General features: G+C 69.1%; 188 protein-coding genes and 17 pseudogenes. 121 read left to right on the top strand and 84 right to left on the bottom strand.

Annotated features, from left to right (window positions below):
- The first annotated feature begins 606 nt into the window (after positions 1-606).
- From OG251_RS44250 to OG251_RS44155, 20 genes are all read left to right on the top strand, one after another.
- Positions 607-1,467, top strand: a complete 861-nt coding sequence (locus tag OG251_RS44250; RefSeq protein WP_326682962.1) for a TauD/TfdA dioxygenase family protein — start codon at positions 607-609, stop codon at positions 1,465-1,467.
- Positions 1,464-2,261, top strand: a complete 798-nt coding sequence (locus OG251_RS44245) for an HpcH/HpaI aldolase family protein (protein ID WP_326682961.1) — start codon at positions 1,464-1,466, stop codon at positions 2,259-2,261. Before OG251_RS44250 ends, OG251_RS44245 begins: the two co-directional genes overlap by 4 nt.
- A gap of 34 nt (positions 2,262-2,295) precedes the next feature.
- Entirely contained in the window at positions 2,296-3,237 is a 942-nt protein-coding gene (locus tag OG251_RS44240) for a PLP-dependent cysteine synthase family protein (protein WP_326682960.1), read from the top strand.
- A gap of 33 nt (positions 3,238-3,270) precedes the next feature.
- Positions 3,271-5,091 carry an asparagine synthase (glutamine-hydrolyzing) gene (gene asnB / locus OG251_RS44235; RefSeq protein ID WP_326682959.1) on the top strand — a complete coding sequence of 607 codons (1,821 nt, stop codon included), beginning with the start codon at positions 3,271-3,273 and terminating at the stop codon, positions 5,089-5,091.
- On the top strand, positions 5,088-6,152 hold the full coding sequence (locus OG251_RS44230) for a PrpF domain-containing protein (RefSeq protein ID WP_073721009.1): 1,065 nt from the start codon (positions 5,088-5,090) through the stop codon (positions 6,150-6,152). The genes asnB and OG251_RS44230 overlap by 4 nt, the downstream gene beginning before the upstream one ends.
- Entirely contained in the window at positions 6,149-7,252 is a 1,104-nt protein-coding gene (locus OG251_RS44225) for an acyl-CoA dehydrogenase family protein (RefSeq protein WP_326682958.1), read from the top strand. The genes OG251_RS44230 and OG251_RS44225 overlap by 4 nt, the downstream gene beginning before the upstream one ends.
- On the top strand, positions 7,240-8,664 hold the full coding sequence (locus OG251_RS44220; protein WP_326682957.1) for a dihydroorotase: 1,425 nt from the start codon (positions 7,240-7,242) through the stop codon (positions 8,662-8,664). Before OG251_RS44225 ends, OG251_RS44220 begins: the two co-directional genes overlap by 13 nt.
- A 3-nt stretch (positions 8,665-8,667) precedes the next feature.
- The gene (locus OG251_RS44215; protein ID WP_326682956.1) at positions 8,668-10,623 is read left to right on the top strand and encodes an NAD(P)H-dependent oxidoreductase; all 1,956 of its coding nucleotides are present in this window, start codon (positions 8,668-8,670) and stop codon (positions 10,621-10,623) included.
- A 49-nt stretch (positions 10,624-10,672) separates the two neighbouring features.
- Complete coding sequence (locus OG251_RS44210; protein WP_326682955.1) at positions 10,673-10,999, top strand: hypothetical protein; 327 nt, start codon at positions 10,673-10,675, stop codon at positions 10,997-10,999.
- 108 nt (positions 11,000-11,107) lie between these two features.
- Positions 11,108-12,427: an acyltransferase family protein gene (locus OG251_RS44205; protein ID WP_326682954.1), complete on the top strand. Its 1,320-nt coding sequence runs from the start codon at positions 11,108-11,110 to the stop codon at positions 12,425-12,427.
- A 154-nt stretch (positions 12,428-12,581) separates the two neighbouring features.
- A complete protein-coding gene (locus tag OG251_RS44200; RefSeq protein ID WP_326682953.1) occupies positions 12,582-13,364 on the top strand; it encodes an alpha/beta fold hydrolase in 783 nt (260 codons plus the stop codon).
- A gap of 101 nt (positions 13,365-13,465) precedes the next feature.
- Positions 13,466-15,571, top strand: coding sequence for an MMPL family transporter (locus OG251_RS44195; RefSeq protein WP_326682952.1), 2,106 nt, complete (start codon positions 13,466-13,468; stop codon positions 15,569-15,571).
- A gap of 178 nt (positions 15,572-15,749) precedes the next feature.
- Positions 15,750-16,754 carry a methyltransferase gene (locus tag OG251_RS44190; protein WP_329935420.1) on the top strand — a complete coding sequence of 335 codons (1,005 nt, stop codon included), beginning with the start codon at positions 15,750-15,752 and terminating at the stop codon, positions 16,752-16,754.
- Positions 16,755-16,802: 48 nt separating this feature from the next.
- Positions 16,803-18,038 carry a cytochrome P450 gene (locus OG251_RS44185; RefSeq protein WP_326682951.1) on the top strand — a complete coding sequence of 412 codons (1,236 nt, stop codon included), beginning with the start codon at positions 16,803-16,805 and terminating at the stop codon, positions 18,036-18,038.
- A gap of 286 nt (positions 18,039-18,324) precedes the next feature.
- On the top strand, positions 18,325-19,074 hold the full coding sequence (locus tag OG251_RS44180; RefSeq protein WP_326682950.1) for a flavodoxin family protein: 750 nt from the start codon (positions 18,325-18,327) through the stop codon (positions 19,072-19,074).
- Positions 19,071-20,495 (top strand): phenylacetate--CoA ligase family protein, encoded by a 1,425-nt coding sequence (locus tag OG251_RS44175; protein ID WP_326682949.1) that lies wholly within the window; start codon positions 19,071-19,073, stop codon positions 20,493-20,495. Before OG251_RS44180 ends, OG251_RS44175 begins: the two co-directional genes overlap by 4 nt.
- A 16-nt stretch (positions 20,496-20,511) precedes the next feature.
- The gene (locus OG251_RS44170; protein WP_326682948.1) at positions 20,512-21,993 is read left to right on the top strand and encodes an anthranilate synthase component I family protein; all 1,482 of its coding nucleotides are present in this window, start codon (positions 20,512-20,514) and stop codon (positions 21,991-21,993) included.
- Positions 21,990-22,646: an anthranilate synthase component II gene (locus OG251_RS44165; protein ID WP_326682947.1), complete on the top strand. Its 657-nt coding sequence runs from the start codon at positions 21,990-21,992 to the stop codon at positions 22,644-22,646. The genes OG251_RS44170 and OG251_RS44165 overlap by 4 nt, the downstream gene beginning before the upstream one ends.
- A gap of 96 nt (positions 22,647-22,742) precedes the next feature.
- A complete protein-coding gene (locus OG251_RS44160; protein ID WP_326682946.1) occupies positions 22,743-24,053 on the top strand; it encodes a phenylacetate--CoA ligase family protein in 1,311 nt (436 codons plus the stop codon).
- On the top strand, positions 24,022-24,291 hold the full coding sequence (locus OG251_RS44155) for a DUF6052 family protein (protein WP_326682945.1): 270 nt from the start codon (positions 24,022-24,024) through the stop codon (positions 24,289-24,291). Before OG251_RS44160 ends, OG251_RS44155 begins: the two co-directional genes overlap by 32 nt.
- Before the next feature lie 71 nt (positions 24,292-24,362).
- Here OG251_RS44155 and OG251_RS44150 read toward each other — a convergent pair whose 3' ends face one another.
- Together OG251_RS44150 and OG251_RS44145 are read right to left on the bottom strand one after the other, a co-directional pair.
- The gene (locus tag OG251_RS44150) at positions 24,363-25,772 is read right to left on the bottom strand and encodes an extracellular solute-binding protein (RefSeq protein WP_326682944.1); all 1,410 of its coding nucleotides are present in this window, start codon (positions 25,770-25,772) and stop codon (positions 24,363-24,365) included.
- Between the two features lie 35 nt (positions 25,773-25,807).
- The gene (locus OG251_RS44145; protein WP_326682943.1) at positions 25,808-26,980 is read right to left on the bottom strand and encodes an epoxide hydrolase family protein; all 1,173 of its coding nucleotides are present in this window, start codon (positions 26,978-26,980) and stop codon (positions 25,808-25,810) included.
- Positions 26,981-27,282: 302 nt separating this feature from the next.
- On the opposite strand from OG251_RS44145, the gene OG251_RS44140 reads away from it, so the two are divergent.
- Together OG251_RS44140 and OG251_RS44135 are read left to right on the top strand one after the other, a co-directional pair.
- A complete protein-coding gene (locus OG251_RS44140; protein WP_326682942.1) occupies positions 27,283-28,830 on the top strand; it encodes a class I SAM-dependent methyltransferase in 1,548 nt (515 codons plus the stop codon).
- A complete protein-coding gene (locus OG251_RS44135) occupies positions 28,827-30,212 on the top strand; it encodes an FAD-dependent oxidoreductase (RefSeq protein WP_326682941.1) in 1,386 nt (461 codons plus the stop codon). The genes OG251_RS44140 and OG251_RS44135 overlap by 4 nt, the downstream gene beginning before the upstream one ends.
- Before the next feature lie 192 nt (positions 30,213-30,404).
- Here OG251_RS44135 and OG251_RS44130 read toward each other — a convergent pair whose 3' ends face one another.
- Positions 30,405-32,060, bottom strand: coding sequence for an MFS transporter (locus tag OG251_RS44130; protein ID WP_326682940.1), 1,656 nt, complete (start codon positions 32,058-32,060; stop codon positions 30,405-30,407).
- Between the two features lie 361 nt (positions 32,061-32,421).
- Here OG251_RS44130 and OG251_RS44125 point away from each other — a divergent pair, with 361 nt between their 5' ends.
- The 5 genes and pseudogenes from OG251_RS44125 to OG251_RS44105 all read left to right on the top strand — a co-directional run bounded on the left by OG251_RS44125 (position 32,422) and on the right by OG251_RS44105 (position 36,032).
- Positions 32,422-32,862, top strand: a complete 441-nt coding sequence (locus tag OG251_RS44125) for an enediyne antibiotic chromoprotein (protein WP_326682939.1) — start codon at positions 32,422-32,424, stop codon at positions 32,860-32,862.
- 209 nt (positions 32,863-33,071) lie between these two features.
- Positions 33,072-33,218: pseudogene (locus OG251_RS44120) on the top strand (S-adenosylmethionine synthetase N-terminal domain-containing protein); the annotation flags it as partial.
- A gap of 409 nt (positions 33,219-33,627) precedes the next feature.
- Positions 33,628-34,167 (top strand): carboxymuconolactone decarboxylase family protein, encoded by a 540-nt coding sequence (locus OG251_RS44115; RefSeq protein ID WP_326682938.1) that lies wholly within the window; start codon positions 33,628-33,630, stop codon positions 34,165-34,167.
- A gap of 13 nt (positions 34,168-34,180) precedes the next feature.
- The gene (locus OG251_RS44110; protein ID WP_326682937.1) at positions 34,181-35,482 is read left to right on the top strand and encodes an MFS transporter; all 1,302 of its coding nucleotides are present in this window, start codon (positions 34,181-34,183) and stop codon (positions 35,480-35,482) included.
- Between the two features lie 256 nt (positions 35,483-35,738).
- Complete coding sequence (locus OG251_RS44105) at positions 35,739-36,032, top strand: DUF4287 domain-containing protein (RefSeq protein ID WP_326682936.1); 294 nt, start codon at positions 35,739-35,741, stop codon at positions 36,030-36,032.
- Positions 36,033-36,204: 172 nt separating this feature from the next.
- On the opposite strand, the gene OG251_RS44100 is transcribed toward OG251_RS44105, so the two are convergent.
- The gene (locus OG251_RS44100) at positions 36,205-36,777 is read right to left on the bottom strand and encodes a dihydrofolate reductase family protein (RefSeq protein WP_326682935.1); all 573 of its coding nucleotides are present in this window, start codon (positions 36,775-36,777) and stop codon (positions 36,205-36,207) included.
- A gap of 315 nt (positions 36,778-37,092) precedes the next feature.
- Here OG251_RS44100 and OG251_RS44095 point away from each other — a divergent pair, with 315 nt between their 5' ends.
- The 3 genes from OG251_RS44095 to OG251_RS44085 all read left to right on the top strand — a co-directional run bounded on the left by OG251_RS44095 (position 37,093) and on the right by OG251_RS44085 (position 40,753).
- On the top strand, positions 37,093-38,157 hold the full coding sequence (locus OG251_RS44095) for a cobalamin-independent methionine synthase II family protein (protein WP_326682934.1): 1,065 nt from the start codon (positions 37,093-37,095) through the stop codon (positions 38,155-38,157).
- A gap of 228 nt (positions 38,158-38,385) precedes the next feature.
- Positions 38,386-39,282: a M20/M25/M40 family metallo-hydrolase gene (locus OG251_RS44090; RefSeq protein WP_326682933.1), complete on the top strand. Its 897-nt coding sequence runs from the start codon at positions 38,386-38,388 to the stop codon at positions 39,280-39,282.
- 37 nt (positions 39,283-39,319) lie between these two features.
- The gene (locus OG251_RS44085) at positions 39,320-40,753 is read left to right on the top strand and encodes a M1 family metallopeptidase (protein ID WP_326682932.1); all 1,434 of its coding nucleotides are present in this window, start codon (positions 39,320-39,322) and stop codon (positions 40,751-40,753) included.
- An 18-nt stretch (positions 40,754-40,771) separates the two neighbouring features.
- On the opposite strand, the gene OG251_RS44080 is transcribed toward OG251_RS44085, so the two are convergent.
- The 3 genes and pseudogenes from OG251_RS44080 to OG251_RS44070 all read right to left on the bottom strand — a co-directional run.
- Positions 40,772-41,671 carry an endonuclease/exonuclease/phosphatase family protein gene (locus tag OG251_RS44080; RefSeq protein WP_326683029.1) on the bottom strand — a complete coding sequence of 300 codons (900 nt, stop codon included), beginning with the start codon at positions 41,669-41,671 and terminating at the stop codon, positions 40,772-40,774.
- A gap of 176 nt (positions 41,672-41,847) precedes the next feature.
- Complete coding sequence (locus OG251_RS44075; RefSeq protein WP_326683028.1) at positions 41,848-42,432, bottom strand: isochorismatase family protein; 585 nt, start codon at positions 42,430-42,432, stop codon at positions 41,848-41,850.
- 60 nt (positions 42,433-42,492) lie between these two features.
- Positions 42,493-45,759, bottom strand: a pseudogene (locus tag OG251_RS44070) (BTAD domain-containing putative transcriptional regulator); the annotation flags it as partial.
- Between the two features lie 392 nt (positions 45,760-46,151).
- On the opposite strand from OG251_RS44070, the gene OG251_RS44065 reads away from it, so the two are divergent.
- The gene (locus tag OG251_RS44065; protein WP_326682931.1) at positions 46,152-47,843 is read left to right on the top strand and encodes an alpha/beta fold hydrolase; all 1,692 of its coding nucleotides are present in this window, start codon (positions 46,152-46,154) and stop codon (positions 47,841-47,843) included.
- A gap of 378 nt (positions 47,844-48,221) precedes the next feature.
- Positions 48,222-49,370 carry an FAD-dependent oxidoreductase gene (locus tag OG251_RS44060; protein ID WP_326682930.1) on the top strand — a complete coding sequence of 383 codons (1,149 nt, stop codon included), beginning with the start codon at positions 48,222-48,224 and terminating at the stop codon, positions 49,368-49,370.
- A gap of 67 nt (positions 49,371-49,437) precedes the next feature.
- On the opposite strand, the gene OG251_RS44055 is transcribed toward OG251_RS44060, so the two are convergent.
- Together OG251_RS44055 and OG251_RS44050 are read right to left on the bottom strand one after the other, a co-directional pair.
- Entirely contained in the window at positions 49,438-50,124 is a 687-nt protein-coding gene (locus OG251_RS44055; protein WP_326682929.1) for a TetR/AcrR family transcriptional regulator, read from the bottom strand.
- 129 nt (positions 50,125-50,253) lie between these two features.
- A complete protein-coding gene (locus OG251_RS44050; RefSeq protein ID WP_326682928.1) occupies positions 50,254-50,688 on the bottom strand; it encodes a hypothetical protein in 435 nt (144 codons plus the stop codon).
- Positions 50,689-51,209: 521 nt separating this feature from the next.
- On the opposite strand from OG251_RS44050, the gene OG251_RS44045 reads away from it, so the two are divergent.
- Complete coding sequence (locus tag OG251_RS44045; RefSeq protein ID WP_326682927.1) at positions 51,210-51,944, top strand: restriction endonuclease; 735 nt, start codon at positions 51,210-51,212, stop codon at positions 51,942-51,944.
- A gap of 143 nt (positions 51,945-52,087) precedes the next feature.
- Complete coding sequence (locus OG251_RS44040; RefSeq protein WP_326682926.1) at positions 52,088-52,249, top strand: hypothetical protein; 162 nt, start codon at positions 52,088-52,090, stop codon at positions 52,247-52,249.
- Between the two features lie 132 nt (positions 52,250-52,381).
- Here the strand turns inward: OG251_RS44040 and OG251_RS44035 are convergent, their stop codons facing one another.
- Together OG251_RS44035 and OG251_RS44030 are read right to left on the bottom strand one after the other, a co-directional pair.
- Positions 52,382-52,900, bottom strand: a complete 519-nt coding sequence (locus tag OG251_RS44035) for a hypothetical protein (RefSeq protein ID WP_326682925.1) — start codon at positions 52,898-52,900, stop codon at positions 52,382-52,384.
- 235 nt (positions 52,901-53,135) lie between these two features.
- Positions 53,136-54,524 carry a Fic family protein gene (locus OG251_RS44030; protein WP_326682924.1) on the bottom strand — a complete coding sequence of 463 codons (1,389 nt, stop codon included), beginning with the start codon at positions 54,522-54,524 and terminating at the stop codon, positions 53,136-53,138.
- A gap of 341 nt (positions 54,525-54,865) precedes the next feature.
- Between OG251_RS44030 and OG251_RS44025 the strand changes: the two genes are divergently transcribed.
- Positions 54,866-56,236 carry a hypothetical protein gene (locus OG251_RS44025; RefSeq protein WP_326682923.1) on the top strand — a complete coding sequence of 457 codons (1,371 nt, stop codon included), beginning with the start codon at positions 54,866-54,868 and terminating at the stop codon, positions 56,234-56,236.
- A gap of 142 nt (positions 56,237-56,378) precedes the next feature.
- On the opposite strand, the gene OG251_RS44020 is transcribed toward OG251_RS44025, so the two are convergent.
- The 3 genes from OG251_RS44020 to OG251_RS44010 all read right to left on the bottom strand — a co-directional run bounded on the left by OG251_RS44020 (position 56,379) and on the right by OG251_RS44010 (position 59,371).
- Positions 56,379-57,317, bottom strand: coding sequence for an RICIN domain-containing protein (locus OG251_RS44020; RefSeq protein ID WP_326682922.1), 939 nt, complete (start codon positions 57,315-57,317; stop codon positions 56,379-56,381).
- Between the two features lie 136 nt (positions 57,318-57,453).
- Positions 57,454-58,563, bottom strand: coding sequence for a helix-turn-helix transcriptional regulator (locus OG251_RS44015; protein ID WP_326682921.1), 1,110 nt, complete (start codon positions 58,561-58,563; stop codon positions 57,454-57,456).
- A gap of 379 nt (positions 58,564-58,942) precedes the next feature.
- Entirely contained in the window at positions 58,943-59,371 is a 429-nt protein-coding gene (locus OG251_RS44010; protein ID WP_326682920.1) for a winged helix-turn-helix transcriptional regulator, read from the bottom strand.
- Between the two features lie 92 nt (positions 59,372-59,463).
- Between OG251_RS44010 and OG251_RS44005 the strand changes: the two genes are divergently transcribed.
- From OG251_RS44005 to OG251_RS43990, 4 genes are all read left to right on the top strand, one after another.
- Entirely contained in the window at positions 59,464-60,303 is an 840-nt protein-coding gene (locus OG251_RS44005; protein WP_326682919.1) for an SDR family oxidoreductase, read from the top strand.
- Positions 60,304-60,592: 289 nt separating this feature from the next.
- Entirely contained in the window at positions 60,593-60,982 is a 390-nt protein-coding gene (locus OG251_RS44000; RefSeq protein WP_326682918.1) for a hypothetical protein, read from the top strand.
- Positions 60,983-61,340: 358 nt separating this feature from the next.
- A complete protein-coding gene (locus OG251_RS43995; RefSeq protein ID WP_326682917.1) occupies positions 61,341-61,787 on the top strand; it encodes an SRPBCC family protein in 447 nt (148 codons plus the stop codon).
- A 240-nt stretch (positions 61,788-62,027) separates the two neighbouring features.
- Complete coding sequence (locus tag OG251_RS43990; RefSeq protein ID WP_326682916.1) at positions 62,028-63,200, top strand: ATP-binding protein; 1,173 nt, start codon at positions 62,028-62,030, stop codon at positions 63,198-63,200.
- A gap of 418 nt (positions 63,201-63,618) precedes the next feature.
- Here OG251_RS43990 and OG251_RS43985 read toward each other — a convergent pair whose 3' ends face one another.
- Positions 63,619-64,386 carry a class I SAM-dependent methyltransferase gene (locus OG251_RS43985; protein ID WP_326682915.1) on the bottom strand — a complete coding sequence of 256 codons (768 nt, stop codon included), beginning with the start codon at positions 64,384-64,386 and terminating at the stop codon, positions 63,619-63,621.
- 314 nt (positions 64,387-64,700) lie between these two features.
- Positions 64,701-65,375 (bottom strand): formylglycine-generating enzyme family protein, encoded by a 675-nt coding sequence (locus tag OG251_RS43980; RefSeq protein WP_326682914.1) that lies wholly within the window; start codon positions 65,373-65,375, stop codon positions 64,701-64,703.
- Between the two features lie 285 nt (positions 65,376-65,660).
- On the opposite strand from OG251_RS43980, the gene OG251_RS43975 reads away from it, so the two are divergent.
- Complete coding sequence (locus OG251_RS43975) at positions 65,661-66,233, top strand: GNAT family N-acetyltransferase (protein ID WP_326682913.1); 573 nt, start codon at positions 65,661-65,663, stop codon at positions 66,231-66,233.
- Between the two features lie 182 nt (positions 66,234-66,415).
- The gene (locus tag OG251_RS43970; protein ID WP_326682912.1) at positions 66,416-66,796 is read left to right on the top strand and encodes a hypothetical protein; all 381 of its coding nucleotides are present in this window, start codon (positions 66,416-66,418) and stop codon (positions 66,794-66,796) included.
- Positions 66,797-67,528: 732 nt separating this feature from the next.
- Here OG251_RS43970 and OG251_RS43965 read toward each other — a convergent pair.
- Complete coding sequence (locus tag OG251_RS43965) at positions 67,529-68,074, bottom strand: flavoprotein (protein ID WP_326682911.1); 546 nt, start codon at positions 68,072-68,074, stop codon at positions 67,529-67,531.
- The gene (locus OG251_RS43960) at positions 68,071-69,285 is read right to left on the bottom strand and encodes a helix-turn-helix domain-containing protein (protein WP_326682910.1); all 1,215 of its coding nucleotides are present in this window, start codon (positions 69,283-69,285) and stop codon (positions 68,071-68,073) included. The genes OG251_RS43965 and OG251_RS43960 overlap by 4 nt, the downstream gene beginning before the upstream one ends.
- Before the next feature lie 284 nt (positions 69,286-69,569).
- On the opposite strand from OG251_RS43960, the gene OG251_RS43955 reads away from it, so the two are divergent.
- The 3 genes from OG251_RS43955 to OG251_RS43945 all read left to right on the top strand — a co-directional run bounded on the left by OG251_RS43955 (position 69,570) and on the right by OG251_RS43945 (position 70,820).
- Complete coding sequence (locus OG251_RS43955) at positions 69,570-69,752, top strand: hypothetical protein (protein WP_326682909.1); 183 nt, start codon at positions 69,570-69,572, stop codon at positions 69,750-69,752.
- Positions 69,749-69,928 carry a hypothetical protein gene (locus OG251_RS43950; RefSeq protein WP_326682908.1) on the top strand — a complete coding sequence of 60 codons (180 nt, stop codon included), beginning with the start codon at positions 69,749-69,751 and terminating at the stop codon, positions 69,926-69,928. Before OG251_RS43955 ends, OG251_RS43950 begins: the two co-directional genes overlap by 4 nt.
- Before the next feature lie 571 nt (positions 69,929-70,499).
- Positions 70,500-70,820, top strand: a complete 321-nt coding sequence (locus tag OG251_RS43945; protein WP_326682907.1) for a hypothetical protein — start codon at positions 70,500-70,502, stop codon at positions 70,818-70,820.
- Between the two features lie 191 nt (positions 70,821-71,011).
- On the opposite strand, the gene OG251_RS43940 is transcribed toward OG251_RS43945, so the two are convergent.
- The 6 genes from OG251_RS43940 to OG251_RS43915 form a co-directional block, all read right to left on the bottom strand.
- Positions 71,012-72,406 (bottom strand): cytochrome P450, encoded by a 1,395-nt coding sequence (locus tag OG251_RS43940; protein WP_326682906.1) that lies wholly within the window; start codon positions 72,404-72,406, stop codon positions 71,012-71,014.
- Between the two features lie 37 nt (positions 72,407-72,443).
- Entirely contained in the window at positions 72,444-74,426 is a 1,983-nt protein-coding gene (locus OG251_RS43935; RefSeq protein ID WP_326682905.1) for a hypothetical protein, read from the bottom strand.
- A gap of 169 nt (positions 74,427-74,595) precedes the next feature.
- Positions 74,596-75,042, bottom strand: a complete 447-nt coding sequence (locus tag OG251_RS43930; RefSeq protein WP_326682904.1) for a hypothetical protein — start codon at positions 75,040-75,042, stop codon at positions 74,596-74,598.
- 115 nt (positions 75,043-75,157) lie between these two features.
- Positions 75,158-75,409 carry a hypothetical protein gene (locus OG251_RS43925; protein ID WP_073720964.1) on the bottom strand — a complete coding sequence of 84 codons (252 nt, stop codon included), beginning with the start codon at positions 75,407-75,409 and terminating at the stop codon, positions 75,158-75,160.
- A complete protein-coding gene (locus OG251_RS43920; protein ID WP_326682903.1) occupies positions 75,406-75,750 on the bottom strand; it encodes a hypothetical protein in 345 nt (114 codons plus the stop codon). Before OG251_RS43920 ends, OG251_RS43925 begins: the two co-directional genes overlap by 4 nt.
- A gap of 145 nt (positions 75,751-75,895) precedes the next feature.
- On the bottom strand, positions 75,896-76,507 hold the full coding sequence (locus OG251_RS43915; protein ID WP_326682902.1) for a TMEM175 family protein: 612 nt from the start codon (positions 76,505-76,507) through the stop codon (positions 75,896-75,898).
- A 480-nt stretch (positions 76,508-76,987) separates the two neighbouring features.
- Between OG251_RS43915 and OG251_RS43910 the strand changes: the two genes are divergently transcribed.
- From OG251_RS43910 to OG251_RS43900, 3 genes are all read left to right on the top strand, one after another.
- Complete coding sequence (locus tag OG251_RS43910) at positions 76,988-77,503, top strand: lytic polysaccharide monooxygenase auxiliary activity family 9 protein (RefSeq protein WP_326682901.1); 516 nt, start codon at positions 76,988-76,990, stop codon at positions 77,501-77,503.
- Positions 77,504-77,871: 368 nt separating this feature from the next.
- A complete protein-coding gene (locus OG251_RS43905) occupies positions 77,872-78,645 on the top strand; it encodes a calcium-binding protein (protein ID WP_326682900.1) in 774 nt (257 codons plus the stop codon).
- A gap of 286 nt (positions 78,646-78,931) precedes the next feature.
- Positions 78,932-79,315, top strand: a complete 384-nt coding sequence (locus tag OG251_RS43900) for a barstar family protein (protein ID WP_326682899.1) — start codon at positions 78,932-78,934, stop codon at positions 79,313-79,315.
- Between the two features lie 147 nt (positions 79,316-79,462).
- Here OG251_RS43900 and OG251_RS43895 read toward each other — a convergent pair whose 3' ends face one another.
- Positions 79,463-80,383, bottom strand: coding sequence for an SDR family NAD(P)-dependent oxidoreductase (locus tag OG251_RS43895; protein WP_326682898.1), 921 nt, complete (start codon positions 80,381-80,383; stop codon positions 79,463-79,465).
- A 108-nt stretch (positions 80,384-80,491) separates the two neighbouring features.
- Between OG251_RS43895 and OG251_RS43890 the strand changes: the two genes are divergently transcribed.
- From OG251_RS43890 to OG251_RS43875, 4 genes are all read left to right on the top strand, one after another.
- A complete protein-coding gene (locus tag OG251_RS43890) occupies positions 80,492-81,157 on the top strand; it encodes a TetR/AcrR family transcriptional regulator (RefSeq protein WP_326682897.1) in 666 nt (221 codons plus the stop codon).
- A gap of 782 nt (positions 81,158-81,939) precedes the next feature.
- On the top strand, positions 81,940-83,070 hold the full coding sequence (locus OG251_RS43885; RefSeq protein WP_326682896.1) for an FAD-dependent oxidoreductase: 1,131 nt from the start codon (positions 81,940-81,942) through the stop codon (positions 83,068-83,070).
- Between the two features lie 328 nt (positions 83,071-83,398).
- A complete protein-coding gene (locus OG251_RS43880; RefSeq protein WP_326682895.1) occupies positions 83,399-84,367 on the top strand; it encodes an alpha/beta hydrolase in 969 nt (322 codons plus the stop codon).
- A gap of 279 nt (positions 84,368-84,646) precedes the next feature.
- On the top strand, positions 84,647-85,156 hold the full coding sequence (locus OG251_RS43875) for an NUDIX hydrolase (protein WP_326682894.1): 510 nt from the start codon (positions 84,647-84,649) through the stop codon (positions 85,154-85,156).
- A gap of 273 nt (positions 85,157-85,429) precedes the next feature.
- Here the strand turns inward: OG251_RS43875 and OG251_RS43870 are convergent.
- The 3 genes and pseudogenes from OG251_RS43870 to OG251_RS43860 form a co-directional block, all read right to left on the bottom strand.
- Positions 85,430-85,688, bottom strand: a pseudogene (locus tag OG251_RS43870) (IS701 family transposase); the annotation flags it as partial.
- A gap of 84 nt (positions 85,689-85,772) precedes the next feature.
- Positions 85,773-87,218: an FG-GAP and VCBS repeat-containing protein gene (locus OG251_RS43865; RefSeq protein ID WP_326682893.1), complete on the bottom strand. Its 1,446-nt coding sequence runs from the start codon at positions 87,216-87,218 to the stop codon at positions 85,773-85,775.
- 673 nt (positions 87,219-87,891) lie between these two features.
- Positions 87,892-88,491 carry a YdcF family protein gene (locus OG251_RS43860; RefSeq protein WP_326682892.1) on the bottom strand — a complete coding sequence of 200 codons (600 nt, stop codon included), beginning with the start codon at positions 88,489-88,491 and terminating at the stop codon, positions 87,892-87,894.
- 486 nt (positions 88,492-88,977) lie between these two features.
- Here OG251_RS43860 and OG251_RS43855 point away from each other — a divergent pair, with 486 nt between their 5' ends.
- The gene (locus OG251_RS43855) at positions 88,978-89,298 is read left to right on the top strand and encodes a hypothetical protein (protein ID WP_326682891.1); all 321 of its coding nucleotides are present in this window, start codon (positions 88,978-88,980) and stop codon (positions 89,296-89,298) included.
- A gap of 891 nt (positions 89,299-90,189) precedes the next feature.
- Here the strand turns inward: OG251_RS43855 and OG251_RS43850 are convergent.
- Positions 90,190-91,641 carry an amidase gene (locus tag OG251_RS43850; protein ID WP_326682890.1) on the bottom strand — a complete coding sequence of 484 codons (1,452 nt, stop codon included), beginning with the start codon at positions 91,639-91,641 and terminating at the stop codon, positions 90,190-90,192.
- A 258-nt stretch (positions 91,642-91,899) separates the two neighbouring features.
- Between OG251_RS43850 and OG251_RS43845 the strand changes: the two genes are divergently transcribed.
- Positions 91,900-92,127 carry a hypothetical protein gene (locus tag OG251_RS43845; protein WP_326682889.1) on the top strand — a complete coding sequence of 76 codons (228 nt, stop codon included), beginning with the start codon at positions 91,900-91,902 and terminating at the stop codon, positions 92,125-92,127.
- A gap of 188 nt (positions 92,128-92,315) precedes the next feature.
- Here OG251_RS43845 and OG251_RS43840 read toward each other — a convergent pair whose 3' ends face one another.
- Complete coding sequence (locus OG251_RS43840) at positions 92,316-92,861, bottom strand: YciI family protein (protein WP_326682888.1); 546 nt, start codon at positions 92,859-92,861, stop codon at positions 92,316-92,318.
- A 419-nt stretch (positions 92,862-93,280) separates the two neighbouring features.
- Between OG251_RS43840 and OG251_RS43835 the strand changes: the two genes are divergently transcribed.
- Together OG251_RS43835 and OG251_RS43830 are read left to right on the top strand one after the other, a co-directional pair.
- Positions 93,281-93,802 (top strand): hypothetical protein, encoded by a 522-nt coding sequence (locus OG251_RS43835; RefSeq protein WP_326682887.1) that lies wholly within the window; start codon positions 93,281-93,283, stop codon positions 93,800-93,802.
- Positions 93,803-94,315: 513 nt separating this feature from the next.
- Positions 94,316-95,155: a phosphotransferase family protein gene (locus tag OG251_RS43830; RefSeq protein WP_326682886.1), complete on the top strand. Its 840-nt coding sequence runs from the start codon at positions 94,316-94,318 to the stop codon at positions 95,153-95,155.
- 46 nt (positions 95,156-95,201) lie between these two features.
- On the opposite strand, the gene OG251_RS43825 is transcribed toward OG251_RS43830, so the two are convergent.
- Positions 95,202-95,702, bottom strand: coding sequence for a hypothetical protein (locus OG251_RS43825; RefSeq protein WP_326682885.1), 501 nt, complete (start codon positions 95,700-95,702; stop codon positions 95,202-95,204).
- Between the two features lie 357 nt (positions 95,703-96,059).
- Here OG251_RS43825 and OG251_RS43820 point away from each other — a divergent pair, with 357 nt between their 5' ends.
- From OG251_RS43820 to OG251_RS43805, 4 genes are all read left to right on the top strand, one after another.
- Positions 96,060-96,542: a DUF5959 family protein gene (locus OG251_RS43820; RefSeq protein WP_326682884.1), complete on the top strand. Its 483-nt coding sequence runs from the start codon at positions 96,060-96,062 to the stop codon at positions 96,540-96,542.
- Between the two features lie 276 nt (positions 96,543-96,818).
- Positions 96,819-97,034: a DUF6243 family protein gene (locus OG251_RS43815; RefSeq protein WP_326682883.1), complete on the top strand. Its 216-nt coding sequence runs from the start codon at positions 96,819-96,821 to the stop codon at positions 97,032-97,034.
- A 798-nt stretch (positions 97,035-97,832) separates the two neighbouring features.
- Positions 97,833-98,951 carry a saccharopine dehydrogenase gene (locus OG251_RS43810; protein ID WP_326682882.1) on the top strand — a complete coding sequence of 373 codons (1,119 nt, stop codon included), beginning with the start codon at positions 97,833-97,835 and terminating at the stop codon, positions 98,949-98,951.
- Positions 98,948-99,574 carry a TetR/AcrR family transcriptional regulator gene (locus OG251_RS43805; protein WP_326682881.1) on the top strand — a complete coding sequence of 209 codons (627 nt, stop codon included), beginning with the start codon at positions 98,948-98,950 and terminating at the stop codon, positions 99,572-99,574. Before OG251_RS43810 ends, OG251_RS43805 begins: the two co-directional genes overlap by 4 nt.
- Positions 99,575-99,748: 174 nt before the next feature.
- On the opposite strand, the gene OG251_RS43800 is transcribed toward OG251_RS43805, so the two are convergent.
- A complete protein-coding gene (locus tag OG251_RS43800) occupies positions 99,749-100,141 on the bottom strand; it encodes a hypothetical protein (RefSeq protein ID WP_326682880.1) in 393 nt (130 codons plus the stop codon).
- Positions 100,142-100,549: 408 nt separating this feature from the next.
- Between OG251_RS43800 and OG251_RS43795 the strand changes: the two genes are divergently transcribed.
- Positions 100,550-101,200: a helix-turn-helix domain-containing protein gene (locus OG251_RS43795; protein ID WP_326682879.1), complete on the top strand. Its 651-nt coding sequence runs from the start codon at positions 100,550-100,552 to the stop codon at positions 101,198-101,200.
- The gene (locus OG251_RS43790; RefSeq protein WP_326682878.1) at positions 101,197-101,682 is read left to right on the top strand and encodes a hypothetical protein; all 486 of its coding nucleotides are present in this window, start codon (positions 101,197-101,199) and stop codon (positions 101,680-101,682) included. The genes OG251_RS43795 and OG251_RS43790 overlap by 4 nt, the downstream gene beginning before the upstream one ends.
- 3 nt (positions 101,683-101,685) lie before the next feature.
- Here OG251_RS43790 and OG251_RS43785 read toward each other — a convergent pair whose 3' ends face one another.
- Positions 101,686-102,633 carry a phosphotransferase family protein gene (locus tag OG251_RS43785; protein ID WP_326682877.1) on the bottom strand — a complete coding sequence of 316 codons (948 nt, stop codon included), beginning with the start codon at positions 102,631-102,633 and terminating at the stop codon, positions 101,686-101,688.
- A gap of 343 nt (positions 102,634-102,976) precedes the next feature.
- On the opposite strand from OG251_RS43785, the gene OG251_RS43780 reads away from it, so the two are divergent.
- Entirely contained in the window at positions 102,977-103,429 is a 453-nt protein-coding gene (locus tag OG251_RS43780; RefSeq protein ID WP_326682876.1) for a hypothetical protein, read from the top strand.
- A 320-nt stretch (positions 103,430-103,749) separates the two neighbouring features.
- Positions 103,750-103,968, top strand: a complete 219-nt coding sequence (locus tag OG251_RS43775; protein WP_326682875.1) for a hypothetical protein — start codon at positions 103,750-103,752, stop codon at positions 103,966-103,968.
- Positions 103,969-104,049: 81 nt separating this feature from the next.
- Here the strand turns inward: OG251_RS43775 and OG251_RS43770 are convergent, their stop codons facing one another.
- Together OG251_RS43770 and OG251_RS43765 are read right to left on the bottom strand one after the other, a co-directional pair.
- A complete protein-coding gene (locus OG251_RS43770) occupies positions 104,050-105,120 on the bottom strand; it encodes a hypothetical protein (RefSeq protein ID WP_326682874.1) in 1,071 nt (356 codons plus the stop codon).
- Positions 105,121-105,346: 226 nt separating this feature from the next.
- A pseudogene (locus OG251_RS43765) lies at positions 105,347-105,856 on the bottom strand (hypothetical protein); the annotation flags it as partial.
- 209 nt (positions 105,857-106,065) lie between these two features.
- On the opposite strand from OG251_RS43765, the pseudogene OG251_RS43760 reads away from it, so the two are divergent.
- The 4 genes and pseudogenes from OG251_RS43760 to OG251_RS43745 all read left to right on the top strand — a co-directional run.
- Positions 106,066-106,312: pseudogene (locus OG251_RS43760) on the top strand (IS5/IS1182 family transposase); the annotation flags it as partial.
- A 132-nt stretch (positions 106,313-106,444) separates the two neighbouring features.
- Positions 106,445-107,113, top strand: coding sequence for an RNA polymerase sigma factor (locus OG251_RS43755; protein ID WP_326682873.1), 669 nt, complete (start codon positions 106,445-106,447; stop codon positions 107,111-107,113).
- Complete coding sequence (locus OG251_RS43750; protein ID WP_326682872.1) at positions 107,110-108,186, top strand: CU044_5270 family protein; 1,077 nt, start codon at positions 107,110-107,112, stop codon at positions 108,184-108,186. The genes OG251_RS43755 and OG251_RS43750 overlap by 4 nt, the downstream gene beginning before the upstream one ends.
- 397 nt (positions 108,187-108,583) lie before the next feature.
- Positions 108,584-109,378, top strand: a complete 795-nt coding sequence (locus OG251_RS43745) for a class I SAM-dependent methyltransferase (protein WP_326682871.1) — start codon at positions 108,584-108,586, stop codon at positions 109,376-109,378.
- A gap of 70 nt (positions 109,379-109,448) precedes the next feature.
- Here the strand turns inward: OG251_RS43745 and OG251_RS45175 are convergent.
- Positions 109,449-109,601 (bottom strand): annotated as a pseudogene (locus OG251_RS45175) (nuclear transport factor 2 family protein); the annotation flags it as partial.
- Between the two features lie 248 nt (positions 109,602-109,849).
- Here OG251_RS45175 and OG251_RS43740 point away from each other — a divergent pair.
- The gene (locus OG251_RS43740; RefSeq protein WP_326682870.1) at positions 109,850-110,173 is read left to right on the top strand and encodes a hypothetical protein; all 324 of its coding nucleotides are present in this window, start codon (positions 109,850-109,852) and stop codon (positions 110,171-110,173) included.
- 365 nt (positions 110,174-110,538) lie between these two features.
- On the opposite strand, the gene OG251_RS43735 is transcribed toward OG251_RS43740, so the two are convergent.
- On the bottom strand, positions 110,539-110,781 hold the full coding sequence (locus tag OG251_RS43735) for a hypothetical protein (RefSeq protein ID WP_198953342.1): 243 nt from the start codon (positions 110,779-110,781) through the stop codon (positions 110,539-110,541).
- A 345-nt stretch (positions 110,782-111,126) separates the two neighbouring features.
- Positions 111,127-112,473: an MFS transporter gene (locus tag OG251_RS43730; RefSeq protein ID WP_326682869.1), complete on the bottom strand. Its 1,347-nt coding sequence runs from the start codon at positions 112,471-112,473 to the stop codon at positions 111,127-111,129.
- Between the two features lie 56 nt (positions 112,474-112,529).
- Here OG251_RS43730 and OG251_RS43725 point away from each other — a divergent pair, with 56 nt between their 5' ends.
- Positions 112,530-113,546 carry an ArsR/SmtB family transcription factor gene (locus OG251_RS43725; RefSeq protein WP_326682868.1) on the top strand — a complete coding sequence of 339 codons (1,017 nt, stop codon included), beginning with the start codon at positions 112,530-112,532 and terminating at the stop codon, positions 113,544-113,546.
- Positions 113,547-113,831: 285 nt separating this feature from the next.
- Here the strand turns inward: OG251_RS43725 and OG251_RS43720 are convergent, their stop codons facing one another.
- Positions 113,832-115,238 (bottom strand): S41 family peptidase, encoded by a 1,407-nt coding sequence (locus OG251_RS43720; RefSeq protein ID WP_326682867.1) that lies wholly within the window; start codon positions 115,236-115,238, stop codon positions 113,832-113,834.
- Positions 115,239-115,768: 530 nt separating this feature from the next.
- On the opposite strand from OG251_RS43720, the gene OG251_RS43715 reads away from it, so the two are divergent.
- From OG251_RS43715 to OG251_RS43705, 3 genes are all read left to right on the top strand, one after another.
- Entirely contained in the window at positions 115,769-116,023 is a 255-nt protein-coding gene (locus OG251_RS43715; RefSeq protein ID WP_326682866.1) for a hypothetical protein, read from the top strand.
- Between the two features lie 361 nt (positions 116,024-116,384).
- The gene (locus OG251_RS43710; protein ID WP_326682865.1) at positions 116,385-117,059 is read left to right on the top strand and encodes a DUF4232 domain-containing protein; all 675 of its coding nucleotides are present in this window, start codon (positions 116,385-116,387) and stop codon (positions 117,057-117,059) included.
- A 346-nt stretch (positions 117,060-117,405) separates the two neighbouring features.
- The gene (locus OG251_RS43705) at positions 117,406-117,792 is read left to right on the top strand and encodes a VOC family protein (protein ID WP_326682864.1); all 387 of its coding nucleotides are present in this window, start codon (positions 117,406-117,408) and stop codon (positions 117,790-117,792) included.
- Between the two features lie 483 nt (positions 117,793-118,275).
- Here OG251_RS43705 and OG251_RS43700 read toward each other — a convergent pair whose 3' ends face one another.
- Both OG251_RS43700 and OG251_RS43695 read right to left on the bottom strand, forming a co-directional pair.
- On the bottom strand, positions 118,276-119,382 hold the full coding sequence (locus OG251_RS43700) for a hypothetical protein (protein ID WP_326682863.1): 1,107 nt from the start codon (positions 119,380-119,382) through the stop codon (positions 118,276-118,278).
- An 85-nt stretch (positions 119,383-119,467) separates the two neighbouring features.
- Complete coding sequence (locus tag OG251_RS43695) at positions 119,468-120,070, bottom strand: ArsR/SmtB family transcription factor (protein ID WP_326682862.1); 603 nt, start codon at positions 120,068-120,070, stop codon at positions 119,468-119,470.
- Between the two features lie 57 nt (positions 120,071-120,127).
- Here OG251_RS43695 and OG251_RS43690 point away from each other — a divergent pair, with 57 nt between their 5' ends.
- From OG251_RS43690 to OG251_RS43680, 3 genes and pseudogenes are all read left to right on the top strand, one after another.
- Positions 120,128-121,033 carry a S41 family peptidase gene (locus OG251_RS43690; protein WP_326682861.1) on the top strand — a complete coding sequence of 302 codons (906 nt, stop codon included), beginning with the start codon at positions 120,128-120,130 and terminating at the stop codon, positions 121,031-121,033.
- 561 nt (positions 121,034-121,594) lie between these two features.
- The gene (locus OG251_RS43685; RefSeq protein WP_326682860.1) at positions 121,595-121,786 is read left to right on the top strand and encodes a hypothetical protein; all 192 of its coding nucleotides are present in this window, start codon (positions 121,595-121,597) and stop codon (positions 121,784-121,786) included.
- Positions 121,787-121,790: 4 nt separating this feature from the next.
- Positions 121,791-122,444 (top strand): annotated as a pseudogene (locus OG251_RS43680) (transposase).
- A 639-nt stretch (positions 122,445-123,083) separates the two neighbouring features.
- On the opposite strand, the gene OG251_RS43670 reads toward OG251_RS43680, so the two are convergent.
- The 3 genes from OG251_RS43670 to OG251_RS43660 form a co-directional block, all read right to left on the bottom strand.
- Positions 123,084-123,647, bottom strand: a complete 564-nt coding sequence (locus tag OG251_RS43670; RefSeq protein ID WP_326682859.1) for a hypothetical protein — start codon at positions 123,645-123,647, stop codon at positions 123,084-123,086.
- A gap of 142 nt (positions 123,648-123,789) precedes the next feature.
- Positions 123,790-124,437, bottom strand: coding sequence for a hypothetical protein (locus OG251_RS43665; protein ID WP_326682858.1), 648 nt, complete (start codon positions 124,435-124,437; stop codon positions 123,790-123,792).
- A gap of 14 nt (positions 124,438-124,451) precedes the next feature.
- Entirely contained in the window at positions 124,452-124,979 is a 528-nt protein-coding gene (locus OG251_RS43660) for a DUF2199 domain-containing protein (protein WP_326682857.1), read from the bottom strand.
- Positions 124,980-125,501: 522 nt separating this feature from the next.
- On the opposite strand from OG251_RS43660, the gene OG251_RS43655 reads away from it, so the two are divergent.
- A complete protein-coding gene (locus tag OG251_RS43655) occupies positions 125,502-125,894 on the top strand; it encodes a hypothetical protein (RefSeq protein ID WP_326682856.1) in 393 nt (130 codons plus the stop codon).
- A 645-nt stretch (positions 125,895-126,539) separates the two neighbouring features.
- Here OG251_RS43655 and OG251_RS45170 read toward each other — a convergent pair.
- A pseudogene (locus OG251_RS45170) lies at positions 126,540-126,826 on the bottom strand (Uma2 family endonuclease); the annotation flags it as partial.
- 126 nt (positions 126,827-126,952) lie between these two features.
- Here OG251_RS45170 and OG251_RS43645 point away from each other — a divergent pair.
- Positions 126,953-127,414, top strand: a complete 462-nt coding sequence (locus OG251_RS43645; RefSeq protein WP_326682854.1) for a GNAT family N-acetyltransferase — start codon at positions 126,953-126,955, stop codon at positions 127,412-127,414.
- 673 nt (positions 127,415-128,087) lie between these two features.
- On the opposite strand, the gene OG251_RS43640 is transcribed toward OG251_RS43645, so the two are convergent.
- The 4 genes from OG251_RS43640 to OG251_RS43625 form a co-directional block, all read right to left on the bottom strand.
- Positions 128,088-128,306, bottom strand: a complete 219-nt coding sequence (locus OG251_RS43640) for a hypothetical protein (protein WP_326682853.1) — start codon at positions 128,304-128,306, stop codon at positions 128,088-128,090.
- Between the two features lie 270 nt (positions 128,307-128,576).
- Positions 128,577-129,026 (bottom strand): hypothetical protein, encoded by a 450-nt coding sequence (locus tag OG251_RS43635; RefSeq protein ID WP_326682852.1) that lies wholly within the window; start codon positions 129,024-129,026, stop codon positions 128,577-128,579.
- A 273-nt stretch (positions 129,027-129,299) separates the two neighbouring features.
- Complete coding sequence (locus OG251_RS43630) at positions 129,300-130,331, bottom strand: glycoside hydrolase family 113 (protein ID WP_326682851.1); 1,032 nt, start codon at positions 130,329-130,331, stop codon at positions 129,300-129,302.
- A 106-nt stretch (positions 130,332-130,437) separates the two neighbouring features.
- Positions 130,438-132,285 carry a polysaccharide deacetylase family protein gene (locus OG251_RS43625; protein ID WP_326682850.1) on the bottom strand — a complete coding sequence of 616 codons (1,848 nt, stop codon included), beginning with the start codon at positions 132,283-132,285 and terminating at the stop codon, positions 130,438-130,440.
- A gap of 569 nt (positions 132,286-132,854) precedes the next feature.
- Here OG251_RS43625 and OG251_RS43620 point away from each other — a divergent pair.
- The 4 genes from OG251_RS43620 (at position 132,855) to OG251_RS43605 (ending at position 137,207) form a co-directional block, all read left to right on the top strand.
- Complete coding sequence (locus OG251_RS43620; RefSeq protein WP_326682849.1) at positions 132,855-134,096, top strand: glycosyltransferase family 2 protein; 1,242 nt, start codon at positions 132,855-132,857, stop codon at positions 134,094-134,096.
- A 205-nt stretch (positions 134,097-134,301) separates the two neighbouring features.
- Positions 134,302-135,579 (top strand): non-hydrolyzing UDP-N-acetylglucosamine 2-epimerase, encoded by a 1,278-nt coding sequence (gene wecB, locus OG251_RS43615; RefSeq protein ID WP_326682848.1) that lies wholly within the window; start codon positions 134,302-134,304, stop codon positions 135,577-135,579.
- A 59-nt stretch (positions 135,580-135,638) separates the two neighbouring features.
- Positions 135,639-136,313, top strand: a complete 675-nt coding sequence (locus tag OG251_RS43610; RefSeq protein ID WP_326682847.1) for a family 16 glycoside hydrolase — start codon at positions 135,639-135,641, stop codon at positions 136,311-136,313.
- A gap of 300 nt (positions 136,314-136,613) precedes the next feature.
- Positions 136,614-137,207: a hypothetical protein gene (locus OG251_RS43605; RefSeq protein WP_326682846.1), complete on the top strand. Its 594-nt coding sequence runs from the start codon at positions 136,614-136,616 to the stop codon at positions 137,205-137,207.
- 768 nt (positions 137,208-137,975) lie between these two features.
- On the opposite strand, the gene OG251_RS43600 is transcribed toward OG251_RS43605, so the two are convergent.
- On the bottom strand, positions 137,976-138,434 hold the full coding sequence (locus OG251_RS43600) for a sel1 repeat family protein (protein WP_326682845.1): 459 nt from the start codon (positions 138,432-138,434) through the stop codon (positions 137,976-137,978).
- Positions 138,435-139,479: 1,045 nt separating this feature from the next.
- On the opposite strand from OG251_RS43600, the gene OG251_RS43595 reads away from it, so the two are divergent.
- The 6 genes and pseudogenes from OG251_RS43595 (at position 139,480) to OG251_RS43570 (ending at position 144,968) form a co-directional block, all read left to right on the top strand.
- The gene (locus tag OG251_RS43595) at positions 139,480-139,827 is read left to right on the top strand and encodes a PRC-barrel domain containing protein (protein ID WP_326682844.1); all 348 of its coding nucleotides are present in this window, start codon (positions 139,480-139,482) and stop codon (positions 139,825-139,827) included.
- 100 nt (positions 139,828-139,927) lie between these two features.
- Positions 139,928-141,157, top strand: a pseudogene (locus OG251_RS45165) (ISAzo13 family transposase); the annotation flags it as partial.
- Positions 141,158-141,469: 312 nt separating this feature from the next.
- Positions 141,470-142,189 carry a class I SAM-dependent methyltransferase gene (locus OG251_RS43585; RefSeq protein ID WP_326682843.1) on the top strand — a complete coding sequence of 240 codons (720 nt, stop codon included), beginning with the start codon at positions 141,470-141,472 and terminating at the stop codon, positions 142,187-142,189.
- A gap of 1,245 nt (positions 142,190-143,434) precedes the next feature.
- Positions 143,435-143,683, top strand: a complete 249-nt coding sequence (locus OG251_RS43580) for a ribbon-helix-helix protein, CopG family (RefSeq protein WP_326682842.1) — start codon at positions 143,435-143,437, stop codon at positions 143,681-143,683.
- Positions 143,684-143,685: 2 nt separating this feature from the next.
- Complete coding sequence (locus tag OG251_RS43575) at positions 143,686-144,057, top strand: toxin Doc (RefSeq protein ID WP_385898775.1); 372 nt, start codon at positions 143,686-143,688, stop codon at positions 144,055-144,057.
- 278 nt (positions 144,058-144,335) lie between these two features.
- Positions 144,336-144,968 (top strand): DUF2461 family protein, encoded by a 633-nt coding sequence (locus tag OG251_RS43570; protein ID WP_326682841.1) that lies wholly within the window; start codon positions 144,336-144,338, stop codon positions 144,966-144,968.
- A 1,095-nt stretch (positions 144,969-146,063) separates the two neighbouring features.
- Here the strand turns inward: OG251_RS43570 and OG251_RS43565 are convergent.
- Positions 146,064-146,504, bottom strand: a complete 441-nt coding sequence (locus OG251_RS43565; RefSeq protein ID WP_326682840.1) for a carboxymuconolactone decarboxylase family protein — start codon at positions 146,502-146,504, stop codon at positions 146,064-146,066.
- On the bottom strand, positions 146,501-147,166 hold the full coding sequence (locus OG251_RS43560; RefSeq protein WP_326682839.1) for a class II aldolase/adducin family protein: 666 nt from the start codon (positions 147,164-147,166) through the stop codon (positions 146,501-146,503). Before OG251_RS43560 ends, OG251_RS43565 begins: the two co-directional genes overlap by 4 nt.
- A gap of 92 nt (positions 147,167-147,258) precedes the next feature.
- Here OG251_RS43560 and OG251_RS43555 point away from each other — a divergent pair, with 92 nt between their 5' ends.
- Positions 147,259-147,690, top strand: coding sequence for a MerR family transcriptional regulator (locus OG251_RS43555; RefSeq protein ID WP_326682838.1), 432 nt, complete (start codon positions 147,259-147,261; stop codon positions 147,688-147,690).
- A gap of 204 nt (positions 147,691-147,894) precedes the next feature.
- On the opposite strand, the gene OG251_RS43550 is transcribed toward OG251_RS43555, so the two are convergent.
- Complete coding sequence (locus tag OG251_RS43550) at positions 147,895-148,788, bottom strand: Vgb family protein (RefSeq protein ID WP_326682837.1); 894 nt, start codon at positions 148,786-148,788, stop codon at positions 147,895-147,897.
- 53 nt (positions 148,789-148,841) lie between these two features.
- Positions 148,842-149,381 (bottom strand): hypothetical protein, encoded by a 540-nt coding sequence (locus tag OG251_RS45160; protein WP_442818484.1) that lies wholly within the window; start codon positions 149,379-149,381, stop codon positions 148,842-148,844.
- A gap of 47 nt (positions 149,382-149,428) precedes the next feature.
- Here OG251_RS45160 and OG251_RS43540 point away from each other — a divergent pair.
- Positions 149,429-149,900 (top strand): annotated as a pseudogene (locus OG251_RS43540) (IS110 family transposase); the annotation flags it as partial.
- Between the two features lie 208 nt (positions 149,901-150,108).
- Here OG251_RS43540 and OG251_RS43535 read toward each other — a convergent pair.
- Positions 150,109-151,398, bottom strand: a complete 1,290-nt coding sequence (locus OG251_RS43535; RefSeq protein ID WP_326682836.1) for a hypothetical protein — start codon at positions 151,396-151,398, stop codon at positions 150,109-150,111.
- Positions 151,399-151,595: 197 nt separating this feature from the next.
- Positions 151,596-151,733, bottom strand: coding sequence for a DUF6192 family protein (locus tag OG251_RS43530; RefSeq protein ID WP_326683027.1), 138 nt, complete (start codon positions 151,731-151,733; stop codon positions 151,596-151,598).
- 439 nt (positions 151,734-152,172) lie between these two features.
- Between OG251_RS43530 and OG251_RS43525 the strand changes: the two genes are divergently transcribed.
- Positions 152,173-152,442: a CopG family transcriptional regulator gene (locus tag OG251_RS43525; RefSeq protein ID WP_326682835.1), complete on the top strand. Its 270-nt coding sequence runs from the start codon at positions 152,173-152,175 to the stop codon at positions 152,440-152,442.
- Between the two features lie 644 nt (positions 152,443-153,086).
- A complete protein-coding gene (locus OG251_RS43520; RefSeq protein WP_385898751.1) occupies positions 153,087-154,529 on the top strand; it encodes a Cys-Gln thioester bond-forming surface protein in 1,443 nt (480 codons plus the stop codon).
- A 1,375-nt stretch (positions 154,530-155,904) separates the two neighbouring features.
- Here OG251_RS43520 and OG251_RS43515 read toward each other — a convergent pair.
- Positions 155,905-156,048, bottom strand: a pseudogene (locus OG251_RS43515) (IS21-like element helper ATPase IstB); the annotation flags it as partial.
- Between the two features lie 777 nt (positions 156,049-156,825).
- Between OG251_RS43515 and OG251_RS43510 the strand changes: the two are divergent.
- The 4 genes and pseudogenes from OG251_RS43510 to OG251_RS43495 form a co-directional block, all read left to right on the top strand.
- Positions 156,826-162,846 carry a DNRLRE domain-containing protein gene (locus tag OG251_RS43510; RefSeq protein WP_326682834.1) on the top strand — a complete coding sequence of 2,007 codons (6,021 nt, stop codon included), beginning with the start codon at positions 156,826-156,828 and terminating at the stop codon, positions 162,844-162,846.
- A 194-nt stretch (positions 162,847-163,040) separates the two neighbouring features.
- The gene (locus tag OG251_RS43505) at positions 163,041-163,652 is read left to right on the top strand and encodes a hypothetical protein (protein WP_326682833.1); all 612 of its coding nucleotides are present in this window, start codon (positions 163,041-163,043) and stop codon (positions 163,650-163,652) included.
- 703 nt (positions 163,653-164,355) lie between these two features.
- The gene (locus OG251_RS43500; RefSeq protein ID WP_326682832.1) at positions 164,356-164,820 is read left to right on the top strand and encodes a hypothetical protein; all 465 of its coding nucleotides are present in this window, start codon (positions 164,356-164,358) and stop codon (positions 164,818-164,820) included.
- A gap of 8 nt (positions 164,821-164,828) precedes the next feature.
- Positions 164,829-165,276 (top strand): annotated as a pseudogene (locus OG251_RS43495) (transposase); the annotation flags it as partial.
- Positions 165,277-165,756: 480 nt separating this feature from the next.
- On the opposite strand, the gene OG251_RS43490 reads toward OG251_RS43495, so the two are convergent.
- Positions 165,757-166,185, bottom strand: a complete 429-nt coding sequence (locus OG251_RS43490) for a VOC family protein (protein ID WP_326683025.1) — start codon at positions 166,183-166,185, stop codon at positions 165,757-165,759.
- 229 nt (positions 166,186-166,414) lie between these two features.
- Between OG251_RS43490 and OG251_RS43485 the strand changes: the two genes are divergently transcribed.
- Positions 166,415-167,203, top strand: a complete 789-nt coding sequence (locus OG251_RS43485) for a class I SAM-dependent methyltransferase (protein WP_326682831.1) — start codon at positions 166,415-166,417, stop codon at positions 167,201-167,203.
- Between the two features lie 109 nt (positions 167,204-167,312).
- The gene (locus tag OG251_RS43480; RefSeq protein ID WP_326682830.1) at positions 167,313-167,621 is read left to right on the top strand and encodes a hypothetical protein; all 309 of its coding nucleotides are present in this window, start codon (positions 167,313-167,315) and stop codon (positions 167,619-167,621) included.
- A 53-nt stretch (positions 167,622-167,674) separates the two neighbouring features.
- Here OG251_RS43480 and OG251_RS43475 read toward each other — a convergent pair.
- Together OG251_RS43475 and OG251_RS43470 are read right to left on the bottom strand one after the other, a co-directional pair.
- Positions 167,675-168,547 (bottom strand): annotated as a pseudogene (locus OG251_RS43475) (IS5 family transposase).
- Positions 168,548-168,708: 161 nt separating this feature from the next.
- Entirely contained in the window at positions 168,709-169,563 is an 855-nt protein-coding gene (locus tag OG251_RS43470) for a class I SAM-dependent methyltransferase (protein WP_326682829.1), read from the bottom strand.
- 368 nt (positions 169,564-169,931) lie between these two features.
- Between OG251_RS43470 and OG251_RS43465 the strand changes: the two genes are divergently transcribed.
- Positions 169,932-170,339: an ATP-dependent DNA ligase gene (locus tag OG251_RS43465; RefSeq protein ID WP_326682828.1), complete on the top strand. Its 408-nt coding sequence runs from the start codon at positions 169,932-169,934 to the stop codon at positions 170,337-170,339.
- 301 nt (positions 170,340-170,640) lie between these two features.
- On the opposite strand, the gene OG251_RS43460 is transcribed toward OG251_RS43465, so the two are convergent.
- Positions 170,641-172,104: a VCBS repeat-containing protein gene (locus OG251_RS43460; protein WP_326682827.1), complete on the bottom strand. Its 1,464-nt coding sequence runs from the start codon at positions 172,102-172,104 to the stop codon at positions 170,641-170,643.
- A gap of 474 nt (positions 172,105-172,578) precedes the next feature.
- Positions 172,579-173,788 (bottom strand): annotated as a pseudogene (locus OG251_RS43455) (IS3 family transposase).
- A gap of 69 nt (positions 173,789-173,857) precedes the next feature.
- Between OG251_RS43455 and OG251_RS43450 the strand changes: the two are divergent.
- From OG251_RS43450 to OG251_RS43430, 5 genes and pseudogenes are all read left to right on the top strand, one after another.
- Positions 173,858-174,460: pseudogene (locus OG251_RS43450) on the top strand (DUF5753 domain-containing protein); the annotation flags it as partial.
- Positions 174,461-174,837: 377 nt separating this feature from the next.
- Positions 174,838-175,197, top strand: a complete 360-nt coding sequence (locus OG251_RS43445) for a DUF7878 domain-containing protein (protein ID WP_326682826.1) — start codon at positions 174,838-174,840, stop codon at positions 175,195-175,197.
- A 133-nt stretch (positions 175,198-175,330) separates the two neighbouring features.
- Positions 175,331-176,425: a hypothetical protein gene (locus OG251_RS43440; RefSeq protein ID WP_326682825.1), complete on the top strand. Its 1,095-nt coding sequence runs from the start codon at positions 175,331-175,333 to the stop codon at positions 176,423-176,425.
- Entirely contained in the window at positions 176,418-177,233 is an 816-nt protein-coding gene (locus OG251_RS43435; RefSeq protein WP_326682824.1) for a hypothetical protein, read from the top strand. The genes OG251_RS43440 and OG251_RS43435 overlap by 8 nt, the downstream gene beginning before the upstream one ends.
- 171 nt (positions 177,234-177,404) lie before the next feature.
- Positions 177,405-177,617 carry a DUF5958 family protein gene (locus tag OG251_RS43430; protein WP_326682823.1) on the top strand — a complete coding sequence of 71 codons (213 nt, stop codon included), beginning with the start codon at positions 177,405-177,407 and terminating at the stop codon, positions 177,615-177,617.
- Positions 177,618-177,752: 135 nt separating this feature from the next.
- On the opposite strand, the gene OG251_RS43425 is transcribed toward OG251_RS43430, so the two are convergent.
- Both OG251_RS43425 and OG251_RS43420 read right to left on the bottom strand, forming a co-directional pair.
- Positions 177,753-178,561 (bottom strand): IS5 family transposase gene (locus OG251_RS43425; RefSeq protein ID WP_442818483.1). Its coding sequence is split into 2 segments (ribosomal slippage): positions 177,753-178,222 and positions 178,222-178,561, totalling 810 coding nucleotides; the frame shifts between segments, so codons are not numbered across the junction.
- 51 nt (positions 178,562-178,612) lie between these two features.
- The gene (locus OG251_RS43420; RefSeq protein ID WP_326681575.1) at positions 178,613-178,771 is read right to left on the bottom strand and encodes a hypothetical protein; all 159 of its coding nucleotides are present in this window, start codon (positions 178,769-178,771) and stop codon (positions 178,613-178,615) included.
- Positions 178,772-179,067: 296 nt separating this feature from the next.
- On the opposite strand from OG251_RS43420, the gene mobF reads away from it, so the two are divergent.
- A complete protein-coding gene (gene mobF / locus OG251_RS43415; RefSeq protein WP_326681574.1) occupies positions 179,068-180,291 on the top strand; it encodes a MobF family relaxase in 1,224 nt (407 codons plus the stop codon).
- 104 nt (positions 180,292-180,395) lie between these two features.
- On the opposite strand, the gene OG251_RS43410 is transcribed toward mobF, so the two are convergent.
- Positions 180,396-180,692 (bottom strand): hypothetical protein, encoded by a 297-nt coding sequence (locus OG251_RS43410; RefSeq protein WP_326681573.1) that lies wholly within the window; start codon positions 180,690-180,692, stop codon positions 180,396-180,398.
- Positions 180,693-181,558: 866 nt separating this feature from the next.
- Here OG251_RS43410 and OG251_RS43405 point away from each other — a divergent pair.
- The gene (locus tag OG251_RS43405) at positions 181,559-181,936 is read left to right on the top strand and encodes a hypothetical protein (RefSeq protein ID WP_326681572.1); all 378 of its coding nucleotides are present in this window, start codon (positions 181,559-181,561) and stop codon (positions 181,934-181,936) included.
- A gap of 499 nt (positions 181,937-182,435) precedes the next feature.
- Here OG251_RS43405 and OG251_RS43400 read toward each other — a convergent pair whose 3' ends face one another.
- The 3 genes from OG251_RS43400 to OG251_RS43390 all read right to left on the bottom strand — a co-directional run bounded on the left by OG251_RS43400 (position 182,436) and on the right by OG251_RS43390 (position 185,856).
- On the bottom strand, positions 182,436-183,410 hold the full coding sequence (locus tag OG251_RS43400) for a helix-turn-helix domain-containing protein (RefSeq protein WP_326681571.1): 975 nt from the start codon (positions 183,408-183,410) through the stop codon (positions 182,436-182,438).
- A gap of 1,162 nt (positions 183,411-184,572) precedes the next feature.
- Complete coding sequence (locus OG251_RS43395; RefSeq protein WP_326681570.1) at positions 184,573-184,803, bottom strand: hypothetical protein; 231 nt, start codon at positions 184,801-184,803, stop codon at positions 184,573-184,575.
- Between the two features lie 432 nt (positions 184,804-185,235).
- The gene (locus OG251_RS43390) at positions 185,236-185,856 is read right to left on the bottom strand and encodes a hypothetical protein (RefSeq protein WP_326681569.1); all 621 of its coding nucleotides are present in this window, start codon (positions 185,854-185,856) and stop codon (positions 185,236-185,238) included.
- 120 nt (positions 185,857-185,976) lie between these two features.
- Here OG251_RS43390 and OG251_RS45155 point away from each other — a divergent pair, with 120 nt between their 5' ends.
- The 7 genes and pseudogenes from OG251_RS45155 to OG251_RS43345 form a co-directional block, all read left to right on the top strand.
- A complete protein-coding gene (locus OG251_RS45155; RefSeq protein ID WP_442818443.1) occupies positions 185,977-186,213 on the top strand; it encodes a hypothetical protein in 237 nt (78 codons plus the stop codon).
- A gap of 1,524 nt (positions 186,214-187,737) precedes the next feature.
- Positions 187,738-191,271 carry a LamG domain-containing protein gene (locus OG251_RS43380; protein WP_326681568.1) on the top strand — a complete coding sequence of 1,178 codons (3,534 nt, stop codon included), beginning with the start codon at positions 187,738-187,740 and terminating at the stop codon, positions 191,269-191,271.
- Positions 191,272-191,445: 174 nt separating this feature from the next.
- A complete protein-coding gene (locus OG251_RS43375; RefSeq protein ID WP_326681567.1) occupies positions 191,446-198,549 on the top strand; it encodes a polymorphic toxin-type HINT domain-containing protein in 7,104 nt (2,367 codons plus the stop codon).
- 5 nt (positions 198,550-198,554) lie between these two features.
- Positions 198,555-199,004, top strand: a complete 450-nt coding sequence (locus OG251_RS43370) for an SUKH-3 domain-containing protein (RefSeq protein WP_326681566.1) — start codon at positions 198,555-198,557, stop codon at positions 199,002-199,004.
- Between the two features lie 585 nt (positions 199,005-199,589).
- Entirely contained in the window at positions 199,590-200,036 is a 447-nt protein-coding gene (locus OG251_RS43360) for a hypothetical protein (RefSeq protein WP_326682814.1), read from the top strand.
- A 196-nt stretch (positions 200,037-200,232) separates the two neighbouring features.
- A complete protein-coding gene (locus OG251_RS43355) occupies positions 200,233-200,988 on the top strand; it encodes a transposase (protein WP_326681565.1) in 756 nt (251 codons plus the stop codon).
- Between the two features lie 775 nt (positions 200,989-201,763).
- Positions 201,764-203,189 (top strand): annotated as a pseudogene (locus tag OG251_RS43345) (NF041680 family putative transposase); the annotation flags it as partial.
- A gap of 14 nt (positions 203,190-203,203) precedes the next feature.
- Here the strand turns inward: OG251_RS43345 and OG251_RS43340 are convergent.
- From OG251_RS43340 to OG251_RS43325, 4 genes are all read right to left on the bottom strand, one after another.
- A complete protein-coding gene (locus OG251_RS43340; RefSeq protein ID WP_326681563.1) occupies positions 203,204-203,479 on the bottom strand; it encodes a hypothetical protein in 276 nt (91 codons plus the stop codon).
- Positions 203,480-203,596: 117 nt separating this feature from the next.
- Complete coding sequence (locus tag OG251_RS43335; RefSeq protein WP_326681562.1) at positions 203,597-203,854, bottom strand: hypothetical protein; 258 nt, start codon at positions 203,852-203,854, stop codon at positions 203,597-203,599.
- A gap of 279 nt (positions 203,855-204,133) precedes the next feature.
- Entirely contained in the window at positions 204,134-205,381 is a 1,248-nt protein-coding gene (locus OG251_RS43330) for a sensor histidine kinase (protein ID WP_326681561.1), read from the bottom strand.
- Entirely contained in the window at positions 205,378-206,034 is a 657-nt protein-coding gene (locus OG251_RS43325) for a response regulator transcription factor (protein WP_326681560.1), read from the bottom strand. The genes OG251_RS43330 and OG251_RS43325 overlap by 4 nt, the downstream gene beginning before the upstream one ends.
- 190 nt (positions 206,035-206,224) lie before the next feature.
- On the opposite strand from OG251_RS43325, the gene OG251_RS43320 reads away from it, so the two are divergent.
- From OG251_RS43320 to OG251_RS43305, 4 genes are read left to right on the top strand one after another with little or no spacing between them, the layout of a single operon-like run.
- Positions 206,225-206,752: a hypothetical protein gene (locus OG251_RS43320; RefSeq protein WP_326681559.1), complete on the top strand. Its 528-nt coding sequence runs from the start codon at positions 206,225-206,227 to the stop codon at positions 206,750-206,752.
- Between the two features lie 2 nt (positions 206,753-206,754).
- Positions 206,755-207,882 carry a peptidoglycan-binding domain-containing protein gene (locus tag OG251_RS43315; protein WP_326681558.1) on the top strand — a complete coding sequence of 376 codons (1,128 nt, stop codon included), beginning with the start codon at positions 206,755-206,757 and terminating at the stop codon, positions 207,880-207,882.
- Complete coding sequence (locus OG251_RS43310) at positions 207,879-208,607, top strand: ABC transporter ATP-binding protein (RefSeq protein WP_326681557.1); 729 nt, start codon at positions 207,879-207,881, stop codon at positions 208,605-208,607. Before OG251_RS43315 ends, OG251_RS43310 begins: the two co-directional genes overlap by 4 nt.
- A complete protein-coding gene (locus OG251_RS43305) occupies positions 208,604-209,797 on the top strand; it encodes an ABC transporter permease (RefSeq protein WP_326681556.1) in 1,194 nt (397 codons plus the stop codon). Before OG251_RS43310 ends, OG251_RS43305 begins: the two co-directional genes overlap by 4 nt.
- 773 nt (positions 209,798-210,570) lie before the next feature.
- Here the strand turns inward: OG251_RS43305 and OG251_RS43300 are convergent.
- Positions 210,571-211,554, bottom strand: coding sequence for a pentapeptide repeat-containing protein (locus OG251_RS43300; protein WP_326681555.1), 984 nt, complete (start codon positions 211,552-211,554; stop codon positions 210,571-210,573).
- 496 nt (positions 211,555-212,050) lie between these two features.
- On the opposite strand from OG251_RS43300, the gene OG251_RS43295 reads away from it, so the two are divergent.
- Together OG251_RS43295 and OG251_RS43290 are read left to right on the top strand one after the other, a co-directional pair.
- Entirely contained in the window at positions 212,051-212,206 is a 156-nt protein-coding gene (locus OG251_RS43295; RefSeq protein WP_326681554.1) for a hypothetical protein, read from the top strand.
- A gap of 221 nt (positions 212,207-212,427) precedes the next feature.
- Positions 212,428-213,114, top strand: coding sequence for a hypothetical protein (locus tag OG251_RS43290; protein WP_326681553.1), 687 nt, complete (start codon positions 212,428-212,430; stop codon positions 213,112-213,114).
- Between the two features lie 344 nt (positions 213,115-213,458).
- On the opposite strand, the gene OG251_RS43285 is transcribed toward OG251_RS43290, so the two are convergent.
- On the bottom strand, positions 213,459-213,869 hold the full coding sequence (locus tag OG251_RS43285) for a hypothetical protein (protein ID WP_326681552.1): 411 nt from the start codon (positions 213,867-213,869) through the stop codon (positions 213,459-213,461).
- A gap of 445 nt (positions 213,870-214,314) precedes the next feature.
- Positions 214,315-214,716, bottom strand: coding sequence for an SH3 domain-containing protein (locus OG251_RS43280; protein ID WP_326681551.1), 402 nt, complete (start codon positions 214,714-214,716; stop codon positions 214,315-214,317).
- 389 nt (positions 214,717-215,105) lie between these two features.
- Here OG251_RS43280 and OG251_RS43275 point away from each other — a divergent pair, with 389 nt between their 5' ends.
- Positions 215,106-218,453: an nSTAND1 domain-containing NTPase gene (locus OG251_RS43275; RefSeq protein WP_326681550.1), complete on the top strand. Its 3,348-nt coding sequence runs from the start codon at positions 215,106-215,108 to the stop codon at positions 218,451-218,453.
- A 251-nt stretch (positions 218,454-218,704) separates the two neighbouring features.
- Positions 218,705-219,322, top strand: coding sequence for a hypothetical protein (locus OG251_RS43270; RefSeq protein WP_326681549.1), 618 nt, complete (start codon positions 218,705-218,707; stop codon positions 219,320-219,322).
- A 426-nt stretch (positions 219,323-219,748) separates the two neighbouring features.
- On the opposite strand, the gene OG251_RS43265 is transcribed toward OG251_RS43270, so the two are convergent.
- From OG251_RS43265 to OG251_RS45150, 6 genes and pseudogenes are all read right to left on the bottom strand, one after another.
- Entirely contained in the window at positions 219,749-220,582 is an 834-nt protein-coding gene (locus OG251_RS43265) for an SDR family oxidoreductase (RefSeq protein WP_326682741.1), read from the bottom strand.
- Between the two features lie 253 nt (positions 220,583-220,835).
- Positions 220,836-221,111 carry a hypothetical protein gene (locus OG251_RS43260; protein ID WP_326681548.1) on the bottom strand — a complete coding sequence of 92 codons (276 nt, stop codon included), beginning with the start codon at positions 221,109-221,111 and terminating at the stop codon, positions 220,836-220,838.
- 311 nt (positions 221,112-221,422) lie between these two features.
- The gene (locus tag OG251_RS43255; RefSeq protein ID WP_326681547.1) at positions 221,423-221,815 is read right to left on the bottom strand and encodes a hypothetical protein; all 393 of its coding nucleotides are present in this window, start codon (positions 221,813-221,815) and stop codon (positions 221,423-221,425) included.
- Between the two features lie 119 nt (positions 221,816-221,934).
- Entirely contained in the window at positions 221,935-222,042 is a 108-nt protein-coding gene (locus OG251_RS43250) for a helicase (protein ID WP_326681546.1), read from the bottom strand.
- Between the two features lie 12 nt (positions 222,043-222,054).
- Positions 222,055-222,618 (bottom strand): helicase associated domain-containing protein, encoded by a 564-nt coding sequence (locus OG251_RS43245; RefSeq protein WP_326682813.1) that lies wholly within the window; start codon positions 222,616-222,618, stop codon positions 222,055-222,057.
- A 38-nt stretch (positions 222,619-222,656) separates the two neighbouring features.
- Positions 222,657-222,791: pseudogene (locus OG251_RS45150) on the bottom strand (helicase associated domain-containing protein); the annotation flags it as partial.
- A gap of 333 nt (positions 222,792-223,124) precedes the next feature.
- Here OG251_RS45150 and OG251_RS43240 point away from each other — a divergent pair.
- Positions 223,125-223,571 (top strand): hypothetical protein, encoded by a 447-nt coding sequence (locus OG251_RS43240; RefSeq protein ID WP_326681545.1) that lies wholly within the window; start codon positions 223,125-223,127, stop codon positions 223,569-223,571.
- 236 nt (positions 223,572-223,807) lie between these two features.
- Here the strand turns inward: OG251_RS43240 and OG251_RS43235 are convergent, their stop codons facing one another.
- The 3 genes from OG251_RS43235 to OG251_RS43225 form a co-directional block, all read right to left on the bottom strand.
- Positions 223,808-225,655, bottom strand: a complete 1,848-nt coding sequence (locus OG251_RS43235; RefSeq protein ID WP_326681544.1) for a hypothetical protein — start codon at positions 225,653-225,655, stop codon at positions 223,808-223,810.
- A 626-nt stretch (positions 225,656-226,281) separates the two neighbouring features.
- Positions 226,282-227,427 (bottom strand): hypothetical protein, encoded by a 1,146-nt coding sequence (locus OG251_RS43230; protein WP_326681543.1) that lies wholly within the window; start codon positions 227,425-227,427, stop codon positions 226,282-226,284.
- Positions 227,428-227,467: 40 nt separating this feature from the next.
- Complete coding sequence (locus OG251_RS43225; protein WP_326681542.1) at positions 227,468-229,990, bottom strand: DEAD/DEAH box helicase; 2,523 nt, start codon at positions 229,988-229,990, stop codon at positions 227,468-227,470.
- Positions 229,991-230,686 lie beyond the last annotated feature (696 nt).

Here is a 230,686-nt window from a genome sequence, read left to right as displayed (position 1 = left end):
GGCCGCGGTGGGTACGGCCGCGGGGTCGGACGACTGCGGGGTCAGACGGCCGCGGGGTCAGACGCCCGCGGGTTCCTTCGCCGGCGGGTAAGGTGCGCGGTCGGCGTCGAGCCGCGGTCGGTCCGCCGTCCCGTCGGCTCCCGCGGCACGTTCGGGTCGCCCTGCCCGTCGGCGCCGCCGACGAGCAGCACCTGGAAGAAGCCGATCGCATGCACCGCAGCCTCCAGAGAGTCTTCGGACCGCGGGCCGCTCCGGGCCGCTTCGGGCCGGAAGGGCAGGGGCACGGCGCCGCGGAGCGCGGTGCGGCGGACCTGGCACGGCCCTTTACCCGGGAGTTTTCACCTGCGGGGTGCAGAGGACAAGGAATCAGCCGACGGTGGCGCTACTTTCGGAAGTCGGTGTCATCGCGACGGCACCCGAGTTGGTGAAGTAGTTGCGCCGTTCAACCTGAAGGTTGCCGCGTCCGCTTTCCCCGTGGTTCGCTCAGCGGGCCATCGCAGAGTCGGTTCTTCTGCGTGCTTCACACGGTGCCCTTCCTGTGCTGTCCGTGAGTATTCCGGCGGAAGCGGCCCGGTATCCCTCAGTTTCACGCGGAAGGAAAATCCTGTGTCCGCATTCGATGTACGCAAAATCGGTGGAAGAATCGGAGCTCAGGTCACAGGGGTCGATCTGAGTTCGGAGATATCCGATTCGGTATTCCGCCAGATACATGACGCCTTTCTTGATCACAAGGTCCTGTTCTTCCGTGACCAGGACATCACCGACGCCGATCAGCTGGCCTTCGCCGCCCGTTTCGGCCCCCTGACGCAGAAGCATCCGATGATGCGCACCGTCGACGGCGACCCGCAGGTCATCCCGGTCGACGGCGAGGACCAGCGGGCCGACCACTGGCACACCGACATCAGCTTCACGGCCGCCCCCTCGCTCGGCACGACGCTGCGCAGCGTCGTGCTCCCGCCGTACGGCGGCGACACCCTCGTGGCCAACGGCGCGGCCGGCTACCGCGATCTGCCCGCCGAGCTGCGCGAGGTCGCCGACCGGCTGTGGGCCGTCCACACCAATCACGCCGAACAGCCCCGGCTGGGCACCGAACGCGGCGAGAAGGTCCGCGCCGCCTTCCTCTCCCGCCGCTTCGAGGCCGCCCACCCGGTGGTGCGCGTCCACCCCGAATCGGGTGAACCCAGCCTCTTCCTGGGCGGTTTCGCCCAGCGCCTGGTCGGCATGGACGTACGCCAGTCCCGTCCGCTCCTGGACGTCCTCCAGGCCGCCGTGCGGCGCCCCGAGAACACGGCGCGCTGGTCCTGGCGCCCCGGCGACGTCCTGATCTTCGACAACCGCTGCACCCAGCACTACGCGGTCAACGACTACGACCGTCACCAGCGGATCCTGCACCGGGTGTCCATCACCGGCGAGGCGACCCGCGGGCTCGACGGCAAGACCGGGTACGTCATCGAGGAGGGCGAATGACCGGGACGGGCACCCACCGGCCCCCTGCCGAGTTCGCCGCCCGGCTCCGCTCCCGCGAACGCCTGGTGGGTTACTGGATCGCCTGCGACAACCCGGTCGGCACGGAGCGGATCGCGGGCCTGGGCTACGACTACGTCGGGGTGGACGGCCAGCACGGCGTGCTGCACCAGCCCGGCTGGCAGTCGGCCATGCTCGCCGTCGACTCCCGAGGCCGCTCCGCGGGGGTCATCCGGGTGCCCGCACCCGACCCCATCGCCATCGGCACCGCGCTGGACACCGGCGCCCGGGGCGTCATCGTGCCCATGGTCAGCACCGCGCGGGAGGCCCTGGACGCCGCCCGCGCCTGCCGGCACTGGCCGGCCGGAACCCGCAGCATCGCCGGGCCGGTCCGCGCCGAACTCCGGCTGGGCGGCGTCCCGGCCGAGATCGACGACCAGATCGCGTGCATCGTCATGGTCGAGACGGCCGGCGCGCTGGAGAACCTCGACGCCATCTGCGCCACTCCCGGCCTGGACGCCGTCTACGTGGGGCCCGCCGACCTCTCCCTGGCACTCGGCGCGACCCACTTCGGCGACCCCGGTGTCACCGAGGACCTGGAGGCCGCGCTGAAGAAGGTCACCGCCGCCGCGGAACGGGCCGGGATCGCCTGTGGCATCCACTGCCTCGACGGGGCGAGCGCGGCCCGGCGGCTCACCGAGGGCTTCACCTTCGCCACCGTCTCCAGCGACATCACGCATCTGCAGGAGATCGCGGCCGGCCACCTCGCGGCGGCCTCCGTACGCACCGCGGCGTGAGCCGGGAAGTCATGACAACGTTGGGGGAGCAGTGATGACAGGGACGACACGGACGATCCAGCGGCCCGCCCGTTCGATCGACGAACTGATCGGTGGCACGCCTCTGCTGGAGGTCGCGCTGCCGGGCCTCGCCGCTTCGGTGCGGCTGCTGGCCAAACTGGAGATGCTCAACCCGCTCTCCAGCGTCAAGGACCGCGCCGCGCTCGCCATGGTGCTGGCCGCCGAGGAGTCGGGCCAACTGCCGCCCGCCGGGGGCACGCTCATCGAGTGTTCCTCCGGCAGCACCGGGATCTCGTTCGCGGCGCTGTGCGCCCGGCGGGGTCACCGCTGCATCATCGTCATGCCGGACAACGCCAGCGTGGAACGCCGTCTGATCCTGCGGGAACTGGGCGCCGAGGTCGTCCTGGTCCCCGCCGAGGACGGGCTGCCCGCCGCCTGGCTGCACGCCGAGGAGATGCAGCGCACCCTGCCCGGCTCATGGGTGCCGCACCAGGACCAGAACCCCGCCAATGTGCGGGCCCACTACGAGAGCACCGGCCCGGAGATCTGGGAGGCCACCGGCGGCGACGTCGACGTCCTGGTCTGCGGGGTGGGCACCGGCGGAACCCTCTCGGGCACCGCCCGGTACCTCAAGGAGCGGGGCAGCGTCCACGTGGTGGCCGTCGAACCCGCCCGCTCCGCCGTGATGTCCGGCGGCGAGCCGGGCCCCCACGGCATCCCCGGCATCGGCGCGGGCTACGTCTCCGACATCACCGACCTCTCGCTCGTCGACGAGGTCGTCGCCGTACCGGACGAGGCGGCCGCCGCCACGGTCGTCGAGATCGTCCGCACCACCGGTCTGCCGGTCGGCTTCTCCTCTGGGGCCGCCGCCTGGGCGAGCCGGAGCGTCACCGCCCACCCGCGCTGGGCCGGGGCGACCGTGGTCACGGTCTTCCCCGACAGCGGGGAGCGCTATCTGTCGGCCGCGAGCGGCTGAACCCGCCGCCGCCTCACAGGAGAACAGGCATACATGTGCCGTATCCATGGCTACTTCAACGCGGCTGCGACGCCGCACGAGATGCGCACCGTCGCCGCGCTCCAACGCCACGGCGGTCCGGACGCGACCGGTGCCGCTCTCGCCCCCGACTGGGGACTGGGCAGCAACCGGCTCGCCGTCGTCGATCTCGACGGCGGACAGCAGCCCTACCGGGCGGGCCCCCATGTCCAGGTGGTCTTCAACGGTGAGATCTACAACCACGACGAGCTGCGGGCCCGGCTCAGGGACCGCGGTCACGTCTTCGCGGACCGGTGCGACGGGGCCGTCATCCCCGCCCTCTACCTGGAGTACGGGGACGCGTTCACCGATCACCTCGACGGCATGTACTCCATCGCCCTCACCGATCTGCGCGGCCCGGTGCCCCGGCTGCTGCTGGCCACCGACCACATCGGCATGAAACCGCTGTACTACCGCTGGGATCCGGCCGCCCGCTCCCTGCACTTCTCCTCGGAGATCCCCGCCCTGCTCGGGTTCGCCGCGGTCTCCGGGCGCATCCGGGAAGCCGCCCTGGACGCCTACCTGGCCACCCGCGTCCCCTTCGGGGACACGACCATGTTCGAGGACATCGACGTACTGGCGCCGGGCACCACCCTGGTCTGCGACCTGGGCGGGACGGTCCGCTACCGGCGGCGTACGGCCGCCCCGGCGCGGCCGGTGCCCCACGACGCCGAAGCCGCCGCGGTGCGGCTGCGCGACACGCTCCGCGAGGAGGTCGGGCGGCTGCTCGTGGCCGATGTGCCCGTCGCCCTGATCACCTCCGGCGGACTCGACTCCAGCCTGGTCACCGCGCTGGCCGCCGAACACCGCCCGGTCCACTCCTTCAACATCGCCTACCGGGGCGACTGGCCGTTCGACGAGCGGCACTTCGCCCGGGAGGCCGCCGCACGGGCACGGGCCGTGCACCACCAGGTCGAGATCGACCCGGAGGACTTCCCGGCACTGCTCGACGACACGGTCTGGCACCTGGGCCAGCCGAACGCCGATCCGATCGCGCTGAGCACCCTGGCCCTGTTCACCGCGGTGCGGAAGGCGGGATTCACGGTCGCGCTGACCGGTGACGCGGCCGACGAGGTGTTCGGCGGCTACGGCAGGATGCGGCAGGCCGCCGAGACGGCCGGGACCGGCGGCGACTGGGCCCCGGCCTACCTCGACGCCCTGTCGGCCGCCCCGGCCGCTCTGCGCGCCTCCCTCTACACCGACGACTACCGTGCGCATGTCGACGGGATACCTCCCCTGCCCGCCGAGGCGTACGAGGACCTGCTGCACGGCCCCGGTACGGTCCTCGACCGCATCACCCGGTTCGAGCTCGGCCACCGGCTGCCCTCGTACCATCTGCGCCGCGTCGACCACCTCAGCATGGCCGCCTCCATCGAGGCCCGACTGCCGTTCTGCCAGCGGGAGATCGTGGCGCTCGGCCGGGCCCTGCCCGACCGGATGCGGATCGAGGACGGCCGGGTCAAGAAGACCCTGTACGCCGCGGCGCGGGGGCTGCTCCCCACCAGTGTGCTGACCCGCCCCAAGCAGCCCTTCACCCTGCCGATCACGGCGATGCTCACCCCCGGCGCGGCCCTGTGGGAGTACGCCCGCGACCTGCTGGAGCCACGCCGCCTCGCCGCCGACGGGCGACTCGATGCCGGGGCCGTGGACGCCCTGTTCGCCGCGCAGGCCGACCGGCCGGGCGACACGACGTCCCTGGCCCTGTGGGCCCTGCTCGTGCACGAGGTGTGGATCGAGCAGTTCCAGCGCGGGCCGAGCCGCTCGGCCGGACCGGTGCCCCTGGCGGTGGCGGCATGATCGGGCACCTGGCCTACGCGGTGGGCAGCCCCTGCCCCACCTTCGTGCTGGACGCGGCCCGCCTGCCCCGTGAGGAGGCGGCGCTGCTGGGACATCTGACGGAGGCGCGGCGCTTCCTCGCGTCGGCCGGCGGCGCCCATGTACTCAAGATCGCGCTCGTCGAGCCGTCCGCGCACCCGATGTTCGACCTCGACTACCGGTTCGTCCAGGCACTGCCCGGCGGCGACGACCGGTTCGACCTGCGGGGCTCCTGCGGCCACTCGGTGCTCTCCGCCGTCGTCGCCGCGGGCCGTTGCGGGATGCTGCCCCGTCTGCTGCCGGGTGCGCGGATACGGGTGCGGGTCCTCAACAACGGCGACAGCGTGGTGTGCGAGGTCGACCGGGTCGAGCGCGACGAGGTCCAGTTCTCCGTCGCGTTCGTCCAGCCGGGGCCGGTGCCCTTCGCGGACCTGCTGCCCACCGGGGAGACCCGTACCGTGCTCGACCTCGACGGCGGCCCGCAGGAGGTCTCCCTCGTCACGAGCGCCAACGCGTACGCCTTCGTCGACGCCAGGACCCTCGAAGTGCCGTCACCGGCCGCGCTGTTCGCCGCCGGGGACGACCTGCTGGACCGGCTCGAACGGATCAGGGTGGCGGCGGCCGACCGGCTCGGCTGGCCCCGCGGCGGGGCGTTCCCCAAGATCGCGGCGATCGTGCCCGACCCCGGCGGCGGCATCGCCGCGCGCGCGGTCACCGTGCCCCGCTGGCACCCGACGATCGCCCTGACCGGCGCGGTCTGCCTGGGCATCGCCGTACGCATCCCGCAGACCGTCCCCTGGCTCCTCGCCCGCGAGAACGGCGCGGACGAGCAGGGGCTGACGGACATCGAGACGCCCGGCGGCCGCACCACGGTGACGGCCGTCACGTCCGCCCCCGACGCGGCCGGGAACAGCGGAGCCCTGCTCTGGGCGAGCGTCGCCCGCAAACGCGTCACCTTCCAGGGGTCGTTCGTCCTGGCCCCCCTGAGCCATCTGCAATTCGAGGAGGTCGCCCAATGCCTGGCGCTGTCGGTGGCGGCATGAGAACGCAGCCCACACCAGAACTCCACGCCCTGCTCAAGGAGTCGGCGGAGCGGACCGGCCGGGCGGGGGAACCGGACCGGGAGGCCCTGGCGGCGCTGCGCTCCAGCGGTCTGCTGGGCACGGCGGTGCCCGCCGGGTACGGGGGCGGGGGCGGCGACGCCTCGGCCGTCAACCACGTGGTGGAACAGATCGCCGAGGCCAATCCCTCCGTCGCGATCATCGCCTTCCAGCACTTCGCCGTCAGTGCCCGCATCGCGGAATGGGGCACCCCCGGCCAGCGGGAGCGCTGGCTGCCCAGGCTCGCCGACGGCTCCCTGCTCGCGGCCTCCGCGTGGAGCGAGAACGGGGCCGGAGCCGCCAAGCAGAAGCTGTCCAGCACCGGGGAGCCCCGTGCCGACGGCCGATGGGAACTGCACGGCTCCAAGACCTTCACCACCGGCGCCGGGGTCGCCGACCTCTATCTGGTGCTGGTGCGCACCGGCCCGGACACGACAGGGCCGCGGGCCGCGTACGGGGCGGCGGGGCAGACCTTCTTCCTGGTGTCCGCCGACAACCCCGGCCTGCTGCCCGACCTCGGCCTCGACCTGGCCGGCATGCGGGGCTCCGCTACCGGTCTGATCGGCCTCGACCACTGCGTGGTGGACGACGGCGACCGGCTCGGGCCGGTGGGCAAGGCGGCCGGGATCATCGCGGGCGTGCGGGAGAGCGGGGCCTCGCTCGGCGCGGTGGCCGTCGGAACGGCCCAGGCGGCGTTCGACCTCGGCCTCGCCCACGCCCGTCGGCGCGGGCTGCTGGAGCTGCCCTCGGTCCGGCACCACCTGGCCGATCTGGCGACCCGGCTGGAGACGGCCCGCGGCATCGTCGGACGGGCGGGGGCGCGGATCTCGGCCGACCCGGGTCTGACCACCCTGCACAGCAAACTGCACGCCTCGGTCGCCGCGGAGGAGATCTGCCTCGACGTCGCCCGGATGCTGGGTTCCGCGGGGTTCCTGTCCGACGCCGGGATCGGCAGGCTACTCGCCGACGCCCGTGCCATCGCGCTGATGGGGCCCACCAACGATCTGTGCCGGGAGCTGGTGGCCGCGTCATGGCAGGACTGAACCCGGCCGCCGTGCCCGACCTCGTCGTCGGCGGACGCCGGCTCGTGACCCCCCAGGGGGTGCGGGCGGGCCATGTCTCCATCGCCGGCGGCAGGATCACCGCGATCGACGACACCGACACCGCGCCCGCGGGTGTGCCGCGGCTCGACGCGGGGGACCACTACGTCCTGCCCGGACTCATCGACTCCCATGTGCACTTCCGCACCCCCGGACTGACCCACAAGGAGGACTGGCGGCACGCGAGCCGGGCCGCGGTGCGCGGCGGTGTCACCACCGTGATCGACATGCCGAACACGGTGCCGCCCACGCTCGCGCCCGAGGCCGTGCTCGCCAAGGCCCGGCTCGTCGACGGGCACAGCCTGGTGGACTACCGGTTCCACATCGGTCTCGACCCGGCCCGCCCCGAACTGCTGTCCCGGCTCGACCCGTCCATCGCCACCAGCGCCAAGATCTTCATGGCCGGCCACCACACGGCGCCCACCGTGGTCCGGGACCCCGTCCAGTTGGAGAAGGCGTTCGCCGCGGCGGCCGAGGGAGGCGTCCGGCTCGTCCTGCACGCCGAGGACGACGGGCTGTTCGAACTGCTGGACGCCTGGTGGGGCGAGCCCGGCAGCTATCGGGAGTACGAGGCCCGACGCCCGCGCACCGGCGGCATCGTCGCCGTGGCGAGGATCATCGAGCTGGTGCGCCGGTACGGCACGGACGCCCACATCCTGCACCTCTCCAGCGCGGAGGAGGCCGACCTCGTCTGCGCGGCACGCGCCGCGGGCCATCCGGTCACCTTCGAGGTGACGGGGCACCATCTGTCCTTCACCGACGCCGACACCCGGCGCCTGGGCGCCCGTACCCGGCTGTCCCCGTCGATCCGCGGGGAGTCGGACCAGCGGCGGCTGTGGCACGCGCTGTTGTCCGGCCAGGTCTCCACGGTCGGCAGCGACCACGCACCGCACACCGTCGAGGAGAAGACCCGCAGCGTGGCCCAGTCGCCCCCCGGGCTGCCGGGCGTGCAGGAACTCGCGGTCGCCGTCTGGACCGGGATGCGCAGGCGCCGGCCGGAGGAGGACCCGGACGCGGCCGTCGCCCGCCTGGTGCGCCACCTCGCGCAGGTCCCCGCCGAACTGTTCCGGCTGCCGGGCAAGGGGCGTCTGGAGGCGGGAGCCGACGCGGACCTGGTGATCTTCGCGCCGGACACCCCCTGGATGTTCTCCGCGCACGACGTGCAGAGCAAGTGCGGCTGGTCGGCCTACGAGGGCTGGACCTTCACCGGACGCGTCGAACGCACGCTGCGGGCGGGCCGGACCGTGTGGAACGCCGCCGACGGCTCGTTCGGCGGACACGACGGACGACTGCTGGCGGCGGCCGATGCCGCCGCGCCCACGGACACGGCCGTCCCGGCCGGGACGGAGAGCTGAACCATGACGCAGCACCGCACCCTGGCCGTCGCGGGCGGGGGCATCGGTGGGCTGGCCGCCGCGATCGCCCTGGCCTCCCGGGGCAACGACGTCACCGTCATCGAGCGGGCCGAGCGGATCGGTGTCAACGGCTCCGGCCTGGTGCTCTACCCCAACGGGGTGCGGGCCGCCGAGGCGCTGGGCGGCACTCTGGCCGCGCAGATCCGGGCGGCCGGCCATGTCACCGCCCCGGACGAGGTCCGGCTGCTCATGGACGCCGACGGAACCGTACTCGCCGAGGAGCCCATCGGCGCGACGGGGGAGCGGCTGGGCGCCCCGCAGATCCCGGTCCTGCGGTCGGCACTGCACCGCGTACTCCTGGACGAGGCGCTCTCGGCAGGCGCCTCCGTGCAACTGGCCACCACGGTCACGGACTACACCCGGCACACGGACTCCGTGTCGGTGCACCTCTCCGACGGCACCACGCAGGACTACGAGGCGCTGATCGCCGCCGACGGCATCCGCTCCGCGGTGCGCCGGCGGATGCTGGGCGACGAACCGCTCCAGTACCGCGGTTACACCTCGGTACGGGGACGTACCCGCGGCTCGGCCCTCGGCGGGCGCGGCCATGTCGTCAGCGGGCTCGGCATCCAGTTCTTCATCGCCCCCGTCGATGACGACACCCTCTACTGGGCGGCCAAGATCACCGCCCCGCCCGGAGTCTGGCCCGCACGGGGACCGGACGGCGCACGGAAGGCGCTGGTGGACGCCATCGAGGGGTGGTACGGGCCGGTCGTCGACCTGGTGCGCGACGCCGAGCCGGGTGACCTCGTCGTCACCGACATCCACGACCGTGATCCGGCGCCCCGCTGGGTGGACGGACCGGTGGCGCTGCTGGGCGATGCCGCCCACGCCATGGTCCCGGCGCTCGGCCAGGGGGCCAACACGGCGCTGGAGGACGCGGTCGTCCTCGGACAGGCCATGGAAGCCACCTCCTCGGTGACCGACGCGCTCGCCCTCTACGCGCACGAACGCGTCGGCCGCGCCGCCGCCGTCGTCCTGGAGTCCCGCCGCCAGGGCGGAGTGGACCAGGGCGCGGACCGGGCGGGCGTGGAACGGCGCAACGCCCGGATGCGGTCCGCCGGGCGCAAGGACCAGGGGTCCGTGGACATCGTCGGATGGCGGCCCCGGCCGGCGCTGGACGCGCTCCCCCCGGCTGCCGCGCCGAAAGGAGCAGACGCGGGGACGGGCGCGGGAGGAGGGACCGGAGCCGAGACCGGAGCAGGAGCAGAAGCCGGAGCCGGGCCGGGAGCAGAAGCCGGAGCCGGGCCGGGAGCGGGAGCGGGAGCCGGAGCAGAAGCCGAGGAGGCCGGGCCGGGAGCGGGAGTCGGGGCCGGAGCGCACATCGTCCTGATCGGCGGCTCGCTCAGGGAGGGTTCGGTCTGTGACCGGGTCGCCCAGTGGTGCGCGCTGCGGTGCGAGGGCCGGGGCGCGACCACCCGGGTCTTCACCGGCGCCGACATCGACTTCCCCGCCTACCGGCCGGGCCTCGCCGAGACGCATCGGGGTGCCTCGGACCTGCTGGCCGAACTCCGCCGGGCCGACGGGGTGGTGCTGATCTCGCCCACGTACCACGCCTCCGTCTCCGGCCTGCTCAAGAACGCCCTCGACTTCGTCAACGACATCGGCGGTCCGCTGCCCTACCTCGAAGGGCGGGCGATCGGCACGGTCGCCGTCGGAGCCGGGGCGCAGGGCGCGGCGAGCACGCTGGCCGCACTGCGGACCATCGCGCACGCGCTGCGCGCCTGGCCCACTCCGGTGGGGGTCGCGGTGTCGCAGGCCCCCGCACCGCTGCCCGCCGACGAGGCCCCCTCACTGCCCGACGAGGAACGCCTCGACCAGATGGTCGGTCAGCTGATGTGGCTGGCGACGGCCCGCTCGGCGGGCGCACGTCCCGAAGCGGTTCCGGCCGCCGCCTGACCACCCGTTCCCGTTCCCGTACCCGTAACCGTACCCGGAAGGCACGCACATGACCCGGCCCGCCCACGAGCGCAAGCCGCTCGTTCCCGGCACCATCTGGCGCGATTCCAACATCCGTACCGGCCCCTCCCTGGACAGCCCCGTCATCGACCTCGTGCTGCCCGACGGGGTCACCCGGTACACGGCCGAAGGGTGGGTCCTCGGTGACGAGGTGATCGAGGGCGGGAACCCGGTGGGCGAGATCGTCAGCCGCGTGTGGTTCGAGCTCGGCGAGGGCCGCTGGTGCAGCGCGGTCAACTTCGATCCTGCGGTGCTGGCCGGTCTGCTCGGCGCCGACGCGCCTCAGGTGCGCCCGCACACTACCCAGGAAATCTGATCACACACAACATCAACTCCCTTTCTGAAGACAGCACTTCAGAAGATGGCTTCTAAAACGAGCCAGACCCATCCTGAATGAGCCATCTATCCAGAGGAGCTCACCGTAGTGAATGCCAACGGGGTCGCGGCGTCGGCCCAAAGGACCAAACGTGTCGGCCGACTCGACGGCATCCGCGCGCTGTGTGCCCTCGGAGTGGCGGCCGTGCACACGTCGTTCAGCGCCGGGGTCATGGGCGCCTACACCGCTCCGCCCGGCAACGAGGCGCTGGCCACCTTCCTGGCGGGAATGCGTCCGCTGGCACTGGGGCCCTTCTTCGTCCTGTCGGGCCTGCTGCTCTACCGCCCGTTCGCCCGCTGGTCCCTGGCGGGCACACGCCGGCCGAAGATCGGTCCCTTCTTCGCCAAGCGCCTGGCCCGGCTGTGGCCCGCCTACATCCTGGTCGCACTGGTCTGCGTCTTCCTGCTGAACTACAACGCCATCGACGGACCCTGGTACGTCCTGCGGCCGGTCCTCATGCTCCAGGTCTACGACTACACGTGGATCGCCGGCATGGACCCGGCCTGGACCGTGCCCGCCGAGATGCAGTACTACCTCGCGCTCCCGCTGCTGGCCGCGCTCATGCACTGGCTGGCCCGCGGCACCGACGACCCGGTCCGCAAGGCCCGCCGGATGCTGATCCCCCCGGTGATCATCACGATCGGCTCCGCCGTCTGGACCTGGTGGATCCACCGTCCCGAGATGGGGCCCTACCCGCAGCAGTACTGGTGGCCGCTGGCCGTGGGCGGTGCCTTCGTCCTCGGTATGGTCATGGCCATCCTCCAGGTCCTCGCGGAGCTCCGGCCGGACGACAAGCCCTCCCTCTACCGTCTCGCCGCCGCCCACCCGCTGCTGCTGTGGGGAGTCGGCCTCGTCATCTACGCGGTCAACTGCACCCAGCCGTTCGGCCGTCCCGGCTACGGGGACTACGAGGGCGTGGGGCTCGCCATCACCCAGTACTTCCTGCTCCTGCTGTTCTCCTTCGTGATCGTCATGCCGCTGGCGATACCCGAGGCCAAGTCGCGGGTCATCGACGCCATCGTGGGCAACCCGGTGGTGCGCTACCTCGGCCGCATCTCCTACGGCATCTACCTCTGGCACTTCGCGGTCATGTACTTCTGGTTCGAGACGGGCAGCGTCTTCGGCACCGAACCCGCGCTGATGAACCAGCTGCGCGGCACGATCGGCTTCCCCGAGCTGATGACCGCCGTCCTCGTCGGCAGCGTCCTGGCGGCGAGTCTCAGCCACTACCTCGTCGAGCGTCCCATCGTGAACGCCGTCGGCAGGTGGGCGCAGCGCAAGGACCCGGCACCGGCACGACCGGCTCCGCAGGGCGAGGCCACCGACCCGGCGGCGAAGGACACCCACGTCCTGGCAGGTCCGCGGTAGAGCACCCGGCCCGGGAAGCGCCTCTTCCGCCGTCCGGTGTGCGACGCAACCGGTTACAGCAATCTGGAAGATGCGCTTCCCGGTCCCGGCGGGAGAGCCTGAGTTTGGGCACCACTGCGTGCACCCCCACGAAGCCGCTCATTCCAGGAGAAGCATGAAAACTGTCAAGTCGGCCGACGGTACGACCATCGCCTACGACCGCACCGGGAGCGGGGAATCGCTGATTCTCATCGGGGGTTCGTTCAGCGAGCGCTCGCACCCGACCATGACGCAGCTGGCAGAGGAGCTCTCCCAGCACTTCACCGTCTACAACTACGACCGCCGCGGCCGGGGCGACAGCGGTGACGCCGACACCTACGCGGTCGAGCGGGAGATCGAGGACCTCGCCGCTCTCATCACCGAAGCCGGCGGTTCCGCCAAGGTGTTCGGCCTGTCCGCGGGCGGCGCCCTGGCGCTCAAGGCCACCGCGAGCGGTCTCGCCGTCACCAAGGTCGCCGTCTACGACCCGCCGTACATGATCAACGGGGCCGGCCCGCAGCCGCCGGCGGACCTCACCGAGAAGCTGGTCGAGCTCAGCGCCGAAAACCGCGGTGACGCCGTCGAGTTCTTCATGGTCAACGGCATGGGGGCACCGGCCGAGGCCGTCGCGGGCATGCGCCACGCCCCGTTCTGGTCCGGTCTGGAGGCGCTGGCACACACGCTGCCCTACGACACCGCGATCATGGGCGACTTCTCCCTGCCCGCCGAGGAGCTCGCCTCCGTCAAGGCTCCGGCGTTCATCGTCCACGGCGCCGACGCCGACCAGTGGCTGCAGCAGTCGGCGAACGCTGTCGCCGAAACCGTCCCCGACGCCACGTGCCACGCCCTGCCGGGCCAGGGCATCGCCGTCGAACCGGCCGTCCTCGCTCCCGAGCTGAAGAACTTCTTCGCGAACTGACAGGAACGCACGCCTTCGGCCGGTGCCCGTGGAGATGTGCTTTCCACGGGCACCGGCTGCGTGCACCCCTCCCCATGCCTGATCCTGAAGAGGAGTACCCCATGCGAGCTTGGCTCGAGCGAAGCGCCGCTGTGCCCGGCGGCCGACGCGGCAAGTGGATTGTTCTCGCCGGCTGGGTGATCGCTGTCATGGCGTTCGGCGCGCTGGCCGGAAAACTGGCAGAGGTCCAGGACACCAGCGCGAATGCCTTCCTGCCGCGCGGTGCGGAGTCCGCGCAGGTCAACACCGAGCTGGAGAAGTTCCGGACCGACGACCTCATGGCGGCGGTCGCCGTCTACAGCAGTGACGCGCCCTTGACCGACGCCGTCCGGACCAAGGTCGAGTCCGACCGTGCCGCCTTCGCGAAGATCGCCGTGGAGGGCCAGAAGGTCAACCCCGCGGTGGCCTCGAAGGACGGCAAGGCACTGATGCTCGTCGTCCCGCTGTCCGGTGAGGACCAGGAAGTCCTCGCCGGAAAGGTCGAGGAGCTGCGCACCGTCGCGGCCGCGCAGGCCCCGCCCGGCATCGACACGGAGATCGGCGGCCCCGCCGGTGCCACGACCGATGCCTTCAATGTCTTCGACACCCTCGACGGCACCCTGATGATGGCCACCGCTCTGGTGGTCATCATCCTGCTGCTGCTCACCTACCGCAGCCCGGTCCTGTGGCTGTTCCCCGTTCTCGCGGTCGGCTTCGCCGCCGTGCTCACCCAGGCGGGCACCTACCTGTTCGCCAAGTACGGAGGGCTCCAGGTCGACCCACAGAGTTCGGGCGTCCTCATGGTGCTGGTCTTCGGTGTCGGCACCGACTACGCCCTGCTGCTGATCGCCCGCTACCGGGAGGAACTGCACCGGCACGAGGACCGGCACGAGGCCATGCAGATCGCCCTGCGCCGCTCGGGCCCCGCGATTCTCGCCTCCGCGGGCACCGTCACCATCGGCCTGGCATGCCTCGGACTGGCCGACATCAACTCCTCCCGCTCGATGGGGCTGGTCGGAGCCATCGGCATCATCTTCGGGTTCCTCGCGATGGTCACGATCCTTCCGGCGCTGCTCGTCATCGCGGGCCGCTGGGTGTTCTGGCCGCTGGTACCGAAGGAGGGCGCGCCCCAGCGCAGCGCCAACTCGGCCTGGCAGCGAGTGGGCAACGCGGTCGCCCGCCGTCCGCGCCGTTCCTGGCTGATGTCGCTGGGCGTCACCGTGGTGCTCGCCGTGAGCGCCTTCGGCGTCAACATGGGCCTCACCCAGTCGGAGTGGTTCCAGGACAAGCCGGAATCGGTGGTCGCCCAGGAATCCCTCTCGAAGCACTTCCCCTCCGGAGCCTCCGACCCGGCCCATGTCGTCGCCAGGACGTCCGAGGTGGACGCCGTGACCGAGGCCGCACGCAAGACGGAGGGCGTCGTCGACGTCTCGGTGGCCGCACGGACGCCGGACGGTGACCTGACCCAGCTGGCCGTCGTGCTCAAGGGCGCGCCGGACAGCGAAGCCGCCAAGGACGCCGTCGAGGCGCTGCGGGCGAACACCGACGCACTCGTGGGAGGCACCGCGGCCCAGACCCTCGACAAGGAGACCTCGACCGTACGCGACCTGTGGGTCGTCGTCCCCGCGGTCCTGATCGTCATCATGCTCGTCCTGATCTGGCTGCTGCGCTCGTTCGTCGCACCGCTGGTGCTGCTGGCCACCGTCGTCGTCTCGTACTTCGCGGCGTTCGGCGCCTCCAGCCTGCTGTTCCAGCACGTCATGGGCTACTCCGGGATGGACTGGTCGATCCCGTTGCTCGGCTTCGTCTTCCTGGTGGCCCTCGGCGTGGACTACAACATCTTCCTGATGCACCGGGTGAAGGAGGAGTCGGCACTGCGCGGCCACACCCAGGGGGTCATCGCCGGTCTGAACAGCACCGGCGGTGTCATCACCTCGGCCGGGCTCGTCCTGGCGGCGACGTTCGCCGTGTTCGCCGTACTGCCGTTGGTGTCCATGGCCCAGATGGGCGTGATCGTGGGCGTCGGCGTCCTGATCGACACGTTCCTGGTCCGCACCATCCTGGTCCCGGCGCTCGCCCTCGACCTGGGGGCCCGCCGGTTCTGGTGGCCCGCACGTCCGGCCCCGGACAGCGGGTCCGGCACCGGCAGCGAGACCGACACCGGTGAGCGCAAGCTGGAGAGCGTCTGATCACCGGCTGAACTCCTGTCCGTCCGTGCGGCTGTGTCCTCCGAAACCGGAGGGCCCAGCCGCACCGTCGTGAACAGCCCCTGAAATCAGCGCACTTCAGGAGATGGGCGGTCTCCGGAGCTGCGCAAGGATGGGCTACGCGGTGCCCTCCGGGCCCGCTGTGGAGAAAGGACACGCCGTGAAGGGCGACGCGGACGGCTCTGCCGCCAAGCTGTGGTCGATGGCCAACCTGGGCACCCCGATGGCCGTGCGGGTGGCGGCGACGCTGCACCTCGCCGACCACATCCAGGCCGGACGGCACACCGTGGAGGACCTGGCCGAAGCGGCCGGCGCCCACCCCGGCGCGCTCGACCGCCTCCTGCGCTACCTCACGGTGCGCGGCGTGCTCGCGCGGGACGCAGAGGGCCGTTACACCCTCACCCCGCTCGGGCAGCCGCTGCGCGAGGACCACCCGGCCGGTATCCGGCTCTGGTTCGACATCGGCAGCGGGGGCCGCGGCGAACTGTCCTTCGTCGAGCTGCTGCACAGCATCCGCACCGGTGAGGCCGCCTTCCCCGTCCGCTACGGCCGGACCTACTGGGAGGACCTCGCCGCGGACACGGACCGCGCCGAAGCCTTCAACAGACTGCTCGGCGAGGACGTCGCGGTCCGCGCGCCCGCCATCGTCGACGGGTTCGACTGGTCCTCGCTCGGCCATGTCATCGATGTCGGCGGTGGCGACGGATCGCTCCTGAGCGCACTGCTGACCGCTCACCCCGATCTGCACGGCAGCGTCGTCGACCTGGCCGACGCCACCCGCGCCGCGGCGAAGTCGTTCGCCGCGGCGGGCCTGGCCCAGCGCGCCACCGCCGTGACCGGCAGCTTCTTCGACCCGCTGCCCGCCGGAGCCGGCGGATACCTGCTCTCGCTGATCCTGCACGACTGGGACGACGACGACTCCGTGGCCATCCTGCGGCGCTGCGCCGAGGCGGCCGGCGCCGGGGGATCGGTCTTCGTCATCGAGTCGATCGGCTCCGACGGCGACACCCCCCGTACCGGAATGGATCTGCGCATGCTCGCCGTCTACGGCGCCCAGGAACGCAGCGTCGAGGAGTTCGCCGTGCTCGCCTCCGCCGCCGGGCTGAAGGTGACGGCCGTACACCCGGCCGGGCCCTCGGCGATCATCCAGCTCGACGCCGCCTGACCGGCCGTCGGCCCAAACCAGGAACACGTACCGCGAGGAGACGCCCCCATGGCCGTGCCGGTTCTCGAACTCACGGAGGCGTTCGGCGCCCTGGGCACCGCGCAGGGCCGCCAGGACCCGTACCCGCTCTACGAGGCGATCCGGGGCCACGGCGACCGGGCCTGGCTGCGCAAGGACCGGCTCGTCGTCGTCGGCTACGACGCCTGCGCCCGTGCCCTGCGCGATCCGCTGCTCCACGTCCAGGACGGCGCCGCCTACGACGTGGCGCGGCCCGGCTGGCGCGCCCACTCCTCGCTCCGCGGTTTCACCGACTCCATGCTCTACAGCAACGCGGACGCCCACAGCCGCCAGCGGGGTCTCGTCAGCTTCGCCTTCACCCCGCCGCGGGTGCGGCAACTGGACGCCGTGATCGAGGAGATGGCGGACCGGCTGCTGGAGCGCATGGCCCTCCTCGGCCGCGACGGGGCACCGGTGGACGTCGTCGCGGAGTTCGCCTCCCGGCTGCCCATCGCCGTCATCAGCACGATGCTCGGCTTCCCCGAGAAGGACCAGGTGTGGTTCCGCGACATGGCCTCGGCCATCGCGGTCTCCACCGACGGCAACACCGATCCCGGGGCGCTGCACCGGGCGGACGCCGCGATGGACGAACTGAGCGGCTACTTCGCCGAACTCGTCGAGCACCGCCGCCGCCACCCGGCCGACGACCTGGTCACCCTCCTCGCGAGCGTGCACCACGGCGATCCCGGCCGGCTCAGCCACGGCGAGCTCATGGGCAACATGATGGTGCTGCTGACCGCGGGGTTCGAGACGACGAGCTTCCTCATCAGCCACGGTGTGATGCTCGCCCTGGAGCACCCCGCGCACGCCGCCCGGCTGCGTGCGGGCGAACCGGAGGCCGCCGAGCGGTACACCGAGGAGATCCTGCGGTACGAGCCGCCCGTGCACGTCACCAGCCGCTGGGCCGTCGCCGACACCGAACTCCTGGGCGAACCCGTCCCGGCGGGCACCAAGGTCGTGCTCATCCTGGCCGCCGCCAACCGCGACCCCGGGCGCTTCGACCGCCCGGACCGCTTCGACCCGGACCGGACCCAGGCCCAGCCGCTGAGCTTCGGCGCGGGCGGTCACTTCTGCCTGGGCGCCCCCCTCGCGCGCCTGGAGGCGAAGATCGCCCTGCCGGCCCTGCTGCGCCGCTTCCCGGGGATCGCCGCCGTCGAGGCCCCCGTCTACCGCGACCGGTGGGTCGTGCGCGGGCTGGACACCTTCACGCTCACCGTCGGCACCTGAAGCCCGGCCGTCCCGGCCGACGCCGCGGCGCCGCGTCCCCGTACCGCCGCGTGCACGGCCTCACGTACGGCCTCGTGCACCGCCTTCCGTACGGCCTCGTGCACCGCCTCCCGTACCGCACATCCGGTACGTGACCCTCACGCGGGCGCCCCCTTTTGCACAGCATTCCAAGAGATGCCTCCCCATACCCGCAGACGCGACGATTTCGGGGAGTCGCCGAAGTAGCAGCGACCCGAAGTACGGCGGACCCGGTGCCCGCAGCCGTATCCAGCGAAGGAGACATCCCGTGACCACACCACTCAAGATCCTCGCGATCAACGGATCGGAACGGGACGGCAACACCAGCGATGTCCTGCGCCACGCCGCGGCGGTCGCCGCCGCGCGGGGGGTCCAGTGGGAGACCGTCGACCTGCGGAACATCCAGATGTCGCGCTGCGGACCGTGCGGTGACTGCAACGACCGCCCGGTCCCGTGCGCCCTGGAGGACGGGGTGCCCGGCGTGATCAGGAAGATGGTCGAGGCCGACGGCATCGTCTTCGCCGCTCCCGTCCACGGCTTCGGGACGGCCAGCCTGATGCAGACCTTCATCGAGCGGGCCGGTGTCGGCTACCTGCGTTTCGACCGGCCGCTGAGCAACAAGGTCGCGGGCATCATCTCCGTGGCCCGCCGCTACAGCGCCGGCGAGGTGTGGGCCCAGCTGACGGTGAACGCGCTGCTCAACCGCATGATCGTGGTCGGGAGCGGATTCCCCGCCACGGTCCACGCGCTGCACCGGGGAGACGCGCTCAAGGACGACGAGGGGCTCACCAACGTCCAGCGCCTGATCGACCGGATGACCGACATGATGGAACTGCTCGACGAGCACCGCACCCTGACCGGACGTGACAACCTGCTCGCCGCCCGCGAGGTCAACGAGCGCATCGGGCTCGCCCTGAACGAGACGGGCCCCGCCGCCGCGGACGAGGCGGTCGTGGACGTGACGGCTGTGGATGAGACGGTCCGGGAACTCGCCGACGACGTGTGGGCCCGCCAGTGAGCGCGCCGACCCTGCCCTGCGCCCCGGCCGACGCGGACCTCCAGGACTTCCTCACCGACTACCGCCGCGTCAGCCGGGCCTTCCACGACGCCTCCCTGTCACCGCGGGAGCTGGCCGACTGGCGCGCCCGGCGGCTGACCACCGTGCTCCACCACGTCACCGAACGCTCTCCGTTCTACCGGCGCCACCTGGCCGGGACCGACATCACGGCCGTGACCCCCGATACGTTGAACACGCTCCCTTTCACCACCAAGGACGACCTGCGGCGCGAGATGTACGACGTGCTCAGCGGTCCCCTCTCCGCGGCGAGCATCTATTACGAGACCAACGGCACCACCGGGGCCGCCACTCCGTGCCCGCGCGGCGCGGTCGACATCGCCACCTCCAACGCCTCTGTCGAGGAGTCCTGGCGGCGCCTGTTCCGCGCGCACTTCGGCGACCGCATGCCCGTGGTGGGACTCATGGGGCCCTCGGAGCTGTACGCCTTCGGTGATGTGTTCACCGACGTCGCCGCCTCGCTCGGCGCCTGTCACGTCAAGATCTGGCCGGAGTCCCCCCGGGTCGGTTTCCGCAAGGCCCTGCGTCTCATCGAGGAGCTCGGGGTCGAGGTCATCGTCTGTGCGCCGGCCCTCTGCCTCAGCCTGGCCAAGGCGGCCCGGCACTACGGGTACGACCTGGCGGACCTCCCCGTCAAGCTGTTCCTGGTCCTCGGCGAGATCTGCACCCCCGAGTTCGCCGCCAACGTCTCCTCGGTCTGGCCGCACGCCGTCGTCCGCCCCGCCCTGTACGGCTCCCAGGAAGCCCTCTGCATCGCGACCGGTGCCGACACCGGCGCCCTCCACCTGGCCACGCCCAACTACCTGGCGGAGCTGGTCGATCCCGACACCGGCGCCCCGCGCGGCGAGTTCGGCGAGGGCGAGCTGGTCCTGACCATGCTCGTCGACGGCATCAAGCCGCTGATCCGCTACCGGACCGGCGACCTCGTCCGCATCACCCCCGCACCGCCCGGAGCGGCACTGCCCGGCCCGGTGGTCGAGGTCGTCGGGCGCGCCGCCGACCGTATCCCGCTGGGGGACGTCCTCCTGCACCCCGCGGAGCTCGAAGCCGCCGTACTGGGGGACGTACGGGGATGCCTGGGCTACCAGGTCGTCGTCGACGGCGGCCCCGAAGGCGACCGGATCACCGTGCGGATGGACCTGCTGCCCGGTGCGGCGGACCCGGCGGCCGCCGTCGCGGCCCGGCTGCGCGAACGCACGGGAGCCCATGCCGACATCGCCGTCGACGCCGACCTGGACCCGGTCACCCACACCGGCTCCTTCGTCAGCTGGAAGGCCGCCCGGGTCCTCGACCACAGGTCGGGCCTCGACGGGGCCGTGCGGGCCGCCCGCGAGGTCGCGCACCGCTACGCGATCACGACATGAACGGGAGGACCACGCGATGACCCTTCAAGCACCGGCGGTGGGCGTCGGCGTGACCACGCGTACGCGCCGCCTGCCTCCTCTCGACCTGCTGAACGCGTACCGCAACCTCTGCGGGCGCTTCGGCGCCGACGAGGCGTACCTCCTGGAATCCGCGGCCGGACCGCTGCGCGACCGCAAGTACCAGTTCACCGGGTTCGGCGCCCTGCTGTCCCTCTCGGTCACCGGGGACGCCGTGCGGATCGAGGGCCGGCCCGCGCTTGCCCGGCTGCTGCGGGAACGGGCCGGGCCGCTGCTCACCGACGTTCCCGGCCAGGGGCTGAGGCTGCGCGGTACGGACGACCTGTGGGCGCTTCTGCGCGCCGCCCAGGGCATGTTCGACGCCCAGGGATCGGCCGAGCGCTTCCGTTTCGGGTTCCTCGCCTACTTCGGCTACGACACCGCCCGCTACGTCGAGGAACTGCCGTACCTCATCGAGCGGAACTCCGCCCTGCCGGACATCCACCTGGTCCTCCACCAGGGCTGCGTGACCACGGACCTCACCGACGGCGGCACCGAACTGCTCCTGCACGAGTCCGAGCACTGGCCGCCCCTGGACGTGGAGGAGATCGCCGCGCTGCTGGTCCGTGAACCCGCCGCCGGGTCGCCGTGCTTCGACGACGCGGACCCGCCCCCCGCGACGGTCACCGACGACAGCGACCCCGAACTGTTCCGGGCCGATGTGGAGCGGTGCCTGGAGCACATCGCGGTCGGTGACATCTACCAGGTGCAGATCGGGCACGAGCTGACGATGCGTTCCGAGGCGGCCCCCCTCGACGTCTACCGCAGGCTGCGGCAGCGCAACGCGTCCCCGTACATGTATATGGCGAACGTCGGCGGACACTGCACCATCGGCGCCAGCCCCGAACTGTTCGTCCGCATCGAGGGCGGCAAGGTCGTGATGCGGCCCATCGCCGGGACGCTGCCGCGCACCGGTACGGACGACGAGGCCGCCGCCCGGACGCTGGCCCAGGACCCCAAGGAGATCGCCGAGCACACCATGCTCGTGGACCTCTGCCGCAACGACATCGGCCGGATCTGCGAGGCCGACACCCTCAACGTGCCCGACCAACTGGTCGTCGAGCGGTACTCGCACGTACTGCACCTCGTCTCCACCGTCGAGGCACGGGTCGAGGCGGGCGAGGACAGCTTCGACGCCATCGCCGCCCTCTTCCCCGCGGGCACGATGACGGGCACCCCCAAGATCCGTGCCATGGAGATCATCGAGTCCGTCGAGCGCAGCCGCCGCGGCCTGTACGCCGGCGCCCTCGGCCTGATGGACATCGGCGGCTACACCAACCTGGCCCTGTGCATCCGCACCCTGTTCCACCACGACGGCGCCTACCGCACCAGGGCCTCGGCGGGCATCGTCGCCGACTCCCGCCCGGAGAGCGAATGGCGCGAGACGCTGGCCAAGATGAGCGCCGCCTACTGGGCGGTCACCGGAAAGGAGTTGCTGTGAAACTGCATGTGGCAGGCCCGACCGGTGCGCCGGACACCGAGCGCCCGCGGGTGCTGGTGGTCGACGCGTTCGACAGCTTCGTCGACATCCTGCGGCAGTACCTCATGTCGGCCGGCGCGGTTCCGATCATGGTCCGCTCCGACAAGCTCCGGCTGGAGGAGGTGCCGCTGCTGCGCCCCGACGGCATTCTGCTGGGCCCGGGACCGGGGCACCCGGACGTGTCCGGACACGTCGAGATCGTCCGCTCGTTCGCCGGGAGGCTCCCCCTGTTCGGGGTGTGTCTGGGCCAGCAGGCCATCGCCCGCGCCTACGGGGCGAGCGTGCTGCCGGCCGACCATCTGATGCACGGCAAGACCAGCCGGATCCGGCACGACGGGCGTGGGCTGTTCGCCGGGATGCCCGACGGCTTCCTGGCCACCCGCTACCACTCCCTCGTCGTCCCCGAGACGACCGTGCCGTCCTGCCTGGAGGTGACGGCCCGGTCCGCGGACGACGGTTATGTGATGGGCCTGCGGCACCGGGACCTGCCGATCGAGTCGGTCCAGTTCCACCCGGAGAGCTTCCGCACCGAGCACGGCATGCGCATCGTCATGAACTTCCTCTCCGCGGTGCGCGCCTTCACGGCGGTTCTGCCCGACGTCGAGGCGGCGTGACACGGAACACCGAACACAAGTGCGCACGTCCAAAGATGCCGGGCCCCCGCCGAACGAGAAGAGTCAGTGGTGTCGGCACTGTGCAACGGAGGCGTCGTGACGTACTGGAACAGTAGGGCGGAGACCATGCCCCGCCCGCAACTAGAGGCATGGCAATGGCGCAGGCTCCGGCAGGCACTCGACCACGCCAAGCGGAACTCACCGTTCTGGAACGGACGTATACCCGACGGCATCGATTCCCCGCAGGACTACGCGGCGCGGATGCCGCTGCTGTACAAGAAGGACCTGCTGGCCGCCGAGGCGGTCGCGCCCCCGTACGGCACCTGGCCCTCGCTGGACCCCTCACGCGGAGTGCGCCACCACCAGACCAGCGGCACCAGCGGCAACCCGCCCATCCGCACGTTCGACACCGAACGCGACTGGGCCTGGTGCGTGGACACCTTCTGCACCGCGCTGCACGCCAACGGGGTGCGCCCGCACCACAGGGGACTGGTGGCCTTCGGCTACGGCCTCTTCGCCGGGTTCTGGGGGATGCACTACGCGCTGGAGCGCATGGGCTGCACCGTCGTTCCCGCCGGCGGCCTCGATTCGAAAACCGTCGTGCGCCTGCTGGTCGACTACCGGATCGAAGTGCTCGGCCTCACCCCGAGCTATGCGATGCGGCTGATCGAGACCGCCCGCGACATGGGCATCGACCTCGCCCGCGACGCGAACGTCCAGGTGATGCTCGCCGGCGCCGAACCGCGCTCCGACTTCACCACCCGGACCATCGAGGAGGCGTTCGGCGCCCGCGTCTTCAACGCGGCCGGCACCACCGAGTTCGGCGGCGTCTTCATGTTCGAGTGCCCGCAGCGGCGCGGAGCCTGCCACATCATCGAGCCCTCCTGCTACGACGAGGTGCTGCACCCCGAGACCCTCCAGCCGGTCGGCTACGGCGAGGAGGGCGTCCGGGTGACCACCGGCCTGGCCCGTGAGGGCATCCAGCTCTTCCGGCACTGGACCGAGGACGTGGTCGTCAAGCGGCCGTACGGCGAGTGCGGCTGCGGCAGGACCTGGGACTTCTACGACGGCGGCATCCTGCGGCGCGTCGACGACATGCGCAAGATCCGGGGCGTCTCCATCACCCCCGTCATGATCGAGGACGTCGTACGCGGCTTCGCCGAGGTCAACGAGTTCCACTCGGCCATCCGGACCGTGCGCGGCCTCGACACCATCCACGTCAAGATCGACGCGGGAGGGCTCGGAGCGGAGGCCGCGCAGCTGCTGTGCGCGCGCATCACCGAGGAGTTCAAGCGCGAGATCGGCATCCGGCCCCAGGTGGAGCTCGCCCCGGCGGGCAGCCTGCCCCGAACGAACTGGAAGGCGGCACGACTTCATGACGAACGAGTCCTCACAGCTCACGGCTGAACCCCCGACGGACGAGATCCTGACGCCGTGGCAGCCCACGGCCGAGTACCTGACCGCCGAGCAGGAGCTCCACCTCATGGAGAGCTACCGCACGCTGGGCTACCTCGCCGACAACTGCCGGGTCCCGGCCGTGCTCGCCGCCGTACGGGCCTCGCTCGCCGAGCTCCGGATCGCCCTCGACGGACAGGCCGTGGAATTCGACTACTACCGCAACACCGACCGGGTGCTCGGCGTGTGACCACCCGGTGATGTCGAAGGGGCGGTACCCCGGCCGGGGTACCGCCCCTTCGACATCACCGCCGCCGTGAATCAGCCGGAGCTGCCCCGCACGGCGTTCTCCAGCTGCGCCCCGGTGTAGACCTCCATGCCGGTGAAGTACTCCACGCGCAGACTCTGCGGGCTGCGGACCCCGTTCTCGGCCCGGTCCTTGTCGTAGTCGTCCAGCAGCCGCTGCGCCTCCTCGGTCGCCTGCCCGAAGCGCAGAACCGGGTCCACGCCGTCCAGCAGCACGTCTCCCATCGCCCGCGTCATCACGTCCTGCGCCCCGGCGAAGTCACCGAACAGCGCACCGCGGCACGGCGGGACGCCCTCGCCCTGGCCCTCCGCGAAGGTGTTGAGCTGGGCGCTCGCCAGGTGGTGGAAGGGGTTGGCCTCGAACCAGCCCTCGTCCTGCAACAGCCGGTAGGAGGAGCGAGTGACCGGTACGAAGCTGCTCGCGATGTGGCGGTCGGCGGCGTTGCGCGGACTGTTCATGAACTGCATGAACGCCAGCGCACCGTCCTGTGTCACTTCGTCCAGGCCGTTGGCCAGCCACAGCGACGTACCGGCGATGATGTTCCCGCCGTACGGCTGGTCCTCCCGGCCGGGGTAGCGGCCGACCGACATCTCGAAGCCCGCGTTCTGCGCGGCCTGCGCCATGTAGTTCAGGTCGTTGGAGGAGGTGATGCGCAACGCGACGTCCTGGTTCGCGAACGCCTTCATGTTGGCTTCCCAGTCCGGGATCTTGCCCGTGTAGAGGTAGTGCCCCCGGCTGTGCAGACGCTGCCACCACTCCACCCAGCCGAGCATCTCCGCCGAGGAGAGGTCCAGCCGGCCGGCCCGGCCGGAGCGGCCGTTGTCGTTGTCGGCCAGCTGTCCGCCCTGGACGGCCAGCGCCTGCTGGAAGAACAGACCGTGGTTCGACCATGTCACCCCGTGCGACGGCCCGTTCTCCAGGGCTGCCACCGCCTCGCACGCGGCCTCGATCTCCTCCCACGTCCGCGGCAGGCTCTCGACACCGGCGGCCCGCAGAAGGTCGCGGTTGCCGTAGATCAGCATGGCCGTCACCACGGCGGGCATCGACGTCAGGTCGCCGTCGACCGAGTAGTACTCCCGCACGGCCGGCAGGATGTCGTCGAGGACGACGGGCTCGCCGAGGATCTCGGTGCGCCCGGCGACGGCCTTCTCCACCGACGTGAACAGCGGCCTGCCGTCACGGGTCCGTGAGTCACGGGCGGCCTGGGTGACGGCGAAGTAGTACTCGGCGACCGCCGGCGGCCGGCCCTGCTCGGCCGCCTCCGCTATCTCCTCGGAGAGCGTACGGAAGTCGCGTCCCTCCAGGTTGATCCGGTACTCGGGGTGCGCCTTCTCGAACTCGGCGGCCAGCCTGTGCAGCCGGTCCATGTAGCCGGGGAACGTCAGGTCGGCCACCCAGACGTCGATCACGGTTGCGGCGGTCATGAGATGCCTCTTTCTGCTCTACGGTGACGGACGGTTCAGACGACGGCGGCGGCCGGGACCACGGAACGGGCGAACGTCCGGACATCCCCCGCCAGCTCGGCCGGCTTCTCCAGCGCCGCGAAGTGACCGCCGTGCTCGAACTCCGTCCAGTGGACGAGGGTGGGGATGTCCCGGTCGGCGAAACGGCGGATCGGTACGAAGATGTCGTCGGGGAAGACGGCCACGCCCACCGGCACGGTGAGCGGCGGCGGCACCGCCCCGCCGGCCGCGGCCCGCACCGCTTCCGCACCCTCGTAGTAGTACTGGGCGGACGAACCGGCGGTCGCCGTCAGCCAGTAGATCGACACGATCGTCAGCAGCCGGTCGCGGTCGACCGCCTCCTCCGGCAGCTGCTCGGCCCCGGTCCAGTCCAGGAACTTCTCCGCGATCCAGGCGAGCTGGCCCACCGGAGAGTCGGTCAGCGCGTACGCCAGCGTCTGCGGGCGGGTCTGCTGGAGCTTCATGTAGCCCGACAGCTCGGCGTCGAAGCGGGAGAGCTTGCCCAGCCGGGCCTGGTCCCGCTCGGTCAGGCCCTCGAACTCCGCGGGGTCACCGGAGGGGAACGTCATCAGCATGTTCACGTGCACTCCGAGCACGTGATCGGGGTCGGTACGGCCGAGCTCCAGCGAGATCACCGCACCGGCGTCACCGCCCTGAGCGATGTAGTGATCGTATCCGAGCCGTGCCATCAGCTCCGCCCAGGCACGGGCGATGCGGGCGGTGTCCCAGCCCTTCTCCGGCAGGGGGCTGGAGAACCCGTACCCCGGTATGGACGGGATGACGAGGTGGAAGGCGTCCGCCGGGTCACCGCCGTGCGCACGCGGATCGGAGAGCGGGCCGATCACGTCCAGGAACTCGGCGACCGAACCGGGCCAGCCGTGGGTGAGGAGCAGCGGGGTCGCGTCCGGCTCCGGCGAGACGACATGGAGGAAGTGCACCGGGGCACCGTCGATCTCCTCGATGAACTGCGGATACCTGTTCAGCTCGGCCTCGGCGGCGCGCCAGTCGAAAGAGGTGCGCCAGTACTCCGCGAGCCCCTTCAGATACTCCAGCGGCACCCCGCGGTCCCAGCCGGCGCCGGGCAGCTCGTCCGGCCAGCGGGTGGCCCCGAGGCGGGCGTGCAGGTCGTCGATCTGTTCCTGCGGGATGTCGATACGGAAGGGACGCATGGGAGCACTCCGTGATGTCCGGGCCGGAAAGGGTCGTCGAAGGCGGATGGAGGGCTCACCGGCGACCGGATCGGCCCCGGCCGCACTCGGCGCGCCCGGCTGTATCGTCCGCCGCCGCCGAAGCCCGCCGCATCTTGCGAATTGCTCCATGGGCCCGGAGCGTCAGCGCAGTTCAGAAGATGCGCGCGGCTCCCGCCCACTGGAAGCATCACCGTCCGGGTGACCGGCCCGGCGCGCTCGGCGCGCCGTCGTGCCCCCACGCGGCACAGGCCCTGCCGCACCGATCCCGAGAGGACGCGTAGATGAACTTCTCCACCGCTCACGCCGCCGCCGGCCTTGTCGACGCCTTCGCCGACGCGGCCCCGGAGGTCCGCGAGGCAAAGTTCCGCGCCCTGGTGGACGGCCTCTGGCACCAGGGCGAACTCTCGCCCGCCGCGCTCGCGGCCGTGCCGTCGCTGGTGGCCGCGCTCGAACGGTCCGACCACGACAGCCGGGGCCACCTGGCGATCCTGCTCGGACTGCTCGCCGAGGCCGAGTACCCGGCGGCCGGACCGGTCACCGAGGAGATCCGCGCCCACCTCGGCCTCTACCTCGACCTGGTGCGCACCGACGGCATCGGCACGCCGCTCACCCTCGCGCTGCTCTATCTCCTCGCACACTTCCCGGCCGACCGGGACACGATCCTCACCGCCACCCTGGACCTCGGTCTGGAGCCCGAGGACCTGTCACGGCTGCACCGCGGGCTGAGCGAACTCGACCCCGAGCGGCCCGACCTCGGCCGGGTGTGGCCCTCCCCGTCGGCCTGGACCCTCAACGAGGACGAGCGGGCCTTCGACGCGAGCTGGATCAAGGCGCTCAGCGGCGAGCAGATCCGGGCGGCCTGGGAGAACGACACCCGGACGGTGCTCGGCTGCATCGGCGCCCGCGCCTACTGGGCGGTCCGCAACGGCGACCCGCAGGACGCCCCCGCGGCCACCGTGCCCGACCGGGCCCACGCCAGCGCGCCGCCCGCCGACACCTCCCTCTTCGCACCGCACACCGGCGCCCTGCGCTGCCCGGCCTGCCGCGGCACCCTGGAGCCCGCCGAGGACCTCCTGAACTGCACCGGCTGCCCGGCCCGTTACCCCGCCGCGAACGGCATCCTCGACCTGACCGCGCCCGCCACCGGGGACGGTGCCGTCGACGACTTCCTGGAGAAGCTCTCCCAGGTGCCCAGCATGGGGCTGTTCTACGAAGCGGTGGCCCGGCCCTCCTTCCTGCGCGTCTCCGGCTCCAACTGGGGCGGCCAGGTGACCCCGGCCGACGAGGACCACTACCTCGCCACCCACATACAGCCGGTCGACGGCCCGGTGGTCGACCTCGCCGCCGGAGCCGGACGCTGGACCACCGTCATCGCCGAGACCGTCGGTGCCGACCGGCTGGTCGCCGTCGACAGCTCACTGCCCATGCTCAACGTGCTGCGCGGCCGGCTTCCCGACGTCCCCTCGGTACTGGCCGGCGCCTCCGACCTGCCCTTCGCGGACGCGTCGGTCGGCGCGGTCGTCTGCTGGAACGCCCTCCAGGCCTTCTACCACGAGGCCGAGGCGGCGATCACCGAGGTCGGCCGGATCCTGCGGCCCGGCGGCACCTTCACGGTGCTGACGTTCCGTCGCTCCGAGGACCCGGTCTACAGCTACTTCCAGTCGGCCCACAGGTTCCCCCAGCACGACGGAGGACTCCAGCTGTTCGACCCCGAGGACCTCGGCCGCTGGCTGGCCGCGGCGGGCCTGACCGTGCGCGAGGAGAGCGGACCGGGGACGTTCGTCTTTCTGACCGCCGTCCGCGACGACCAGGAGGAGACCCGTTCATGAGTACGGCCGATGTGCGCGACGACGACGCCCTCGCCGAACCGGGCACCCCCCACTACGAGGAGGCCGCCCGGGTCTTCAACCTCGCCGCCCCCGCCCACCCGGCCGCCGCCGTCACCGCACGCGGGCCGGCCGAGGTCCGGGCCGCGGTGCTCGCGGCCACCCGCCGGGGCCTCACCGTCCGGGTGCACACCTCCGGGCACGCCGCCGGGGCCGTACGCCCGCTCGACGGCTCCGCGCTGATCCGCACCGCCCCGGCGGGCGAGGTGGAGATCGACACGGCCACGCGCACCGCCAGGATTCCGGCGGGCGCCCGCTGGGGCGATGTCGTCAGGGCGGCGGCGCCGCACGGACTCGGCGCGGCACACGGATCCGCGGCCGATGTCGGGGTGATCGGATACCTGCTCGGCGGCGGCGTCAGCTTCTACGGCCGCCGCACCGGACTGGCCGCGAACACGGTGCGGGCGATCGAACTCGTCACCGCCGACGGCGGATGCGTCCGCGCGGACGCCACGACCGAACCCGAACTGTTCTGGGCCCTGCGCGGCGGAGGCGGCGGCTTCGGCGTCGTCACCGCCGTGGAGGTCGCCCTCTTCCCGGTGGCGAAGGTCGTCACCGGCGCGACGTACTGGTCGGCGGCCGACGCCGGACCGCTGCTGGCGGCCTGGCGCGCCTGGACGAAGGACGCGCCGCGGGAGGCCACCACCTCACTGCGCCTGATGAACCTGCCCCCGGTCCCCGGCGTCCCGCCGCAGCTCGCCGCCGGACCCGTGCTCTGCGTGGACGGAGCCGTCCTGGCGCCGACGGCGCACGACGTCCCCGCGGCCCAGCGGCACGCGGACGAACTCCTGGGAACGCTGCGGGAGATCGCGCCCGCCCTGCTCGACACCTGGGCGCTCACCGGACCGGCCGGGGTGCTCGACGCACACATGGACCCGGCCGACCCGGTCCCCTTCATCGGCGACCACTTCCTGCTGCGGGAGCTCGGTGACGACGGCGCCGAGGCGTTCCTGGGCGCCGTGGGGGCGGACTCCGGCTCACCACTGGCCGTCGCCACACTCCGCCAGCTCGGCGGCGCGTTCGCCGAGGAGGACCCGGCGGGCGGCGTCCTGAACCAGGTGGACGCGGCGTACGCCTACATGGGATCGGGCCCCCCGTTCGGCCCGGTGACCGTGGAGGCCCTGGAGAAGCACTGCGCGACGGTGCGCGCGGCCCTCGCGCCCTGGGACACCGGCCGTACCGTGCCCTCCCTCGTGGAGGGATTCACCCGGCCGCAACGCCACCTCACCGAGGACCGGGCGGCGGCCGTCGCCCGGATCCGCCGCTGGTACGACCCGCGCGGCGTCTTCGCGGACGACGTCTCCGCCGGAGCGGCCGCTCTCTGACACCCCGCACGCGGTGTGCCCCCGGATCCGTCCGGGGGCACACCGCGTTCCGGTGCGCCCGGCGCCGCGCCACGGCTGCGGCAGGGCGCCTGTGACCGCCACCGGGGCCGGACGGGGGCCGCACATACGGCTGATGGCCCCCGCCTGCGGGGCGGGGGCCATCGGTGAGCGTTCAGGAGCGGGGCGCGGACGTCACACCGACAGCGACTTCTCCGTCGTGCCCGGGGTGCCCGTCGTACCGGCGGGGTCCACCGGAGCGTCGGCGGACGCCGCGGCCTTCTCCCCGGACTCCTCCGGGGCCTGCGCCTCCGCCTCCTCCGGCGCCTCGGCACCGACCGGCGGTACATGGCGCAGCAGGACGACGAAGAACACGCCGGCGATCCCGATCAGAATGGCGCTGACCGTGGCGACGGTGTGCAGGCCCCCGGTGAAGGCGACCCGGGCGGCGTCCATCAGTGCGTTGCCCACCTGCTCGGGCAGACTGTCCGCGGCGGCCGACGCCCCGGCGACACTGTCCCGGGTGGCCTCCGCGGCTCCGGCGGGCACGCCCTCGGGCACGGAGTCGGCGATGTCGGAACGGTAGACGGCGAGGCCCAGGGTTCCCAGGGTCGCCACCCCCAGCGCCGCACCGAACTCATTGCTCATCTGCGACAGGGCACCGGCCGAACCGGCCTTCTCCGACGGAACGGTTCCGACCACCATGTTGGTCCCCAGCGCCACGATCGGAGCGCCGCAGAAGGAGAACACGGCGAAGCCCACGATCAGAACGGCCGTGCCCGACTCCGGGTTGAGCTGGGAGAAGGTCAGCAGCACGGCGACCACACCGGCGATCCCCGCGCCGATGACGTACGCGGGACGCACCTTGCGGGCGATGATCGGGCACACCCCGAAGGAGACGGTGGCCGCGGCCATGCCGGGCAACAGCCCGAGACCCGCCTCGAACGGCGACATCCGCTGCGCCGACTGGAAGTACTGGGTCATGAACAGCATGACCGTGCCGCCGATGATGCTGTAGGCGAGCAGGGCCAGCAGCGCGGCGGTGAAGCGGCTGTGCGCGAACAGGCTCACGTCCAGCAGCGGGCTGGACAGACGGCGCTGGCGCTGCACGAACAGCACACCCAGCACCAGTCCGACGACGAGGGTGACGACGGGGAGGGCCTCCCAGCCGTTGCGGGCGAGCTCCTTGATTCCGTAGATGACCGGAATGGTGGCGCCGACGTTCAGCAGGACGCTCGGGAAGTCGATCCCGCCCGCCTCGCCGTTCTTGAACTCCGGCAGGACGCGCGGTCCCACGATCAGGAGCAGGACCATCACCGGTACGCCGATGAGGAAGAGCGAGCCCCACCAGAAGTACTCCAGCATGACGCCGCCGAGCAGCGGGCCGATGATGGCGCCCAGGGTGAAGCAGCTGGCCCAGAGGCTGATGGCGACCGTGCGCTGCTTGGCGTCCTGGAACATCGTGGTGATGAGGGAGAGCGTGGACGGTGTCAGGCTCGCACCGGCGATGCCGAGCAGGACACGGGCGGCGATCAGCATGCCGGGGCTGGTGGCGAACGCGGCGGCCAGCGAGGCCGCGCCGAAGGCGGCGGCACCGATCAGCAGCAGCTTGCGACGGCCGATGCGGTCACCGAGCGTTCCCATCGTGACGAGGAATCCGGCGACCATGAAGCCGTAGATGTCCATGATCCACAGCTGCTGGGTGGAATCGGCACCGAGATCCGCGCTCAGATGCGGCAGTGCCAGAAGGAGTACGAACACGTCGAGGGCCACAAGAAGGGTGGGGAGGGCGAGGATACCCAGCCCGATCCACTCCTTCCGCCCTGCCTTGGGAGCACTGCCTACAGTCATGTGCCTCAAACTTCCCGTCGTCATGAGTGTGGAGGTGGAGCCGTGGCACCCGTGATGAAGGTGGTCAAGGGCCGTAGGGGCCGGGTCGTCGGTACCGTCGAGTCCACCTCACACGGTCTCGCGCGCGAGCGGCCGTCCGCATCTCACTGCGTGCTCTCTGTTCCCGCGGCCGGCTGTTCGAGGTCTCCCGGTATCCGGCCTTCACGAACACTTGAATGTATGCCACCGGCGAATTTCGGAAAGCAACGGCGAAATTCGGAAAGCAACTTGGAAGATGCCTAAGTCGCAGCGAGCTCCGTAACGTCATCGTTGCAGCAGCCGGAACAGGCTGTACCTCTTCCGCATCTGACTAGGAGTCCACGTGACCGTCAAGAACAAGCTCGGCCTCATCACCCGCGTCGGCGCCACCGCAGCTCTGGCCATAGGTCTTGGGGTCGCCGCGACCCCGAGCGCGCTGGCGGCCGCACCGGTCGTCACGGTGACTCCGGCCTCCGGACTCGCCGACGGGACGACGGTGACGCTCTCCGCGACCGGCCTGACGCCCGGAACCGTCTACCACGCGGGGCAGTGCGCCTTCGTCGAGCCGGGCGTGTACGGCTGCAATGCCGGCACCGCCTCGGACATCACCGCCGACGCCCAGGGCAAGATCAGCACGCAGATCGTCGTGCGTTCGACCTTCCAGGCAGTGGTGGGCTCCGCCACCGAGCCGTGGGGCAGCGTGAACTGTAAGGTCACCGCCTGCCAGATCGGCCTGGGCACCGGCTCGGGCGAGGGCGGCGGTCAGGTGATCACCTTCGCCTGACCCACGACCCGCTCCCCCTCCCTCTCCCCGGTCAGCCGGTTTCCCCTCCCGCGCCTGGAGGGGGAGGGGAGCGGTCGCCCCTCCGGCGGCGAGCCGCACATCCGCCGTCGTGCTCTTTCTCCGACGACTTCGCCAAGTCCGCTTGCCTCCCCCGAAGCGTCCTGTGTCTGATGACCCGTCCGCACGGTCATTCCAGCAGGGGCAGGCATATGCGAAATAGGCTCTTCACCTCGGAAGCTGTCACCGAGGGTCACCCCGGTACGAACGCCGACCCGCTCAGCGACACGCTTTTCGACGCGCACCCGCGTGAGGACCCCGCCGGGCGCGTCGCTGCCGAGACCCTGACCACCACGGGTCCGGCGTATCTCGGGTGCGGTCACCGGCGGTGCGGGCGATCAGGGCCCGCTGTCCGGTCACACGTGCGACGGGACACCCGAGTCGATGCGTGCCGACCCACGGGGCGCACCGGCTCCGGCAGCAGCTCCCACTCCGGCTCCGGCAGCAGCTCCGGCTCCCACTCCGGCTCCGCCGGTAGCTCCGGCTCCCGCTCAGGCTCCCGCTCAGGCTTCCGCTCCGGCAGCAGCTCCGGCTCCTGCACGGGCCCCCGCGCCCGCTGACGCAGGTCCGCGAGCTTCCCGGCCTCACCCCGGAACCGCACCGACCGGGCCACCACCCCCTGCGCACAACGGGAGTTGGCCGCCCATCGAGCGGTTGCCGACGATGAACCCCTATCCGTGAGACAGCCACCAGCAAAGGACACACCCGGTGCCGCACATAGCGCTCACCAACGGCCTTCCCGGCATCAGAGGCCTGATGACCGAACGCCCCGACACCGCCGCCCCGCTCAACGCGCTCGCCGACGCCCTCCTGCGCGGACCGTCGCCGCTGAGCCGCGGGGAACGCGAACTCATCGCCTCGTACGTCTCGGAACTCAACGGGACCCGCTTCTGCGCCGACACCCACGGCGCCGCCGCGGCGGCCCAACTGGCAGGCGGAGCCGACCTGGTCAAGGCCGTCCACCACCACGTGGACACGGCGCCGCTGTCCCCGCTGCTGCGGGCCCTGCTGCGGATCGCCGCGGAGGTCCGCGACGCGGCCCGCCCCGTCCCGGACGACGTGGTGGCCGCGGCCCGCGCCGAGGGCGCCACGGACGCGCATCTGCACGACACCGTCCTGATCGCCTCGGCGTTCTGCATGTACAACCGCTACGTCAGCGGCCTCGACACCGAGCTGCCGGGCGAACCGGGTTACTACGAGGAGTCGGGCCGGCGGATCACCGCCCACGGCTACGCCCCCATCATCTGAGAGGCGGGACCACATGCCCGGTCAGACATCCAAGCCGCTCTCCCCGGAGCGCGCCCACCGCCGAGCGGTCACCGCGACCGTCGTCGGCAACTTCGTCGAATCCTTCGACTGGCTCGGATACGGGCTCTTCGCCCATCTCTTCGCAGCCCGCTTCTTCCCGTCCTCCAACCCGGTCACCTCCCTGATCGGCGCGTTCGCCGTACTCGGCATCGGTGTCCTGGTCCGTCCGCTGGGCGGCATCCTGCTGGGCCGCCTCGCCGACCGGCGCGGACGACGCCCCGCCCTGATGCTCGCCATCAGCCTGATGACCGCCGGTTCCGTGCTGATCGGCATCACCCCCACCTACGACCAGATCGGGTTCCTCGCCCCGGCGGTCCTGATCCTGGCCCGTATCGCCCAGGGCATCTCCTCGGGCGGAGAGTGGCCGGCCGCCGCCGCCTATCTCATGGAGGTGGCGCCCCAGCGCCGCAAGTCCCTGTACGGCAGTCTCTTCTCGCTCACCACCGTCGCGGGCGCGTTCACCGCCTCCCTCCTCGGCGGCGGCCTCACGGCGGTGCTCGGCTCCGAGGCCATGGCCTCGTGGGGCTGGCGCGTCCCCTTCCTCGTCGGCGGACTCTTCGGCGCGGTGCTGATGATCATGCGTCGTCAGCTCGCCGAGACCGAGGTCTTCCGGCGCGAGGCCGGCGAGCGTCCGGCCCGCGGTTCCCTGCGCCAGGTCCTCGTGACGTACCGCCGTCAGGTCCTGAGGTCCGTGCTGTTCATCGCGGGCATGGCGGTGGTGGGCGGAACGTGGACCTCCGTGGTGCCGTCCATGGGGCAGAAACTCGCCCCGGGGCTGATGTTCTGGGTCGTCGTCTGCGCCACGGCGATCCTCATGATCGTCAACGTTCCGATCGGCCTTCTCGCCGACAAGGTGGGTGCCCGGCGCTTCCTGCTGTCGGCGAGCGTCGCCTTCGCCGTCGCCGGTTCCTACACCTTCCTGACCATCGAGGGCACCTTCACCAGCCTGCTGTTCACCTATCTCAGCGGCACGGTCTACCTGACCTGCGTCACGACGACCCTTCCCGGCATTCTCTGCGAGCTCTTCCCCACGGAGAACCGTGCGCTGGGGCTGGGTCTGCCCAACGCCGTCACCTCGGCCGTCCTCGGCGGCATCGCACCGGCACTCGCCACCTACCTCGGTGAGCGCGGTGCTTCCGGCTGGTTCGTCGCCGGAGTGATGGCCATGGTCCTGCTCGCGTGGCCCGCGGTCCTCATCCGCTCGCCCGCCCCCGCACCCACCTCCAAACCCTCCGGCTTCAGCCTGGTCGGATGAGCACTTCAGAAGTTGCGGCCGGAGGTCCGACGCCGCATCGTTGACGAGATGGAGACGGCCGGCGGACGGACGAGCGCTGTCCGGGACCGCTCCGTACAGGCGGAACGATAAGTTCATACGGGTGCGCGTCACGGTGACCGATGAGTTTTCGATCCGGGTGCGGTCTACACCCCCGAAAGGTCGCAGGACCCCCGCACAGGGGTCCGGACCTGACTACCGGACAAGCAACACAGCCCACGGGTGCGGGAGATAAAAAATGTCGTTTCAGGCGTATCTGGACACGATCGAGGACAAGACCGGACTGACTCCGCGCGAGTTCATCACGCTCGCGCACGAGCGCGGCTTCGATGACCCCTCCACCAAGGCCGGAACGATCCTGGAGTGGCTCAAGGAGGACTACAACCTGGGCCGCGGACACGGGATGGCGCTGGTGCACGTCTTCAAGAAGGGCCCGAAGATCGACGCGAAGCACGTCGGTACGGACGGCACACACCGGGACGAGACCGACACGCTCTGGCTGGACGGCAAGAAGACCCGTCCCAAGGCCTGACGCACCGCACCACCTCACCGACGGCAGGCCGTGGCCCGACTCGTACCGGGCACACGGCCTGCCGTTCGCGTATCCGGGCGCGCCCCGAGGACTGTCCCGGGGATCCGTCGCACCAAGCGCGACCGCCCTGCCCGCTGATGAGCGGGCAGGGCGGTCGTGGGCCGGGGCCCGGTCAGCGGACGACGTCGAAGACGTTCTTCTGAATGCCGTTGGGGTAGGCCTCGTGCTCGACGAGCTTCAGCTTCTGGGCGTCCTTGTCCGTGTCGCTGAACAGCCGCTTGCCCGCGCCGAGCAGCAACGGGAAGACGAGCAGGTGGTAGCGGTCGATCAGACCGGCGTCCGCGAGGCTCCGGTTCAGGGTGGCGCTGCCGTGGACGATGATCGGGCCGCCCTCGGTCTCCTTGAGCGCGGCGACGTCGTCGAGCGAGCGCAGGACCGTGATCTCGCCCCAGTTCTTCACCAGGCCGTCCTCGGCGAGGGTGGAGGAGACGACGTACTTCGGCATCTCCTTGTAGTCGGCGAAGTCCTCCATGTCCGGCCACACCGGGCTGAACGCCTCGTAGCTGACCCGGCCCATCAGTATCGCGGTGGCTTCCTTCTGCTCCCGGCCCTTGATCCCGAACGCCTCGGGGAGGAACTCCACGTCCTTGAAGGTCCACCCGGAGTTCCGGTAGCCGGGCTCGCCGCCAGGGGCCTCCACGACACCGTCGAGGGAGACGAAGGCGGTGCTGATCAGAGTGCGCATCTAAGGGTCCTCGGTGACTCGTGTCGGGATCTCGGCAGCTTCGGTCCAGGTGCGCTTCCACCGCACTCGCGGCTGCGCACCCACCATGATCTACGACTCCGGATCACGGACGGACTCATCGGCCGTCGCCGTGTCCCTCCCGGCCCGGCCCGGCGGCCGCCGGGACGCTCCCCGCCGCGTCGTACGCCGGGGTGCTGCGGCGCATTACACCAATCACCGGCCCCGCAACCCGATCTTCGCCCAACAGGCCCCATCTGCAAGGCATTTCACGCATCTGCCTTGTGGGTGCCCGGAGCCGTCCCTATCGTCTCGATCATGAGCATCCCCACCGAGCTGATCGGTAGCATCCCGCGCCCCTCGGACCTTCTGTCCGCCCTCACCGCGCACGCGCGAGGACGGCTGGGCGACGGCGACCTGGCCAAGCAACAGGAGCAGGCCGTCGCGGAGACCCTGGCCCGGCTGGAACAGTCGGGGAGCCCCGTCCTTGGGGACGGGGAGCAGGCCAAGCCCAGTTTCGCCACCTACCCCGTCGCCGGTCTGGACAGCCTGTCGCCGGACGGAGTCGTCATCCCGTTCGCCGACGGGCACACCCGACAGCTGCCCTGCATCACCGAAGGGCCCTTCCGCTACCAGGTGCGGGCGGAGTCCTATCTGCGCGAGGCGCAGCGGCTCACCGACCGGCCGCTCAAGCAGGCCGTCATCGCCCCCTCCGCGCTCAGCCTGCTCTACCCGGCCACGCCCATCGACGGATACACCCGGGACGAGTTCCTGCGCGATCTCGCCGACGAGGCCGAGGCCGACATCCGCGGCTGCCTGGACGCCGGGGCCCATGCGGTCCAGCTGGACTTCACCGAAGGGCGGCTGTCGCTGAAGCTGGATCCCAGCGGTGCTCTCCTGGACGACTTCATCGCGTTCAACAACGAGGTCCTCGGCCGGTTCAGCGACACCGACCGTGCCCGTATCGGGGTGCACACCTGCCCCGGCGGGGACCAGGACTCCACCCACAGCCTCGATGTCGACTACGCCGGTCTGCTGCCCAAGCTCTTCCAGCTCAAGGCGGGCAACTTCTACCTCCAGCTGGCGAGCGAGGCCGACCCGGAGCGGGTGCTGGGCGTCATCCGGGACCACCTCCCCGCAGGGGCAAGGGTGTTCGTCGGTGTGACGGATCCGATCGACCCGCGGGTGGAGACACCGGAAGAGGTACGTGACCGGGTGCTCCAGGCCGCTCGCCACATTCCGCTGGAGCAGCTGGGCACCTGTGACGACTGCGGCTTCGCGCCGTTCGCGGACGACGCCTCCACCTCACGCGACCTCGCCTTCGCGAAGATCGACGCGCGGGTCCGGGGCACCGCCCTGGCCGCCGAGGCCCTCGGCCTCTGAGCACGGGGCTCCTGCCCCGCCCTCCTCGCTCCCGGCCGGCCTGCCGCACGTGCGGCAGGCCGGCCGGGAGCGATCGGCGGTATCCGCAGCACGGACCGCTTGGCTCCCTGGATGACGAACCACTGCGCGATCACAGGTTCCTGACAGTTTTCTGACATCACCCAGCGACTCTCTTCTTCCGGCTCCGCGCCGGAAGATCCCGCCTTGCCCTCAAGGAGAGAGTCACGCATGGAGATACTCAGCCGCATGCGGCGCACGGCCGCGGTACTCGGTCTGTGTGCGGCACTGGTCGCCGTCCCCGCCGCGGCTTCGGCCGAACCCGCCGCGCCGAAGCCACCGAAGACACCGCGGATACCCGTCGTCTCCACCGAGCAGGTCATGTCGCACCTGCGGGCGCTGCAGTCGATCGCGGACCGCACCGGAGGCAACCGCGCCCACGGCACCAAGGGCTTCCAGCAGTCGCTGGCGTATGTGAAGGGCGTGCTGGACAAGGCGGGCTTCCGCACCAGCCTGCGTCCCTTCACGCACAACGGCGTCCTCGGACACAACCTCATCGCCGACTGGCCGGGAGGCGACCCGGACCACGTCGTGCTCGTCGGCGCCCACCTCGACAGCGTCGAGGCCGGACCCGGCATGAACGACAACGGCTCCGGCTCGGCCGCCGTGCTCGCCACCGCCGTCGCGATGTCGCGGGCGGGTGTCGCGCCGAAGCGGCATCTGCGGTTCGCCTGGTGGGGAGCGGAGGAGCAGGGCCTGATCGGCTCCAAGGACTACGTGCGCAAGCTCTCCGCCGCCGGGCGCGAGAAGATCGACGTCTACCTCAACTTCGACATGACCGGCAGCAGGAACGTGCAGCAGTGGCTCGTCGTCCACGACGACCCCAGGGCCACGGACGCGTTCGAGGCCTACTTCGCGGACAAGGGCCTGCCCACCTTCGACATCGGCATCGGCGGCTCGGACCACGAGTCCTTCGGAGACGCCGGAATCCCGGTCTCAGGCTTCACCACCGGCGTCGGCGACTGCCTCCACGACGCATGCGACCGCATCGACAACGTGGACCCGGGGACCGAGACCGTCAGCACCAACGCCGTTCTGGGCGTGACCTGGCAGCTCGCCACCCGCTGATCACCGACCACGGCCCCTACGGTCAGGAGCAGGACATATGCGCAGTACGACGAAACGGCACCGATACCCCGCGGTGGTGGGCATCCTGGCAGGCAGCGTGCTGCTGACCGCCGTGCCCTCCGCGGCCACCACCGGCGGCGGGTCCGGTGTGGGGGACCCGTACTTCCCCGACGACGGCAACCCCGGATACGACGTCTCCCACTACGACGTCCGCGTGGCCTACGACCCGGCCCGCCCCGGCCACCTCGACGGCGACACCACCGTCACCGCCACGGCCACCGGCCGACTCGACCGCTTCCACCTGGACCTGGAGGGCTTCCAGGTCGGCTCGGTCACCGTCGACGGCGTACCCGTCAGGAGCTTCACCCGCAGCGGGGCACACGAACTGGTCATCACCCCGGCCGGCCGGATCGCCAAGGGCGCGAGATTCGCCGTCCGCGTCCGCTACTCCGGCAAGCCCGTCGGCGAGAGCTGGCACCGGCTCACCAACGGCGGGGTGAGCGTGACCGGCGAGCCGCACTCCGCCACCGCCTGGTACCCGGCCAACGACCACCCGTCCGACAAGGCGACCTTCCGGCTCACCGCGACGGTCCCCGACACCTGGACCGTGATCGGCAACGGCCGCCCCGGCCCGACCACCTCCCCGGCCAAGGGCAGGAAGACCTTCCGCTGGTACGAGGACAAGCCGCTCGCCACCTACCTCAGCACGCTCGCCATCGACAAGTTCACGGTTCGCACCTCGAAACTGGCCGACGGCACCCCGGTCGTCAACGCCTACAGCCCCGGCGCCGTGATCGACCCGGACTCCGAGGCGCTGCTCCCGGAGATCATCGGCTTCCTGGCCTCGAAGTTCGGCCCGTACCCCTTCTCCTCGGCCGGCGGCATCGTCATCAACGGCGAAGCCGACGGGGGCGGCGAGGGCCCCCTCGCACTGGAGACGCAGAGCCGTCCGACGTACAGCGGCATGATGTTCGACTCCTCGATGGTGCACGAGTACGCCCATCAGTGGTTCGGCAACAGCGTCTCGTTCTCGGACTGGCGTGACGGCTGCATCGCCGAGTGCGTCGCCCAGTACACCAACCAGCTGTGGGACGAGAAGAGCGGCGCCGACCTCGACACCGGCTTCTACGCCGACATGGTGGAGCAGAGCCGACAGGACCCCGACTTCTGGAACGTGAAGCTCTACGACCCGGGCCAGGGCAGGGAACTGGACCCGGCGCTGTACGACAAGGGGTCGATGATGATGCACGCCCTGCGGCGGACCATCGGGGACGCCGCCTTCTTCGGGACCCTCCGGCAGTGGCAGAAGGAGCACCGCTACGGCAACGCCACCTGGCCGCAGTTCGAAGCACTCGCGAAGAAGGTCTCCGGGCGGCCGGACCTCACCGGATTCTTCGACGCCTGGGCACACGGCACCACCGTCCCGGAACAGAAGTACCTGTACCCCGGAAGCCTCGGCCGCCTTCGGTGATCCGCCGGAGGGTGCCGGTCAGCGCAGGGTGATCGAGGCGGCGACGGGCAGGTGGTCGCTGCCGGTGGCCGGCAGCGTACGGATGTGGTCGACGGTTGCCGAACGGGCCATGACCTGGTCGATCCGGGCCACCGGGAAGGCGGCGGGGAAGCTGAGGGCGAATCCGCGCCGGGCCGTGTTCATCCGTGAGGTCAGCGGGGCCAGTCCGTGATCGTCGACCGTGCCGTTGAGATCGCCCATCAGCACCACCGTGCGCAGCTCCTCGGCGGCGAGGGCCTCGCCCAGCAGAGCGGCGCTCTCGTCGCGCCAGGAGGAGGCGAGACCGCTCACCCGGACACGCACCGAGGGCAGGTGCCCGACGTACGCGGCGACCTCGCCGTGCGGCGTGTGGACCACGGTCCGCAGCCCACGGCTCCAGCCCGCCGTGATTCCCCGGGGCTTGATGTCCAACAGCCTCGTGCCGGACAGCGGATGCTTCGACCAGAGCCCGACAGTGCCCCGGACCGCGTGGTACGGGTAGTCCGGGGCCAGGCTCCTCGCGTAGACGGCCGACGCGGGAGGCACCAGCTCCTCCAGCGCGATGAGATCCGGCTCGGCCCCGGCCAGGGCGCGGGCCGTGCCCGCCGGGTCGGAGTTCTCGTCGCTGACGTTGTGCTGCACCACGACCAGGTCACGCGCGCCCGGCCCCGGCAGGACCAGCCCGCCGAAGAGGTACGTCCAGGCCGCCACCGGCAACAGCAGGGCCACCAGCGCGGTGGCCGAACGGCGAAGCAGGGCCGATACGAGCAGCACCACGACCACGAGGCCGAGCCAGGGGAGGAACGCCTCCAGCAGACTGCCGGGACGGCCCGCGAGGCGGGCGAAGGTCCGGTGGAACACGAGCAGCCAGGCCGTCAGCACCGCGAGCGCGGCGAGCACCCACCCCCGAGCCCAGGCCGACCGGCCTCCCGCGCGCCCCTCCGCACCCCTGCCCCGGACCCAGCCTCCCGCCCGCCGGAACACGGCCACGGCCTTCCCCCCGGTCGCCACACTGCTGCCCGCCCGCTCCACCACGGTCCCCACCTCGATCCTGATGTACCACGCCTGAAGAACGGTCAGCGCGGCTGCGGGCGCGGGGCCATGAACGTGACGTCCGCGGCGTGCGCGACGATCTCGACCCCGTCCCCGAGGGCCCACTCGGCGACCCGGGAAGCCGCGGCGGCCGGAACCATGTCGCTGATGCCCTCGGCCGCCGGGATGTCGTACGTCGCGTGGGCATCGTGCGGAAGGACGACCCGGTAATCCAGCTCCAGACCCCTGCGGGCCGTGGCGAGGACGCACATCTCGGACATCGTTCCGCAGACGGCGAGTCCCCGTACGCCTGCGTCGGCCAGCACGCTCCCCAGGGACGTCCCGGCGAAGCCGTCGTCCTCGGTCTTGCGGATCACGACCTCCCGCGAGCCCGCCTCGACGGGGAGATGGAGTTCCCAGCCGGGCGTATGGGGTTCATCGGCCGCCCCGGCCGGTCCGTCGTTCTGGAGGTGGACCACGAGCGCGCCACCGCGCCGCGCCCGCGAGACCAGATCCGTCGCCCGTGCGATCAGCCGCGCGGCCTCGGGCACAGCTCCGTCACCGGACACGAAGGCCGACTGGACGTCCACGACAACGAGGGCCTCGACGGGCAGCACGCGCTGATTCATGTCCCCATCATGGCTGCCGCCGGAAGTGGTCCGGCCGGAGGTCTCCTGCCGTCGGAGCGCGGGTGGCGCCGCAGGGCGCAGCAGCGCCGGATCGGTCCGGGCCAGGGCTGCCGGTACGTCAAGTCGCCGGCCGGTCCGGTACGCCTCGGCGAAGCGTTCGTCGCCGAGCGCGGTGCGGGCGCGGCTGCTCAGTGTGCGGATCTGCGGATCGGTACGGTCGTCGGCGCCCCGCAGCCGGGCGGCCGCGCCGAGCACGACGGCCACGTCGCGGTATCGCCCGTACCGGGCGGCGAGTCCGGCCACGGTCACCGCCACCGTCGCCACGATCGGCAGGTCCTTGCTGGCGACCGCCGCCGCGTAGGCCCGGCCCAGCGCCTCCTCGGCGCCCGGCCCGTCGCCGAGTTCGAGGCAGAGCGTCCCCCGCACCGCGCCGATCAGCGCCTGCTCGTGTTCGCCGCCGGGCGGGTGCTGCTCGGACAGCCCGGTCTCGGCCGACTCGATCAGCCCGCGCGCGCGGTCCACATCCCCCGCCTGCACCCACAGAGCGGCCTCGCGTGCGTCGAGCAGGATCGCCGGCTCGGGCGACGCCGAGCGCGACACATGTCCCCGCGTCGTGGCGAGCATCCCGGCCGCCCGCGCGGTATCGCCGAGCCGCGCGTGCAGATCGATCAGGCGCAGGTCGATGAAGACCTCGTCGCCGAGGCTCAGCGCCCCGAACGCGCGGGCCAGTCGTTTGGCCTCGTTCAGATCGTCCGACGCGCCGTCGAGATCGCCGTCGTACTGGCGCAGCAGCGCGCGCAGCGGCAGCGCCGTGGCCAGGGCCCAGTGGTCGCCCGCCCGGGCGAAGCACTCCAGGGCCGCGGTCACGTCGTCGCGGGCCCGGTCGAGGTGGCCCGCGTTCTCGGCGGCATGGGCCCGGGAGATGCGGGCGAGTCCGGCCAGCCACACGTCCGGCCCGTCGACCAGGCGCTGGGTGATCGTCGCGGACGCCTCGGTCACCTCCAGGGAGGCCAGCACGACGCGCGCCGGCGCGCCACCGAAGCCGGGCGACCCGGAGTGGCTCAGCAGCCGGCCGGTGAGCGCCCGCAGTTCCTCGCCGCCTTCCTTGACCGCGCCGTTGAACAGTGCGCTCCGGGGGGCGACGGTCCGGAGCAGCAGCATCGCCTCGGCGATCCCGCGCTCCGGGCACGGCCGTTCGGCCGGCACCGCGACCGCCTCACCGAGCCAGTACGTGGCGTCGTCGTGCAGGCCGAGCATCTGCCAGTACCAGGTCAGGTTCATGGCGAGCCCGATCGCGCCGCCGGCGTCGCCGGTGTCGCAGAGGTGGCGCAGCGCGGCGAGCACGTTGTCGTACTCGGTACGCAGGACCTGGAGCGCGTCGAGCTGTTCGGGGCCGCGCAGCAGCGGGTCGCAGCGGGCGACCAGTTCGGCGAAGTGACGGGCGGCCAGGTCCCGCACCCCGGTCAGGGTGCCCTGACCGGCCAGGCTTTCCAGGCCGTACTCCCGGATCGTCTCCAGCATCCGGTACCGGCCGGTGTCCGGTGCGAGTTGCAGCAGCGACCGGTCGGCCAGGCCCGCGAGCAGCTCCGGGACCTCGCCGGCCGCCACCGCGGTGCCGGCACGGACCGCGGTGGCTGATGCCGGTGTGACGCCGCCGGGCAGGACGGCGATCCGTTCCGCGACCGTCCGCGCGTCCGCGCCGAGCAGGTCCCAGCTCCACGCGATGACCGCACGCAGCGTGCGGTGCCGCGGGAACGCTGTCCGGCTGCCGCTGGTGAGCAGCCGGAACCGGTCGGACAGCCCGGCGGCCAGGTCGGCCGGTGAGAGCGTGCGCAGACGGGCAGCGGCCAGTTCGAGCGCGAGCGGCATGCCGTCGAGGCCGTGCACGATACGCAGCACCTCGCCGAGGTTGTGCCCGTCGACATCGAACCCGGGCCGCACGGCGGCCGCCCGCTCGGTGAACAGGCGCACCGACGCAGCGCGGCGGGTCTGTTGGACGTCCGCGTCCTGCTCGGGCAGGGGGAGCGGCCCGAGCGGAACCAGCGCCTCGCCGTCGACCGCCAGCGGCTCCCGGCTGGTGGCCAGCACCCGCAGCCCGGCGCAGCGGGACAGCAGCGCCGGGATCAGGTGCGCCACGGCGTCGACCAGGTGCTCGCAGTTGTCCACCACGAGCAGACTCTCCCGGCCGTCCAACTGTGCGGCCAGCACGTCCGGTTCGCCGACCGGATCGCTGCGCAGCCGGGCCGCGGCCTCGAACAGCGCCGAGCCGCGCAGCCCGATCGCGGCCAGCATCGCCCCGCCGACCTCGGCCGGCTCGGTGACCGGGGCGAGGTCGATCAGCCAGGCGCCGTCACGGTACTCGTCGCGGTGACGGCGGGCGGCCTCGACGGCCAGACGTGTCTTGCCGGCGCCGCCGGGACCGAGCACGGTGACCAGGCGCCCGGCGGCGAGCAGCGTATCGATCCGGGCGAGATCGGCGTCACGGCCGATGAAACTGGTCAGCGGCGCGGGCAGGTTGCCCTGCTCCCTCTCCGCGGTGCCGGTGCCGGTGCCGGTGCCGGTGGCGGGCGGGGGCCGCTCGGCGCGCAGCAGGCGCAGATGGCGTTCGCGCAGGGCAGTGCCCGGGTCGGTGCCGAGGACATCGGCCAGCGTCGCGCGGAACCGTTCGTACCCGGCGAGGGCCTCGGCCTGGCGCCCCTGGGCGGCGAGGGCGTCCATGAGCAGCGCGGCGGCCCGTTCATGGACGGGGTGCCCGGCGAGCAGGCCGGCCAGTCGGACGGCGGCCTCGTCCGCGCGGCCCAGTGCCAGTTCGGCGTCGGCGAGGTCGGCGACGGCTTCGGTCGAGGCGTGGACCAGCCGGGTCGCGTCGGCGGGTGCCACCGCGACCACGACCGCGGGTTCGACGCCGGGACGGCCGCCCCACAGCGCCACGGCCTCACCGAGCAGGGCCGCCGCGGCATCCGGGGCACCGGTGCGCAGACGCTCACGACCGACGGCCGCAAGCTGTTCGAACCGCAGCGCGTCGACGTCGGTGGTGTCCACGGCCAGCCGGTATCCGCCCGCGAGCTGCGTGACATCGCCGGCCGAGCCGAGGGTCCGGCGCAGCCGCGAGACGAGGGCCTGGAGGGCGTGGACGGGGTCGGCGGGCGGGTCCTCGGCCCAGATCGCGTCGACGAGGACGCTTCGGGGGACCGCACGCCCGCCGGCGAGAGCGAGCCGTACGACCAGACTCCGCAACCGGGCCCCGGGAACGGGCAGAGCGGCACCGCCCCGAGACGCCTGAAAGCCGCCGAGCAGTGTGATGCGAAGCCGCGCATCCCCATCCATGACCTGATCTTCGCGCGAGTGCGCTGGAGCATCAAAATCCGGAACGCGGCTTCGACGGGACGGCGCCCTTGGTCCCAACAGGCCGGTCCTTTCGCCCCGTTCAGGACCGCCCTTGGTGCTCTCCACGAGCAGGCGGAGGCCGGCCGGCACCTTGGCGACCGAGGTGCGGAGCTGCTTCTCAAGCCGTCGTTTCCCGGGCCGTCCCCGTCGGCCGCGATGCCGCGCGGCCGTTCTCGGTCAAGCACTGGCCTGTTGTCCGTCTTGAGGTTTGCGCGGCGCCATTCATCCGTTCGAGTGGCCCATGTATGACGACTTCACAGGGGTGATCTTGGCGATGTGAGCATGTGTCCGACACTTCGTCGCCATCCCTTTCATAAAAGGCGGGTACAGCCATGTCTGTTGACGCAACTCCGGAATCGCCGTTCGAACTCGGCGCCGACGGCCTCGCGAAGCTGGACGCGATCCGTGAGGCGCTGCTGGACCCGTCGCCGCGCCGGATCGGCCGTCTGGACCAGTGGGGTCTGGCCGACGAGTACGAGGTGTACGCGGAGACCGCCGGGTACTCGGAGGTCTCCCTCACGATGGAGGACGGGACGGTCCTGGACGCGTCGCTGAGCGTGCCGAAGAACCTCGCCCCCGGACAGGTCTGTCCCGCGGTCGTCCTGCCCGCGCCGCTGGTCGGTATCGGGCACCGGGCCTACCTCGGCATGATCTCCCGCTGGGCGCTGGGCGGCTATGTCGTCCTGGCCTACAGCCAGCGCGGTCTGGCCAACTCGACGGGCGAGATCCACTGTGCCGGTCCGCAGGACGTCGCCGACGCCACCGAGGTGATCGACTGGCTGATCCAGCAGGACGCGGTCGATCCGGACCGCATCGGTTTCTTCGGCGCCTCCTACGGCGCCGGCACGAGCCTGCTCGCGGCCGCGCGGGATCAGCGGATCAAGGCCGTCGCGGGCGCCAGTGCCTGGGCCGACCTTTTCGCCTCCCTCTACGAGAACGGCACCCGTCACCTCAAGGCGTTCGAGGCTCTCGTGCAGCTCTTCGGCGAGGACCGCTGCTCGCAGGAGTTCCGCGGGATCATCCAGAAGATCCGCGCCAACACCATCGACGACGAGGTCAGGCAGTTCGCCGAGGCACGGTCGCCCAAGGCCTGCCTCAAGGCGTTCAACGACGCTGCGACGCCCATCCTCCTGACCACCACCTGGCACGAGACCATCTTCTCGGTGCCCGCCGTCATCGACTTCCACAGCCGTCTGACCGGGCCCAAGACGCTCCTCGTCCAGGTGGGCGACCACGGCAACGCCGAGCTCCCGGGCCTGTTCGGCCTCCCCGCCAAGCCCACCGACATGACCTACCGGTGGATGGACCACCACCTCGGCGGCAGCGCCGGCGACGGGGAGACTCCACGGTTCGACGTCCGCTCGGAGTACATGTTCAACCCCCTCTCCGACCTCCGCCACCCCTCCTGGGCCGACTACGCCCTGCCGAAGAAGCGTCTCCACCTCGCCGACGCGGCCTCCGGCCAGAGCGACGGACAGTTGGCCGAGGGCGCCGCGACGGGCTGGACCCGTTCGGTGAAGGCCACCGGCGCGGGTACCGACATCGTCGTGGCCCCCCAGCTCATCCGGACCGGCCTGGCCGAACGCGTGGGACTGCCCCACGTCTACAAGACGGCCGACACCGACCGCAGCCTCGCGGCGGTCTTCGCCACCGCGCCGCTGGAGCGGGCCGCGCGCGTACGGGGCGACCTGGAACTGCGGGTGACGGTGAACGCGCAGCAGGCGGATGCCACGATCGTCGCGTACCTGCTGGACCACAACCCGGCCACCGGCAGGGCGTACATCGTCACCCACGCCCCCTACACCTTCACCGCCGAGCAGGCGGGCCGGGACACCACCGTGGCCTTCCCCCTCCAGCCCACCGACTACGTCCTGGCCAGGGGCCACCAGCTCCAGCTGGTCATCGACACCCACGACCCCCTCTTCGCCGCACCCCACACCACCACCCCGGTGTTCACCATCGACATCACCTCCCCGGAGGGCGCCGAGTCCTACCTCGACATCCCCCTCCACCCCATCGCCTGACTCCGCCCCCTCCGCAGTACGCCCGGTGCGGCCCGCCCGACCATGAACGGGCCGGGCCGCCACCACCGCCTTCAGCAGCTGCCCCGTGCTCCTTGCCGGGCCGTGCCGGATGAGGAACACAGAGACGCTCGGCCGGGAATTCCCGGCCGAGCGTCTTGCGTGGCGCTTCACGAAGATGCCCTCCCGGTCCGGACTCGGGCCGGTTTCCCCGCGAGAAGACCACCGTCAGCCTCCCGGCGTCGTCCGCACCTGTATCAGCGCCGTACGCACCCGTGTCAGCGCCGTGTGCGCCCCGTGTGAGCGGCCCGCGGCAGTCTCTGAGTGCTCCCGGGGAGAACGCGTCAGTCTTCGGGGCGCCTCCGGAGAAAGGGAACCACCATGACCAGCCCTGTCACGGTCATCGGCGCAGGACTCGGCGGACTCACGCTGGCCCGCGTCCTGCACGTCCATGGAATACCGGCCACGGTCTACGAGGCGGAGTCCTCCCCGACGGTGCGCACACAGGGCGGGATGCTCGACATCCACGACTACAACGGACAGCTCGCCCTCAAGGCGGCCGGCCTGACGGCGGAGTTCCGCGGCATCGTCCTGGCGGGACGTCAGGCGATGCGGGTCCTGGACCGGGACGGGACCGTCCTGTTCGAGAAGGCCGACGACGGCATGGGCGGACGCCCCGAGGTGCAACGCGGCGAGTTACGACAGGTCTTGCTCGACTCGCTCCCGGCCGGCACCGTCCGGTGGGGGCACAAGGTCAGCGGAGCCCGCGCCCTGGGACCGGGCCGCCACGAGGTGACGTTCGCCGGCGGCGGGACCGTCGTCACGAGCCTGCTGGTCGGTGCGGACGGCGCCTGGTCACGGGTCCGGCCACTGCTCACCACCGCCACACCCGAGTACGCCGGCACGTCGTTCGTCGAGACCTACCTGTACGACGCCGACACCCGCCATCCGGCCGCCGCGAAGGCGGTCGGCGGCGGGTCGATGGTCGCGCCCGCGCCGGGCAGGGAAATCCACGCCCACCGGGAGAGCGGCGACACCTTGCACACCTACGTGATGCTCGCCGAGTCGCAGGACTGGTTCGCGGCCATCGACTTCACCGATGCCGCCGCGGCCACCGCGCGGATCGCGGCCGAGTTCGACGGCTGGGCACCGGAACTCACCGCACTGATCACCGATGGTGACACCGCGCCGGTCCTGCGCCCCCACCACGCGCTGCCCATGGAGCACCGGTGGGACCGGGTGCCGGGGGTCACCCTGATCGGCGATGCCGCCCACCTCGCGGCCCCCAACGGTGAGGGCGCCAACCTGGCCATGCTCGACGGCGCCGAACTCGGCAGGGCCCTCGCCGCGCACCCCGAGGACATCGAGGCCGCGCTCACCGAGTACGAGCAGGCCATGTTCCCCCGCAGCGCAGCGGTCGCCGCAGAAGCAGCCAAGGAACCCACACACGAGGAGATACTCGAATTCTTCAACACTCCGGCAGACCCGGACACCACCACGACCACCACCAACCACGGAGACGGCCGATGACCCGGACGGCCGGCGCGACGCCCACCGACAGCGCCCACGCCGCGGACGACGGCTGGGTCCGCCCGGGTCAGAGACCGACGGTGTCCGCGAGACCGTTCGTGTGGGCGCGGAGGAACTCCTCGGGATCGCTCAGCGTATCCGCCGCGTAATGGCCGAAGGCGTCGAACAGAATGGCGCCGATGACCGCGGACCACAGACCGTAGGCCCGGCAGACGTTGCCCACCGGCATCTCGAAACCGAGCACTTCCCGCAAGCGCTCCATGTCCGCGCGGACGGTCGGGTCGAGCGGTGCCTCCACCGTCCTCAACTCACCTGTCCGCCAGGCGTCCTCGACCAGTCCGGCGAGAGCGAGGGCAAATCGCGTGCCGGGCACCACGGTCCGGTCGCCGGGAGCCGTGTAGCCGGGCACCGGCGTGCCGTAGAGCATGGCGAACCTGGACGGTTCACGAACGGCCCAGGCGCGCGCCGTGAGTGCTGCCACTTCGAGCCGCTTGCGGTACGAAAGGCCCGACGCCGCCGCGAGGGCCGCATCGACCTCGTCGGCGAGTTCGTTGTACGCGTCGACGATCAGCAGGGTGATGAGCGCTTCGCGGTCGCGGACGTAGCGGTAGAGCGCCGACGGGACGACTCCGATGTCCCGGGCCACGGCCCGTAGGGACAGGTCGGCCGGAAGCACCGTCGCCAGGTGCTCGCGTCCCACTCGCACGATGTCACGCATCATCTGCTCGCGTGCTGCTTGCCGTGGAGTGACCATGCGTCCACCTTATAAGTCAGCGGTGTGCCCTCTCGAACCCACCAGTGCTCCCGCCCGGAGGCAGTGGCGGTGGCGCGCCGCGGGGCCGGCCGGGGCGTCCCGACCGGCCCCGCGGACACGAACGACAACTCAGAGCGCGTACGTCGGGGCACCGTCACGCTTGATGACCCGCCACGATTCCCACCCGCGGCAGACGACGTACGCGAAGACCGTGAGCGCCGCGACCGAGGTGTCGGTGATCGAGGACCGCATGCCCTCGGTGGTGTCCAGGATGGTGAAGGCGAGCACCGTTGCCGCGACCTTGTGGAAGATCACCATCTCCCAGATCGCCGGAACCCGACGCGGCCGGTACGCGAGCATCGCCCACATCGCGCTGAACACGAGGTATCCGAAGGTTCGCCACCCCTCGACCATCAGGCGGTCGTCGCTCGCGTCCGCCATCAGGAAGAACCCGTTGACGAACACCGCGAAGGTGACTGCGGAGTTGAGGGCCATCAGACCGCGGCCGACGCGGTCCCAACGCCGGGACGGGGTGCTGCGGACCGTGAGGGGCGTTGTGGTCACGACGGACATCCTTCGGTGAGGGGACCAAGAAGCGAGAACGCTGTTCTCTGTCGAGGGAGACGATGGTCCACCCTCCGTCCAAAGTCAAGAACAGTGTTCTCGTTCATCGTGCGTCGCCGCTCTCGCCGGGGTCCCCGGAATCGACTGAGCTCGATCGTGGTGGGTGAAGGGTGGGTGAAGCAGCAGGCCGGAGCGTGCGGCACTCGTTGCGTGACCGGTGCGGCGGATGCGGTCCCTGATCATTCCGGCCAACAGATCGCTTTGCGTCATCGTCCGACAACTGGGCGGCGCGGGTGGGGGATCCGGGATACATAAAGGGGGCTGAGCAGCCCGCCCGCACCGGCCCGACCGGGACCGCCCGAAGCCCGACCGGGGGGCGGCCGAAGCCCGACCGGGGGCGGGACAGGACGCTGACGATCAATGGGGGACCGCCGCTCGCCGGCGTCGTCCTCCTGCGGCTGTGGCGCCGGCCCGTCTCCGGCATCTCCGATTCCAGCCGCTGACACAGCCGGAGCGACCCGATGGCCACCCGCCGCCCACCACACCGCAGCCCCGCCCCGCGCCGGCCCTCACGCCGCCCCGCGGCGCGCAGCCGAACGGCCCGTACCCGCAAGCAGCGGCAGCGGCGTGGCATCCAGGTCCTGCTGCTCGTCGCCGTCGCCCTGTGGGCGGCCGGGCGGCTGCTCGCCTGGATCGCCGCGCACCCGTGGATCGTTCCCGTCGTCCTCGCCGCCGCGGCCGCCGGAGGTGTGCTGTGGCACCGCTACCGCGCCGCCCGGTCGCGCCGGAGGGCGGAGACCGCCCGGACGCTGCGCTACCCGCTGGAACAACTGGACCGGCTGCACCACCGCGAGTTCGAGCACGCGGTACGCGATCTGATGTTCCGTGACGGCTGCGCCGACGCGGTCCAGGTGGGGGGTGCCGGGGACAACGGCGCCGACGTCAAGGCCACCGATCCCTACGGCCGTCGCTGGGTACTGCAGTGCAAGCACCGCAGGGCCGGCCTCGCCGGGGCCGCCGTGGGAACCCCCGACCTCCACGTCCTCAACGGCACCGGCCGCCCCGTCCACCAGGGCGACGTCGTCGTACTGGTCACCAACGGCCGCTTCTCCCGGCCCGCCCAGGAGTTCGCCCGATCCCAGCGCCTGCACCTGGTCGACCGCGAGACCCTGTCCGCCTGGGCGGGCGGACACCGCCCCTTGTGGGAACTCCTGCGAGCGGTCCCGCCTCCGCGGAACCCCACGTCCCTCTCCTGACCTGAGCGCACCACACTCCCGCGCGGGCATCCGCGCGAGCCCGCGCTCCGGCAGGAATCGGGCTTCCCCATGAACAGGCGGCAGGCGACAATGCAGATCAACCAGGGACCGCACAACGGTTCCGCCGGACAGACGGGGGATCCATGATCGTCATTGTTTCCACGGTGGTTGTGCTCGCGGCCGTGGCCGGGGTGTGCCTGGCCGTACTGCGGCGCAGAGGTGGTTCGGGGCAGTACGGGGCACTGGACCGCGGGGCCATGGACCAGGGACTCGCACAAGGGCTGGGCATGACTCCCAGGGCCTGAGAGAGGCGCTCCCGCAGTCCGTGGCGGGCGCGCGACGACAGGTGCGGCACCCCGCGGCGCTGTCGGAACGCCGAATACCTCCCGTACGGCCCCGCCCTCCGATGTCGCTGTGACCCGCTCCTGGCTCCCGGGTCACGGCTCTTCCACCGGTCGATGGGCTGTCCGCCGGCGGGGGGCGTGGTCATCGGGGGTGTCCGGGGAAGCGAAGTGGAACGGCACACCGAGATGGTCGGCCAGCGCCCGGCCGGCCCTGGCGGCGGCACCGCCAGGCGGGGCGCCCGGACGGTGGTGGACGGTCGCCAGGTGGCCCTCCCCGTCCGGGGCGTCCAGGACCGCGACCAGGAGCACGAACCAGTCGTGCACCGTATCGCCGTCCCACAGAGCCTCCACCGCCGCCACACGGCCCGGGAGAGCCGCGGCGCGGGCTGCGAGTGAGGTGAGGTCGAGCGGATCGGGCGGCGTGTGCCGCACCCGGTCGCCGAGTGCCTCGTACCGTGCGTGGACCACCCGCTCGGCCTCGTGCAGACCCACCCCCAGCGGACGCAGCGCCTCCCACACGGACTTGACCGCCGCCATCCGGCGATCCCGCAGTACATCGGCGTCGACCTCTCGGCAGGTCCTCTCCTCCAGGTAGGCCCACCAGCCGCTCACCGGGCCACCGGCCGGGATCCCCGTGCATACGGCACAGGACCGAACGCGGTTCCTCGGCGGCCCCTGTGCGCAGGCCGTCGTACCCCATCGCGTGCAGGACGTTCCGGACGCCACGGCCGATCAGCCGGTTCGACGCCCGGCCGCCCGGTTGCCCGACGCGGGATGCGGCGAGCCTTCCGGTTCTCGTGGGTGCCGTGCGGCAACGCGGCCCGGGTGACCTGGCCGAGGGCGACTCTCAAGGAGGACCAACCTCTCCGGGAGCCGGAGGAGGCGCGTGGCGTCGGGTGTCTGCGAGGTGAGCGTTGATGTACCGGGCGAGAGCGAGGGCGTCCTGGGAGTCGTCCGCGTGAAAGGTGACGCGACGGAGCATTCCGACACTGCCGAGGGTGATGCCCTCACGGGCGAGGACGTAGACGAGGGCGAGGAAGGCGGATCGGGCGTTGCCGTCGTCGAAGGGGTGGAAGAAGCAGATATCGAGGTAGACGCGTGCGGCGCGGGCGGTCAGGGGGAGGGACGAATCGTTGTCCGCTGCGCCTTCGGCGAGGCAGGCGTCGAATCGGGCGCGGGTGTCCGTGCCGATGCCGTAGCGTTCCCTGCCCTCCTTGGCGAACGCGGGCAGGGTGCGGAACGGCGGTGGCTGCGGTGTGTTCAGGACGTGCCGCTGCCAGCGTCGGAGCAGTTCGAAGTCGAGTGGGGCGCTGCGGGCCGCGTCAGCCCGCAGCAGTTCCAGGGCGGCGAGCATGCCGTTGGCGCGGGCGGAGTCGACGGCGCGGTCGAAGCCGCGGATGTCCTCCGCGGCTCCGTCGTGCGACGGGGTGACCGGTCCGCCCGGGTCGGAGTCGTCGACCTGCTGCCACGGAACGGTCCCGCGGACCGCGAGCCATGTCTCCAGGTGATCCGGGGCGGGCTCGTCGGGGGGTGCGCAGTCTTCCGGCGACAGCGCCAGTGCGAGAGTCTCCGCGATGTCGTCCACCAGGACGGTGTCAGGGCCGGTCCAGCTCTTGAACCGGCCGCCGATCGCCTGATCGACCAGCTCCTGAGCGGTCTCGGGCGCGACTCCCCAGTGGCTGAGGAACCAGGTCAGCACCTGGCGGCAGTGCCCGTGCCAGCCGCTGCCGCAACCGGTGCGGTCGGTCACCTGGAGTATCAGATTGCGGGCGGCGCACTCCCACAGAATTCGCTGGTCCTCGATGTCGGCCGGCTCCAGCGGGTACGCCTCGAACCATCCGGCCAGGTTCTCCAGCCATCCCCGCCACTCGCACAGCGCGGAGACGACTCGGTCGAGTGTCTCCCGCGGGGTGGTGATCGAGTCCCGCGGGCAGCACCAGTGCCCGACCGGCCCGCCGTCGAAGTCACCTTCGTCGTGCGACCAGCGCCACCCCACGGCCCAGCGGCCGTAGTGTCGGACGAGGGCGTACGACATGGCGTTGGCCCAGGGCTCGGCTTCGTCCCGGGTCCATGCCCTCATCTCCGGTTCCGCGAAGGCGACATCAGGGCGGCGCGGTACGCGACGCGCCGGCCCGAGCAGGTGCACCGCCTTCGCCGCCGATCCACTGTCGAACGAATGGCGGCCCGGGTCCACCTCGTCCCAGCTCAGACAGTGCGGTGCCAGATCGAGAATCACCACGCAAGCCTGTACGCCGGTCGGCGCCCGCTCAAGCGAATTACGGGCCGCCGGGCAGCGGCACGCCGACGGGCCGCGGCCCCGCACAGGGGTTGCCTCCGCTTCGGGAGGGTGCGGTTGTCCGCCCCTGGTCAGTCAGGGCCGGACACCCGTGCCACCAGCATGATGCCGCGTTCGGTCATGACTGCCTTCCGTCGGACGGTGCACGGCGGCCCTCCGCGGTGTTGTCCCACAGGTGCGGAAAACCGTGGCGCCGCAAGATCCTCTTCATGTGATGATCCTTCCGGTGCACCGGAGTTGCCGGTGCATCAGTCGCGTTACCACGCCCTTGGGGGGTAGCAATGAGACTGTTCTCCGCTCGACGCCCGGTACATCCCAGATCCGGCGCCGCCGTAGCGATGGTGGCCGGACTGCTGACCGTCGGCCTCACCGCACCCGCGTTCGCCGCCGACGACCCGCCGCAGACCGACCAGTTGTGGATCAACCAGCCGTACGCGCAAACGCTGCCGCTCGGCACCGACGGCGGTCAGCCGCAGTCCCGCATCCTCGGCGTCGGCCTCTATCACGACAACGACAACTTCACGGTGGCCGACGGCAGGCTCACCGTCGATGTCTCCGACCTCGCCGGGGTCGCCGAGGTGACCTGGCCCGACAACTGCACGCCGAGCGGCGCGAGTGCGGTGTGCGACATCCCCGTGGTGCCCACGATCGGGGGCGACTACGAGGACCAGGTGTTCCTGACGGTGCGTGCGGCCGACGGCGCCGGAGTCGGTGCGCAGGGCAGGATCACCTACGAGGCGACGGCGACCGGCGGGCCCGACGGCACGCTCACCGCGCCGCACGAGAGCTTCGACACCACGCTCACCGTCGGCTCCGGGCCCGACCTCGCCATCGAGCCCGTCGCCGACTTCGAGGACGGCCTGCCCGGCGACGAGCGGACGATCCCGGTCAAGGTCACCAACAAGGGCAACGAGAGCGCGAACGGGTTCACCGTCAAGCTGAACGCCTCGTACGGCCTGACGGATCTGACCCGGTACGACGCCTGCACCTACACCACGACGGACGGCGAGAACTACGCACCGTCGAGCAACGCGGTCTGCACGTTCGACCAGGTGCTGGCGCCGGGCGACGCGTTCGAGCTGCCCGAGCCGCTGACGGTGCGACTCGCCCCGCACGCGCTGAACGAGCGGCTCGACATCGGCGTCGAGCCGGGCGGCGGCGCCCAGGACATCGACTCCGAGAACGACTACGCGGCCCTCCAGATCGGCGCGGAGAGCACCGCGGACTTCTCCGTGACCGGCGACGCCATCTCCGGCGTGGTGGGCGGGACGGCCACGGCCGAGCTCACGTTCGAGAACAACGGCCCGGCCTGGTTCGGCAACCTCGGCTCCGGCGACCCGGTCGCCGAGGTCCGGCTGATCGTGCCCGAGGGCACCAAGGTCACCGGCGTGCCGTCCGACTGCTCCCCGCGCACCCTCGACGGCGGCTACTACCCGCAGCGGACGGGAGCCCCGCGCTACGACTGCGACCTGTCGTACTGGGTGCTGGAGGACACCCGGCGCACGTTCGCGTTCTCCGTGCGCGTCGACACCGTGGTGCCCGGTGCGACCGGTGCCGTGAGCATCCACCCTCCGTACGGCGAGTTCGGTGGGTTCCCCTTCGACTTCGACCCGGACCTCACGAACAACACGGCGGCCCTGACCGTCAACTGACCGGCGCGCGGGTTCGGAGCGAGCCGTCCGAGGCGGCAGCTGCGAACCCGCGCTTCACAGGGCGGACGCCGGCGGGTCCCAGCCGGCGCGGGCCCGCGTGGATGGCTCGGCCGGGCCGGCCGCCGCCCACCCCTCCGGGGGGTCAGTCCCAGGGGTTGGCCGGCTGATTGTCGATCGCGGTCCAGAACCGGGTTCCGGTCGGCAGAGTGCCGTTCGCCCAGAAGGACCAGCCCTCGCCGTCGTGGAACTCGGCGGTGCGCCAGCCCGCGCCGAAGTTGTTCGCACAGATCTGGTCCGCTGCCGCCCGGCTGGTCAACAGCGTTCCGGCGAGCGGGGAAGTGGCCTTGACCTGACCACGGGCCCAGCTGTGGAAGCCGCCCGCCGGGATTCCGGCGGGGGCGGGGCGGCCGTCCTGGTTCAGGCAGAGCAGCGGCAGCGCGGTGAGCGGGGTGGTGTCGCCGTAGTACGCGTTGGTAGCGGCGTCACTGCCCACGTGCACGACGTTGTCCGTGCGCTGTTCGAGGTTGGCCCAGGTCATTCCGAGGTGACCGCCGGTCAGCTCCTTGAAGGCGGCCTTGTTGATGTTCCACTGCTGGTACGTGCCGTTGTTGCAACCGAACAGGTAGATCATCCAGCCGCCGCTCTTCGGCTTGTTGTCCAGACACTGGCCGCTGGACACACTGGTCAGGCGCATTCCGACCAGGTCGTAGAGCGGGGAGGCGACTTGGTTGGCGGTGATCCGCCACATCTGGAGGGTGCTGCCGTCGCAGGCTTTGATCGTCACGCCCCCGCCCCCCTGGTCGGCTGCCAGGCAGGCACCGGCGAAGGAGTTGCTGTTGATCGTGTGTACCCCGGGGAAGCCGGCGACCGGGGTGAACTGCCATCTGACGGAACCGTGGTTCTCGTCGCAGATGACCATGTCGGGTCTGTCGGTGACGTTCTCCTTGGGGCAGCGCGCGGACTGCTGGTTGAACACCACGGTCGAGGGTGGCGGGGTGGCGGAGGCGCCTCCCGGGCTGAGCAGCATCGCGGCCAGCGCGAGGACGGCGGCGAGGACGAGTCGTTTGACGGACGAGGGCAACGTTCCTCCAGAAGGAAGGGCAACACGGATGTCCGAATGTCCGGTGCGGGCCGTTCGGATCCGCCGCACCGGGGCCGTGGCCAGTCTGCTGGCCCATGATCGGACTCCGGTATCCCAGATTTCTGGGTACCTCGTCTCAGCAGGGCGGGAGATGCGCGGTTCTGGTTCTGTCGGCCATCAGCAGGGCCACCAGGTCCCGGCGGCTGCGGACCCCGGTACGGTCGAAAATGGACTTGAGGTGGTCCTGCACGGTCAGCGGACTCAACGACAACTGCTCGGCGATCAGCCGGGTGCTGTGGCCGCGCAACGCTCCGAGAGCCACGTCCTGTTCGCGAGGGGTCAGCCCGTACGCCATGAGTTCGACCGGCAGCCGCTGGGCCGGCGAGGAGGGCATCGCGACGATGGCCACCTGACCCGGGGCCGCGCCGCGCAGGACTGAAGCCTGAAGGGTCAGCCACTGGCCCTGCCGGGTACGGATGCTGGTTCGGCAGTCGGGTTTCCGCCGTGCTTCGGCCGACTCGCGGGCGTACTCCGCCAGGGCGGCCAGCCCACTGGGGATGCCGTGGATCAGAAGCTCGTCCCGGCTCTGTTCGGCCAGCAGGACCTCGGCACGTTCGTCGGCCGAGACCAGGGACCCGTCCGCGCCGACGATCACCACGGCGCCGACGGGTGAGGCGGCTTCGCCATCGGTCGGACCGGCCTCCGAAGGAGCTTCGAGTGAGAGCTGGGAGTGCCGCAGGGCGGCGCTGATGTGGGGCCCGGCCCGTTCCATCAGCCGGATGTCGTCGGTGGTGAACGGCCCGTGCCGGCGCCCCCGCATGAACGCGGCGCAGCCCCACCGGCCGCCATGGCTGTCGAAGGTGACCCGGAGCTCGTCGACGTAGCTCCGGGGTTCGAGCATCTGCCGGTAGCGGACGCTGAGTTCCGGTAACTCCTCGGTGGCCCGTAGGAGACTCTGCACGGACCGGCCGGACGCGCGGATGGCGTCGAAGGTGGTGCTGTCCGCGCTGGAGAACTCCAGTTGGGCGGCCTCCTGGAAGTCGGCCGGATCGAGACCGTACGGCAGCGTCGATGTGGGGAATCCGCTGACCGGGTCGCTCCCGTGGAAGCATCCGGCCTCGAACCCGAGCTCGTCGTGCAGCAGTCCGGCCAGACTCCGGAACAGCTCGGACGCGGCCGGGCGAGCCGCACAGAGATCGGAGATCTCACCGAGGATCACGCGCTGCCGGTCCTGTGCAGTGGCCATGACATGAGGATACGGACCGGGCGGGCACGCCCCTCCGCACCTCGTCCCGACGGGGTGAATCCCGGTCCGGACGAGGTACGGAGCTGCTCCCGGTCAGGTGGCGCGCAGAGATCAGGCGGCCCTTGTGGCCTGCCACGATGGGCGATTGCGGGGCGCCTGCCCGCGCAGGCGGCCTCTCGGCCCTCCCGCGTTGATGCATCGCCGATGTGGCCGAAAGCCCCAGCGCTCCAGGAGCCTCCCGCCGTCGGCGGCCACCGCGTTCGCTCTCGGCGGGCACCGTCTGTCGGCGGGGCGAACCGGAGCCGGAGCGGTACCCCGACTCCGGATGCCGGCCCGTCCCCCGGACCTGTTGCTCTCAGCCGCTCAGCCGCTCAGCCGCTCAGCCGCTCAGCTGCTCAGCCGCTCCGTGGCCGACGCTCCGTGGCCGACGTTCCGTGGCGGACGTTCCGTCGGACTCCAGCCGCTGTGTGATCCGGTCGAACAAGTCCGTCAGTGGTTCACCGATGTCCTGGCCGAACTCCGTCAGCCCGTAGGTGACCTGGGGCGGGGTCGTCGGCTCGACCTCCCGCCAGACCAGTCCGTCCCGGACCAGCGCGCGCAGCGTCTGAGCGAGCATCTTCTCGCTGATGCCCTGGATGCTGTCGCGCAGCTCGAAGAACCGAAGGTCGTTGCTCCGCAAGGAGATCAGCACCCAGATACCCCACCTGCTGGTCACGTGGTCGACCATGTCGCGCGCAGGGCAGTCCGTGTGAAACACGTCATACCGGTTGCCCGCCTCGCCCTGCGTCAGCTGCGCGCCTTCCTTCATGTTCGGAGCTTACCTCTGGGTATGTTCTTACGAAAAGTAAGCCCCGCTCCTAGCGTCGGTTGCCGCAGTGCACAACGGATCAGGAGCTGAACATGATTGTGGTTACTGGGGCTACCGGGAATGTGGGCCGGCCTTTGACGCAGGCCCTGGCCGAGGCGGGCGAGCAGGTGACGGCGGTGTCACGGCACGCGGCCGCGGTGCCGGACGGAGTCCGGCATGTGACGGCCGACCTGGCCGAACCGACGAGCCTCGCCCCCGTGCTGGACGGGGCGAAGGCGCTGTTCCTCCTGCTGTCCGGCGACCTGCACGCCCCCGGAGCCAGGCCGACCGACATCATCGACCTGGCCGCGGCCGGCGGGGTCAGCCGGATCGTCCTGCTGTCTTCGCAGGGCGTGGCGACCAGGCCGCTCGGCCCGACGCGGATCGCGATGCGCGCGGTGGAGGACGCGTTGAGGGAGTCCGGCCCGGACTGGGCCGTCCTGCGACCGGGCGGCTTCGCCTCCAACGCCCTGGCCTGGGCGGAGTCCGTCCGCACGCAAGGGACGGTCGCCGCACCCTTCGGTGACGTCGGGGTTCCGGTCGTCGACCCGGTGGACATCGCCGAGGTCGCGGCGGCCTGCCTGCTCGACGAGCGGCACACCGGGGGAGTCTTCGAGCTGACCGGGCCCGAGGTGATCACGCCGCGTCAGCAGGCGGAGGCCATCGCCGCCGCGCTCGGCTCGCCGGTGCGGTTCCACGAACTCACCCGCGAGGAGGCCAAGGCCGCGATGACCCGGTTCGTGCCGCCGGAGCTCGCCGACGACACCCTGGACATCATCGCCGCCCCGAACCCGGCCGAACTGGGGATCAGCCCGGACGTGGAACGAGTGCTCGGCCGTGCCCCGAGCTCCTTCAGCGACTGGGTCACCCGGAGCATGGCCGCTTTTCGCTGAGACACGACTCGGCTGAAGCGCCTGGGCGGCCCCGTGCGGCTATGGCCGCACGGGGCCGCCCCGTAGCGCTGCTGTTGCCCACTACCGGCCGGAGGGCCGGAGCTCAGGAGCCGCAGCGACCTCACCGGTCCGACTGCGGCTCACCGCTCACAACCTCTATACAGGACAGGACAGGACAGGACAGGACAGGACACGTACCGCGAGAACATGGACGACGTCGTCCTCGGCGAAGGCGAAGGCCGTACCCGGCATGCCCTCGCCGGAAGAACCACCGAAGGAGCCGCACCCGATGGACATCAGCGACACCACCGCCCTTCCGCGGTGGCCCGTCCCTTCCACCCCGCCCGTCCACGATCCGGCCCTCTTCGCGCAGGCGGTGCGGGACATGCGACTGACCTGGCGCGCCCGCGGCGTCCTCGCCGAACTCGCCACCGGCTACCCCCCGGGGCAGGAACCCACGATCAACGAGCTGGCCTCCCTCACCCGCAGTCGGCGCGGGGCCGCCGAGGGCCGCGAGGCGTTCCGCAAGGCGGTCGGCGAGCTGCGCGCGGTCGGCTACCTCACCCCCGCCGCCACGGCCTCGGGCGTCGGAGCGCGGCTGGTCGTGGACCTCACCCCGGCCCTCGGCGCACATCTGATCCGTCGTGACGACCACCTCGCGCTCATGGACGGGAGCTGACCGACGGGGGAGAGCGCGGACCTGACCCGCCGTCCGGAACAGGCCAGGGGCCCCGTTTGGGCCTGCCGAATTGTGGAGGTGGTGGGGTCGGTACGAATCTGGAGGCCAAGCCCGTGGGCGGAACCGGTGGCCCGGTGCGGCCGCGCCCAGCGGTCGGGCCGAGGGGGACCACGGTCGAGCAGCGGGAGAAGCCCGAGGCCGTCGTCGTCCAGGACGGCGGCCCGGACCCACCGGAGTGGCCGAGGGCCGGGTCGTGCGGAGGGGGACGTCCGGAGCGTGCTCCGACGGACGGCCCTGTCCCGGAGAAGTCACCGGCAGCATCCTTCATATCCCTCGCCCCCGGAGGAGCGTGATCAGCGTGGCCCGGAACCGCCGTCTGATCCTGAGCACGCCGTCCGAGGTCTGGGACCTGCTGTCCGACGGCCACCGATACGGGGAGTGGGTGACGGGCACTCGGCGGGTCCTCGCCGCGGACGCGCACTGGCCGCAAGCGGGCGCCCGTCTGAAGGTCCGGGTCGGGGCCGGTCCCCTGACCATCGACGACACCTGCGTCGTCCGCATCTGCGAACCGCGACACCGCCTTGAGCTGGAAGCGAAGGCAGATCCGTTCGGCGCGGCCCGCATCGCCATGAACTTGACCCCCTGGGGCGAGAACACCCTGTTCACACTCGACTGGCACCCCCTCCGGGGCCCCGGCACCCGGATGCACGGACTCCCCGTGGACTACCTCATGGCGATCCGCAACGGAATGATGCTGACGAAGCTGGCCCGGATCGCGCTGCGCGAGCACAGCGGAGACGCCTGAGGCACCTTGCGGAGCGGCTGAGGGAATCGGGGGCCTCAGGGCTGCCGGAAATGGGCTCGGCCGCGGGTTCACCGGGCCCCGGGCGCCCTTCGACGGCCATGCGCGACCCCCGGGCCGCTCGTTTCCCGGCAGGCCGTCACCTGCCTGTCCGTGCCCTCGGTAAATGCCCTCTGACCTGGTGTTCTTCGCCCACCCGCCTAGGCTGGGAGTTCCGCAGGGCACCCATCGGAGGGGGACTTCATGAGGGACGCCGCGAACCCGTACGCCGCCGCCCATATTCAGGTGTGGGAGGGCCGGGAAGCCATCCGGAAACGCCCGGGGATGTACGTGGGATCGACCAGTGAGCGCGGGCTGCACCACCAGGTGTTCGAGGTCTCCGACTGGGCGGTGAACGAGGTCCTCGCCGGTCACGCCGGCCGCGTCGACGTCGCGCTGGAATCCGACGGCTGCGTGCGGGTCGCCATCGACGGGCCGGGGATTCCGGTCGAGGCCGCCGGGCACACCGGCGAACCCAGCCTCGAAGAGCTGCTGACCCGGATGTACACCGGGCCGCGGCGCGGTGGCCGCCGATCTGTGGAGGTGGGCCTCTTCGGCATGGGGCCCTTCGTCGCCAACGCCCTGTCGAGCCGTCTGACAGGAGAGGTCCGGCGCGAGGGGGTGCGATGGGTACAGCGCTTCGACCGCGGTGCTGCGGTCGGCCCGCCCTCGTCCGAGGGACCCACGACGGGAACCGGAACCGTCATCGCGTTCCGGCCCGACGCCGACGTCTTCGGTACGGCGGTGTGCTCGTTCGACACGCTGGCAGAGCACTTCAGAACACTGGCCTTCCTCAACCGCGGCCTCGACATCTCACTGACCGACCGGCGCCCTGCGGGCGGGCCACGGTCGGAACGGTTCCTCTTCCCGGGCGGTGCCAAGGACTTCGTCGCCTTCATCGCGGCGCGGGCCGGGACGTCCGAGGGGACGGGCGTCCTCGGTTTCGCGTACGAGGATCCGCGGATCGCCGGGTCCGTCGAGGTCGCGCTGATGTGGAGCCACACCTTCACGGGCGGCATCCAGAGCTTCGCGAACTGCGTGCCCACCCCCGGCGGGGGGCCGCATGTGGTGGGCTTCCGGGAGGGAGTGGCGGCAGCGGTCAACGCCTTCGTACAAGAGCGGCAACCGCTGACGAGGATCGACGCCGGTCCCGGACCCGACCGGTTCGACGACGGCCTCACCGCGGTCGTCTCGGTGAAACTCGACCGCCCCGAGTTCGAGGGCTCCACACGCGGCACCTTGGCCCACGCCGAGGTGCGCGAATCCGTCGCGCTGGCCGTTCGGGACCATCTGAGCACGTGGTTGGCAGCGGACCCCCGGCGGGCATCGGCCGTGGTCAGCCGGATCGCGACCGATGGGCGAGCGGCCGGGGCCTGAGCCCCGGTGGTGGCTCGGTCCGGCGGAACCGGGGTACGGAGAGCACCGGCGAGAGGCCGGCCACCGCGGAGGCGCAATCGCCTCCCAGGACGCCGGGCTGTCCGCGGCCCGCCCCGATCGGCCGGGGCGGTGTGGCGCGATGCGGTGAACCCGGCTCGGACGCACAGCGGCACGGCTCAGCCGGGACCGCTTCCTGACCGAACCGGGCCTGCCGGGAGCGAGGGCGCCAACGGTGGTACCCCGTTTGCGGCCACGGCTCCTCCTGCCCGGGGCCGGCGACCGGGCGTGGTCACGGCACCAGCATGAAGCTGCGCGACGTTGAGCGCAGGGCTCCTCCCGCCTCGCCACCACCGAGCCCGAGCTGGGGAACCTGCCAAGACCCGCTGATACCCGCCCTCCCACGCCGAGGCGGAATCTCCTACTCGCCGGCGCGGGCCACGAGCAGCGGCTGGAAGAAGCCGGTCTCCTGCGGCATTCGCCACTGGGGGTCGGCGAACCCGGCCTCGGCCACGAGGCCGGCCAGCCGGTCCTGGCCGAGTGCCCAGTAGGTGGTCCGGCGGACCTGGACACGCCACTCTTCTTCTGCCGGGAGGAGTTGGAAGTGCTCCAGGTCGTAGTGCTCGCCGTCGCCGTGCCAGTTCCAGAGCTGGAAGGTGACGGTTCGTTCTTCGTCGTCGGTGGTCCGGTGGACTTGTGGAGGCGTCGAAGCCGGGCGGTCGCGCAGCAGGTCGTCGTAGTGGCGTGTGCTGACCAGCAGCAGGCCGGCGGGACGCAGCACGCGGCGCATCTCGGCCAGGGCGGCGCGTACGTCCTGCTCAGTCAGCAGATGAGGCAGCGAGTTGTCGGCGCAGACGACGGTGTCGAACCGGCTGTCAGGAAACGGGAGGCGTCGCATGTCGGCAGCGGCCGTGGGCAGGTTCAGGCTCCGACGGGCGGCCTCACGGGCGGCGCGGGCGGCGGCGCGGGGGCTGAGGTCGGTCCCGGTGACGCGGTGTCCGCGCAGTGCCAGGCCGATGGCCTGCGTACCGATGCCGCAGGAACAGTCGAGGACCGCCGCGCGATCCTGTCCGATCAGGGCGTCCAGGGCGCCCCCCTGCCGACGGATGCTCGCGTCCCAGTCTGTATAGATCAGGTGGTAGTCGTCGGCCAGTTCGTCGTAGAAGTGCGCCACCGATGTCTCGGGCATGGCCCGAGATTACCGCGCCTGCTTCTTTGGAGGTGCCGCTCGTCCGCTCGACCGGCGCGAACGTTCTCACTGACGGCAGCACCGTCATTTCCCGTGAACATCCGCGAGCGCGTTGATCGCCAACTGTTGTTCACACTCATCGACACACGCCGCTGCTGAAGGCGAACGAAGCCGGCCCGGCGACAGGAAGGGCACCGATCGACCGTATGTGACAAGTGACGTGCCTCTCCGGTGACGACCGGGCTGCTTCGACCCGAGTCCTTCAGATGCTGGGTACCCCGCCCCATCGAGGCGGTCATCGCCCACGACGCGGATCAGCCCGTGACGGAGCGCGCGACGCGGAACCCCACGTCGTCGACCTGGAAGCTCGGATGACTGCGGCGCCGCGCGGAGGCCCTGCAGCTCCAGTGCTCGTCGAACCAGCCGCCGCCGCGCAGCACCCGGTAGCTGCCGTAGACCTCCGCGTCATAGATGTCCCAGCACCAGTTCCAGACGTTGCCGAGCATGTCGTGAAGGCCCCACGGGTTGGGCCGCTTGCCGCCCACGTCGTGGATGCGCTCCTGCGAGTTGCCCCGGTACCAGGCGATCTCGTCGAGCGGGCCGTAATGCGGGCCGGTCGTACCGGCACGGCAGGCATGCTCCCACTCGGCTTCGGTCGGCAGCCGGTACCCGTCGGCGGATGCGTCCCACTCGACACCTTCGCCGTCGGCATGCAGGTGGTAGACGGGTACGAACCCCTCGCGTCGGGACAGCGCGTTGCAGAACCGGAGGGCGGCCCACCAGGAGACACCCTCGACGGGCAGCCTGTCGCCATCGGCGGTGCTCGGCCGTTGACCGGTGATCTCCGCGTACAGCGCCTGTGTGGTCGGGAACGTGGCGAGCCGGTAGGGCGCGAGTTCGACCGGCCAACTGCGCTGCGTCCGTCGGTCCGACAGCGTGATCCGCCCCGGAGGGATCGCGATCATCTCGATTCCCGCGCGTGCGTCCATGAGTACGTGATCTTACGGGCACCTGTCCCGAACGCCGGCGGCCGACCTCTCTCCGCCGCTCACAGCGAGGGATCGAGCACGTCCCCCCATGGACGGCTCTGCTGGGGCCCGGCTCTGGTGACATGACGTCACCTGATGGAGTCGGCAGAAGCGTCGTACTCGTCTGCCGTGACCCGCAGCGCACCCTTGCCGCCACCGACAACGTCACAGGGCGCCATGGCCGAGGGACCCTCGGAGTTCGAAATCTCGTTGCCGCTGATGGCGACCGGGGCCGATCCTCCGCGTATGGACTTTCCACAGCAGGTGATAGAGCTGGGCGACATGACACTGCGCCGTTTCGACCGCGAAGCGGACCTTCCGGAGTTGTTCGGGGTCATCAAGGAGTCGCTGGAGCACCTGGGCCCATGGGTACCGTGGGTTGCCGAACACAGCCTGGCCAAGACCGCCGACTTCCTGACCCGCCGCCACGAGGCCTGGGACGAAGGCCGGGATTTCACCTACGCGATCGTGCTGGACAGGGCCATCGTCGGCGCCTGCCAGCTGTTCCGACGTGACGACAGCCCGGTCGACAGCCGCGAGATCGGCTACTGGCTGCACCCGGCCGCCACGGGCCGCGGCGTGGCCACCCGGGCCGCGCGCGCCCTGGTCGACCAGGCCTTCCGCCTCCCCGGCGTCGACTACGTCGAGGTCGTCCACGACCCGGCCAACCGCGCCAGCGCAGCCGTCCCCGCCCGACTCGGCTTCACCGAACACCCTCGCCGCCTCGCCGAGGGCCTCGACCCGGCGGAACCCGGCAAGGATCAGGTCTGGCGGCTGACCCGCCATCAGGCGAACGTGGTCTCCCCAGAAGCCTGTTGACGGAGACAGGCGGGAGCTCCGGAGCCGAGACCGCCGACGTCGGCCGTTCGCATGCCCGCGAGGTACACAGCGTTCCCCCGGAGGGGAAACGGTCGGGGCGGCAGCCGATCTGTCCGGCACAGGCCCCGTCTGGGATGCTGAGGGCCGGGATCGACAGGGGGCAGAGGGTGTATACGGAACCTATGGCGCGAGCCGTTGTGGAACCAGCAGTACTCAAGCTGGCACGGCAGTACCCCCGTGGCGGGTCGTTCTCCACGACGGTCACATACGGCGGGGACGACTTCACCATGTGCGCCCACATACGGGCGCAGTGGGCGGCACCCGGGCAGGTGAAGATCGCAGTGGCCTGTTGGGTCGTCAACATGGACACCGCGCGCTATCTCGGCGACAACCCGCCTGCCAGGGAGGAGATGCGCCTGCCGCCGGAAGGCACGGCGGAGTGGGACGAGGAACTGACCGGCCGGGTGATCGGCCACCTCGCAGCTCGTATGAACGCTCCTGCCGCCGCCCTGCCGACCACCGACGGACACCTCACCATCACCGTGCCTCTCGTCCTGACGTAGTCACGGGCCGCCTCGCGATTGACCTTGGCCATGCCGGGCGGCATGAGAAGGCCGTGCGAGTTGTCTGGGGGGTGAAGATCAAAGAGGTCCGCGCGGTCATGTCGCATCAGGCCCGTCCGCACAACGGCCTGCTGTCTCACCCACCAGTCAACTCCCCGGGCCAACGCGCCTCATGATGACGGGCGAGATCTCCGAGCCGATGAGAGTCACGGATCCTCATGGCCGGGGCGTGTAAAGCCGCAGCTCAGGAACTATGGTCCCCGCACGCGCGGGGGTGGACCCGGGGCCTCAAGGACGGCAAGGTCGGCGTCCTGATGGTCCCCGCACGCGCGGGGGTGGACCCGGCCTCGCCTACGTGTACGGCGCCAAGGGCAAACGGTCCCCGCACTGCGGGAACGGTCTCCGGATCACGTCGCGCTGGACGTCACACACAGCGTGGCTCCCGCTCTGAGGGGTTGCCCCTCTTCGCCTTCGGGCGGAGGGGGCCCGTTCGTGCGTCCGGGGGGGGCAGGCATCCTCTGGGGGGCACGGAGTGCCGTACGGCCTTCTCCAGCGCTGCCTCGGCCTTGTGCCGGTCCTGCCCGGTGGTCTGAGCGTGGTCGGCGATGGCTTGCTGTGCGGCGGTTGCCGCCGTTGCCACGGTGAGGCGGCCGTCCTGCTGCTCGGCCCAGGCGGTGCGCTCCAACTCGCCTAAGGGTTAGCCTAGTTAGCTGTGTGTCACGGGCTTGGATCTTACGGTGCGTCCCCAGCCGACGACTCGATCGCGTCCAGCGCGGCGTGCCAAGGGAAAGACCGCGGGTCGCCCTGCTTCGGTGGGTGTGGCTCGTACCCGGAAGGACCGTCGAGGAAGGTCACGCCCTGTGCCCGGAGGTCCGCGATGCTGCGGGCCACGGCAGGCTGAGCGCCCTGCGCGCGGTTGAAGTACGGCATCGCTGTCACTGGCACGCCCATGTGTACGCCCTCCGAGGGCAGCCCCAACGCAAGCGTGTCGGAGATGCCGTTGCCCCACTTGTTGAGGCTGGTGCAGGACAGCGGGGCGACGAGCATGGCGTCCGCCTTCGGTAGTGAGTCCATCTCGCCGGGCAGCTTGTACTGCGAGCGGATCCGATGCCCGGTCAGCTCCTCCAACTCGCCGATGCGCGGGTCCCACCAGCGGGCGGCGGACGGGGTCAGGACGAGACAGGTGTCCCAGCCACGAGCCTGTGCTTGGCGGATGCCTTCGTCGACGTACTGGGTGGGTCCGGCCGCGCAGGCGATGAGGTACAGGACGTGGGTCATGCGTGGAGTCCACATTGCACCGCCAGCGCACGCAAGTCTCCCGGTGGAACGGGCATCGCTCCGACTACTTCCTTCACCAGAGAAACGGTGCTGGGCCTGCCCTTGAACTCCTCCGGGGCCAATCGCGACGCCTCCACGAGGGACGCTGCCGCCGCTTCCTTCTTCCGTGTCAGGAGCTGAGCGCGTGCCACCGTGATGAGGTGCTGGGCCCGGCGCTCGGGCGCGAGGCTGCGGACCGCAGTGTCGTCCATGTCCTCGGCGGCGTCCAGGGCTGACCAGCCGTCCTCGAAACGGGTCAGGACGTCGATCCGGTGCAGCCCGACGTTCGTGGGTCCGAAGTTCGTCCAGTCCTGATTCAGGTCTGCGCCCTGTTGGTCGGCGACTTCGGCGGCCTGGTCAAGGTGGTCGCCGGCGGTTTCCACGCGGGCCGGTGTGCGGTCCAGGGCGGACGCGGCCACGGCGGCCGCGAGGTACAGCATTCCGAGAGTGGACAGGCCCAGCGGCCCAGCCGCTGCAAGGCCGCAACGAAGGCGGCGCGCGGCGCCGACGGCGAAGTCAACAGCTGCTGTGGGACGGTCCTGGTGTGCAAGGGATTTGGCGACCCGACGGGACGCGGCGCCGATGGCGACCGCGTCGCCGGACCGGTCGGCGGCGGCCAAGGCGCGGTCAGCGACGACCGCCGCCTGTACGGCCGTCGCCTGCCCGTACTTGTGCAGGAAGGACGCCGCGAGCTGGAGGACGCGCGAGTGCAGGACATGCGCTTCCCATGACTCGGCTCCGGCCTGTGCCGCAGCGCGCCCGGACCCGACGATCAGGGCAGGAAGGTCCCGCCCGAGCGCCCCGAAGTGGCACGCCTGAAACGCTTCGCAGCAGTACGTCAGCCGCCGCCTGAGTTCGGCTGGCGACGGCGGGGCCTTGTCACCGGAGTCCGCCTGGTACAGCACGTCGATGACTGCCAGCGTCTCACTGGGGGGTGTCGATGCTGAGGGCGCTGCTGAGGGGCCGTCGGTCAAGAAGTGCTCCAGGGGGACGCGCAGGACGTCGGCCGCTCTGATGAGCACCGAGATGCGCGGGTCCTGCTGGCGTTGGCCGCCTTCCAGGTCCTGTACCCACCTGCGGGTCTGCCCCATGAGCCGACCGAAGTCGGCCTGGGTGAAGCCGCGCCGCTCACGCCAATAGGCGATGCGGCGGCCGATGCGTCCAGTGTCCACGGACCGCCTCCGAACAGGGCACGCACTTTGCGTGCCCTCCCTTGTTGTACCGCGCCCTACCGTGCAGGGACAGCAGATCGCCAACCGACGGGGACCGCGATGACCGTGAAGTATCTACCGCCAGTCAGCGCACTGTCGGAACAGCAGCAGCGTGGTTGGCATTGCGTGTGGTGCCGTGCACCGCTCGGCACCGAATTGGGCGTTGACCTCGGTGAGCAGCGCGTCACCCCCGCCACCGGTGCCGCGTACGCGTGGTTCCCCCGTGAGTGTGTGGATGCCCTGGCGTGCTCGAGGCGGAGGGCGGCCCGGTGATGGCACCGCCGCGGCAGCGGATCGCGTACCAGCCCCCGGAGCGCGCGTATCTGGCGTACCTCGGGCACACCCTGGCGTGCGACGCCTGCCGTACGGGGGCACAGTGCGCGACCGCCGCGCGGCTCGGCCGCGCCTGGCGGGAAGCACGCCGATGAACACGCCCATCGGGTACGGGTACTGCTGGGCCGAGAACCCCGGCACGTACGCCCGGTGCACCCAGCCCCCCGGCCACACCGGCCCCCACTACGACTGGCGCGCTCCCGGCGACCGCAGGGAATGGCCGAACAACCAGACCACCACCCCGCACCGCATCCGGAGGGACGACGAGTGAAGTGCCACCACAGCGGAGGTGTCCACGACTTCGCGATCGAGACCGACGGCATGGCCCGGTGCCCCGAACACGGGGTCACGCTCCTGTGGCACGGCGAACCGATCACGGACGCCGAGCTGAAGACCGCGGCAGCTGCGGAGTCCCGGATGGACGAGGCGCTCGCTCTGGCCGAGGAAGCACGCGCCGATACCCACAGCGCCCCATTGCCGGGCAGCCGCCGATCAGCCGTATCTGTCCGACGGCCACACCGCCTGCCGACGTACCGGCTGTGGGTGTTGACGTGTCCTTGGACGAACGTCGGAGCTACGGGGCGGGGTGAGGCCAGCGATGACGGCATGGGGTGCGCGCCCGCCCGACCCCGCCCGGCCAGCAGGCGCGAGGCCGCCCGTAGCCGCTTGGTCCACCGGTCGGACCGCCGTGTCAGCATCGTGCACCGGGCCTCCACCCGTACCGCCTCATCGTTCACGTCGACCGACACAGCACCGCGATATCCGCGATCGACGGGAACAGCCCGCTGATACCGCTCTCGCAGTTCGTGCGGGACCTTGGAGAAGAGTTGCAGGAGGGCCGCATGCCAACAGGTGCTGAGAGTGAGGAAGAGGCTGTGTGGTGGGTCAGATGCGCCGATGGTCTCATCGGTTCGCTTTCGTCACCGTCCGGCGACCAGCCATGGACGATCGCCCGATTCCATCCCGGGGAGGCTTGGGAACGCGTCCGCAGCTTGTTCGAGGCCCAGGCAGAGGCCAGGAGGTGGGGATTTCCCGAGGACAAGGTCAACGCCGTCGCGGCAGTCAACGGAATGTCCATCGAGCTGCAACCGGTGGGTGCAGGGGAAGTGATCAGGCCTGTCCTGATCTATATCGATGGAGAAGAGGCCATGTTCCGCGACTGATCCTTGCGAACCTGGCGGAAGCGTCGGGAGATGGACAGGGCTGTGGTGCTCGGAACGACGTGTCTCCTGGCAGTCGGGTCCTGAACAAGACGACCCTGTCCACCAGGAGCTTCGTATGCGTGTCCATTCATCTCGACCAGCCGCCGTTCTGTCCTCCTGATTCCCGCCGTCCGTGTGGCGACCGAACTCCGTTACCTCCACCGGGGTGTTGCCCGCATCCGGAGTCTGCCCGGTCCGAAGGACGCTCCCAGGACGGGGCGGACCCGTTGTTGGCCGGGCAGGTGGTTCAGGCTCCAGCGGGCGGTGATGGTGGCGAGGGCGAGGGTGGCCTCGGTCATCGCGAAGGTGTCGCCGATGCACTTGCGGGCGCCGGTGGCGAAGGGGAGGAAGGCGTTGCGGGGAGGCTGGGGGCGCTCGGGGTCCCAGCGGTCGGGGTCGAAGGTTTCGGGATCGGTGTGGAGATCGGGGCGGTGGTGGATGAGGTAGGGGCTGTAGGCGACGTTGGTGCCGGCGGGGAGCGCGTACCCGCCGAGGTGGGTGTCATGGGTGACCGCGCGGGTGAGGAACCAGGCCGAGGGGTACAGGCGCAGGGTCTCGGTGATGATGCGTTCGGTCAGTTCCAGGCGGGGCAGATCGGCTGGGGAGGCCGGGTTTCCGCGCAGGACGGTGTCGACTTCGGTGTGCAGCCGCTGTTCGATCCCGGGGTGGCGGGCCAGTAGGTCCAGTGCCCAGGCCAGGGTGCCGGCCGTCGTCTCCGTACCGGCCAGGAAGACGGTGAGGATCGTGTCGCTGATTTCCGCGTCCGTCATCCCGCGGCCACCGTCTTCGAGGTCGCGGGCCGCGACCAGGGCCGAGAGCAGGTCGCCGTGGTCGGTGCGATCGGCGCGCCGTTCGGCGATGATCAGGTCACAGGTGTGGCGTAGGCGCGTGTGGGCGCGCAGATAGGCACGGTTGTCCGGAGTGGGGAGCCGGTCCAGCGGCGGGGCGAGAAGCATGCGCCGGAAGAGCCCGCCCGCGATGGTCTTGACGTCGGCGATGAGCTGTCCGAGCTCGGCCGCGGGCAGGGAGTTGGAGAACAGGGTGGCGGCCGTGGTCCGCGAGCTGATCGACATCATCTCGGTGGGCACGGCCAGGATCTGGCCCGGCAGCCAGGAACCGGTCACCTTCTCGGTGCAGGCGGTCATGGTCCGTGCGTAGCCCGGAAGCCGGTCGGGATGGAAGGCGGGCTGGGCCAGTCGGCGCAACCTGCGGTGGGCATGGTGCGGACAGCTGCTGAGGCCGTCGCCCAGGACGTCACGGAAGCGGTCGAACACCGGGCCGCCCTTGTCGAAGATCCGGTCTTCCACCAGGGCCTGACGGGTCAGCTCCGGGTCACAGATCACGACCAGTGGCACCGGGCCCATGTGGACGCGGACCAGTGGTCCGTGGGCGGGCAGCGACCTCAAGAGGGCCAGTGGGTCCCGTACCAACGGCACCAGGTGGCCAATCAGAGGCCACGCGCGGGGGGCCGGGGGGATCAGCCGCAGGTCTCTCACCCGTGGTCCCGATGCTCTCCGGGTCCCGGCCCCAGGTGTGGTCCCGCTCATCGCGCCTCCTCCGTACGACAGTTGGCGTCCTTCTCGGTCACGGTCGGCGAGGTCGGACGGGGGTGCGGTCCTGGTCCTGGTCCTGCGGTGTCAGGGCGGAGACGATTCCGTCGACGAGCCGGGCGCACGGGCCGATTCCGCTCAGCTCCATGCTGCTTGTCAGCGTGCCGATGAATGCGCGGCGGATGGGGATTCCCTGCCGGGGAGGCAGGGAGTAGCTGTCCCAGACCGCGTGGTAGGTGTCGATCGACAGGACGGTGTCGGCGTTGCCGGGCGGGTTGGGGGCGATTCCGGGGCCGGCGATGGTGTGCTCCCAGATGCGGGCCGTCAGGTCGGCGAGTCGGGTGACGACGTCGTGAGCGGCCGTGGTGTCGGTGGCGGCGGGGGTGGCGACGGCGGCGGTGTCGGTGGTGAGGGCGGCGGCGGTCAGGAACAGCTCACGCCACAGGGGCGCCAGTTGCGGCAGTTCGTCGGGGGTGGTCGTGACACAGGCGCTGATGGCCCTGTGCGCTGCGGTGGCACAGGCTCCGGTGGTCGCGGTGCCGGTGCCGGCGGTGACGACGCGTCGTGCGGCCCGGTCGGCGAGTTGATCGACCCAGCGCGTTTCGGGTGTGTCGTCCTCGTACCACAGCGGTTCCCATCCGAGGCCGTGGAGCATCTCTCCGTCAGCCAGCCTGGTCCGTGCGATCGATCCGAGCCGGGGCCCTCCCGCGCTCAGGGAGAACGCCCGCTGACAGTCGCCTCCGGTGGTGGACAGCGCGTGCAGCTGGGCGCGTACGTCGTAGCGGGGGGTCACGACGTACCAGGCGAGCGCGCCCATGGCCGTCTCGGCCACCTCCTCGTGCCCGCCTTCACCACAGTCGCAGGCCAGGACGTCATCGACGACGCGGGCGCACGCGGTGGCATAGCCGGTGAGTGCCCGGAGTCCTCCCGCGGCGACGGCCAGCAGCGCCTCGTTGCAGGTCTCCCCGTGGGCGTAGTCGGTGAGGATGCCGATGATCTCGTTGTAGCGGTAGGAGTTGTCGATCGCCCGGCGGATCCGGTGGCAGCGGAATGAGGCGTCGAAGGTTCCGGCACCGTCGTCGTCGAGCGTCCGGTAGGGCGGTGAGCCGAAACCCAGACGGAAATAGGGCAGCATGGCCGCGTCCCACCACCGGGCCCACATGTACTCCTGGGGGGTCGGCGCACCGCCCGCGTCGGCCAGGTACCGGTGCGGGTCGGGGAGCGGGACGGAATCACCTCGCAGGGCGTCCTTGGCGAGCATGACCCCACATGTCAGGGCGGTCTCCCGGAGTGCGAGGTCGGCGGCGCGGCCCGCCACGGCAACGGCTCCCTCCGCGGCGGCCTTGACGTGCAAGTCCCGGCCGCCCGCCCCGGAGTCGTCGGAGGCACCGGCGTAGTCGATGGCGCTGGCGAGGATGAACACGGCGCCGAACAGGTCCAGGAACTCACCGGTTCCGCGCGGCAGCCAGAACGTGTTGATGCTGCCCCAATAGTCACGAACCGCTATCAACGCGGCCTGGGTGGCGTCCGTGGCGTGCCGCGCGAGGTACTCGGAGATGATCGGCCCGGCCTCACCGCCCTTGGCGGGAATGGCAGCGGCGAGCGCGGTCAGCCTGTCTCCCACGGGGTTGCCGGGGCCGGCCAGGATCTGCCGGACGGCTTCCGTGGCGGCCAGGACCGCCATCGGACCGCTCTCCTGAACGCTCTTGGTGACCTCCTCGCTGAACAGCGCGTCCATGAACTCCGCGCAGAGACGGTCGCCGTCCGGCGAGCCGGGGATCCGCGACGACTCGTACGGCCGGTAATCGGTGGCGGTCACGACCTGTGCCCCGTCCAGGACGGGGTGCCCGGGAGGCCCCATGGCAAGCCGCGCCAGCCTCTGCCGGCACGGCTGGTCGGCGAGGCCGTCGGCCAGCCGCGCGAGGCTGTCGGGCACCGGACCGCGCCGCTGCCGGACCACGAGCGGGTCAGGGAACCGATCCGACCGCACCCGCGCCGCTTCTTCTCTGCCACGCATGGTCACCTTCCAGGAGTGTCGTGGCTCCAGCTGCCACCCGATGAGGGATTCCGATCGTGGTCAGTGGTCGTAGGAGATGAGAGAGCGTGCAATGACCGCTCGTCGGCTGGAGGGAACCGCCTGCACCCGGCCGGGCCGGCCAGGTGAAGTCGGCCCGGCAGGGTCGGCGCTAGGCGAAGTCGGCGGCGGGCTCGATCCGCCCGAGGAGGTCCCGCCATTCCGGGGCCGACAGGACAGAAGCGGCTCGGCGCAGGTCGACGGGGCGGCCTGTGCCGAGGGACGCGGCGATCTCAAGGAGGGCGAGGAGGGGGTCCAGGGCGCCGGGCTCCAGGCCGTCGTCCTTGAGTACCTCCGGTGTGCGGAGCAGTTCCACGATCTGGTCCCAGTCCATCGACGCCGGGTGCCCGGCCGGCTCAAGGATTCCGGCCAGGGCGGGGTCGCGGCTGAACCGGCACAGCCAGTACCCGTCCTGGCAGTGGCCGAGAAGGATGATGGCCCGCCGCATCTGGTAGTTCCCGACACCGGCCAGCAACTGCCGGGCGATCCGGACGCCTTCGGGCAGAGGCCGGCGACGGGAGGGCGGCTCTTCGACGACGGCGTCGACTTCGATGGTCATGCGGCCACTGTGCTGCCCGCACGGGTCCCGCACGCCGCTCACGCCGATTTCTCACTCGAAGAGGCGGTCCCGGCACGAGCGACGAGGAACGGAATCCGTCACAGGTTACGAAGGGTCAGGCGGGCCCGGCGTACGCGATGGCCAGCACGGTGAGCGTGCGGGTGTCGTGGCCGAGGAGGACGACCGCGGTGACGTGGCCCTGGGCGACGGTACGGATGATGCCGTCGTCCTGACCGTACGGCTCGGAACGCCCGAGCGGGTCCTCCTGCGCGTCGACCAGGATGAGTGCGAGGTCCCGGCGGGCAAGCTCGGGGAGCTGTTTGTACGTGTCGAAGACGTCCGCGGGAAAGTGGAGCCGGTAGGTCACGCCGCGCCCTTGCCGTGATCCTGCGGGCCGGTGCGGTTGCCGCGGCGGCGGGCGGGGGCGGTCCGGTCATGGCGGGGGCCGGCATCGCGCAGGATGTCCGCGGTCATGTCCCGCGCCTCGACCCCCTCGGGCAGAACGCCACGGACCTTCATGCTCACCCGGACCGCCTCGATCATCGGCCGCGCCCTTTCCAGGTCCTCGGCCGCGGACGCCCATCCGTCAAGGACGGCGGGAAGACTGTCGATCGGGGTCAGGTTGACATCCTGGAGGAGCTGCTGGCGTGACGCCGAGTGGGGGAGCGCGACATGCAGCCGGTCCACCGTCCAGTCCTCGTGCCCCATGTGATGTCCCTTCACGTGCGACGTGCTGTCAGGTGGCCCAGGGTATCCGTCCGGGGTCCGGCGCTCGGGCGCAACCCGGAAGGCCGCGTTCGCCCGGAGGCGGCGGCGTGGTGCCGCTCACCGCCGTTGCCGTCGGAGGCTCCGGTCATGGGCGAGGGCTGTCGGCGGTGTTCCGGCGGGACCGGCGTCGGCCGCGTCTGGCGAGCACCATCCTGATCGGGATCAGCGCCAGCCAGGTCCAGATGGCCGCGGTGGTCGAGACATAGGCGATCGGCACCGTTGCCGCGAAGACCAGGGCCGTGGTGCTCAGGTCGGTGACGAGGTCGAAGCCGTAGGGGCCGGAGGGGCCGGAGGCGGGACCGTGGAGGTGGGGACGATACCCGGAGGCGATCAGAGCGGCCAGTTGCAACAGGTTGATGATGACCATGGTGGTCGCGTACAGAGCGACCGCCAGAGGTTGCGAGGCGTACTCGGACAACATGGTGGTGGGGAAGGGGACCAGCGCGATTACTCCGAGGCCGGCGAGCGTGAACCGCATGCACAGCCCGTCCGTCCGGCGCGTCAGTTGCAGGATCCGGCGGTGGTCGCGCCAGATACCGGCGAGGATGCCGAAACTCAGGGCGTAGGCGCCGATCTTGGGCAGCAGATCGTGCGCCATGCGGCGGAAATCCGCCGCGTCCAGTCCGGCGGTGACATGAATGTCGAGGACCAGCAGCGTCATGGAGATGGCGAAGATTCCGTCGGACAGGGCGGTCAACCGGTCCAGACTCTTTTCGTCCGACTTGTCAGCTCTACCAGGTACAGCGTGAACAGTCATTGCCGCAGGCTTCTTCATCGCAGCCGCCGCGGGCAAGCCGAACCGCGTGGGGCGGGAGATCCTTGGTCATGTTCACGAGTTCGGCCCTGGCTCACCTTCAGGGGCTGATGGCCGGTGACGGTCGCTCCGCCGTGAAGCGGGAAGTCAGCGGCGCCCCCGCCGGGTTCCTGCGCCCGGGGACAGTACGACCTCCTCCGCGCGGCCGGTGCCGGCTCGGTGCACCGCCGGGACAGCCCGCTCCCGCTTGACCCGCCGGCAGCCGGACACAGTGGTCGCGCCCGCGCACTAGCTTGGTCTAGACCAAGAAGGGTACGCTTCCGTCGCCACTCATGGCGGCCCGTCGCCATGGAGTTGCTGCTTGACATGCGCATGCCTGTCTGCTTCGAGCGGGCGGGCACGGACCCCCACGGAGGAGTTGTCATGAAGAGCAAGAAGATGCTGGCCGTCGCCATCGGCGCGGGGATCGCCCCGCTCCTGGCCGTGAGCCTGCCTGCCGGCAGCGCGAGCGCGCACGGCTACATATCCTCGCCTCCCAGCCGGCAGGCCCAGTGCGCCTCCGGTGTGGTCTCCTGCGGTTCCATCAAGTACGAGCCGCAGAGTGTCGAGGGCCCCAAGGGGCTGACCAGTTGCAGCGGAGGGAACGCCGCCTTCGCCGAGCTCAACAACGACGGCAAGGGCTGGAAGGTCACTCCGGTCAGCCGGACGACCAGCTTCAACTGGCGGCTGACAGCACGGCACGCCACCAGCACCTGGCAGTACTACGCGGGTGGCCGGAAGATCGCGGAGTTCAACGACGGTGGCGCCCGGCCCGGTGAGACCGTCACCCACCAGGTGAACTTCGGCAGCCTGACCGGCAAGCAGAAGGTGCTGGCCGTGTGGAACATCGCCGACACGGCCAACGCCTTCTATGCCTGTGTGGACGTGAACGTGAGCTGACACGGTGCCGCGCCATCCGGCCCTGCCGAACCGCGACTTGGCGGGGCCCGGACGGCGCCCGGTGCGAACGGTGCGCCGCCCGCTCCGGGCATCGGGTGGCTCGTATCCGTGCGCAGGTGATCGCGCCCGTTCTCTCCTGACCGCAGCCGCGGGGAGGCGACGGGCGCGATCGCTCGGTCGGCCGGGCCCGGCGGTGTCCGGGGCACGGGAGCACGCCGCTCGCGGCCGGTGCCCTCCCGAACACCCACAAGCTCCCGCTCGGAAGGACGGATACGAGGACGTCGCCCTCCCCACCCTCCACGGGATCCCGCGACAGACACCCCGCCCAGCAGCTCGACCCATCGCTCGCCCCTACGAGATGAGGCCCCATGAACCGGCACAAAGCCACCGTCCGCGTGGTCGTCGTGACCCTGCTCGCCACCGGCCTGGCCGCCGCCCCGGCAGCCGCGACCTCCGCCGCCACCGGGGGGAAGGCCCGCGTCGGCGCCGACTGGGCGGCGCAGTCGATCGTCTTCACCGCCGCCGCGGGACAGGCCAACGACCTCCACGTGATCCCCATGGATCTGGGCGCAGGGGTCCGGCGGATCGGCTTCCGCGACGCGGTCCCGCTCGAACCCGGCGACCACTGCGCGTACCTCGCACCCGGGGACGACACCTACGTCGTCTGTGAACTGCCCACCGGCAAGGCCCGGCCGGACCGGATCGACGTCTTCCTCGGAGACGGCGACGACAGGATCGCCACCAGCGACCCCGGGGTCGCCACCGTCCACGGCGGCCCCGGCGACGACGAACTGCACGCCCACACTGCGCACACGGTGCGGGGCGACGCGGGGAACGACATGGTCATGGGGCGCGTGATCCTGGACGGCGGCGACGGCATGGACCACTTGATGGGCGACGACAGCGACCAGCGGCTGTGGGGCGGCCGGGGCGACGACATGATCGAGGCCTACGGCGGTGCGGACATCTTGTACGGCGGCCGGGACGACGACCACCTCATGGGCGGGGAGGGCAACGACATCGTCCTCGGCGGCCCCGGCGACGACACACTGCACGGCGAGGGCGGCAACGACCTGGTCGGCGGCGGCCCGGGGAAGGACACCGTCGACGGCGGACCGGGCCGGAACATCGTCCTCCCGTAGGTGCCGCGGGACCGGCGGGCCCGGCATGATGCCGAAGCGCAGGAAATCCTCAGCACCCCGCTGACCGGCCTCCGAGGTGTCCTTGACCAAGGGTTCTCCCGTGATTCTCCTGTGGGCCACGTCCGCGCGGATACGGTCTTCGAAGGGGCCACCGGTTCCGTGTGGTGGTCGCACACGGCCGGCGCGTCCGCGATGATTCCAGCGGCGCACCGGCCTGCGACGGTCCTGCCGGCACGCCGTGGGAATCGGAGCGACACGGTGCGGAACCGCACGTATTCTCCGAGCCGTGACACCGACATATGTGCTGGACGGCACGCAGATCAGAACGCTGGAGGACTTCTGGCGAGTCATCGGCGAAGCGATCAATGGTCCCGGGGGCTACTTCGGTCGAAACCTCGATGCCTTCTCCGACTGCCTCAGCGGTGGCTTCGGAACGCCGGACGACGACTATGCGGTGGAGTGGCGCGACCACCAGGTGTCTCGCGAGCATCTCGGCCATCCGGAAACAGCTCGTCAGCTGGAGATCCGGTTGTCACGCTGTCACCCCACGAACCGTCCTTCTGTCAGCGCTGATCTGGCCGCGGCGAGAGAAGGACGCGGACCCACTGTCTTTGATTGGCTGGTCGAGATCTTCGACGATCGTGCTCCCGGCGTCCTGCGACTCCTGTGACAGGCCATGAGGACGTGCGGACGGCCGTTGAGCTTGTGCGGGCGCGGTCGGCGGCAGCGACGGCGAGGACACGGGGGCCCGCGCCGTCGCGCGCGTACACGTCGGAGGCCAGGAAGCGGTGTACACCGGGGGAACCCGGTCGCGGCCTCAGGAATCCCGCTGCGGAAGCACCGTTGAAAATGTCACCCCGGTGAGCTCCTCGGAGACGGTCCACAGGCGTTGCTGTGCGGCCCGGTCGTGGGAGTCGGGGCTGGAGGTGACCAGCTTCGGGTAGCCGCGCATCTCCCTCCGGCCGCCGGGGCCGTAGTACTGGCCGCCGGTGACGGCCGGATCGGTGGCGGCGCGCAGGGTGGGCAGGGCGCCCATCTCGGCCTTCTGGGTGAGCAGCGGTGCGAGCCAGGTGAGGGGCACGCGAAGCGCGGCGGGTGTGTAGCGGGTGAGCTCGGTGTTGGACACGCCGGGGTGGGCGGCGACCGCGACCGTGGTGCCGTGCGGTGCGAGCCGGCGCTGCAGTTCGTACGTGAACATCAGGTTGGCCAGTTTGGCCTGGCCGTAGGCGGCGGCGCGGCCGTAAGAGCGCTCCCACTGCAGGTCGTCGAAGTGGATGGCGGCCCGGATGCGGTGGCCGATGCTGCTGACCGTCACGACGCGGGAGCCGGGTACGGGCAGGAGCCGGTCCAGCAGCAGGCCGGTCAGGGCGAAGTGGCCGAGGTGGTTGGTGCCGAACTGCAGCTCGAAGCCGTCGACGGTGGTCTGCTTCGGGGTGTACATCACGCCCGCGTTGTTGATCAGAAGGTCGATGCGCGGGTGGGCGGTGCGCAGGTCGGCCGCCGCGGACCGGATCGAGTCCAGGGAGGTCAGGTCGAGGGCCTGGACGGTGACGTCGCCGGCCATGCGGGCGGCTGCTTGCTTTCCCTTCTCGACGTCGCGGACGGCCAGGACCACCGTTGCCCCGCGTGCGGCGAGCACCCGGGCGGTCTCGAAGCCCAGCCCGGTGTTGGCGCCGGTCACGATCGCGACCCGGCCGTGCTGATCAGGGATGTGCTTCTCGGTCCAGTTGCCGCTCACGACGCACTCCTGAAGAAACCATCGGTCTGTTATTTGCTGGGGGGATCAACGTAAGAGACCGCCGGTCTTCTGTCAAGAGACCGATGGTCTCTAAGATAGGCTGATGACGTGACATTCCAGCGGGCGCGAAGCGCGGAGCAGCGGGAGATCCGTCGCCGGGCGATCCTGGACACGGCGGCGGCGATGCTCGACGAGATGACCGTGGCCGAGGTGACCCTCAACGAACTCAGCCGGCGGGTGGGCCTGGCCAAGTCGAACGTCCTGCGGTATTTCGAGTCGCGCGAGGCGGTGCTGCTCGAACTGCTGGACGTTTCTCTGGAGAACTGGCTCGCGGAGCTGGCGGGGGAGCTGGCCGCGGGCATCGAGGCGTCCGCGGCACCGGAGGCGCGGGCAGGCCAGCTGGCCGAGGTGCTCAGCCGGTCACTGGCAGACCGGGTGGTGCTGTGCGACCTCTTCGGCGCGCAGGGCGGAGTCCTTGAGCACAACGTCTCGGTCGAGGTGGTCAAGCGGCACAAGCGTTCCGCCCTCACGCGGCTCGCGGCCATGGTCGAACTCGTGCGCCGCCATGTGCCCGAACTCGGCGACGGCGCGCAGACGTTCTGCCTGATGAGCCTGGTCTCGGCGGGTGCCCTGTCGGCGTACGTACCGCCGCCCCCCAGCCTCGTTGCCGCCTACGCGGACGAGCCCGCCCTCTGCGTGCTCCACCTGGAGCTGCGTGACGCACTGCGCGTCTCCTTCACCTCGGCGCTCCTGGGCGTGCTGCCGCGCGCCTGAACCTTTCCGTCAGGTTCACATCGGACGCAACACCGCACTCAAGGGACTCGCCGGTGAACTCCCGGCCGTCGTCCTCAGCGGCCGTCCCGGCCTCCTGATCAGCACCGCCCGCTCCGGTTCCAGGAGTCGGGCAACAGCCCGACCGGTAGACGCGACCGAGGGGGCAGGGAGTGAATTCGGCGAGGACCCACGGGCCCTTTCACCGGAGCTCCCGCAGGAAGCATCCGGCCGGCCTCGCGCTGCACGAGGAAGCGGTGGCCGCGGCGCGGTCCATCGATCCGGCCGAACCTGTCCGTGCGGATGTGCTGTACGGGGCCCCCAACACGTGCCCGAGAGAGCTGTACGGTCTGGGTCGACGCGCCGAAGGGCTCGCCATGCGCGCCGAGATGTTCGCCATCGGCCGTGCACAGGCCGAACTGTCCGGAGCCCCCGTGGTCGAAGGGCTGCATGAGTGGGCTGCCGGACTCTCCGTGGAAGGCCGGTACGCCGAGGCTGCCGATGCCATGACCGAGCTGGTCGCGGCAATTCTGCCCGACCGGCCCAGCAGTGGGGCTCGCATCGGGTCACTCCCGGTCAGGACATCTCGCCGTCGTGGTCCGGGCCGGGGTAGGTGTCGGGCCCGGGGTAGGTGACGGGACCGGGTAGGTCGGGACCGATGTGTGGTGTCGGTCATCCATCGGCGGCTGCCGGTTCGATGTCGGTGGCTTGTCGGTGAGGTCCGGCAACGTGTGGGAGACGGCAGTCCGGAGCTCACTGGGCGGCCCCGATCGCGAGGAGCCACCATGCACATTCCCGTCACGGTCATCGGCGCAGGACTCGGCGGACTCACGCTGGCCCGCGTCCTGCACGTCCACGGAATACCGGCCACGGTCTACGAGGCGGAGTCCTCCCCGACGGTGCGCACACAGGGCGGGATGCTCGACATCCACGACTACAACGGACAGCTCGCCCTCAAGGCGGCCGGCCTGATGGACGAGTTCCACGCCATCGTCATGGAGGGCCGCCAGGCGACGCGGATCCTCGACCCGGACGGAACCGTCCTGTTCGACAAGGCCGACGACGGCACGGGCGGACGCCCCGAGGTGCAACGCGGCGAGTTACGACAGGTCTTGCTCGACTCGCTCCCGGCCGGCACCGTCCGGTGGGGGCACAAGGTCAGCGGAGCCCGCGCCCTGGGACCGGGCCGCCACGAGGTGACGTTCGCCGGCGGCGGGACCGTCGTCACGAGCCTGCTGGTCGGTGCGGACGGCGCCTGGTCACGGGTCCGGCCACTGCTCACCACCGCCACACCCGAGTACGCCGGCACATCGGTCGTCGAGACCTACCTGTACGACGCCGACACCCGCCACCCGGCCGCCGCGAAGGCGGTCGGCGGCGGGATGCTGATGGCGCCCGCGCCGGGCAGGGAGATCTTCGCTCACCGGGAAAGCGCCGACACCCTGCACACCTACGTGGCGCTGACCAGGCCGCAGGACTGGTTCGCCACCATCGACTTCACCGATGCCGCCGCGGCCGCCGCGCGGATCGCGGCCGAGTTCGACGGCTGGGCACCGGAACTCACCGCGCTGATCACCGATGGTGACACCGCGCCGGTCCTGCGCCCCCAGTACGCCCTGCCGACCAGTCACCGGTGGGACCGGGTGCCGGGGGTCACCCTGATCGGCGACGCCGCCCACCTCGCGCCCCCGAACGGCGACGGCGCCAACCTGGCCATGTACGACGGCGCCGAACTCGGCAGGGCCCTCGCCGCGCACCCCGAGGACATCGAGGCCGCGCTCACCGAGTACGAGCACGCCATGTTCCCCCGCGGCGCAGCGGCCACCACCTCTGAAGGTGGAGAGATCCCGCGGACCGACTCCGAGTACAACACGGCGCAGGGCCTGGTCAGCATGATCACCGAGAAGAGCCGCTGAGCGAGCCGCTGAGGCATCGATCTGATGCTCTCCGTCCCGCCCTCGCTCAAGCCTGGGCGGCAGCGGCTCCCGAACCCCGAACGCATCGACGTTGATCAAGGGCGCGAGCGATGAACCGACTCCCGGGCGGTTCCGGACAGCCATCACCGTCTCCGCGATGGTGCTCACCCTCCTGTCCTCGGCCCTGGTCGGCCGACCGTCTGCGCCGCACCCGCCCCGGCGCAGGCGGTCAGCAGGACCCCGCGCCCACCGGGACCCCGGCGACCCGGACCTGACCGAGGACCGGGCGCCGCGTCACCTGCCCCATCCCCACGACGAGGAGAACAGCATGCGCGATCACGCATCCGCCCCCGTTCACGCGCGGACCGGCGAGTTCCCGCCCCCGGCAGGACTCAGCGCCGAGGCGGTACGCGGCCTGGAGAAGCCGCGACAGGACATACAGTTCCCCGCCGTCGACGACTACGCAGGATGGCAGGAACTGGTCAGGACCTGGGACAGCGAGGCCCGGACCCGTCTGGCCGGGATGGGGAGCGGACGGCCGGTCGACTCCTCGGAGGTCGACATCGACGGGGTCAGCGTCTACGTGGTGCGTGCTCCCGAAGCGGGCGATGGCGGCACGGCGGTCCAGCTGTACTTCCACGGCGGGGCGCTGATCTTCGGTTCGGGTGAGATGTGCCGCTTCGCAGGCGGTCTCGCCGGTGAGAGCAGCGGACTGAAGACCTATGCCGTCGACTACCGGATGCCGCCCGAGCACCCCTACCCGGCGGCCCTCGATGACGCTGTCACCGTCTACCGCCGACTCCTCGACGCGTACGACCCGCGCGACATCGTGGTCACCGGTGCGTCGGCCGGCGGGAACATCGCCGCGGCACTGCTCGTGCGGGCCCACGACGAGGGCCTGCCGATGCCCGCCGCAGCCGTACTGCTCACTCCGGAGGTAGACCTCACCGAGTCCGGCGACACCCATCGAACGCTGGCAGGTATCGACGAGCTGCCACCCTCCCTGGAAGTGGTGAACCTGCTCTACGCGGCGGGCCGGCCGCTGGACGAGCCGTACTTGTCGCCGCTGTTCGCCGACGACCTGAGCCACTTCCCACCCACGTACTTGCAGTCGGGGACACGGGACACCCTTCTCTCCGGCACGGTGCGGATGCACCGCCGGCTGCGCACGGTCGGCGTTCCGGCCGAACTGCACGTGGGAGAGGCGATGCCGCACGGTGGCTTCGGAGGTGCCCCGGAGGACCAGGAACTGGAGGCCGAGGTACGGAGGTTCATCGCCACGCATACCCGCTGCTGATGCCGCCGCCGTCAGCGCGTGGGCAGGCAGCCGGAGCGGCTGTGCGCGGGAGTGGCGACCTGCTCGACGGTCGTCATCGCGCACCACCGGCAACCGCGTCGGAGCGGAGAAGGTTTCTCTCCGCGATCATCGATAGGTTCGGGTGTGCGGGACTGCGGAACAGCTCCTGGTTCAGAGCGACTGAGGGCGTAGGGGCAGCCTGAAGGCGATCGCAGTCCCCATGCGGGCACTGGTATTCCGGTTGCGAATGAGCAGTTGACGTAGGCCAGGATGACCCCCATGAACCAAGAAACAGCTGGTGCAGCCGAGCCGATCGCAAGCGAGCCGAAGGGGGGAAGTTTCCGGCTGGCGGCGTACGCCGTGTGCATAGAGGACGGGCGGGTGCTACTCGCCCATCACGCGTCAGGAAACTGGACTCTTCCGGGCGGCAGGGTCGAGCACGCCGAGGATCCGTTCGACGCGGTGATCCGGGAGGTTGCCGAGGAGACCGGCTGCGACGCGGCGGTCGAACGCCTGCTGGGCGTGGACTCAAGGGTGATTCCCGCAGCCGCCGCGCGTGCGGGAATCACGCACCAGAATGTCGGCATCTTCTACCAGGTCCGTATCACCGGCGGCCAACTCCGCCCCGAGCCGAACGGCGAAACCGTCGAGTCGGTCTGGACTCCCGTCCCCGAGGTCGCACGCCTCCGCCGATCATCGCTGGTCGACATCGGCCTCGCCCTGGCACGGACCGTTCCGGCAACCGGCCACGTCGCACCCGTCCCGGTCGTCGGCCTGATCCAGAACTGAGGGGCCACCAGCATCCGCCCGGCCCGCTCGACGGTTCAGCGGAGTGCGCGGTTCTCGGCTGCCGCGATGCGCCCGGACGGTGGCGAAAGCGGCGTTATTACGGTGCCGAGTCGACGCAGGAGCCGCGAGCGTGGGCGGGGCGGGGTGGGTGTGAGGGGCCGTGCAGGCCGCGTCGCCCCTCCTCCACGAGCAGCGCAGAAGAGAGGCTGGCCCCGTTCCGTACCAGCAACGCAGGATCGACCGTGTGATACGCAATCCTCGCGGCCTGGACACGACGCCGATCCGGCAGGTGCCGACCTCGCCCAGGGTGCCGGAGTGCTGCCGGTCCACCCCGGGCGAGGACGTTCCGTCCTTGGGAAGCCCGATGTCCTCCACCGGCGGCCGCCCCCACCGCCGCCGCCCGGCCATCGGCTGCATCGGCTTTCGGAGCCCGTCCAGCAAACGGCCCCGCAGATGGAGACCGCCCTTCCCCCGATGGTCGGCGCGCCTATGGTGCGAACACCTCCCCGGCGCCGCCAACCCTCTCCGGCACATGGCGAGTTCATCCACCGTCGTACCAGCAGGACACCACCAGACGAGCTAGCTGCCCATTGACGTGACAAGCCCTACCAGGCTGCTATCCGGCGAGGACGTCGCCGAAGTACGACAGACCGGAGGGCCCGCCGACCGAGGCGGCGCCGAAGGTCGTCGAGCTGGTGGCGGTGATACCGCTCGTACCGGACTTGAAGAGCCAGATCGAACCCGCGCCGTTGTTCTCGGCGTAGGCGCCGACCACCAGTTCCGCGCGGCCGTCCTTGTTGCTGTCCGTGAGTTCGACGGAGGAGCCGAACTGGTCCTGGGTCTCGCCGGTGCCGGGCACGCCCGCCGTGTCCTGCGTGAAGCTCTTGGAACCGGTGCCGGTCAGCCCCTTGGCGGAGCCGCGCAGCACGGTGACCGTGCCCGTGGCCCGCTTGCTCCCCGTGGCCTCGCCCGGCGCGCCGATCGCGATGTCCGCGTAGCCGTCGCGGTTGGTGTCACCCGCGGCCAGGCTCCAGCCGAAGCGGTCACCCTTCGTGGCGGTGCCGGGGATTTTGGTGGTGGCCTGGGTGATACGGACCGGCTTGCGGGTGGACAGCCCGGCAGCGCTGCCGTACGTCACGGTGACCGCGCCTCCGGGACCACCGTTCGGTTCTCTGGCGGACTTCTCCATGAAGTTCCCGGTCACGATGTCGCCGTAACCGTCCTTGTCGACGTCGGAGATGACGGCCTCGTAGCCCCCGGCGACCTTGCTGGACGACTTGAGGCCGGTCTTGCCCCCCTTGTAGAGGACACTGCGGGTCCGGTACCCGTCGCCGCTCTCCTCCTGACCCATGACCAGGAGGTCGGTCGCACCGTCGCCGTTGACGTTGCCCGCGACGATCTGGTCGGCGTTGATGCCGGTCTGGCTGTAGGTGTCGATACCGACGAGACCCGCCGCTTTGCCCGTCCGGGAGATGGGTCCCTTGAATATGTTCAGCTCGGGTGCGGCGATGTTGACGGCGGCCAGGTCGGTGCGCCCGTCCCCGTCGAAGTCACCGGACGCGAGGCTCCAGCCCAGTTCGTTCCGGTACTTGGGCAGCGGCGCCGAAATGTCGACGGCGGACTTCAGCCCGCTCGCGCCGCCCCAGACGACGGTGAGGACGCCGAAGGAGTCGGTCTTGCCGATCCGCTCGCCGTGCACGCCGACCACCAGGTCGGTGTACCCGTCACCGTCGAGGTCACCGGTGGTGAGGCGGTCGCCGAAGTAGTCACCCGTCTCCGGCGTACCCGGGATACCGCTGGTGGCCTGGCTGATGATGGTGCGCTTGGACTTGTCGAGCCCGTTCTTGGTGCCGTGGACGACGGCCACGTACCCGGCCTTCGCCTTTCCACCGATCTTCCCGAGGGGCGCGGCGATCGCGAGGTCGCGGTAACCGTCGCCATTGAAGTCGCCCTGCATCCCGGACGGCGCTGCGACGGCACTCCCCCCGGTGGCGAGCAGCAGCCCGCTGACGAGGGCGGCCGAGGCGGTGGTCGCGAGGATGGTGCGAAGGTTCTGCTGCATGCGTGTCTTTTTCTCCTACGGCACGCCGGACGCCGTGACGGCTGTCCGAGTCGGTATTCCGAGCCGGTGACATGCGGGGCCGGATCCTGCCTGGCCTCCGACCCCGCACACACGCATCGCTCGGTGCAGGTGTGACCACTGAAGGGCCCTGGGGGTTGTACGGCTCCCACGCCGTTGTTCCACCGCCTGGCCGGCGGGGTTGTCGCCAATCCGCGGCCCACTCGTCCTGGAGCGGCGCGCCGAACCCTTCCGCTCCGGTGGCCGCGCCCGGGAAGCGGTCGCCGAGTGGTACGGCATCCCGCACGAACACTCTGGTGATCCCTCTGTGGCGCCGGGACCACACTCGTCCGCGACTCCCCTTGCTCTGCCCGTTCTGGTGCCCGATAAGGACAGGGCTGCGGATGCGCCCTACGGAGCAGCACGACATTTTGGGGTGAAAAGGCGCCGTTCACCGTGCGCCTTCGGCCTCTGTCGGACTCCGTGTGGGGAGGGGCGTCCTCGGTGACTCCATGGCCTTTCCGGCGGTGCGTGGCGGCGCCGTGGCGCCGCCCGGACGTCGTGCTCGGTGACCGCGACGACGACCGCGACCGCGACAAGTGCCATCAACTTCGCACTCATCTGCCGGCGTCGGCTCAGGAACCACCGTTTGTGACGCCGATGCGACAGCAGCTGTTCACAGCGAAATCCTCCGCTCATCGGCCTTGAGCCCGCGGAGCGTCCACAGTCCGTACAGAGCCAGCAGAGGTTTGGCGGCCATCCACTCGCCAGGTCGGTAGTCATCCGCGCGCACGAGCTTCTCAGCCAGATCAGGGCGCTGTCGCCGCAAGTACGCACGGGCCTTGAGCGCGTGAGCCGGCTGGGAGACGATCTTGATGCGATCGACGTCCTTGAGCAAGGGGATCACGTTCGTGATGTTCTCCCACGTCGTCGCACTTCGGTCTTCGAGAAGAACGGTGCCGTCGAACTCCATTACCGACCTTGCGTAGTCAGCCATCAACTGGGCCTCCGCGGCGCCGCTGCTGGTCTCACCACCACTGAAGATCACGCGGGTGTCTCGCGTGTTGCCGGCGGCAACGGAGCGAACGCCAGCACGGACCCGCCAGCGGTTGATGAAGTTCGCCGTCGGTTGGGGGTTCCGGTAGCCCAACACGACCACAGCCTCGGACGCGCCCCCGCTGCTCCCCACGAGGGCATGGGACCAGCGCCAGTTCAACCACTCGCCCCAGGCCAGGGCCGCAGCCCCAGCCATCGCCAGTCCTGTCCTTCGTCGCATGCGGCGACCCTATGACGCCGCGGCATCGGACAGCGAGGGCACGAGCCGCGCTTTCGACGGCGCCGAGGCGCTCATCGACGGCATCGAGGCTTCGCCCCGTGGGCGACGGCTCGGAAGAAGCCGGCCTGAGAACTCGTAAAACGCTCTTGTCGAGATGCCCTGGCTGTGCGCTACCGGTGCGATGACTCGGCCGTACGTGAGGGTGTGGGTACGCGACCGTGGAGTGTGGACGTCGCCGTCCGCCGGGATGATCGTGTTACGAGCGCTAACGCAGGAGGTCTGTCACCAGGACTCCGGGCAGGGCGGGGCCGGAGGCTGTGCCGGAACCCGTGACCTGCGACGTTCTGTGGCAGTGAACCGGGCCGGTAGGGCGTGTGTGGCTCACGTAGTCACCTGGGACTCATCGGCATCTTGCTTGCGCAACCCATTTCGATGCCGAGGCGTCCGTACTCTTGACGGACGGCTGTCGATCACTCGGGAGGGCACGTGGCGAAGAAGGACCTGACAACGGACGCGGCGAGGGAGAAGGACCGCGAAAAGTGGATGGCTCGCTTCCAGGTACGGCTGGCCATGCAGCCGGGCGTGGACCGGGCAGTGGTGCTCCAGGCGGTCAAGGAAGTCACGACACACTGCGCGGATACGGGAGAGCACCCGCGGACTGCTTTCGGCGACCCTGATGCCTACGCCGTGCAGGCTGCCGAGCGGCTGGTACCGGCGGACCGGGCGGCGAGCGCGAGGCGGCACGACGCCGCAGTGGACAAGCTCGGCTCCGTGCTGAAGAGGGCCCGGGACATCACCGGTATGTGACCGGTTGGAACGGCGCACGCCGCGGCTCGGCGCACGGCACTGAAGCAGCCTGGGCTGTTGGGCGTCCGCGCGTGCGCGCTGCTGGTGACGGACGGCGTGGCGTCCCGGTGACGACCATCGAGCTGCGCCCGGTCGAAGCCGCAGGTGAGACCTACGGTGCTTCGGCTGACCGACCACGATCCACCACCGTGGCAAGGGAACACCGCGAGTCCGGTTGCCGGCCTTCTCGAGCGGGAGTGGAGGGCTGCGCCCGTCGATGGCCGGGGCGTGGGCGAGGCGGCCCTGCCACTCCTGGACGACCTCGTACAGGGTTCGTCGTCTCCGGCTACGAAGCCAGCGAGTCCATCGACACGGCGGAGCCGCGGGGAAGACGCCGGTGAGCGGGCAGCCGTACGCGGACCGCTTCCCCGCGTCGGCCGCGAAAGTCCTCGACCCCCTGCGCCATCACGTCGGAGACGCCGTGCGGGGGCCTGGCGTGACGGCCGCTCACCGGCCGGTGCTCAGTCGACGCCGCTGAGATGGACCCGGCTGGTGCGGTCGTCGACCTGGACCACCGCGACCTTCAGCCAGTTGAGGTTGTCCTCACACGGCGCGCACACCTGACCCCTCGCGGACCCTCGCCAGCAGATCGGGCTCCGGCAGCCCCAGATGCGAGAACGGCGTCGATGGATTCGTCCTGCGGGCGAGTGGCCGTTCCCGCAGGCTGAGTGGTGCCTCCGGCTTCAGCCGCGCGACGAACTCGTCCACCTCGCCCGCAGGGACGTGGCTCCACGCTCATCGGGCGTCCCCGTTCCGGCCGATGTCGGTACGTGTGCTGTGCCGTCCCGGTTCCTTCGGAGGATCTCGTCGTGATCCGCACCGTGCCTTCGACGGATACCCGGGTGGTACACCCTACTTCGGTGCCTGGAAGCCACCGATCTTCTGCTCAAGCAGTTCGGCCAGCCTCAGCGGGGTGCGGTCCTCGAACATCGGGCCGATGAGCTGCACTCCCACCGGCAGACCCTCGGGCGACCGGCCCGCTGGAACAGCGGTGGCGGGCAGACCGGGCATAGTGGCCAGACCGGCCCAGACGAGCTGGTCGAAGTACGGGTACTCGACGCCGTCGATGTCGATCCGACGTTTCAGCAGGTCGGGATCGTGGTCGTGCGGGAACGCGGGAGTGGGTGTGATGGGACACACCACGGCGTCGAACTCGGCGAAGAACTGCCGCCAGCCATGGCGGTGGAGCTCGCGAAGCCTGTTCGTCTCGATCCAGTCGCGGTGGCTGAACACCATGCCGCGCAGCCGCGTCGCATCGAGACTCCGGTCGTCCGCGCTCAGTCCGGCGACGTGCGCCTGCAACTGCTCGTACGCCTCGACGGGAAAACGTGCAACGGAGCCGGAGAACAGGAACTGCGTATAGACCACCGCGGCTTCGGCCAGACCGGGCAGCAGCGGACTGTCCCGCTCGACGCGGGCACCGCCGTCGACAAGCGCGTCGGCCACCCGGTCGACGCCCGCCCGCACGGCGGACCCGGTCGGAATGAGCGGATGCTCGTCGAGGACCAGGACCCGGAAGTCGCTGAGCCGTTCGTGGCGCGCGGGCGGCAGCGTCACGTGGTGCGCCACACCGAGCGTCAGCGGGTCCGGTCCGGCCATGACGTCGAGCAGCAGCGTGAGGTCGCGAGCGGAGCGCGCCATCGGACCGACGACGGCGAGGTCCTGCTCGACCGGGAGGGCCGGCCCGGGCGGCGGGACCATGCCGCGACTCGCCGCCAGCCCGAGTGTCGGCTTGTGCGCGTAAACGCCGCAGAAATGCGCGGGGGTGCGCAATGAACCGGCGAGGTCGGAGCCGATGGACAGCGCGCCGAATCCGGACGCCAGGGCCGCCGCCGAGCCGCCGGAGGATCCGCCCGACGTACGAGATTGGTCCCACGGGTTGTTGGTGGTGCCGTAGATCTCGTTGAAGGTCTGTATGTCCTGCAGTCCCACGGGCACATTGGTCTTGCCGAGCACCACCGCGCCCGCGGCCTTGAGCCGCGACACCTGCACCGCGTCCTCGGCCGGCACGAAGTTCCGGTGCGGCGGCATGCCCCAGGTCGTGGGCAGCTCCGCAATGTCGTACGACTCCTTGACCGTCACCGGAATACCCAGCAGGGGCCGGTCCTCACCGCGGGCACGCGCCCGGTCGGCACCGCGCGCGGCGGCCCGTGCACGGTCGAAATCCGGCACACAGATCGCGTTGATTCCCTCGTCGCCCTGTTCAATACGGGCGATCGCCTCGTCGGTCAGTTCCGCCGAGGTCACTTCACCGGCACGCAAGGCAGCTGCGAGTTGCTCGGCCGTCGCAAATATCCACTCCATGAATCCGACCGTACGGGCCTGTGGGGGAGGGCACGAAATGTCGCTTCGTACAACGGGGGTGGATCTCTGAATACCCATCTGCCTGGCGGTCCTTGACCCGATGGCCGCAGTGCTGGTGGGACTCGTGCGCTGATGCGCTGATGGACGGGGACGGCGAGTTCAGGACCGCGGCTGTCAGGCCCAACGCCTGGACCGGACGGCGTGGCCGACGGCGCCACCATTCACGCATTGCCGGCCGCCGGACACAGTGAGCGGTCCGTGGCCCGGCAACTCGGCCTGAGCCAGAACACGATCCTGCGCTGTGTGAGGGAGCGGATCGTCTGGCCGGACGCGGTGGAGCCGCCGTTCAAAGGGCGCCGGGCCCTGAGGCAGGAGGGCGACGAGGACTCCCTGCCGCAGGGCATGGTGGCGATGGTGGGGTCGGCCTGCCGGTGGGCTGCTGCCGAGGGCAACCTTGAGCAGGCCGCCCTAGCCCCGGGGCTGTAGTTCGGTGGATCCGGCGCTCAGCATTCGCACGACCGGGGAGCAGCGCTCGCCGCGCGGCCCCGTGGCCCTCCGGGCACGCATGATCTGTCCCGGCGCTGTGCGGCCCCCTGCGGCATTCTGAAGGCTTCCGAGCTCCCGACGACGAGCACGGCTTCTCGTGCCCCTGACTCCGGCCGGACGTCCTGGGGTTATGACGACCGCCCGCCGAACTGCCAGTTGTGCACCTCGATGTCGGCGTACCGTTCCGGGGTCAGGACGGCGCGTGCCGTGTCCGGGTCCGGCGCCCGGAGCAACGCCGCCGTGCCCAGCCAGGTGGCACCGTCATCGGAGAGCAGTGGCCCGTAGGCGATCAGCTCGTCCCTGTCGGGCGGCACCGCGAGATCGGCGGCCTGTCCCGTGCCGAGGCCGATCACCAGGTACCGGTTGCCGCCGGTCCGGCCGCCGGGGAAGTCCCACATGGTGCGCGCCAGCGTGTTGCGCCACCGTCGCAGCAGCACGTCCCGGTAGACGCCGGCCTGGTAGCCGGGCTCATCGAAGGCGAACGCGCGGGCGGCGACGGGATCGGGCAGGTCAACGATGTGCACGCTGCCAGTGGGTGTATCGCCGACCAGGGTTGGACCTCGGGCGATCATTTCCTTTGCGTATAGGTCCATATATGACCAATGCTCTTCCAGTAGCTCGTCGCGCAGTGGCAGGGAGCCGGGCCTGTCGCGGTGGTAGCAGAGAAACTCCATGCCCATAGGGTCTCTTCAACGAGGTGACCAGGTCGAGCGCATTTCACTGCCAAGACCACTGGACAGCCTCACCCCCCGGACGAGCGCCAAGATCATGGACGGCCTCGCACCTGCGGAGCGCACCGTGGGTTGCGTGTCGGGCTGTCCACCGGAGTCGTTCTGACCAGCGGGTTTCGTGGTCGACCCCACCTAGGTGTCCACGACGACGAAACCCAGTAGTCCACCCCGTCCGCCCTGTAGCAGTCCCGCCATCGAACTGCCACTCGGCAACGAGTAATTTCGCATCAGCCGACCCCTGGCGGTGTGGGGCGAGCAGTGCCGTCAGCTCGTCATACCGGGGGTCGATACCTTCATGACCAGGATGGCGCTCGATGCCGACGGTTCCTGCTTCGTCTACTACGAGTATTAAGTTGGCTCGGATGAGTGTGCAAGGGCGGAGCTACCGATACGTCGGACCGGCCGACCTGAAGGCTGCGGTACGGCCCGACAGCGGCGGCTGTCGGATCAATACGGCGGCTGGCTTCGGCAGCTGGGTCGCCGAGCGATCGGCAGAGGAGCTGGTCGAACCGTTTGCCTTCGTGGTCGGCACGGATGGTGTACTTCGGCTGGCGCCGCGACGAAGCGAACACGTGGCCTGTGCCGGCGGGGAAATGGTCCTGAGCGCCGGGGAGATGAGCTTTACCCGCGAGGCGGGCCGATGGGCAGTGGGCGACGTCAGCAACCACTCAACCGGGTACTGCCCGGACGTCATCTCCTGGTCAGCAGTCGCTCGTGCTCTGGATGATATGGGGCTCGGGCGTCCGTCCGGCTTCACCCACGAAGTGGTGTTCCGTCGCTGTCCCGGCTGCCAGGAGCACAACATTGTGCGCGAGGACGACTTCGTCTGCGTCTTCTGCGGCAGCGATTTGCCGGAAGCCTGGAACGTGGATCCCGCCGCATGACGGCCATGGGTCATAGCCACTCGTCGATGGCTGCGACGACGACAGTTGCATCGACCCGGGGGCCGCGTGCAGCGGCGGGAGGAACTATGCGCAAAGCGGGCGTTTTTCCAGGCGTCACCGTTCTCCTGTCGAAGGGTTTCGTGTGTTTGCCATCTCTGTAGGAGTCTTGGTTCTTATTTTTGGCACCTGCCTCTTGGGGAATTTCTGGAGCCTCGCGAGTCGAATATTCGCATCCGTCTCAGATTTCGTGAACCCGGGGTCGGCAACAGTCAACACCTTTAGGGCGATCGGCGCAGGAATGATTCTTATCGGGTTCTTCTGGATTGCTACTGCTCTTACTGAATTCCGATAGAGGATTCCGGAATTTCGCGTTGGCCGCCAAGGGCTACTCAGGTCCGTTTCTCTGGACACCAGAACGAGTAGGTGGCGGTGGCGGTGCGTCTGCTGGGTAGATCGCGTCTCATGACATCCGTCCCATGGAGTACTCATGCTGTCGAGCTCCGGTCCGACCACGTGATCAAGAGGTTCAAGCGTGAGAATCGCGGAGAGTGCGAGCGTGAGTGGCGTGCGCTGACGCTGCTTGCCGCACATGCACCGGGGTTGGCCCCGGTTCCTCACAGCGCGGACCTTGAGGCGGAGCACCCGGTGGTGGTGATGTCGCGACTGCCGGGTGAGCCGCTGCGGGGAAAGGTGCTCAGCGATCAGCAGCTCAGGGCTCTGGTCGCGGCAGTGAGTGAGCTGTACGCGGCTGTGCCGGCGGATGTTCTGGCTGAGGTCCCCGTCCGGCCTGGCCGGCAGCATCAACTCATCGCCCAGATCCGTGCCTGGGTGCCGCAGGTTCGTTCGCGGGTCGACGGGGAGGTGGGCGTGGCCATGGACCGCGGCCTTGAATGGCTGGCCCGTTCGGATATGGAACGAGTCGGCAGGCCGGACGTCCCGAGGGTTTTCGGCCCGGGGGACGGCAACCTCGCCAACTATCTGTGGGACGGTACCCGCGTGCGGGTGGTCGACTTCGAGGACTCCGGTCTCAGCGACCGACCCTTCGAGCTGGCGGAGATCACGGAACATGTGGCTGCCTGGGTTGGTCCGCCCCTCGCCGCAGAGACATTCCTGAGCTTGTTCGACCTCAATACTGCCGAACGCGCTCGGCTGTCGGAATGCCGCAAACTGCTGGGCTCGTATGGCTGTTCCTCCTGTCCTTCGGAGACCCGCAGCCACCCCGTAACCCACCGGGAACGACCGAGCGGCAAGCCGCCCGACTGCACAACCTTCTTGCCTGAGGTCATACACCGAGCGGGCTTCCGTGCCAGGACTGACCACGAACTCGTCGCTTTCATCACCCGGGAAAGGTGAGCGTGACGATGGTCGACATCGACCCCATGCCGGCGCTGCCGTTGGATCAGTCCTGCTGGTCCAATTCATCGGCGAACGCGCGGAGGGCATCAGCCAGCTCCTTCTTCGTGGGCAATTCGTCCACCTTTCTTTCCAGGCCGTCGATACGCTCCGCCAGGTCGTCCAAGCTTGCCGGTGCCGTGGGACCTGTTGTGGGCCCGTTCGTAGGGACCGGAGTCTGGGACGGGCCCCCGTCCGAACCCGCCGAACCTCCAGTGCCCGAACCGTCGGAGCTGCCAACGTCGGTGCCGCCCGATCCGCTGACAGAACCGCTGTCCGTACCGCCCGTATCCGTACCGCCCGAGTCCGTACCGCCCGAGTCCGCGCCCCCCGAGACACCGCCGCTTCCGGGGGCGGGGGTCGCGGAGGGCACGGGCGTCGGGCCGGCCGGTCCACCGTCCTGGTCGGCCACGGCAATCGCCCCGCCCACACCCAGCACCACGGCGGCCGCCGCACCGACCAGCGCCACCCCCACGCGTCGAGCCCGTATCTTCCGCATGTGTGTCATGCGACGGACATTAGCCACTGATCACGGCGGACGGATTCCTTCCGCCCATTTCGCGCAACAGGGGCCTCATGCCGCAACGCGGCGGTCCCCGGAACCCACTCGGCCCGCCCTGCGATGCGCGAGCGGGCAGACCGGAGTCGAGGCAGAAGCGCACGGCTCGGCGTTCCTGAACGCGCGTTGGCCGCAGGCGTCCTGACAGCCAAGTCGTCGACCCACGGGCTTCGGCCTGGCCTCGGCCCGAACACGATGCCGTCGGCGCGGACGACCGAACTGGGTGGGGCCGACTGCGAAATGGGGTGGCGGATGCACTCCTGACAGAGCGACGATCTCTCGGTACTCCCCGATGAAAGGGCAGTTATGGGTGACGTCGCTCCGAGGGAGCTCATCGCGCTCGCCGATGACGAGGGGAACAGCGTCACCGTCAGTGTTCTGGGGCGTGATCCTAGGTGGAGCGCAGGGCTCGACGCCGAGATAGTGGTCAGGACGCCGTTCGTGTCAGGCCGTATCCACTTGGTGCTGTCCGCCTCGAAACTGGATAGCTGGGCGGGCGCGCTGAACAGGCTTGACGCCGGTGAGGACGTCGTATGGATGGAATGGGACAGGGGTCCGTCCATTTCCCTCCAGCTCACCGGCGAGCGCGACTGTCCGGAAGTGGTCATAGAGGACGAATCAGGCTCCATGGTCACCGTACGTGTGCCGCTCGTCCCGCCGGATGACTGGATTGCGGATCACCGGCAACGCCTGAACCAGGTGATGAACCACTGGGTGCCGATGCTGTCAGCGCCCGATCCGCGATCCTGGCGGCGCAGCAGACCGGAGCGACGGGCCGGGATCCACTGAAACCTGCTGTACGAGTTCAGGGATGTCGTTTGGCGGACCAGGACCTGGACGCCCGGCCGCCGCCCGGCCGAAGCCGGGCCGACGTCCGGCCGACGCCGGGGCGGCGAGAAGGTTGGTGTGCGGGGCCGACGGAACCGGGTAACGTCGTTGTTATGTTCTTCCAGGCGCCGATTTACGAGTGAGAGTGTGATGGGCCCCTGCTGACGTCCTTCGACGTCGCCGCCCGTCCCCCACCGATGAATCCGTAGATCACTTCACATCATTTCGGGAGAACCCATGACCGTGAGCAAGAACATCAACAACCCCGTGGGCATGGGCGGTGGCCAGCGCAAGAGGCTGTCCCGCGCCGAGCGGCAGAACAACGGTCCGCACCGCAACCTCGACCGCCAGGGGGCGGCCGACCAGAAGGCGGAGCTGGTGCGCAAGATGCGCGAGAAGGCAGGCGTAGCCGGGGACGCAGGGCAGGCGGGCGACGACACCGCACAGAGCTGACGCACCGCCGCCGCCGGGCGGCACCGCACCGGACCCTGCTGTCGTATCGGGGCGCTGCTGCCGTAGCGGGCGCGACCGGTCCCGCCACGCTCTCGGCCGACCACCCGCGTCTCCGCCGGTCACCCGGGGCAGCCGCAGATTCGCCCAGTCCCGTCACCGCCACCACCCCAGCTGCACCAGCAGCTCAGCACGTTCCCCGTGCCCGGCCCGGGTGGCACCGCGGCCAATGCTTGCCCCGCGACGTTGAGGCGGGGAAGCGGCCGAGGGAGCGAGGGCTCGCCGTCCCTCCTCGTGTCATGCCGCTGCCTCGGGAGCGTGGCCCGGCCCGTTCTCCTCCTGGATCTGTCTGTCTGCGACGATGGGGCGGCCATGTACCTTCGCCCGTGAGGTGATCTTTCGGTTCGGGCACCGGCCGAACCCGGGGGAGCGCAGCGCGGACAGCCTCCCATCCGTGCGCAGCGAGGGAACCGCACGGCCGGCCAGGGAGCCCCGGTGCCCCCGCCCCCATTTTCCGGCCGCCGTGCGCATACTCTCCGCAGCCGCGGGCACCAGACGTATGACCCGAGTTCAAGCAGGCACTTCCCCCGGCCTGCTGGAGCCACCCGGCCCCACCAGCCTCCCCTCGCTGGTGGGGCCGTGGCATATCCAGGGCTCCTGCTGCGTCACCGACTTCCAGACCGCGCACCGCTGCGTACCCGCGGGCCGGGCCTCGTGCTCGGGCGACGCGTTCACCTGCTTCGGGGCCGGGCGGGAGCGGGCATGTCCGGTTTTTAGGTCGAGTGACCTATAGTTGTATTCATGAACATTGATCAGCTGGTGCATGACCCCGAGGGCCCGATTCTGCTCGTCGGTGGATACGGGACGGTGGGCGCGGAACTGGCGAGGGCGGCGCGGGGACGGTGGCCGCTGCTGTTCGCGGGGCGTTCGCCGGGGAAGGCCGCGGAGCTGTGCCGGGAGGTCTCCGCCGAGGCCCGCCGGTGGGACCTGTCCGCCCCCGAGCCGTTCCACGCCTCCGTTCGAGCCGTGGTGAGCCTGGTGAACGATCCGGACGACCGGGTGCTGCGGGCGGCCCTGGACGGCGGAATCCCGTATGTGGACGTGACGCGCTGGACGGCGAGGATGCAGCGCGCGGTGGCCCTGGTGTCGCTGGGCTCGCCCACGGCGCCGATGCTGCTCTCGTCCGGGTGGATGGGCGGGGTGGTTCCGCTGGTGACCGCCGCGCTCGCGGAGCGGCTGGGCGGCGTGGAGAGCGTCGACACCGCGATCCGCTACGACCTCGCCGACCGGGCGGGGGCGGACTCGGTGGAGTTCATGGACCGGCTCGGCGTCGACTTCGAGGTGCTCGAAGAGGGCCGGGGCAAGGTGGTGAGCCCGCTCACCAGCGTTCGTACGCTCGCCATCGGCCAGGACCGCACCAGGGTCGCCAGGATCGACACCCCCGAGCAGTTCACCCTGCCCCTGACCCTGGGAGCCCGTACCGTCACCACCCGTATCGGCTTCAGCAGCAACTCCTCCACGTCCACCCTGATTGCCCTCGGCAGGACCGGATTCTTCCGGCACGCCCGGGGTGACTGCTGGCGACCCGTGCGCCGCCGCCTCCTCTACTCGCCCGGCGAGGGCGGCACCGCGGCCGTCCGTATCGAGGTGCGCGGGCCGGGGGGCTCCCTGACCGCCACCGTGACCGACCCGCGCGGCCAGGCGCACATGACCGCCGTCGGCGGGCTCCTCGGACTGCGGCGCGTACTCGGTGACGACGGCGCACCGGCGGCGCGGGCCGGGCTCGCCTTCCCCGAGTCGCATCCGCTGCCCGCCACGGTTCTGCCGGCCCTGGAAGCGGCGGGCGTCCAGGTCGACGTCGTGCCGTCTTCCTCCGCGTCTTCCACGTCTCCCACGGCTTCCTCCGCGGAGGCCGCGTGACCACCGCCAAAGGCGCCGCGCGCCGGGCCGCCCTCCTCGACGCCGCGGAGGCCACCCTCGTCGGCAGCGGGTACACGGCCCTCTCACTCCGCGCCGTCGCGGACACGGCGGGCATCCGACTCGGCCACCTCCAGCACTACTTCCCCTCCCGGGACAGCCTGGTCGCCGAACTCCTCGCCCGCATCCTCCAACGCTCCCTCGACCGGGTCACCGAGGTCGTCCCGGACGGCAGGCCGGACGAAGTGATCGGTCTGCTGCTCGCTCAGCAGTCCGACACCCAGCTGGTCCGCGTCTTCGTCGAACTGTGGGCCCTCGCGGCGCGTGACGAGGCCGTCGCCGTCGCGGTCCGCGCCTTCTACCGCCAGTACGCGGATCTGCTCGCCGACCGCATCCGCACCCTCGCCCCCGGCGTCCCGGAGGAGGAACAGCACGCCCGTGCCGAGGTGTTCATCGCCCTGATCGAGGGCAGCACTCTGGTCCGCTCCGGAGTGGCGGGCACCCCGTCCACCGCCACGGACGCACTGATCTCCCGTACCGCCCTCGGGATTCTCACCGGAGGCGGATCCGCCTCTGGGCTCCCCGGCCCGGCGAGGCCCGCGATCGGCCCCGACGTACGCGACTGAACATCGGCCATGCCCCGGTCGTCGCACTGCCCGACCGCCGTGCCGAGGGCGATGCCTCCGGTACCGGAGGCATCGCCGGCGCCGCACCCACGCGGTCCGAACACCGAGCGCACCGTCGGCAGGGCCGGTACGCGCACGAGTCGCCCGACACCCGGCGCTTCCCTTCCGTGTGTCCTACCAGTACGTGGCCGGTCCCGCGAGGACCCAGCCGGCGTCGGTGGACTTGACCCGAAAGCCCAGTGCCACCTCGATCTTCTGCGCGCGGTAGGTGATCTCGACGTACGGATGGCTGTCGGCGGGGTCCCAGTGGAAGTCCGCGAGGTCGAGTTCGCCGAGCCAGGACAGGTCCTGCTCCCACCCGTCGGCAACAGGGCTGCCGCTCGCCTCGTCCTCGTCGGTGCTCGCTTCGACGGAGCCGCTCCACAGCGACTTGAGCACATGCCGGACCGGGTAGTGCTCGATGAGTTGCTCGGCCTCAGGGATGCTCCCTGCCCTGAGCAGGCTGAAGTAGTGGCGAATGACTGCTTCGATGTCGGTCTTGGCAGGGTGCTCCATCCAGATCTTCACCGCGAGATCATAGGATTTTTCTTTATGGTCCGACCTTGAATATCCGGGGAACTGCACATGGGTGGACACACCGTTCCTCGCAATGCCCGCGCAACGGTCCTCGAACGGATGACCGGAGGCGCTTCGGCCATCGGGAATCTGCCTGAAAAACATCAGTCGCAATCCGGGATGGGACGGTTCGGCTCCATCGAAGTCTGACGCAGGGAAGCAGCCACGGGTGCTGCCCTGCGTATGGGCTCCCGGCTAGACTGAATTCGCGGTGATGGTTCAGCTTTCGGGGGCGGAGACAATGGCAAAGGCTGTCGTGGGACAGGGTGTGCGACCGGTACGGGGTCGGCCGACTCGGAAAAGCGAATGAGGTATCGCGCCGCGTCCAGGCATGGCCTGGACGGCACGCACCGTGACCTCGTGAGACAGCGCAATATCGGCCTGCTGAAATCCGTCGCGGCGCACGAGCACGGAGCCCCCGCCAAAGAGCTGGCCCGCGAGACGGGTCTGCCGCTCCCCACCGCCTATCACCTGCTGCGCGCCCTGGTGCACGAGGGATATCTGCGCCGTGAAAACGGGCTGTTCTTCCTTGACGAGGCGTTCCTCCTCGTGGCACGTACCGATGGCGAACTCGGCCATGAGTCCCGCGATCGGTTCCTCGCGCACCTCGCCATCTGCGCCACGTGCACGGCCGATGCCGATGCTCAACGGCACCTGAAGCTGCTCTCCGAAACAGCGGGGCCGACCCCTCCGGCGGCGACCCCTCCGGCGGCGACCCCACCGGCGGAGTCATTGCCGGTCCCGCTTCAAGAACCAACGGGTCCGTCCAGTGGACCGGACGACCACCATGCCGAAGGCCCGCATCAGCAGGTGGGGGATGCCCATGGCGAAACTGACCGTTCTGATCCCCTCCCCGCTGAACTCGCGGCCCAGGCCATATCGGCATTCGGCAAGGGCGCGGGCACGGTTTTCGAGGGCCTTGACCAGTTGTTCCGGGCTCTCGGTCCGCCGATTGATGACCACCAGGAACTGGACCGGACACAGCGGAGCGGCGAAGGCGGGCGACGGTGAGGGAGCAACGGGAGACCGCCGCATCGCTGGGCGGACTGGAAGTCGCGCGCGCCTGGGCCGACGTACCGGTAGATCACCTCGAAGTGGCGCTCAAGGCCCTTGAACCGCAGTTGATGCGTGACCACGAGTACCGCATGGCCCAGCAACAGATCGAGCATGAACTTGAGCTGAAAGCGATAGAAGTGGGAGAGAATCGAGCAAAACAAGCACACGCTCTGTATCTGGCCGGCCTTGCAGCGGGCTTCATCATCACTGTGGGCATGCTTGCCGGAGCGGTGATTGTTGGCAGCAACGATCAGCCGTGGATCGCCGCGATGCTGTCCGGTCCGAGTGTCCTCGCACTTGCCACCGTCTTCGTGCTTCGGCGCAATGACGCTGCGCAGACTCTCGCGGTGGCGCGCAGCCAACGTGTGACCGTTGACGCGATGGCACAGACACCACCCACCACTCCCGGGGCCACCCCGGAGGCCGGCATCGTCTGACCTTCATCCGTCCATCAGGGCGGTGATGTAGGCATCCAGCCGCTCCTCCACGGCTCGCGTCGTCAGCTCGGTCCTCCCTGCCTCCCGCCATGGCTGCGCCACCCATCGCACTTCTTCCGAGAACGCCAGTCCGTCCCGCACCTGCCAGTACAGCCGCTCGCTCGCGGTCGCTGCCAGGACCCCGCCGGCATCCTCGTACGCCTCAGCGAACCGCAGGCCCCACGCCGGGCCGTGCAGCAGCGCGAGGTTGGTGGAGCAGTGCGCCACATCGAGGTCCGCCGGGCCCCAGGAGGTCACTGCCCAGTCGACGACACCGGTGATCCGGGGACCTGTCGGGCCCGGGGGCGGGACGTCGAACAGCACGTTGCCGGGGTGGAAGTCCCGGTGCAGGAATCGCCCTTCGTAGGGCGGCGCGGGCCTGCGGATCACGTCGGTCGCCGCGGCCCATGTCGCCGCGTCGGCGCCCTTCGGAGTCACGACGGAGTCGGCTGTCGACAGCGCCACGTACCCCCGGGGCCGCTCGGCGGGACGCACCGCGTGGATCGCCACGAGTTGACGGGCCAGCAGAGGGACGCGCGACTCCAATCCCTCGTCGTCGAGGACCGTCCGGCCCGCCAGATGTGTCATCAGGAGCGACGGATATTCGCAATGCGCGGCGGTCGGATCAACCGCGACCAGTCCGGGAGCCGGTACGTCGGTCCCCGTGAGCAGGGTCAGGGCGCCGGACTCCCTGGCCAGCCAGTCCTCGGCGTGCTCCACGCCGACGAAGGTCCGCAGCACCAGGTCACGGGTGCCTCCGTCCCGCCTGCCGATGGTGAGCCTCCGCATTTCGGCGGTGATGCCGCCGTGCAGCGCTTCGGTTCCGACGACCCGTTCACCGGCCTTCAGGTGCCGGTCGACCCAAGCCAATGCCAGCGGCCGGACAGCCGCGGCCTCATGGTGATCCGTCACCGTGCCACCTCATCATCCGGACGGCGGCACACGCAAAAGCTTTCCCTTGAAAGCGATGGCAGCCCTGCTCCATTCCGCGGCCCGGCTCAACGGCACGCTCGTAGCTGCCGCGAACACCGTTCAGGAACTCGCAAGGAGCCGTGGCCGCAGCCGGGAAGGGCGAGGCCGGGCCTGGGCGTATGCTGAGCACGGCAGGTTGCGCCTGCCCGCTCCGAGTCATGGTGGCCCACGTCCACCGTGACGGCGAAGACAAGGTTCTCCGAATCGCGCAGCAGCGTTCCGCCAGGTCATCCAGTATCCGCGGCGGGGCGGGCGTGGGTCGTCCCGCGAGATGGAGCTCACGATGACCACGAACCGTCGCCGCAAGGCTGAGATTCACGCCTACCAGGAAGCCACCGGGATCGCGTATCTGGTGGCCCGCCGACAGATCGCTGCCCTTGCCGAGGTGATGGAGCAGCATCCGCGGCTCAACTCCTTCGGCATCGGCGTCTTCAACCCCAGGCGCAAGACGGCCGAGCAGCGCCGCACCGACCTCGCCGCCGGCCGCGAGAAGTTGGCCGGAGCCGTGGCCGTGGTGGCGGAGACGGCCGCGTGGCTGCGCGAGAACATCAGGCCGATCAAAACTCCTACGGTCAGCAGCTACACCGTGAAGCACGTGATGGAGCGGACAACCGGCAACTACGTCACCAACGGTGAGCTCATCGCCGCCGCTCTCATCGTCGGCTACACCTTCAGGTACGAGGAGCCGAACGTCCTGTTCGGCATGAGCGCCCGGGACCTGAAGCTGATGAACTGAGCACCCCGGCCGTGATCCCGACGGCCGTCTGAACGGGCCTTACACAGGCTTCGCCCTCCGCGTCGGCTTCGTCGTGTGCCATCACGTTCCGAAGCCGACGCGGAGACACGTCGCAAGCCGGCACCTCCGCCATGACTCCCACGGCTCGTGGCGGCCGGGTCAGTAGCCCGCTCTTCCCCTGTCCCCAGCACACGCTCGCAGCGTGCGGTCAGTGGTGTGATGGCTTCATGCGACGTGAGAACTGTGTGACCAGGAACCACATAGAGGTCTGGCACGAACGTGCCCTGCCAACAGCTCCAGAAAGGGTCACACTCGGGACGGTGGTGCGCGGCTCTCTCCTGCCGCTCCTGGCCTGGGCCGGCATCGCATGCTTCGTGTGCTTCGTCTACGACCCGGTCGCGGCGATGGTCCTCGGCGGGCTCCTCGCGTTGTCGTTCCTCGTGGGATTCGGGCTCCGTCGCAGGGCGAGGCACTCTGTCCGCTGCAGCCTCTACGGCGCGATGGGCGGAGTGCTCGACAAGTCCATGGCCGGATTCTGAGACGTTGCGGCGGAGGCGGCCCGTCGTTGAAACGCCACCGCCTGCCCGGCCGGACTCCACGTCGCGGCCTTCCTCACCTGGTCAGCACGACGATCCGGGAAAAACGGCCTCCCGGTACGCGTCGCGATACCTGCGCAGCCGGGGGGTGCGTACGGCGGGCAGCCCGACCAGGGTGTCCTCGAAGGCGTCGTGATGGGGCGTCAGCGGACGCCAGGGGCGGGGCGGCAGGGGGTAGTCGTCGCGCAGGACACCGTCCGGGAGCACTCCGGTCGCGGGCATCGGCGCGGTCTCGCCGGGGTGGGCGAGGTACGCCCAGACTCCGCTGTCCAGCGGCACCACAGCCCCCTCGTCGACCGGCGGACGCCAAGGCTCACCCGTGAGGGGGTGGCGGGGGACGAGGAGGATGTCGGGGCGTGGCCGGGGCAGGCGGATCCCCGGGCCGGCCAGTCCCACGGAGCGGGCACCCGGCCCTGCGGGGAGACACCGGTCGACGGCGTGGCCGAGCAGCTCGGCGACAGGGCCGGCGGGGAGGGTCACCGGGCTTCCCCCGGTGGTCGCGGCGAGGTGGGCCAGCGCGACCCCGACCGCCGCCTCCCAGCGGCGGCTCCATGACCCGTCGGTCTCCACGGGTGGGACGCGATGCTCAGCGTGTTCCAGATCGTCCCAGTCGGGAGGCGGCCCGGCCGGGAGCAGCCCCGAAGGGCGGCGTACGACCGCGTCGGGCTCCAGCCACACCGTCTGCCACAGTCCGCAGTCGTCCATGCGGGTCGCCACGGCCCGGCCGCACCCCTCGCACGCCAGGTTGGGTCCGGCCCGGCCGTCCACACCCCGGCAGTAGCCCTCGCACTTCCCGGGGATCAGGGCCATGGACCGGGAGTCGCCGGGGGCGATGACGATCCTGTTCCGCGCGCCGAAGGAGACGGAGTACACCGGCGCGTACACGCCCTGCCGGGCAGCCGTGTCCTCTCCGACCTCCTCCCACAATCGCCAGGGCGGTCCGGTGGGCCGGGGGTCAACGGCGTACGTCGCGGGCTCCATCAGCGGAGGGTGGAGCTGCTCCCACCCCCCGTGGTGGGTGTGGACGGGAAGGGCGACCCGGGACACCGGCGCCGTCAGCTCCGCGCCGCACCCGGCACACACGAACACATCCAACAAGCTCTCCCTCGGACCGGTTCCCGGGGATTGTGCCTCGCCCCGCGGCGGAGGATCCACCAGATTTCGGAACGGTGCCGGGTCGGCCGGCCCCGGGGTACGAGCCTTGCTCCAGTGCGAGGAGTTCCGACTCCTGCGGGGGCCACGTGCCTACGGGGTACCGTCCCCGGTCCGGCCGGACCGGATGACGACGCTTCCGCGAGGGGAGGCGGTCCGCGCACGTCGCCTACCGCACGGCGACGTGATCCCCGGTCGACGACTTCGCCCCGGAGGTGGAGTTCCCGTAGTACGTCCACCGCCACGTCCCCGGCCCGGTGGCCTTCACCGTGGTCCTGAGCGCCCCCGTACTACTCGACGTCGCCTTCTTGACCGTCTTGTACGAGGAGGCGCCCGCCGCCTTGAACTGCAGGCTCACCGTGCGGTCCGCGTACCCCTGGTACGTGTGGGTGTCCCAGTTCGCCCGTGTGACCCGCCCGGTCACGGTGATCGTCCTCCCCTTCGCGACCGGTTCCGGCGAGGCGTTGACAGTGACGCGCTTGGCCCGCTTGACCTGCAACGGGAGGTTCTCGTCATCCATGTCGTAGGCATCCCCGGCGAGATGGACCTGAGCAGCGGTCTTCCAGGTCCCGGCGTCCTCGTTCCCGAAGCCGGTGTGCCGCGGGTCGATGTACAGCCATTCCTCGAAGTCGCAGATTCCTTTCGCCTTGTCCACGACCTTGCAGTCGCTGCCGACGATGGCGATGTGGATCGTGTCGCTCCTGTCGAGCTTTGGTCTTCCCCATCTTCGAACCCGCCCGTTCCTTGCAGCCTGGACCGAGCGCGTTGGCGCGCCGGCCGGAGGTTCAACCTCGTGGCTGACTGTGGGGCAGGGGAGGGCCTCACGCGGTTGTACACGGTGCGGCAACGATTCGATCACCACGGCATCGCCCTTACGTCGTCGCGTAACGGGACGACGAGACCGATCAGGTCATCCATGAGCTTCTGTGCTGCCAGGTCCGTGAGCGGGCCCGGAGGCTGGAGCACCCGACCTTGGTGGTGCTGGACACGCAGGCGTTCACGCGGCTGCTGGGGTTCCTGCCCCACGACCGGTCCGGACCCGGCGAAACGGGCGCCGGGCGCCGGGCGCCGCAAGCGGGGCCTGGCTGTGGACATGGTGGGCCTGGTCATCGCCGTCGCCGTCCTCGCTGCGAACCGTATCCTCGCTGTTTCCAACGAGGTCATCGGTTCCGCCGGCCCCGCGGTGTGGCACGGGTCACCGGAACCCTTCGGCTCGGCCGGAGAGGTAGGTGATGTGAGATGTGATGAACAGGGAGATCGGGAGCGGATGCGCGCACGGATCAGGGCGGGCGACCGCGAGGCTTTCGCCGCGCTCTACGAGGAATACGCGCGGGCGGTCTACAACCACGCCTATCGGCTGTCGGGCGACTGGTCGACCGCCGAGGAGGTGCTGTCCGAGACCTTCCTGGCGGCCTGGCGTACGCGTCACGCCGTCGAGCCGGAGGGTGACTCACTGCGTCCGTGGCTGCTCGGGATCGCTACCAACAAAGCACGCAACGCCAACCGCGGTACAGGGCGGCGCCTGGCCTTCCTGGCCCGCCACCCCGCCCCGGAACCGGTGGCGGACATCGCGGATGCCACGGTCGGACGCATCGACGACGCACGGCGGCTCGCCGCGGTCCGGCAGGCACTGGGCGGACTCCGCCGCAAGGAACGCGAGGTGCTGGTCCTCTGCGTCTGGTCCGGGCTGGACTACGCCGAGGCCGCCAAGGCCCTGGGCATCCCGGTGGGCACCGTACGGTCGCGGCTGTCCCGTGCCCGTACCCGGCTGCGCCGGCTCACCGATGGGGAACTCGGCCGGACACCGGAGGGGGCCGCGCGGGAAGCACGGCTCGGAGAAGCGGTCCGATCCGGCCGGGAACCCCGCCCCGGCCGCGGAGAGGTAGAGAGCAGGGCCGCGTTCGTGGCCCTGCCCATCCAGGAGGAAGCCCGATGAACGACCGTACCTCCGGCTCCGAGCTGCCCGAACGCGAGGAACTGGCCCGGCTGCTACCGGCCCCGGCCGAACGGGACCTGCCCCCGGGCCGTCATCTCCACCACAAGGACACCCTGATGCGTCTGATCGACCAGGACGGCGACCGCGCCCCCGCCCGCCCCCGCCCCCGCCTCCTGCGCCCCGCCGTCCTGCTGCCCGCCGCCGGGCTGGCCCTGGGCGGAGTGCTGCTGACCACGCTCGCCGTGACCGGCCAGGACCGCGCTCCGGCACCGTCAGCCGCGGGCACGGGTTCCCACGCCGCGGCCCCTCGTGGCGCGGCCGTGCTGCTCGACCGGATCGCCTCGGTCGCCGAGAAGAGTGACGAACGGACGGTCACCGGCCACCAGTTCGTGTACGTCAAGACACTGCAGACCGAGAACGACGGCGTTCTCGGTGGCCCGGCGAAACTGACCGAACCCCGCGAGCGTGAGGTCTGGATGTCACAGAAGGCGGGACCGGTCATCGACGTCGGCCTGATCCACGAGGACGGCTCGTACTTCCCGATCAAGGTCGGGGTCCCGGACGGCCGGCCCGCCGTCGGCAACCCGGCGGGCCTCGACCGGCCGACCTACACGTGGCTGGCCTCGCTGCCCACCGACCCCGACGCCCTGCTCCGGCGGCTCACCACAGAGATCACCCGGGACCAGGACTCGCGCGACACCCCGGCCGAGGACCGGGACCAGGCTCAGGACGCCTTCGACACCATCGGTGAACTGCTGCGGGAGACGGTGATGCCACCGAGGACCGCGGCCGCCCTCTACAAGGCCGCGGCGAAGATCCCCGGCGTGACCGAGGACTCCGACGCGACGGACGCGGCCGGCCGGCACGGGATCGGCGTGGCCCGCGACAACACCCGGACCGGTGCACGCACCGCCTGGATCTTCGACTCGACCACCCTGGAGTACCTGGGCGAACGGAGCTACCTCATCAGGGACACCTCCATGGGCAAGAAGGGCACGCTGATCCATGTGTCGGCGGTCTTGGAGCGCGCGGTGGTCGACGCCCTCCGCGAGGAGCCGTCGACGACGACCTGATCCCGACAGGAAGCTGCCGGGGCGCGTGGCCACGCGCCCTGGCACCGGCCGCAACCGCCCTCTCAGAACGTGTCCCGTCGGCGGTGGCGCGCTGGAACCATGACGCCTGGCCGCCGGTCGCCGACTACCCGGCAGCGCTCTCCACCTCCAGGGAGACATCCCCGGCGGGCGCCGCCCGGTCATGGAAAGAGCCGGAGTGCCGGCGGATACGGACCGGCTTCGGCCTGAACCGCACGCCATGGGAGTCGACATGGACGAGGCGAACCGCCCCTGGTTTCGCGGAAGTCCGGAGATCCTGTTCAGACGGACTCTGCGAGAACCGGGGCCGATGGAGCCGAACGCGGCATAGAGTTCGGTGCGTTGGGTGGGAGACTCCGCTCGCCGTCGAGGAGGTTGCGTGAGCAGCACGGTCCCTGCTCCACAGGGTGATCACAGACCGACGGTCACCGCGTTCGACTCACAGAGTTCGGAGTACGAAAAAGCGTTCAGGATGTTCCTCGCCCACACCGAGGGCAAGGACTCCGGCAGCGCCCATCTGGCGTCCACGGTCGCCGCCCTGCCACGCCGCGGCATGTTCATCGACGCGGGCGCCGGGGCCGGCCGTGCCACCGCCGCGCTGGCGGGCTCCTTCGAGCGCGTCACCGCCATCGAACCGAGCCCCCACCTCAGGCACCGGCTGGTCCGTGCCTGCCCGCAAGCACGCGTCCTGGCCGACTCCATCGCGACCGCGGTTCCGGAGGAGACGGCCGACCTGGTGCTGTGCGAGCACGTCCTCTACCACGTGGACACCGGCCAGTGGCTGCCCACCCTGGAGCGCCTGGCTTCCTGGACCGCCCCGGGCGGCCGGACCGTCGTCGTGCTGCAGAATCCCGATGGCGATTGCATGCGCATGCTCCGGCACTTCACCGGACACCGCTACGACTTGCGCAGCCTCATCGCACCGTTCACCGCCAGCGACATCCACCGCGAGTGGCGCCTCACCCTCACCACGGTCGCCGCGACCGTCGAGGCCCCCGACCTGGACACCGCGCTCACCATCGCCCAGTTCCTCCTGAACGACGCGCCCATGCCCACGCCGCCGCCCCGCCTCGACGACCTGGCCGGCTATCTCCAGGACCACCACCGGACCCCCGACGGCGGATACCGCCTCACCTGCCCCCAGGACTACCTGCACATGGAACGCGCCACATGACGAGCACCGCGTTCCCTTCCACCGAGCCGCCCTCCCCATGACGAACCGCCCGGCCCGGCGGTCGGCGGAGGAAGTCGACGTGGTCGACCAGGCCGTCGCGGACCCGGTAGGCGACCAGTACGCGGAGGGGGGCGTCCGTGATGCGGTGGGCGATCTCGTGGTCCACCACCCGGTCGCCCTCGGTGAGTCGGCCGACGCTCTCGGCCCGGCAGAGCGCGTCGGACCTCTCCGGGCCGGTGCAGTACGCCCTCCCGTCTTCGTCGAACCTCCCTCGCCTCTGCCGTACGACGTCTCAGACCCTTCGTGGGCTTGAGCCCCCCGATGCCGCCCGGCCCGGCCCGCTCCAGGACCGGTACTTCACCTGTTGGTGTCGTTGGTGTCGTGGGTGTCGGTCGGGGCCCTTGGGGTCGCCGGGGGTGAGGATGGTGTCCACAGGGCCGCGCGGCGGCTTTCGACGCGCTGGGAGCACGTGTGGTGGATGACCAGAGGCAGTACGAGCAGACGTACAGGGAGCTGCTGGCGGTCGTGGCGCGTCTGGATGCCCTGCGGCGGGGCGAGGGGCGCGACCTGGACCCGATGGCGACCGCGGCGATGCATGCCGCCAGCCACGCGGCCTGGACCCTGTGGCGCGCCATGGGGCGGGAGGTGACGGCTCCGCTGTTCGGCGACAGGGGTGATGAGTTTCTGGATCTGGCCAGGGTGTGGGCCAGTAGGAACCCCGCGGACCCGGCGATGGTTCCGGCTCCGGCTCCGTCTCCGGAGTCCCTGGCCTCGTCTCCTGAGTGTCCGGTGTAGCGCTCGACGGTGCGGTGGAGCATCGCCCGAGGGCCTCTGGTTCTCGGGGGGTTGCGCGCCTTTGCCCGGCGGCCGTGTTCGGATGCCGGTCCCGGGCGGCCACCGCGTGCCCCGCATGCCCGCGCAGACGCACGCGGGGTGTTGAGGACGAGGGCCAGGAGCGCGATGTCGTCCGGGCCGGGGAGCCGGCCGAAGTGGGGACGGCCCGGCAGGGCAGGGGAGAGTGACGGTCCGTACGACGCATTCCCTTGACCATGTTGCGGTCAAGGGAATGCGCCGTGTCTTGCGGTATGTGCCGTACGGGTCAAGTGGGTGCGCGGCGCGGCGGGTGCCTTACGTGGCGGTGCCGGGCCGGCGTTTCACTCCTAGCCGAAGATGGCCTGGAACGTTCCCTTGTTCCACGCGCGTCCGGTCTCGCTGTTCGAGAAGTAGACCGGGCCGACGCGGTCGATGACACCGGCGAAGGTCGTGTCGCTGGTCTGCTCGGCGCCCTGAGAACCGGTGGCGTTCACGAGCCCGCCGCCGTCGTTGGCCAGAGCGGCGCCGGCGCCGCCGAGCAGGATGCCGGCGACGAGGACGGACGTGGTCAGAGCTGAGCGCATACGCATGACTACTCCCATGGGTCTTTGGAAGGGCGCGACGCGAAGCGGTCGCGTCCGGCCGTTCAACGCCGTGGAGGGTTCACGGGGAACGGTGTGTCACTCCAAAGGGCTTGCGCGGGCGCCCGGGTGGCTCTTCGCGACGGGTCCGGTGCTGACGGGGCGAGGGGTGGGCACCGGGTGATGGGTGGGCACGGGGTGATTGACGCCCGGTGCCCGGTCGGTTCCGGCCCGCCCGGTGACCGGGCGGTTTCCGTACGGGTACGTGTGACCGTGTGCTCCGTACGCCTGCCGTGGGGCCAGGACCGGACGCCCGACGGGTGGCATGCCCCGTACCAGTGCTGCGAGGTCGACTCAGTATCTGGCTGCCGCTGAATCCTCGGGCCGGCGCCGTGAGTTGGTCCTACGCCGTTCGGTGCCTCGTGCTGCCCGGCGGGCGGCGGCCGGAAGGGCGAGCGCCGCGCCGGCGAAGAGGGCTGCGAGGGCCGCCCATCCAGCTGTGCCGTGAGGAAGGACGAATGTGGTCAGCAGGGCCGGGCCGAGTGCCTGACTGACAGAGATTCCGGTCTGGTAGATGCCCTGGTAGGTGCCGTGGGCGTGGTCGGGGGCCAGGTCGTAGGAGAGGGTCCAGCTGCCGGCTTGCGAGGCGACCTCGCCCAGGGTGAGCAGGACTACGGCGGCCAGGAGGACCGCGGCGGCGATGGCCGCTGAGCGGTGGGCGGCACAGGCGGCGGCAAGGCACGCGGCTGCGACGAGGAGGCCACCGCGGCGAAAGGCGCGCGCCGCCCGGGCCGGGCCGGTGATGCCGCGGGCGGCACGGACCTGCAGGGCGACGACCAGGGCGGTGTTGGTGACCAGGAGCCAGCCGACCATGAGGTGGGGCGCGTTCGTGTAGGTGAGGAGCCACAGGGGCAGGCCCACTTCGAGGACGACGTAGAGCGTGTTGACGACCGCGTTGAGCGCGGTGACAGCGAGGTAGGGCAGATCCCGAAGCAGGTGGGACGCGCGCGGCCCGGACAGGGCGGCGGCCCGTGCCGCCCCGGCCTGCGCGGCCGGGGGCCGGGCTGCGGTGGAGATCCGGCGGAGCGGGATCAGCGCGAGGAGGAACGCGGCGGCGCTCACGCAGATGGCCCCTCGGTAGGCCGCGTCGCTGTCGAAGGTGAGGACGACCGATCCGAGGGCGGCGCCCGCCCCGATCCCCACGTTGTTGACCGCCCGCAGCAGGGCCAGGGCGCGGGTGCGCAGGCCGGGGTGGAGGGCGTGGGCGTACAGGGTTCCGCGCGCGGTGGCGTTGGCACGGCTGCCGGCCGTGGCCAGGCACGCCAGCGCGAGGAAGACCGGGAAGGAGCCGGCGACGGCGTACAGGGCGATCGCGGCTCCTTGCAGGAGGTGCAGAACGGTCAGGACGGACTTGGCGTTCCAGCGGTCGCACGCGCGGCCGGCGGGGAGGGAGGCGAGGATCCCGCACAATCCCGCGACGGTCAGTGCCGGCCCGACCCGCGAGGCGGAATAGCCCAGGGCCTGGGTGAACCACAAGGTGCTGATCGTCAGGAAGAGGCCATTGCCGACGGCGTTGACCGACAGCAGCGCCGCGAGCCCTCGCACGGTCGGATCGCCGATCAGCCGCGCGGTCGAGGCGACAGCGGGCGGGGCGGCAGTGGGCGGGGCAGCAGTGGGCGGGGCGGTGGTGGGCGTATTCATGTGCTTCAGCACAGCTTCGTGCCGGTACGAGCGGAATGGATTTACCCTGGTGCTTAATGATTAGGTTCCGTCTCGGTGTGGCCGACCTCGCGGCGACCTCGTTCGCCTACTCGCCGTTGCAGGAGACCGTCCTGAGCCTGCGGATGTGGACCGGGCACGCGTGGCGCTTTCCCGCTCTCCGCGAGACCTTCGCCGTCCTGCGTCCGGCCTTCGAGCGCCTCGATCACGTACTGCTCACCTCGCTGGTGGCCCGTCGCCGCTACTGGGTCCCGGACTTCCTCACACCCCGGCCACGGACCTCGGCACCGGACATTCGCGAGGAGTTCGCCGAACTGCGCGCCACGGACCCGGCCGTGGTGCGAACGGGGCTGGAACAGACCTTCCCGCCGTTGCGCGAACCGGTCCCGGCCAGGCTGACCGACGCCTGGGACGACCCGGCACGCCTGCTCGCCGACCTCGCCGACGCCCTGGAGGAGTACTGGGCCTCGTGCCTGCAGCCCACCTGGTGGCCGAGGGCGAGGGCGGTACTCGAGGCCGACATCGGCCACCGCGCCCGCATCCTGACGGAGGGCGGCGCGAACGCCCTGTTCACCGGGATCAGCGCGCGGCTGACCTGGGCCGAGGACATGCTCACCATCGAACGCAGCGGTCCCTGGCCCTCGCCTCCGACCGAGATCCCCATCGACGGACGACGCCTGCTGCTGACCCCCAGCTGCTTCGCGGACGGCGTCTCCACCATGCTCAGCGCCCGGGCGCTGCCTCATATCGTCTACGGCGCGCGGGGCCTGGCCACCCTCGCCGAACGCCCCGCACCGCCGGCTTCCCGAGCTCTGGAACGGCTCCTGGGCGCGTCACGTGCGCGTCTGCTGACCATGCTCGCCGAGCCCGCCTCCACCACGGAACTCGCCCACCGTCTCGATGTCACCCCCGCCGCCGTCAGCCAGCATCTGTCCGTCCTGCGCGAGGCTCACCTTCTGGAGCGGACCCGCCACGGGCGCCACGTCCGCTACCGCCACAGCCCGCTCGGCGCGGCCCTGTGCGAACCGCACCTCGGCCACGGCACCGACAACTGAGCCGGACCTCCCGGACGAGAAGCTGCGCCCGGCGGTGACGGGGTCCGGAAGGACGGCGTCCAGGGCCGCCGCCCATCGGTCTTCCGGGGGTGCGTGCTGATGAAACCGAGCACCCACACCGTGCTCCCCGACCGCACGGCTGCTTCGGCGCCCTGCCCCCCCGCCGCCCCGTCATGGACCGGCCCCACCGCCACCCCATCGACTTCGTCGACATCGGCCACACCATCGTGAAGACGGTCGTACCCGGGATCCCCGGGTACGACCGTCCGGCTTCTCAGCGTCCGGTCAGCGCCGGGTGGTGAGCAGTGCTCTGGCGCGGTCGAACGCCGAGTCGCGGTCCGCCGCGAACTCCTTCTCGGTGAACACCGGTGTGCGCAGGTGCGGGGGGATTCCCGGGCCCTCGAAACTGTGCCCGCGGGAGTTGGTGTACTTCTCGTTGGAGAGGGTGAACGTCCAGTTGTTGGGCAGGGAGCGCGCGAGGGTGTCGGAGAAGACTCCCTGGGTGTTCTCACCGATCCGGACGGTGGGCGAAGGGCGTCCGGCCAGCGCCTGGGTGAAGGTCTCGCCGGCGCTGACGGTCGAACCGCTGGTCAGCAGCGCGATCGGACCGGTGTAGCGGGGCGAGTCGTCGGCCGGGACCACGCGCATGGTCTGGCGCGGGGTGAGCCGGGTGTCGTCCTGCGGGTTGTTCCGGGTCTGCTTGGCGTAGGCGGTGTACGGGTGGTCGGTGAGCCGGTTCGCGATCTGCAGCCCGAGCCCGTCCATCCCGCCCATGTTGACCCGCACGTCGATGATCAGCCCGCGCCAGGCATCGGGGCCCGAGGTCCGGGCCCGGGTGATGATCCGGTCCAGGACCCGGGCGAGCTCCGGGGAGTCGATCGCGTGCCCGTACTCGCCGGCCGTGTAGGCGATGAAGCGGCTCACCCGCAGATAGCCGATGCCTCCCGGCAGTCGCGCGTAGCCGATCGCGCCGTTGGCGTACTGTTCCAGCGGCCTTCCGCCCAGGTCGCGCCGTTCGATGAACTTCCGGACGCGAGCGTCGTACTCCCGGGAGGGTGCGGTCGTGCCGGGGCGGATCGTCTCGGCGTAGCGGCTGAGTTCGGGGGTGGCCGCCTCAAGTGAGACGTGCGAGTCCTGGAGCGGTGCGACCATCGCGGCCAGGATGTCGAAGAGTTCTCCGGGAGGTGTCGCGGCACTGACCTTCGGCCGGTACTTCGCGCGGGCCGCGTCCCAGTCGACCCCCCGGCCGGCGAAGAAGGCGTAATTCTCCTTGAACGTCTGCCAGAACACGTCGAACGTCGCGACCGGGCCGGTCGGCTGATCCTGACCGCAGAGAGCCGGCAGGGCGCTGATCCGGCGCATCCGCTGGGTGCCCACCGCCCCGTCGTAGCTGTAGACGGCTCGGGAGGCGGTCCGCGGCCGTACGGTCAGGACGGCGCCGTCCTGGGCGAACCGGACGGTACCGTCGGGGCCGGTCGCCCCGTCCTGGCGTACGGTCACAGCGGGCCGGCAGCTGATGGCCGTGGTGTCCCAGGTGCGCATCACCCCGTCGCCGATGGTGAGGGCGGTCCCGTAACCGTCCATCTGCCAGATCCCGTCCGCCGACAGGCTCGTCCGGGCCTCGGGCGCCCTGGGCGCGGCGGCGGCCGCGCCCAGCGTTCCGGCCAGCGCGAGGACGATCCCCGCCGCCATGAGCACACCACGCCGGGCCCGCCGCCCGGGTCCTCCGGAGCCGCCGGGCCCCCCGGATCCCGCTGATTCCCCGGTCCCGACGGAAAGCGCCGATATCGTCACTCTGTCCCTCCCCATGGATGCGGTCGGCCCTCATCGTCCCGTGGGCACGTGCGCCACCGCGTCACCCCGGAAGCACCGGACCGGTCAACCCGAAGAGGTACAAGAGGAGTCGGAAACCCTTAAGGGAGGCCGGTCCCAGGCCGCGACACGAGCCGGGTCCGGCCGGTGTTCGTCGAGGGGGTGGGCCGTGGGGCGGAGTCGCCGTGGTCCTTGCTGATGAACATCCCGGGCTTCCTCACGTGCTCCCGGCCGGGCGGGGTCCCGCCGGCCTTGGGCGTCGGCGAAGTGATCGCGGACTCCGGAACCAGCCGAAGGTGTGGTTTGCACCCGGTTGCTCTGGATGCGGGTGTGTGAACGCCTGACTCTGGTGCGGGCAGCGCAACACCCCCTCGAACCGCGCTGCCCAAACCGAGAACCAAGGAGAGCACATGGCCACGTACGAGACCGAGATTCACACCGGCGGGGGAGGGTGGCAGCCGGACGAGCCCCTCACGCTCTCCCTGGCCAACCGCGGAGAGGTCGTTCCTGCGGACGGCGCTCCCGCCACCGGTACGAGCGTCACCTGGTCCAGCGACGCGGGAAACGGCAGCGTCACCTTCTTCGACGAGGGCAGCTCGTTCCAGGGGTCGGCCCAGTTCCCGGGCGAGGGGCCGGTGGGCTACCGGGGGACACGGACCGAGTGACCCGCTGATCCGACTCGGTGCGGGCCCTGCCGGACACCCGGGGCAGGGCCCGCACGCGTCTGCGCCACCCCCTCCGGTGCCGAACGCGCGTGTTCCCACCGCACTGTTGCCGTTGCGGCGCTCGGGCGGGCCAGGACCCACCGGGGCGAGAACGTCAAGTTCCGCGCAACGCGGCGGGCTTCCCCTCCCACGCCATCCCCTCCCACGCCATCCCCTCCCACGCCATCCCCTCCTGCGGTGACTGCGCCTGCGGTGACTGCGCCTGTGACAGAACGAAGACGTCGCGGAGGACTGTCCGTAACTCGGTGCGAGATACAAATACTTCTGACCGCATGCACCGCGCTGCTCCTGGGGAAACACCGTGAAGTACACCCGTATCACCGCTCTCGCCACCATCGGCCTTGCCGCCACCCTCTCGCTCACCGCCTGCGGCGGCGACGGTTCCGCGAAGGACTCCTCCGCCAAGAACTCCACGTCCTCCTCGTCCCCGGAGGGCGGCTCGGGCGCGGCCGGTTCGGAGGCCGGCAACGCGAAGTCGGGTTCCGGTGAGGACACCGAGGCCCGCGCGGGCGGTGCGGACGCCGCGAAGGGCACGAACGGTGCGAACGGTGAGACGCAGACGGGCGGAAAGGTCACGTTCTGCAAGACGGCGGACCTGGCCATCGACGCCACGGACGCCGCCCCGGACAAGACCTCCGGCAGGATCGACATCACGATGATCAACCGGGGCTCGACCACGTGCTCGGCGACCGGCTTCGCGGGCGTCGACATCAAGGACGCCGACCACACCTCGAACCCCGTCGGGCGCGGTCAGGCCCAGCCGCGTATCACCACCCTGAAGCCCGGCGACGCCGCCGTCTTCGACCTCGCCTACGACATCGACAGCACCGGCAACAGCCTCGCGCACCCGACGAACATCCTGGTGACACCCCCGAACGAGACCCACACCGTGACCCTGAACTGGCCCGCGGGCGCGGGAGACATCAAGGGCGCCTACACCGACGTCGAGGTCTACCCCACACACACCACCGAGTAGGCGCGGCGCCCGAGGCCGGCTTTTTGGGTGTCCGCATGACGTACGAATCCGCTGCACCGCGCGTGCGGTACACCGAGACGGTCATCGCCGGATACGAGGACAGCCCGGGTGGTGCAGCGGCCTGAGCCGTACGTTCCGGACCACCCCGGCAAGCATCAGGCCGAGGCCATGTTGCCCACCTGGGCGGCCGGGACCTGGCGGCAGTCCTCTGCCCGGCTCGCCGCCACGGGCCCCGAGGGATCAGGATCTCCCGGACCCCGACGACGGACACCGCCTCCGCACGGCCTCGCCGCCCGTCCAGCAACTAGGACTGAACCTGTCCTAGACCCTTATTACCGTGCCCGTCATGAGCCATGAAGACACGTCAGCATTCACGTTCCGCTACTCGGCTATCACCTTCGACTGCCCTGACCCCGCCGAACTGGCCCGCTTTTACGGAAAGGCACTCGGCCTGCCTGTGGTCTTCTCCACCGACGATTTCATTCTGCTCGGCCAGGAGGGAGCTCCCGGGCTCGGCTTCAACCGGCTTGCCGACTACCGCCGCCCTACGTGGCCGGACCCCTCCCAGGAGAAGCAGGCCCATATGGAACTGGGCGTCGACGACCTGGACGCCGCTCAGGCCCGCCTGCTCGCGCTGGGGGCCATCAAGCCCGACTTCCAGCCGGACCCCGACCGGTGGCGGGTCCTGCTGGATCCCGCGGGCCACCCGTTCTGCGTGTCCACTCTGGTCTGACCATATCTACGAACACGGAGTGACGGGCGGTCACATCCACTGACCGCAGCCCGGCGGTGGCCGCCGGGCATGGTCACTCACCGCGTGGCGCTCCGGAACCGGGTGACCGGTGCGCGCCGGACGCCGGGCTGTCCCGGAGTCCGTTGCTCGGGGAGGACCGGTGCTGTCGAACGTGCCCCATGGCCGAGATCGGTCAGCTCCGGTGGCTCTCGCTCGCCTCGCCACGCGTGGAGCCGGGGGCGGTCCCGGTCTCTGTGGGAGGCTGAATGCGGGAAACCTCCGGGCCCGTCACTGCCCGTCCGCAGCGTCGTACCGAAACCGGCGTGACCGCTGACATCAGAGATGTTGAGCCAGAACCGCGGCTTGTGAACAACTGCCGTTCAATTGTCCTCGCGTCATGCGGCAGGACCTACCGCTCCAGGTCCTGCCACGAGGGTGAATTTTCGGAGGTTGCCCACGCCTCGATATGCGCCTGCCCGCGCCTCACCCGTCGAAGTGGAACCAGCGAAAACCATGTTCGAGCAGCGGCGTCAGAGCCCCGCGGTGGAGCGCACCGAAGCTCACGACCGCCTCGTCCTCGTCGCTGCTGACCGTCGCGAGCAGTCCGGGGGCCACAAAGAACCTCTCGGCCTCATAGGTCGGCAGGAACGGACTCAGCGGAACGGGACGCAGCATGTTCCACAGTGCGTCGAGGCGCGCAATCGGCATGCAGTAGGTGCGCGCGTGGTAGGGCGCGGCAATCTGCGCTTGGAAGAGGGTGAACTGCAGGAGGAAGCGGCTCAGCGGTTCCTCTTCGAGGATGGTCTCCGGGGCGCAATCATGGGGGTCTTCGGTGTGCCACACGCGGGGATCTGCTTCGTCCGGTCCCTCGGGCGGCCACGGGATGGACCAGTCCATGGAGGCCCCGTCCCCCACGGCGAAGACCAGCCGGTCGCCGAGCGGTCCGGAGGTGAGCTCAGGCCGCCTCAGTACCGGGTCGTGAAACCTATGGATCGCCGGGCGGAGACGGGCCAAGCGGTGGAAGGCGCCCAAAGCCTCAGGCAGGCAGGCCGGTCCGCCCGCTCTGCTCCCGTGCTCGGCCGACTCCGTCTCCTCGGTGGGGAACCAGCCGAGGACGAACGACTCCAGGGCTCGGATCGGATCGGTCTCCACGAGGTCGACCCACTCCACCCCAGGTACCGGCCCAGGTGCCGGGGCCGGCCGGACAGCGTCCAGCACCGCGCGGCTCAGTGGTTGGTCGAGCTCCAGTACGGCGTGGCTGAAGTGGGCCGACGGCCCTCCCCTGCCTCTGCAACGCGCGGTGCCGATAGGGAGGCAGCCCTGGTCCAGACGGGCGAAGAGGTGAGTGGGCGGGGCGTCCCGGAACTCGAACCGTGTATGCAACGCCGGACCCATGTCCCCGTGCAGGAGCACTCTGGTGGAGTCCTGGATGCCACTGACCCTCGGGCCGCCCCCAGGTGTGACGATGACGACGGTCGCGTCGGCCCCTGTCCCGATCAGGGCCGGGCCCACCTCGTATCGGAGGAGCCCGGCTCCGGCGACGGACAGTGCCGCGGCCTCGGTGACCAGGGGCGGAAGCGTCTGCGTCATGCGGTGACCCTATCCAGGGGACAGGCCGGCCGGGTGGGCTGCCGACTTCATCGAGCGCGCCGATCCGGGGCGACTGGGTTGAATGTCAATGGGTGCGACTGCTCATCTTGTGCGAGCGAGGTGTCGTCTCGTGAGGTCGGTGCCTCTGGGGGGAACTGGTGGTGCTGGTCGGCAGAGCCTGTTGATAGAGCGCCACCAACACACCGTGCACAGGCTGGTCCTCTGTACTCTCCTCGGCTTCATCGACCAGTTTGGTGAGGGCCTCGCCGAGTTCCTTTGCCTTCGCAGGGCCGAGACGCAGGTGGCGCAGTGTCAGATGGGTCTCGGCGGGAGAGAGGTCCAGCTCCTGGGCCACTGCGGCGAGCATCGCGGCGGTGCCTGCCGCTCGGGGTTCGGCGACGACCATGTGACGGGCCGTGCGTTGGTAGTACTGCTCGGTGCCGCCGCGGACCTGGCGGGTCTCGGCGACATGGATCAGCCCGGCTTCGCGGAGCACTTTGAGGTGGTGGGCCACGTTGCCCTTCTTCGCGTCGAGCTGTTCCGCGAGCTGGCTGGTGGTGGCGGGCCGGTGGCCCAGGGCGAAGAGCAACCGCTGACGCAACGGGTGAGCGAGCGCCGCGAACTGCTCAGGCGCACCGATCTCCAGAACATCCTCAGGAGGCGGCGGATAGGAAGACTGATCACGCATACCAAAAGTGTCTAAACTCTTTGACGCTTTCGCAAGGGCAGTGCTCTACTCCCTGCCATGACGACTCCCACAAAGCTTCCGTCGGCCCCTGTCATCGACGAGACAGCCCGGCTCCTGATCGAGCACTACGTCTTCCCCGAGATAGCCGAACAGCTCGCCGGCCTGTTGCAACGACGCCTCGGCGAGGGCGCCTACGACGTCGATGACGCCGAGGACCTCGCCCGGCTGGTCACCGCGGACCTGCAGTCCGTCAACAGCGACCGACACCTGAGACTCAAGCATCACGCCGACCCGGTGTCCCCGAAACAGGGGGCGGCCACCCGGGACGCCATGCGCCGGGACTTCGACACCTCACTGGGCGGTGCGCCCCGGGTGCAGTTGCTCGACGGAGGGGTCGCCGTGGTGGAGCTGGCACCGATGCTGTTTCCGCTGGAGTGGGCCGCCGAACCGTTGAGCGCCGCGCTCACCCTTGCCTCCCGCGCCCAGGCGCTGATCGTGGACCTTCGAGGCAACCGGGGCGGCGACCCGGACACGGTCGCCTTTGTCTGCAGCTACCTACTGGACGAGCGCACGCATCTCAACACCATGTACTGGCGCGGCGGCGAGCGCAGTGAGCAGTCCTGGAGCCTGCCGCACGTCCCTGGAGCGCGCTTCGGCGGTAGCAAGCCGTTGTATGTGCTGTCCAGTGACAGCACCTTCTCTGCGGCCGAAGAACTTGCGTACGACCTTCAGCAGCTCGGCCGTGCCATAGTCGTCGGCGAGCGCACCCGCGGCGGCGCACACCCGTGCAAGGGCTGGACCGTGCACCCACACCTGGAAGCCACCATCCCCTTTGGCCGCGCCATCAACCCCGTCTCCCACACGAACTGGGAGGGCACCGGTGTACAGCCGGACATCTCCTGCGCTGCTGCTGATTCCCTCGACCACGCGCACGCCCTGGCCCTCGCCCGACTGGCAGGCTGACCCAGTCCAGCATGTCGACAGCACCGCACGCAGCGCCTTCCTCAGCCACCTCGCCCGGCTCACACCGCAGGACGCCTCCTGGCTGGCGTCCCGGGCCGGCCGTGCCCGCACACCGTCATCGGACCGCACCCGGGAAGAGCACACACCGCCCCCGAATGAAGGGGCGCGGCAATGGGCACCGGGTTCTGTCCCTTGACGATCGCTTCAGGTCACCGGCCTGTCAGGGACAGCCAGGACAGCGTCCGGGATTCCCGCGCCCGGTTTCGGTGCACGGGTCCGGTACCGGTGGGATGCTGGCTGCTCGAAGGTTGCGTGGCCTTCCCATCCCCTTGTGACGCCGGGACGCACGGACGATCGCTTGATGAACGGTGAGCAAGGTGGAGCCTGCCTGACAAATGATCACCGAGCCGGAATGCGCATGCTCGGTCCAATGGGCTTGCCGTCCTGACGTCGGCCCGTGAGTCTGGACCGGTGCCAGGACAAGGGAAGAGAAGGCGTCGACAAGAGGCCGAGAACCGGCGGCTGGCCGCTCGTACCGCGCCGGACGCGGGGCAGTGGGAAGTGATCGTTGAGACTCGGGACCAGGCGGAGATGCGTACCCAGTTGCGCCGCCTCCGGGAGGCAGGAGTCGACGGGGCGATGATCCGGATCGACACGCTGTGCGGGCGCCTGGCGCTGCCGACCACCTATCGGCTGAGCCGGTTCGTGACGGACCCCGGGAGGGAGTCCGCGTACAAGCACTCTGATCATTGATCTTGTGGCAGGTCGAAGTGAGTTGACGGATACGGCAGGGAGCGAATACAGCCCCCTGTTGCCGCGGGTGGATGGGCGTGGTCCTCCGTGCGCGATCTGCGCAGGCGTTACGGGTCTTGGCAGACCATCCGAGAGCGGTTCGCCTGCTGGGAAGGGCACGGGGCCTGGGCGAAGCCGCTGGACCACTTCCAAGTCCCGAAGCTGCTGGACCACTTCCAAGTCCGCGACGACGCGGTAAGCCGGGTGCGGTGGACCGTCTCCGTCGACTCCGCGGTCAACCGGGCTTACCAGCACGCGGCCAGCGCCTGCAAGAAGGGGCCGCAGACGGGGACGAATGGCAAGGTCCGAACCGCTCACAAGTGCGCCAGGCCCTCGGCCGGTCCTGGGGGCGGGTTGACAGTCAAGATCCCCCTCGGCGTCGACGGCCAGGGCCTCCCTCTCCATCGTGCTCACGCCCGTCAACGTCAACGACGCCACCGCCTTCGGCCAGGTCCTCGACAGCATCCGCATCCCGCGCACTGTTGCGGGCCGACCTCGCACAACACCGGCGCGGGTGCTGGGCGACAAGGCATATTCCAGCCGGGCGATCGCGACCAGGTTCGACAAGCTCGCCGATCGCCACCGGGCTGGAATTCTTCTGGTGGCTCTGATCCTGTAGGTCCGCGAACCCACTAGTTGATCATTTGTCAGACACGGCCCAGTGCGGCTGGCTGGCACATCGACTCAACTTGCACAGGCTGCCAGCACCTTGCACCAATTCGCTAGCCAACTCTTCTGACGCCTCTGACGGCGGTACTCTCGTAGTTCCTCATCAGCCCCGAATAGACTCCAACACCTCCCCGACCGGCGAGAGCTGCGGATCGGCCGCGTTCCGGCCGCCCAGTTTGAAGCCGGGTGCTCGCTGCTCCCGGTCGGCACCCCGGCCACTGTCTCGCGTGCTGCTTTGGAGCGCCTTGGTAGTCGCGGCCGGTCTGTTGCACGCCGAGGGCGGCGGCCGGGTCCACGGGCTGGGTCGTCTCCCAGCGACGGGCCGGTGGGATCCCCCCTTTTCGTGCGGATGTGGGAACCCTCTACGCACGCCCGTGAACAGTCGAGTTCGCCGGAGGGTGTGCAGCTCTGCGAGCAGAGGCCGGTGCAGCCGGTCGAAGACTCCTGTTTCCTGCCAACGGTCCAGATGACGCCAGCAGGTCTGCCCCGAACCGAACCCCAAAGCGCCACCTCGCTCACTTGGCCAAGTGCCCCGCAGAGCATGGACCGCCGGAGCAACGGGCGGGATCGGATTCGAGATCATGTGCCCTCAGCCCAAGCTGCCGACGGTACGACCAAGTACGGTGCGGAAACGTTCCCGCCCCGCCTCGGTGCTCGCTTCCCACAGTCCTGCGACGTCACCGGACACCGAGAGGGACTGGAGCCCGTGCTCCTGTGCAAGAAACCCGGCGCCGAGCACGTTCTGGTCCATCATCCCCATCGCAGTGAGTGCCGCATGGCCACAGGACACCGCGTCATCAGCGCTTCCGGAGCCATTGGCCAGTAGGGCATATCGCAGGACCAGCGCGGCGAAGAAGGTGTTGATGCCGACGACATCGGTGACCACTTCGTCATCCGCCGGCCGCAGCTCGGGGAACCGCTCCAGCACACGTACACGCTCCGGGGCGTCGGAGCGCGGGCGGTCGACATGCCATAGGTTGCGTACGGACTCCAGGTAGAAATCAACGTCGCCCTCCCGGCCCGCTGACCCCACCCGCAGCCCCACAAACAGGGGCGCCATGCGTTCGGTACAGGCGGCTACGTACAGACGGACCATCTCTCCGTCCCCGCCGCGAAGGGTCTCCACGACGGCTTCGTCCACCAACTTCTTCATGGCCCCGCCTTTCCTGTAAGCCGTCCGTACGGGCGACATGCTCGCAGCAGGCTGGAGCGTCACAGCGCCTGGGGTACCAGCATCGCAACAAGGCCAAAGCTCCGCAGATGTGACGGAGCGCTGAAAGCTCCGTTTCCGGGAATCAGTGGCCGCCGAGACCCCATGCGTCGAGTCCGCCGTAGATATGGGCCTGCCGGCAGTGGGGGGCGGCGAAGCCGACGGCTTCGCCTCGGTAGATGGCGATGAGCGAGTCCTTACCCCTCCACCAGGTGTCGGTGAGTCCCTGGACCTCGGGCACCTGCTCGAATCCGTCGAGGTCCACCTGCTCGACGGCGTCGCCCTTGATCTTCGTGATGCTGCTGGCCCAGTAGCCCGCGTGGTGGGCCAGGGCCAGGGCTTCCACCCATCCCTCCGTGCTGGCGTGCAGAGGTGCCCATTGGTCGGCGTCGATCCCGAACTCGCCTTCGGGTCCGATCATGAATCCGTGGGCCATGGACACACGGCAGTCGCCGGCCGGGAAGCGCCACCCGTCCGTGGCCGAGCCCTCGGGAACGTCGGCTTCGAGAACGCGCGGGCCGCCCTCGTACGCGGGGGCCGGGGGCAGGGCGATGCCGCCCCAGAGCTCCTGGAAGGCCACGGCCCGGTCGATCTCCGCACCGGGTATCCCGTGCTTGAGCCATAGGTCCTGATGCCGGCGGATGTCCCGGCGGGGAACCCGCAGCCCGTGCGCTTCGACGAAGTACCGGGCTCGGCGGCTCAGGCCTTGTGGTGCCCGAGGGGCCTGAGGCACTCGCGCGTCGACCCTCACGGCTGGTTCCTGTACCGGGAGGGGTGAAGCACCGTCGCGGCAATCTCCCTTACGCGGTCCCGGGTGATTCCCGTGCGTTGTTCGACGGCGATGGGGTGGTCGGTGGGTTCGAGTTCGACGAGGGGGCGCTCGCCGACCGGGCGGGTGTGGACGTGGGTCTTCAAGTTGAGAGTCGTGGGCGTGTAGGCCGAGAGGTCAGTAGTGAGCCAGCCGAAGTAGGGCTCCTCCGCTTCTCGTCCGGTGGTGTCCCACAAGTCCGCCGCGCGGGAGAAGTTCTCACGACTGAGCGAGACCCACACAGTCCAGGAAAACACCTCGTCGCTGCCGACGACCGGTATCTCGATCAGACCCTTGACGAAGTAGTGCTGTGCCCGGATCACGCACTGGTCGGATGAGAGCAGGCAGTCGTCCGCGTCAGCGAAGGCCGGATCCCACACGGCCGGGGCCTCGGCCGTGTAGTTCATGGGGAGCTCAGGGTGGTGCGCCCCACAGTACGAGCAGAGGAATCCGAGATCGCTGGTCATGACGTGGAGCCTAGTGACCCCCCTTCGCCACCCTCGATCGGCACCCTCCAGCACCACCGATGGGCGTGCGGCCGTGCGCTCGCCGTCGTGCCCGCACCTCGGATCGAAAGGATCCCGCGCGGTGGCTCCTTCCGGCCGCCTCCGCACAGTGCACCCATGGCGCCGACTGGACCGTCACCAATCTCCGCTGGAAACTCACCGCGGACGACAAGGAGCGCACTGCTCGGAGCCCCTGGCCGACGGCTGCACGGACACGGTCGTGAAGCGCGAAGTCGCACCGTAGCCCCCTGCACAGCGCCACCGGTGTCCAAGTGGGTTTGGGTCTCCGCCTCGACCACCCCTGCACCGTCCTCCCCCGCTCCGGCGAGCTCCTGGCCGATCCGCGCGGCCAGGCCCGCAGCGAGCCGTGCAGACAGCAGCGACCCCTTTCCCCGACCGGACCAGGGCCAGGCGCTGGGGCCGGGCCCCGTCGATCCGAAATGCGGCATCGATCCAGGGTGGAACAGCTGACAGGCTGTGCCCATGGGCATGGAGGTGCTCAGCACAGATGACTACGAGTCGGTGCATCGTGCGAGCCGAGGTCTGGCGGCGCGGTACGGGATGGTGACGCTCAACGCCATGATGGAGGCATGGGAGGCGTTGGTGCAGGATGTCGAAGAGGGCTTCGATGCCGAACTCGTCTGGGAGTACGCGCACATGCTTCGTTGCCGCGGCTGGCTGGCGGAGGCATGGCCCGTGTTCACCGACAGGATTCGGGCCGCGCGGCAGACGGAGCTTGACGCGCTGGATGCCCGCTTCCAACTGTCTACCGTGCCGTTGCACGGCCAAGCGGGCGATACGCGGTGGCATTCGAGGCGACCGCTTCTGATCGTCGGCGGAACTTCGCTGGAACTGCCTGGATCCTGGGTCCTTTGACACGTGCGAGCTGATGTCCGCCGGACCCCAGGGAGGCTGGTTTCCGCATACGGATAGCGCCCTGGCGGCTGCTCGGCCGAAGCGATCCGAGCCCGGTGTGGTACGTGGTGGTCATCTCGGTGACATAGGCAAGATCAGTCGGCCATCGTGCCCCGACGTGTCCAGCGGCATCGGTGCTGCGGCCGGGTGAGAACTCGTCTTCGTGCTCGTACAGGACGTGCCAGTGGCCCGGGGAAGTGGCTTCCCCTTCGCGGGGCGGCGCGCGCCGTGAGGAGCACTACGAGACGTACTACGCGGGGGAAACTGCTGATGCTGGGCTTGCGCAGTCTCTCAGGCCGGAAAGGGCCTCGGCGCCGTGGAACGGCGGGTACCGGATGAAGCGGCCTTCCTCGACTGGAGGAAGCACGAGGACCTGACGACCGAGCAACTGGACGCCCTCGACCACTTCCGCGCTGGGGCCAGGGCAACAGCCTCATGGTCGTTACCGGGGGAACGCCCTGTCTTCTGCCTGACATGCCGCGCTCCAGCCTGGACCTCGACGTGGTCCGGACACTGGTCAAGCCCCCGGCCTGCTCAGGCGGTGGAAGCATCGCCGCGAGCTCAAAAGGCTCCAACAGGGCGACCGGCCGCAGCATTTTGCCTTCCTGCGCCCGCGAGTTCTTCGGGGACGACGGCGAGGCCGGGTACGTACCAGTTGGACGATCCGGGGAGGTCGAGGTTCCCGGGCCCTTCGACGCGGCCGAGTTCGTCGACGCGGTCCCCCAGCTGCGGCGTACTACCCGGGCTGCGCGTTCGTGGTCCCAGGTCGGTGACACCGGCTCGATGAACCCCGCGATGACCTGGACGCGGTCGCCGCGGATGTGCTGGACGGTGTACTTGAGGGCGCGCTCGGAGTCGATCCCGTCGTGGCTGTAGTCGGGCGCACTGGTCATCCCGGTTCCTCCCGCCCCGCCTGTCCTGACCACTCAGGGCAGCGGCCCCTCGCCCGGCGGCGACGGCACACGGCGGCGGTCGGCAAGGTTGCCGACTCTGAGGTCTCCGGTCGTACGGTACGCATCATGACCGTAGAAATCGCCGAATTCAGCGACGCCCACCGCGATGGGCTGTACGCCCTGTTCACCGCTGAGGAGTATCGGGACCAGGCGGAGAGGCTGAAGCTGGATCAGCACCTGTACGAGAAGCGTTACGTGGCGGTGCGAGGTGAAGAAGTTCTCGGCTTCACGGAGGGAACGTTCCTCGACTTCAGCGAGGACGAATCGGGCAGCTACCCGGCGCCGCGGGCACGGGTCCTGACACTATTGGTCTCCTCGGCCGCACGGCGCGAGCGGATAGGCAGTGGCTTGCTCAGCCGGTTTGCCGCTGACGCACGTGATGCCGGCCTCGACGCCGTCGTGCTGTACCCCGACCCGCATGACCCGGCCGGCAGGCTCGCGTTCTTCAAGAGATGCGGTCTTGAGAAACTGTCGGCCGGCGAGATGCTGGGGGCCCGTCTCCGAACCGTGCTTGCGAACGCTCAGTAGAGCAGTGCGGACCGGGCGGCGACGAATGTACGGGTTGCCGCACCGACAACGCTGCCCGGCTCTACACGGGCGCCGTCGATCGACGCGAGTATCCGGGCGCCGTGGTGCTCACACCCGGCGGCAGCACCTCCGACCCCGTCGAGGATCGTCACGGCGTCGCCGGGTCCACCGCACGGGGTCGGGTCTTCGGCGTGGGCGGCAGAACAGCGGTCAGTGGGCACGGTGCCTCCTCGGTGTGTGCGTGTCCGCAAGTCTTGCAGCGGCCACTGACAGCAGGGAGACGGTCTGCGTGGCGTGACGACCTGCTGCCGGACATGTGCTCGTCGGTCATCGAGTCCGGAAGGCCGCCGAACGTGCCGTGGACGGCGATGCACGCCAGCTCGGCCGTGCGCGCCGACGTCGCCGCGTCTTCGGCCATGAGTGTCAGCAGCGGGTCCTGGCACGTGGCGCGGCCGTCGTAGGCCGCGCCCATGACCCTGCCCAACAACCCGTGGTCGGGGGGGCGATCGTGCGGCAGCGGTAGGCCGGCGCGATGCCGCGCAGAACAAGGCCGCTTCACGCCCCGATCGGACTACGTTCCGAGAGGTCGAGAGCCGTCGTACCGCAGATATCAGGGCCATATCTGCGGTAAACGGTCAGCCGACTCGCCGCGCTGTTAGCCGTGCATCAGACGTTACGTAGCGGAAGGCGTGCGCAGCGGTGTGCGGCCGACCTCGATGGCTTCCGCCGCCTCCTCCTCGTCGTAGATGAGGGTTCCTTCGCCGCGGCACTCGTCGCACCTGTCCCAGACGAGCTCGGGTTCGTCGTCGTCAGTGCCCCGAATGACTTGCACAGACCCGTCGCCGTCGCATTCGTAGCAGGTGAACTCGTACTCGCCGGGCACCAGTTCCATCGCGTGTTCCTCCCCAGGAGCGTGTGGACCGTGATCCTAGCCAGCCGCTGAGATAGATCGTCACGGACCGTACAGAACGTGCGATCCGACGCCGATGTTTCTCAAGCCTCGGGTCCCAGGCCGCCCGCCCCCCCCGTTGCCTTCTTCGGGGCTCCGCAATTCGGCCTCCGGCCTTCGGGTCTGGATGCGTGCCTTCAAGCCGGACCCGTTGGGTGCTGGGGCCCGATATCCGCCGCTCCCCGTGCTCGCTGCGCAGGTTCGCAGGCTTCGCTACGGAAGGAGTTTCGCCCATCTCGCCCATAGTCGGAGGTCGCCGCAGGTTGCGGTTGTTGTCCGGCTGCGGCCGGCCAGGGTGTCGAGGGTGGCGCGTACCTGGCTGCCGAGGTAGGCACACACGTGAGCGGCGTGGCCGGTTTGGTACGTGAGCAGCCGGAAGGCGGCGAGGTCCCGTTCCTCGGTGTCGTCGTCCGCGTCTGCCGGCGCCGCGGCCAGGAACTCGTAGGCGCGCTTGTTCATGACGGTCCGAGCGACGGTGCGCAGTGGCGTGGCGTGCAGCGCTTCGACAGCGGCCGGACGTCCGGCCGCTGAGGCGTCCAGGATGACGGTGTGCAGGGTGAGCGCTGCGAAGGTCCCGAGCAACCGCTCTCCTTCGGGTACGCCCAGGCCGCGTTCACGGAAGTCGTGATGGCGGCGATCCCGGCGCCAGGTTTCCTGGTCCATGAGGGGCAGCAGGCATTGGCTCAGGGCGCGGCACTCGCGCCAAACGGCGCTATCGCGGGCACTGTTCACGGCTGTTGAAGCCCTCTCGGAGTACCTGTGCCCGTCGCAGCCGGGCAGGCCCTCCGACAACTGCACGGCCCCGTGCCGGAATCGCTCTGCGAAGCTCCCGAACCTGCGGGCATTCCGCCTCTTCGGCAGGCGAGCCCCGATAGCTGTCCCGGAAGTGGCTCACTGGCGAGGTGCGACGGCCAGATACACCCGCCGACCGTCCGCTCACTTCCGCCACCACCGTCGCAGCACCTTCTCCGCCGGTTTCCCACGAGGTGTGTACGCGAGCTCCCGCGCGGTCTCCCCGCTTTCCGGCCAGTCGTCCCACATCCACCAGCAGACCCCGGCCCACCAGTCCTTGCCGTCGAAGGCGGTGAGCAGAGCCTGATAGGCCGCCGACTGTTCCTCCGCCCCGGCGTGTTCGCTGATCGTCCAGGAGTACGGTTCCGCGGCGGTGCCGTGCTGGCTCGTATAGCCCGCCTCGGTGAAGAGGATGCGGCGCTGGTGCCGGGCCGCGAACGCGGTGAGTTCGGTGACGATCGGTTTCCAGCCCTTGGCCAGCCGCGCGGGATCGGCCGTGGCGGATTCGGCCAGTGGCCAGTACGCGTCGATGCCGATCAGGTCGAGCGAGGTCCAGAACGGGATCCGGTGGTACTCGTCGTAGTTGGCGGCGTAGGTCAGGGTGCCCCGGTAGACCTCGCGCACCGCCTTGATCACCCGGGTCCAGCGGGGCCGGTCGCCGGAGGTGCCGGCCAATTCGGTGCCGACGGCGAACTGCGCCACCTCCGATTCCGCCGCCAGCGCGGCGTAATGGGTGATGAACCGCTGGTACGCGGTGAACCACGCATCCGGGTCCGCCGGGCGGATCGCCGCGCGGTCCCCGCCGTCGGTCAGATCCACATGCGGTTTGAGCAGCACCTTCAGTCCAGCCTCGTGGGCCAGGGCGATGATCCGGCGCAGACTGCGGTCGCTCGCCGTCTCCACGGTGGTGTGCATGGCGGACCGGTCCGTCCCGTCCTGGTACCAGGTCGGGGTGAAGACCACCCATCGGGCGCCGGTGCGGGCGATCTGCCGCAGATAGCGCCGGGCCTCCGGCCGGCCGTAGTCGTCGACGTCCCACGCGGGCAGGGTGATTCCGCGTATCCGGTCACCGGAGCGCGGGGGGCGCGGGCCGTCCCCGCCGCCGGTCGTGCATCCGCTCAGTATCGCGAGGGCGGCGGCCGTCGCCACCACCGTCGTCCGCCGCGGTGTTCGCATCAGGGGAGGGGCCTTTCCCGGGCCGCAGCCCGCAGGACGTGCGCCGTTCCCGGCCCGCGCGGGGCGGACCGGTAACGGCGGGGACGGTGCTCTGGGACAGGGTGGGTCAGAGCAGACTCTCGGGGTTGACGAAGGTGTAGCCGAGTGCCGTGAAGCCGTCCACGATCTCCTTCAACGGAGCCACCGGGTGGGTCGGGTGGTAGTAGAAACTGGCGAAGCCGTCCCGTACCGCCAGGTTGGCCTTGGCGCTCTTGATCAGGTCCTCGGCCAGCCGGGGCGGGTTGTTGTTGGAGGCCAGCGGCTCATAGCTGCCGATGTTCTCCGGGAGCACCTTGGTGCCGTAGACATCGGTGACCGGGTACGGGAAGAACTGGCCCAGGTAGCGGGTGCTGTCGACCGGCGCGCCGGTCAGCGTCCCGGCGAAGTACAGCGAACGCTCCAGCCGTGCGTCGAAGTTCTGCGCGAACACCTTGTAGTCGGTGGCCGAGGCCGCGTAGTGCGGGGTGGTCCACAGCTTGGGCTTGGGCAGGCCGACCGCGGCGAACTCGTTGAGGGCGGAGGTGATCCGGCCCTGTGCCCAGGTGGTGGAGTCCTCCGCCACCGGCCCGTCGTAGACCACGAAGTCGTTGGCGTCCACATGGGCCTTGAAGAACTCGAAGTCACTGGCGCTGAGTCCGTTGTACGGGTTGTCCAGGTTGCCGTACTGATGGGTGTAGCCGTGGTCCATCAGCACGGCCCCGTTGGCGAGCATGTACTTCAGCGTGTTCACCAGCGCGGGCCGCTGCGCGAGCCGCACCGTGCGCGCCACACCGTTGTTCTGCACGCCCTTGGGGTCGGTGTACACCGGGATGACATTGATGCCGTACTGGATGTTCTGCGACTTCAGATAGTCGGCGATCGAACGGAGCTGGGTCGCGTTGGACATCGGGGAGATGTCCTCCAGGCGCACCAGGGCACGGTGCTGCTCGGCCGTCGCCGGTGCCAGCGCGTCGAAGAGCAGGTCCTGGAAGGCGATGATCCGGTCGGTCTCCGAGACGAAGGTGAAGGGGATCTCGCCGAGGTAGGTCAGGTTGGCCGAGCGGATCGCCCACGGGAAGGCCGTCTCGGTGGCACCCGCGGTGTCCACCGCCGTGGCGAGCTCGGTCACCGGCGGGGCGTCCGTGCTGGTACTGATGACGGGGTGGAGCACGCCCGCGTCCTGCCCGGCCGGGATCTTCCGGGTCAGTGTCTGGCCCCTGTACTGGACCTTGGTGATGTCGCCTACGCTGCCGCCGGTTTCGTAGAACGAGGACGTCGGGTCCCAGCCGTACTTGTACTCGAACTCCTGCAGGCTGATCGAGTTGGCCATGTTCCAGATGTTCTCGCCCATCCAGATCACCGGCCGCTCGGAGAGCAGGATGTCCAGATAGAGATCCTGCGGCACCGCGTCCGGTATGTCGTCGCCGTAGTAGGTGGAGCCCACGTAGACGGTGGCGTCGAAGGTCTCCAGCTCACCCGATACGTAGTTCTGGACCGGCTTGGCGGTCACGGTGCCGAACCGGCCTCCGAGGTTGGCCACGCCCATCGCGTACAGCTCGCCGAGGTGTCCGAACGGGCCCGCGTTGTCGTACAGGACCAGCGTCTTTGCCTGGCCGGGCTCGGGAGCGGCCGGTGCGTTGCGCGCCTTCGGCCCGATGGCCCTGGTCAGCCGCGGTAGCAGTTTGCCCGCGCGCTTCTTCGTGCCCTTCTCCGCCCGCCGCTCGGCGTCACCGGACCGCTGTGCCGCGGCCCAGCCCTTCAGGTCCTTGGCCTGAACGCCGATGGGCGATTCCTGAGTCACCGAATGGTGGTCGCCGTCCCCCCGGCCGCCGGCGACGGCCGCCGGTGCCAGCAGGCTGCCCCCCAGCAGAGCGGCGACGGCCAGGGCGATCAAAGCCAGCCAGGCCGGCTGTGGTCTACTCCTGGGTTGTCTCATTTGTTTACCCCCTCGATTTGGGTACCGCGTCGCTTGACGTGGAACTGGGCGCAGGAAGGAGAAAGAGACATGGCTGATTCGCGACACAAGAGCCATGACTCGGTCCTTCATGGAATTCCACGAGCGGATTGCGAAGCTCAACAGCCGGGATTGTTCGCTCCATTCCCTTCGGATGTCAATGGGCACTCCGGTGAAAGATCAAGGTCCAGGTTTTCCGCCGAAGAACCACTTGCGGGGCCGCTTCTGGTACTTTCCGTAAGCGCGCAGGGGCCGGTTCCGTTTGGGGACGTGCCAACCACTCCTGCGCCGAGCTGAAGGTGGGGGGAACCGATGTACGGTAGGTCTGCGTTGGGGTCAGCGCTGCCCTTGGTGGGGCTGGCCGCGTCCATGGAGGAGATACCCGGGAGCCCGGTGGCCAGTGCTTTGCAGGCGACCGCGGGGGCGGGATTCCTCTTGTATCTTCTGGTTGTTCTCGGCCTGTTCGTGGCGCGTTTGCGATTACGTGTCAGGCCCTCCGTGACCGATGCCGCCGCCGCTGGGCGCCGGGGTTGGGCCGCGGAGAACGGATCGTGATCGTTGAGTCCCTGATATGGGCCAGCATTGCGTTGATCGTGTTGGCCGGCACCTACAATTTCAGCCTGTTCCTGCTCTCCCGTCGCAAGGTGCCGCACCGACCCGACAAGGGCGAACAAAGATTCTATGTTTTCCTTCTGGCCTGCCTCAATGAGGAGATAGTGCTGGCTGAGAGCCTTGCGCGGATCACCGCTCTGCCGGCCGAGAAATGTGTCGCCCTGGTCATCGACGACGCCTCCGACGACCGAACGGCCGATATCGCGCGGGCCGCCGATCCCCAGCGGGTCTGGCTCCACCAGCGCTATCTGCCGAACGCCCGGCGCGGGAAGGGCGCCGCGCTCAACGACGGCGTACGACTGCTGCGTGCGTCACCGCTTCTCCAGGGCCGGAACCCGAACGATGTGATCCTCTGCGTCGTGGACGCGGACGGCCGGCTGGACGGGCACGTGATCGACGCCGTCGACCCGTTCTTCAACGATCCGGCGACCGGCGCAACCCAGATCGGTGTCCGGATGTACAACCGGCGGGAGGGGCTGCTGGCCCGGCTCCAGGACATGGAGTTCGTCGTCTACGGCGATGTGTTCCAGAGCGCCCGCCGTTTCATCGGCAGCGTGGGCATGGGCGGCAACGGCCAGTTCATGCGCCTGTCCGCGCTCGACACCCTGGGCGAGGATCCGTGGAGCGACAGTCTCACCGAGGATCTGGACCTGGGGGTCCGGCTGATCGCCCGTGGCTGGACCAACCAGCACTGCACCACGGCGGCCGTCTCCCAGCAGGCCGTCCTCGAAGTGCGCCGACTGATCCGCCAGCGGTCACGCTGGTTCCAGGGACATCTCCAGTCGGCCAACCTGACCCCGCTGATACTCCGCGATGTCGGGGGCCGGGCGGCGATGGACCTGATCTACCATCTGTCCAGCCCGGTGCTGATCCTGCTCACCTCGCTCCTGCCCCTCTCGTTCCTGGTCGCGCTCCTCGGCACGATCGCCGGATCGATCAGGGCGGGCCGTCCGCTGGTCTCCGTCATGTGGTTCCTCGGCCCGTATCTGCTCTCGTTCACCTCGGCCTGGATCTACGGCTTCGTGTACCGGGTGCGCGAGCGGTCGCTCACCGCGATCCAGGCGGTACTGCTCGGGCATGTCTTCATCATCTATGGCTACATCTGGTTCGCCGCCGGCTGGATGGGGCTCTGGCGGACCGTCACCGGTAAGCGAACCTGGCTGAAGACAGCCCGCAGCTGACCCGCGTCGGTTCAAGGTTTCACCCGTACCACTCGCGTACGATCCACGCCGCTCAGGGTCCCACCCGTACCATCCGCGCGACCGCACCGCAGTGCGACCCGTCCGTACCGCCACCGGCCCGCCCGTACGCCGGTGTTGTACGCGCCGCCGGTGCCGCCCGACGAACCGCTCCTGCTCCTTCCGTTTGTCTCGTCAAGGGAGAGCCATGTCCTCATCGGAGAACCCGCTGTTATCACCCGTGGACAACGCGTCCGCGCCGCACCCGGCCGGGGACGCCCCGGAGCACTCCGCCGCTGCCCCCGGCACGGTGCGCGCCATGCTGGTCCTCGGCACCCGCCCGGAGGCAATCAAACTGGCCCCGGTCAGCCGGGCGATGTCCGCCTCCCCGCTCTTCCAGCCGATGGTGGTGACCACCGGCCAGCACCGGGAAATGCTCCAACAGATGCTCGGCCTGCTCGAAGTGGGAGTGAAGACCGACCTGGCGGTGATGCGGGACCGGCAGCGGCTCTCCGAGCTGACCGCCCGTCTGATCGATGGCCTGGGCACGGTCATCCGAACCGAACGGCCGGATCTGGTGGTGGTCCAGGGCGACACCACCACGGCACTCTGCGGCGCTCTCGCCGCCTTCTACGAACACATCCCGGTGGCCCATGTCGAGGCGGGGCTGCGCACCGGTATCCCGGACAATCCCTTCCCCGAGGAGCTGAACCGCCGGCTGATCGGCCGCCTCGCGAACTGGCACTTCGCCCCCACCGCACGGTCCGCCGGCCATCTGCGGGCCGAGGGCGTCCCCGACGGACAGGTGATCACCACCGGCAACACGGTCGTCGACAACCTGCTGTGGGTGCTGGAGCGGGGTGCCGGGCGGAGCGCCTTCCGCACCGATGGGCGACGGGTGCTCCTCACCCTGCACCGCCGGGAGAACCAGGGTGACCGGATGCGCTCCATGGGTGCGGCGCTCCGGCGGCTGGCCGACCGGGGAGACGTGGAGATCGTGCTCCCGCTGCACCGCAGTCCGGCGGTACGGGAGGCACTGCTGCCGGCACTGGAGGGTCACCCCGGGATCTCGGTGGTGGATCCGCTGGACTATCTGGACTTCGCCGCCACTCTCGCCGCCTGCGACCTGGTGATGACCGACTCCGGCGGGCTCCAGGAGGAGGCCCCGAGCCTGGGCAAGCCGACGCTGGTGCTGCGGTCCACCACCGAACGGCCGGAGGCGGTGGAGGCGGGGGCGGCCCGGCTGGTGGGCACCGACCCGGAGGAGATCCTGACCGCCGCAGTGCGGCTGCTGGACGACCCGGAGGAGTACCGGAGGATGTCGGCGGTCGCCAACCCGTTCGGCGACGGACATGCGGCCGACCGCATCGTGGCACGCCTCACCAGGGACTTCGGCGGCACCCCGGCCGTCATTCACGGGCAGAGGACGCCGCCCACCGACGGCAGGCACGAGGCACCGGGCGACGACGAACGCGGGGCGGGATGACCGCGTACCGGCCCCGGACGGCCCACGCGGCATGGATGGTCCGGCGGTACCGTTTGCGCATGTTGTGGCGCTCCTACCGCCGGACCAGCGGGCTGCTGCTGGCCGTCCTTGTCGTGGTGAGCACCGGCCTGGTCACGGCACTGCTCCGGGAGGAGGGGCACGGCACCGACTCGGTCGAGTCCTGGCAGGACGGCATGGTGTACGGCCCCTGGCAGTCCGTCTTCCACGGCTACGGCGCCAATACCGGCACGGTGGACGCGCTGACGCTCACTCCGCGCACGGCCCGTGAACAAGACCGTACCCACGCCTGTCTGGTCATCTCCACAACCCGGTACGGCGTGCTGGACTACCGCGCCCGGATACGTACCGCCGAGCAGTTGCGCGAGCCCGACCCCAACCCGTGGGAGGTGGCGTGGCTGGTCTGGTCCTACGACGACCCGGAGCACTTCTACTATCTGGCACTCAAGCCCAATGGCTGGGAACTGGGCAAACGGGACCCCGAATACCGAGGCGGACAGCGGTTCCTCGCCACCGGTATGCCCGGCTTCCCGGTCGGTGACTGGTCAGAGGTACGGATCCGGCAGCGCGGTGCGCGGATGACGGTGGCGGTGGACGGCCGCGAAGTGGCCGATTTCACCGACCGGGAACGGCCGTACACCTCGGGCAGCATGGGTGCCTACACCGAGGACGCCCAGGCGGAGTTCCGGGATATCAGCGCCTCGTCCGGGTCGTGAGACCGGCCACTGCCCGCCGGGCCGCAGAGCGTCTCACCCCAACCACCCCCGTACCGGCGTACGGTTCACCGCCGCATGGGCAGCCGGGACACCCTCGACCCCATCCTGGTCGTACCCGACCAGGATGGGGAGGATCCGCCGGCCAACTGGCTCCCCGAGCCCGCGAGATGGCCGTCGGCCACGGGCCGGTCCAGGACGTTGTGCGTCCCGGTCCGGTGCCACGCGATGCGGCGGGCTCCTTCTCCGAACTACGGGTGGACGAGCGCCGACACGCTCCTGCATGTGGTTGACAATGAGCGCATGGACGTCCCTGAGTTGCTCGAATCAGCCTCCCTGCTGGTCCCGGAAGATACCGCCACCGAGAACGACATCACGGTGCGAGACATCTGGGACTACCTCGCCCATGACGAGTGGGAGATCGCTCTGGGCCTGCTGGAGGAACTCGGAGACGGTCGCTCGATCCCTCTGGCGTTCTGGGAGAAGCTCGCCGAGGCGGCTGAGCAGCTCCGACTGGAGCGGAGCGCGGCCTGGTGCCATTGGCGGTGCTCCGAGATCCGCAATGGCGTGATCCGAGCAGACCTGAAGCTCCGCCCTGCTGGCGCGGGCCGACGCACGACACCATTCTCCGGCACCGGGGTTCTGCGACCCATGTGGGACATCGGACACCTCTCGCCCACCGGTGAACGTGCGGTCAGCATCGCCGCGCTCTGGGGTGAGAGCATGCCCATTCTGGAGCCTGGCGGGCAGGCCACAGTTCGCCTCGTGCCTCTCACCCCCTCCCATTGGACGCACGTTCGATCCGGCCAGCAGATCACCATGCACGAGGACCGGACCGTGGCCGGGATCGCGGTCGTTCTGGAGGTTCATCGCCCTGCAGCCGTGCCTGGAGAGTGAAGCTTCCCCTTGATCATGGGCGCCTGGAGACTGGGGCGTGAGAGCCCACTGGAAGCGGTGCCAGGTGGGAAGCAAGTACACGAAGCGGTAGTCCGAGGTGGTCCGCGGACCGACGGTGGACGTCATGGAGGTCGCGGAACGCGGCGGTGAGGTTGGCGACGGTGTGCCAACAGGTGTACGCGGCGCGGTGCTCCGTTCGCAGGGCGGGTCGATGGGCGGCCGCGTCCTGGTTTCGGTCGGCGATCCGGTACAAGGTCCGCACGGTGACGACGGCTTCCTCGTGGTGCTGCCCGTAGTCGTGCCTTCGGTGCGGCTTGGGCGGCCGCGTCTGCGAACTCCCGGGTCGTCTGTCCGCGGGGTGGGCTCGCTGCCGGCAGGCTCATTCCGCGCAGGTTGCGGCAGTAAGTGACCTGGTTTCCGGCGTCCTTGGCGACCTTCAAAGCCCTGAGGAAGGACAACTGGCAGCCGGCCGTGCTGCCGCTCGAATATCGCCATCCAGCCGGTCAGGCAGGCCGGGGCGGAGGTGGCGGAGTGTATGCCGTCACGGACATGGTTGATGGCCCGAGCCCGCAGGTGAGGGGCGACGGTGTTGACGAGGAAGGCCGCTGCCATCAGCCGGGCGTGCCCGGCCGCCGCCTAGCTCGCCGAGGATGTCTGCGAGGCGGTCGGTCATGGTGTGTACCGTCGCGACTGAGCCCGGTCTGATCCGGCCCGTGGCAGCGTTCGCGTTACTCCGCACTCCGCTTGGGCCTTGTCCCCGGACCACCGTCAGGACGGGCTCTTGAGGGGAGTGCTGCCGTCCCTGTTGAGCGCGCTCCCCGGGCGGAAGAACCGCTTGGCGCCGAAGTGGCCGCGCTCGGCGGCCATACGGAACCAGGGCTCCGACTCCGCGAGTCCGTCGCGCTGCTCGACGAGCCTGCCCATCTCCCACATCGACTCGACATCACCGTTGTCGACGGCCGTTCGCAGCAGACGTTCCGCCTCGTCGAAGTCGTTCTGGATCTTGGCCAGCATCGCCAGGCCGCGCAGCGCACCCGGATCGCCCGCCGCCGCGGCGACGCGGAGTTCATCGACAGACATCTTCCGTCTGTTTCGGAAGGCCCCGTTGACCAGGAGCAGGATGCCCAAGACCCACAGGATCCAGCTCACCTGGGTGAGCGTGTCCCGGTCCGTCGTCACACCGATGATGCTCAGAACCGCGGCAACGAACAGCGCAATGCCGGCCACACCGACCCCTTATTCCGCCCACCCTGACAGGGGCAGAATAGGCCCCCTTCGTTCTTTTGCCGAGGGCGGAACCGGCCAGCGGCGTGGGCTCGGTACCCGTGCCCACGCGCCTCGTGCCCCTGAGTGTCGTTGATCGGCTCGATCAGCTGCCGCACCGACCTCAGGAGGCTCCCGCCCTTGTGCTTCTTCTCGCGCTTGAACGAGGGATGCGGCAACTCCGCTCCCCAGAAAGCCAGATGGACCTCGGACGCCCTGGAGGCGAAGCCCTTGTCGGAGATCACCAGCAGGCCCGGCCGGTCCGTGGCCAGGCGCGGTTCGCGCTTCGATATCGTCGGCAGCGCCGCCTGCTCGGCCGGACTCGGGTTCGGCGGTGCCCACGGGGCAACACCTGCCAGTACATGCCGCCGCCGTCATCGCCGCCCTGGCACGAGCGCTGGACCTGAGGGCTACACAATGACCAGCTTCCTGACCCACCGAGCGCGCGTGCACGACGCCGGCCTCCCTCTTTGCCGTCGGCACAGCGCGCTGCGGACCTGCATCACCCTCTTCGCGCCGTACGGCTTCCGGGCGACCTACCACCACCTCACGCTCAGCGCCGCGATCCCTCGGAGGCTGGAGGCGGACCCGGACGCGCTCGTGCGGGCGGTTGAGGAACTGCATGAGGCGCGGATGCTGTGGCTCGCGCGGGTGGAGGAGTACGCCGCGCAACGCCGGGCGGAGAAGCGGGCCGGGCGGCGGGCTGTCCCGAACCCGCGACCGTGGTGGCTACGGAGCAGGTGGGACGGCCCGGACCGCGCTTGGCACGAAGACCCGTCTCGCCACCCCTCACTACGACTGTCTGAGTACGTCCGGAGACAGCACGCGCCGGGGGAGGGGTTGTCCCTCGCTCCTCGGCTGCCCGGATGCCACCGGGCCTCGTCCCCGTGGTGTTCCTTTCTGATCCGGGTGACCTGCCCGCGGTTGTCGGACAGGTACCGGGGAAGCAGTCACAGCACATGATCGGTTGAGGCCACCGGCTTCGGTTGCCGAAGGTTTGGAGACAGCTGTGAGCAGAGTGTGGACGTACGGGCAGGACAGCGGCTACATGTCCCGGCAGTCACTGGTGGGCTTCACCGTGGAGGCCGCCGACGGAGGCATCGGGCACGTGGACCGCCAGCAGGACCAGCCCGGCATGCAACACCTGGTCGTCGACACCGGCGTGTGGAAGTTCGGCAGGAGCGTGCTGATCCCGGCCGGTGCCGTCATCGCCATCGACACCCAGGCGCAGACGGTGAAGGTCACACCGTCCCGTGAGGAGATCAAAGCCGCTCCCCGCTTCACTATCGACAGCGAGACGGCCGACCGTGACTACCTCTCCGCGGTCGGCGACTACTACCTCTCCCTTGGCCACTGAGCCGAACGGAGTGCACTTACCGGCAGGGCAGGCACCGTTCCCGGGCACGCGCCCGTTCCGTGGCGCGACCGTGTAAACGGCGGGGCCTGCCCCGCAGTGCGAGGAAGGCTTCAGTCTGCGGGCCAACACCAAGACCGTCGAGGGCGCCCAGTATCCGGACCGCGACGCCCAGTTCCGCTACGTCAACGAGCAGGCCCGCGCCCACCGGGACGCGGGAGACGTGGTGATCGGTGATCAGCGTGGATACCAGGAAGAAGAAACTGGTGGGGCAGTACAGGAACGCTGGACGCGAGTGGCAGCCCCAGGGTGAACCGGTCCAGGCCGAGGCTCATGATCTCCTGGACCGGCAGGGGCCGTGCAAGGCACTCCCGTACGGGATCTACGACACCATCGCGAACACCGGCCGGGTCAGCGTCGGCACCGACCACGACACCGCCGCGTTCGAGGTCGCCTCCATCCACCGCTGGTGGCACGCCCAGGGGCGGGACAACTCCCCCACGGCCGCCCGGCTGCTGATCACCGTCGGCGTGGGTGGCTCCAACGGCTACCGCACCCGCGCCTGGAAGGCCGAACCTGCCGCTCTGGCCGCTGAGACCGGCCTTGAGATCACCGTCTGCCACCTTCCTCCTGGGACTTCGAAAGGGAACAAGGTGGAACACCGGCTGTTCTCCCGCATCTCCATGAACTGGCGTGGCAGACCCACCGGCCACGAAGGCATCGTGAACAGCATCGCGGCGTCCATTTCCCGCACCGGACCGGCCGTTCACGCGGAACTGGACACCAGCCCCTACCGGCGTGAAGGTCACCGACGCCGAGATTGACGCGCTGCCGATGAGCCGGCACCGCTTCCACGGCGACTGGAACTACAGGCTCCACCCTGGCGGGCCCCAACCGACCTCCGGCCAGGAGACCGGCTCAGAAGCCGCCGCCGCGATCGTCGCCGAGCAGCCCAAGCGTCCGAACGGACTCGACGCCTCCCTGCTTCGCGATCCGGAGCTGACGGGCATGGCCATCCCGCAACCGGACGCTCTGGTCAACGTTGATCCCGGCGCCGGCACACCGACATGAGCGGCTTCGCAACGAACGCCGGAGCGGTGAGCGACTCCGCGTTCGAGGCGCGGGCGCCAAGGACAAGCTCTCCGACACGGACCGGATGCTGGCCGCCGTCCTGTGCCTGCGAAAGACCGGCACCCATGCCCTGCTCGCCCGGCTCTTCGGCGTCACCGGAAGCACGCTCACGCGGGCCGCCCCAAAGGCGCGGCCCCTACGGGCCGAGCACGCGATCCCGGCCTCAACCGCCGGATTCCGCACCCCGACGGAAGTGGCCGCCCACCTCGACAAGTACGGCAGCCAGCCCACGAGGGAGATCAAACCCGCATGTCGATTCTCTGCGAGCCCTAAGGTACTCGTACGAAGGCGGTCGCGAAGGTACTCGTACGAAGGCGGTCGCGGGCGGCACACCGGGGCGGCTGCCTGGTGGCTGGGCATGCCAGGCTGTCGGCCGTGGTCGCCCTCGGCACCGGAACCCGGGACGGGACATCCTTCCCCGGCGGCTCGGAGGCCGGGTGAGACGCCCGCCGGGAACCATCAGGGGCACCGGACTCCCGCACACCGATCCGCCCGTACACCGCGAGGAGACTCCATGACCGTATCCGACCGCTACCGCACCGCGTGGGAAGGCTTCTGGGAGCAGAGTTCCGGCGAGCAGGGCGAACCCTTCTGGGACGCGGATCCGGCCCTGACAGCGCGGCGTGACGTCGAGCACCTCACCCCGTACGCCGACCACTGCCTGCCGGTCGCCGACCTCGGGTGCGGCAACGGCACCCAGACCCGCTTTCTCGCCACCCGTTTCACCCCCGCCGTCGGCGTCGACCTCTCCGCCGCCGCCATCGCCCACGCCCGCCGGACCGATCCGGGCGGAGCCGCGACGTACGAGCAGCTCAACCTCACCGACCCGACGCAGACCGGCGCGCTGCACGAGCGCCTCGGCGACACCAACGTCTACATGCGGGCCGTACTGCACCAGAGCGACCCCGAGGACCGCCCCGCGGTAGCCGCCGCCGTCGCCGAGTTGGTCGGCGCGCACGGTAGGGCCCTGATCCTGGAGCCGACCGGTCAGGCCAAGGCGGTCATCGCCGCCGTCGCCGCTCAGCCCGGCGGCCCTTCCCTCAAACTGCGCCGTGTCAAGGAACACGACCTGCACCCCGGCGAAGTCGCTGAGGGCGAAATCGCCGCCCTGCTGCGGGCAGCAGGGCTCACCGTCCTCGGCGAGGGCACCGCTGCCCTCGCCATGAGCGAGACCCGCCCGGACGGTTCACCGGTCGAGCTCCCCGCCCGCTGGTTCGTCGCCGGCCGTCCCTGACCCGGATTCTGTACGGCGGCCCGCGCGAAGGTTGCCGGTGGCGAGCGTTGGGACCGTGATGAGCGAACTGACGAAGCCCAGGGATCGCGGTTCCGGAGGGCGGTGCGCCCATCGAGCTGACGACGAAGCCACACCGACCGTGTCCGCCACTTCGCACACCACCTGGGCCCGGACGGACCGCCCCAACTCTGCGGCCGCCATGTCGGGGGGAGTGAACAGTGCCGACCCCTTGTACGTGAAGTCCGCGGCCGCCGCCTGGCTGCGTGACCGCGGTGACCGGGCTGCCACGCACCGGTGCTCGCGGTAGCGCTGCCGGTGGACCAGGGCACGCTGATCCGCCGCTGGTACGTCCCCCGCATCCGTCTCAACAGCTAGGGCACCGCACGCCGGGTACGGATCGGCACCGAGGCCTTCGCCAGAGCTACCAAGTGGTTCCCATCGGACGAGTGCGCGATGACGGAGCGGGGCTTGTCGACACCGGCGGTCGAGCAGATCGTCCGCCCCCGCAGCACACCTCCGCCGGTCCGCCGGGCCTGAGAAAGAACAGGAAGCCACCGGACGCGCGGGCCAGGGCCCGGATCTTCCTGTGTTCTCCCGCCTGGGCGCCGCGATGGCCGAGGAGAACGCCCAGGAGGCCAGAGTGCACGCCCTCGCCGCCCACGACCGTACCGACGAGGAGAACCGCACCGCAGCAGCAGCCGTACTCCTTGCCCCGCTGGTCAGAAAGCAGGAGCAAGCCGCCCGGAAACTGAACGCCAAGGCCGAAACCGAGACGGAATCCCGCTGCCGGAACGCGAAGGATCGCTGGTGGCAGCCCGTGTGCTCCCGAACAGGGGCCGGATCGGCCGCGTGTACGGGCTGCCCGAGGCCGCTGACGGGTGGCCGGAGGCGAAGAAGAACGAACGCCGACTGCACCGCCAGGTGCCACGCGGCGACGGGTACAGGGAGGAGTGCCCGCGATGCTGCGCAGTACAGGGGAAGCTGTGCGCCAACAATGACCGTGCCGGACCTGGCCGGGACGAGGCAGATCCCTCACGACGAATGCCTGCGTAGGTTCCTGCAACCCCACAGCACCCTGCCCCGCTGGCCGCGCAGGTGAGGCGAGAGCCGAGGATTTCGGGTGTCGGGTGGTCGCGTACGGGTGGCAGCTGTGGTCGACGGTCACCCTGCGGGACAGAGCGGTCGGCGGACTGGGGCCACCCGACTCCGCCCGTCTGCTGTACGGCTTGCTGTACGGTCGGAGGTATGTCGAAACCAGTGACGATCCGGGTCGATGACCAGCTGCACGCCCTGCTGAAGGAGCGCGCGGAGGCGGAGGGGACCACGGTGACCGCACTTATCAGCCGGGCCGCGCACGACGCGGTCCGCGACCCCCGCCTCAAAGGCGCAGCAGAGGTCTTCCGCGACTTCCTCGACGTCCACGGCGACGCGTTCGACGCGGCGTTCCCCGACGACACACCGGCCCGCACGGACACGGCGGGGCGGGCCGCCTGACCGTGGAGCTCCACGTCGACATCCGGTGGCTCCTGGAGCGCCAGGCCGAGGTCCTGCCCAAGCACCCCACGATCCACGACTTCTCCACCCTGGTCGCCGCCGTCGGCCGCCACCGGGTCAACACCCCCAGGGTCGGCGCCGTCGTCGACAACGCCTGGCGCGCCGCCGCCCTCATGCACACCATCATCCGACTGCGCCCGCTCCCCGCCCGCAACGCCCTCTTCGGCACCGGGATCGCCGTGGCGTACATGAGCGCGGCGGGTGAAGGCCTCGACGCACCGTACGGGGCGCTGATCGACCTGGCCCGCGACATCGACGCCGGGCGGACCGACGCGTACGACGCCGCGGACCGCATCCGCTCCTGGCGGATCTGAGCTGGATCCGCCACGCGCTGCCGAGCACGACGCCTGGCGTGTGGCGGCCCCTGACGCGCGCCGCCAGCCATCCGTCCGTGCCCGCTCGGGCGGGGGCGGCTGCCGGTGAAGGCCCCGCCGCTTCCTGCGAGTCAGCTCTTGGAGGGCGCAGGTGAAGGAGAGGGGGGCATGGCCGAGCCCCGCCGCAACACCTCCCGCTATGTCCGGGGCTACGCCTCCCTGCCCGTCTCACTCTCCGCGCGCGGATCGGCGGATCATGGGTGAGCTACCATCCGCGCATGCAAGGAGAGTTCACCGGCTGGCCGGAGCAGGCCATGGACGTGCTGTGGCAGCTCCAGGGCGAACCGACCCACGCGACCCGCGAGCGCTACCGCGCGGACCGCGAATGCCTGGTCCGGCAGCCGATGATCGCCCTTCTCAACAAGGTCGCGGACACCGACCCCCGCTACGAGGACTTCTCCGTCTGGCACTACCGCACCGACTCCTGGTGGTGGCAGCACCAGAGCGCGGTGATCCGGCTCGGCCGCAAGATCGAGATCGGTCTCCGGTTCGACCTGGACGGCCTGCGGATCCAGGGCGCCTGGTGGTACCCCGATCCCGGCCAGGTGGACATGTTCCGCAAAGCCGTGGCCTCAGAGGGGAGCGGCCGCGAACTGTCCGCCATCGTCGAGGACGTGCGGAACAGGGGCTACGACATCTCCGGGGACGTGATGAAACGCCCCCCGCGCGGCTATCCGACGGACCACTCCCGTACGAACCTGCTGCGCCACCGTTCGCTGATCGCCGCCCGTCCCCTCGGCTGCGAGGAATGGCTGCACACCCCCGAGGCGGTCGACCGGGTCCTCTCGGCCGCCGCCGACCTGGACGCCCTGCTGATGTGGCTGGTCCGCCACGTGAAACACGCCGCCTGACACCGGAAGAACTGTCCGGTGGCGGCCGGGCCGTCCTTGCCGCGCTGCGGGCCAAAGCCGCGGCGACCACCGGCACCGGGGCGAGCGACGCCGCACGGCATTGTGCCCTCCAGCGCCTGACCGACGAGCTACAGGCCGACCTCGCCACAGGAATCAGGGGTGGCGGACGTGGCGGACGTGGTGGCCGTGGGCGTCCCGGCAGCCCCCCGGATCAGCAGGAAGTAGGCAGGCAGGCACCGCAGCCTGGTCCGCGGCCGTTGACCGCGTAACTGTCGGGGTAGGCAGTGTCATCGGCGGCCCGGGTAACGTCCCCCACGTCCGCCACCTCTCCACCACAGGGAGCACAGCTCACGAACGCCACTCGGACGGGGACCCACATCAACACGGCCGACTGCGGAGGGAACTGGGTTCCTGTCAGGGCCGACAAAGGGTGGCTGGTGCCCGGGACATGGCTGAACGGGGCACACGTGACGTACGCCTGCCTGTCCGCCGCACCCTGCCGGCCGGCTTTCGTCGGCTGGGGTCCCATCGCGGGAACGAAGGCACGCAGCCGGTGTGTTCGTCCGGTTCTCGGGCAGGTCGACCGTGACCGGCGGTGAGGCTGGCTTTCCCCTGCTGGACGGTTCCCTGGGCGCCCACCGTCCGCGATCCTCCGTGGCCAGGTGCATGGGCGACTACGCACCGGCCGGGGGAAATGACGGCAACAGCGGGGGAGGGCTGGTCGCCAGGCGTCCAGCGTCGTCTGCCCACCGGTCAGAACGCAACCGCCCTACCCACGCCGTCACACCCGCGGAAGCGTGAGGCGACCACACGGTCCGAACTGGCCGGCGGTGAGCTCCTGCTGCCGCGATGTTCCCGGGAAAACGAGTGGTGGTGTGATCGGGGGCTGAGGAACAGCGACGTCATCACGTGCGCTGAGCCCTCCCAGGGGCCGATGCCGCAGAGAACAGGGCCGGTTCGTGCGTCCCGAGCCGCCCGGAACCGCAGCTCACGGTGACCGATGGCACGGATAACGAAGCACGATCTGCGGTGGCCGTCACGGAGGGTACAGGCGCCGATTTCCGGTCGAATGTTCCTCAACCCCTGACTTCTGTCTCAGAGTCGGACCGGGCCGCCCGCACGATCCGATGGCCGCACTTCGCCGTCGTTTTTGTGCGGCAGGAGTTCGGCGGTGATTTCGGTGCCGAGTGCGTACGCCGGCACGCCCGCGGTGATGAGCGCTGTCTCGGCGACGCCGATGAGGTCGGCGATGCCGGCTCCGGCGTGGAGTGCGCCCTGGGCGTGGATCCGGGCGGGGTGTGCCCGGCCAAGGGCCAACAGCTGCCCGTAGTGGACGAGCTGCTGCACGCGCGCTCCCAGCGGATTGTCGGTCAGCACGATGTGTCGCAGTGCCGCGATCGCCTCTTCGGTCGGCAGTCGGCCGAACTCCTGGGCCAGGCGCAGCCGCTCCTGCACCCCGCCGGGAACGGTTCCGAGGGTGGAGCGGTAACGGTCGCGTATGGCCTCCGTACGGGAGGCGAGGATGTCGTCCGTCATGACATGACCCGCGCGATCGCGGCGCGAACGGCATCCTGGGCGCCCGGGGGGAAGTCCACGGCCCCGCCGATCGCCGCGGCGGCGATCTCGGCTTCGGCGCTCTCCTCGATCGCCACCACGAGGTGGGCGGTGGCCGCCGAATCTGGACCGAACACCAAGAGTCCGTGGTTGGCCAGCAGGACTGCGGCCGTCGTCGGGCGCCGTTTCAGCACATCGGCGAGACCGCGCACCGACACGTCCGATCCGCGAGGTCCCCAGGGAACCACGGGGACGTCCTCGGCCTGTCCGAAGCGCAGCATCGGCTCGGTGCGGCAGGGCAGCGGGCGGTGGGCCACGGCGAAGGCGGTCGCGGACGGCGAGTGGGTGTGGATGATCGCGCCCACATGGGGGCGGGCCTTGTACACGGCGCTGTGCATGGCGATGATCTCGGCGCTGACGGACTGCAGCTCACCTTCCAGGACCTGTCCGTCGAAACCCACGGTCGCCAGCTGTTCGGGCCGCAGGCCGCGGACGAACCCCGGCGTCAGCAGAAGGCGCTCACCGTCAAGCCTGGCGCTCAGATTGGCGTGCCCTGAGTGGGACATCACTCCGGCCGCGAATAGCTTCTCAGCGGCTTCCACCAGCTGGTCGGCCCGCTCTTTCCGTACGTACGTGTCGCTCATAGCGGTATCTCCAAGTGCGCTGCCCAGTGGCAGCTCGTTCGTCGCTGTCCATGCGCGGACCACTCTTCAACTTGAACTAAGGTTTAAGTCAAATGCCGGATGATCCCGACGAGCAGCAGGAGGAACGGAACGTGCGCATGACGATCGGCCGGCTCGCCGAGATCACCGGAGTGCCCGCTTCGGCCATCCGGTACTGGGAGCGCCACGGCCTGCTGCCCGCGCCCGAGCGTAAGAGCGGCCAGCGACGCTATCCGCCGGAGGCCGCCGAGCGGATCACGGTACTTCGCAAGTGCCAGCAGGCCGGGCTGACCCTGGTCGAGATCAAAGAGTTCCAGCGGGAGCAGCCACGCAGAAAGGCAATGATCCGCACCAAGATCAGCGAGATCGAGCAGCGCATGGTCGATCTCGACCACGCCCATCAGCTTCTGACCCATGCCCTCAAATGTAGCGAAGAGGACATCGTCAGATGCCCGAAGTTCCGAGAGCAGATGGCGGCGTGGCAGACGCCTGATCCGGCGCCGTGAACTGTGTGAGGGGCCCACGCGCGCGAGGTACGCAGGCCGCGAGGTGGCGGTGGGCGGCTTGTGACGGCCGCTGCGGACAGTGCTTCGTTGTCCGTGCCATCGGTCACCGTGAGCTGCGGTTCCGGGCGGCCCGGGACGCACGAACCGGCCCTGTTCTCCGCGGCATCGGCCACAAGGCTGACCTGGGCGCTTCTCCGTCCCGAGCTACGGTTCCAACCGCGCGACCCCTCCCGTCTCAAGGGCCACCCACACTGCGCCGTCGGAACCCATGGTGATGCCGTGCGGCTCGGACGACGGTGACGGCAGGCTGTACTCGGCGATCTCGCCGCTATCGGTGATGTGGCCAATGCGGTTGGCTCCCCATTCGGTGAACCAGCAGTCCCCGGTGGACGCCGCGACGATGGCATGGGGTTTGGCCGTGCGGTCGGGGAGCGGGAACTCCTTGATCTCGCCATCCACCGAGATCCTGCCGATCTGGCCCGCTGCGATCTCAACGAACCACAAGGCGGCGCCGTCACTGGTGATGCCCACGGGTGCGGCGCTGGGGGTGGGGAGTGGGTGTATGACGATGTCTCCGTGGACAGTGATGCGGCCGATTGCGTTCGCCTGGTTGAGGGTGAACCACAGGGCCCCATCAGGGCCTGCGGTGATTGCCGAGGGACAGGCGCCCGTACGGGGAAGGACGAACTCGGTGATCTCACCCTTGCAGGTGATGCGGCCGATACGGTCGGTGTTCATCTCCGTGAACCACACCGCACCGTCAGGTCCGGCAGTGATACCGAAGGGTCCGCTGTCGGGCGTCGGTACGGGGAAGGATTCCGTTTCGCCGTCGGCGGTGACGCGGCCGATCCGGTGGTTCTGGGACCGGGTGAACCACAGTGCTCCGTCGGGCCCGGGAGTAATGACCGTAGGGCGACACTCAGACGAGTCCAGGGGGTACTCGTCGAGGTCGCCGTCGAGGGTGAGACGCGCGATGCGGCCACTGTGCACGAAGGTGAGCCACAACGCACCGTCAGGTCCGGCCGCGATGCCGTAAGGCCCCGCGCCCTTGTCCGCCACGGAGATCTCCCTGGTGGCCGGGGCATCAGAATGGTGCACAGCAACTCCTTGTAGTGCTTGTTGCGAACGTGGCTGATGATGCGGGGTGTCGTTCAGAGACTGCGAATGGCCTCCGCCAGGTCGGATCCGTGGGAGGCCCAACAGATCACCGAGCCGTCACCGTCGAGCTGTCCCATGAACCACTCACCGTCGTCCCTCACGAGGCACAACTCGTGGAACGCAAGAATCACATCGGGCCGGAGCGGTTCGTGGTCGCCCTGACCGGCCACCTCGACGACTACGAGCCGATCGAAGGAGAGCTGGGCGGCGCTTTCGTCTCCGGAGAGAGCGCGCACACGCTCGATCGTCCATCCGGCGGGGAGCCCTGAGTTCACCGGCACACGGTCCCAGGAGGACGTCCGCCACAGCCACTCGTTAAGGACTGCGACCAGCACGGTCGCCTCGTAGCGGACGGCGAGTTCGTCGTAGCGAGTGGCAACGGCACGGTGCCTCTTCAGACGGTTGATCCCGCACTCGACCGCATGGCGCTCGCGATGGTCGACCGGGTCGAAATGCGGCGGCCGGCCGCCGCGGGAGCCGAGTTGCTGGCGGTTGCGCGTCTGGTCGTCCCGGTTGGGTGGATGCGCGAGCACGGCGCCACTGCTGAGGCCGGCACGGTCAACGACCCGGAGAGGGTGCGATGTTCGACACCGAAGGCGTGGGCGTCTTCGGCAGGACCGCCCGTCACGGTCACGGGCTCACGCCGGCCGGGAAGAACGTCTTCGACAAGCCGATGCCCAACAGCGAACCCAGGCTGCGGGCCGTCTTCGACAAGCTCAAAGACAAGTTCGGCACGGTGCTGGTGATCGTGGACCAGCCCGCGTCCATCGGTGCCTTGCCGCTGACCGTGGCCCGCGACGCGGGCTGCGAGGTCGTTTGATCTGTATCCGGGCGAGGCGAAAACGGACGCGAAGGACGCGGCGGTGATCGCGGACGCCGCCCGGACGATGCCCCACACCCTGCGTTCGCTGGAGCTGACCGACGAGAGCACCACCGAGCTCACGGTCCTGACCGGCTTCGACCAGGACCTCGCCGCCGAGGCCACCCGCACCTCCAACCGGATACGCGGCCTGCTCACCCAGTTCCACCCGTCGCTGGAGTGCGCCGCCGGAAACGACGTGCGGCGGCGATGCCAGAAAAACGACGTTGACCGGGCCGGCCGACGCTCCGAGCACCCGGAGCATCCGGACCGCCTCGCATCGTCACTGTCTTCGAGGAGGCCATCGGCTCGACGTCCTCGCCGAGGCCGACGGCGGTAACTTCACTCTTTCGGGGGACGAACCCGCGCACCTCGAATCTGACAAGAGCCCTGACTGCTCATCACGTGGACTCGGTTCGGAGAGTGCTGGGAGGCCGGAGCGCTGAGTCGGAGTAGTTATCGTTCATTGAGACATTGATTTTCATGTACTTTTTCCCAGAGAACACCCAGTACTGCTTGGGCTCGCCCGGCACCGGAATCGCTGCGTCGATTCCGGTGGAGAAACCCTCTTGTGAGCCAATACTTCCTTCCCAACCGTCAGAAATTGACTGGTGCACCTCAGGCGTACCTCCTACCTTTCCCTTGCCATGCAGCCTGATCAGAACGTAATTGTTGCCCGAGAACACCCAGGCCTTGTTCTCGCTGCCGGGCACTGGCATCACCGCATCGATGCTAGTGAACCCTTTGAAAGCCTCGGCCCAGTCGCTGATGGAGTTGGGGATGGGGTCGGAAATCATCTTGTCCGCGTATCTGTCTTTGGGGGATACCTCAATGCGGATGTACTGGTCCTTGGAGAACACCCAGTACTGATTGGGCTCCTCCGGAACGTGCAGTACGGCGTCGATTCCCTCCTGGAACCCCTTTACCGCCCCAATGGTTTTTCCCCATTCGCTCAGTTTGGTGGGGGGCTTCAGAACCTCATACACGGGGTATTTCGCATCCGCAGTGGAAGAAATCCTGACCCGGAGGTAGCGGTCTTCGGTGAACAGCCAGTAGTCGGATACAACCTGATGCGGTTTGGCAGGCGGCACCGGCATGACCGCGTCGATCCTCATCTTGCCGCTCGGTAATTCGAAGGCTGGCTTGCTGGAGTCGGCCCCACTCCGGGCTTCCTTGGGCCACAGGGCCCAGGTCCCGCCTCCGGCTGCAACCCCGGCGAAGGAGAGCGCGGTCAGCACACGGCGTCGACTCATTCTCAAATCAGCCGGTTGGGCCTGAGAGCGTGGTGTCCCCGGCAGGGGCTCCGAGGCAGGGCGGGGAAACACGGCAGGGGCGTCGGAGTTGCTGTTCGCTCTGTCCGCAGCTTCGGCCGCTGCCAGCAGACGCTCCCCGCGTCTCCGCATTCTCTGCCGGTCGCCCAAAGGGACCAGGCTGGTGATGACGCTGTCCAGCAGATCACGGGAGACCAGCCTGCGGCCATTGAGGAGTTCATTCCACTGGCCTTTGCTGGGGCTGTTCGGGAAGGCATTTTCCAGCTCGCGTACGGGCCGGCCGCCCGTACACTCCAACAGCCATCGCGCGAGCTCGACGCGCTCGGGAGTGACCGCCCTGACCGTACCTCGCTTTCGTGGCGGCCGGGAGAACCGCGGTTGGGCAGACTGCGCCGACCGGGAGGGTTCCTCTTCGTGCATGTTGCCCTTCCCTCTGTTTCTCTGTCCGGATTTAACGTCGTGACCTGCGCGGACATACATGGAAATGGATGGACCCGGAGGGACATCACATCACCAACGCACTCCGGTCTTCCACCTGTTCGGCGAACTTGCAAGGCGACCATGATGCGAAAGGTTTCGAACGGCTGAATCACCTTCCCTTCTTCGCAGCAGGCCCGTCACGGCCCTCGGCGTAGTGGCCGCCGGAGCACCGCTGCGGCAACCTGACTGCCCTGGGCCAGTGAGCGGATCGCGGCGATCTTCTCCCGCGGTGACACCGAAGTCTCGACCTGGTTCCCCACGTATTGGCGGGGCATCATCCAGTGTCCACCGGGTTTGCCCTCAGACGGGGTTGAGGGTCACGGCGAACCGCTTCTCCTGGTTCTCGATGAAGGCCAAGGTCCGGTGAACGGCGCAGGAGACACCCTGCTGACGGCGGTTCCAGCCAGCCGCGTCAGCGTCGCGGTCACCGACCACTCCGTATCGCCCGGCACCTCGCCGCCCGCAGTTCCCGGTCCACCTCGCCCACACCGCTGGCCGCTGCTTCCGAGGATCGTCACGGGGTTGTCCCTGCGCGGTAAAACAGCCCCCAGTGTTCCGTAGTCAGGCAAGTACATTGGGCAGTCCGGCCGGGTGGAGGTGCCCTGTGTCCCAGTCGGAGAACTTGGCCGGAACTCCCCGCGCTCATCGGCCGGAGGCGAACTCGGACTCGACGGAACCTGACCGTGCTGTACGGCTTGCTGTACGGCCGGGGGTATGTCGAAACCGGTGACGATCCGGGTCGATGACCAGTTGCGTGCCCTGCTGAAGGAGCGTGCGGAGGCGGAGGGGACCACGGTGACCGCACTTATCAGCCGGGCCGCGCACGACGCGGTCCGCGACCCCCGCCTTGCTGTTGCACAGTCATGGAGCTCCCTGAGTCATCGGAATGGACCTCAGACCCGTAAGGACCGCCTGTGCGTGCACACCAGCCATGTGCAGAGGTGTGCACCTCCGTCTGCGAGCACGGCCACTTCCTTGCTCTGACCGAACCGTATGGGCCCCACGGACTTCAACGGGACCCATGTCCACTCAGGACGCTCACCGTCTCAGGGGAACCTTTCCGCCCACCAGACCAACGAACCCACCCCTGATCGAAACATGCGTGCAGGAAGCATTCTCGCAAGGCGTGTTGCGGACGGCGCCATGCGCCTGCCTGCAGGACCCGTTCCAGAATTCCGGAACGGACCGCCCTGGGCAGCTGCGGTGGCACCGCGATGGCCGAGGGATGTGGTGGCACCGCGTGGTGGCCGAGGGACGCGGGGATGCGGGCGAGGATCGAAGGTGCGGGCAGCGGCCCGGGGCGCGCCCACTCTGGCGGGTGCACCGCATCATCGATGGTCCAGGCAGTCCTCGTCCATCATTGCGCTTCAGCGTGAGGTGGGAAAGGCTCACTGGTGGTGCGCAACCGGTGTCACGGAGCGTGTGCGTACTCGGATACCCAATCACCGCAAGTAACGATGTTGATTCGAAACATTGAGATGATGCCGTTGAGGATCTTCTCGCACATCTCGCTCATAGGATCTCCTCGTGCTCATAGGGCACTTGGCATTGGTTTCGCGACTCTCCCACGTACCTCGTGTGGCGCATCTGTCGCGCCTCAAGGATGAGCCGCATCGGAGGGGACTGCTGTGTTTTCAACTTTTCCAACATCCGTCACGCCCGCGCGGGGGACCGCCGGTCGCCGGATAGCCGCAACGGCGGCCACGGTCGGACTACTGGTCCTGGGATCCCTTGCCGGGGCCAACAGCGCCTCGGCTGACGGGGAGGACACGCACCACCAGGGTGGTGCGGTGGCCACTCTGGACGGACTGAAGACGTTCGACTCGGCCCGTCTCGACATCGGTGACGGTAAGACAAAGAACATCTCCGCAGGACTGTTCGAGATGAGTGTCGAGGGCGGCGGTCGACTGCAGACGTACTGCATCGACATCCACAACCCGACTCAGAGCAAGGCGAAGTACCTTGAGACCCCGTGGGGTCAGACGTCGCTCGGCGTGAACAAGGACGCCGGAAAGATCCTCTGGATCCTCCGGAACTCGTACCCGCAGGCCGCCGATCTGGGAGCGCTCGCCCAGAAGGCGGGCGCCGGGGAGCTCACCTCCAAGACGGCCGCCGCCGGTACGCAGGTCGCCATCTGGCGGATCTCGGACGGGGTAAAGGTCGAGGCCAAGAACGAACAGGCCGAGAAGCTTGCGGACTGGCTCGAGTCTCAGGCCCAGAACCTTCAGGAGCCGAAGACCTCTCTGACGCTGGAGCCGAACGCGGTATCCGGCAAGTCAGGAGACAAGCTCGGTCCTGTGACGGTGCGCACCGATGCTGACCAGGTCTCCGTCGCTGCCAACGCCGACGGCCTGGCGGCAGGGGTCAAGGTGACCGACAAGAACGGTCAGCCCGTCACGTCGGCCGTCAATGGCACAGAGTTGTACTTCGATGTGCCCGCAGGCACGGCCGACGGCAGGGCCTCGCTCACGACCAAGGCGACCACACAGGTTCCGGTCGGCCGGGCGTTCGCGAGCGCGAGCAAGAGCCAGACACAGATCCTGGCCGGGTCCACCGAATCCACGATCACTGCGGAAGCAACGGTGAACTGGGCTTCGAAGGGTGCTATCCCCTCGGTTACGGCCGAGAAGAACTGCAGCGCGGGCGGCATTGACGTCAAGGCCGCCAACGAGGGCGACGCCCCCTTCACCTTCGAACTCGGCGGTGTCAAGCACACGGTCGGTGCAGGCGAGACGAAGACCGTGACAGTACCGGTCGGCGAGGACGAGGCGTACGACTTCACCGTCGTCGGCCCCAACGGCTTCTCTGAGCGTTTCCAGGGCGTCCTGGACTGCGAAACTCAAGGCACTCCTGCCCCGGGCACGGGCGGTGGCGGGGAGACCCCGTCTTCCAGCCCGAGCCCCACTCCGGTCAATGACACGGCGGGCGGCACGACCGGTGGCAGCGGTGACCTCGCGGAGACCGGCGGCTCCAGCGCCACACCGATGATCGCAGGCGTAGCAGCGGCCTTCGTGGCCGCAGGCGGGGCGGCGGTATACATCCTGCGCAGGAAGAAGACTGCCGGTCAGTAGCTGACGGACAGTTAACAGACAGGCCCGGCACGCCCATGCGTGCCGGGCCCGTCGCATTCAGGTTGTCATCGAGATCCCATATTTCGCGGAGGGACTGCTGCAGGGTTGGGTGACACCTGACCTGGCTTGCTGAGAGGTGGCTGTGTCGGCTTGTTCGGGGTTCTGGCACACATTCCGTGAGAGCGGTGGACGAGCTTCCTCTGATCGGCAGACTGGAGCGATACGGAGAGAGCGTGGCCAGGATCCATGCAGTCCGGCTCGGCGCGACGGTCGGTGCAGTCGTTGCCGCTCCGGTTCTGTTGGTGGTCGGCACTCCGCTGCTGCGCTGTATGTAGCGTCGCTACCACCGCGAGGACGGCCCCAGGCTTGTGAGCAAAGAGGACGGTTGGGTAAGTCCGGGGGTATTTCGTCGTCACCAACGTGGTTGGTCGAGCCCTCTGCCGGCCGTCGGAGTACGTACTCCGACGGCTTCGTCCTACCTGGGCAGGCCATCACCGGGCGGCGGTGAGAAGTACCCGTCCGCGGAGGAGCGGGAGTTCGGCGCGGCCGAGCATCTGGTGCTTGACCATTCTGATGTGGTTGACCCGGTCTTCGGCGGGGCCGAGTTCCCGTGGCTCGTCAGGCCCTGGACGACGGCGCCCCAGCCCGTTTTCCCAGGCTGGTGGCGAAAGAGTGGCGGCCGGGAAGTCTCTTGGCTCGCGTGCTGACCACCCAGTCCTTCAGATGCTGACCGGTGCGGGTTGTGAGTATCGCAGCCAAGCCGCGGACTGGACGGTGGGCCGCCGCGAGCTCCGGGCAACGGGTAAGGACTTCGGCCAGCATCTCTTCCCTCGCTTTCCGAGAGCGTCGGTCGGGGTGACGCACGATCCCCCCGGTGACTTGTCGGAGTCCTGGTGGCGCGGGCCGGACGACATGGATCCGACGTCGGCGTTGTGGCCGCAGATAGTCGCAAATGATCTGGTGACTGCCGTGCGGGCCGAGACCCTGGAGCTCGGAGTGGAGATGGATCGCGTTGGTGACTCCGTCTGCCCAGCGTTCGTCCAGGTGGGACTTGTAGGGGCGAGCCGGCTGGGCCGTGATTGCCGCCGGCCGCCGAGTAACTTCTCGGGGGTTGCCGCGCGGGCGCATCGGCGGACCGTGTTCCCCCACGTGTGTGCCAGAACCGAGAGGTGAAGTGGCTCGTTTGTCCGGATGCATGCGGGTCCTGGTCCTACCGGTGGGAGGCTTTCAACATCGCCTATGGTTCAGCCCCGTTGGATGTGTTCCTGACCGTGCCGTCGCACCGTGTTGACGAGCGAGGATCCCTCAGATGACCTCCGCGGAATCTTGAACCTTCAGGGCCGCACCACGTAGTCGGGCCCGATACGGCAGTCCCTCAGCCGGTGTTGGCCCGTTCTGCTGGGGCTTTGGTCCGGGCCCGACGACAGGAGTCGGTTCCGGTTTCGATGATGTTGCCGCCGAAGCTGAGGCGGTCGATGATGGCCGCGCAGAGCCGCCTGGGGGCGGTGAACGTCTTCGTCCGGATGTGAGGCAAGGATGTTGCGCTGACCGGCCGCGGATATCGCTCGGCCGGCGGCAGCACTGTCTCCGCGAGCCGCGCCGGATACGCCATCTTCGGTCTGGTCGATGTCTTCCACGACCTGGCCAGTTGGCCCCGGACCTGAACCTTACACAGCTGGGACAGCTGCGGATGGCACCACTCGGAGTTCCACAACGGACCCGCCCGCATCCGCGGCCGTCGGCACTGTGTCCTCTCTGTTCTACAGGATGCGCCACCTTATGCAGGCGTGACGTCACATCAGTCATGAGGCCGCTGAACCGGACAAAATGTGGCTATGTGGCGATTTTCTCTAAGCCAAAGAGCCGAGAGAGGGTGAAATGTTGCATCTCGTTTTAAATCCACGGTGGACATATCGCATTGAGGTTGGTTTGAGGGCTATCTCCTTCAATGCTCTCCATGGGAGGGAGGGGTGGGCGAAGCCCAAGGTCGGGACCGCTGTTGGCCCGTGAAGATCCGTCACGCTTTACGTGGAGGACATGAGATCATCCTGTGAAGATCAATTCGCATGTAGCACAAGGAGTAAGCGTGATAGGCCCGTTTCGGGGAGAAAGACGGAGATCCGTCCCATCCTCCAGACCTTTCTTGTCCCCTCCGTCGATGCAACGTTGGCGCCCGGTAGCTGCGGCGTTGACGCTGTTGATGACTGCTGAGGTGGCTGCGGTCGTCACGACTGGGCAAACGGCCTTTGCAGTTGAGCTGCAGGGGGTCCAGCAGGCAGCCGAGCGCAAAAAGGATGTGGGCCCGGCGACGGCGGACTCGCTGGCGGCGGCCCGGTTGAAGGCAAAGATCCAGAAGCGTCGGATCGAGGCGCTGGACGAGCGAACCGAGACCTCGTCAGTCTTTGTGAACGCTGACGGCTCGGTGACGGAGGACGCGTACGCCGGTCCCGTCCGGTTCCGGGACGATCAGGGCTCTTGGCAGGATGTCGATGTCTCGTTGCAGAGGATGGCGGACGGATCGGTCGCCGCGAAGGGGCACCCGCACGGCCTGCGCCTCGGCGGCAGGAGCGCGGCACCCAGGGGACTGAAGAACACTGGGGAGAAGACGGCCGAGGCGGGTACGCCGCTGGTGTCGCTGGACGGCCGTACCGGGCAGCGGATTCAGCTGGGTTGGTACGGGGCTCTGCCCACGCCCGCCATCGAAGGTGCCGAGAACAACGTCGCCCGGTACAAGGACGCATTGCCCGCGACGGACCTGCTGATCGAGTCCACCCGTACCGGCTACGAGCAGTTCCTGGAGCTCAAGAGCCGTTCTGCTGTTGATGCGAAGGGCGCGATCGCCTACAGCCTCAAGGCCAAGGGGCTGGAGGCGAAGGCGCACAAGGACGGTTCGGTTTCCTTCGCTGACGCCAAGGGCAAGTCGGTGGGTGTGCTGCCCGCTCCGGTGATGTGGGACGCGAAGACGGACAAGAAGTCCGGCGAGCGCACCCACACGGCCCCGGTGGACGTGAAGGTCGCGCAGAGCGGCGACACCGTCACCCTGACGCTGACCCCGGACGCGAAGTTCCTGGCGGACGCTTCCACTCAGTTCCCGGTGACCATTGACCCGGCGATCAACGTGGGTGCGAGCTTCGACACCTTCGTCCAGCAGGGCTACACCACCGGTCAGTCCGCCTCGACGGACCTGAAGATCGGTAACAACGGCACCTCGCAGGTGGCGCGTTCGTTCCTGTCCTTCCCCATGAAGAACATCACGGGCAAGCAGATCACGGCCGCCAAGCTGAACCTGTTCGCGTACCACTCGTGGTCCTGCACGGCCAAGGGCTGGGAGGTGTGGTCCACCGGGGCCGCGAATGCCTCCACCCTCTGGACGAATCAGCCGAGCTGGGGCACGCTGTACGGCTCCAGCACACAGACCAAGGGCTTCTCCAGCGCCTGCAACGACGGCTGGGTGAACGCCGATGTCACCTCCTTGGCCAAGTCATGGGCGGGGAACGGCAACGGCACCAACTCTCTGGGCGTACGGGCCACCGAAGAGTCCGACCCCTACGGGTGGAAGCGGTTCAACTCCGGGAACGCCGCGGTCAACACTCCGTATATGTCGGTCACCTATAACTCGATCCCTGGCGTGCCGACGCTTATAGCTCCCGTCGACCGGGCCTCGGCGTCCTCGGGCACCCCGGCGCTGTCGGCGAAGGCTCTGGACGGGGACGGCTCCCAGGTCACCCTCAGCTACGAGGTATGGGCTGCCGACGGCAGTGCAGCGCTGCGGACCGGCAATGTGTCGGCGGCATCGGGCGCGCAGGCGACCTGGACGCCGACCGCACTGGCGACCGGTGCCTACAAGTGGCGGGTGCGAGCCGGCGACGGCTCGGCCAACAGCGCGTGGTCAGCCTTCCGCACTCTGACCGTGGACACCACCGCGCCGGCCGCGACGTCCGTGTCCTCCACCGACTTCCCCGCCAATCAGTGGTCGGGCAGCCCGAACGGCAACGGCGACTTCACCGGATCCTTCACCCTCACCCCGCCGTCGTCGGACGTGAAGGAGGTGCAGTGGAAGCTGGACGGCGGTTCCTGGCAGTCGATTGCCACCAGCGGCTCTGCGGTGACGGCGAAGCCGTCGTTCCGCGCAGGCAAGCACACGCTGACAGCCCGCACCAAGGACGCGGCTGGCAACGTCTCGGCCGACAAGACCTTTGTCTTCTACGCCGGCTCGGGCGCGGCCCTGCTCGCCCCGAATGAGGGTGATCGGTCGGCTCGGCGGACCGAGTTGGCGGCTCTGGGCAAGAGCACCGACACAGGGGTGCGCTATCAGTACCGCCGTGGCGAGACCGACACCTGGAAGGACGTCCCGGTCGCCGACGTACGTCGCAAGGCCGATGGAAGTACTCTGCCGTCCTGGCCCGCGAAGGTCACCACCGGTACGCCCGAGGCTCTGACCTGGAACATCACCGACACGTTCAGCGAGGACGGCCCGGTCGATGTCCGTGCGGTCTTCACCGACGGCACCAGCACCGACGCCTCTCCTGCCAGCACCGTCACAGTGGACCGCGACGCAGGTGCGGCACCGAGCGAAGCCGTGGGACCGGGCACGGTGAACACTCTGACGGGTAACTTCACGCTGTCAGCTACTGACGCTTCAGGCTTTTCCCTGAGCGCGACCCGCATGGCCTCTTCACGCACACCCGACGAGGGTGGCCGGCAGGAAGGCCAGGCGGCGATCTTCGGTCCGCAGTGGACGGCCGGCACGATCGCGGAAACGTCCGGTAGCAACTGGACATTCCTCCGCAAGACTTCCTCGACCTCGGTTGCCGTGGTGGCCGCCGATGGAACGGAAACCGGGTTCACCGCGACCACCAACGGTGGTTGGAAGCCCGAACCCGGAGCCGAAGATCTCACGCTCACCGGGAAGACCACCGAGTCGTTCACTCTGCGGGAGAGCGACGGAGCCACTGCTGTATTCGCCAAGGTCGGCGCGTCCTTCGACACCTGGCAGCTGTCGAGCACCTCTCTGCCCACCAGTGACTCCACCACTACGGTGTCCTCCGACACGGTCACCGTGAACGGCAAGCCTTTGGCGCGCCCCAAGTACGTGATCTCCCCCAGTTCCGCCGTGTCGGCAGCCACCTGCGCAAGTGCTCCCTCCACCAAGGGATGCCGGATTCTGGAGTACCAGTACGCCGCTGCGACCACCGCGTCCGGTTCGACCTTGGGTGACTTCACCGGTCAGGTGAATCGCATTCGTCTGTGGAACACGGTCCCCGGTGCTTCCACGGCAACGTCCACTGTCGTCTCCCAGTACGCCTACGACGAGTCGGGCCGGCTGCGCGAGCAGTGGGATCCGCGGATCAGCCCGGCGCTGAAGACTGCCTACACCTATGACAGCGCGGGCCGCGTGCTCACCCAGACTCCGCCTGGCGAGCTGCCGTGGACCTTCGCCTACGGCAAGGCCGGCGCGGCCACTGTCGCCGGCAACGGCATGCTCCTGTCCGCCTCTCGTCCCACTCTGAAGGCGGGAAGCAAGGACGAGGTGGACGGCGGCAAGGCCACTACTTCCCTGGTGTACGACGTCGCGCTCTCCGGAGCGAAGGCTCCGAATCAGGTCGCTGTTTCCGACACCAGGACCTGGGCACAGTACGACGCCGCCGCTGACGCAACAGCAGTCTTCCCCGCTGACCAGGTACCGGCTTCCCACACGGGAAGCGACCTGAGCGCAGGCGACTACGGCAAGGCGACGGTCATTTACACCAACGCCTCCGGTCTCCCGGTCAACACCGGTCTGCCGGGCAGGCACCTGACCACCACCCAGTACGACCGACTCGGCAACACCGTATTCGAACTGAGCGCGACCAACCGTGAGCTTGCTCTGGGCAACGCCGACTACCAGGTGAACACCCAGAAGGAACTGGGGATTTTCGCCGACTCCCCAGCCGAACGCGCACAGCAACTCGCCTCGGTCTCGGTGTACACGGCTGACGGTGCCAGGCTGGTGGAAGAGTACGAACCGCTGCATCTGGTGACCCTGACGAAGGGCCTCAAGGGCGACAGCGACAGCCCCGACCTCACAGCCGGAACCCAGATCGCGGCCCGCTCCCATACCGTCACCCGGTATGACGAGGGCAGGCCTGCCGACGGCAGCGCACGCATCGCCGACCAGCCCACCACTACGTCTGTCGGGGCATTCGTCGACGGATACCCGACCGATGGCGATATACGTACCACCGCAATGACCTACGACTGGGCCAAGGGTCTGCGCCTCAAGGAGATCACCGACCCCGACGGCCTGCAGCTGACCCGCGCCACGGAATACGACGCACAGGGACGTGTCGTCAAGACCACACTGCCCAAGTCGAGCGGAGCCGACGCGGGAGCGAAGGTCACCACTTACTGGTCCGGCACGGGCACCGGTGCCTGTGCAGGCCGCCCGGAGTGGGCGGACCTGCCCTGCTCCACCGGCCCGGCAGGCAAGATCACCGGTGGAGCAGGCAACCCGGACGAACTCGCCACGTCAAAGTTCGAGTACGACCGGTGGGGCAACCCCGCCAAGACTGTCGAGGTCGCCAACGGCACCACTCGTACGAGCGTCACCACGTACGACGCGGCCGGCCGCCTGAAGCAGGGGCAGATCACCGGTGGCTCCGGCACCGCTGTCCCGGACACGTCGATCACCTACGACTCCGGCAACGGATCCGTGGCGACCCTCACCGATGGCGCCAGCGCGATCCGCCGCACCAACGACAAGCTCGGCCGTGAGATCTCCTACAACGACGGCGCCGGCAACGTCACCAACACCCAGTACGACAGCCGGGACCGGGTCATCCGGAGTGCGAACTCCGTCCCCTCGGAGACGTCCTACACCTACGACAACCCCGCGGGACTGCCGACCCGTGCTCATGACTCGGTCATGGGCAGCATCGGCGACATCACGGCCTCCTACGACTCCGACGGCCGCCTCTACAAGCAGAAGCTGCCCTGGAACATGGACGTCGAGTTCAACCTCGACCCCACGGGAGCCGAGACCTCGCGCTACTGGCACTGGGAATCCGGCTGGACCGTCCAGGGGGAGTCTCTCAGCAAGAACATTCACGACCAGGTCGTGAACCGCACAACGTACACCGGAGGCGGCGCCTACCAGGAGTACACCTACGACGCGGCCGGCCGCCTCACACGTACCGACGATTCGCAGGTCGGCGTCACGACTCACCGCGCCTACGCCTTCGACAACAACAGCAACCGGAAGTCCCTGACCACCACCGTCGATGATGTCGATGGCGGCGCACCTGAGACCAGGACGGTCTCTTCGTCCTACGACAGCGCTGACAGGCTCATTGCCGATGGCACCGTCTACGACGCCTTCGGCCGTACCACCGCACAGGCCGGCGGCGCGGCGTACAGCTACTACAACAACGATCTGGTCCGTCAGATCACTGCCGGCGGAAAGCGCACCACGTACGATCTGGACGCAGTCGGGCGCCCCTCTTCCTTCATGGTCGAGGAACAGGACGAGAATGCGGCCTGGAGCACCACCGGAACCAAGAAGAACCACTACGGAGCGGACGCGGACAGCCCTGAGTGGACCGCCGAGGGCGGCAGCGAGATCAGCCGAAACCTCAAGGACCTTGCCGGCGACCTGATTGCCACCACGAGCGCCGACGGCAACGTGATTCTTCAGCTCGCCACCATCCACGGTGACATCACCACTCAGATTCCGCTGGCCGACTCCACCACCCCTGTGGTCAACAGCTACGACGAATTCGGCAACCTGCTCCCCGGGACGGACCCGGCCCGTTACGGCTGGCTCGGCGGGAAGCAGCGGTCTGCTGAGACCCCCAACGGCGTCACGCTCATGGGCGTGCGCCTCTACGATTCGACCACTGGAAGATTCCTTTCCGTGGACCCGATTTACGGGGGAAATGCCAACGCCTATGAGTACTGCGGCGGCGACCCCATCAACTGCTACGACCTCGATGGCAGGAAGAAGCAGAAGAAGCCTCGCTCCTGCGGGTTCTGGTGCAGTGTTTTCACCACTGGTATCGGAGCGATTGTCGGTGCGGTGTGCGCACCATTCGCTGGTCCGATCATCTGTGGAGCCGTCGGGGGCGGAATCAGTGGCTTCGCGCGGTACTGGTACACGCACCACGGAGGGCACGGATTCACTACGCGTGGTGCCCTTAAAGCAGTCCTCGTCGGGGCCGCAATCGGCGGGTTCGGCGGAACAGTAGGAAAGCTGATCAAGAAGATCGGCGGAAAGGTTTTCCGGGGATACGGTGACCGAGGGTCGGTCAAGGCATGGGACAAATTCGTCAAGGCGATGTAAGGAACTCCATGTCTCAATCCAGGCGACACGGTGCTTCACTTGCAAGTCGCCTCGGAGAAAGATCGACTGGTGAGATGCCCGGCTTCAAGAGAGCCATAGGCTGATTTCCCCACCGGTCCGGGCCCGGCGGCCACGCCGCCGGGCCCGGACGTAGTCTGATCAACCCTTCACACAGAAACCGAGGACTCCACTTCATGTTCCGTTATTGGCTCGCGACCGTGCGCCGCACCGCCGTGGCCGCCGCTTCGGTCGCCGTTGTCGTGGGGGCGGCCATGGCCGGTGTACTGATATCGGAGGACACGGACGTCTGGTCGGCCGCGCTGCTCCAAGGGGCGCTCGCCGGCCTCCTGGCCGGCGTCGTCCTGTCTGCCGCGGTCGCCACGTCGAGCACGTGGCATGCCTGGCGTACGGCCTCGCGTCATGGTCTGAGTCTGGCCGCCGAGGCCGCGGCTGTGCCCTGCACCGCCGAGTTCCGGACCCCCGTGCCCGCCGGCACCACCGCCTACCAGCTCACCGACAGCGTGCTGCACGCCCTCAAGAAGGTGCCGTTCCCCCGGATCGATGAAGTCGAGGAGTTCACGCACGGCAAGCTCACCCTCGTCTGCGCGACTTCGCTCGCCCTTCCGGTGAGGCTGCGCATCTCCATCGAGACAGACCGGAACACCGCGACGGTGACCATGGACGCCCGCCCTGTGACCACATGGAAGCGTCTCGACGGCGGCGCCAGCTGGAGCGTCCTCACAGCGACCAAACCGCATGTCAGCAAGGCCATCCACCATGAAGCGGGCGGCACGAACGCAATCTGAGCACGGTCGACGACGGCCTTCTTGGCCTCGGCTTTCAGTTGCTGCTGCTGAGTGGTCAGGTGGGGGCCTTTGGGGTGGTGCCGGTCGGAAGGCATGGTGAGGGTCCGGTGCAGTGGTCGGGGGATCTGCAGGTCAGTCGCCTGGGCGGGGCGGGGCCGCGAGTCAGTGGAGGGCGATGACGAGTTCGTGTCGCCAGGGCCAGGTGGCAGCTACCGCAAGAACAGACGGCGGCCGCCGTCGGCACCCAGTACAAGCTCTCCGAGGTCTACCGGCCTTCGGCCCCCAGCGTGAGCCGCGGGATTTCGCGTGGCCGGTGCCATTGAACTACGGAAGATCCGTGATATTCAGAGATCTGGACAAAGCCCCTATGAACAGCCACTCTCGCGATGAAGATCCGTTGGCCGTTGTGGCACTCTGTAGTTTCACTACCGTCTCCTAGCCTTCTTTGCTATTTCAGCAGCCTACGATCGTTCCCAATTAGGGAGCCCCTTGCGTCGGTTCTGTCTATCAGAGCTCTTGCGGCAAGCATTTAAGAGCAACGCTTCGGCATGTGAGAATGGGATACTCGACAAGGAAATAGGGCACAAAGTAGGGAGCATTGCATTGTGGTGCCGTATTCACCAGTCATGAGTGATTTATGTCTTGGCATGACTGCATGCAAGTGCAATCAGCGTATTGCCACGGGACTTTCCAGGAGAATCTAATGCGCCGACGCCGCGACCAGGCCCGCGATTACTTGAAGCCAGCCGATCCGGATATCATTGCGATTACCATTCAGGAAATAGTTGCCCTCGTCGAAGTTCTAGAGCACGCCCATGTTCAAATTTCTAAATTGAGCAATTCAGACAGTGAGACCATCATCAATGCGAGCGGTTCTGCACTGATCCCGTCACTCTATGCGCGAGCCGGGGTGGTCACGCTCAAGGGGCATCGCAGCCGCAATGTACCTTTGCTCGTCGGTGAAATTGCACTGCTTGATGCTGCCGTGATCAACCTCGAATCATATGAGGGGAACGAGGTCACACTGTGCGTCGGCTACGAGTTGTTGGAAAAGTTCGCAATTCGCAAAAGGAATGCTTATCCTGTGCGCCCCGTGCACGGAATCTTGGCCTTCGCTGACGAGATTGGGGACATGGGTAGCAGGCCGGTGAATCCTTCTCTCGGGTGATGGCGGTCCGCCCGCCGGCGCTCATCCTGACCGCGGGCCAGGCCGCGGACAGCCCGCAGTTCATTCCCGCCCTGAGGACGGTGCGCGTGTACGGGACCGCCGGCCGCCCCCGCACCCGGCCGGACGAGGTCGCCGGAGACAAGGCCCACTTCTCCCGCAGCAATCGCGCCCACCTGCGAAAACGCCACATCAAAGCAGTCATCCCGGAGAAGAAGGACCAGGGCGCGAACCGAATGAAGGAGGGTTCCCAAGGCGGTCGGCCGTCAGCCCCGACACCGACCTCTACAAAGAGAGGAACACCGTCAAAGAGAGGAACACCGTCGAACGTCTGATCAACAAACTCAAGGCACGGCGCGGCATCGCCACCCGATACGACAAGACCCCGGACAGCTACCTTGCCGGACCCACCTGCGCGCGTCGATGATCTGGATCAAGGACCTCACCCGGCCCACCCAACGATCACGGCCCGATACATGCCTTGGCCGCAGTGTGGGGCTCACAGAACCGTCACCACATACTCTCTGACAGCGCCAAGGCACGGCTCCCGCGACGATGCTTCAGCATGGAGAGCTGGAAGCTCGACAGGAGCCGCGCTCGCTGGCAGTTCACACCAGCCGTGTCGTGGCGCAGCACTTCGAGCGGGTCGACGGATGGGTCACTCAGCGCATCCTCCTCACCCACCCGGCCCCTGAGGCTCAGGACTTGGTGCAGAAGAAGACCCTGCCGCTCGATGCTGCGCTATCGCTCGGCAAACTGGCCCGGGACAACACATGGGACTGCGGTACGGCTGGCATGGTGGAAGGACGAGCAGAAGCGGCGGGCAGCCGCATCTGCCGAGCGATCAGCTGCCAAGAAGGCCGCCAAGGCGTCAGCCGCTCCAGAACAGCCGACGGGCGAGCCGCCTGCCGGGACTGGGCAGAACGGGTCCGATCTGTTTCACGGCCGTAAAACAGATCGGACTGTCCCAGCACCGGAGGAACCGGCTGCCACAGAGCAAGAGCTGTCTGCCAGCGCAGCGAAGGCGGGCGCGCCAGCCGCTCCTGTGCAGGAGAACAGATGGGTGGCCTCGGTGACGGAGGTGCCGCCAGCCGCAACGGCCTGACGGTGCACGGCGTCGGCGTCCTCGACGTAGAGGCGGAGGAAGCCGGGGGTCGGCGGCCACTCCGGCCGCGCGTCGAACAACATCACCACCGAATCGCCGATTCGTACCTCCGCATGCGCGACGCTTCCGTTCTCACTGGTGAGACAAGCGAGCTCTTCCGCGTCGAAGGCCCTCTTCATGTAGGCGATGAGCTGCACCGTGTCGCGAGAGATGATCCACGGCGTCACGGTGGTGTAGCCCTGGGGAATCGGCTTGACGGATATCTACTGCCTCCTGGAGCGCGAACCACGACTTGGCGAAGACGCTAACCCCGATATAGGTCCTTTTCTCTCCTAGTATTCCAGTGTGGTTTCGTGATCACGTGCGGGTCGACTGCGCCCGGACGTGCCCGAAATTCGTTGATTCGAGCCGCAGTTGCAGGCGGGCTCTGTGGGCACGCATATTGATGGTCGGGCCAGGAACCGATCTACTGCAGCACACGTCTCCTGCACCATGACCTCAGGCGAGCACCAAGAGCACATGTTTTCCACCAGGTTGGTTTCACCGTCCTCGGTGAGTGTGGATCCGTCGAAGACCAACGACTACAACAGCTTCGCCGAGGCGTACACGGCTGCGAACGAAACCAACCTGGTCAATGCCTACTACGAGCGTCCCGCGATGCTGACCCTCGCTGGAGACGTGGCTGGCCGGCGGATCCTCGACGCGGGCTGTGGCTCGGGGGCCTTGTTTGCCGCGCTGCGTGACCGTGGCGCCATGGTGAGTGGTTTCGACTCGAGTGCCGGGATGCTGGGGCTGGCTCGGCAGCGGCTCGGCGACGGTGCGGATCTGCAGGTGGCGGAGCTGGGCAGCCCGCTTCCCTACCCTGATGACACGTTCGACGATGTAGTGGCGTCGCTGGTGCTGCACTACCTGGAGGACTGGGGGCCGGCGCTGGCCGAGCTGCGACGCGTACTCAGGCCCGGCGGTCGGCTGATCGCGTCTGTCGACCATCCCTTTGCCGTCAACCTCATTCACCGTGAGGCCGGTCGCGAGGCCGAGTGCGACTACTTCGACACCACCAAGTGGACCGTGGAGTGGAGCATGGGCGGCCAGACCACCCTGGTGAGTCGCTGGAACAGGCCGCTGCACGCGATGATCGAGGCTTTCACCGGGGCCGGTTTCCGGATTACGGTCATCAGCGAGCCGGAGCCTGATCCCGCCGCCCGCGAGCTGTTCCCCGAGGCCATCGCGGCCGAGCCGCGCTTCCTGTGCTTCCTGTTCTTCGTACTGCAAGCGGATTAGGCCGTGTGTCGAAAGTCGCTGAGAGGCAACGTGGTGGCGGGCTGGAGCGTCCATGGGATTGCCGGACTCGGCTTGGCCAGGGTGTTAAGGGGAGCTCGTGGAGCGGGGTATGGGGAAGCAGGACGGTTCAGGGCGAGAGCTGAACGCTTACGAGAAGGTTCTCGCAGAGGACTGCCGCGTCATGCGTGAGATGTTCCGCGTGCGCATCGGCGGTGCCCATGCCGGGCTAGTCACAGCAGTCTTCATCGTGGTCTTGTTCGCTGCCATTGGCGGCACCGTATGGGCTCTGATCGTTGGTGGAGCGGTTGCGTTCTGGTTCACCATCGCCCTTATCGCGGTTGTCGGTGGCGGTCGCCGAGGGTGGGCCGCAGTCAAGCGCGCTTACGTCTTGACTTTCGGTTGGGCCGGCTGGCTGTGATCGTCGGCGAGGGCACGGCCGACGCGAGCAGGCAGCATCGACAGCTCCGTTCGTTACAGCCATTCTCCGATCGCGGCGACAAGGACGGTGGCTTCGAAGCGGACGGAAAGTTTGTCGAATCGGGTGGCGACCGCCCGGCGTCTCTTGAGGCGGTTGATCCCGCACTCGACCGCATGGCGCTCGTGGTAGTCGACCGGGTCGAAGCGCGGCGGCCGACCGCCGAGGGAGCCGAGCCTTCGGCGGTTGCGCACCTGGTCGGCCTTGTCAGGGATGGTGCAGCGGATCCCGCGGCGGCGTAGGTAGGCGCGGTTCCTTCGGGAGACGTACGCCTTATCGGCCCGCACCCGGTTGGGGCGGACGCGTGGCCGGCCCGGCCCAATGCGAGGCACGCGGACCTTCTCCAGGACGGGCTCGAACTGTGGTGAATCCCCACGCTGTCCTGCCGTGATCACGATCGACATGGCTTTTGGCCCTGCTCGACTGCCAGGTGCAGCTTGGTGGTGAACCCGCCGCGCGAGCGTCCCAGCCCGTGATCTCCGGGCTCGGTGAACACACCGCCCGGCGGTTCCTTCTGCAGGTCGCCCTGCTTGCGGGCTCCGGCCGCACGCTGATGGTCACGGCAGACCGTGGAGTCGACGCTCAGGTCCCATGTGATCGCGCCCTTGGCGTCGGCAAGAGACTGCAGCCGGGTGAGGATCTGGTGCCAGGTGCCGGTCCGCTGCCACCGGCGGAACAGGTCATAGACTCGGCCCCACGGCCCGTACTCGACAGGCACGTCCCGCCACGGAACACCGATCCGGACCCGGAACCGTATGCCGTCGATCAGACGCCGCCGGGGCCAGACAGGTGGCCGACCCGCCTTCGCCCATCGGCAGCACCGGCTCCAGCATCGCCCACTGCTCGTCCGTGAGATCTCCTCGACCCATGAACCGTGATCATTCACGGTCCAAGATCCACTTTCGACACACGGCCTAGACGGGCACCAATGGCATCGCGCCAAGGCACGCTGAGGCGGAACCCTGCGAGACAGGTCAGCCAGCCGTTCCCGGTTAGTGGGTTCTGAGGTATTTTGCCGATGGGGCGTATCTCAGCGCGCGGTGACCGAATACGCGGCGAGCGCGCGGTTGTCGCGCGGCTTGGCGATGGCCCGGAGAACGTCGACCTGGCTCAGGACGATCTGTCGTACCGCCTCGGGCAGTGCGGCCAGACGTTCCTCTGTTCCGGCCAGGGCGAGGCAGGCAGCGATTTCCCAGTCACCGTCCTGAAGCTCTGCGGTATCGACCGACCCGCTGCCGTCAGCCGTCCAGTCGGCCTCGGACAGGAGCCGCAGCAGCGCTTCACGGGAGAAAGGCGTGCGGACGTTGCCCTGACCATGCGCCCCTGCGGCCTCGATCTGCCCCTGGATCAGCACAGCAAGCAGGTGCGCCAACTGGTCGCCGGACGCAGGCGTCAAGTCCCACTCGGTGAACCACAGCCGCCGCGCCCACGGCCGTACCCGGGCCAGTGTGTCTCGCAGTTGTCCAAGCGATGCGAAATACCAGGAACAATGTGCGAGCACCACGTGGTCAAAGGCACTTTCGGGGAAGTCCACTGATGGGTCAAGCACGTCGGTGCCGAAGAGGAAGTCGATGCGCGGCCCGAGGGGGCCCGCCGCGAGCCGGGCTGCGGATTCCCCGAGCGTCACTGGCGCCCCGTAGGAGGGCTCGGCCACGTCGACGGCAACCACGCGCCCTTTGGGCCCAACCGCCTCTGCCAGGACGGCGGTCATGTCGCCCTGTCCGCAGCCCAGTTCGAGGACGCTGGCGCCTGGCGCGATGTGCCAGCCCGCCACGAGCGCGGCGCGGTGGCGAGTCTGGGACAGCTGGCTGTCCGGGCTGTGATCGGCGGCGGCCATTCCGGCTGCGAGCGAGGGGGCCTTGGCGCGAAGATCGGAGAGATTCACAGAGTCCTTGGTGATACTCGACGGGTCGGTGGTGACCGATGGTAGAAGACGCGGGGCAGCACACCTTCCGGGGCACCCCGCGATGCCGCAGCCTGAACAGACTGGAAGCACGCACTCAAGAGATGTGGAACGTCAGCGGCCCGCGACTTCCCAGTGGTGGGCGCCGAACGCGGCCGTCGACGTGGTGCCGGCCGATGCGGAGATCTGGGTGCGGGTCCCCGGCCTCGACGGGTGTCCTGCCCGATTACGAGGACATCGCCTGACGGCTGCCCGGACCGCAGCCAGGATGGATTGCGTCGGCGGGCGAGGAGTAGGCCGCCAGGACCGCCCGCCACGCCCTTGTGTGTCCGGGATCGCAGGATCGGGATGTGGAGTTCCCGATCAGGGTGGCGCTGGCCAGGGCGGTGCCGGTGCTGCCGCGCGGGCCGGGCTGGTTCTACGAGCCGAAGTTCGACGGCCACCGGATGGTGCTGCGCCGCACAGAGGACTCCGTGGTGCTGTACGCGAGGTCCGGACGGATCGTCACCAGCCACTGGACGGACCTCGCGACCGCCGGCACGCACGCCCTGGCCCCCGGGACGGTCCTGGACGGCGAAGCCGTCATCTGGAAAGACGAGAAGCTTGACTTCAGCGCGGTCCAGTCCCGTGCCGCTTCCACCCTGTCCCGCGCCCGGACCCCTGCCGCGCAGTACCCCGCCTCCTACGTGGTCTGGGACCGCCATGCTGCTCGGTCTGCCCGTGGCACCTTGAGGCCACGTCTGGTCGAAGAGTCCTGACTCATGAGTGCCAGATCGGGCCGTCCGGAGCAGGCCGCCGGGAGAAGCGCTGGAGCGGGTCTCCCCGCACGGATCGTTGACGGGCAGCCCCGCCGCATCACTACGACCACGGTGGCGACCAGGCGCTGGGCGCCGAAGCCGCCGTTGCGGCGGCCGTGCTGGACAGGGTCGGGGTAGCCCGTGCCGTATGGGTGCGCGGGTCAGGGCAGGTCTCCGGAGTACGGCCCGAACCGGCGGTGGCGGTGGCTTCCGCCACCGCCACCGGACCCGCCCCAGGAGGCCGGGGGCAGCGTCGCGCGACTCAGCGGCTGAAGGACGACCCCAGGGCCGCCTTGACCGCCACCGTGCCCAGCGTGCCGTGGCCGAACGTGAAGGAACCGGTTCCGGTCTTCATCGACGGAACGACCCAGAGGGAACCCTCACCGGCGTTCTCGCCGGGTGCGCCCACGGCCAGTTCGGCGCGGCCGTCCTTGTCGCCGTCCACGAACGCGGCCGCACCGCCGAACAGGTCGCCCGCTTCCGCCGTCCCGGTGATGCCTTCGGTGGTCTGGTTGAAGCCCGTCGAACCCGTGCCCGTCGGACCGGCCGCCGTGCCCGGCAGGATCACGATCCCGCCCGCCCGTGCGACCGTGCCGAGCGCCTCGCCCGGCACCCCGACCGCGACCTCCCCGTAGCCGTCCCCGTTGGTGTCGGCGATGGCGAGGGACTGGCCGAACAGGTCGCCGCGCTCGGCGACACCGAGCACGCCCGCGGAGTCCTGGTTGAAGACCCTCGCCTTGGTGCCCTGGGCGCCCGCGGCGCTGCCCGGCACATAGGTGATCAGGCCGCCGAGCGAGAGGGGGTGGTCGACGTCGCTGTCGTAGCCTTCGAGGCGGCCCACGACGATGTCGGCGTACGCGTCGCCGTTCACGTTGCCGACGGCGAGCTTCTCCCCGGCCTCCAGCCTGTGTCCGTCGGCTCCGGTCACCACGCTGAAGCGACCCGGACCGGTGGGGCTGCCCGCAGCGACGGATACCATCCGCAGGTCGTCCTCGCTGTCGTGGTGGGAGACACCCACGACATCGTCTCGCCCGTCGCCGTTGACATCGCCCGCCCTGAGCTCGAACCACCGGTCGGTGGCATAGGGCGTCAGGGCGGCGGAGGCCGCGGTTCCGGCGCGGGTGAACGGCCCCGTCAGGACCTGGAGGTCGTCGTGCACGAACGTGGCGAGGTCCTTGGACCCGTCCCCGTTGAAGTCGCCCGCGGTCAGTTCGCTGCCGACCTCGCTGTACGGGGTGCCCACCAGGAGTGTGGCGCCACCTGAAAGCCCGGCCGCACCACCCCATACGATGGTCAGCGTCCCGGCGTCCACGCCGACACCGTCCTCACCCGCCGAGCCGACCACCAGGTCGGTGTATCCGTCCTTGTCGAGGTCGGCGGAGACGAGCGTGCTGCTGAACCTGTCCCCGGTCTCCGCGACATCGGGGATGCCGGCCGAGTCCTGGGTGAGGACCTGCTTGGTGGCGGTCTTCAGGCCACTGCTCGACCCGTAGACCACTCCGGCGAATCCGGCACCGGCGAAACCGTTGACCGTCGCCCCGGGCGCCGAGAACGCCAGATCACCGTACCCGTCACCGTTGAAGTCGTCCTGCGGCCCGGCGTGGGCGGTCGTCGCCTGTACGGGGCCGGACGGCACGGCCGCATGGGCGACGTGGGGCAGGCTGGCGACGGCGGATGCCACGGTGATGGCGAGGACCAGGCGTGTACCGAGGGTGCGGACTGCCACGCGGGACTCCTGAGGGAGAGTGCGCGGGAACGTCCCGGGCATGTTCCCCCGATGGTCACTGCGCGTTCGAATGCAGTTGATCTGCTCCCGTACAGACAGCCGGATCCGGCCAAGGGTTGTACCCGCCGGACACACGTGATCAAAAAGGGGCGGCTCACACCCGCCGTACGCGCCCCGAGATCCGCCGGTCGATCCTTCCGAGTGTGCTCGGCCGGTTCCACGCGCGGAATGCGTCCGCGCGGTCGCTGCTGCCCGCGCTCTCCACGGCCGGCTCGTGCAGCGGCACCGACGACTGGACGACCGGCCCGCTCCCGCGTGCCGGATCGTCCACCCTCAGTACCGGGCATGTCTACGGGATGGGGACGGCGGCGAGCACCAGGAGCGCGATGCCGCTTGGACTCCCTGGCGGCCGGGCGCGATGGCCGTCGCCGGGACGGGATCGGGAGGGGCCTTGACCCCGGATTTTGAACACGTCTATGCGGCTTGGGTCAGGGTAGTAGCTTTTGGTTTGAGGGCGTTCTCGTAGGCGATCGGGGACCGTTGGCCGAGGCGGGAGTGCCTGCGGCGGGTGTTGTATCGGGTCAGCCGGCGGAAGGCGTCGAGCCGCGCCTGGCGCTCGTTCGACCAGGCTTTCCGCCTTTGAGCGTCTCTCTTTTGAAGGCGGCGTTGAAGCTATCCGCGGCGGCGTTGTCGGCGCTGGAGCCGATCGCGCCCATGCTCTGCCGGACCCCGGCTGACCTGCAGATTTCCGCGAAGGCCCTGCTCGTGTATTGAGATCCGTGCTCCGTGTGGATGATCGCTCCGGTCAAGTTTCCGCAGGTCCGCTCGGCGGCCGTGAGGGCGTCGATGACGAGTTCGGTGCGCACGTGGTCTGCGATCGCCCACCCGGCCGGCCGACGGGAAGAGAGGTCGATGACGGTCGCGAGGTAGAGCGGCTTCGCGCCGCTGACCGGCAGATATGTGATGTTACCGACGTACTTCTTGTTGACCGCGGCCGCGGTGAAGTCGCGGCCGATCAGGTCCGGTGCCTTCGCCGCGGCCTGGTCCGCGACGGTGGTGCGGTGCCGGCGGCGCAGACGGACTCCCTGCAGCCCGATGGTCCGCATGATCCCCGCGACGCGCTTGTGGTTGACCACCGGGCCGCCCTCGTCGCGGAGTTCGGCGGTGATCCTGGGAGCTCCATAGGTGCCGTCGGAGTCCTGGTGAACCTTGCGTATCCGGGCGGTGATCCGGGCTTCGACGGTCTGGCGGGCCGCTCTCGCGGCCGCGGAGCGGCGCCAGCAGTAGAAGCTTGAGCGGGCCAGGCCGAGGATGTCGCAGAGCCGCTTCACGCCGTGTCGGCGCTGGTGGTCTTCAACGAACTGGTAGCGGTTCACCAGCGCGTCTCCGTCGCGAAATACCGGGCCGCCTTGCGGAGGATGTCGCGCTCTTCTTCCAGCTCACGGATCCTCTTCCGGGCAGCGGCCAGCTCCGCCTCGACGGCGTCACCACCGGCAGGTAAGACGGCCGGCGGCGAGGAGTGGGCGCCGGAACGACGCCCGTCAGCAGCCCGGATCCAGTTCCGCAGCGTCTCGGTGTTCACTACGAGATCACCGGCCACCGACTTGATCGTCGCTCCCGGCCTGGACCGGTACAACGCGACCGCGCCCGCCTTGCACTCGGCCGGGCACTGCTTCATCCCCACGGGGACTCCGTTCTCCTGGACCATCAAGATCCACGTCTCTTCGGTGTCCAAAACCCAGGGTCAAGGCCCATGTACCAGGAGTGGCGACACCAGGTACGAGCCGGGCTGAAGCAGTTGCAGGACAGCTGGGTGGATTTCTATCGGTCCACCCAACTGTTCCGTGTGTACTCTCCGACGCTGATCCACGGTTTGTTGCAGGCCGAGGGATACGCGGCCGCCCTGCTGTCCTCGATCGGCAGGTTCTGCGGTATTCCGGTCAATGACGGTGCGGAAGCGGGAGCCGCCAGGGTCGACCGGTCCCGCGTCATCCGCGAGCCGGGGCGCAGGTTCGTCTTTCTGATCGAGGAAGCCGCGCTCACCTACCGGGTCGGAGACGCGGACGCGATGGCCGCACAGCTTGGCTACCTCCTGAGCGCAGGGGCGCTTCCGTCCGTGTCGCTGGGTATCATCCCGTCGTCGGTGTCCCGTGATCAAGGCTTGTGGCCGCAGGAGATCTTCCACGTGTATGACGACAACTTCGTCTCTGTCGAGCTGCTGTCCGCTCAGGTCAACATCACTCAGCCGTCCGAAGTCGAGCTGTATGTCCGGGCGTTCGAGCAGTTGCGCGGTATGGCCGTATACGGAGCAGCAGCGAGAGCCCTTGTGGTGAAAGCCATCGAAGTCCTCGCCTGACCATAGACGCACGAAAGTGCCCCTACCGCCCGTGGCGGAAAGGGCACGGACCACCGCCTCGGCTGCAGGGCGCCGGAGGCGGGCTGATACTCGACGATCTGCTGCCCGCGCCACTCTGCGAGCACGGCCAGCGCCGCAACCTCGGGGGCGTCTGCGGTCGGGCTCCAGCGGAGCTTCGTCGAGACCCAGCGCTGTCCCGTAAATGGTGCGCCGAGTGGGGTGCCTGGCATGACTTGGTACGGTTGCCCATATTTGGGTGGCGGCCTGGACGTGTAGTGGGCCTCGGATTTCATGGAGGCCGAGCGGTGAGGTTCGCCTGCCGGAACTTTGGACTCTCGGATCTGCCGCGGCGCGGTCTCGCTCTGCACGAGGCTCCCGTGGAGGTGCTTCTCCTTGATATCGAGGCAGAGCTGTCCATCTGGGATCAGGGGAGGGTGGTGTGGTCCGAGAAGTCGTTCCCCGTGGCCGAGCTTGCGTGCCAACTGGTGCTCTGGCTCCAGGGCCCGGCCACTGGCCAGCAGAGTTTCGAGCTCGACTCGATGCAAACGGATGCGGGACTGATTCGCATCGCGAGTTCTGACGGAGGCTGGCGGATTGGCTCCGACTTCACGCCCGACTTCTGGACCTCTCCCGTTGCTTGGGATGCTCTCGTGGCAGTGATCAAGCAGTTCATCCGTACGGTACGTAGGGGCGTCACCGCGATGGGTATCGAGCCGTCCTTCGTCCCCGCGGTCTGACGGCTCTTCCACCCGATCGGGACAGGACTACTGGCTACGTAGGGGTGTTCACGAGCGTGTCAGACCAGCGGTGCAAGCAGGCGTTCAAAGATCGTTCCCCTGCCGGTGATCGTTTCCCACGTACACTCCCGGGATGCCGCCGAGGAGCCCGGTCCGGGTCGATGAGGGTGCACTGTCGGACCGGCTCGGTCCTGATGCCACGAGGTTCGACCTGACCGGCGTCTCGCTGATCGTCGGTGCCACGGAGATCCAGATCATCGCCGACGCCAACGCCGACCCGGCGTCCAGCGGCGTCAGGAGTCGGGACCAGTTCCGTCTGGTCGGCGAGGTACCCGCAGACATCGACGAGGCGCTGACCGGCTACCGGGACATCTGGAGCTTCGGTGAACTCCGGCAGCGGCCGGTGAGCATCGCCATCAGGGTCGGTATCGGTTGCTTGCTGCTCGGACGAGCCGAGTTCCGCCACTGGAGGCCCGGCCGTTACGAGTTCGAGTTCGTCGAGCCGCTGACCAGCAGCATGCTGGAGATGGTCCGGCCCTCCGTTCCCGATCCGGTACTGCCCACACCGACGTGGGTGGATCTCGTGGCGGCGCGTCCGCAGGAAGCGTTGACACTGTTCGTCGAGTCGTGGTTCGCCCGGTCCCGACAACCGAGCATCAACACGTCGGCGGAGGCCGTGCCGGCCGCGCTGGCTGCTTTCTACCGCCTGGCCGAAGAACGGCCGGGAATCCTGGGTTCGCACAACTACGTGCACGAACCGGAACCCGACCGGTGCGGCCGGGGCGAGGAGCACCTCTCGTTCGCCTGCGAGGTTCAGGGATGCTGGTCGTGGTGCTGCCCCCGCCGTCCGGACACGGAGAACGGAGAGCACACCGTCCTGCTCGTCCGGGACGACGAGGCACTGCCTGAGCAGGAGCCGCTGAGCAGGTTCCTGCTCCAGTTCGTTCTGCACGAGGCGACCTTCAGCGCGCCTTACCTGGCACAGGCCGTCGCCTCCGCCGACGACATCGTCCCCCTGCTCCGCTCCGTGCTGCGGGAAGTCCCGCTGCGGCCCTTCATGGCACCGCTCGATCCGACGACCTTCCTCGCCGGCCCCGGCATCGTGGTCGCACTCTCGGACGGCCCGGGGGAGAACGGCGAAGTCGCCGTCAGCATCGGCGCCCTCCACCGCAGCGCCCTGCGCCCTCTCGGGCAGTTCGACGTCCCCTGGATCAGATTCGATGGCTGATGCCTTCCCGCCCCCGGAGGAGCGGGATGCTGCGGCGGCGAACTGCGGGCCGGCAGCGGACCGCTTCCGGGACGAGTGCTTCAAGCCCGGTCTGCGGCGCATCTTCCGGTCCGTGGTGACCGATCGGATACCTACCGACGAGCGGCCACCGCACAGTGCTCTGCTCTTCGGGCCGGAGTTCGGGCCCTTCGCCTCAGACCGCGAGTTCGCAAGCGACTTCTACAACGAAATCCACCACCAGGGCATCAGCAACGCGTACACCGCGCAGGCGGTGCCCATGGTGGCCGCCCTCGCCTCCGACGAGCGCGTTCCGGCTGATGAGCGAGCCAGCCTGACGACGCTCCTCTTCCACATCGCCGCCGAGACCGACCGCCTCACGGCGGACTGCTGGCCCCGGCAGCACCCGCAGAATGATCCAGCCGCAGCTGCCCGGGCACGCGCAGCCGTCCGGCGGACGCTTCCAGGGCTGGCGGCCCGTTGGGATACCGCGTCCCTGGGTGTCCGCCTCGCTCTGGCCGCCCTCTGTGCCAGCTTCCCTGAGGAGCCGATGTCCCTCTCCTTGCTGGAACGAACGGGAGCATTGGCAGAGGACCTGCACGACAGCCGACCGCTCTCCGGCTTCCTCCGCTTCGCACGGCTCACCGGCACCGCTTCGGAAGAGGCAGTGCACGCCCGGGTCGACGAGCTGACCGCCTCCTACTGGAGGACCACCCCATGCGAACTCCCAGCTCGGCAACGGGCAGTGCACCTGCTCGACCAAATGCTGGCCTGGCTCCGGTGGAAAGTGCTTCCCAACCTCGCCGAATGACCGCACCAGTCACCAGACGCCTCGAACGGCACGCGAAACGACGGTTCCTTCGGCAGACCAGGGCGATCGAGCGAGCGTAGCCGCCGATCTCCAGCGGAACGACCAGCCGACCGCCTTCGGCCAGTTGCTCGCGCGAGGCGCGGGCAGATTCCACCATCCCCCCAGCATTCAGTGCCTGCGGAAGCGCGGATCCTATGGTCACCGCCGTCCTCGGCGACCGCGGCCAGGGCGCGCCCGACCACGTCCCGGCGGGCGGCTTCGACGGCGTTGCTTGTCCTTCGCTCGGTGTTCTCCGTCGCCGACACCCGCCGCAGACAGACCTACCGCAGAGGCACCTGCGGACACACGTGGCACAACCTGCCTCCCTCAGTGGAGAAGCTGTAGCGCTGACAGCCGAGGATATTGAGAACCGGTTCGCCGGTCGCAGCCCGCTTCCCGAGGCCTTGACGGTCGGCCTCCACCAGTTCCTGACCCAGCTCACCCCGTCCCGCGCCACGCTCCGACTGCTTACTGATCGTTTCAGAATGCGGTTCGGAGTCGTCTCAAGCAGATGATGCTGCAGGCGAGTTGGAGCAGTCCGAGATGGAGGTCGGCGCGTATCTCGTAGCGGATCCGAAGGCGTTTGAACTGGTGCAGCCAGGCGAAGGTCCGCTCGACGACCCAGCGGGTCCTGCCCAGGCCGGAGCCGTGCGGTGTGCCGCGGCGGGCGATCTTCTGTGTGATCCCACGAGCTCGGACGCGACGGCGGTACTTGTCGTAGTCGTAGCCGCGGTCGGCGAACAGTCGTCGGGGTCGGTGGCGTGGCCGGCCGCGCAGGCCGCGGATGTGCGGTATGGCGTCCAGCAGGGGCATGAGTTGGGTGACGTCGTGGCGGTTCCCGCTGGTCAGCGAGACGGCGAGCGGGGTTCCGCGCCGGTCGACGATCAAGTGGTGCTTGCTGCCGGGGCGTGCGCGGTCGACCGGCGAAGGTCCGGTGTGAGCCCCCCTTTGAGGGCCCTGACGTGCGAGCCGTCGATCGAGGCGTCGTCCATCTCCAGCAGGCCCTCTTTGCGCAGTTCTGCCAGCAGGACTTCGTGGAGGCGGGGCCAGACTCCGGCTTCGGTCCAGTCCCGCAGGCGCCGCCAGGCCGTCACCCCGCTGCAGCCCACCTGCTCCGCAGGGACGTCCCGCCAGCTCACACTTTTGCGCAGCACGTAGACGATGCCCCGCAGAGCAGCACGGTCATCGGCCGGCAGCCGCCCGGGATACCGGTGCCGCCGAGGCGGACGAGGAGGCAGCAGCGGGGCTACGCGTTCCCACAGGTCATCGGGCACTAGATCAGCAGACACCCGGCAGATCCTGCCGACACAACACCCAACTGCCAAGCCAACACACCGATCTCATTCTGAAACGATCAGTAAGCCGGGGCGGAACTGGCGGCCGGTGCGCAGGTCCGGCACGAAGGCGTCCAGCACTACGCGGCGGAAGCGCCGGCGCTGGGCGGGGGTGAGGTGGTGGAGGTCGGTGGTGAAGCGGGGGCAGGTCTCGAAGGTGGGCACGGTGGACTCCTTCGGGGCAGCACGACGAAGCCCCCGGCGGGTGCCAGGGGCTGTGTAGGCGGGGCTCGTTGTTGGGGTGTTCGTTCCGTGGTGCCGGATGGTGCTCAGCGGTGCTGGATGGTGTCGTTCAGGCCTTGGTGTGAGGGCTGCCGGAGAGCGATGACATTCGCGTCCGGCCCGGGGCCGCTTCCCGCCCGAGGGGCACTCGGAAAGAAAGTTCGGCCGCTGCTCCCCCTGGCGGGACGTCCTACTGATCGGCCTTTTCTTGCAGGTCAGAGCCGTGTGACGTGGTCTCCATGACAGTGGATATCAGGGTCATTCGGGCCGGTCAGATGTACCGCTACTACCTACGCCAGACCGTCGTCGGCGACGGCCGCCGCCCGGCCGCGCTCGGACTCGCACCGGGTGAGGAAGTCACGGAGAGCCAGTTGCGGAACTTGTTCGGCGAGCGCGGCCGCCATCCCGACGCGGACCGCATCGAAGCCGACCTGCTCGCCGAGGGCGCCTCCCCGAAGAAGGCATTCAAGGCCGGCGCTCTGGGACGCCGGGTGACGGTCACAGGTGTCGACTTCGTGTTCCGGCCGCAGCCGACGATCTACCTCCTGTGGGCACTGGGGGATGAGGAGACCCGACGGGTGATCGAGGCCGCGCACGAGTACGCGATCATACGGGTGCTGGAGTGGATCGAGGACGAGGTCGCGGTGATCCGGTACGGCAAGGACGGCATCTCCCGGGTCCGGCCGCCCGGCGGTCTGGTCGCCGCCCGCTTCCGCCACTACGAAGCACGCTCCGGGATGCCGCTGCTCCATGATCATCTGCTGCTGTCCGTGACGGGGCAGCGCCTGGACGGGAAGTGGGGCTCGATCCACACCCTGGCCCTGCACGAGAGCACGGTCGCGGCCGACACGCTGTACACCCTTCAGATGACCACCGAGGTGTGCGAGGAGCTCGGGCTGGCGACTGTGCCGAGGGAGGTGACGCCCGGCCTGCGCCCGGTGATGGAGATAGCTGGCGTCGACCAGGAGCTCATCGACTGGTCCTCCACCCGCCGCCGCCGGATCGAGGACGTCCTCGAGGGCATCACCGACGACTACGTGAAGAAGCACGGCCGGCTGCCCGGCGAGCGAGCCCGCCACGGCCTGGCATGGTGGGCGGCGCAGGAGACCCGCTCGGACAAGAAGACCCCGCGCCCGCTGGACCAGCTGCTCGCGTGGTGGCGTGTCTCCGCGCTCCTGAAGTTCGGGCAGCGGATGGTCGACGGGCTCCTTCAGCGGTGCCAGGCGGCCGGGGCGGCGATCCGGGCCCGGGTGGGGCCCTGGGTGGACACCGCACTCGCCACGGTCGACGTCGCCGCGGTCGTCTTTACGTGCGCGGAGTCTTCTACCACCGCCACGTCCTGGCCGAAGCGCGACGGCATCTGCTGGAGACCCTGCGCGGCCGTGGCTTCGCGCGCGGCCTGGACGACTACATCGCGGATGCGGCCCTGTCCCGGCACTCCCGTCAGCTCACCGCGCCCCTGAAGGGCCGCCCGGCTCCCGCCCCGGACCAGCTCACTTACACCGCGGACTTCGCCTGGCCGCACCGCTGGTGGGTCGCCGGGATCGGCGGGAAGCCGCCGCGGGAGTCATCCCGGTACGAGCGGGCCCGGGTCGCCAGCCTTGTCCTGCAGAACGCGATCCACGACGCCCGGATTCTCTCCGGCGCGCGGGACGAAGGGCCGGCCGCGCACACGTCGGCCACCGCGTACGCCGACGACCACCACCACGACGACCAGGCGGCGCCGCACGCCGTCGACCACCCGGACCGGGACGCCGCCCTCACCCCGGCGCAGCGGGCCGCCGCCGTTCACGCTCATCAGCAGGCTGCGATGCCCGAGGAGCACCTGGAGGGCCGTACGACCGATCCCGCGACGTGGCTGCACACCCCGAAGAACCTCGCTGGCTGGCCGCCCTCACGAAGGCGTCCGAAGCCCGCAGCCGCGACGTCGCAGACGGACAGCAGCCCAAGCAGCCTGACAAGGACGCGACCGACCCCGCCCGTCAGCAACAGCACACCAACCAGCCGGATCGGGGCAGGGGGCGGGCCCCAACCGCTGACGAGGACACCAATCAGCCAGCGGCTGGCCGATCGGCGACTTCACTCGCGAGGCCCGGCGAGCCGGACTGAGAATCGGGGGCGTTGGCATCCGGCACGGGAGGAAGGCCGGTTGAGATGACGTACGGGGCCAGTGCCAGGAAGACGGCGACCCGTCCGGCCGATCTCGGTTGTGGGCGGTCCGGCATGATGCCGGGGTGAGCATCATCATCGAGTTCTTCGCGGCTCCGGATGACGCGTCAGCGGCTCTGGCTCTTCAGACCGGGCCGCGACGCGCATTCGAGTCGCTCTCCTTGGGCAACCACGACTGCGGCCACCCGAGCTGCGGGCTACCTCGAGGCCCAGCAGCCCTATCTCGTCTACGATCTCGCCCTCGCCCTGGGCTGGCCGATCGCGACCGGCGTGATCGAGGGCACGTGGCATCTCGTAAAGAGCCGTCTTGATCTTGCAGGAGCGAGATGGACCTCCCCAGCGCCTGTTGAGCCAGCAGATCTCCGCCGGCGGCAGCGAGCGCGGTGGAGCGGCAGCGGTGGCTTTTCCATCTCGATATCTCGTGGCGGGGCGAGCACAGACAGAGGTAAATCCTGCACGCAGGGACAAGGTTCCTGCGCTGGGAGCCAACGACAGACAGTGCAGACAGGGTGAACGATTGAGGCCGCGCTACCCGTTCGACCTCTTCGAAGGAGCTCATATATGCGCAAGACTGTCGTCAGCATCGCCGGGGGCATGATGTTGCTCACCGGTCTCATGGCAACTCCCGCCATGGCCTCCGCACCGTCCACGGTCGCAAGACTGGCACCGATGGGCGCCCAGGACTGTACCCATTTCGATCTGGTGAGCAATGAAGGTGCCGCAGATGGGTGGATCTGCGGAAACTCGGCGTCAGGTTGGGTGGAGGACCGGCGCGCAGACGGACGGTGCCCCTTCGTCCGGTTCTGGGACAGCGCGACCGGCAAGGAGGTCAACGGTCCGTCGGTTGGACCCAAGGGGCGCAGGATCTCCTTCGGGGTCAACACGCCATCCGGTTACGCCTTCTACGGATACGCGGCGATGGAGTGGCGCAGCTGCTGACCGCATTTGATGCTCTTCTGGGGGCGGGCGGTGGCGATCCACTGTCCGCCCCCAGGTTGCGTCCCCACCCAGCCTGCGGGGAGGGCGCATCTTGTCAGCCGACACATCCAACCGCACCCGGCACAGGACCTGCGATCCTTTCGCCCGTGATGGGATCACGGTATGCGCAGATTCATGTCGTCCGCGGCGGGCCGGCAGCGTGCAGGCCTACCCGCGCCCGTGCAGGTCGTCCCGCGCACACGGCCAACACCGATCCTCCGCTTGCCGTAACCGCCCCGAACCAGACCCTGTCAGCAACTCGCCCGCCCGCGACCACGCCGACGAGGTGTTCCGACAAGGCCACCAGGGCACCGCTGCCTGGGCAGCCTGGCTCGCTGGTGCACGACAACCCTGGCTTGGAGAAGCCACCGCTGGAGCAGACAAGCAGACCGCATTGCGCGAGACCGATGAGCCTCTGTTCGGCGCGCAGAGCGATGGTCACCGTGCTGGTCGACCGGCTCTACGCGCAGGGTGGCGGGGCGGTGTGGTTGAGGTCGCGCCAGGCACGGGGGGAGAGGCCGTATGTCTGTTTGAATACTTTGCTGAAGTGGGCGGCGTCAATGAAGCCCCAGCTGTGCCCGATCGCAGCGATCGTCCGGTATCGGGCATTGGGGGTGGCCAGTTCGCGGCGGCACGCCTCCAGGCGGTGGGAGCGGATCCAGTCGCCGAGGGTGATGCCCGACCGGGCCAGCAGCGTGTACAGGCGCCGGACTGAGATGTTGTGCGCCGAGGCGATTTGTGCGGCCGATAACTCACGATCACACAGGTGTTCCCGCATGTATCGCATGATCCGAAGGTTGAGCGTTGCCTCCAGTGACTCCTGGGCCAGGGGCGATTCGCCCAGCTGGGAGACGACGGCTGCGCGGAGGAGTTCGATGCTGGGCTCCCTGACCGCCTGGGCGTGCCGTTCGTGATGCAGCCCGTCCGTTACGGCCAGCCGGGAGAAGTACGCGAAGGCGAGGGCGGCAACGGGATTGTCGGGGGCGAAGGTGACCGCGGTCATCTCCCGCAGCGATCGCTCGGGCAGCTCGAGCGCGGCGCGGGGGAAGCGTAGGAAGTGGTGGTCGACACCGGTATCGAAGGCGAGCGTGTAGGGGCGGGATGTCTCGTAGAGGACAAACTCTCCCGGCTTCAGCACAGCTTGGTTGTCGTTCTGCGCTGCCAGGCTGGTGCCGGTCATCTGGAGGCCCAGAAAGACGAACGGCTCAGTGTCCTCCCGCGCCAGCCGTTGTGTCCGCCGTATCGTCAGGCCGGTCGCCTGCCCCGAGCAGATGCCGATGGAACCGACCGTGTTCAGCTTGACCTTGACCGAGATTTCCTCCGGTGAAGGATGGTGGTCAATGTCGATCCGCACGACGGATTCCCAGACAGCGTGCCGGACCGCCTCCTCCCGGTCCCCCGCCAGCATGGGCGAGGTGTCCAAAGTCATGCTCACAGAACGGCACCACCCGGCAACGCGGCTGGCGTGATCCTCTGGAACACGGGGCGTCTACGCCTGCGGTCGCTCGGACTCGGTGGACATTGGCTAGGGGAGACCGAAGCCCGCGTCGCACAAGCGGCAGGCGAATGGGCCATGCGGAAGAGAGCGGGACGACATATGTCATTCGGCTCGGCCCACGTCCTGCGGTGCCGTTCGTCCACTGGGCTGTCCCCCCTCAAAAAATGACGTGTCCTGCCACCATCATGTCCGTGCCTGCCACGGTGCTCAACAGGGGACTGGTGAGAACAAGACGGCTTTCTACATGCTGAGTTGGGGTGGACCGCCTCTACAGGGTGTGGGCGGTGGGCTGGATTGTGCCGGTCGAGTTGAGTGGCAGGTCGCTTGCGCATCGTGGTGCGCCGTACTCGCCGTCCACCGCACCGCGGTGCGCGCATGGAGGTGATGATGCGCGCACCGGTCGGCCCTGGTGCGCGCACCCAGCGCACCGTCTGCCCGAGCCTGTGCGCATCGCTTGGCTGCCCCACCGAAGCGCGCCCACCGGACCCGGACCTCGTGCCCAGTTCGCATGATCCGCCGCACACATAGGACGTGCATACTGTGCATATGGGATTTCGAGGGGACTGAAGTCAAGGGGGCGTTTGGTACGGGGACTTTGCTCGATCCGGCCTTCCATCGCAGCACCCCGCGCGCCGTCCGGAACGCGCCGCGCGCGCCATGACGCGCACCGCCAGGCCGTGGTGGGCGCACCCGTCGGCCCGCCAGCTCGGGTCGGTGCGCGCACCGACCGCATCACGATGCGCACCGCCACTCCCGGTATTGCGCACCACCGCACCCGAAGTGCGCGGCGGGCGCACCACCAGCCCGGGAGTGGACGCCATCGTGTGGAGTGGAGTGCACCCGATGGCCGCCACCGCACCCGATGTCCGGACGATGCACCGCATCCGATGCGCGACATCGCGGTGGGAGTGCCCTGCATTGCCTCAGGAGTGCACGACATCGCGATGGGGGAGTGCACAGCATCCGATGCCCCACCGTCGTTGGAGGCAGTGCATTGTTCCTTGACAGGGTTCGCTACCTGCGACATCCCGCCCGAACAGGACAGCGCCTGGGGAGGAGAAAACTCCGTCCCCGGGCGCCGTCCCGGATCCCACTGAGCTCAGGACGCCACAGCCGCTGGCCACCGGGCGGCGTCGCTGCGGACGTCGGCGAGGAACTGGCTCACCTGATCGACCTCCTGCATGACTTCGATCAGGAACCCGGCCGTGATCCGCGCGGTGTGCGCCCCGTTGCCGCTCGCGAGGCACCACCGCTTGAGGTACCTGCTCGCCACCGCCACCAGCTTGTCCATGACGTACCCGGCCTCGCAGCTGGCGTGTTCGTCGGGCACGACGGCGAGGTGGTCGGCCAGCCGAGGCGGGCTGGAGTGCAGCGAGCGGGGACCGCCGTCTCTTCCGTGCGCAGCGGTCCTAGTCGACCTCGGTCCGGGTGACTGGCAGGGCATCACGGTCGCCATCTCCATGGGGACTCATGACCGCCGGGGTGGGGAATTACGTGACGCTCAGATCTCGAAGCCTGGGGAAATCCGTGACCGCTCACAGCTCCACCTGACACGTCACTCACGCACATCAATGCGCCCACCAGGTCCGCTACCAGGACAGACCTGACCTCGCAGTCTCACCGCAACGCTCACTCAGACAGAGTTACACCCAACGAAGATTTGGGGCGTCCCCCGCATCACTGCGTGGGACGCCTTAATGGTGGTACGTGCACTGCCCGGGCGAGGCAGGCACCTGGTTCTCCCGCCCCGCCCGAAACCTGCTCAGCGCTGGTTGAGGCCTTCCTCTACGAGCGGGTCCGGGTATCCGAATTGTCTGCCGAGCGCCACGAACGCGTCGCGGCTGCTCGCGTCGACCGCCACGTAGTACGCCTTCATGGCTCGCAGGAACAGCCGGTAGCCGAGGTCGGCGCAGACGTGGACGACCACCTGTTCCAGCGCAGGCACCAGTCCTGTCTGCGGCAAGGAGTTGAACTGCTGCCCCGCCTCGTCCGCCAGGGTCAGATCAGCGACGACCCCGCCCATCGCCCGGACCACGGCTGCGCGCAGTGTGTCGTCCGTCACCGGATCGGCAGCAGGCGGAACGAACCTGGGAGCACACCGGAACTCGGCGGACAGCCAGGCAGCTTTGATTTTCTTCAGCCAGGCCCGAGGACCGACGTCCTCCTTGCACGGGTCGAACACGTGGTCTGTGGAGCCGACCCAAGCCGTCCGTATCGTCTCCTCGGCCAGCGCGGAATCCAGCAGACGACGCACGTCGCGGCCCAGTTGCAGTGCCGCCGGACCGTCCAAGTCCGTCACCGACCGCTCGGCGATCAGGACCATGGCGGAGACCGGCCCCCGCTCGACGAGGCAGTCAAGTTCCGAAGGAAGCAGGTCGGTCATTTCCCCACACTGTTCCGAAAGCCAGGAGAGACCGGTCTCGTATGTCATGTATACTCCGGATAAGCGGTGTAGACGACCCAGGTCCTGGGCTTGGCGTGCCCCTTGGCGAACTTCAGCTCGATGTGCACGACGTTGCCGACAGCGGACACCTTGCGGACCGCCCTTCACCCACCTCCGCCCGAGGGAGTCGCCGTCGAGTCCGACTACGAGGGAGACATGGCCCGCCAGATCGTCCGCCAGGCGTGGGAACAGCTCCAGCGCAGCGGCGAAGCCCGCGGCCTCCTTAAGCCCATGGTCCTGGAGGTTACTGCGAAGGTCGGCAAACGCCTCCGGGCCGAGCCGATCGCACAGCTCTAGGAACAGGGCCTCATCCACCACGTCGGCATCCACCCGAAGCTGGAGGACCAGATGGTCACCTGGGTTGCTGGCATGGACTCCCCGGACCGCACGGACGCCGGAGTCCCTGACCGAGCGGGCCGACCCTGACCAGCTGGACACAGGGATCAGCAGTCTCGACGACAAACGCCTCGACGGCAGGAGGTGAGGGCGGTTACGGCCCCAGTAGCGATACGGGACGGCGTCGGGCCTCGTGACACGTAAAACTTGACGCAGTTCGCCGTCACGGATGCAAGTTATAAGAGTCGACGCTACGGTGGGCACACGTCACTTGACAGTGGATAACGGTGTGAGTGGCGAGGTTGTAACCGTGGATGGTGCGCCGACCCCAGCTCTGGCAAGGGAGAGGTCGACGCCCACCTGTGCCGGCCTCGGCCGTTAGAAGTGGTTCCAGCCGCTGATCAAGATATTGATCAGCAGGAGCCAGAGCTTCTTGCGGTCGGGGCCGTCTTCTCGCCCCTTGCGGGGCTTTGCGTGTCGGCTCATGAAGCCTCCAGTCGCAGTGCACCGAACACCTGCCACCGTCGATACGGTGGGCGAGGTCGATGCCCGGCGACCCGAGGCTTACGCGACACGACACGCGTTCCCGCTGAGATTACGCACTGCGATCACAACTCCGCCGCGAGTTGCACAAATCAGGGATGCAGTTTTCGTTCATCGGGGATTGACCTGCTGTTACGCTCCCGCGCCATGGGGACACAGGGGAGGGGCCTCATCGTCGCAGCCGTGGCGGTGCTGCCAGCGCGTTCGCTCCGACTTCTTCCACGCCCAGGCCGATCGCCACGATCAGGTGCACAAGGCCGCGTACTCCGCCGACCTCTCCGGCACGTCTTCACCGGCCTCCAGCGCCGCGCGCACCACCGTGGGATGGACCGCACCTCGGTAGGGCCGCGCCGCCAACACCTCCCCGACCGCCGCATACAGAGCGTCCTGCGCCTGCTCATAGCCCCGGCCGCGCCCCGCGCGACCTCCAGCACCTGCATCGGCCGGCGGTCCGGTTCGTGGCCCTGCCGCTCGGATGAGGTCTCTTCTCGCGGGAGCGCCGCCGCTGGGGGCGCCGTTTGGGCGGCCGGGGTGCGCACGCCGGCGAGGTGAACGTGAAGCGGGCCGCTCTGTCTGCCCCGGTTGCGGGACGGCGTTCACGGACAACTGCTGGCGCGTCGCCGACCCGGGCAGCTGGTAGGGCGGCCTGGAGGTACGCGAACCCCTCTGCCGGACCACTCACCTGCGGCGTTCGCCCTGTTGTGTCCCGCGTCCTGTTCTTCTGTCTGGCGCACGGCCTTTTACTCCTCGGCTCTGTGGCGTCGAGTGCGTCACCGTGTGTGCGCGCTGGCCGTCGCATCCACGATGGTGGGCGGGATTCCTGCCCTGACCTGGCAGGCCGCGGCAGTGCCCGCAGCCGCTGAGAGCGTTTCCCCGGTTTCTGGCTCGGCGGAGGCTCGGGCTTCCGCCGAGGCGGTTGAGTCGGGTGAACGTGTTGAGGTCGTGGAGGAGCGCACCGAACGGGAGACGGTGTTCGCGAACCCCGACGGAACGACCTTCACGCTGGACAAGGCGATCAGTCCGGTGCGGGTCGCTCTGCCGGACGGTGGGTGGACGAGTCCGGATGCCACTCTTGTGAAGAAATCCGACGGGTCGGTCGGTCCGAAGGCCGCTGCGGTGGATCTGTCGTTCTCTCCCGGAGGCAGTGGAGCGGGTCTGGTCACGATCGCTGAGGGAACACAGTCGGTATCCCTGGGCTGGCCGGGTACTCTGCCCGCTCCTCGTCTGGAGGGCGAGCGTGCCGTCTATGAGGACGTGCTGCCGGATGTGAATCTGATCCTGACCGCGACGGTGGAGGGCTTCCGCCAGGTGCTGGAGGTCGAGACTCCGGAAGCGGCCGCGAACCCTGCCCTGGCGAGCATCGAGTACCAGCTGGGAGCCGAGAATCTCACCGTGCAGGCGGGCGCCGGCGGGGGCGTGGACGCGCTGGACGGCAATGGACAGACCGTGTTCCGCTCTCCGGCCGCGCAGATGTGGAACTCCGCCGGAGGGAACACCACCCCCGCGGCGGCTCGGCAGTCGCTGTACCTCGCCGAGTCCGCAGACACCGGCGCGTCCGAGCCGGTACCGGCAGGCCCGCCCGGGGAGGGTGACCCGCTGGCCGGTCCCGGAGCGGGGGACGAGTCCTCGGTCCTGGACATTGCGGTCGCGGAAGGATCGGTAACCGTCAAGCCCGACACGGACCTCATTGAGGCAACGAGCAGGGCGGACTTCCCTCTCTACATCGATCCGCCGGTCGGTCTGGACGATTCTGAGCGCACCGTGCTGTCCTCGGACGGCGATGTGTTCTGGAACTTCTCCGGTGGCAAGAACGGCATGAGCGTCGGCAAGTGCGGGTCCGCGGTGATCGGCGGGGTCTCCTACTACTGCGGTAACGGCTATGTGAACCGCATGTACTTCGAATTCGCCCCAGGGAACCTGAAGGGCAAGCACGTTCTGGACGCCACGTTCAGCGTGACGGAAACCTGGTCGTTCTCCTGCGACGAGCGATGGGTCGATCTGGAGCGCACCAGCAATATCTCCTCGTCGTCGCGGTGGCCGGGGCCGAAGAAGCTGGACCAGATGGGCGACCGGAATGTCTCAGCCGGGCGGGGCGACAACTGCAAACCGTCACAGCCGCGTGCCCCGATCGAGTTCCACGACTATGCGCCGGAGCCGGACGAGAACCTGACACCGACTGTCCGCAGTTTCGCGGAGGGGAAGTTTCCCCGTCTGACGTTGATGCTGATGGCCAAGGACGAGTCGGACACCATCGCGTGGAAGCGGTTCGACGACGATGCGGTCCTGAGCGTCACCTACGTCGGCAAGCCGGCCAAGCCCAGTGCCATCGGTCTCGTCACCGGAAACACCTCGGTGTGCAAGACCGTCGAGTCCGCCCCGGCGATCGCCACCGATCCCACCCCTGCCCTGACCGCAACAGCCCAGACCGAGGCGGGCGGTGAGTCGGGAGCCGCACTGCGGGTCGTCATGGCACTGGACAAGAAGACCGGCACCACTTGGACCAAAGCCATCGGTGACATTCTGGCGCCGTCCAGTCCGGTGGGCGACAACGTCAAGATCACCGCGTCACCCAGCACGAACCTGGAGGAGAACGCTCTCTACCGCTACCGGTCCTGGACCCGGTCGTACTACGGCAGCGAACACCTGGCGGGGCCATCGAACGGCTCGACGACCGGATGGTGCTACTTCAAGGTCGACAGCACCGCTCCCAAGCCTCCGACCATCACCTTCAAACCCGGCAACCCGTATTCGCTGTGCACCGCGAACGACTGTGTCCCCGGAGGAAAGCCCGGCCAGAGAGGAACATTCACCCTCGGCCCGGCCGCCGGTGACGTCAACACGGCCTACCGGTACAAGCTGTCCACGGACACGGCCTGGTCCAGCTACCTGCCCGGGGCGACAGTGGACATCAACGCGGTACCGCCCACGTCCGGCACCATCGTCCTGGAAGCCGAAGCGAAGGACAGCTATGGCCCCGGCGAGGGCAACACAGTCGAGTTCGTCGTCAAGGAAGGCGACGGGCCGGTCGGCCGCTGGAACTTCAGCGAACCCTCCGGGGACGCGGTCGACTCCTCCACCACCGACCCCAGCCTGCGGGACAACGCGGCACTGACCGGCGGAGCCACCCGCACCAATCAGGGGCGCCGAGGCGAAGTCACCGTCACCCCGGCCACAGACACCGCCCCCGCGGTCAGGACCACGGACAGCGGGCTCAAGCTGAACGGCACCACGGGCTACGCAGCCACCACCGGCCCGGTCATCGACACCCGGGCTTCCTACACAGTCGCCGCATGGGTCCGCCTGGACGACATCGCCAGCCCCACTTCCACCGTCCTGAGCCAGGACGGCACCAACCGAAGCCCGTTCCTTCTCAGCTACGAATCCACCATCAAGAAGTGGTCCTTCCGCGAGGCCAGCACCGACGCCCCTGCAGGGACGCCGTGGACCTACCAGAAAGTGGCCTCCAAGAACCCCGCAACCCCCAAGGTATGGACCCACCTGGCCGGAGTCTTCGACGCGACCGCCGGCACCATCAGCCTCTACGTCAACGGAGAGCCGCAGGGCAGCACCCCGTTCACAACACCGTGGGCTGCGAACGGCCCGCTCCAGATCGGACGTGTCCACTGGTCCGGGACACACACCGACTACTTCCCCGGTGTCATCGACGAAGCGGCGGTCTGGCAGGTAGCACTGACCAAGGAACAGATCGCGCAGGAGAGCTCGCTGCTCGACGCGTACAAGAAGCCTTCCGTCGAGCTCGTTGCCGCGTGGAAGCCCGCAGGCGCTCAGGGCACGTCACTCAGTGACACCGTCTCGGGCTACAGCCCGTCCCTCGCCCTGTCCTCGGGGGCATCCCTCGCCGATGACGAACTGGTCCTGAACGGCACCACGGGCGCCGCAACCACACCGGGGCCGTTGGTGGATGACTCCGGTTCGTTCACGGTGACCACAGAGGCGGTCGTCGACGAGGCGAAGATCCTGGCGAAACCGGATCACTACAAGGCGCAGATTCTCGGGCAGCGCACGGCGACCGGTTCGTCGTGGAGCCTGTGGTTCGAGAAGACCGGAAGCCGGCAGGAACCCGAGTACGACGAGAACGGCGACCGGGTCCTCGACGAGAACGGTCTGCCCGTATCGAAGCCCGTTGTGGTGGGCCGCTGGAACTTCGGCCGCCTCACCGCGGACGGCACCGGAGTATCCGTCGAGAGCAAGGACGAGGCCGTCCTGGACTCCGAGGCCCGCCTCACCGGTGTGTACAACGCCCAGGACCGAACGATCCAGCTCTACGTCACCTCGGACCGCCAGACCAGCGACGACGTGCAGTACACCGCCGAGGTCGGCACCGGCGAGCTCTCTGTCGGCAAGGGATACCTCGGCGCCTGGGGCAACTACCTTCCCGGCCGGCTCACCGACATCCGGCTCTGGTCAGGAGCGCTCAGCGACGGCACACAGGTCGCCGACGTCGTCGGCACCTGAACCCCACCGCCCCGGCGCTTCGCCACCGGCGGGGCCGGCCATCACCGCCGGCCCCGCCCCACCCTGCCCCACGCCGCTTTGCGCCACCGCCACCCTGCTGCGCTGCCCGAACCAATGGCGGTCGGCCGTTCCCGGAGAGAAGACGTGTCCGTGTCCAGATGGTTCCCCTCATTCGTGAAGCGACGCAGCAGACGACGCCCCACCCCTGCTGCCGGGGCGTTTCGGATACCCGTGGTCGGAGTGCTGGCCCTCGCACTGTCCGTGCCCGCGGCGCTGACGCCGGTGGCTGTCGCCGCGGACCCTCTGGGCCGGCCCGGCCTCCCCGCTCCCCGGGTCAGCAAGGTGAAGACGGTCAACGCCCTGGGGGCGAAAGAAGACCGTGAACGGGTGGCCAAGAACAAGGCTGCCAACAGCAGACAGGCCGCCCAGGCACGCAGCCGGCATGCCACCCACTGGCCGAAGGCATCCACCAGAACAGAGAAGATCGACGGCACACCCGGTCGGGCCACCGTATCCGTCACCACACCGCCCCGTGCCAAGGCCAAGGCACGCAACGCACAGCAGGCCGGCGCTGCCACCGGTTCCGCCACAGTCCGCGTGCTCGACCAGAAGACTTCCCGCAGGGCGGGCATCACCGGCGTGGTGTTCACCGCCGCCGCGGAGTCCCCGGGCGCCGCCGGCATCACCATCGACTACGAGAAGTTCGCCGACGCCATCGGCGGAAACTGGGGCGCCCGCCTGGGCCTGGTGTCCCTGCCCGCGTGCGCGCTGACCAGCCCGCAGAAACCGCAGTGCCGCACCCAGACCCCCGTCACCCACCGTAACAACGGCGCAGCGCAGACTGTCTCCGCCCAGGTCAGCCTCCCCGCCGTCACCACTACGGACACCACAGCGTCTGCCGGCGTGTTCGCCGTGACGGCGACCTCACGGACGGCGGCTTCCGGCGCGGGCGACTACAAGGCCACCCCGCTGGCGGCTTCCTCCGCCTGGGAAGCCGGCGGCTCGTCCGGCTCCTTCACCTGGTCCTATCCGGTCACCGTGCCACCGGCGGCTGCCGGTCCTTCACCGTCGCTGTCGCTGTCCTACGACTCGGGCAGCACGGATGGCCGGACCTCGAACACGAACAACCAGGGTTCCATGGCGGGTGAGGGGTTCGACCTCACCTCCTCCTACATCGAGCGCAAATACGGATCGTGCGAGGACGACGGCCAGGCCGACAAGTCCGACCAGTGCTGGAAGTACGAGAACGCCTCCCTCGTCCTGAACGGCAAGGCCACCGAACTCGTCAAGGACGACACCACCGGTGTGTGGCGTCTCAAGAATGACGACGCCTCCCAGGTCACCCACGAGACCGGAGCAGACAACAGCGACGACGGCGACGACATCGTCGCAGGCAAGGGCGACGGAAAGGGCGAGTACTGGAAGGTCGTCACCGGTGACGGCACCACGTACACCTTCGGCCTGAACAAACTTCCCGGTGCGGGCACCGAACGCACCAACTCCGTCTGGACCGTCCCCGTCTTCGGAGACGACTCCGGAGAGCCCGGATACTCCTCCGGCACCGGTTACTCCGGCCGCGCCAAAACACAGGCATGGCGCTGGAACCTCGACCTTGTCACCGATGTCCACGGCAATGCATCCACGTACTGGTACAAGGCGGAATCGAACCACTACGCCAAGAACGGCGACAAAACCGAGCTCGCCTCCTACACCCGCGGCGGCTACCTCGAAGAGATCAGGTACGGACAGCGCTCCAACACCCTGTTCACCGGCAACCCCTCCGGCAAGGTCGAGTTCACCTACAAGGAACGGTGCACCGCCGCCGACTGCCCTTCACTGACCGAAGACACCGCCGACAAGTGGCCCGACGTCCCCTTCGACGCCATCTGCAGCGCCGATGAGACCGAATGCCTGCCCAAGGGACCGACGTTCTTCACCCGCAAGATGCTCACCGGCATCAACACGAGCGTCTGGTCCACGGCCGCCGAGCCCGACGCGTACAAGCCGGTCGACACCTACGCCCTGAGCTACCAGTTCCTGGACGGCGGGGACATCGGCAACCCCTCCGACAAAACCCTGACCCTCAAGTCGCTCCAGCGCACCGGGAAGAACGGCGGCACCATCGTCGTACCTCCGGTGGAGTTCGGCTACCACATGCGGCCCAACCGCGTCGACGCCACCGACAACATCCTCCCGCTGACCCGCCCCCGCATCAACACCATCACCACCGAGACCGGCGCCATCACCACCGTCACCCTGTCCGACCCCCAGTGCGTACGCGGCAGCAAGATGCCCACGGCCGAGGACGACAACAACCTCTCCTGCTACCCCGTCTACTGGCCCGTCAACGGCGGCGACCCACAACTCGACTGGTTCCACAAGTACAACGTCACCTCCGTATCCACCTCGGACCCGGCCGGCCAGAACGAAGCGGTCGAGAACTTCTACACCTACGAGAACCCCGGCTGGCACTACAACAACGACCCCTTCACACCGGCGGACGAGCGGACCTGGTCCAATTGGCGCGGCTACCGGAAGGTCACCACCTACACCGGCGACACCGCCCACCCCCAGTCCAAGACCGTCCGCCAGTACATGCAGGGCATGCACGGCGACAAACGCCTAGACAGCACCGCCACCCGCACTGCCACCATCCCCGGGATCGACATCGCGGGCCTGGACGTATCGGACGCCACCGACCACAACCAACTGGCAGGGTTCCTGCGCCAGGAACTCACCTACAACGGGACCCAACCCGTCTCCGTCGCGGTCAACAACATCTGGAACAAGGAAACAGCCAGCCAGCAGCGCTCGTACGCCAACACCAAGGCGCACTTCGTCCGTACCGCACGTTCCTACGCCTACACCTACCTCCCCGTCAGCAACACCTGGCGCCGCAGCTACACCTCACACACCTACGGCATGGTCACCCAGACCGAAGCCGTAGGAGACCAGAGCAAAACAGGTGACGAAACCTGCACCCGCACCTGGTACGCCCGCAACCCCGACAAGGGCCTCACCAGCTTCGTCTCCCGTACCCGAACCATCGGATCCGCCTGCCTGGACACAGCCGGAGCCGTCATCACCGACGACAAACTGAACCTCCCCGCGAACACCGACAGCCGCGGAGACGTACTCTCCGACACCGCCGTCGTCTACGACAACCCCACCGCCACCGGCTGGACCGCTTCCCAGACCCCGACACTCGGCCTCCCCACCTGGACCGGCAGAGCCAAGGCCTACCCGGCCGCCGCCGGAACCAGCGACCGCCACCCACCCGTCAACGGCGGCTGGCAAAAGGTCACCAAGACCACCTACGACACGGCGACCGCAAAACTGGGACGCCCCCTGACCGTCGAGGACGCCCAAAAAAACGTCACGTCCTCCACCTACTACCCGGCCGCAGCCGGCCCCCTCACCACCATGGTGGTCGCCTCCCCCAAACTCACCTCAAACGGCCAGATCCACAAGAACTACACCTACATCGACCCGGCACGCGGATCCATCACCGGCACCACCGACGCCGCTGCCAAGGACACCGCGAACGCCTACGACGCACTCGGCCGCATCACCGACACCTGGGCACCCAACCGCACCAAGGGCATCGACACCCCGACAGCGAAATACGACTACAACATCGCCCGCGGCAGCCAGCCCTGGACGTCCGTCGCCACCCTCAAAGCCAACGGCACCAGCTACGAGACCAGCTATGCCATCACCGACGCCCTGCTGCGCCCGCTCCAGACCCAGACCGCCTCGCCCCTCGGCGGCCGGATCCTGACCGACACCCGATACGACTCACGCGGCCTCGCCTATGAGACGTACGCAGACATCTACGACAACCTCGCCGCCCCGAACGGCACATACGCCCGCGCCTCCTACGCCCACACCCCCGCCCTGACCCGCACCACCTACGACGCGGCAGCACGCCCCACGAACAGCACCTTCACGGTATTCGGCGTGGACCGGTGGTCGACCACCACCAGCTACACCGGAGACTCGACCGCCACTACCGCGGTCAAGGGCGGCAACGCCACCCGCACCATCACCGACGTCCTGGGCCGCACCGCGGAGACCCGCACCTACGCGGGCACAGCCCCCAACGACACCGCGTACGGCGCCACGACAGGGACCCCCTACACCCGGGTGAAGTACGACTACACCCGCGACGGGAAGCAGTCGCTGATCACCGGCATCGACGACGCGAAGTGGACTTATACCTACGACCTGTTCGGCCGCCAGATCCAGACGACCGACCCGGACAAGGGCACGTCCAGCACCGAGTACACCGACCTCGACCAGATCAGCCTGACCGAGGACTCGCGCAAGGCGAAACTGCTCTACAAGTACGACGAACTCGGCCGCAAGACCGACCTGTGGCAGACCGAAGAGACGCCCCCCAATCAGCTCGCCCACTGGAGCTACGACACACTCCGCAAGGGCAAGCCGGACGCTTCCACCCGCTACGTCGGCGGCACCACCGGCAAGGCATACACGAAGCAGGTCACCGCCTACGACACCCTCGGCCGGGCCACCAGCACCGATGTCGTGCTGCCCGCCGACGACCCGCTGGTCACCTCCGGTGCAGTGGCAGCCACCACCACCTTCGGCACCGACTACCTTCTTGACGGCACCCTCAACAACACCAAGGAACCCGGCGTCGCGGGCCTCCCCAAAGAGATCGTCGAACCGAAATACAACTCCCTCGGCCTCACCACAGGGCTGTCCGGGACCAACACCTACCTCCTCGGCGTCAGCTACTCCGCGCTCGGCCAGGCCGAACAGCTCACACTCGGAGCAGGCGCCAAGAACACCTACATCACCAACAAGTACGAGCCGGGCACCGGCCGCCTCACCCGCAGCCACGTCACCGACCAGACCCACTCGTACATGCTGCAGGACCTGAACTTCACCCAGGACGACGCGGGCAACGTCCTGTCCATCCTCGACCCCACCACTCTCGGCGGCACCACCAAGGCCGACAACCAGTGCTTCACCTACGACGGCAACCGCCGCCTCACCGAAGCCTGGACCCCCAAGACCGCAGACTGCGCCACCACCGGCCGCACCACCGCCAACCTCGACGGCGCCGCCCCCTACTGGACCAGCTACACCTACAACGACGCCGGCCAACGGGCCACCGAAACCGCCCACGCCGCCGCGGGCGACGCCACCACCACCTACGGATACAAGACACCCACCGGACAGCCCCACCCACTCGTCAAGACCACCGGAGCCAAGACGGCGACGTACGGATACGACGGCGCGGGCAACACCACCAACCGCCCCGGCACCCAGGCCACCCAGACCCTCACCTGGAACACCGAAGGCGAACTGACCTCCACCACCGAACCCGCAGTCGGCACCAAGCCCGCCCTCGGCACGAGCTACCTCTACGACGCCGACGGCGAACTCCTCATCCGCCGCGCCACGGGAGACGGCGACACCGTCCTCTACCTCGGCGCCACCGAGGTACGCCTGACCACCAAGGGCACAACAAAGACGGTCACCGGCACCCGCTACTACAGCGCGGCAGGCCAGAACATCGCAGTCCGCACATCCACGCTCGGCACCCCGGGCAGCAAGATCAGCTTCCTCGCCGCAGACCACCACGGCACCAGCAGCATCGCCACCGACGCCACCACCCAGGCCGTCACCAAGCGCTACACCACCCCCTTCGGCGCCCCCCGCGGCACCAACCCCACCACCTGGCCCGACGACAAAGCATTCCTCGGCAAGCCCACTGACGCCACCACCGGCCTCACCCACATCGGCGCCCGCGAATACGACCCGGGAATCGGCCAGTTCATCAGCGTCGACCCCATCCTCGAACTCGGCAAACACCAGACACTCAACGGATACAGCTACGCCGGCCAGAGCCCTGCCACCAACTCGGACCCCACCGGCACCTGCCTCGACCCGGGCAACGGCCACTGCCAGCCGGGCAACAACAGCGGCAAGCCGGACCCGGCCTTCCCGATCAACACCAACCCGGCACCGAACACCGGCGGTACTTCCGGCAGCGGTGGCGGCGGCGGTGGCGGAGGTGGTGGCGGAGGCGGTAATGGCGGTGGAGGTGGTAACGGCGGCGGAGGTGGTAACGGCGGCGGCGGTAATGGCGGTGGCGGAGGAGGTGTCGGGGGGTGGCTTTCCTCCTTTACCGACGCTCTCGTGGAACAAGGTAGAGAGTTTGGCACCGGCCTGATTGGTGCGGTAGGCGACGAAGTCAAAAACGCATATAACTGCGTCACTCTCGACGGCACATGCACTGAGTATGTGACCGGAAAAATGAAAGAAATAACCGGAGTAGGATTCGCAGAATCAATCATTGCCAGAGGCAGTGAAATTGCTGACGATTTCATTGACGGGAGATCCACAGAAGGAGCAGCCAAGATCACATTCGATGTCGTCCTGGCTGCCGCAACACACAAGATTGCAAAGGTATGCCATAGCTTCTTGCCGGGAACCGGTGTCCTCCTAGCAGACGGCACACGAAAAGACATCGAAGACATCGAAGTCGGCGACACTATAACCACCACCGATGTCGATACCGGAGAAACGGTCAAGAAAAAAGTTGCCCAGACGATCACCACGGAAGATGACAAGGCATTCACTGAAATCTACGTATCCGTAGACGGCGGCCAATCAAGCATCGTAGCAACCGATACACACCCCTTCTGGATACCCGACCTGAAAAAATGGATCCAGGCCGGAGACCTCCAAGCCGGACATCTGCTCCGCACCAGCGCCGGCGTGCACGTCCAGATATCCGAAGTCAAGCACTACACCCAGCGTCAGCGAACCCACGACCTCAGCATCGAGGACGTCCACGCGTACTATGTGTTGGCGGGGGCCACACCGGTCCTCGTGCACAATTGCGGTGTCACTAATGCTGCTCGCGCCGAAGCAGACATCACATCTTCCGTTCGGCCCTCCAAAGCGCGTCCAGCTGTTGCGGAGGCGCTTCAATTGCCAAGTGGGCAGGTTTACTCAAGTCCGAGCGTAAGGGGAACGCCTCCTACGCTGCACCCCATCGTTCAGGATATTCTGGACGATATCCCAGTTATGGAGCGCGGAGTCGGCCACGGAAGCTGCGGCTTGGCCGTGTGTGTTTCACGAGCGCTGACAGATGGGTACAACCCGACAGGATCGTCGGCGGCCGGAGTGATCGTACGTGGGTCGCGAGATAAAGCGATGCACGGCTACCCTGTAGGCCCTTGTAATAGCTGTGTGGCGTTGGAAGACGCCTTCGATCTCAATTTCGTGACCGCGAGGTGATTTAGATGGGAATCTTTTCCGAAGAAGTAAACCGCGTACTACGAGAGGCTGGCTGGACGCCCGATAGGCAGATTAACGCAGAACCGTGGCTGGCGGCCTTCGAGTCTGAGGGTCTCCAGAGGAACCCGGTAGTCAGCGCCTTCCTGGCTGAGTTTGGAGGGCTCGCTGTGCACATATCCGGTCCGGGGATTAGTCGTGCGCGCGAACCATTTGAATTTAACCCCATGCTATGTCTGGGGGAAGAGGACAGGTTTCTCGAATGGGGCGAGGAAATAAAGAAATCTATTTTCCCTGTCGGTGTGCACGACGAGGGGCGTTTCTTCCTTGGGATTGATGAGTGTGGCGAACTGTATCTCATCGAGACGTGGGTGGCCTCCTTCGGTCGTATGCCGGAGGCTATGGGCAATCTGATCCTGGGTGTTCAACCATCCGTTATCAATGATGGAAGTATTTAAGGATCCGAGCCCTGGCCCAGTGAATCGACTAGGATTTCTCCGGTTACAGCGATTGAACTCGTGGTGTCGTAGGGGTGACGGCTGGCCGTTGGCTGCGGTGTCACCGTAGTCATGCGGTATCCACAAGGTGGCGGGCTGACGGCCGAACGGCATCGCGGCCCTGGAGGCGAAGCCGCAAGGGCTGTGGCGGGGGAGCGGAGCGGACCCGCCCTCGCCCACGAGGTGGGCTCCAACTCGGCTGCGAAGCAGCCGAGTTGGAGCCCGGAACGGTGTCGTTTCGTGAGGGTGTAGTTGAGGGGCTGGTTTCGTTTTTTGCTGGGGTATCCCGGTTGGGTTGAGCCTGTGTGAGCGGTCTTGCGGGGCTATAGGCCTGCTGGCGTGGGGTTCTCCCGTTCTCGTTGAGCTTGACTCTGAAGCTCCTATAGATCGTCAAGTCGGGTTGGATGCTGATGGTTCGGTGCTGGATGCGCTGGTGAGGTGGCGGTAGACCTCTCGTGCGACGAAGCGCTTGAGGCATCGGAAGATGTCCTTCGTCTTGAGCCCTTCGAGGGTGCGTCGTGCCACGTAGTCGCGGGTGCGAGGGTCGTGAGCGTGCTGGCCGACTTCCGCGACCGTCTCGCCGAAGGCGACCGCGCTGACCGCCTCCTCGACCTCGTGCTGGCCCGTCTCAAGGAGGCCGGCCTGGTGCGCGAGCGCACCACGCAGCGCACCGACTCCACCCACGTCCTGGCAGCGGTGCGTGACCTGACCCGTCTGGAGCTGGTCACCGAGGCGGTCCGCGCCGCACTCGAAGAAGTCGCCGGTGTGTCCCCTCACCTGCTGGACGAACTGGTCGATGAGGAGTGGGGCCGCCGCTACGGTCGGCCGGTCCGTCTGGGCAGGAACCCCACCAAGCCCACGACCAGGATCTTGACCGCCGGGGACGATGCTGTCCGGCTCCTGGAACACCTCTACCGGCGCGAAACAGGCCCCACGTCCGGCCCCCGCGTCCAGGCCCTGCGCCAGATCATGGTGCAGAACCTACCACCGTGACCAGGCAGGCCGACTGCGCTGGCGCACCGCCGAGAAGGAAGGCGGACCCGGGCTGCCTCCCTCGTCCCGGGCAGTCGTCTCGCCGTACGACACCTCGGCCCGCTACGCGAGGCACGGGCACATCATCAGCTGGAAGGGGTTTGCCGCTCATCTGACGGAGAGGTGCGCTCCCGGCGGCCCGAATGTGATCACGGATGTGGCCACCACCGCGGCCACCACCCACGACAGTCAGGTCCTGCCCGGCATCCACACTCGTCTGGCGTGCCGTGGGCTGCTGCCCGCCGAGCACCTGGTCGACGCCGGCTACACGTCCCTGCCCCACCTGGCACAAGCCGCCCGAGAACACCAGGTCACCGTCACCGGACCACTGCCGGGCAATCCCACCCGCCAGCACCGCCGAGGCGAGGGCTTTGCCCGGGACGACTTCCACATCGACTACGACCGTCAGCAGGTCACCTGCCCTCAGGGGCAGGTCAGCGCGGGCTGGCACGGCCCCTATCCGACTTCCTCGCCCACTGCGGCCCCGCTGATCGTGGCCAGGTTCACCAAGAGTCAGTGCCGTCCCTGCCCGGCCCGCACTCAGTGCACCTCCACCGCGGACAGCGCCCGAACTGTGGGCTTTCCCCCGAAAGAACTCCATGACCTGCAACTTCGCGTCCGCGCGGAGCAACAGACGCCCGAGTGGAAGACCCGCTATGCGGTCCGCTCGGGAGTGGAGGGCACGGTCAACGAGTTCGCCCACGGCCACGGAATGCGGCGCTGCCGCTACCGAGGACAGGGAAAGGCCCACATCCAGCACGTTCTGACGGCCATTGCCGTCAACATCGAGCGCCTCAGCGGACTGCCACCGGCCGAAGAAACACCGACGTCCCGCCGACCGACTGCCTTCCAGCACTACCTCGACCAGCGCGAGATACCCCGGCCGAAGTCCTGGCGAACCCTGGGAACCTGACCGGCACCTTCAAGATCCCCGACAGAGTCAAGCTCACGGATGCTGTCGGGGGAGTGGTCTATCGAGTACGGGCAGGGCCCCGGCGAGATGCCTCGCCGAGGCCCTTGGTCTGCCTTCGCCTCGCGAAGGCCCGGTTCAGGGGTTTCGCCGGCACCGCCTGATGTTCACGGCTGGGTGCGTGGCCCGCTGACAGCCGCTGTTGCCTGCCGGCGTGGGGTCAGGGCGAGGTGACCGTCAGCGGCTGGTAGCCGGACTGCTGTCCGGTGATCCGAACGGTGTAGACATGTCCGGCGGGGCTGGCCGGCACGGTGAAGGCGGCGGCGCGCGCGGCGGTGATCGCCGTGCCGTTGTCGAGCCATTGGAAGCGGTAGCAGGAGCCGGCGGTCCAGTTGGTCGGGACGGCGGTGAGGGTGGCGCCGGCGGTCGGGGTGCCGGTGACGGCGGCGGTGCCCTGCTGGGCCGGCAGCGTGGTGTTGGTGCCCGAGGGGTTGGTCAAGGTGACGGTGACCTGCGCGGTGCCGGTGACGGCGCCGGTCGCGTCCACGCGCACGGACAGGCCGCCGGCAGCGTAGGTCTCCGCGGCCTGGAGCGAGAGATTGCGCGGCGAGGTGGCCTGGGTGATCGCCTGCAGGACGCTCTGGCTGTTCCCGCCCGACAGTGCCTCCACCTTGTCCACGGTGACGCCGGGGACGAAGCCCGTTGCCGCCACGAGCGACTCGGCGTAGTACGCGTCGGCGTCGCGGCCGGACTTGTTGCGCCAGTCGAGGAAGGACGTATCGCCGGTCGTCGGGTCGACGATCTTGAGGCCGCGGGTGCCGTCCTTGGTGCCGCGCCCCCACAGGTCGTACGTGGCGGTGACGTCGTGCTGGCCGCTGCCCAGGCTGAGCGCGGGGACTTCGCATGTCTTGGTGACGCCGAGCCGGGTGCGCTCGAACGCGCCCAGCGCCGTGGACAGGAACGGCCCCCTCCCCGAGAGGCCGATCACGGAGGCCGACATGATCGAGTACTGGTCGCGCCCCCCTTCCTCGACGCAGGTCGTCGTCCCGCCGGACGCCGAGCAGCGCACCGCGTTCGCGTGGTCGAAGCTGAAGTTGACGCGCCGACCAGTGCGGATCGCTTGTTCTGCCACGTCTACGGCCGCAGCGGACCCTCCTCGGATCAGTTCGTGCCCGGCTGGCCCTACTCGTTCGTCGCCGCGCTGGAGTCGGGCCGGACTTCGTGGTGTCAGATCCTGGACACGCTGCGGCTGGGCCCCTCCGACGATGTCGCCGAGGTCACCGCTGCCCAGGTCCGCCGAGTGGTCGAGGACCTCATCGCCATGGGCCGATGGCAGGCGGGTGACCGCGACATCCTGATCGTCTTCGACGCCGGCTACGACGCTCCGCGCATGGCCTATCTCCTGGAAGGACTGCCGGTGGAGGTCCTCGGACGGATGCGTACGGACCGTGTGATGCGCAAGCCGGTCCCAGTGCCGTGGATCTCACCGCCGCAGGGCGGACGCCCGCCCAAGCACGGTAAGGAGTTCCGCTTCGCCAAGCCCGACACCTGGGGTGAACCCGACGCCGCGACGGTGCAGGTCACCGACCGCTACGGCACCGCGCGCGACGGCCTGGGACCGCATTCACCCGAGGCTGACTACGCGCTCGGCATGGATCGACCAAACCGGCGAACTCCCCCTCATCGAGGGAACGTTGATTCGCCTGGAGGTCGACCGCCTGCCCGGCGGCAACGATCCGCTCCCCGTCTGGCTGTGGACGTCAGCCACCGGCCTGGAGGGTGAAGGCGTCGACCTGCGCTGGCAGGCGTTCCTGCGCAGATTCGACTTGGAGCACACCTTCCGGATGATCAAGCAGACGCTGGGCTGGACCTGCCCGAAGTTCCGCACCCCCGAGGCGGCGGACCGGTGGACTTGGCTTATCGTCGCGGCCCACACCCAACTCCGCCTCGCCCGGCCGCTGGCCGCAGACCTCCGCCGCCCCTGGGAGAAGCCGGCCGAACCCGACCGACTCACCCCCGCCCGGGTCCGCCGGGGGTTCAGAAACCTCCGCCCGAACCTGCCTTGTCCGACCCGTGCGCCCAAACCCAACCGGCCCGGTCCCGGCAGGCCACCCGGCTCGAAGAACCGGCACCCCGCCACCCGCTACGACGTCGGCAAAACCACCAGACGCCCCGAAAGCATCATCGAACGCGATCAGCTCAGAGGTGGACCCCAGCCTCAGAAGGGAACAGCCAGCCCGGCCTCGCGCAATCGAAGCAGTGCCCTGCCCATACACTCGGCGACCGAGGCCCCGTCGGCCCTCATCCCACCGTCCAGCGGCCCACCAGAAGCAGCAAATGTCCACGCCGGCTGACCGTCACGCATGCGCTCCGCATCGACCCGGATCATGGCATGGACGCCCTGCTCGCCAAGCCACTCCAGGATGGACAGCGTCACGTCCTCGACGCCGCTGTCCAGGTTCACCTCGGGCCGCCGCCCCGTCCCCTTGGTCATGGCCACGACCCTACTCACCATCTGATCGGGTCGCGTCACGCACTCTCAAGGCGGATCAGACCATAAAGAACAAGCTGAGACTCTGAACGTGCCGTGCCTTCGTCTGCTGGCTGGAGTTCAGCGACGATTTCGATGCCGAGCGCGTAGGCCGGCGCGGCCCGAGGTGAGCAGCGCGCTTTCAGCGACCCCGACGAGGTTGGCGAGAGCGGCTCCGGCGTGGAGTGCGCCGCAGGTGTGCAGTCGGGCGGGATATGCCCGGCCGAGAGCCAGCAGTTGCCCGAAGTGGACGAGTTGCTGCACCCGTGCCCCGAGCGTCAGGGCGGACGGCGACGCTATCCGCCCGAGGCCGCGCAGGCAGGCGATGATCCGGAGCAAGCTCGGGGAGATCGAGCAACGCGTGATCGATCTCGAACATGCCCACCAGCTCATGGCACACGCCCTACTGTGCAGCAAAGCAGACATTCTCACCTGCGCGACGTTCCGGCAGCCGATGGCCACCCGGCGTCCGTCTCTATGAGCGGCCGACGGGGCCATGTGGTGCCTGCTGGTGGCGAGCAAGACTCGATATCGCTGGATACTCTCGATGCGGAACACTGAGAGTGACTTTTCTGGTCAGCGACTCGGGATACAGCGCGCGCCTTGTACCGGCGGAGATCAGATGTTCCGAAGCGTTGGATTCTCAGAGGCCGGACTCTGCGGGACCTGTTCCATGTGTGTGGTGGGCAGTTCGACTCGGACAGTGAGGCCGCCGCCGGGGCGTGGGGTGGCGGTGAGCTCGCCGTGGTGGGTCAGGGTGATCGCCCGGACCACGGCCAGTCCCAGCCCGGTCCCGTCGCTGCGGTGTTCCCGACCGGGCTGGAACGGTTCGAAGAGGGCGGGGATTTCGTCCTGTGCCAATACCGGGCCGGTGTTGCCGACTTCGATGAAGGCAAGGCCGCCGAGGGTGCCGGTGGTCACCGTCGCCGTGCCGTCGCGGTAATTATGCCGCACAGCGTTGGCCAGCAGGTTCAGTGCGATCTGCCGGAGCAGTGAGGGGTCGCCCGCGACCGGGGCGGGCTCTGGGTCGGCGGTGATCCGGATGCCTGCCGTCCGGGCCTCGTCGGCCAGGTCGGCCAAGGCGTCCCTGGCGGCGTCCTCCAGGTCGAACGGTTGCGGCGTCAGCTGTGTGCTCTCGCCGCGTGCCAGTGTGAGCAGTGCCGCGATCAGGCGTTCGCTGCGGGCGTTGGCGTCCAGCGCCCGTTGGAAGGCGGGTCTCAGGTCGGCCGGGACCCGGCCTTGGGCGAGTGGGATCTCCAGGGCGGTGCGCTGGAGGGTGAGCGGGGTGCGCAGTTCGTGCGAGGCGTGGGAGGTGAAGCGGCGCTGGGCGGTGAAGCTGCGGTCCAGGCGGTCGAGCATGGTGTCGAAGGTGTCGCCGAGTTCGCGGACCTCGTCGCGCGGGCCGGTCAGGCCGAGCCGTTCGTCCAGGGTGCTGCCGGTACCGATGCGCCGGGCCGCCGCGGTGACCTGGCTGAGGCGGTGCAGTGAGCGGCTGCTGCCCCACCAGGCGAGCAGTCCGGCGAGTGCGGTGAAGACGGCGAGCAGGAGCAGGGAGCGCAGCAGCAGATCGCTGAGGACGGTGTGCTGGAAGTCTTCGAAGCGCTGTGCGGGACTGGTGAGTGAGGCGGGGGTCGAGGGGCCTTGCGGGGTGGCGGTGGGGATCGGCTCCGTCTGGGCGGGAGCGAGCACGCTCTCGGGTTCGACGCGGTGGCGGTTGTCTTTCAGGAGTTGGCGGGCGCTCAGCCAGTTCAGCAGGAGCAGCCCGCTGCCCAGGACTGCGAAGACCGTCGTGGTCATCAGGGTCAGTCGGCCGCGCAGGGGCAGATCGTGCAGCGAGAGGCGGCGACCGGTCCGGGCCCGGCTCACAGCCGGTACCCGTAGCCGGGGTCGTTGATGATCAGTGGTGGGTCGCCGAGCTTGCGGCGCAGCGAGTGGACGGTGACCCGGACGGCGGTGGTGGCCGGGGCCAGTGCTGCGTCCCACAGGCTGCCCCGCAGCTGCTCGCTGTGGACCGGGGCGCCGTCCGCGGCCAGCAGCAGTTCCAGCACTCCGAGCTCCTTGGGTGTCAGCTTCAGTGGCCGGCCGTCGCGTTCGGCGATCCTGCGCACGGTGTCCAGGCTGACGCCGTGCCTGCTCAGCACGGTGGCACTGCTGCCGGCAGGGGAGCGGCGGCCCAGCGCGCGCAGCCGGGCGATCAGTTCCAGGTACGAGAAGGGTTTGGCCAGGTAGTCGTCGGCGCCCTGGCCGAGGCCGTCGACCAGGTCGGCGAGGGATCCGGCGGCGGTGAGCATCAGGATTCTGGCCGGGTAGCCGGCTGTGTTCAGGGCCCGGCAGACGGCGTCCCCGCTCAGCTTGGGCAGGTGCCGGTCAAGGAGCAGGACGTCGTAGTCGGCGGCGGCCGTCATTTCGAGCGCGCGGGCGCCGTCGTGGGCGACGTCGCAGACCATGCCTTCGGCGCGCAGGCCCTCGGCGAGCATCGCGGCCAGGTCCACCTCGTCCTCGACGATCAGCACTCGCATTCTGCTCCACTCCCCTCGCCGCGCCCTGCGCTGCGCTGTCCTGCCCCGTACCGGCCTGTCCTGGCCCTTCTTGGTCAACGATGCCTCGGCGGGCGTTAGCCGGTGGTTAGGCACGCACTCACTGGTGCGTAACTCGCCGGTCCGTAGAAATGCCGAGGTCGATGTCGACATCCAGCAGGGAGACCACGAAATGCGTACCAAGACCATACGAACCGTACTGGTGGCGACCGCCGTGACGGCGGCGCTGGTGATGACCGGCTGCTCCTCACAGGGCACTGCGCCCAGCGTGGCCGGGGGCGACGGCGCGGGAAAGAGCAAGCCGCAGGACGACGACGCGGTCCGGCGGGCCTGGGTGGACTGCATGCACAAGCAGGGGCAGACCAGCGTCGAGCAGGACAAGGACGGCAACATCACCTTCCCAGCCGCCGGTGTCGACAGTCCCGGCTCGGCCAACGGCCTCGACACGGCGAGCAAGGCCTGCGACGCCAAGGTCCCCGGCATCCACCAGGTCCAGCAGAAGGGTAACGAGAAGTTCGTCGAGCAAGCGCGTGCCTTCGTCGCGTGCGCGCGGAAGCACGGCTACGCGGACATCCCTGACCCCGACCCCAAGACCGGCATCCTCATATTCCCGGCGAAATCTCTCAACAACGCCAAATGGGACGCCATCCAGCCGGCCTGCGGCAAGCTCCCGATGCCCGGCTACTCGATCGGTCAGTGATCATGAGCCACACTGTTGAGACCACCGCCCCCAACGGCACCTCGCCCGCCCCGGCGCGAAAGGGGAGCCGTAAGGTCGTCGTCGCGCTCGTCCTGGTCGCCGCGCTCGGCGGCTCGGGTGCGCTCGCCGCGATGCGCCCCTGGGAACACCGCGGCACCGCCTCCGCGAAGCCGTCCGTCGGCCACGGCACCGTCGCGGTGCAGAAGGGCTCGCTGTCCACCGGCATCCAGGTCGGCGGCGCGCTCAGCTACAGCACCCCGACTCCCGTCATCGCCTCCGGCCACGGAACGCTCACCGCCCTGCCCGCCGTCGGTGCCGTCGTCAAGGCGGGAGCGAAGTTGTACGAGGTCGACGGACGGCCCGTGGTGCTGCTCACCGGGGACCGGCCGACGTGGCGCGACCTCGGCCCCGACATCAGTGACGGACCCGACGTCGAACAGCTCAAACGCAACCTGATCAAGCTCGGCCATGCCGACGGACTCGGCCTGACGGCCGACCAGAAGTTCACCCCTGCCACCGTCACCGCCGTCAAGCGCTGGCAGAAGGCCCTCGGTGAGAAGCAGACGGGAACGGTATCGCTCGGCAGTGTCGTCATGCTGCCGCAGGCGGCCGTGCGGGTGCAGCAGCTCGGCGCGCAGCTCGGCTCGGCCCTCGGGGCCACCGCGGTCATGACCGTGTCCGGCACCGACCTGGTCGCCACCGCGCAGCCCGCCGACAACCAGCTCTCCCAGTTCAAGCCCAACGGCCGGGTGACAGTGAAGCTGGCCGACGGCAGCACCATCGACGGACGCATTCGCTCACTGGTCCGCGGCGGTACCGGCGACGGCGGGGACAACGGCTCAGACGGCGCGGACAAGACCACCGTCACCATCGCGCTGGACCACCAGCGGCAGGCCAAGCAGGCCGGGCCCTCCTCCGTGACCGTCACCGTCGTCGGCGAGACCGTCAGCGACGCGCTCATCGTCCCCGTCACCGCGCTGCTCGCCCTGGACGGCGGCGGCTACGGAGTCCAGGTCGTCAGCGGCGCCACCACCCGGCTGGTCAGGATCCAGCTGGGACTGGTCGCCGACGCCAAGGCGCAGATCACCGGGGACATCCAAGCCGACGCCCAGGTGGTGATCCCGAAGTGACGCCCCCTCAGCAACCCTGCAGCACACCCGTACTGGAACTCTCCGGCATCACCAAGGAATACCCGGGATCACCGCCGCTGCGCATCCTGCACGGCATCGACCTCACCGTCGAAGCCGGAGAACTCCTCGCCGTCGTCGGACCCTCCGGCTCCGGCAAGTCCACCCTCCTCGCGCTGCTCGGCTCCCTCGACCGGCCCACTGCAGGAAATCTGTACTTCGAACGACGCGACCTGTCCGCGCTCTCCGACCCCGAACTGGCCGCCCTGCGCGCCCACCGGATCGGCTTCGTCTTCCAGCAGTTCTTCCTGCTGTCCGGGCTCACCACGGTCGAGAACGTCGCCACCGGCCTCCTCTACAGCGGCGTCCCCGCCTCACTCCGGCGCTCCAGAGCCGCCGAAGCCCTGCGAGAAGTGGGCCTCGGACACCGGCTCCGCCACCACCCCGACCAGCTCTCCGGTGGCGAGAAGCAGCGCGTCGCCATCGCCCGCGCCCTCGTCGGCCGCCCCGCACTGCTGCTCGCCGACGAACCCACCGGGGCCCTGGACAGCGTCTCCGGCACCGCCGTCGTCGAGCTGCTGCGCACCCTGAACGCCAACGGCACCACCGTCGTCGTCATCACCCACGACCGCGAGCTGGCCTCCTCCTTCCCCCGGCGAATCGCCCTCCACGACGGCCGCATCGACTCCGACGAACGCGGCCCGCACCCCGCAGGAGCTGTCCGATGACGCCACCCCTGCGACGCACCCGGCTACGCCCGACGGACACACTGCGCCTCGGCATGATCGGACCACGCACCCGCAAGATGCGCTCCGCCCTGTCCGCGCTCGGCATCTCCCTGGGCATCGCCGCCGTCATCGCCGTGACCGGAATCTCCGCCTCCAACCAGGCACACCTGCTGGAGCGCCTGGACCGGCTCGGCTCCAACCTGATCACCGTCGCCCCCGGCAACGGCGCCGACCAGAAACCGGTGCCGCTGCCGCCCACGGCCGAGAAAATGCTCGCCAACATCGCCCCCGTACAACAGGTCACCGCGACCGGAGCCACCAAAGCCCAGGTCTACCGCAACGACCTGGTCCCACCACAGCAGACCAACAGCCTCACCGTGCTGGCCGCCCGGCTCAACCTGCTCGACGTCCTGCACGCCACCCTGCGGAGCGGGCACTGGCTGGACAAAGCGAGCGAGAACCTCCCGATGACCGTGCTCGGCGACCAGGCCGCACTCCGGCTCGGCGTGACCGCGCCGGGTGAGCGGGTCTGGCTGGGCGGACAGTGGTTCGTCGTCACCGGAATCCTGGCCCCGAACGAGCTCGCACCCGAGCTCGGCACCGCCGCCCTGGTCGGCTGGCCCGAGGCCACCGCCCACCTGGGCGCGGACGGCACCGCCGCCATGGTCTACCTCAGGGCCCACCCCGAACGCGTCCCTGACGTACAGACCGTTGCCGGAGCCACCGCCGACCCCGCCAACCCGAGCACGGTCGCCGTCAGCCGCCCTTCCGACCTGTACACAGCACGGGCCGAGACCAAGAACTCCCTCACCGGACTCGTCCTCGCCCTCGCCGCGGTCGCCCTGCTCGTAGGCGGCGTCGGCATCGCCAACACCATGGTCGTGGGAGTGATGGAACGCCGCGGCGAAGTCGGACTGCGCCGCGCGCTGGGCGCCCGAGGCGGCCAGATCGCCGTCCAGTTCCTCATCGAAGCCGTACTGATGGGCCTCATCGGAGGAGTCGGCGGGCTGTTCGTCGGCGGCCTCGCGGTCTACGGCTACGCCCTCGCACAGGGCTGGCCCGCCTCCATCCCGCTCTACACGGTCATCGCCGGCCCCCTGGTGTCGGTACTGGTGGCGGCCGCCGCCGGAATCTACCCGGCACTGCGCGCAGCCAGGGTGTCCCCGACAGACGCCCTGCGCTCGGCCTGACCGACGACGCCGGAGCCGCCGAGGTCGCAGACTGGGCCCGACTACGCGGACATGACATACGCCGATGCCCATGCGCCACTTCTCCGGACCCATTCAAGCTCGACCTGAGTTCGCACCCGCAGACCCCATGCCCCGCCGCTCCCAGGCCACGCACCGTGCCCGGGGGCGGCGCCGGTCGACGGCCCTCATCTCTCCGCAGTCGACGCACTGGTGCCGCGGACGGTCGCCGCGGTTCAGCCGCTGATAGCAGGCACTGCAGACCAGGCGCCCGTCCTCTTCCCGGACGATGATCCTCCGAGTGCGCGGCCGCGTCCGACCGCTTCCCCGCACCCCGAAACGGCGATCCAGGACCCACACATGACCTGACCTCACGTCACCCCCCCCGAGGGATTTCCGGAGCCGACCACTAAGCCACGGGCGAGGATCGTTGTCGTCGCAGCTCAGCCCTCCGACGGGTTGGATTGTCAGTGGTGTCCTCTACTGTCAGGCGCAAGTACACCGGCCAGGAACAGCAGCTGCTGCGCTGGTCCGGTGAGGTGGTGCGGTACTCCCGTACACCGCCCCGGTTCCCGAAGGCGGCGAAGCCGGGCGGAGGACAACAGAGTTCAGGCCGGTGTGACGGGTGTGACGTGCCGGGGGCAGTGGTCGCCGAGGGCGGCGCCCGGCCTGGCCGGAGGCTCCGGGACGGGAGGGTCATGGCACATCGCCCTCCCGGACCCACGGGCCGCCAGGGCGGCTGATGGCCGGCAACGCGGGCGGGAAGCCGCCAGGGCCTACCGGAGCGCGGCAGGCAACCGCGTATCGCCGTCAGTGACGGCTGCCTCAACCTGCTCCCTCGTCAGGTCAAACGCGCCGCGCAGGTCCACGCCGCGCAGGTCCGCGCCCAGCAGGTCCGCGCCGTTAAGTTTCGCGTCGTTCAGTTTCGCACTGCGCAGGTCCGCGCCCAGCAGTTCCGCGTCGCTCAGGTCCGTGCCGCTCAGGTCCGCGCTGTTCAGATCCGTGTGCTGCAGGTACGCACCGTTCATTTTCGCGTTGTTCAGGTTCGCGCCGTTGAGGTTCGCGCCGTCCAGGTCCACGCCGCGCAGGTCCGCGCCCAGCAGGTCCGCGCCGTCCAGGTTCGCGTCGTCCAGGTCTGCGCCGTTGAGGTCCGCGCCGCGCAGGTTCGCGTTGTTCAGGTACGCGTCGTCCAGGTCCGCGTCGTTCAGTTTCGCGCCGGTCAAGTCTGCGCCGATCAGTTTCGCGTGCAGCTTCGCGCCGGTCAGGTCTGCGCCGCGCAGGTTCGCGTAGCTCAGAACCGCCGCTGATCCGGCTGTGGATTCGAGGGTGATGTTGGGGAGTTTGGCGGCGCGGAGATCAAGGAGGAAAGGGCCGTCCCGGGTTGTGTCCCGGGTGGCGAGGACGGTGAGGGCGGCGTGGACATCGGCCGCGACGTCCTGGTCTTTGGCCGGGGGTTTCGCGGCGTGGGTGCGGATGTAGGCGGCGAGGACGTGGGCGATGGTGGGGTGGTCGCGGCGGGAGTCCTGCATGATCCGCTGCAGGGCGTAGATACCGCCCAGCCGCACGTCCGCCTTGTCCTCGCCGAGGTTTCCCACCGCTGCCGTGTACCGGTCGGTGATCTGCCCCTCCTTGGCCAGCGCCCGGTCATCCCGCGCCTGGGCGTTAGCCTGCTGGGCCTGCTCATTGGCCTGCCTGGTCTGAACGTTCGAGTACCACAGACCCACCACCGCCACGACGGCCGCGACCACGACCGTGAACAACTCGATCCGCCGCGCCCAGTCCAGACCTTCCGGTCGCTCCTCGGTAGGAGGGGGAGTGTCCGGTGGCCGGGTGGAGCCTGCTCCCAGGCCGACGGAGGTCCGGGCGGTGAGACGGGTGGTGCGGCGTAACCGCGGGGGGCGGGCAGGCGTGGGAGGCATACCTGTATTCGATCCCAACACCCCACTCCGGCGCAGCGATTCGGTTCTATGAAGCCGCGGCCCCTGTGCGGCACACCAGTGGTGTGGCGGGTTTCCGGAAGCGGCGGCACTCCCTGGGTGCCGGACCGCTCCGGACCTGCCTTCTGGCTGGATTGCTCACCTGTGGGGGTGTCTGCCTCGTACGGTGAGGTGGTGGACGACACGACGACCGACGTGGAGCTGTACGCACCCGATACGACAGGCCGGTGGCGCTGGGTCCGGGACCTCAGGCCGGAGGAAATCTGATGGGACGCAGCCCGCCCCGGAGCCGGGCGATACCGCACGCCTCGATCAGCTGGTGGCCCACTGGCGGGAGGCACCGCCGGAGATCCGGCAGGACATCCTCACCACGGCCGCAGCGGCCCAGGGTGCCCCGGAGCCCGGCCACGTCGCCCATCTGCTGGATACACTCGGCCGTCTGAGCTTCCCGGGCACCCCGGACAGCGCCCCGTAGTGCGTGCGGTTCCCGACAGCACGAGACCCCGGGCGATGATGCCCGGGGTCTCTCTGTGCAGTGCCGTTCCACCGGATCAACGACCGACCACGGCTGGTCATGCCCATGCCGCCTGGGCGGACAGCTCACCGTGGTCTTCCGGGCCCAATCGCCCGGCACAATGCCTGTGCACGGTCGGTACCGTCCTGCCCCGATTTCAACAATCACAGGAGGAACGGAACATGGACGAGTCCCCACAGCCGCAGGACCAGCAGACGGAGAACCAGGTCTCCGGTCAGGCCCATGTGTACGGGCCGGTGATCCAAGCCCGCGATGTGCACGGCAATGTCACCGTGGTGACCGGCCGGACACCACAGCCGGAGGTTCCGCTGCACGTGACCGTTGAACTGCTCAGCAGCAGCAGTTTGCTGATGAGCCTGGATGCGGAACCCGCCCGCAGATGGCAGCCGAAGAACGGGGTCAGGCTGCTGGTGGAAGCGCATACGGCGCAGGCTGTGGTGCTGCAGCGGATGCGGCCCGTCATCCTGTCGCGCCGCCCACCGCGCCCAGCTCGCTCAGAAGTGACACGGGGAGTTTTAAGCACACGCGGCTTCACGACAGACCTGGACGCTGAGGCACCGGCGCTCAAGCCAAAGACCAATGAGGCGGCAGATTTCCCCTTCACCGTGACGAACAGCGACCCGGAGCTGTTCGTGATCTACCCGCTCTCAGCCTTCGAGGTCGATTGGCGCCTGGAGCTGGACTGGATGAGCGCGGGCCGCAGTGGCACAGCCGTCATCGACCAGGCCGGCCAACCGTTCAGCTTCGTCCCAGTGCCCGAGCCCATCCCGATGACCGCATCCGAAATACGGGCCGAGGTGTATCGCCGCCAGACTGAGTCGCAACGGACAAAGTATTTCAGGGAGTAGGAACTGGCCAGCTCGCTGTGACACACCGGACCGGCGCACGCCCATAGAGTCGACCGGTCCGGGGCGCGGCCGTGGGCGACAACTGTGGGCTGCCGACGGCATGTACGGAGGTGGGTTCTGTGCTCAGCGGGCGGCGGGTGGTCACCCGGCGGTTCTGCCCGGCGACTGGTGCGACTCTCGTACGCGTATGAGTGACCGTGCGTCCCGGCGGCCACGCCGGCGATGAAACCTCACCGGACAACTCAACCGCGCGGCGCAGCCGTTGCCCTGGCCTCGGGAATGCCGCACCCCACAACTGTAGAGTCCTCGCCAGTGAACCGGCGAGGACTCATGCACGTGCGTGGCTAATTGCAGGAAGCGGGCGGCGTCTGGAAGGTCTGCTGCCCCTTCACTTGAATTTTACCGATGAACTTCGGGCACCCTTTCTGCGGGTACGCGTCATTCCACTGCTTTGTCTTGGTCTTGCCCGCCTTCAGGTAGAACCACCCTTTCCAGTGATTCTTCCCCGCCCTTTCGTAACCGATTCGAGCCGTGATGCGCTTTCCTGAATTCTTGGCGTACTGGACTACGATGTCATGATTTGCATCGATGACAGAGGCACATAAGCGCCCACTGCTGATTTTTGTGCAGCGGGGCCCGTAGGTTGTGCCCGGACCGGAGGTCGGTTGAGTGCTCTGGGCTGACGCTGGTGTCCCGATTCCCGTAGCCAGCAGCGCGACTGCGGCCACGGTGATGCGTAGTGCGTACTTCTTCATCGGTGGGTCCTCTCCTTGGGCCAGTGCGGGAAATGAGTGGGGGCTAGACATGACGACCCGGATAGATGGGGGCATGTTGTTCCTCGCTCCTCCCATGGCTGAAACGCGCTTTGCCATGGGTGCCACGCGATTTTCGCTTCCTCCACTGGAGGCTGTTGTTCTGCCTGCCTGCCACGCGCAGCGTGCACAACAGCAGCACACGGGCTGACTGGCCGACAAGGTACGAATTCGGGACTGTGGTGGGGCAGCGCTGCCTGATGCTGCGGGTCGGGTCCCGGTCTCGACCGACGCCGCGCCGGGGGAGACCGGAATCCAATCCGGTCGTGCGCCCGGTCGACAGGTCGGCACGTGGGAACAGTCCGAGGTGGCCCTGCTTGCCCACACTGCCGGGAACGGCCTATGACGACGGTTCCCGGCAGTGTCACGTGCTGGTGGTGTTCTCAGGTCAGCACTTGTTGTCCGGGTGTACGGAGCCGCCGTCGTCCAGGCGGGCGTTGTAGACCCAGCCCTGGAAGTTGGTGTTGTCGACGCGGACGTGGGTCCACTTGTTGCCGGCGGAGTTCTTCACCCAGCAGTGGTAGTTCAGCACGACCGCGGTGCCGACGGTGTAGGTGACGCCGCAGTCCTCGCTGGGGCCGGAACGGAGCAGGGCGCTGGTTCCCTTGGCGGTTCCCGTCCCGGGGGATTTGTTCGACCAGCCGACCCCGCCGGGGCAAGCGCTGGATCCGGTGGGCACGGCGGTGGCCGCAGGTGCTGTCGCGGTGAGAGCTGCGCCGGCCATGAGGAGCGATGCGGCGGCCGCGGTGGCCCACTTCCTGGTCCGGACGGGCGAATTGAGTGTGCTCATCGTTCTTCTCTTTCTTCCAGAGGCAGCCAGGACGGCTGCTCAGTCGAGTCGTTCTTGTGCGACTCCTGCTCTTTCTTGGCTTGGGCTCCCTTCCAAGCGGGATGCGGTCCCCTGTTCCGCACCCCGCGGGTGGCGGCTGGCCGTGATGGTTCGCCGGGTTCGGATCGTCGTTCGCGGGCCGGCCGTCCGGTGTTCCGAAGCGGCGAAGCGCTGTCCGACGAGTTCGAGTTCACCGGGTGGGGAGTTGATTGGCAGCCCGTCTGAGCTGCACTGATCAATCGGTGGCCGTTGGTGGCTCGTTTGTTGCCCGCCCCGTTGCGGGCCTGTGGCCCGTTTCTCTACGGTGGCCGTTCGCACAGGGCTGGCCGGTGTGGGAGCGGGGAAAATACGTGGGGCGTCCGGAGAATCCGATCGATCCGCAGGACGGGCCCATCGCGCGGTTCGCTCACGAGCTGCGCAAACTGCGGGACGAGGCCGGCGCACCCGCCTACCGGGCCATGGCGCGGCGGGCCGGCTACTCCGGGGCGACGCTCTCGCAGGCCGCCGGGGGGGAGCGTTTACCGACCCTGCCGGTCCTCCTGGCCTACGTCACCGTGTGCCGCGGCGACACTGCGGACTGGCAGGACCGGTGGGAGCGGGCGAACGCGGAGCTCCTGCGCCTGCCCCGCCCGGCGGACCAGGACACCGAGCCCCCCTACCGGGGGCTCGCACGCTTCGAGCCGGGTGACGCGGACCTGTTCTTCGGCCGCGACCACCTCATCGACGACCTGCTCGAACTGGCCCGCAACCGCCGTGTCACCGCGGTTGTCGGAGCATCGGGCAGCGGCAAGTCCTCCCTCCTGCGCGCCGGCCTGGTCCCACGCCTCCGCCACACCGACCAACCCGCCCTGCGACCCGCGGCCCTGCGCATCATCACCCCCGGCGCCCACCCACTGCGCACCCACGAACAACGCCTGACCCCCGCAACCACGACAGGCGGGAACGAGGGGGCGGCGACGTGGCTGATCGTCGATCAGTTCGAGGAAATCTTCACCCTGTGCCGGGATCCGGCCGAACGCACCACGTTCATCGACCGGCTCCTGACCGCCAACGATCCCGACAGCCGGCTGCGCGTCCTGATCGCGGTCCGGGCCGACTTCTACAACCGGTGCCTCGAACACCACAACCTGATCACCGTGCTGCGCGACGCCACCATGCCCGTCGGGCCGATGAACGCGGACGAACTGCGGGAAGCGATCGTCAAGCCCGCCACCGCCCGCGGACTGATCGTCGAACGCGGCCTGACCGCCCGCATCCTCCAGGACATCGACGGCGAACCCGGTGCCCTGCCCCTGATGTCCCACGCCCTCCTGGAAACCTGGCGCCGCCGCAGAGGCAAAGCCCTCACCGAAGCCGCCTACGACGCCGCCGACGGACTCCACGGCGCCATCACCCACACCGCCGAAACCGCCTACACCACCCTCACACCCACCCAGACCCTCCTCGCCCGCCGTATTCTGCTCCGCCTGATCACACCCGGCGAAGGAACCCAGGACACCCGGCGCCCCGTCGACCGCACCGAACTCGACACCGCGGACCCCACAGACACCAACGCCGTACTCGAACGCCTCACCTCCGCCCGCCTCCTCACCGTCGACGGCCCCACCATCGACCTCGCCCACGAAGCCCTCATCACCGCCTGGCCCAGACTCCGCCGATGGATCGACGAAGACCGCGAACGCCTGCGCATCCACCGACAGCTCACCGAAGCCACCCACATCTGGAACAACCTCGACCACGACCCCGGAGCCCTCTACCGCGGCACCCGCCTCGCCACCGCCGAAGAAACCTTCACAACACCCCACACCCGCACCGACCTCACCCTCCCGGAACAGGAATTCCTCACCACCAGCCAGCAACGCCAGAAAGCCGCAGCACGCCGTACCCGGCGCCTCAACACCGTCCTGTCCTGCATGCTCGCCCTGGCGCTGCTCGCTGCCGGGTTTGCCTTCTGGCAGAGGCAGACTGCCCTCACCGCAGAGCGGACGGCCCAGTCCCGGCAGACCGCCGCGCAGTCCGCAGCCTTGCTGGGAAGGGACCCCGACCTCGCCTCGCTGCTGGCGGTCCAGGCCTACCGGACCAGCCCCACGACCGAAGCCATGGCCAGCTTGAACGCGGCCGCCGACTATCCGCTCCGTTACCTTCTTTCCGGTACCAGTCCGGTTCTCTCGGTGGCGTTCAGTCCTGACGGCCGGACCCTCGCCATCGGTGATTTCGGAGATGCGCGGTTGTGGGATGTGGCGTCGGGTAAGGCCCGCACTGTCCTCACCGGCCGCGATCCGGTGGACTCGGTGGTGTTCAGTCCTGACGGCCGGACCCTCGCCATCGGTTATGACGAACAGGTGCGGTTGTGGGATGTGGCGTCGGGCAAGATCCGCACCACCCTCACCGGCCACAGTGATTCGGTGGACTCGGTGGCGTTCAGTCCTGACGGCCGGACCCTTGCCATCGGTGATTACGGACAGGTGCGGTTGTGGGATGTATCGTCAGGTAGGGCCCGCATTACCAGCCGCATCGAGGGGATGGGCTCGGTGGCGTTCAGTCCTGACGGCCGGACTCTCGCCATCGGTGATGACGAACAGGTGCGGTTGTGGGATGTTGCGACGGGCAAGATCCGCACCACCCTCACCGGTGACACCGGTTGGGTTGCGTTCAGTCCTGACGGCCGGACCCTCGCTGCCGCAGACGGCAATCTGTCAGTGCGGTTGTGGGATGTGGCGTCGGGCAAGGCCCGGATTATTTTCACCGGCCACACCGTAGGGGTGTACTCGTTGGCGTTCAGCCCTGACGGGCGCACTCTGGCCACCAGTGGCGGCGACTGGTCGGTGCGGTTGTGGGACATGAGCACGGGCAAGATCCGCACCACCCTCACCGGCCATACCGGGGGAGTGGCCTCGGTGGCGTTCAGTCCTGACGGCCGGACCCTCGCCACTGGCAGCCTGGACGGGACAGCGAGGTTGTGGGATGTGGCGTCGGGCAAGATCCGCACCACCCTCACCGGCCATACCGGGGGAGTGGCCTCGGTGGCGTTCAGTCCTGACGGCCGGACCCTCGCCACTGGCAGCCTGGACGGGACAGCGAGGTTGTGGGATGTGGCGTCGGGCAAGATCCGCACCACCCTCACCGGCCATACCGGGGGAGTGGCCTCGGTGGCGTTCAGCCCTGACGGGCGCACTCTGGCCACCGGAGGCGACTGGTCAGTGCGGTTGTGGGACGTGGCGTCGGGCGAGATCCGCGTCTACCTCACCGGGGGAGCGGACTCGGTTGCGTTCAGTCCTGACGGCCGGACCCTCGCCACTGGCAGCGAGGGCGGGGAAGCGATGTTGTGGGACGTGGCGTCGGGCAAGACTCGTGCCACTCTCACCGGCAGCAGGTCTCAGGCGGTGTTCAGTCCGGACGGCCGTACGCTGGCCACCAGCGACCGCGAATGGGCAGTGCAGCTATGGGATGTAGGCACCCGTACGATCCGGGCCACCCTCCCCCGCCACACCAAGGAGCTCTTCTCGATGGCGTTCAGTCCTGACGGCCGGACCATTGCCACCGGCAGCGATGACAAGACAGTTCAGCTGCGGAATGTATCCCTGCTTGGACCAAATGAGGCAATGCGTAAGATCTGCCGCGCTCTGCACCGAGATTTCACCTCGGCCGAGCGGTCGCTGTATCTGCCGGATCAAAAGCACTCTCCCGTATGCCCCTGACCTGGCCGGTACTGTCAAGCCCCGGGCCTCGTGGTGTGAGTGGGAGTGTTGGTGGCAGCGGCTGTGCGTCAGCCGCGTTCTGTTGTCGGTTTCCTGGTCATGCGTGTGGTGGCCGGTCTGGTCCGCTGTCATGAGATGGCCAAGTGGCTGCTGCTGCTCTTTGACCGACATGTGGTTGAACGGCTGCCGTGGGAGCGACTGCTCATGTCACGAGAGCGAGAGTTCTCGGCTGGACCAGGCATTATCGCGGTATGGGTAGAGACATCTGGGGCTTCATCGAGTGTCATCGTGACTATCGGGACCATGAGGCGGATTCGTTCTGGCACGCCGCTATCGACCTGGACCATCTGGAAGTGCCGAGGAATTACGACGCCTTTGGCTGTCTGCTCGGTGTCTGCGACAACGAGCAGTTCGTGCCGGTGGCTCCTGTCCGTGGACTGCCTGAGGACGTGTCGAACCGTGTCCGCGACGGGCATGGGACGACGGGCGGGCGAAGCGCGAGTTGGGTCAGCTGGGCGGAGATCAAGCGGGTCGACTGGGATGAGGAGTCCGCCGAGCCCGATGCCTACATCCGCGAGTACTACCGTGACCCGCAGGGCGGCTGGCAGTTCCTCCAGCGGCACTACTCCGCTCCTCGCCGGTTCGTCGAGCTCTGCGGACAGCCGGCTTACATCGCGGGCCGGCCCAAGCTGCACTTCCCGGAGGGCTCCCGGTGGATCGATGGAGACCAGATGTTCCGTGTTGAACGCCTAAGCCGCGGTGACGCCGTGCCGGACGAAGAGTGGGGTCCCGTCTGGACCGTCATGCGGACCCTCGCCGAACTGCACGGCGACGACGACGTCAGGCTCGTCGTCTGGTTCGACGACTGACGTCACCCCACGGCCCCGGAGGGTGCGATCTCTCGGGTTGGTGTCAGTGGTGGTGAGGGTCAGCGGCGGGGATTGTTGGCGTGGGTTCTTGTTGCTGGTCAGGGCGGTGTCGATCGTCTGGTTTCACTGTCATGAGGTGAGAGATTCTGCTGTCATGAGGCGTTGTCTCATGGTGGGTGGCGCTGTCTTAAGGTTCGAGGGTTCTTATGCAGTGAGGCTGGTGGGTGCGGTCTGGTCGCAGGGTGGGGGGTCTGAGGACCGGGTGTTGGGGAGACCGCGGGGCCGCCCACAGTCTCGGCAGGGTCGCGGTGGAGCAGGGTGACCCGACGGCGGAGGTGGCCACGACCGCCGCGGAGCTCCGGACTGTCGGCGTACTCCTGAAAATGCACACCTGGGTACGGATGAACGTGCTCAGGCCCTGGCGATTCAACGGAAGGCGTCGGCGTTCTCCGAAGCCCACTGCCGGAACGGGCGAGCCGGCGTTCCGGTTACCTGAGAAACCGTGTCGCGCACCATCAGCAGCTCGGGGTTCACGTCTCCACCGGTAACGTCGAGCACCGCGTCCGCGGCCTCGGCCCCGAAGACCTCGACCATCTGCTCGTGGGCTTGCCGACGGCTGATCTCGACGAAGGGAACCTCCCGACCCAGTACTGCCGCGATGACCTCGACCTGCTGTCGGGCGGATATCGGCTCTGGCCCGGTCAAGGCATACGTGCGTCCGTGGTGGCCGGGCTCGGTCAGTGCCACTCGTGCCACCGATGCGATGTCCGCGGGGTGGATGGTCGGCAGCGCGGTCTCGGCGTACGGCGCGCGGATAGTCCTGCGGCCACGGATGGACGCAGCCCACATCAGGGCGTTCGACGCGAACTGCGTCGGCCGCAGGATCGTCCAGGCCATGCCGGTTTCCTTGAGCAGTTGCTCCACCGCCAGGTTCTCGTCGGCGGGGCCGAGGTGCGGGTGGGTCTGGACGGTGATGGACGAGACCAACACGACGTGCTCCACTCCCGCTTGCCGGGCGGCTTCGAGGATGTCGGCGTCCGAGCCCAGGCGCGACACAAGAAACAGCGAGCGCACCCCCTCCAGCGCGGGCTTCAACGACGCCGGCTCTGCGAAGTCGCCCTCCACAGCCTCGACCCCTTGGGGGAAGACGGCCCGTGCGGCATCACGGGTGAGCCCTCTCAGCGGCCCGACACCGCGTGCGTGCAGCTCCTTCAGCAGGGCACTGCCTATGTTTCCAGTGGCTCCGGTCACGAGGATCACGAGCGTGTTTCCCATCGTCAGATGATCGAGTAGGCGACACGCTAGAACCTCAATCACGCTTCAGGTCAAGAAGACGCCTGGCCATGCCCGCAGGTGGGCACGTTCATCCGTACTCGGCTGTGCACGTTCACGTGTACGCCGACACGGACCGTCGCGGCGGACAGCGAGCAGTCGGAGAAGGGCCTGTCCATTCGGCCTCGGCCCTGTTCATGAGGGGAGGCCGGTAGACATGCCCGTCCTTCCGTCGCCCGGTCTACCCGGCGGGTGATGTCTCGTCGATGATCCTCAGGACGGTGACGTGGCCGTCGGGGACGGTGTGGGCGGTGTTGGTGTTCTGGGTTGTCCACCAGGTGTCGCTGACGGGTTGTCCGGCCCTGCCCCACTGGGTGAGGGTGAGTTCCTCGCCCTGGGCGAAGTGGCGGTGGACGGCCGGGTCTTCGGTGACGGCGGTGTGGTCGCGGATGATCCTGACGCGGGCCCGTACGTACCAGTCGCTGCGGGCGACGGCGGGCTCGGCCCTGTTCTGCATGGGGGTGGTTCCTCCGGTCGGTGCGGGTGTTCTCCCTCGCACAACGTCAGGAGCGGCCCGGGAAGTGCCTGATTCGAACGGAAGATCCTGGGCACCCATGCCTGGGTTTCTGGTGCCCCCCGGCCGTAAGGCGCTGACAGCACGAGGCCCTGGGCGCTTCGCCCAGGGCCTCTCTGTGCAGTGCCGTTCGGATCGGTTCAACGGTCCGGCTACGGCCGGTGTCACGCCCACTCCACACCCACTGGGCGGCTATCTGCGGGGTTCCGGGAACAGCCCGCGTGCTGGGAGCGTGCGGGCTGCCGTGAGTGGTGTCAGGATTTAGTTGTCTTCCATTGGGTGCAGCTGTTCTCGATGATGTGCCGGTTGCCGTACTCGCCGGCGCAGACACGGAACTCAAGGTTCCATCCCTCTTCGAAGTTTTTGTTCGTCCATCGATACGTCTGGAATCCACCGGTGTGCCAGATGAGTCCTTGTCGAACGGTCGCCTGGTTCCTGGGGTAGACGCTGTGCCAGACAACCACGGTTGAGTGCCCGTCCTCCTTCTCGTCGACGATCTCGAACCAGTCCCCGTCCTCGCGGAAACAGCCCTTCCCCACGGAGTTGGGGGGCGCGCACACCCATTTGCCCGCACTGAACGGAGGTGCCTTGGTGCCGGCAAGGTTTTCCTCGATGGTGCCCGCCGAGGCGTTGCTGATTGTGAGCAATGTTGCGGCGGCGATACCACTGAGGACAGTCGCTATTCGTGTTCTACGCAAGGTAGTTGCTTCCTATGCAAGTTGACCGCTGGGACGCGATGAGTATAGAGATGCCAAGCACCTCGCGCTCAGGTTTCTACCCGCCCCCACGCCCAGTCGACTCCGATCCCGGCGAGGGTCTGGCGCTGCTCGGGGGTGAGCTTGTCGCGTCGGCTCTTGGTGTTGGAGAGCCACACACCCAGCCATACCTATGTTCCGTCGGGCAGTTCTTCGCTCCACGGCCGGGGTACGACGAGCGTTCCTTCCCGCTCGGTGTACTGGGTGAGCGCGGCGATACCTCGCTCGGACGCACCGCCTGCCGCCGCCCCCTGCCTCTGCCGGGTCTTCCGGGCCGGGGTGGCCGGCCGTGGTGCGGGCGTGACGCCGAGGAGGGCCAGGCGCTCGCGCTGCCCTACGGCGAGCCGGTCCCAGTCCTGCCGTTGCGTGGCCAGCCACCGGCCGACGTCCATGCCGTGCACGACCGTCCCGGCCGCCACTTCCCCGAGCACCTCCCCGGGCGTCACAAGACCTGCCAGGGCGGTGTAGTGGCGCTGCCAGTCCACCGGCCAGTCCGGCCGCCAGTCCGGATCGATCGCGGCGAGCAGCTCCGCCCGGCGCTCCGCCCGCACCAGGTCCTTGCCGATTCCGCCCTTCTTCCGGGCGTTGGCCAGCCATTGTCCGAAGGGCCGGTCATTATCGCGGCGGTCACGGGTGCGGCGAGTGTTCCGTACGCCGCGAAGTACGCACGTGCGGCACCCAAGTTCTCCTCCCACGCCGCGTCCGCCGGGTCCCAGACGATGTCGAGTTCCTCCAGGTCCGCCGCCCGTTCGGGGAGCAGTGTCCCGGCCCGCATCGCCCGCCGCTGATCGGACAGCCATCGCCCCAGCGGAAAAACGCCCCCGTCCCTGCCCCCGTTGTCGTTCCTGTCCTCGACGTCGGCACGGATATCGGAAAGCTGCTCGGCGCGTTGGACTGGGTCACCCCTCTGGCGGGCGGCGACATAGCTGCTCTGACGGTTGGAGGCTCGCTCCTACGGGTGGACTCCGTCACCGGCCTACAAGTGGGACGCCCCATGCAAGTCGAGCACACGAACGGGGCGCTCATCTCGCCCCTCCGCTCATCCGGACAGCTGGTGCCACGACCGGACCACCCGCACCAAGTCGCGGTAGTCACCAGGGCCGGCGTTACCCGGGGCACCATCCAACTCTGGGACACCCTCGCCGGCCAACGGATCGGGGTCCTGTCCGGTGACGCGATCAGCCCCGTCTTCCATGACTTCATGCAACGCAGCCTCGTCTTTTCCGCCGACGGCCGGAGTCTGTTGGTGCAGAGCGCGGACGGCACCGTCCGCCAATGGACCGTGGACCAGCGGAAAACCACGGGGCACCCCATGGCCGTGGACCGCCTGGACAACGTGGTCTCTCTGACCTCGGACGGCACAGCGATCACCGAATCCTCCGGCGGCTACGATCTGTGGGCAACTGACACAGGCCGTCATATCGGCGCCATCCCCACCGTGCTCGACACCAGGCGGACAGCGATCATCCACGAAGACCGCCTGGTCGCCTACGCCAAGGGCTGGCGGCAGACCTACGACCTTGATCGCGCGAACTGGTTTCCCCACCTCTGCTCCTCGGCCGGGCGTGATTACACCGAGGAGGAGCGCAAACGCTTCCTGCCCGCGGGCACTCCCCCGGGTCTTCCGTGCGAGAACACGAGCCCTTGACTCTGTCGGGGAACTTGGAGATTCCCAGCGCGGCAGCGTTATCAACGGGCGTGCTCGGGCTGTCCCAGTGGCCGATGCAGTTGCCGAGTTGCCTGTTGTCCGTCCGTCCCCGTCGGTGAGCAAGTCCCCCCTCTGACCGCGCACATCGCGCGGGCGAGGAACCCGGGTGGCACGACAGCGATGTGGGTGAGAGACCGGCTGGATGGGCTGTGGTGCGACGAGGACTTTGCCGACTCCTACTTTGTGGTGGGCTGTCGGGGAGGCAGCCCGGGGATGGCGCCGTCTGTGAAGTTGGTGCGGATTTCGCGGACGGCTGGTCCCGGAGTGCCGTGCAGTTCGGTGCAGGCGATGATGACCTGCCCGCCGGCGCCCGAGAGGTCCTCGGACGTGGCCAGGTCTGTCAGGCCGTCGAGCAGCGCGGCCCCGGTGCGCTGGTCCTCCGGGCTGCTGCCGAGGCCGGTGAAGGGGCCGTCGACGATCAGGAACTGCGGCACCGGCATCGCGGGGACCTCCAAGGCGGTGTCGCGCAATGCCAGCAGGACACTGACGTTGGTGCGGGTCATGCCGTGACCGGCGACGGCCCGCGCGTCGAACGCGCTGCCGTTGATCGTGACGGAGAAGTCCGCCGGGTCGATGGAGACGGTGGTGATCTCCGGGTCGCATGCTTGCATTCGGCGCAGCATGTGGTGGGACCACCGGTCGGTGCCCTGTTTCACCATGAGATCGGTGTCGTTGCGTGCTGCGGCGTACGCGGCCTCGGCGGCGTTCTTGTCCTTCTCCAGCTGCGGCAGCCTCCCGCGCAGCTCGGTCAGCTCCGCGAGCTCCCGCAGGTGCTCGGCGTTCTGCTCCAGCCGTGCGGCCAGCTCACGCACGGCAGCCTCGGCCTCGACCACTGTCTGCTGCTGCGGCGCGACCACGTCCTGGGCGAAGACCTGCGCGGCTGCCGAAGCCTCCACCACGGCCCGATCGGCATCGCGAGCACGCCCACGGGCGGCATCAGCGGCCTCGGACGCGCGACGGGCTGCCTCCCGGGCCCGCTCAGCAGCCTCCTGCGCCTGCGACATCCGCCGCTTCAACTGCTCGGCGCGGTCCTGGCGTTTGGGATCGGGCCGCCGGCATACCCGGCAGTCGTTTTCCGACAGCCCCGTCAGATCGAGCAACTGCACGCACTGGGGGCACAGGCTCGGGTCGGTAGCAGCCTCCCGCAGACCAGCCAGACGGCCACGGGCCTCGGCCGCGGCCGCCTCCAGCAGCCGCACCGTACGTTCCCGCTCGTCCGCAGCCGCACGAGCGACACCCCGCGCCTCCTCCGCCACGGACGCCTTCTTCTGGAGCGCCGCGAGTTCGGCATGCAAACGGCTGAGAACCACACCCGCCTCCCTCGCCCTGAGAGACGCCTTCTCCTGCTGAGCGGTCCACTGAGCGGCACGGCGCTGAAGATCCTCGACCGACGGCAGCTCACGCTCCTCCCGATCACGCAGAATCCTCTTCACACGGTTACTCACCGACCGCCACTCCTTCGTCCTGCCAGCGGCCTCCTGGCGCAGCGCGTCGACCGTTTCGTCATCGGCACCCAGCAGCACCCGCCCCACCGCACTGCGCTGCTCCTTGCTCTGCCCGCCGAGGTAGTCGTTGGGGAGGTCCCGCTGGCGTGCGTAGAACCACGGCATCAGCAGATCCAGGGTGACGCGCGTACGCCCCGCACCCAGCCTGGGAATCCCGAGGAGATCCTGGAAAACGTCAGCCGCAGACCTGCGGGCCTCGCTGCGCTTGACCGGGTGATGTTCCTCCGTGCCTAGCGTGCTGTGGGTGAAACTCACGTCCTGTGAGCGGTCCACCGTGCTGCGGGTGATCCGCCACCGTGACCCCCCGATGCGGGCAACGAACCCGACGCGGCTGCACGCCGCCGCAGCCGACATCAGCTTCGCGCCGTCCACCCCCAGCGTCCACCCCAAGACCTCCAGCACGGTGCTCTTGCCCGAACGGGTCTCCCCGGTCAGCGCGGCCATTGGGGCGCCGAACCGCAACTCATGCACCACCCCGTCGACTTCGAACAGCTCGCACTCGACGTTGAGCGTGACCACCAGATGCCTCCCGCAGACTCCATCGCGCTCCCCGCGCGGTGCTTGTAGCGGATAAACGACGCTCCGCTGTCCGGGTGACGTCCGAACACGCCCCCGGACCGGAAGCCACATGCCGTGACACCCGCAGGGCGACAGCCGGCGCCCCAGGGTTGTCTAACGGCGTTCCTCGGCTTCCCGCGAAATCTTGTTGATGAGATTCCAGAACGGGTCCGTAGGACCTGCGCCGGTGGTGGGTCCCGACCTACCTGCGGCACCCATGCCGAAGATCTTGGCAACGCGGTGCTCCCAGCACCGTCGGCACTGGCAGTCGCCCGCAATGTGCGCAGGGCAGATTCGATCAGCCGTTTCGTAGATATGGGTGGCCAACGCCTCTGCTCGTGCCCTCCACTGCCCCGCGTCCGACCGAGCACTTGAAGCCTCTTGCTCTGCCCGTCGCTTCGCACCGATCATTGCCCAGTCTGGGCCGCCTCCGCCGTAGCTCACTGTTCACTCCTCTTCAGCCACTGTTGTGCGTCGTGCCCAGGACAACGGCGCCACTATCCAGCGAGACACGCCAATTCACCCAGGCCGCGCTGACCCAGGCGGCACGCGCGCTCTCCCGGGCCGCCGACCCTGACGCTCTCTGATCACAGGCTCGATCCGCGGTGCACGGGTAGGCACGGCGTGCGGCCTACCTGCCTGGCCCCGCTGCTGTTTCCCGGCTGCTCACCGGCTGAGGCGGATGCGCGGCCCCACGCGAACTCAAGGTCGTCCAGCAGCACGGTCTCCTCTTCCTTCTCCCACTGGCCGCGCAGAGCGAACGGGTTGGTCTCCATCCGCTCCAGGATGACCAGGGTCTCGGGCTGTCCGATCAGCGTGTACCGGCCGTGCGAGGCGGGCCTGCTGCCCGGCCCGTACGCCCGAAGCAGCTCCTCCAGGCGGCGGCGGTGCTGCTCGATGAACATGTCCAGGCGCTCGATGTACCCGTCGTGTTCCTGGGTGCGCACCGTTCTCAGCGCGACGTCCAGGAACTCTCCGTCCGGCCAGTGACGTGTCCCCTGCGCGGCCAGGGCCCACGGGAACCGTTCCGCCGCTGCCAGGATGTCCTTCGCCTCCAGCGCTGGCACCGAGGACGGGGCTGGGGGCTTCACCGGCGTCTTCTCCGAGGCGGGGGATACCAGCTGCTGACGGGGCATGACTGACACGGCGGGCAGTGCAAGTGTGCCGTCGGCCCGGACGGCGGCACCGGCGAGGACCGCATGGAGTACTTCGGCTGCCAGGTGTTCGGGGATGGCGCCCATGCGCTGGGCGAGGTGGCGGGCGGCTGCGGCGGTGTCCGCCCCGAGGTGCACCGGCATGCCGTGCAGCCGGTCCTGCTCGGACGCCCGCCGTTCAGCCAGCTGCTGCCGGTGCCGACCCACGGCTGTGGTCCGGCGCTCTTCGTAGTCGGCTGCCCAGGCGGTCTGCACGGCATCCTGCGCGGCCGCGTACGCACCGCCGGTTTCCTCCAGCAGGGCGATGACCCGATCCCACTCGCTGACCTTGGCGTCCATCGTCTCGAAGTGCTGGGCCACCCGATCGGCGACGGAGTCGCTGAAGCAGTCGTCCTGCTCGAAGCCGCCGATCAGTGGGTTCTGCCGCCGCAGGTCCGCGTGCTCCGGTGTGCCGGGCGTCCGCTGCCGATCGATCAACCGCACCAATCCGTCCCGCTTGGCCCGCGCTCCTTCCACGTCCAGCCCTTCGGCCTGCCGGCCGATCGCTCCGCGCGCCACGTCGGTGGGGGTGATGTGCATCAGTTCTCCTTGCGATCGTGGCTGTTGATGACGGCGATCGTCAGGACCACCGCATCCCGATCGTGGACAGCTGTTCCATCCGTTCCGGGGTGAGCGTGGCGACCCGGCTCCGCTGGTTGCTGACCCATGCCCCCAGACGGAACTGGAGTTCCCAGCCGTCTTCGGAGAGCACGGTCTCGACATGCTTGCGGGGCACCTGGAGGTGTCCCTCGCGCTCGTAGAACTGCTGGGCGGCCGCGAGGTTGGCGGTCCACTTGTCGGCCTGCGTCGGTCGCGGCTTCGGCTTCTCCTCCTCGGTTGCGGGTGTAATCCCGAGGACCTGCTCGCACATCCACTGCTGCACGGTCGTGAGCTGATCCCACCCATAGCGCACCGATGTCACCCACCGGCCCAGATCCTCGCCCTGGCGCAGGACCTCACCCGCCCCGGTGGGCAGCGTCCCACCGGCGTCCAGGTGCATCCGCACCAGGTGGAAGCACCGCTGCCACGTCACCGGCCACGTCGGGCACCAGGACGCGTCGATCTCCTCCAACTGCTCGCGCCGGGAGTCCGACAGCGCCCCGGCCGACGACTGAACCGCCAGGCCCTCCGCCCGCCGCTGCTCGTTCTCGGCAGCCTTCCGGGCGGCGGCCCGCGCGTTCTTCAGGAAGATGCCCACCTTCGCGCCCTGGAACGTGGCGTCCAGCGGGGCCAGGAGGTGGCCGTGTTCGGCGGCCCACCCGCGCGCGGCGGACAGACCTTCTTCCCACGCGACGTCGAAGTGGGACCAGACCATGCCGAGCTTCTCCAACTGGACGATGCGGTCCTCGTCCATGTCCCCGCGGGCGTAGAACCGCCGCGCATCGGCGGTCCACTGCCCCAGCGGGAACCCGGCGAGCGAGACCGGCCACCCCTCGCCCTCCGCCTCCTGATCGTCGACGGCAGGCACCCGGAACGTGAACGGCACCCGCAGGTCGCCGTGCTCGCGGGCGTAGATGACGGCGGCCTCCACACCGCGCCGCCAGTGCGCGTGTTCCGGGTTGACGACGCGCAAGTTGATGAACGCCGCGAGGGCGGCCGGGTCGCGGGGCGTGGAGAACTTCAGCAGGGCCTTGGCGGGGGCACTCACGCCTCCGGAGCCTTTGCCGCTCCCGTCCGTGCTCTTCCCGTTCTCGTCCTTGGCTACGGGCTTGTAGCGGCTTGGGGCCTGCTGCTCCGCGAGGCTCTCCACGATCCGCGCGTCGTGGGCCCGCAGCGCTTCCAGGAGCTTGGCCAGCCCGCCGTACGCCCGGGAGGTGAGCATGTTGTCCGCTGTCTCGCCCGGCCCGAGCAGTACCGGCACCACGAGCGAGGCCGTCTTGCCCTCGCCGGGCTGCGTCCGCAGTGCCCGGCCCACGGCCTGGACCAGGTCCGGCATCGAGCCGCGCACGTCCGCCCAGTACACCGAGTCGCAGTGCTTGGTGTCGACGCCCTCGCCCAAGACCTTCACCGAGCACAGGAAGCACTTCTCCACCACAGTGCCGTCCGTGGCGATCCCGGCCGCGAACTCGCCCAGCAGACGCCGCCGGTGGAGCGGCTTGTGGTCCCCGCACAGCCAGTCCGCCCAGATCGTCTTCGGGTACAGCTCGGGGTCGGCGGCGTGCAGCTGCGCGGCGACCTGGGGGAGGCCGGCCGCGAACGCCTCGGCTTCCTTCACCATGTGGTGGAAGACCAGCGTGCGGCGGAAGCCCTCCTCCGAGGACGCCTTCACCAGCGCGGTCTGCAGGGCGGCGAGCCGCGCCCCGCGGACCTCTGCCGAGCGGCCTTCGGCGCCCAGGAGCTGCGCGGCCTGGAGCGCGGTGTCGGTGACGTCCACGCACACCACCTGGTAAGGGGCACAGATTCCCCGGTCGATGGCCTCCGAGAGCGTCAAAGTGAACGCCCTGCTGCCGAAGGACCCGTCGGGGTCGTCTTCCATGCTCGCGACCAGCTCACCGGGTGCGCCGTCCTGGTCCTCGTCCCCGAGCTGCCACAGCCGGGGCGTGGCCGTCATGTAGAGGCGGCGCAGGGAGGGGATCTTCTGGTTGTCGTGGACGACCGCCCACGGCTTCCCGATCCGGCCCGAAACGCGGTGGGCTTCGTCCACGACGATCAGGTCCCAAGCCGCGAGGCCCCCGGCGTGCGCGCGTTCCAGTGTGCCCAGACCGAGCGAGGCGTACGTGGCGTACACGGTCACCTTGTCCAGGCCCCGCGTCCACTCCACCAGCTCGTCCACGTCCGTGGTGTTGGGGAAGGACACCTCCTCACCCCGCAGCGAGGACACCCCGATCATCGGCCCCCGGCGGCCCCCCTCGCGCCACGCGGACTCGGTCTGGGCGAGCAGGTCCAGCGAGGGCACGAGCACCAGCACACGGCCCGCGTGGAGCTCCTCCGCGCTGCGGACCGCCACCCGCGTCTTCCCGGACCCGGTCGCCATGATCACCTGCGTTCGAAGCCCCCGTTCAGGCACCAGTGATCTTGCAGGCAATTCGAGGGCACGCACGACCGCGTCAATGGCTTCTCGCTGGGCTGCCTCGCGCTGGTCAACGCGGTCTGTGCTCGACATATCGCCTGCCTTCTCCTGGGATGCCGTCCGGTCGATTCGAGCGGCGGGAAACGGGAAACCTGCACGTAGAGGAGCTGCAAGGGCTACGGTTGGACTGACGCGATCGGGTGGTTGCTTTGCCTCACCGGAGCACCAGCAAGGCCGTGTGGTGGATCTCGATAACCCTTCGGGGCGGTCCGGGGTGGTGTGCTCTGAGTCCATAGCTTATCTCGGCTCCAAAAATGAAGCACACAGAATCGTGAGATTCCCTCTAACGTGGCCGAAAGCTGCTAGTCTTGCCTTATCGCAAGCCAATCAAGCGCCTTGACACCCCCTCAGTCCGCTCCCTTTCTGCGGGCGATCGGCCCCCGCGATGCGCCACTCGCCCGACCACCCGTCACCACCACCCCTCCTCCTTGCTGCTGCTTGGGCCGTAGGCCCGTGGGTGGGCCGCGCGGAGCGTGGCCCACCCACCCCCTGGCTGTACTGGGGCTGACAGGGGGTCTGGGGGGTGGCTGGAGCGCAGCGGAGGCCACGGGTCGGCCGGAGGCCGGCCCCGGCCCGCAACGCGGGCCGCCTGCCCTGCGGTTGGGTGGCGGGCGCGGAGCGCGTGCCACCTGGCGGTGAACGCAGTGAACCGCCTCCGCTCACGCGGAGCGGGAGCGGCCAGGCCCCGCAGGGGCCTGGCCCGCTGCTACGCGCGCAGCGCGTAGGGAC

Origin of the sequence: Streptomyces sp. NBC_01237 (assembly GCF_035917275.1) — a bacterium.
In the GTDB taxonomy this organism is placed as follows: Bacteria; Actinomycetota; Actinomycetes; order Streptomycetales; family Streptomycetaceae; genus Streptomyces.
The sequence above is the reverse complement of the archived record's forward strand: the minus strand, read 5'-3'. Positions and strand labels throughout refer to the sequence as shown.

Excerpts from the sequence above, each read along its gene's own strand:
- OG251_RS44245 (WP_326682961.1), top strand. The coding sequence starts at position 1,464 with ATGACCGGGACGGGCACCCACCGGCCCCCTGCCGAGTTCGCCGCCCGG.
- OG251_RS44225 (WP_326682958.1), top strand. The coding sequence starts at position 6,149 with ATGAGAACGCAGCCCACACCAGAACTCCACGCCCTGCTCAAGGAGTCG.
- OG251_RS44185 (WP_326682951.1), top strand. The coding sequence starts at position 16,803 with ATGGCCGTGCCGGTTCTCGAACTCACGGAGGCGTTCGGCGCCCTGGGC.
- OG251_RS43980 (WP_326682914.1), bottom strand. The coding sequence starts at position 65,375 with ATGGACGCACGCGCGGGAATCGAGATGATCGCGATCCCTCCGGGGCGG.
- OG251_RS43305 (WP_326681556.1), top strand. The coding sequence starts at position 208,604 with ATGACGCCACCCCTGCGACGCACCCGGCTACGCCCGACGGACACACTG.
- OG251_RS43535 (WP_326682836.1), bottom strand. The coding sequence starts at position 151,398 with ATGCACGAAGAGGAACCCTCCCGGTCGGCGCAGTCTGCCCAACCGCGG.
- OG251_RS44025 (WP_326682923.1), top strand. The coding sequence starts at position 54,866 with ATGAGACTGTTCTCCGCTCGACGCCCGGTACATCCCAGATCCGGCGCC.
- OG251_RS43975 (WP_326682913.1), top strand. The coding sequence starts at position 65,661 with ATGGACTTTCCACAGCAGGTGATAGAGCTGGGCGACATGACACTGCGC.
- OG251_RS44010 (WP_326682920.1), bottom strand. The coding sequence starts at position 59,371 with ATGAAGGAAGGCGCGCAGCTGACGCAGGGCGAGGCGGGCAACCGGTAT.
- OG251_RS43865 (WP_326682893.1), bottom strand. The coding sequence starts at position 87,218 with ATGCAGCAGAACCTTCGCACCATCCTCGCGACCACCGCCTCGGCCGCC.
- OG251_RS43950 (WP_326682908.1), top strand. The coding sequence starts at position 69,749 with ATGAACACGCCCATCGGGTACGGGTACTGCTGGGCCGAGAACCCCGGC.
- OG251_RS44060 (WP_326682930.1), top strand. The coding sequence starts at position 48,222 with ATGACCAGCCCTGTCACGGTCATCGGCGCAGGACTCGGCGGACTCACG.
- OG251_RS43530 (WP_326683027.1), bottom strand. The coding sequence starts at position 151,733 with ATGCCCCGCCAATACGTGGGGAACCAGGTCGAGACTTCGGTGTCACCG.
- OG251_RS43560 (WP_326682839.1), bottom strand. The coding sequence starts at position 147,166 with ATGAGCGACACGTACGTACGGAAAGAGCGGGCCGACCAGCTGGTGGAA.
- OG251_RS44215 (WP_326682956.1), top strand. The coding sequence starts at position 8,668 with ATGACGCAGCACCGCACCCTGGCCGTCGCGGGCGGGGGCATCGGTGGG.
- OG251_RS43945 (WP_326682907.1), top strand. The coding sequence starts at position 70,500 with ATGCCAACAGGTGCTGAGAGTGAGGAAGAGGCTGTGTGGTGGGTCAGA.
- OG251_RS44240 (WP_326682960.1), top strand. The coding sequence starts at position 2,296 with ATGACAGGGACGACACGGACGATCCAGCGGCCCGCCCGTTCGATCGAC.
- OG251_RS43435 (WP_326682824.1), top strand. The coding sequence starts at position 176,418 with ATGGCTGATGCCTTCCCGCCCCCGGAGGAGCGGGATGCTGCGGCGGCG.
- OG251_RS43625 (WP_326682850.1), bottom strand. The coding sequence starts at position 132,285 with ATGAGACAACCCAGGAGTAGACCACAGCCGGCCTGGCTGGCTTTGATC.
- OG251_RS43965 (WP_326682911.1), bottom strand. The coding sequence starts at position 68,074 with ATGACCCACGTCCTGTACCTCATCGCCTGCGCGGCCGGACCCACCCAG.
- OG251_RS43660 (WP_326682857.1), bottom strand. The coding sequence starts at position 124,979 with ATGACCAGCGATCTCGGATTCCTCTGCTCGTACTGTGGGGCGCACCAC.
- OG251_RS44055 (WP_326682929.1), bottom strand. The coding sequence starts at position 50,124 with ATGGTCACTCCACGGCAAGCAGCACGCGAGCAGATGATGCGTGACATC.
- OG251_RS44195 (WP_326682952.1), top strand. The coding sequence starts at position 13,466 with ATGCGAGCTTGGCTCGAGCGAAGCGCCGCTGTGCCCGGCGGCCGACGC.
- OG251_RS44135 (WP_326682941.1), top strand. The coding sequence starts at position 28,827 with ATGAGTACGGCCGATGTGCGCGACGACGACGCCCTCGCCGAACCGGGC.
- OG251_RS43655 (WP_326682856.1), top strand. The coding sequence starts at position 125,502 with ATGGGCATGGAGGTGCTCAGCACAGATGACTACGAGTCGGTGCATCGT.
- OG251_RS43820 (WP_326682884.1), top strand. The coding sequence starts at position 96,060 with ATGGGTGACGTCGCTCCGAGGGAGCTCATCGCGCTCGCCGATGACGAG.
- OG251_RS44170 (WP_326682948.1), top strand. The coding sequence starts at position 20,512 with ATGACCCTTCAAGCACCGGCGGTGGGCGTCGGCGTGACCACGCGTACG.
- OG251_RS43695 (WP_326682862.1), bottom strand. The coding sequence starts at position 120,070 with ATGCGTGATCAGTCTTCCTATCCGCCGCCTCCTGAGGATGTTCTGGAG.
- asnB (WP_326682959.1), top strand. The coding sequence starts at position 3,271 with ATGTGCCGTATCCATGGCTACTTCAACGCGGCTGCGACGCCGCACGAG.
- wecB (WP_326682848.1), top strand. The coding sequence starts at position 134,302 with ATGTCCTCATCGGAGAACCCGCTGTTATCACCCGTGGACAACGCGTCC.
- OG251_RS43670 (WP_326682859.1), bottom strand. The coding sequence starts at position 123,647 with ATGAAGAAGTTGGTGGACGAAGCCGTCGTGGAGACCCTTCGCGGCGGG.
- OG251_RS43850 (WP_326682890.1), bottom strand. The coding sequence starts at position 91,641 with ATGGAGTGGATATTTGCGACGGCCGAGCAACTCGCAGCTGCCTTGCGT.
- OG251_RS43485 (WP_326682831.1), top strand. The coding sequence starts at position 166,415 with ATGACCTCAGGCGAGCACCAAGAGCACATGTTTTCCACCAGGTTGGTT.
- OG251_RS43580 (WP_326682842.1), top strand. The coding sequence starts at position 143,435 with ATGTCGAAACCAGTGACGATCCGGGTCGATGACCAGCTGCACGCCCTG.
- OG251_RS43930 (WP_326682904.1), bottom strand. The coding sequence starts at position 75,042 with ATGACCATCGAAGTCGACGCCGTCGTCGAAGAGCCGCCCTCCCGTCGC.
- OG251_RS44130 (WP_326682940.1), bottom strand. The coding sequence starts at position 32,060 with ATGACTGTAGGCAGTGCTCCCAAGGCAGGGCGGAAGGAGTGGATCGGG.
- OG251_RS44200 (WP_326682953.1), top strand. The coding sequence starts at position 12,582 with ATGAAAACTGTCAAGTCGGCCGACGGTACGACCATCGCCTACGACCGC.
- OG251_RS43340 (WP_326681563.1), bottom strand. The coding sequence starts at position 203,479 with ATGACCAAGGGGACGGGGCGGCGGCCCGAGGTGAACCTGGACAGCGGC.
- OG251_RS44150 (WP_326682944.1), bottom strand. The coding sequence starts at position 25,772 with ATGACCGCCGCAACCGTGATCGACGTCTGGGTGGCCGACCTGACGTTC.
- OG251_RS44015 (WP_326682921.1), bottom strand. The coding sequence starts at position 58,563 with ATGGCCACTGCACAGGACCGGCAGCGCGTGATCCTCGGTGAGATCTCC.
- OG251_RS44105 (WP_326682936.1), top strand. The coding sequence starts at position 35,739 with ATGTCGTTTCAGGCGTATCTGGACACGATCGAGGACAAGACCGGACTG.
- OG251_RS44085 (WP_326682932.1), top strand. The coding sequence starts at position 39,320 with ATGCGCAGTACGACGAAACGGCACCGATACCCCGCGGTGGTGGGCATC.
- OG251_RS44145 (WP_326682943.1), bottom strand. The coding sequence starts at position 26,980 with ATGCGTCCCTTCCGTATCGACATCCCGCAGGAACAGATCGACGACCTG.
- OG251_RS43260 (WP_326681548.1), bottom strand. The coding sequence starts at position 221,111 with ATGCAGAACAGGGCCGAGCCCGCCGTCGCCCGCAGCGACTGGTACGTA.
- OG251_RS43230 (WP_326681543.1), bottom strand. The coding sequence starts at position 227,427 with ATGCACATCACCCCCACCGACGTGGCGCGCGGAGCGATCGGCCGGCAG.
- OG251_RS43905 (WP_326682900.1), top strand. The coding sequence starts at position 77,872 with ATGAACCGGCACAAAGCCACCGTCCGCGTGGTCGTCGTGACCCTGCTC.
- OG251_RS43780 (WP_326682876.1), top strand. The coding sequence starts at position 102,977 with ATGACCACGAACCGTCGCCGCAAGGCTGAGATTCACGCCTACCAGGAA.
- OG251_RS43940 (WP_326682906.1), bottom strand. The coding sequence starts at position 72,406 with ATGAGCGGGACCACACCTGGGGCCGGGACCCGGAGAGCATCGGGACCA.
- OG251_RS43370 (WP_326681566.1), top strand. The coding sequence starts at position 198,555 with ATGGGAATCTTTTCCGAAGAAGTAAACCGCGTACTACGAGAGGCTGGC.
- OG251_RS44095 (WP_326682934.1), top strand. The coding sequence starts at position 37,093 with ATGAGCATCCCCACCGAGCTGATCGGTAGCATCCCGCGCCCCTCGGAC.
- OG251_RS44000 (WP_326682918.1), top strand. The coding sequence starts at position 60,593 with ATGGACATCAGCGACACCACCGCCCTTCCGCGGTGGCCCGTCCCTTCC.
- OG251_RS43585 (WP_326682843.1), top strand. The coding sequence starts at position 141,470 with ATGACCGTATCCGACCGCTACCGCACCGCGTGGGAAGGCTTCTGGGAG.
- OG251_RS43880 (WP_326682895.1), top strand. The coding sequence starts at position 83,399 with ATGCGCGATCACGCATCCGCCCCCGTTCACGCGCGGACCGGCGAGTTC.
- OG251_RS44005 (WP_326682919.1), top strand. The coding sequence starts at position 59,464 with ATGATTGTGGTTACTGGGGCTACCGGGAATGTGGGCCGGCCTTTGACG.
- OG251_RS44040 (WP_326682926.1), top strand. The coding sequence starts at position 52,088 with ATGATCGTCATTGTTTCCACGGTGGTTGTGCTCGCGGCCGTGGCCGGG.
- OG251_RS44110 (WP_326682937.1), top strand. The coding sequence starts at position 34,181 with ATGCCCGGTCAGACATCCAAGCCGCTCTCCCCGGAGCGCGCCCACCGC.
- OG251_RS43290 (WP_326681553.1), top strand. The coding sequence starts at position 212,428 with ATGGACGAGTCCCCACAGCCGCAGGACCAGCAGACGGAGAACCAGGTC.
- OG251_RS43525 (WP_326682835.1), top strand. The coding sequence starts at position 152,173 with ATGTCGAAACCGGTGACGATCCGGGTCGATGACCAGTTGCGTGCCCTG.
- OG251_RS43390 (WP_326681569.1), bottom strand. The coding sequence starts at position 185,856 with ATGACCGACCTGCTTCCTTCGGAACTTGACTGCCTCGTCGAGCGGGGG.
- OG251_RS43325 (WP_326681560.1), bottom strand. The coding sequence starts at position 206,034 with ATGCGAGTGCTGATCGTCGAGGACGAGGTGGACCTGGCCGCGATGCTC.
- OG251_RS43285 (WP_326681552.1), bottom strand. The coding sequence starts at position 213,869 with ATGAAGAAGTACGCACTACGCATCACCGTGGCCGCAGTCGCGCTGCTG.
- OG251_RS43480 (WP_326682830.1), top strand. The coding sequence starts at position 167,313 with ATGGGGAAGCAGGACGGTTCAGGGCGAGAGCTGAACGCTTACGAGAAG.
- OG251_RS43835 (WP_326682887.1), top strand. The coding sequence starts at position 93,281 with ATGAGTGTGCAAGGGCGGAGCTACCGATACGTCGGACCGGCCGACCTG.
- OG251_RS44230 (WP_073721009.1), top strand. The coding sequence starts at position 5,088 with ATGATCGGGCACCTGGCCTACGCGGTGGGCAGCCCCTGCCCCACCTTC.
- OG251_RS44100 (WP_326682935.1), bottom strand. The coding sequence starts at position 36,777 with ATGCGCACTCTGATCAGCACCGCCTTCGTCTCCCTCGACGGTGTCGTG.
- OG251_RS43505 (WP_326682833.1), top strand. The coding sequence starts at position 163,041 with ATGTTCCGTTATTGGCTCGCGACCGTGCGCCGCACCGCCGTGGCCGCC.
- OG251_RS43730 (WP_326682869.1), bottom strand. The coding sequence starts at position 112,473 with ATGAATACGCCCACCACCGCCCCGCCCACTGCTGCCCCGCCCACTGCC.
- OG251_RS43500 (WP_326682832.1), top strand. The coding sequence starts at position 164,356 with ATGCGCCGACGCCGCGACCAGGCCCGCGATTACTTGAAGCCAGCCGAT.
- OG251_RS43735 (WP_198953342.1), bottom strand. The coding sequence starts at position 110,781 with ATGCGTATGCGCTCAGCTCTGACCACGTCCGTCCTCGTCGCCGGCATC.
- OG251_RS44140 (WP_326682942.1), top strand. The coding sequence starts at position 27,283 with ATGAACTTCTCCACCGCTCACGCCGCCGCCGGCCTTGTCGACGCCTTC.
- OG251_RS45155 (WP_442818443.1), top strand. The coding sequence starts at position 185,977 with ATGTGCACGACGTTGCCGACAGCGGACACCTTGCGGACCGCCCTTCAC.
- OG251_RS43565 (WP_326682840.1), bottom strand. The coding sequence starts at position 146,504 with ATGACGGACGACATCCTCGCCTCCCGTACGGAGGCCATACGCGACCGT.
- OG251_RS43885 (WP_326682896.1), top strand. The coding sequence starts at position 81,940 with ATGCACATTCCCGTCACGGTCATCGGCGCAGGACTCGGCGGACTCACG.
- OG251_RS43920 (WP_326682903.1), bottom strand. The coding sequence starts at position 75,750 with ATGGGGCACGAGGACTGGACGGTGGACCGGCTGCATGTCGCGCTCCCC.
- OG251_RS43440 (WP_326682825.1), top strand. The coding sequence starts at position 175,331 with ATGCCGCCGAGGAGCCCGGTCCGGGTCGATGAGGGTGCACTGTCGGAC.
- OG251_RS43990 (WP_326682916.1), top strand. The coding sequence starts at position 62,028 with ATGAGGGACGCCGCGAACCCGTACGCCGCCGCCCATATTCAGGTGTGG.
- OG251_RS43570 (WP_326682841.1), top strand. The coding sequence starts at position 144,336 with ATGCAAGGAGAGTTCACCGGCTGGCCGGAGCAGGCCATGGACGTGCTG.
- OG251_RS43280 (WP_326681551.1), bottom strand. The coding sequence starts at position 214,716 with ATGAGCACACTCAATTCGCCCGTCCGGACCAGGAAGTGGGCCACCGCG.
- OG251_RS43810 (WP_326682882.1), top strand. The coding sequence starts at position 97,833 with ATGAACATTGATCAGCTGGTGCATGACCCCGAGGGCCCGATTCTGCTC.
- OG251_RS43700 (WP_326682863.1), bottom strand. The coding sequence starts at position 119,382 with ATGACGCAGACGCTTCCGCCCCTGGTCACCGAGGCCGCGGCACTGTCC.
- OG251_RS43690 (WP_326682861.1), top strand. The coding sequence starts at position 120,128 with ATGACGACTCCCACAAAGCTTCCGTCGGCCCCTGTCATCGACGAGACA.
- OG251_RS43555 (WP_326682838.1), top strand. The coding sequence starts at position 147,259 with ATGCCGGATGATCCCGACGAGCAGCAGGAGGAACGGAACGTGCGCATG.
- OG251_RS43970 (WP_326682912.1), top strand. The coding sequence starts at position 66,416 with ATGGCGCGAGCCGTTGTGGAACCAGCAGTACTCAAGCTGGCACGGCAG.
- mobF (WP_326681574.1), top strand. The coding sequence starts at position 179,068 with ATGACAGTGGATATCAGGGTCATTCGGGCCGGTCAGATGTACCGCTAC.
- OG251_RS43270 (WP_326681549.1), top strand. The coding sequence starts at position 218,705 with ATGGGTAGAGACATCTGGGGCTTCATCGAGTGTCATCGTGACTATCGG.
- OG251_RS43645 (WP_326682854.1), top strand. The coding sequence starts at position 126,953 with ATGACCGTAGAAATCGCCGAATTCAGCGACGCCCACCGCGATGGGCTG.
- OG251_RS43875 (WP_326682894.1), top strand. The coding sequence starts at position 84,647 with ATGAACCAAGAAACAGCTGGTGCAGCCGAGCCGATCGCAAGCGAGCCG.
- OG251_RS43315 (WP_326681558.1), top strand. The coding sequence starts at position 206,755 with ATGAGCCACACTGTTGAGACCACCGCCCCCAACGGCACCTCGCCCGCC.
- OG251_RS43610 (WP_326682847.1), top strand. The coding sequence starts at position 135,639 with ATGTTGTGGCGCTCCTACCGCCGGACCAGCGGGCTGCTGCTGGCCGTC.
- OG251_RS43225 (WP_326681542.1), bottom strand. The coding sequence starts at position 229,990 with ATGTCGAGCACAGACCGCGTTGACCAGCGCGAGGCAGCCCAGCGAGAA.
- OG251_RS43750 (WP_326682872.1), top strand. The coding sequence starts at position 107,110 with ATGAACGACCGTACCTCCGGCTCCGAGCTGCCCGAACGCGAGGAACTG.
- OG251_RS44065 (WP_326682931.1), top strand. The coding sequence starts at position 46,152 with ATGTCTGTTGACGCAACTCCGGAATCGCCGTTCGAACTCGGCGCCGAC.
- OG251_RS43860 (WP_326682892.1), bottom strand. The coding sequence starts at position 88,491 with ATGCGACGAAGGACAGGACTGGCGATGGCTGGGGCTGCGGCCCTGGCC.
- OG251_RS44210 (WP_326682955.1), top strand. The coding sequence starts at position 10,673 with ATGACCCGGCCCGCCCACGAGCGCAAGCCGCTCGTTCCCGGCACCATC.
- OG251_RS43320 (WP_326681559.1), top strand. The coding sequence starts at position 206,225 with ATGCGTACCAAGACCATACGAACCGTACTGGTGGCGACCGCCGTGACG.
- OG251_RS43910 (WP_326682901.1), top strand. The coding sequence starts at position 76,988 with ATGAAGAGCAAGAAGATGCTGGCCGTCGCCATCGGCGCGGGGATCGCC.
- OG251_RS43840 (WP_326682888.1), bottom strand. The coding sequence starts at position 92,861 with ATGGAGTTTCTCTGCTACCACCGCGACAGGCCCGGCTCCCTGCCACTG.
- OG251_RS43635 (WP_326682852.1), bottom strand. The coding sequence starts at position 129,026 with ATGGACCAGGAAACCTGGCGCCGGGATCGCCGCCATCACGACTTCCGT.
- OG251_RS43935 (WP_326682905.1), bottom strand. The coding sequence starts at position 74,426 with ATGCGTGGCAGAGAAGAAGCGGCGCGGGTGCGGTCGGATCGGTTCCCT.
- OG251_RS43725 (WP_326682868.1), top strand. The coding sequence starts at position 112,530 with ATGATTAGGTTCCGTCTCGGTGTGGCCGACCTCGCGGCGACCTCGTTC.
- OG251_RS44220 (WP_326682957.1), top strand. The coding sequence starts at position 7,240 with ATGGCAGGACTGAACCCGGCCGCCGTGCCCGACCTCGTCGTCGGCGGA.
- OG251_RS43640 (WP_326682853.1), bottom strand. The coding sequence starts at position 128,306 with ATGGAACTGGTGCCCGGCGAGTACGAGTTCACCTGCTACGAATGCGAC.
- OG251_RS43605 (WP_326682846.1), top strand. The coding sequence starts at position 136,614 with ATGGACGTCCCTGAGTTGCTCGAATCAGCCTCCCTGCTGGTCCCGGAA.
- OG251_RS44155 (WP_326682945.1), top strand. The coding sequence starts at position 24,022 with ATGACGAACGAGTCCTCACAGCTCACGGCTGAACCCCCGACGGACGAG.
- OG251_RS43715 (WP_326682866.1), top strand. The coding sequence starts at position 115,769 with ATGGCCACGTACGAGACCGAGATTCACACCGGCGGGGGAGGGTGGCAG.
- OG251_RS43405 (WP_326681572.1), top strand. The coding sequence starts at position 181,559 with ATGCGCAAGACTGTCGTCAGCATCGCCGGGGGCATGATGTTGCTCACC.
- OG251_RS43720 (WP_326682867.1), bottom strand. The coding sequence starts at position 115,238 with ATGGCGGCGGGGATCGTCCTCGCGCTGGCCGGAACGCTGGGCGCGGCC.
- OG251_RS43985 (WP_326682915.1), bottom strand. The coding sequence starts at position 64,386 with ATGCCCGAGACATCGGTGGCGCACTTCTACGACGAACTGGCCGACGAC.
- OG251_RS43825 (WP_326682885.1), bottom strand. The coding sequence starts at position 95,702 with ATGACACACATGCGGAAGATACGGGCTCGACGCGTGGGGGTGGCGCTG.
- OG251_RS43755 (WP_326682873.1), top strand. The coding sequence starts at position 106,445 with ATGCGCGCACGGATCAGGGCGGGCGACCGCGAGGCTTTCGCCGCGCTC.
- OG251_RS44075 (WP_326683028.1), bottom strand. The coding sequence starts at position 42,432 with ATGAATCAGCGCGTGCTGCCCGTCGAGGCCCTCGTTGTCGTGGACGTC.
- OG251_RS44090 (WP_326682933.1), top strand. The coding sequence starts at position 38,386 with ATGGAGATACTCAGCCGCATGCGGCGCACGGCCGCGGTACTCGGTCTG.
- OG251_RS43815 (WP_326682883.1), top strand. The coding sequence starts at position 96,819 with ATGACCGTGAGCAAGAACATCAACAACCCCGTGGGCATGGGCGGTGGC.
- OG251_RS44045 (WP_326682927.1), top strand. The coding sequence starts at position 51,210 with ATGGCCACCCGCCGCCCACCACACCGCAGCCCCGCCCCGCGCCGGCCC.
- OG251_RS43240 (WP_326681545.1), top strand. The coding sequence starts at position 223,125 with ATGCAACGCAGCCTCGTCTTTTCCGCCGACGGCCGGAGTCTGTTGGTG.
- OG251_RS43630 (WP_326682851.1), bottom strand. The coding sequence starts at position 130,331 with ATGCGAACACCGCGGCGGACGACGGTGGTGGCGACGGCCGCCGCCCTC.
- OG251_RS43705 (WP_326682864.1), top strand. The coding sequence starts at position 117,406 with ATGAGCCATGAAGACACGTCAGCATTCACGTTCCGCTACTCGGCTATC.